The 229,648-nt window shown below is 68.9% G+C and carries 206 protein-coding genes, 1 tRNA gene and 8 pseudogenes (1 of these 215 cut by a window edge); 109 read left to right on the top strand and 106 right to left on the bottom strand.

The features are described from left to right. The 5 genes in view from dpdH to dpdD are tightly spaced (at most 40 nt apart) and all read left to right on the top strand, a layout consistent with a single transcriptional unit that may run on beyond the window. On the top strand, positions 1-1,182 hold the 3' portion of the coding sequence (gene dpdH, locus ACF1B9_RS14420; protein ID WP_391742394.1) for a protein DpdH. Its footprint begins 1,869 nt before the window's first position; 1,182 of the gene's 3,051 nt are visible here — the last part of the coding sequence; its start codon lies off the left edge, out of view; its stop codon occupies positions 1,180-1,182. Further along, positions 1,179-1,862: a hypothetical protein gene (locus tag ACF1B9_RS14415; protein WP_391742395.1), complete on the top strand. Its 684-nt coding sequence runs from the start codon at positions 1,179-1,181 to the stop codon at positions 1,860-1,862. Before dpdH ends, ACF1B9_RS14415 begins: the two co-directional genes overlap by 4 nt. A 6-nt stretch (positions 1,863-1,868) precedes the next feature. Next, the gene (gene dpdJ, locus ACF1B9_RS14410; protein WP_391742396.1) at positions 1,869-6,344 is read left to right on the top strand and encodes a protein DpdJ; all 4,476 of its coding nucleotides are present in this window, start codon (positions 1,869-1,871) and stop codon (positions 6,342-6,344) included. Continuing rightward, positions 6,341-6,868 (top strand): phospholipase D-like domain-containing protein DpdK, encoded by a 528-nt coding sequence (gene dpdK / locus ACF1B9_RS14405; protein ID WP_079177548.1) that lies wholly within the window; start codon positions 6,341-6,343, stop codon positions 6,866-6,868. The genes dpdJ and dpdK overlap by 4 nt, the downstream gene beginning before the upstream one ends. Positions 6,869-6,908: 40 nt before the next feature. Next, the gene (dpdD, locus tag ACF1B9_RS14400; protein ID WP_391742398.1) at positions 6,909-8,897 is read left to right on the top strand and encodes a protein DpdD; all 1,989 of its coding nucleotides are present in this window, start codon (positions 6,909-6,911) and stop codon (positions 8,895-8,897) included. 151 nt (positions 8,898-9,048) lie between these two features. On the opposite strand, the gene dbpB (ACF1B9_RS14395) is transcribed toward dpdD, so the two are convergent. Genes dbpB (ACF1B9_RS14395) through ACF1B9_RS14380 form a run of 4 tightly spaced genes read right to left on the bottom strand, consistent with a single transcriptional unit; the run spans position 9,049 to position 13,101 of the window. After that, complete coding sequence (gene dbpB / locus ACF1B9_RS14395) at positions 9,049-10,152, bottom strand: DGQHR domain-containing protein DpdB (RefSeq protein ID WP_391742400.1); 1,104 nt, start codon at positions 10,150-10,152, stop codon at positions 9,049-9,051. Between the two features lie 38 nt (positions 10,153-10,190). Continuing rightward, positions 10,191-11,411, bottom strand: a complete 1,221-nt coding sequence (dpdA, locus tag ACF1B9_RS14390) for a tRNA-guanine transglycosylase DpdA (RefSeq protein WP_391742402.1) — start codon at positions 11,409-11,411, stop codon at positions 10,191-10,193. Then, complete coding sequence (gene dbpB, locus ACF1B9_RS14385; RefSeq protein ID WP_018551862.1) at positions 11,408-12,541, bottom strand: DGQHR domain-containing protein DpdB; 1,134 nt, start codon at positions 12,539-12,541, stop codon at positions 11,408-11,410. The genes dpdA and dbpB (ACF1B9_RS14385) overlap by 4 nt, the downstream gene beginning before the upstream one ends. Further along, positions 12,541-13,101 (bottom strand): hypothetical protein, encoded by a 561-nt coding sequence (locus ACF1B9_RS14380; protein ID WP_356308850.1) that lies wholly within the window; start codon positions 13,099-13,101, stop codon positions 12,541-12,543. Before ACF1B9_RS14380 ends, dbpB (ACF1B9_RS14385) begins: the two co-directional genes overlap by 1 nt. Before the next feature lie 456 nt (positions 13,102-13,557). Between ACF1B9_RS14380 and queC the strand changes: the two genes are divergently transcribed. From queC to ACF1B9_RS14330, 10 genes are all read left to right on the top strand, one after another. Beyond that, on the top strand, positions 13,558-14,253 hold the full coding sequence (gene queC / locus ACF1B9_RS14375) for a 7-cyano-7-deazaguanine synthase QueC (RefSeq protein WP_391742404.1): 696 nt from the start codon (positions 13,558-13,560) through the stop codon (positions 14,251-14,253). A gap of 2 nt (positions 14,254-14,255) precedes the next feature. After that, complete coding sequence (gene queE, locus ACF1B9_RS14370) at positions 14,256-14,891, top strand: 7-carboxy-7-deazaguanine synthase (RefSeq protein WP_391742406.1); 636 nt, start codon at positions 14,256-14,258, stop codon at positions 14,889-14,891. Continuing rightward, complete coding sequence (queD, locus tag ACF1B9_RS14365; protein ID WP_335940274.1) at positions 14,891-15,247, top strand: 6-carboxytetrahydropterin synthase QueD; 357 nt, start codon at positions 14,891-14,893, stop codon at positions 15,245-15,247. Before queE ends, queD begins: the two co-directional genes overlap by 1 nt. Before the next feature lie 3 nt (positions 15,248-15,250). Further along, positions 15,251-16,027 carry a GTP cyclohydrolase I FolE2 gene (locus tag ACF1B9_RS14360; RefSeq protein WP_391742408.1) on the top strand — a complete coding sequence of 259 codons (777 nt, stop codon included), beginning with the start codon at positions 15,251-15,253 and terminating at the stop codon, positions 16,025-16,027. Positions 16,028-16,620: 593 nt separating this feature from the next. Continuing rightward, on the top strand, positions 16,621-16,956 hold the full coding sequence (locus ACF1B9_RS14355) for a hypothetical protein (protein WP_391742409.1): 336 nt from the start codon (positions 16,621-16,623) through the stop codon (positions 16,954-16,956). Positions 16,957-17,348: 392 nt separating this feature from the next. After that, a complete protein-coding gene (haaT, locus tag ACF1B9_RS14350) occupies positions 17,349-20,123 on the top strand; it encodes a cyclophane-containing RiPP biosynthesis TPR protein HaaT (protein WP_391742410.1) in 2,775 nt (924 codons plus the stop codon). Between the two features lie 107 nt (positions 20,124-20,230). Beyond that, positions 20,231-20,425, top strand: a complete 195-nt coding sequence (gene haaA / locus ACF1B9_RS14345) for a HaaA family cyclophane-containing RiPP peptide (RefSeq protein WP_391742412.1) — start codon at positions 20,231-20,233, stop codon at positions 20,423-20,425. Between the two features lie 13 nt (positions 20,426-20,438). After that, positions 20,439-21,590 carry an FxsB family cyclophane-forming radical SAM/SPASM peptide maturase gene (locus tag ACF1B9_RS14340; RefSeq protein ID WP_391742414.1) on the top strand — a complete coding sequence of 384 codons (1,152 nt, stop codon included), beginning with the start codon at positions 20,439-20,441 and terminating at the stop codon, positions 21,588-21,590. A gap of 78 nt (positions 21,591-21,668) precedes the next feature. Continuing rightward, on the top strand, positions 21,669-22,142 hold the full coding sequence (haaN, locus tag ACF1B9_RS14335; RefSeq protein ID WP_391742416.1) for a cyclophane-containing RiPP N-acetyltransferase HaaN: 474 nt from the start codon (positions 21,669-21,671) through the stop codon (positions 22,140-22,142). Positions 22,143-24,095: 1,953 nt separating this feature from the next. After that, positions 24,096-24,767 carry a hypothetical protein gene (locus tag ACF1B9_RS14330; RefSeq protein ID WP_391742418.1) on the top strand — a complete coding sequence of 224 codons (672 nt, stop codon included), beginning with the start codon at positions 24,096-24,098 and terminating at the stop codon, positions 24,765-24,767. A gap of 216 nt (positions 24,768-24,983) precedes the next feature. Here the strand turns inward: ACF1B9_RS14330 and ACF1B9_RS14325 are convergent, their stop codons facing one another. Continuing rightward, positions 24,984-25,346, bottom strand: a complete 363-nt coding sequence (locus ACF1B9_RS14325) for a helix-turn-helix transcriptional regulator (protein WP_230543608.1) — start codon at positions 25,344-25,346, stop codon at positions 24,984-24,986. A 194-nt stretch (positions 25,347-25,540) separates the two neighbouring features. Here ACF1B9_RS14325 and ACF1B9_RS14320 point away from each other — a divergent pair, with 194 nt between their 5' ends. The 4 genes from ACF1B9_RS14320 to ACF1B9_RS14305 all read left to right on the top strand — a co-directional run bounded on the left by ACF1B9_RS14320 (position 25,541) and on the right by ACF1B9_RS14305 (position 29,326). After that, positions 25,541-26,413 carry a hypothetical protein gene (locus ACF1B9_RS14320; RefSeq protein WP_391742420.1) on the top strand — a complete coding sequence of 291 codons (873 nt, stop codon included), beginning with the start codon at positions 25,541-25,543 and terminating at the stop codon, positions 26,411-26,413. 218 nt (positions 26,414-26,631) lie between these two features. After that, positions 26,632-27,546, top strand: coding sequence for a hypothetical protein (locus ACF1B9_RS14315; RefSeq protein WP_391742422.1), 915 nt, complete (start codon positions 26,632-26,634; stop codon positions 27,544-27,546). After that, the gene (locus ACF1B9_RS14310; RefSeq protein ID WP_391742424.1) at positions 27,543-29,048 is read left to right on the top strand and encodes a hypothetical protein; all 1,506 of its coding nucleotides are present in this window, start codon (positions 27,543-27,545) and stop codon (positions 29,046-29,048) included. The genes ACF1B9_RS14315 and ACF1B9_RS14310 overlap by 4 nt, the downstream gene beginning before the upstream one ends. Positions 29,049-29,253: 205 nt before the next feature. Then, positions 29,254-29,326, top strand: a tRNA-Arg gene (locus ACF1B9_RS14305). A 47-nt stretch (positions 29,327-29,373) separates the two neighbouring features. Here the strand turns inward: ACF1B9_RS14305 and xerC are convergent. Together xerC and ACF1B9_RS14295 are read right to left on the bottom strand one after the other, a co-directional pair. Beyond that, a complete protein-coding gene (gene xerC / locus ACF1B9_RS14300) occupies positions 29,374-31,047 on the bottom strand; it encodes a tyrosine recombinase XerC (RefSeq protein ID WP_391742426.1) in 1,674 nt (557 codons plus the stop codon). Beyond that, positions 31,044-31,709, bottom strand: a complete 666-nt coding sequence (locus ACF1B9_RS14295) for a helix-turn-helix domain-containing protein (protein WP_391742427.1) — start codon at positions 31,707-31,709, stop codon at positions 31,044-31,046. The genes xerC and ACF1B9_RS14295 overlap by 4 nt, the downstream gene beginning before the upstream one ends. A gap of 109 nt (positions 31,710-31,818) precedes the next feature. On the opposite strand from ACF1B9_RS14295, the pseudogene ACF1B9_RS14290 reads away from it, so the two are divergent. From ACF1B9_RS14290 to ACF1B9_RS14260, 7 genes and pseudogenes are all read left to right on the top strand, one after another. Next, positions 31,819-32,048, top strand: a pseudogene (locus ACF1B9_RS14290) (hypothetical protein). Between the two features lie 215 nt (positions 32,049-32,263). Continuing rightward, entirely contained in the window at positions 32,264-33,499 is a 1,236-nt protein-coding gene (locus tag ACF1B9_RS14285) for a DUF3631 domain-containing protein (protein WP_391742429.1), read from the top strand. Positions 33,500-33,694: 195 nt separating this feature from the next. Further along, positions 33,695-34,486 (top strand): DUF2637 domain-containing protein, encoded by a 792-nt coding sequence (locus tag ACF1B9_RS14280; RefSeq protein WP_391742657.1) that lies wholly within the window; start codon positions 33,695-33,697, stop codon positions 34,484-34,486. A gap of 217 nt (positions 34,487-34,703) precedes the next feature. After that, positions 34,704-35,231: a plasmid mobilization relaxosome protein MobC gene (mobC, locus tag ACF1B9_RS14275; protein WP_391742430.1), complete on the top strand. Its 528-nt coding sequence runs from the start codon at positions 34,704-34,706 to the stop codon at positions 35,229-35,231. Beyond that, positions 35,232-36,914 carry a relaxase/mobilization nuclease domain-containing protein gene (locus tag ACF1B9_RS14270; RefSeq protein WP_391742431.1) on the top strand — a complete coding sequence of 561 codons (1,683 nt, stop codon included), beginning with the start codon at positions 35,232-35,234 and terminating at the stop codon, positions 36,912-36,914. It abuts the gene before it with no gap. A gap of 106 nt (positions 36,915-37,020) precedes the next feature. Beyond that, positions 37,021-37,245 (top strand): hypothetical protein, encoded by a 225-nt coding sequence (locus tag ACF1B9_RS14265; RefSeq protein WP_391742432.1) that lies wholly within the window; start codon positions 37,021-37,023, stop codon positions 37,243-37,245. Continuing rightward, positions 37,242-37,385 (top strand): hypothetical protein, encoded by a 144-nt coding sequence (locus ACF1B9_RS14260; RefSeq protein ID WP_391742434.1) that lies wholly within the window; start codon positions 37,242-37,244, stop codon positions 37,383-37,385. Before ACF1B9_RS14265 ends, ACF1B9_RS14260 begins: the two co-directional genes overlap by 4 nt. A gap of 129 nt (positions 37,386-37,514) precedes the next feature. Here ACF1B9_RS14260 and ACF1B9_RS14255 read toward each other — a convergent pair whose 3' ends face one another. Further along, positions 37,515-38,363, bottom strand: coding sequence for a hypothetical protein (locus ACF1B9_RS14255; protein ID WP_391742435.1), 849 nt, complete (start codon positions 38,361-38,363; stop codon positions 37,515-37,517). Positions 38,364-38,882: 519 nt separating this feature from the next. Between ACF1B9_RS14255 and ACF1B9_RS14250 the strand changes: the two genes are divergently transcribed. From ACF1B9_RS14250 to ACF1B9_RS14205, 10 genes are all read left to right on the top strand, one after another. Then, positions 38,883-39,545 carry an HAD-IA family hydrolase gene (locus ACF1B9_RS14250; RefSeq protein ID WP_391742436.1) on the top strand — a complete coding sequence of 221 codons (663 nt, stop codon included), beginning with the start codon at positions 38,883-38,885 and terminating at the stop codon, positions 39,543-39,545. Between the two features lie 108 nt (positions 39,546-39,653). Then, positions 39,654-40,856 carry a helix-turn-helix domain-containing protein gene (locus ACF1B9_RS14245; protein WP_391742438.1) on the top strand — a complete coding sequence of 401 codons (1,203 nt, stop codon included), beginning with the start codon at positions 39,654-39,656 and terminating at the stop codon, positions 40,854-40,856. A gap of 188 nt (positions 40,857-41,044) precedes the next feature. After that, positions 41,045-41,488: a hypothetical protein gene (locus ACF1B9_RS14240; RefSeq protein WP_391742439.1), complete on the top strand. Its 444-nt coding sequence runs from the start codon at positions 41,045-41,047 to the stop codon at positions 41,486-41,488. Then, on the top strand, positions 41,485-41,691 hold the full coding sequence (locus tag ACF1B9_RS14235) for a hypothetical protein (protein ID WP_391742441.1): 207 nt from the start codon (positions 41,485-41,487) through the stop codon (positions 41,689-41,691). The genes ACF1B9_RS14240 and ACF1B9_RS14235 overlap by 4 nt, the downstream gene beginning before the upstream one ends. A 52-nt stretch (positions 41,692-41,743) precedes the next feature. Next, positions 41,744-42,628 carry a glycosyltransferase family 8 protein gene (locus ACF1B9_RS14230; RefSeq protein ID WP_391742443.1) on the top strand — a complete coding sequence of 295 codons (885 nt, stop codon included), beginning with the start codon at positions 41,744-41,746 and terminating at the stop codon, positions 42,626-42,628. After that, positions 42,625-43,545, top strand: a complete 921-nt coding sequence (locus tag ACF1B9_RS14225) for an aminoglycoside phosphotransferase family protein (RefSeq protein WP_391742444.1) — start codon at positions 42,625-42,627, stop codon at positions 43,543-43,545. The genes ACF1B9_RS14230 and ACF1B9_RS14225 overlap by 4 nt, the downstream gene beginning before the upstream one ends. Continuing rightward, positions 43,542-44,279 carry a glycosyltransferase gene (locus ACF1B9_RS14220; protein WP_391742446.1) on the top strand — a complete coding sequence of 246 codons (738 nt, stop codon included), beginning with the start codon at positions 43,542-43,544 and terminating at the stop codon, positions 44,277-44,279. Before ACF1B9_RS14225 ends, ACF1B9_RS14220 begins: the two co-directional genes overlap by 4 nt. A gap of 14 nt (positions 44,280-44,293) precedes the next feature. Continuing rightward, positions 44,294-45,208, top strand: a complete 915-nt coding sequence (locus ACF1B9_RS14215; RefSeq protein ID WP_391742447.1) for a PIG-L family deacetylase — start codon at positions 44,294-44,296, stop codon at positions 45,206-45,208. Then, positions 45,205-45,819 (top strand): dTMP kinase, encoded by a 615-nt coding sequence (locus tag ACF1B9_RS14210; protein ID WP_391742448.1) that lies wholly within the window; start codon positions 45,205-45,207, stop codon positions 45,817-45,819. The genes ACF1B9_RS14215 and ACF1B9_RS14210 overlap by 4 nt, the downstream gene beginning before the upstream one ends. A gap of 7 nt (positions 45,820-45,826) precedes the next feature. Then, the gene (locus ACF1B9_RS14205) at positions 45,827-46,885 is read left to right on the top strand and encodes a glycosyltransferase (RefSeq protein WP_391742449.1); all 1,059 of its coding nucleotides are present in this window, start codon (positions 45,827-45,829) and stop codon (positions 46,883-46,885) included. On the opposite strand, the gene ACF1B9_RS14200 is transcribed toward ACF1B9_RS14205, so the two are convergent. From ACF1B9_RS14200 to ACF1B9_RS14165, 8 genes and pseudogenes are all read right to left on the bottom strand, one after another. Further along, positions 46,855-47,895: a phosphotransferase gene (locus ACF1B9_RS14200; RefSeq protein WP_391742451.1), complete on the bottom strand. Its 1,041-nt coding sequence runs from the start codon at positions 47,893-47,895 to the stop codon at positions 46,855-46,857. The two genes, ACF1B9_RS14205 and ACF1B9_RS14200, sit on opposite strands and share 31 nt — an antisense overlap. A 246-nt stretch (positions 47,896-48,141) precedes the next feature. Further along, positions 48,142-49,185, bottom strand: a complete 1,044-nt coding sequence (locus ACF1B9_RS14195) for a YaaC family protein (RefSeq protein ID WP_391742452.1) — start codon at positions 49,183-49,185, stop codon at positions 48,142-48,144. Positions 49,186-49,246: 61 nt separating this feature from the next. Continuing rightward, positions 49,247-50,452, bottom strand: coding sequence for a hypothetical protein (locus ACF1B9_RS14190; RefSeq protein ID WP_391742454.1), 1,206 nt, complete (start codon positions 50,450-50,452; stop codon positions 49,247-49,249). Then, positions 50,449-50,931, bottom strand: coding sequence for a DUF4365 domain-containing protein (locus ACF1B9_RS14185; RefSeq protein ID WP_391742456.1), 483 nt, complete (start codon positions 50,929-50,931; stop codon positions 50,449-50,451). The genes ACF1B9_RS14190 and ACF1B9_RS14185 overlap by 4 nt, the downstream gene beginning before the upstream one ends. A gap of 444 nt (positions 50,932-51,375) precedes the next feature. Continuing rightward, positions 51,376-51,582, bottom strand: a complete 207-nt coding sequence (locus ACF1B9_RS14180) for a hypothetical protein (RefSeq protein ID WP_391742673.1) — start codon at positions 51,580-51,582, stop codon at positions 51,376-51,378. A 67-nt stretch (positions 51,583-51,649) separates the two neighbouring features. After that, positions 51,650-51,892, bottom strand: a pseudogene (locus ACF1B9_RS14175) (IS630 family transposase); the annotation flags it as partial. After that, positions 51,889-52,494, bottom strand: a complete 606-nt coding sequence (locus ACF1B9_RS14170) for a helix-turn-helix domain-containing protein (protein ID WP_391742458.1) — start codon at positions 52,492-52,494, stop codon at positions 51,889-51,891. The gene ACF1B9_RS14170 and the pseudogene ACF1B9_RS14175, both read right to left, overlap by 4 nt. A 31-nt stretch (positions 52,495-52,525) precedes the next feature. Next, positions 52,526-53,374 carry an oxidoreductase gene (locus ACF1B9_RS14165; protein ID WP_391742459.1) on the bottom strand — a complete coding sequence of 283 codons (849 nt, stop codon included), beginning with the start codon at positions 53,372-53,374 and terminating at the stop codon, positions 52,526-52,528. Positions 53,375-53,441: 67 nt separating this feature from the next. Here ACF1B9_RS14165 and ACF1B9_RS14160 point away from each other — a divergent pair, with 67 nt between their 5' ends. The 5 genes from ACF1B9_RS14160 (at position 53,442) to ACF1B9_RS14140 (ending at position 58,837) form a co-directional block, all read left to right on the top strand. Beyond that, on the top strand, positions 53,442-54,107 hold the full coding sequence (locus ACF1B9_RS14160) for a DNA-binding response regulator (RefSeq protein WP_391742659.1): 666 nt from the start codon (positions 53,442-53,444) through the stop codon (positions 54,105-54,107). Positions 54,108-54,275: 168 nt separating this feature from the next. Then, on the top strand, positions 54,276-55,538 hold the full coding sequence (locus ACF1B9_RS14155; RefSeq protein ID WP_391742460.1) for an IS701 family transposase: 1,263 nt from the start codon (positions 54,276-54,278) through the stop codon (positions 55,536-55,538). Positions 55,539-55,755: 217 nt separating this feature from the next. Continuing rightward, positions 55,756-56,546 (top strand): IS5 family transposase gene (locus tag ACF1B9_RS14150; RefSeq protein WP_391742661.1). Its coding sequence is split into 2 segments (ribosomal slippage): positions 55,756-56,071 and positions 56,071-56,546, totalling 792 coding nucleotides; the frame shifts between segments, so codons are not numbered across the junction. Between the two features lie 89 nt (positions 56,547-56,635). Next, positions 56,636-57,643 (top strand): hypothetical protein, encoded by a 1,008-nt coding sequence (locus ACF1B9_RS14145; RefSeq protein WP_391742461.1) that lies wholly within the window; start codon positions 56,636-56,638, stop codon positions 57,641-57,643. An 894-nt stretch (positions 57,644-58,537) separates the two neighbouring features. After that, on the top strand, positions 58,538-58,837 hold the full coding sequence (locus tag ACF1B9_RS14140; RefSeq protein ID WP_391742462.1) for a DUF6342 family protein: 300 nt from the start codon (positions 58,538-58,540) through the stop codon (positions 58,835-58,837). A gap of 15 nt (positions 58,838-58,852) precedes the next feature. Here the strand turns inward: ACF1B9_RS14140 and ACF1B9_RS14135 are convergent. From ACF1B9_RS14135 to ACF1B9_RS14125, 3 genes and pseudogenes are all read right to left on the bottom strand, one after another. Continuing rightward, positions 58,853-59,328 (bottom strand): annotated as a pseudogene (locus tag ACF1B9_RS14135) (IS5 family transposase); the annotation flags it as partial. 749 nt (positions 59,329-60,077) lie between these two features. Further along, the gene (locus ACF1B9_RS14130; protein WP_391742463.1) at positions 60,078-60,395 is read right to left on the bottom strand and encodes a hypothetical protein; all 318 of its coding nucleotides are present in this window, start codon (positions 60,393-60,395) and stop codon (positions 60,078-60,080) included. Between the two features lie 72 nt (positions 60,396-60,467). Next, on the bottom strand, positions 60,468-60,839 hold the full coding sequence (locus tag ACF1B9_RS14125; protein WP_391742464.1) for a hypothetical protein: 372 nt from the start codon (positions 60,837-60,839) through the stop codon (positions 60,468-60,470). A 258-nt stretch (positions 60,840-61,097) separates the two neighbouring features. Between ACF1B9_RS14125 and ACF1B9_RS14120 the strand changes: the two are divergent. Both ACF1B9_RS14120 and ACF1B9_RS14115 read left to right on the top strand, forming a co-directional pair. After that, positions 61,098-61,358, top strand: a pseudogene (locus ACF1B9_RS14120) (sigma factor); the annotation flags it as partial. Between the two features lie 76 nt (positions 61,359-61,434). After that, a complete protein-coding gene (locus ACF1B9_RS14115) occupies positions 61,435-61,749 on the top strand; it encodes a hypothetical protein (protein ID WP_391742675.1) in 315 nt (104 codons plus the stop codon). A 324-nt stretch (positions 61,750-62,073) separates the two neighbouring features. Here the strand turns inward: ACF1B9_RS14115 and ACF1B9_RS14110 are convergent, their stop codons facing one another. Then, positions 62,074-62,841 carry a calcium-binding protein gene (locus ACF1B9_RS14110; RefSeq protein WP_391742465.1) on the bottom strand — a complete coding sequence of 256 codons (768 nt, stop codon included), beginning with the start codon at positions 62,839-62,841 and terminating at the stop codon, positions 62,074-62,076. Positions 62,842-63,154: 313 nt separating this feature from the next. Between ACF1B9_RS14110 and ACF1B9_RS14105 the strand changes: the two genes are divergently transcribed. Then, positions 63,155-64,654, top strand: a complete 1,500-nt coding sequence (locus tag ACF1B9_RS14105) for an immunity 49 family protein (protein ID WP_391742466.1) — start codon at positions 63,155-63,157, stop codon at positions 64,652-64,654. Positions 64,655-64,824: 170 nt separating this feature from the next. Here the strand turns inward: ACF1B9_RS14105 and ACF1B9_RS14100 are convergent, their stop codons facing one another. The 4 genes from ACF1B9_RS14100 to ACF1B9_RS14085 form a co-directional block, all read right to left on the bottom strand. Then, a complete protein-coding gene (locus tag ACF1B9_RS14100) occupies positions 64,825-65,712 on the bottom strand; it encodes an isocitrate lyase/phosphoenolpyruvate mutase family protein (protein WP_391742662.1) in 888 nt (295 codons plus the stop codon). 80 nt (positions 65,713-65,792) lie between these two features. Next, a complete protein-coding gene (locus ACF1B9_RS14095) occupies positions 65,793-66,422 on the bottom strand; it encodes a hypothetical protein (RefSeq protein ID WP_391742467.1) in 630 nt (209 codons plus the stop codon). 57 nt (positions 66,423-66,479) lie between these two features. Further along, positions 66,480-68,297 carry an MFS transporter gene (locus tag ACF1B9_RS14090; protein ID WP_391742468.1) on the bottom strand — a complete coding sequence of 606 codons (1,818 nt, stop codon included), beginning with the start codon at positions 68,295-68,297 and terminating at the stop codon, positions 66,480-66,482. A gap of 355 nt (positions 68,298-68,652) precedes the next feature. Further along, the gene (locus tag ACF1B9_RS14085) at positions 68,653-71,193 is read right to left on the bottom strand and encodes a serine hydrolase (RefSeq protein WP_391742469.1); all 2,541 of its coding nucleotides are present in this window, start codon (positions 71,191-71,193) and stop codon (positions 68,653-68,655) included. Between the two features lie 179 nt (positions 71,194-71,372). Here ACF1B9_RS14085 and ACF1B9_RS14080 point away from each other — a divergent pair, with 179 nt between their 5' ends. From ACF1B9_RS14080 to ACF1B9_RS14070, 3 genes are all read left to right on the top strand, one after another. Beyond that, the gene (locus ACF1B9_RS14080; protein ID WP_391742470.1) at positions 71,373-72,095 is read left to right on the top strand and encodes a GPP34 family phosphoprotein; all 723 of its coding nucleotides are present in this window, start codon (positions 71,373-71,375) and stop codon (positions 72,093-72,095) included. A 325-nt stretch (positions 72,096-72,420) separates the two neighbouring features. Then, the gene (locus ACF1B9_RS14075; RefSeq protein ID WP_391742471.1) at positions 72,421-73,290 is read left to right on the top strand and encodes a helix-turn-helix domain-containing protein; all 870 of its coding nucleotides are present in this window, start codon (positions 72,421-72,423) and stop codon (positions 73,288-73,290) included. 256 nt (positions 73,291-73,546) lie between these two features. Further along, positions 73,547-73,753: a DUF397 domain-containing protein gene (locus tag ACF1B9_RS14070; protein ID WP_391742472.1), complete on the top strand. Its 207-nt coding sequence runs from the start codon at positions 73,547-73,549 to the stop codon at positions 73,751-73,753. Between the two features lie 317 nt (positions 73,754-74,070). On the opposite strand, the gene ACF1B9_RS14065 is transcribed toward ACF1B9_RS14070, so the two are convergent. Beyond that, positions 74,071-74,910: a hypothetical protein gene (locus ACF1B9_RS14065; protein WP_391742474.1), complete on the bottom strand. Its 840-nt coding sequence runs from the start codon at positions 74,908-74,910 to the stop codon at positions 74,071-74,073. An 80-nt stretch (positions 74,911-74,990) separates the two neighbouring features. On the opposite strand from ACF1B9_RS14065, the gene ACF1B9_RS14060 reads away from it, so the two are divergent. Beyond that, on the top strand, positions 74,991-75,773 hold the full coding sequence (locus tag ACF1B9_RS14060; protein ID WP_391742475.1) for an SDR family oxidoreductase: 783 nt from the start codon (positions 74,991-74,993) through the stop codon (positions 75,771-75,773). A 378-nt stretch (positions 75,774-76,151) separates the two neighbouring features. Continuing rightward, a pseudogene (locus tag ACF1B9_RS14055) lies at positions 76,152-77,722 on the top strand (sodium:solute symporter family protein). An 87-nt stretch (positions 77,723-77,809) separates the two neighbouring features. Here the strand turns inward: ACF1B9_RS14055 and ACF1B9_RS14050 are convergent. Together ACF1B9_RS14050 and ACF1B9_RS14045 are read right to left on the bottom strand one after the other, a co-directional pair. Next, a complete protein-coding gene (locus tag ACF1B9_RS14050; protein WP_391742477.1) occupies positions 77,810-78,925 on the bottom strand; it encodes an ADP-ribosylglycohydrolase family protein in 1,116 nt (371 codons plus the stop codon). A 467-nt stretch (positions 78,926-79,392) separates the two neighbouring features. Next, on the bottom strand, positions 79,393-80,184 hold the full coding sequence (locus ACF1B9_RS14045) for a DUF2785 domain-containing protein (protein ID WP_391742479.1): 792 nt from the start codon (positions 80,182-80,184) through the stop codon (positions 79,393-79,395). Between the two features lie 302 nt (positions 80,185-80,486). Between ACF1B9_RS14045 and ACF1B9_RS14040 the strand changes: the two genes are divergently transcribed. Then, entirely contained in the window at positions 80,487-81,071 is a 585-nt protein-coding gene (locus tag ACF1B9_RS14040; RefSeq protein ID WP_391795913.1) for a helix-turn-helix domain-containing protein, read from the top strand. Then, positions 81,068-82,345, top strand: coding sequence for an MFS transporter (locus ACF1B9_RS14035; RefSeq protein WP_391742483.1), 1,278 nt, complete (start codon positions 81,068-81,070; stop codon positions 82,343-82,345). Before ACF1B9_RS14040 ends, ACF1B9_RS14035 begins: the two co-directional genes overlap by 4 nt. Positions 82,346-82,578: 233 nt before the next feature. On the opposite strand, the gene ACF1B9_RS14030 is transcribed toward ACF1B9_RS14035, so the two are convergent. Then, a complete protein-coding gene (locus ACF1B9_RS14030; protein WP_391742484.1) occupies positions 82,579-83,838 on the bottom strand; it encodes an MFS transporter in 1,260 nt (419 codons plus the stop codon). A 105-nt stretch (positions 83,839-83,943) separates the two neighbouring features. Between ACF1B9_RS14030 and ACF1B9_RS14025 the strand changes: the two genes are divergently transcribed. Together ACF1B9_RS14025 and ACF1B9_RS14020 are read left to right on the top strand one after the other, a co-directional pair. Beyond that, positions 83,944-84,498, top strand: coding sequence for a MerR family transcriptional regulator (locus ACF1B9_RS14025; protein ID WP_391742486.1), 555 nt, complete (start codon positions 83,944-83,946; stop codon positions 84,496-84,498). Between the two features lie 267 nt (positions 84,499-84,765). Continuing rightward, on the top strand, positions 84,766-85,197 hold the full coding sequence (locus tag ACF1B9_RS14020; RefSeq protein WP_391742488.1) for a hypothetical protein: 432 nt from the start codon (positions 84,766-84,768) through the stop codon (positions 85,195-85,197). A 64-nt stretch (positions 85,198-85,261) separates the two neighbouring features. On the opposite strand, the gene ACF1B9_RS14015 is transcribed toward ACF1B9_RS14020, so the two are convergent. After that, complete coding sequence (locus ACF1B9_RS14015) at positions 85,262-86,440, bottom strand: serine hydrolase domain-containing protein (protein WP_391742489.1); 1,179 nt, start codon at positions 86,438-86,440, stop codon at positions 85,262-85,264. A gap of 207 nt (positions 86,441-86,647) precedes the next feature. On the opposite strand from ACF1B9_RS14015, the gene ACF1B9_RS14010 reads away from it, so the two are divergent. After that, a complete protein-coding gene (locus ACF1B9_RS14010) occupies positions 86,648-86,830 on the top strand; it encodes a DUF397 domain-containing protein (protein ID WP_391742664.1) in 183 nt (60 codons plus the stop codon). Between the two features lie 56 nt (positions 86,831-86,886). On the opposite strand, the pseudogene ACF1B9_RS14005 reads toward ACF1B9_RS14010, so the two are convergent. Further along, positions 86,887-87,072 (bottom strand): annotated as a pseudogene (locus ACF1B9_RS14005) (alkene reductase); the annotation flags it as partial. A 362-nt stretch (positions 87,073-87,434) separates the two neighbouring features. Here ACF1B9_RS14005 and ACF1B9_RS14000 point away from each other — a divergent pair. Beyond that, positions 87,435-88,325: an alpha/beta fold hydrolase gene (locus ACF1B9_RS14000; protein WP_391742491.1), complete on the top strand. Its 891-nt coding sequence runs from the start codon at positions 87,435-87,437 to the stop codon at positions 88,323-88,325. A 120-nt stretch (positions 88,326-88,445) separates the two neighbouring features. On the opposite strand, the gene ACF1B9_RS13995 is transcribed toward ACF1B9_RS14000, so the two are convergent. The 4 genes from ACF1B9_RS13995 to ACF1B9_RS13980 all read right to left on the bottom strand — a co-directional run bounded on the left by ACF1B9_RS13995 (position 88,446) and on the right by ACF1B9_RS13980 (position 94,356). Beyond that, a complete protein-coding gene (locus ACF1B9_RS13995) occupies positions 88,446-91,028 on the bottom strand; it encodes a bifunctional FO biosynthesis protein CofGH (RefSeq protein WP_391742493.1) in 2,583 nt (860 codons plus the stop codon). A gap of 229 nt (positions 91,029-91,257) precedes the next feature. After that, positions 91,258-92,373, bottom strand: a complete 1,116-nt coding sequence (locus ACF1B9_RS13990) for a hypothetical protein (protein WP_391742495.1) — start codon at positions 92,371-92,373, stop codon at positions 91,258-91,260. Then, entirely contained in the window at positions 92,370-93,566 is a 1,197-nt protein-coding gene (locus ACF1B9_RS13985; protein WP_391742496.1) for an MFS transporter, read from the bottom strand. Before ACF1B9_RS13985 ends, ACF1B9_RS13990 begins: the two co-directional genes overlap by 4 nt. A gap of 52 nt (positions 93,567-93,618) precedes the next feature. Then, positions 93,619-94,356: a FadR/GntR family transcriptional regulator gene (locus tag ACF1B9_RS13980; RefSeq protein ID WP_391742498.1), complete on the bottom strand. Its 738-nt coding sequence runs from the start codon at positions 94,354-94,356 to the stop codon at positions 93,619-93,621. A 688-nt stretch (positions 94,357-95,044) separates the two neighbouring features. On the opposite strand from ACF1B9_RS13980, the gene ACF1B9_RS13975 reads away from it, so the two are divergent. The 4 genes from ACF1B9_RS13975 (at position 95,045) to ACF1B9_RS13960 (ending at position 96,511) form a co-directional block, all read left to right on the top strand. Next, the gene (locus tag ACF1B9_RS13975; protein WP_391742499.1) at positions 95,045-95,446 is read left to right on the top strand and encodes an RNHCP domain-containing protein; all 402 of its coding nucleotides are present in this window, start codon (positions 95,045-95,047) and stop codon (positions 95,444-95,446) included. Positions 95,447-95,485: 39 nt separating this feature from the next. Continuing rightward, complete coding sequence (locus ACF1B9_RS13970) at positions 95,486-95,905, top strand: RNHCP domain-containing protein (RefSeq protein ID WP_391742501.1); 420 nt, start codon at positions 95,486-95,488, stop codon at positions 95,903-95,905. 103 nt (positions 95,906-96,008) lie between these two features. Further along, complete coding sequence (locus ACF1B9_RS13965; protein ID WP_391742503.1) at positions 96,009-96,263, top strand: type II toxin-antitoxin system Phd/YefM family antitoxin; 255 nt, start codon at positions 96,009-96,011, stop codon at positions 96,261-96,263. Then, positions 96,260-96,511 (top strand): type II toxin-antitoxin system RelE/ParE family toxin, encoded by a 252-nt coding sequence (locus tag ACF1B9_RS13960; protein WP_391742505.1) that lies wholly within the window; start codon positions 96,260-96,262, stop codon positions 96,509-96,511. The genes ACF1B9_RS13965 and ACF1B9_RS13960 overlap by 4 nt, the downstream gene beginning before the upstream one ends. A 3-nt stretch (positions 96,512-96,514) precedes the next feature. On the opposite strand, the gene ACF1B9_RS13955 is transcribed toward ACF1B9_RS13960, so the two are convergent. After that, a complete protein-coding gene (locus ACF1B9_RS13955; protein WP_391742507.1) occupies positions 96,515-96,934 on the bottom strand; it encodes an ATP-binding protein in 420 nt (139 codons plus the stop codon). A gap of 134 nt (positions 96,935-97,068) precedes the next feature. Between ACF1B9_RS13955 and ACF1B9_RS13950 the strand changes: the two genes are divergently transcribed. From ACF1B9_RS13950 to ACF1B9_RS13940, 3 genes are all read left to right on the top strand, one after another. Then, on the top strand, positions 97,069-97,935 hold the full coding sequence (locus ACF1B9_RS13950) for a Scr1 family TA system antitoxin-like transcriptional regulator (protein ID WP_391742509.1): 867 nt from the start codon (positions 97,069-97,071) through the stop codon (positions 97,933-97,935). After that, positions 97,932-98,177 (top strand): DUF397 domain-containing protein, encoded by a 246-nt coding sequence (locus ACF1B9_RS13945; RefSeq protein WP_391742510.1) that lies wholly within the window; start codon positions 97,932-97,934, stop codon positions 98,175-98,177. Before ACF1B9_RS13950 ends, ACF1B9_RS13945 begins: the two co-directional genes overlap by 4 nt. A 295-nt stretch (positions 98,178-98,472) precedes the next feature. Next, entirely contained in the window at positions 98,473-99,414 is a 942-nt protein-coding gene (locus tag ACF1B9_RS13940) for a helix-turn-helix domain-containing protein (protein ID WP_391742511.1), read from the top strand. Positions 99,415-99,447: 33 nt separating this feature from the next. Here ACF1B9_RS13940 and ACF1B9_RS13935 read toward each other — a convergent pair whose 3' ends face one another. Next, a complete protein-coding gene (locus ACF1B9_RS13935; protein WP_391742513.1) occupies positions 99,448-100,302 on the bottom strand; it encodes an NmrA/HSCARG family protein in 855 nt (284 codons plus the stop codon). 185 nt (positions 100,303-100,487) lie between these two features. Between ACF1B9_RS13935 and ACF1B9_RS13930 the strand changes: the two genes are divergently transcribed. Together ACF1B9_RS13930 and ACF1B9_RS13925 are read left to right on the top strand one after the other, a co-directional pair. Next, positions 100,488-101,159 (top strand): HAD family hydrolase, encoded by a 672-nt coding sequence (locus tag ACF1B9_RS13930; protein WP_391742514.1) that lies wholly within the window; start codon positions 100,488-100,490, stop codon positions 101,157-101,159. A gap of 410 nt (positions 101,160-101,569) precedes the next feature. Next, on the top strand, positions 101,570-104,344 hold the full coding sequence (locus ACF1B9_RS13925; protein WP_391742515.1) for a hypothetical protein: 2,775 nt from the start codon (positions 101,570-101,572) through the stop codon (positions 104,342-104,344). A gap of 100 nt (positions 104,345-104,444) precedes the next feature. Here ACF1B9_RS13925 and ACF1B9_RS13920 read toward each other — a convergent pair whose 3' ends face one another. From ACF1B9_RS13920 to ACF1B9_RS13910, 3 genes are all read right to left on the bottom strand, one after another. Then, positions 104,445-107,939, bottom strand: coding sequence for a hypothetical protein (locus ACF1B9_RS13920; protein ID WP_391742517.1), 3,495 nt, complete (start codon positions 107,937-107,939; stop codon positions 104,445-104,447). A 382-nt stretch (positions 107,940-108,321) separates the two neighbouring features. Beyond that, complete coding sequence (locus ACF1B9_RS13915; protein ID WP_391742519.1) at positions 108,322-109,806, bottom strand: peptidoglycan D,D-transpeptidase FtsI family protein; 1,485 nt, start codon at positions 109,804-109,806, stop codon at positions 108,322-108,324. A 73-nt stretch (positions 109,807-109,879) separates the two neighbouring features. Then, entirely contained in the window at positions 109,880-110,725 is an 846-nt protein-coding gene (locus tag ACF1B9_RS13910) for an LLM class F420-dependent oxidoreductase (RefSeq protein ID WP_391742520.1), read from the bottom strand. Between the two features lie 214 nt (positions 110,726-110,939). Between ACF1B9_RS13910 and ACF1B9_RS13905 the strand changes: the two genes are divergently transcribed. Both ACF1B9_RS13905 and ACF1B9_RS13900 read left to right on the top strand, forming a co-directional pair. Then, entirely contained in the window at positions 110,940-112,430 is a 1,491-nt protein-coding gene (locus ACF1B9_RS13905) for a CehA/McbA family metallohydrolase (RefSeq protein ID WP_391742665.1), read from the top strand. Between the two features lie 101 nt (positions 112,431-112,531). After that, positions 112,532-113,155 carry a hypothetical protein gene (locus tag ACF1B9_RS13900; RefSeq protein ID WP_391742521.1) on the top strand — a complete coding sequence of 208 codons (624 nt, stop codon included), beginning with the start codon at positions 112,532-112,534 and terminating at the stop codon, positions 113,153-113,155. Positions 113,156-113,328: 173 nt separating this feature from the next. On the opposite strand, the gene ACF1B9_RS13895 is transcribed toward ACF1B9_RS13900, so the two are convergent. Continuing rightward, positions 113,329-113,901, bottom strand: coding sequence for a recombinase family protein (locus tag ACF1B9_RS13895; protein WP_391742522.1), 573 nt, complete (start codon positions 113,899-113,901; stop codon positions 113,329-113,331). 16 nt (positions 113,902-113,917) lie between these two features. Then, a complete protein-coding gene (locus ACF1B9_RS13890; RefSeq protein WP_391742666.1) occupies positions 113,918-114,748 on the bottom strand; it encodes a glycosyltransferase family 2 protein in 831 nt (276 codons plus the stop codon). Positions 114,749-114,808: 60 nt separating this feature from the next. On the opposite strand from ACF1B9_RS13890, the gene ACF1B9_RS13885 reads away from it, so the two are divergent. Genes ACF1B9_RS13885 through ACF1B9_RS13870 form a run of 4 tightly spaced genes read left to right on the top strand, consistent with a single transcriptional unit; the run spans position 114,809 to position 117,158 of the window. After that, a complete protein-coding gene (locus tag ACF1B9_RS13885; protein ID WP_391742523.1) occupies positions 114,809-115,309 on the top strand; it encodes a hypothetical protein in 501 nt (166 codons plus the stop codon). Positions 115,310-115,324: 15 nt separating this feature from the next. Further along, a complete protein-coding gene (locus tag ACF1B9_RS13880) occupies positions 115,325-115,813 on the top strand; it encodes a Tn3 family transposase (RefSeq protein WP_391795917.1) in 489 nt (162 codons plus the stop codon). Beyond that, positions 115,810-116,454, top strand: coding sequence for a DNA polymerase ligase N-terminal domain-containing protein (locus ACF1B9_RS13875; protein ID WP_391742525.1), 645 nt, complete (start codon positions 115,810-115,812; stop codon positions 116,452-116,454). Before ACF1B9_RS13880 ends, ACF1B9_RS13875 begins: the two co-directional genes overlap by 4 nt. 14 nt (positions 116,455-116,468) lie before the next feature. Next, positions 116,469-117,158 carry an endonuclease gene (locus ACF1B9_RS13870; protein WP_391742668.1) on the top strand — a complete coding sequence of 230 codons (690 nt, stop codon included), beginning with the start codon at positions 116,469-116,471 and terminating at the stop codon, positions 117,156-117,158. A 45-nt stretch (positions 117,159-117,203) separates the two neighbouring features. Here ACF1B9_RS13870 and ACF1B9_RS13865 read toward each other — a convergent pair whose 3' ends face one another. From ACF1B9_RS13865 to ACF1B9_RS13825, 9 genes are all read right to left on the bottom strand, one after another. Beyond that, a complete protein-coding gene (locus ACF1B9_RS13865) occupies positions 117,204-118,766 on the bottom strand; it encodes an APC family permease (RefSeq protein WP_391742526.1) in 1,563 nt (520 codons plus the stop codon). Positions 118,767-119,013: 247 nt separating this feature from the next. Next, positions 119,014-120,495, bottom strand: a complete 1,482-nt coding sequence (locus ACF1B9_RS13860; protein ID WP_391742528.1) for an aldehyde dehydrogenase family protein — start codon at positions 120,493-120,495, stop codon at positions 119,014-119,016. Beyond that, the gene (locus tag ACF1B9_RS13855; RefSeq protein ID WP_391742529.1) at positions 120,492-122,231 is read right to left on the bottom strand and encodes an amidohydrolase family protein; all 1,740 of its coding nucleotides are present in this window, start codon (positions 122,229-122,231) and stop codon (positions 120,492-120,494) included. The genes ACF1B9_RS13860 and ACF1B9_RS13855 overlap by 4 nt, the downstream gene beginning before the upstream one ends. A gap of 295 nt (positions 122,232-122,526) precedes the next feature. Continuing rightward, positions 122,527-123,657 carry an LLM class flavin-dependent oxidoreductase gene (locus tag ACF1B9_RS13850; protein WP_391742530.1) on the bottom strand — a complete coding sequence of 377 codons (1,131 nt, stop codon included), beginning with the start codon at positions 123,655-123,657 and terminating at the stop codon, positions 122,527-122,529. Between the two features lie 109 nt (positions 123,658-123,766). Further along, positions 123,767-124,552 (bottom strand): SDR family NAD(P)-dependent oxidoreductase, encoded by a 786-nt coding sequence (locus tag ACF1B9_RS13845; protein WP_391742531.1) that lies wholly within the window; start codon positions 124,550-124,552, stop codon positions 123,767-123,769. 8 nt (positions 124,553-124,560) lie between these two features. Continuing rightward, positions 124,561-125,505 (bottom strand): LLM class F420-dependent oxidoreductase, encoded by a 945-nt coding sequence (locus ACF1B9_RS13840; RefSeq protein WP_391742533.1) that lies wholly within the window; start codon positions 125,503-125,505, stop codon positions 124,561-124,563. Between the two features lie 165 nt (positions 125,506-125,670). Further along, entirely contained in the window at positions 125,671-126,405 is a 735-nt protein-coding gene (locus ACF1B9_RS13835) for a helix-turn-helix domain-containing protein (protein WP_391742534.1), read from the bottom strand. A gap of 358 nt (positions 126,406-126,763) precedes the next feature. Further along, entirely contained in the window at positions 126,764-127,276 is a 513-nt protein-coding gene (locus ACF1B9_RS13830) for a hypothetical protein (protein WP_391742536.1), read from the bottom strand. A gap of 233 nt (positions 127,277-127,509) precedes the next feature. After that, complete coding sequence (locus ACF1B9_RS13825; RefSeq protein WP_391742538.1) at positions 127,510-129,102, bottom strand: SH3 domain-containing protein; 1,593 nt, start codon at positions 129,100-129,102, stop codon at positions 127,510-127,512. 334 nt (positions 129,103-129,436) lie between these two features. On the opposite strand from ACF1B9_RS13825, the gene ACF1B9_RS13820 reads away from it, so the two are divergent. Beyond that, positions 129,437-130,612, top strand: a complete 1,176-nt coding sequence (locus ACF1B9_RS13820; RefSeq protein ID WP_391742539.1) for a glycosyltransferase — start codon at positions 129,437-129,439, stop codon at positions 130,610-130,612. 138 nt (positions 130,613-130,750) lie between these two features. Here the strand turns inward: ACF1B9_RS13820 and ACF1B9_RS13815 are convergent, their stop codons facing one another. Further along, positions 130,751-132,655: an AMP-dependent synthetase/ligase gene (locus ACF1B9_RS13815; protein WP_391742540.1), complete on the bottom strand. Its 1,905-nt coding sequence runs from the start codon at positions 132,653-132,655 to the stop codon at positions 130,751-130,753. Positions 132,656-132,744: 89 nt separating this feature from the next. Further along, complete coding sequence (locus ACF1B9_RS13810; RefSeq protein WP_391742542.1) at positions 132,745-134,013, bottom strand: acetyl-CoA C-acetyltransferase; 1,269 nt, start codon at positions 134,011-134,013, stop codon at positions 132,745-132,747. 71 nt (positions 134,014-134,084) lie between these two features. Between ACF1B9_RS13810 and ACF1B9_RS13805 the strand changes: the two genes are divergently transcribed. After that, complete coding sequence (locus ACF1B9_RS13805) at positions 134,085-135,404, top strand: 3-oxoacyl-ACP reductase (protein WP_391742543.1); 1,320 nt, start codon at positions 134,085-134,087, stop codon at positions 135,402-135,404. A 6-nt stretch (positions 135,405-135,410) separates the two neighbouring features. Then, complete coding sequence (locus ACF1B9_RS13800) at positions 135,411-136,274, top strand: MaoC/PaaZ C-terminal domain-containing protein (protein ID WP_391742544.1); 864 nt, start codon at positions 135,411-135,413, stop codon at positions 136,272-136,274. A 60-nt stretch (positions 136,275-136,334) separates the two neighbouring features. On the opposite strand, the gene ACF1B9_RS13795 is transcribed toward ACF1B9_RS13800, so the two are convergent. Continuing rightward, entirely contained in the window at positions 136,335-136,970 is a 636-nt protein-coding gene (locus ACF1B9_RS13795) for a TetR/AcrR family transcriptional regulator (RefSeq protein WP_391742669.1), read from the bottom strand. A 281-nt stretch (positions 136,971-137,251) separates the two neighbouring features. Between ACF1B9_RS13795 and ACF1B9_RS13790 the strand changes: the two genes are divergently transcribed. Beyond that, a complete protein-coding gene (locus ACF1B9_RS13790) occupies positions 137,252-138,439 on the top strand; it encodes an alpha/beta hydrolase family protein (RefSeq protein WP_391742545.1) in 1,188 nt (395 codons plus the stop codon). Between the two features lie 123 nt (positions 138,440-138,562). Here ACF1B9_RS13790 and ACF1B9_RS13785 read toward each other — a convergent pair whose 3' ends face one another. Next, positions 138,563-139,963, bottom strand: a complete 1,401-nt coding sequence (locus tag ACF1B9_RS13785; protein ID WP_391742546.1) for an MDR family MFS transporter — start codon at positions 139,961-139,963, stop codon at positions 138,563-138,565. A 79-nt stretch (positions 139,964-140,042) separates the two neighbouring features. On the opposite strand from ACF1B9_RS13785, the gene ACF1B9_RS13780 reads away from it, so the two are divergent. Continuing rightward, on the top strand, positions 140,043-140,681 hold the full coding sequence (locus ACF1B9_RS13780) for a TetR/AcrR family transcriptional regulator (RefSeq protein WP_391742548.1): 639 nt from the start codon (positions 140,043-140,045) through the stop codon (positions 140,679-140,681). A 105-nt stretch (positions 140,682-140,786) separates the two neighbouring features. Next, entirely contained in the window at positions 140,787-141,002 is a 216-nt protein-coding gene (locus tag ACF1B9_RS13775; protein ID WP_391742549.1) for a hypothetical protein, read from the top strand. An 84-nt stretch (positions 141,003-141,086) separates the two neighbouring features. Here the strand turns inward: ACF1B9_RS13775 and ACF1B9_RS13770 are convergent, their stop codons facing one another. From ACF1B9_RS13770 to ACF1B9_RS13750, 5 genes are all read right to left on the bottom strand, one after another. After that, positions 141,087-142,433: a dicarboxylate/amino acid:cation symporter gene (locus ACF1B9_RS13770; protein ID WP_391742550.1), complete on the bottom strand. Its 1,347-nt coding sequence runs from the start codon at positions 142,431-142,433 to the stop codon at positions 141,087-141,089. A gap of 430 nt (positions 142,434-142,863) precedes the next feature. Then, a complete protein-coding gene (locus ACF1B9_RS13765) occupies positions 142,864-143,160 on the bottom strand; it encodes a DUF4229 domain-containing protein (protein ID WP_391742552.1) in 297 nt (98 codons plus the stop codon). A 146-nt stretch (positions 143,161-143,306) separates the two neighbouring features. Further along, positions 143,307-143,831, bottom strand: a complete 525-nt coding sequence (locus ACF1B9_RS13760; RefSeq protein ID WP_391742554.1) for a GNAT family N-acetyltransferase — start codon at positions 143,829-143,831, stop codon at positions 143,307-143,309. A gap of 111 nt (positions 143,832-143,942) precedes the next feature. After that, complete coding sequence (mqnE, locus tag ACF1B9_RS13755; RefSeq protein WP_335937079.1) at positions 143,943-145,106, bottom strand: aminofutalosine synthase MqnE; 1,164 nt, start codon at positions 145,104-145,106, stop codon at positions 143,943-143,945. 97 nt (positions 145,107-145,203) lie between these two features. Then, on the bottom strand, positions 145,204-145,659 hold the full coding sequence (locus ACF1B9_RS13750) for an Lrp/AsnC family transcriptional regulator (RefSeq protein WP_351080104.1): 456 nt from the start codon (positions 145,657-145,659) through the stop codon (positions 145,204-145,206). Positions 145,660-145,792: 133 nt separating this feature from the next. Here ACF1B9_RS13750 and ACF1B9_RS13745 point away from each other — a divergent pair, with 133 nt between their 5' ends. Further along, on the top strand, positions 145,793-145,927 hold the full coding sequence (locus tag ACF1B9_RS13745; RefSeq protein WP_351080102.1) for a hypothetical protein: 135 nt from the start codon (positions 145,793-145,795) through the stop codon (positions 145,925-145,927). Between the two features lie 8 nt (positions 145,928-145,935). On the opposite strand, the gene ACF1B9_RS13740 is transcribed toward ACF1B9_RS13745, so the two are convergent. Next, entirely contained in the window at positions 145,936-146,610 is a 675-nt protein-coding gene (locus ACF1B9_RS13740; protein ID WP_391742556.1) for a UbiX family flavin prenyltransferase, read from the bottom strand. Between the two features lie 191 nt (positions 146,611-146,801). Here ACF1B9_RS13740 and ACF1B9_RS13735 point away from each other — a divergent pair, with 191 nt between their 5' ends. After that, positions 146,802-147,365, top strand: a complete 564-nt coding sequence (locus ACF1B9_RS13735; protein ID WP_391742670.1) for a rhomboid family intramembrane serine protease — start codon at positions 146,802-146,804, stop codon at positions 147,363-147,365. Positions 147,366-147,393: 28 nt separating this feature from the next. Here ACF1B9_RS13735 and ACF1B9_RS13730 read toward each other — a convergent pair whose 3' ends face one another. The 3 genes from ACF1B9_RS13730 to ACF1B9_RS13720 all read right to left on the bottom strand — a co-directional run bounded on the left by ACF1B9_RS13730 (position 147,394) and on the right by ACF1B9_RS13720 (position 150,898). Next, positions 147,394-148,068: a DUF4232 domain-containing protein gene (locus tag ACF1B9_RS13730; protein WP_391742557.1), complete on the bottom strand. Its 675-nt coding sequence runs from the start codon at positions 148,066-148,068 to the stop codon at positions 147,394-147,396. A gap of 458 nt (positions 148,069-148,526) precedes the next feature. After that, positions 148,527-149,444 (bottom strand): menaquinone biosynthesis prenyltransferase MqnP, encoded by a 918-nt coding sequence (gene mqnP, locus ACF1B9_RS13725; RefSeq protein WP_391742558.1) that lies wholly within the window; start codon positions 149,442-149,444, stop codon positions 148,527-148,529. After that, positions 149,441-150,898 carry a menaquinone biosynthesis decarboxylase gene (locus tag ACF1B9_RS13720; RefSeq protein WP_391742560.1) on the bottom strand — a complete coding sequence of 486 codons (1,458 nt, stop codon included), beginning with the start codon at positions 150,896-150,898 and terminating at the stop codon, positions 149,441-149,443. The genes mqnP and ACF1B9_RS13720 overlap by 4 nt, the downstream gene beginning before the upstream one ends. A 240-nt stretch (positions 150,899-151,138) precedes the next feature. On the opposite strand from ACF1B9_RS13720, the gene ACF1B9_RS13715 reads away from it, so the two are divergent. From ACF1B9_RS13715 to ACF1B9_RS13705, 3 genes are all read left to right on the top strand, one after another. Beyond that, on the top strand, positions 151,139-151,543 hold the full coding sequence (locus ACF1B9_RS13715; RefSeq protein WP_391742561.1) for a PLD nuclease N-terminal domain-containing protein: 405 nt from the start codon (positions 151,139-151,141) through the stop codon (positions 151,541-151,543). Between the two features lie 261 nt (positions 151,544-151,804). Further along, positions 151,805-153,973, top strand: a complete 2,169-nt coding sequence (locus tag ACF1B9_RS13710) for a hypothetical protein (protein ID WP_391742563.1) — start codon at positions 151,805-151,807, stop codon at positions 153,971-153,973. Further along, positions 153,966-155,525, top strand: a complete 1,560-nt coding sequence (locus tag ACF1B9_RS13705; RefSeq protein WP_391742565.1) for a hypothetical protein — start codon at positions 153,966-153,968, stop codon at positions 155,523-155,525. The genes ACF1B9_RS13710 and ACF1B9_RS13705 overlap by 8 nt, the downstream gene beginning before the upstream one ends. Positions 155,526-155,540: 15 nt before the next feature. On the opposite strand, the gene ACF1B9_RS13700 is transcribed toward ACF1B9_RS13705, so the two are convergent. From ACF1B9_RS13700 to hemL, 8 genes are all read right to left on the bottom strand, one after another. After that, on the bottom strand, positions 155,541-156,068 hold the full coding sequence (locus ACF1B9_RS13700) for an SRPBCC domain-containing protein (RefSeq protein ID WP_391742566.1): 528 nt from the start codon (positions 156,066-156,068) through the stop codon (positions 155,541-155,543). Positions 156,069-156,123: 55 nt separating this feature from the next. Next, positions 156,124-157,209, bottom strand: coding sequence for a c-type cytochrome biogenesis protein CcsB (gene ccsB / locus ACF1B9_RS13695; protein WP_391742567.1), 1,086 nt, complete (start codon positions 157,207-157,209; stop codon positions 156,124-156,126). Next, on the bottom strand, positions 157,206-158,981 hold the full coding sequence (locus tag ACF1B9_RS13690; protein WP_391742568.1) for a cytochrome c biogenesis protein ResB: 1,776 nt from the start codon (positions 158,979-158,981) through the stop codon (positions 157,206-157,208). The genes ccsB and ACF1B9_RS13690 overlap by 4 nt, the downstream gene beginning before the upstream one ends. A 5-nt stretch (positions 158,982-158,986) precedes the next feature. Beyond that, positions 158,987-159,751: a cytochrome c biogenesis CcdA family protein gene (locus ACF1B9_RS13685; protein ID WP_391742569.1), complete on the bottom strand. Its 765-nt coding sequence runs from the start codon at positions 159,749-159,751 to the stop codon at positions 158,987-158,989. Positions 159,752-159,755: 4 nt separating this feature from the next. Then, positions 159,756-160,367: a TlpA family protein disulfide reductase gene (locus ACF1B9_RS13680; protein ID WP_391742570.1), complete on the bottom strand. Its 612-nt coding sequence runs from the start codon at positions 160,365-160,367 to the stop codon at positions 159,756-159,758. Positions 160,368-160,434: 67 nt separating this feature from the next. Next, on the bottom strand, positions 160,435-161,688 hold the full coding sequence (locus ACF1B9_RS13675) for a hypothetical protein (protein WP_391742572.1): 1,254 nt from the start codon (positions 161,686-161,688) through the stop codon (positions 160,435-160,437). A gap of 526 nt (positions 161,689-162,214) precedes the next feature. After that, positions 162,215-162,907, bottom strand: a complete 693-nt coding sequence (locus ACF1B9_RS13670) for a histidine phosphatase family protein (protein WP_391742573.1) — start codon at positions 162,905-162,907, stop codon at positions 162,215-162,217. After that, entirely contained in the window at positions 162,904-164,211 is a 1,308-nt protein-coding gene (gene hemL, locus ACF1B9_RS13665) for a glutamate-1-semialdehyde 2,1-aminomutase (RefSeq protein ID WP_391742671.1), read from the bottom strand. Before hemL ends, ACF1B9_RS13670 begins: the two co-directional genes overlap by 4 nt. Before the next feature lie 327 nt (positions 164,212-164,538). Here hemL and ACF1B9_RS13660 point away from each other — a divergent pair, with 327 nt between their 5' ends. Together ACF1B9_RS13660 and ACF1B9_RS13655 are read left to right on the top strand one after the other, a co-directional pair. Then, positions 164,539-165,129, top strand: a complete 591-nt coding sequence (locus tag ACF1B9_RS13660; protein ID WP_391742575.1) for a hypothetical protein — start codon at positions 164,539-164,541, stop codon at positions 165,127-165,129. Between the two features lie 146 nt (positions 165,130-165,275). Further along, complete coding sequence (locus ACF1B9_RS13655) at positions 165,276-165,788, top strand: hypothetical protein (protein ID WP_391742576.1); 513 nt, start codon at positions 165,276-165,278, stop codon at positions 165,786-165,788. 161 nt (positions 165,789-165,949) lie between these two features. Here the strand turns inward: ACF1B9_RS13655 and ACF1B9_RS13650 are convergent, their stop codons facing one another. From ACF1B9_RS13650 to ACF1B9_RS13630, 5 genes are all read right to left on the bottom strand, one after another. Beyond that, positions 165,950-167,200 carry a mannosyltransferase family protein gene (locus ACF1B9_RS13650; protein WP_391742578.1) on the bottom strand — a complete coding sequence of 417 codons (1,251 nt, stop codon included), beginning with the start codon at positions 167,198-167,200 and terminating at the stop codon, positions 165,950-165,952. 77 nt (positions 167,201-167,277) lie between these two features. Continuing rightward, positions 167,278-167,718, bottom strand: coding sequence for a hypothetical protein (locus ACF1B9_RS13645; protein ID WP_391742579.1), 441 nt, complete (start codon positions 167,716-167,718; stop codon positions 167,278-167,280). Then, positions 167,711-168,208: a SigE family RNA polymerase sigma factor gene (locus ACF1B9_RS13640; RefSeq protein ID WP_391742581.1), complete on the bottom strand. Its 498-nt coding sequence runs from the start codon at positions 168,206-168,208 to the stop codon at positions 167,711-167,713. The genes ACF1B9_RS13645 and ACF1B9_RS13640 overlap by 8 nt, the downstream gene beginning before the upstream one ends. A gap of 376 nt (positions 168,209-168,584) precedes the next feature. After that, positions 168,585-171,122 (bottom strand): glycoside hydrolase family 65 protein, encoded by a 2,538-nt coding sequence (locus ACF1B9_RS13635; protein ID WP_391742582.1) that lies wholly within the window; start codon positions 171,120-171,122, stop codon positions 168,585-168,587. Further along, complete coding sequence (locus ACF1B9_RS13630) at positions 171,119-171,883, bottom strand: HAD family hydrolase (RefSeq protein WP_391742584.1); 765 nt, start codon at positions 171,881-171,883, stop codon at positions 171,119-171,121. Before ACF1B9_RS13630 ends, ACF1B9_RS13635 begins: the two co-directional genes overlap by 4 nt. Positions 171,884-172,173: 290 nt before the next feature. Here ACF1B9_RS13630 and ACF1B9_RS13625 point away from each other — a divergent pair, with 290 nt between their 5' ends. The 4 genes from ACF1B9_RS13625 to ACF1B9_RS13610 all read left to right on the top strand — a co-directional run bounded on the left by ACF1B9_RS13625 (position 172,174) and on the right by ACF1B9_RS13610 (position 175,804). Continuing rightward, the gene (locus ACF1B9_RS13625) at positions 172,174-173,175 is read left to right on the top strand and encodes an Acg family FMN-binding oxidoreductase (RefSeq protein ID WP_391742586.1); all 1,002 of its coding nucleotides are present in this window, start codon (positions 172,174-172,176) and stop codon (positions 173,173-173,175) included. Between the two features lie 79 nt (positions 173,176-173,254). Continuing rightward, positions 173,255-174,169, top strand: a complete 915-nt coding sequence (locus ACF1B9_RS13620) for a universal stress protein (protein WP_391742588.1) — start codon at positions 173,255-173,257, stop codon at positions 174,167-174,169. A 127-nt stretch (positions 174,170-174,296) separates the two neighbouring features. Continuing rightward, positions 174,297-175,136: a DUF6597 domain-containing transcriptional factor gene (locus ACF1B9_RS13615; protein ID WP_391742672.1), complete on the top strand. Its 840-nt coding sequence runs from the start codon at positions 174,297-174,299 to the stop codon at positions 175,134-175,136. Between the two features lie 131 nt (positions 175,137-175,267). Then, on the top strand, positions 175,268-175,804 hold the full coding sequence (locus tag ACF1B9_RS13610) for a GNAT family N-acetyltransferase (RefSeq protein ID WP_391742589.1): 537 nt from the start codon (positions 175,268-175,270) through the stop codon (positions 175,802-175,804). A gap of 18 nt (positions 175,805-175,822) precedes the next feature. Here ACF1B9_RS13610 and ACF1B9_RS13605 read toward each other — a convergent pair whose 3' ends face one another. Continuing rightward, positions 175,823-176,260, bottom strand: coding sequence for a GNAT family N-acetyltransferase (locus ACF1B9_RS13605; RefSeq protein WP_391742591.1), 438 nt, complete (start codon positions 176,258-176,260; stop codon positions 175,823-175,825). Positions 176,261-176,485: 225 nt separating this feature from the next. On the opposite strand from ACF1B9_RS13605, the gene ACF1B9_RS13600 reads away from it, so the two are divergent. Next, a complete protein-coding gene (locus tag ACF1B9_RS13600) occupies positions 176,486-177,229 on the top strand; it encodes a Mut7-C RNAse domain-containing protein (protein WP_391742593.1) in 744 nt (247 codons plus the stop codon). Between the two features lie 24 nt (positions 177,230-177,253). Here ACF1B9_RS13600 and ACF1B9_RS13595 read toward each other — a convergent pair whose 3' ends face one another. After that, positions 177,254-177,814, bottom strand: a complete 561-nt coding sequence (locus ACF1B9_RS13595; protein WP_391742594.1) for a MarR family winged helix-turn-helix transcriptional regulator — start codon at positions 177,812-177,814, stop codon at positions 177,254-177,256. Between the two features lie 179 nt (positions 177,815-177,993). Continuing rightward, positions 177,994-178,566, bottom strand: a complete 573-nt coding sequence (locus tag ACF1B9_RS13590) for a TetR family transcriptional regulator (RefSeq protein ID WP_391742595.1) — start codon at positions 178,564-178,566, stop codon at positions 177,994-177,996. Positions 178,567-178,690: 124 nt separating this feature from the next. On the opposite strand from ACF1B9_RS13590, the gene ACF1B9_RS13585 reads away from it, so the two are divergent. Beyond that, positions 178,691-180,148: an FAD-dependent monooxygenase gene (locus ACF1B9_RS13585; RefSeq protein WP_391742597.1), complete on the top strand. Its 1,458-nt coding sequence runs from the start codon at positions 178,691-178,693 to the stop codon at positions 180,146-180,148. Positions 180,149-180,194: 46 nt separating this feature from the next. Here the strand turns inward: ACF1B9_RS13585 and ACF1B9_RS13580 are convergent, their stop codons facing one another. After that, on the bottom strand, positions 180,195-180,713 hold the full coding sequence (locus tag ACF1B9_RS13580; protein ID WP_391742598.1) for a hypothetical protein: 519 nt from the start codon (positions 180,711-180,713) through the stop codon (positions 180,195-180,197). Between the two features lie 234 nt (positions 180,714-180,947). Here ACF1B9_RS13580 and ACF1B9_RS13575 point away from each other — a divergent pair, with 234 nt between their 5' ends. Both ACF1B9_RS13575 and ACF1B9_RS13570 read left to right on the top strand, forming a co-directional pair. Then, entirely contained in the window at positions 180,948-181,283 is a 336-nt protein-coding gene (locus ACF1B9_RS13575; RefSeq protein WP_391742600.1) for a YnfA family protein, read from the top strand. Positions 181,284-181,337: 54 nt separating this feature from the next. Continuing rightward, entirely contained in the window at positions 181,338-182,096 is a 759-nt protein-coding gene (locus ACF1B9_RS13570) for an SDR family NAD(P)-dependent oxidoreductase (RefSeq protein ID WP_376290156.1), read from the top strand. A 227-nt stretch (positions 182,097-182,323) separates the two neighbouring features. Here the strand turns inward: ACF1B9_RS13570 and ACF1B9_RS13565 are convergent, their stop codons facing one another. Together ACF1B9_RS13565 and ACF1B9_RS13560 are read right to left on the bottom strand one after the other, a co-directional pair. Then, positions 182,324-183,862, bottom strand: a complete 1,539-nt coding sequence (locus tag ACF1B9_RS13565) for a serine/threonine-protein kinase (protein WP_391742601.1) — start codon at positions 183,860-183,862, stop codon at positions 182,324-182,326. Between the two features lie 433 nt (positions 183,863-184,295). After that, positions 184,296-185,489, bottom strand: coding sequence for an RtcB family protein (locus ACF1B9_RS13560; RefSeq protein ID WP_391742603.1), 1,194 nt, complete (start codon positions 185,487-185,489; stop codon positions 184,296-184,298). Positions 185,490-185,659: 170 nt separating this feature from the next. Here ACF1B9_RS13560 and ACF1B9_RS13555 point away from each other — a divergent pair, with 170 nt between their 5' ends. From ACF1B9_RS13555 to ACF1B9_RS13545, 3 genes are all read left to right on the top strand, one after another. Further along, the gene (locus ACF1B9_RS13555; RefSeq protein ID WP_391742604.1) at positions 185,660-186,517 is read left to right on the top strand and encodes a DUF3558 domain-containing protein; all 858 of its coding nucleotides are present in this window, start codon (positions 185,660-185,662) and stop codon (positions 186,515-186,517) included. Between the two features lie 282 nt (positions 186,518-186,799). After that, entirely contained in the window at positions 186,800-187,636 is an 837-nt protein-coding gene (locus ACF1B9_RS13550; RefSeq protein WP_391742606.1) for a DUF3558 family protein, read from the top strand. A 342-nt stretch (positions 187,637-187,978) separates the two neighbouring features. Then, positions 187,979-189,382 carry a DUF2637 domain-containing protein gene (locus tag ACF1B9_RS13545; protein WP_391742607.1) on the top strand — a complete coding sequence of 468 codons (1,404 nt, stop codon included), beginning with the start codon at positions 187,979-187,981 and terminating at the stop codon, positions 189,380-189,382. Positions 189,383-189,501: 119 nt separating this feature from the next. On the opposite strand, the gene lysS is transcribed toward ACF1B9_RS13545, so the two are convergent. After that, positions 189,502-191,265 (bottom strand): lysine--tRNA ligase, encoded by a 1,764-nt coding sequence (gene lysS, locus ACF1B9_RS13540; protein WP_391742608.1) that lies wholly within the window; start codon positions 191,263-191,265, stop codon positions 189,502-189,504. A gap of 189 nt (positions 191,266-191,454) precedes the next feature. On the opposite strand from lysS, the gene argS reads away from it, so the two are divergent. Together argS and ACF1B9_RS13530 are read left to right on the top strand one after the other, a co-directional pair. Continuing rightward, the gene (argS, locus tag ACF1B9_RS13535; RefSeq protein ID WP_391742609.1) at positions 191,455-193,236 is read left to right on the top strand and encodes an arginine--tRNA ligase; all 1,782 of its coding nucleotides are present in this window, start codon (positions 191,455-191,457) and stop codon (positions 193,234-193,236) included. A gap of 774 nt (positions 193,237-194,010) precedes the next feature. Beyond that, positions 194,011-194,748: a hypothetical protein gene (locus ACF1B9_RS13530; RefSeq protein ID WP_391742610.1), complete on the top strand. Its 738-nt coding sequence runs from the start codon at positions 194,011-194,013 to the stop codon at positions 194,746-194,748. A 229-nt stretch (positions 194,749-194,977) separates the two neighbouring features. Here ACF1B9_RS13530 and sigJ read toward each other — a convergent pair whose 3' ends face one another. Further along, complete coding sequence (sigJ, locus tag ACF1B9_RS13525) at positions 194,978-195,964, bottom strand: RNA polymerase sigma factor SigJ (protein ID WP_391742611.1); 987 nt, start codon at positions 195,962-195,964, stop codon at positions 194,978-194,980. Positions 195,965-196,133: 169 nt separating this feature from the next. Here sigJ and ACF1B9_RS13520 point away from each other — a divergent pair, with 169 nt between their 5' ends. The 3 genes from ACF1B9_RS13520 (at position 196,134) to ACF1B9_RS13510 (ending at position 197,798) form a co-directional block, all read left to right on the top strand. Then, on the top strand, positions 196,134-196,541 hold the full coding sequence (locus tag ACF1B9_RS13520) for a hypothetical protein (RefSeq protein WP_391742612.1): 408 nt from the start codon (positions 196,134-196,136) through the stop codon (positions 196,539-196,541). A 334-nt stretch (positions 196,542-196,875) separates the two neighbouring features. Beyond that, positions 196,876-197,232 carry a hypothetical protein gene (locus tag ACF1B9_RS13515; RefSeq protein ID WP_391742613.1) on the top strand — a complete coding sequence of 119 codons (357 nt, stop codon included), beginning with the start codon at positions 196,876-196,878 and terminating at the stop codon, positions 197,230-197,232. A gap of 44 nt (positions 197,233-197,276) precedes the next feature. Next, a complete protein-coding gene (locus ACF1B9_RS13510) occupies positions 197,277-197,798 on the top strand; it encodes an ATP-binding protein (RefSeq protein ID WP_391742615.1) in 522 nt (173 codons plus the stop codon). Between the two features lie 202 nt (positions 197,799-198,000). Here the strand turns inward: ACF1B9_RS13510 and ACF1B9_RS13505 are convergent, their stop codons facing one another. Then, positions 198,001-198,624: a DsbA family protein gene (locus tag ACF1B9_RS13505; protein ID WP_391742616.1), complete on the bottom strand. Its 624-nt coding sequence runs from the start codon at positions 198,622-198,624 to the stop codon at positions 198,001-198,003. 23 nt (positions 198,625-198,647) lie between these two features. Further along, positions 198,648-199,049, bottom strand: coding sequence for an ATP-binding protein (locus ACF1B9_RS13500; protein WP_391742618.1), 402 nt, complete (start codon positions 199,047-199,049; stop codon positions 198,648-198,650). Between the two features lie 112 nt (positions 199,050-199,161). Here ACF1B9_RS13500 and ACF1B9_RS13495 point away from each other — a divergent pair, with 112 nt between their 5' ends. The 4 genes from ACF1B9_RS13495 to ACF1B9_RS13480 all read left to right on the top strand — a co-directional run bounded on the left by ACF1B9_RS13495 (position 199,162) and on the right by ACF1B9_RS13480 (position 201,833). Beyond that, entirely contained in the window at positions 199,162-199,986 is an 825-nt protein-coding gene (locus ACF1B9_RS13495; RefSeq protein ID WP_391742620.1) for a Scr1 family TA system antitoxin-like transcriptional regulator, read from the top strand. After that, positions 199,983-200,234, top strand: a complete 252-nt coding sequence (locus tag ACF1B9_RS13490; protein ID WP_391742621.1) for a DUF397 domain-containing protein — start codon at positions 199,983-199,985, stop codon at positions 200,232-200,234. Before ACF1B9_RS13495 ends, ACF1B9_RS13490 begins: the two co-directional genes overlap by 4 nt. A gap of 24 nt (positions 200,235-200,258) precedes the next feature. Then, positions 200,259-200,924: a 1,4-alpha-glucan branching protein gene (locus ACF1B9_RS13485; RefSeq protein WP_391742622.1), complete on the top strand. Its 666-nt coding sequence runs from the start codon at positions 200,259-200,261 to the stop codon at positions 200,922-200,924. 117 nt (positions 200,925-201,041) lie between these two features. After that, entirely contained in the window at positions 201,042-201,833 is a 792-nt protein-coding gene (locus ACF1B9_RS13480) for a DUF4253 domain-containing protein (protein WP_391742623.1), read from the top strand. Here the strand turns inward: ACF1B9_RS13480 and ACF1B9_RS13475 are convergent. Continuing rightward, a pseudogene (locus ACF1B9_RS13475) lies at positions 201,830-202,204 on the bottom strand (integrase core domain-containing protein); the annotation flags it as partial. The gene ACF1B9_RS13480 and the pseudogene ACF1B9_RS13475 overlap by 4 nt on opposite strands. A gap of 79 nt (positions 202,205-202,283) precedes the next feature. After that, entirely contained in the window at positions 202,284-203,546 is a 1,263-nt protein-coding gene (locus tag ACF1B9_RS13470; RefSeq protein ID WP_391742625.1) for a beta-ketoacyl-[acyl-carrier-protein] synthase family protein, read from the bottom strand. 65 nt (positions 203,547-203,611) lie between these two features. Here ACF1B9_RS13470 and ACF1B9_RS13465 point away from each other — a divergent pair, with 65 nt between their 5' ends. Beyond that, a complete protein-coding gene (locus tag ACF1B9_RS13465; RefSeq protein ID WP_391742626.1) occupies positions 203,612-204,229 on the top strand; it encodes a TetR/AcrR family transcriptional regulator C-terminal domain-containing protein in 618 nt (205 codons plus the stop codon). 198 nt (positions 204,230-204,427) lie between these two features. Here the strand turns inward: ACF1B9_RS13465 and ACF1B9_RS13460 are convergent, their stop codons facing one another. Beyond that, positions 204,428-205,069, bottom strand: a complete 642-nt coding sequence (locus tag ACF1B9_RS13460; RefSeq protein WP_391742628.1) for a class I SAM-dependent DNA methyltransferase — start codon at positions 205,067-205,069, stop codon at positions 204,428-204,430. A 135-nt stretch (positions 205,070-205,204) separates the two neighbouring features. Between ACF1B9_RS13460 and ACF1B9_RS13455 the strand changes: the two genes are divergently transcribed. Then, the gene (locus tag ACF1B9_RS13455) at positions 205,205-205,354 is read left to right on the top strand and encodes a hypothetical protein (RefSeq protein ID WP_391742629.1); all 150 of its coding nucleotides are present in this window, start codon (positions 205,205-205,207) and stop codon (positions 205,352-205,354) included. 30 nt (positions 205,355-205,384) lie between these two features. Here the strand turns inward: ACF1B9_RS13455 and ACF1B9_RS13450 are convergent, their stop codons facing one another. Continuing rightward, positions 205,385-206,188, bottom strand: coding sequence for a thioesterase family protein (locus tag ACF1B9_RS13450; RefSeq protein ID WP_391742630.1), 804 nt, complete (start codon positions 206,186-206,188; stop codon positions 205,385-205,387). 338 nt (positions 206,189-206,526) lie between these two features. On the opposite strand from ACF1B9_RS13450, the gene ACF1B9_RS13445 reads away from it, so the two are divergent. Beyond that, entirely contained in the window at positions 206,527-206,871 is a 345-nt protein-coding gene (locus ACF1B9_RS13445) for a hypothetical protein (protein ID WP_391742632.1), read from the top strand. A gap of 189 nt (positions 206,872-207,060) precedes the next feature. Here the strand turns inward: ACF1B9_RS13445 and ACF1B9_RS13440 are convergent, their stop codons facing one another. From ACF1B9_RS13440 to ACF1B9_RS13405, 8 genes are all read right to left on the bottom strand, one after another. Continuing rightward, a complete protein-coding gene (locus ACF1B9_RS13440) occupies positions 207,061-209,646 on the bottom strand; it encodes a WD40 repeat domain-containing protein (protein WP_391795912.1) in 2,586 nt (861 codons plus the stop codon). Positions 209,647-209,849: 203 nt separating this feature from the next. Next, positions 209,850-210,983, bottom strand: coding sequence for a MarR family transcriptional regulator (locus ACF1B9_RS13435; protein WP_391742636.1), 1,134 nt, complete (start codon positions 210,981-210,983; stop codon positions 209,850-209,852). Between the two features lie 1,005 nt (positions 210,984-211,988). Then, positions 211,989-212,987 carry a porphobilinogen synthase gene (gene hemB, locus ACF1B9_RS13430; protein WP_391742638.1) on the bottom strand — a complete coding sequence of 333 codons (999 nt, stop codon included), beginning with the start codon at positions 212,985-212,987 and terminating at the stop codon, positions 211,989-211,991. A 319-nt stretch (positions 212,988-213,306) separates the two neighbouring features. After that, entirely contained in the window at positions 213,307-214,977 is a 1,671-nt protein-coding gene (locus ACF1B9_RS13425) for a uroporphyrinogen-III synthase (RefSeq protein ID WP_391742639.1), read from the bottom strand. Beyond that, positions 214,974-215,960, bottom strand: a complete 987-nt coding sequence (hemC, locus tag ACF1B9_RS13420; RefSeq protein ID WP_376272916.1) for a hydroxymethylbilane synthase — start codon at positions 215,958-215,960, stop codon at positions 214,974-214,976. Before hemC ends, ACF1B9_RS13425 begins: the two co-directional genes overlap by 4 nt. Next, on the bottom strand, positions 215,957-217,450 hold the full coding sequence (locus tag ACF1B9_RS13415) for a glutamyl-tRNA reductase (RefSeq protein WP_391742641.1): 1,494 nt from the start codon (positions 217,448-217,450) through the stop codon (positions 215,957-215,959). Before ACF1B9_RS13415 ends, hemC begins: the two co-directional genes overlap by 4 nt. Continuing rightward, complete coding sequence (locus ACF1B9_RS13410; RefSeq protein WP_351083482.1) at positions 217,447-218,214, bottom strand: redox-sensing transcriptional repressor Rex; 768 nt, start codon at positions 218,212-218,214, stop codon at positions 217,447-217,449. Before ACF1B9_RS13410 ends, ACF1B9_RS13415 begins: the two co-directional genes overlap by 4 nt. 271 nt (positions 218,215-218,485) lie before the next feature. Beyond that, entirely contained in the window at positions 218,486-218,761 is a 276-nt protein-coding gene (locus ACF1B9_RS13405; RefSeq protein WP_351083479.1) for a glutaredoxin family protein, read from the bottom strand. 169 nt (positions 218,762-218,930) lie between these two features. Between ACF1B9_RS13405 and ACF1B9_RS13400 the strand changes: the two genes are divergently transcribed. From ACF1B9_RS13400 to ACF1B9_RS13390, 3 genes are all read left to right on the top strand, one after another. Continuing rightward, positions 218,931-219,896: an HAD family hydrolase gene (locus tag ACF1B9_RS13400; RefSeq protein ID WP_391742643.1), complete on the top strand. Its 966-nt coding sequence runs from the start codon at positions 218,931-218,933 to the stop codon at positions 219,894-219,896. A 419-nt stretch (positions 219,897-220,315) separates the two neighbouring features. Continuing rightward, positions 220,316-221,092, top strand: a complete 777-nt coding sequence (locus ACF1B9_RS13395; RefSeq protein WP_376272909.1) for an ECF subfamily RNA polymerase sigma factor, BldN family — start codon at positions 220,316-220,318, stop codon at positions 221,090-221,092. A 224-nt stretch (positions 221,093-221,316) separates the two neighbouring features. Beyond that, positions 221,317-222,507: a DUF5667 domain-containing protein gene (locus ACF1B9_RS13390; protein ID WP_391742644.1), complete on the top strand. Its 1,191-nt coding sequence runs from the start codon at positions 221,317-221,319 to the stop codon at positions 222,505-222,507. A 116-nt stretch (positions 222,508-222,623) separates the two neighbouring features. On the opposite strand, the gene ACF1B9_RS13385 is transcribed toward ACF1B9_RS13390, so the two are convergent. The 8 genes and pseudogenes from ACF1B9_RS13385 to ACF1B9_RS13350 form a co-directional block, all read right to left on the bottom strand. Further along, on the bottom strand, positions 222,624-223,691 hold the full coding sequence (locus ACF1B9_RS13385) for a lysophospholipid acyltransferase family protein (RefSeq protein ID WP_391742646.1): 1,068 nt from the start codon (positions 223,689-223,691) through the stop codon (positions 222,624-222,626). Positions 223,692-223,706: 15 nt separating this feature from the next. Beyond that, complete coding sequence (locus tag ACF1B9_RS13380; protein WP_391742647.1) at positions 223,707-224,801, bottom strand: NAD-dependent epimerase/dehydratase family protein; 1,095 nt, start codon at positions 224,799-224,801, stop codon at positions 223,707-223,709. A gap of 202 nt (positions 224,802-225,003) precedes the next feature. Beyond that, positions 225,004-225,102 (bottom strand): 30S ribosomal protein bS22, encoded by a 99-nt coding sequence (locus tag ACF1B9_RS13375; RefSeq protein ID WP_003948845.1) that lies wholly within the window; start codon positions 225,100-225,102, stop codon positions 225,004-225,006. Positions 225,103-225,212: 110 nt separating this feature from the next. Continuing rightward, entirely contained in the window at positions 225,213-225,425 is a 213-nt protein-coding gene (locus ACF1B9_RS13370; protein WP_014046653.1) for a helix-turn-helix domain-containing protein, read from the bottom strand. A gap of 128 nt (positions 225,426-225,553) precedes the next feature. Then, positions 225,554-226,368: pseudogene (locus tag ACF1B9_RS13365) on the bottom strand (phosphatase). Between the two features lie 121 nt (positions 226,369-226,489). Further along, positions 226,490-227,662 (bottom strand): acetoin utilization protein AcuC, encoded by a 1,173-nt coding sequence (locus ACF1B9_RS13360; protein ID WP_391742649.1) that lies wholly within the window; start codon positions 227,660-227,662, stop codon positions 226,490-226,492. After that, positions 227,631-228,836 (bottom strand): MFS transporter, encoded by a 1,206-nt coding sequence (locus ACF1B9_RS13355; protein WP_391742650.1) that lies wholly within the window; start codon positions 228,834-228,836, stop codon positions 227,631-227,633. The genes ACF1B9_RS13360 and ACF1B9_RS13355 overlap by 32 nt, the downstream gene beginning before the upstream one ends. Positions 228,837-228,878: 42 nt before the next feature. Further along, the gene (locus ACF1B9_RS13350) at positions 228,879-229,523 is read right to left on the bottom strand and encodes an HAD family hydrolase (protein ID WP_391742652.1); all 645 of its coding nucleotides are present in this window, start codon (positions 229,521-229,523) and stop codon (positions 228,879-228,881) included. Positions 229,524-229,648 lie beyond the last annotated feature (125 nt).

The raw sequence follows: 229,648 nt of genomic DNA, 5'->3' as shown, positions 1-229,648 counted from the left end.
CGGGAGGATTGGCTAACGCCTCCGGTCAAGCCGGTTAACCTCACCGACACCGAAAAGGCCGGATGGTACACGAAGAACGTCAAATCCAACCAGGTCTCAATCGAAGATGCGAGTTCAGAGGCGATGAGTGCGGGCGCGCCCATCGTTCTCAAGCGCAACCCTGCGACTGGCGAGTTCTTTAAGAGCCTCCTACGCCTGTCCGCGGACGCGGTAGATGGGGTGCGCGGGAAGGACATCGTTCGTCTCGCTAGCATCGCTGACGCGGCCAGGCCCGCTATGCGAGAGCGCGTTGCGCAGAGCCTGGAACGCACCGAAAAGGACTTGATCGCTGGGTTGCGTGTTTCTTTGCTCGGCGCTGCGCTGGCCGGACGTGTCGTTCCCGGTATGCCGATCGAGACGCTGTACGCAGCAGCATTCGATGTAGGGAACGAGTGGGTGCGGCCGGACGTGTCGTCGCGCACTGAGGCATGGCTGGAGAGACTCGATGTGCACATGCAGCATCGCAGCAGTCTCGTGGAGTCGTTGCTGAGTTCGCTGGGAATCGGACAGGGTTCCACGGGAGCGGTCCACGTCGTTGACGCTACCCGTGCCCTTCCTCTCGTAAAGGAGGCAGCGGCGCATTGGGACTTGTCGGCCGTGGAACTTCCGCAATGGGTCAAGAGCGCCGGCCAGCCCCTGCGTGCAGGGTGGCAATCCGTAGTGCGCGGTCAACTCCAGGAACTACGTACGCTCTTCGGCGAGATCCGAGAGCGCTTCCCCAGGGCGAGCGGCCCCGGTGACCGCCTCATCCAGCAAGTGTCCACGGCCCTGCAGATGGCAAAGGCAGAGGGCATCACGGGACCCCTGGAGCGTGAGTTGGACAGTCGGGCTGCAGCAATCGCGGAAGCCGACTGGACCACGCTGTCCGTGCTGGAGAAGGACCTGTCTCGCGTCACCGACAGCCTCCAGGACTCGTCGGCCGAAAGCCTCCTGGCTGTGGTGGCCCCGATTCGGTCCCCACATCTGCGGGAGATGCGCGACTACCTCACGGTTGCCGACTCCTTGCTGGACACGGCCCTGGCTGCGGCGCGGATGCAGAACCAGAACGCGGTTAGCGACGCTGCGGAGCAGTTGGCAGGTCTGTTGGGGGAATGGAAGCAGGCCATAGATGACGCTAGTACGCACGCGGAGGCAGGCAAGTGAGCAGCGTTACGGTTCTGGAGAAGGCTCAGGAACTGCAGAACATCGCCCGCAGCATCTCCGAAGGCCAAAAGGAGCGGGCCGAACAGGAGCGGGTGCTCCAGCGTATCGATGAGGTGCGTGCAGCCTTGCAGGCCGCGATGGTCCAGCAGCAGACCGCGGTTTTGCTGCGTGAGCGCACCGGTCAGGCTCTGGACGTGTCTGGGTTCGAGGCTGCACGGGCCAAGCTCGAGTCGAAGTCGCGAGGTGGCCTGCCCGGCGACCGGGCTTTCCTCGATGCCAAGCGCGCCTTGGACGCATTCACCAGCGAGCTGAGTACTTCGCTCAGACAACTCTGGAAGGCATGGGCCACCGCACAGATCCAAGAGGTCTCTCCGGCTCGGTTCGTCACTCTTGGCACCGATGAGCGACTGGAAGCGGCCGCGCTCTACGAGTCGATGAAAACCAAGGCGAATCGCTCCAAGGTCGACAGTGCCAGCATCCTCACATTCTGTACCGATCGCGACGCGCTGCTGAGGCTCCTCGAGCACGCACCGGACGATGCTCCGGAAGAACTCCTCGAGCTCATCAACCGGCTCGACGCAGGCGGGGTCACTCTTCGAGAGCTCACCGACGCGGACATCACGCTGCTGCGAGACTACGACCAGGACTGCTGGTTTACCGTCACTCGGAAGGCGGACTGACGACCTGTGGCACCCACGACACTGCGCCGCGCCGTTTTGGGCAAGGCGCTTACTGCCCTGGAGGACCGGGAGTTGCCCCTCCTGTCCTGGGGCGTCACAGACGGCATGCTCAGCGAAGAAGAGGTGACGGACGCTCTCTGGTCGGTCATCGACAAAGACGAAGACGCGGCATCGCTGTTCTCTGACGCCGACCAGTTGAGGCAGGCGCTCCTTAGCCAGCAGCTTCTTTTCCAGGTCCCCTTCGGCGGAGTCGATCAGTACCGGACAAGGTTCGCAGAGGGGGTTCGGCTGACTGCCTCCCTGCGGCAGATCTTCGGCCCTTGGCCCGGTGCTCCACTGCAGCCGGACTGGTGGGAAAGAGGTAGGCCGCTGGTCGCCGACTACCGCCTGCACGTCTCTGAGCGTCGCTATCCGACGCGTGACATCTCGGCTGCCCAGGCGATCGCCGAGATGGAGGTGACATCGGGGTGGACTGAGAATCACTCAAAGGTCGCCGGGGTGCTGATCGGTTCGTACTCGCTCTCGCGCTTCCAGGTCGACGCCACCAAGACAGTCACCAACTCCCTGGTCCACGGGGGTTCGCGTGGCGTCGTTGTCGGTGCCGGCACCGGCAGCGGAAAGACCCTCGCGTTCTACCTTCCGGCATTCGCTGCGATGGCCAATGACCGGCGCACGGGTGTGCATACCCTCGCGCTCTATCCGCGCATCGAACTACTGCGTGACCAGTTGCGCGATGCGATCAAGAACGCACTCGAACTCCGGGAGCGGGGCCTGCCCAGTCCGCGGATCGGTGTGCTCTACGGGCGTACGCCGCCGGGTCTCGGCGACGTCACCCAGGGGATGTACGAGTGGCCAGTGCAGGGTGGGGCCCGTGTCTGTCCCTATCTGACGTGTCCCGCCGGGGATGGCGGCGCCATGCTCTGGTCGGAACAGGACAGGGCGCTCAGCTCGGAGGCCTTGCGGTGTTCCGTGTGCCATCAGGAGATCCCTGACGGTGTCATGGCTCTTACCCGGGAGTCGATCAACGGGACTCCGCCCAAGCTGCTCTTCACCACGACGGAGATGCTCAACCGCAACAGCACGGGGTCAAAGTTGAGCAGGACCCTCGGCTGGAAGGGGAATGGTCCCCGCGTCGTCCTGCTCGACGAGGTGCATACGTACTCCGATGCCACAGGTGCCCAAACAGCCCTGCTGCTCCGGCGCTGGCGTCACGCACGCCGTGGCCCAGTCACCTTCGTCGGGCTCAGCGCCACCCTGCGTCAGGCCGACCGCTTCATGGCGGAACTTGTCGGGCTACCTGCGGAAAGTGTCACCCTCATCGAGCCGCGCAGCGCGGACATGGAGGCGGAGGGCCGCGAGTACCACCTCGCGCTGCGCGGCGACCCCTTGTCGGGTACGAGCCTGCTGTCCACCACTATCCAAACGGCGATGCTCCACGGACGCTTGCTCGACAGGACTCGGCCTGCCGGGACGACGCTTCATGGGACCAAGGGGTTCCTCTTTACAGACGACCTCGACGTCACCAACCGCCTGTATGACGACCTGCGAGACGCAGAGGGAGGGCAGTACGGGAAGAACCGCAGAAAGCGGGGTGCTGCGGTTCTGGCGTCTCTCCGTTCCATGGACCTCCCTGCGGAAGAAGATCGTTACCTCGTGGGCCAGTCCTGGAACCTTCCGGAGCTGATTGGGCACAACCTCAGTTCCGACCTGAGCGAGCGACCTTTGAGGATCGGCCGGACATCCTCCCAGGATGCGGGCGTCGACGCGGACGCCGATCTTGTCGTTGCGACGGCCTCTCTCGAGGTCGGCTTCAACGATCCCGACGTCGGACTGGTCGTCCAGCACAAGGCGCCTCGAGACCCGGCTTCCTTCCTGCAGCGCCGGGGCCGGGCCGGACGTGAGAGGGGCACGCGCCCGCTCACAATCGTTGCTCTCTCTGACTTTGGGCGAGACCGACTGGCCTATCAAGGGTATGAATCCCTCTTCGCTCCTGAGGTGACGCCTCGCACCTTGCCTGTGCACAACCGCCACATCATCAAGATCCAAGGCGCTCGAGCGTTCGTCGATTGGCTCGGCACCCGACTTCGTGAGCAGGGCCTGTGGGTCAGCGCCCGCATCTTGTTGTCGGGAAATACCCGACCAGACTATAAAGATGAGCAGTTGCCCAAGGCCCGACAAGCGGTCATCAAGGATCTGGAGAGCCTGCTCGACGGGGATGACATCCTGCTGCGCTCCCTGGCGGGCCATCTGCGAGGCGCGCTGGGCCTGAGCGCCGACGAAGTACAGGTCCTCCTGTGGGAGCAGCCGCGGTCTTTGTTGTTGGCAGTGGCTCCCACGCTGTTGCGGCGTCTTTACGCTGGCGCGTCGCCGATCCACAAGGATCCCGGCACGGACCGGCGTGCCTTTTTGCCTGAGTTCGTCACGACGTCGCTGTTCGCTCCGCTGAATCTTCCGGAGGTCAGCTTTGCGGTGCCCTTTGCCACTTCCGACGACGAGGAAAAGCTGCCGGTCGGGCGCGCACTGCGTGAAGCTGTGCCTGGCCGGGTCAGTCGCCGGTTCGGATACCGCGATGATCGTCACCGCACGTGGCTGGAGGTTCCCACCGGGGTCCGTGACGCCGTGATCGATCTGAGTCACATCCTCGACGCCGAGGAGCGGCAGGGTTGTTGGGGCACCGGCCGCGCGGATGTGCAGGCGGTCGAGGTCACGCGCCCGCGACGGATCAAGCTGGCTCAGCCGGACAAAGAGATCGCGACCTCGTCCCAGGGTGTCCCCTTGTGGGCAACCCAGTTCGTGGACAACCCTGCGGGTCCTCCGGTTGCGGCGGACGTGCCCAAGGTTCCCGAGTGGCGGGAGCGGGTGGTCTCTGTCGGGTTCGCCGCTCACGCTTCAGGTAACCCGACCGAGGTGCGCCGGATGACGTATGGGGCTGTGGCCGACGTCATCAAGGGCACGCCGGGGAAGCGGCACAAGGTGGAGGTCAGCTACATCCACGAGGGAAAGAGGGCAGCCATGGGCTTCTCCTCGTCCGTCGACGCTGTCCAAATTCAGGTCAAGCCGCTGGATCTGTCGCTGCCTGGCGTAGTGGAGCATTTGAACTCTCCCGAGTGGCGTTCGAAGGCGTTCACGAACACCGTCATGGAGGACAGGCGGATCGCTGAAGCGGCCAACTCGTTCCAGCGTGGGTGGTTGTCCTTGGTGTACCTCTCCGCGTTCGCGCTTGAGGGACTTGAGGGCAAGAAGCCCGAGGCGATTCACGCGGAGTTGTCACAGGGCGCCTGGCGGGACAGCATCCTTAAGGTCATTCCGCTGCTGTACAGGCAGGATCCGTCCGCCTCCCCTACGGGCGCCGGCAGCCCTGCCGACCGCGTCATCAACGATCTGCAGGCACTCAGCCAACACCCCGATGTCATCGCCGTGCTCGACGACGCTGGTTCACTGCTGTTCGGCGAGAAGCTCCATGACCGCACGGCTGGCCTCGCCCGGCGCGCCTATCTGGACACCTTGGCCGCTGCGATCCTGGAGGCAGTAACACGAGCCTGTCCCGACGCCCGAGACCAGGACCTGACGCTCGACGTGGTGCCGGGTGCCGGCTCGGGAACGGACCAGATCTGGATCAGCGAGACGTCCGAGGGTGGGCTCGGCGTCGTGGAGAAGTTGGCGGAGACGTACGGCCGTGATCCTGCCCGATTCTGGAGTCTGGTTGGTGCGGCTTTGCGTCCCAACAGCTTCGAGCAGACTGATGCACGGCTGACGAGTCTGCTCGGTCATGTGGTGGAGGCCGAGCCAGGTGGTGAGCTCGCTGAGGCGATGAGCGAGATGCGTGATGCGGCTTCGGCTCAGAACAGCCAGGATGCGCTGAACCGCATCAGGTCGGCCTGGACCGACCTGGACGGTGCGCCTCGGCACGGTGATGTTGCATCCCTTGCGATGCGTCTGCTTCGACGCGGATCCGACAGTCTGACCGACGCGACTGCCCTTGCTCTGGTGAAGGCGTGGGATCAGTTGGAAGAAGCAACTGGGATTGAGGTCGACTCAAGGGTCATCGCGTACGCCGTTGGCGCGGGCAAGGTGCAGCTGCCTCGTACGATCAGCCCGGACCAGGCTTTCAGCATGCTCTGGCCCCGAGGTGACCAGGCACGGAACTACCATTTCGACTCTTACCAGCCATATCGCGCGGTGGACAACCCGCAGATCTTGGATCGGCTTCTGGCGGCCGCCGTGCACACGCAAGCGTGGCCACGCCTCGATGCCACATCGTCGGATTGGCACACCAGCTACGCCGAGTTGCTCTCCTCGCATCCTGCAGTTGAAGTGGTCGTTCCTCTGGTTCAGCCCGAACTGCTGCGCCATGTGATGCTGACCATCCCTGTTCTTCGTGTGGACCGTGGAGACCTGAAGTTGTTCGGCGAGGTGACACAGGTACTCAGGGACAGCCGCGAGGTCGTCATCAAGGCCGTCATCAAGGAGTCTGAGCAGTGACTGTCCTTCGTCGTACACTCCGCACGAATGCGCGTAGCGCCCTGCGTGCGGACTCGCTGATTCGGACGGCGCTGCTGGCTCAACTCTCGTCGCCGGGCGGCGAGGTCTGGTTGGTGTCTGCATGGGTCAGCGATGTGGATCTGGTCGACAACGCTGACGGTTCCTTCGACTACCTCTTGGGCGACAACCCTCCGCTGCAGTGCCGCTTGTCCGACCTGCTGCTGATGCTGGCACAGAGTGGCACCGCCGTTCGTGTTGTGACCCAGGATGCTCCTGCAAACGCGATGTTCTTGGAGCGTCTCGCTCTGGGCCGTGGACCGGGTACGGATCTCGAGGTGTTTTTGGACCAGGACATTCACGAGAAGAGCCTGATCGGCCCGGGCTGGATGTTCGACGGCTCCATGAACTTCACGCGCAACGGCCTGGCCCGGAACAAGGAGCAGATCAGCTATACGTTGGACGAATCGGCTGCGGCACAGGCAGTAGTGGACTACCAGCATGAATGGACGGCACGTGGCGTCTAAGGCAGAAGTTGCGGAACAGAGAGCCGGTACGCAGGAGTTCGTGGACCACTTCCTCCATCCAGACCGCAACGCCGCTGGTAAGTACCCTAAAGGCATCACGCTGCTGAGGAATGCAGCCGTCAGTCACCGTAGAGCGCCCATGGTGCTGCCCTGGCTGAATGAGCAGACCCAGCGCATGGCGTACTACGTGATTCCTCGCCGGCGTGAGCAACTCACTTCTGTTCGTGATCTTCTGGTGGCCTTTGTCGGGCCCTCTCTTGCGAAGTACGGCTACGACGTGCCTGTTGCGCTCGACAGGCCCCATGAGGCCTCGATCCTCGAACGCTATGGAGCGGGAAGCACGTTCGTCGTCCAGACGACCGCCGACATAGAGGAGAGGAAGCGCCTGAGGTCTGCGCTCGAACGGATGGTGACGGTGGTGGAGCGGAGCCCCGAGCGGGCCTGGACTGCACCCAAGCCCTTGGGGCGTCTTCTCGCAGACTTCGAAGCGGCCCTCGTAAGCGGTGCACCACAGACCGCCAAGACGCTCCTTCAGCAGATCGATCGCCAAGGCGGCCTCTCGCCGACCAACGTCAAACATTTGGAGATCAGGCTTCTGACGGCACAGGGAAGGGCAAACGGCGTCCTTTCCCTGCCAGGGCTTCGAGAAGTGCTGCTGCAGGACCCGCCTGTTCCGGTGAAGGACATGGTGCTGTCAGCTCTCTTCACAGCGCACATCGAACCTGCGCTTGCTGCAGAGGAACTGGCTGGTGCCGTGGACGCGTTGAAGGCGCCCAACAGCCATTTCTCGTTGCTGGCAGACGGAGACCTACTGTCGTTCAGTGAGCAGGCTGTCACTGTCCTGCTCGTCGGTATGTACGGGCGAGGTGACGGGGAGGAACTTTCCCGCAGCATCGCTCTGCTCGATACCGAAGGCCGTGGGGACCTCATACCCGACGCACTGGTGTCCTATCGCCGCCAGGCCGTTCCAGCGGGCGCGGTGGAAGCGGAACCTGCTGAGCCAGACTTTGCAACTACAGCGGAGCCCGAGCCCGATGGCGTGTCTACCAAGACATCACTCAACTCATGGGCAGAAATAGTCAAGGCTGTCGCCCAGGGAGACAAGACCGCCTTCGAGCTTTGCCGCAGGATGGACGTCCGCCGAGGCGATACCCCGGTACAACTGGATGCGGTGTCCGACGGGGAAATTGCAGACGTATTTGCCGGCCTTACAGACACCGAGTACGAGGTCGTATGGCAGTACGCGCTCGGGCCGTTCCTGCAGGAACTCACCCGCTCAGACCTCACCCTCCGACAGACGCTGACCACGATCATGCGGAGCATTGTCAACCAGCGCTGCGACCCAGCGAACCTCGCAGTCCTGGACCTTCTCCTGGAACTGTTCCTTCGCTCCGCCCCAAAGGCTGCGGAGTACGAAGAGTTCCTGGAACAGTTGAGTGTGCGATTCGACGAATGGGTCGCGCCCCAGACCGCCGGGCAGGCCCTCGACTTCGTCGACCGCCTGGTGGCATGGGCCGCACCAGCACCCGCAGCCCGCGTACAGACAGCCCAGCTCCTATTCGGTCCGTTGCATGTCCATATGCGACGCCTCGAAGAGGCATACCTGTCAACGGCTCGGTCTCTTAGCAATGAGCTCGGGCTCGGGATGGAATGGCCTGAGCAGGCTCCCTCGGAGAACGATGAAACCAAGCCGGTTGTCGGAGCCGCGCAAATCTTGGTCTACGGTCTGGACGAGGGCGTGCTGCAGCGTGTCCAAGACCGAATCACCCGGCAGTTCCCCCTTGTGAAGGTGGTGCTCTCAACAGAAAAGGTCGCGTCGAAGCATCTGAAGGAGACAGCCCGAAACTCGGATTTCAGCGTGGTAATCACGCAGTGCGCTGCTCACGCGGCCACCAACTGCATCGGTCAGTACGCCAAGGAGATCGTCTACCCCCGAGGAGCCGGCTCGGTCTCCGTGACTCACGCGGCCATCACCACCTTGTATGAGCATGCTGCCAAGCAGCAGGAACTACCTCCCCAACTGCGGTGATACACCTTGTGCCGCGACCGACGGTCCCGGCACAAGCCCGCGCTGCAGCATCGCTTCGCCCAGCTGACAGCGGCCGAAGGCGGCCACAAACGCGGGAAGTGGACCTGCTGTTCACCGTGCCCGAGAGGGCACGGTGAACACGGCCAGCCGGTCAGCCCCGCACACTGCGCACCAGCAGGTCTGTGAGCAGGCGGATGTCGTTGGGGGTGTTTTGCAGGCCGTTCCAGCGGCGCTGTTCGCCGTCAGGGAAGCGCCACATGCCGGAGGTCCAGGCGGTGACCGGCATCAGGCTCAGGATGGCGTTACGGACCCGGTCGCAGTCGACGTCTTCGGCGGCCATGCCGTCGGTGAGGCTGTCCATGACGAAGCCCATGGCTTGGATGCCCGCTCCGTGGCTGAGGCGGGACTGGCGGGGCGGGAGCTTCCAGGCGTCGCTGAAGGTTTCCTGCACGATGGCCCAAAAGGAGCGGAGGTGCAGCAGCATGCGTTCGACGTCGCCGGAGCCGTCTTCGGGATTGCGGTACTGGTAGAGGGCCCCTTCGAAGAGGCTGTGTTCCAGCATGCGCAGCAGGCTGGTGTCTTTGATGTTGCCGTGAGGGGAGGTGGGGCTGGCGACGCGGCCGTAGAAGGGGCCCTTGCCGTCGGTGTTGAGGCGGGTCATCAACTGCGCTGGCAGGCGCTTGCGGGCGTAGGAGGGAGGGAGGTGTCCGCTGGTTTCGGGCAGCAGCTCGTGGATGAGGCCCTTGGGTAGCGGCTTGGTGGAGTTGACCAGGATGAACTGGGAGCGCTGGTCTTGTTGATCGTCGGCGATGAATCCGACGGCAGCGACAGGAAATTCGGCCAGGTCCGCATCGCGGATGGCCGCGCTGCGCTGCTGTCCGTCCACGATCAGGGCGGGCTTTTCCTCATCGGGAAGGGATTCATCAACGAGGATGACCAATTCTCCCGGGACGGAGTAGTCGGCGCCAGCAGCCCGGCGTGCTCCGGTCTCGAACCTGACGGACTCGTCGAACGCCAGGACCAGGGCGTTGGGGAGCATGGCGTTGTCGGACTCGAGGTAGCGGCGGATGCCCCGGATGTGGCTGAGGACCTCGGGCCGCTGGTAGCCCTGCAGGCTGCTGCTGTCGTCCCGCCGGACGCGGGAGACGGCGGCGAAGCTGTGGATCTTCTTTCCGTCGACAGCAAAGCAGTAGATTTTTCGGTCTCCCTGACGCACTTCAAGTGCGGGGAGCCTGAGTTCGTAGCGGTCGGCCATCGCATCTCCTGACATGGATAAAAAGTAGAGGTCGGATCTTACCCGAAGGTGAGTGATCGCATTTTAGCTTCGAGCACGGTCAAATTATGGAATCCGCGACGCTTGTTTCGCTCACTCCCCCGGAATATCACGATCTCAATTCCGTGCTTCTCGCACAGGGCGCAGGGGCAGATGCGCCAGGGCGCATCGCCCAGGGTGCGCTCGTACGCTTCGAGGTAGCTTTTCTTTTTCGGTCCGAGTACGAGGGATTCATAGGTTCCGAGGGCAGTCAGGACCTCCTCTATGGAGGTTTCCTCGCGATCGAATTCGCGCAGGGCGCGCAGGCTGGCTCGCTCGGCAGTGATTGCTTCTGCCTGCGACACGTTCCCGGACAGGATGAGCCGCTTGAGTGCAGGGTTTCCGTCGACCTGAGGAACTCTGATGGCCGTGTAGGAGTCGTTGGCCGAGTGGTAGTTGTTGCGGTCATCCATGAACGCCTGACGGAAGGCGGAGGTACTGTCGAAACTGGTCACGCCGTGGCGGGCGAACTGTTCCATGCTGTCCACCCGGTTGATGCCGAGGAGATGCAGCCCTGTTCCCGGGGAGCGAATGTCGTCGATGGCGCGCAGACAGGAGAGGATTTCGTGCGATTTAAGGGGGACCATGCCACCCAGTGCGATCCGCCGGTAACCCATCTTCTGCAACTGCTTCACGCTGTGCGCGTAGCTTTGCGGGCCCCAACCCTGTGCTGCACCGACCGGTTCGAAGCGCGCGCCTGATTTTTTTGTTGCGGTAATGAATTCTTCGGCAAGTTCCAGGGAAATTTGCTGCCGGGTGATCCAGGCATCTTCGGGCTGCTTATCAGACCCTTCGGGAATATATCCGAAGATAATGTGGTCGATACTAATTCCCGCATCGAATCCACAACGGCCGTAGAAGTCCATGACTTCATCCACCTCGTAAGGCGGACGCTCTTCGTCTATATAGTTGAAGGCCCCACAGTCACCGATGGTGGCACAGGCTTCGGGGAGGCGGAAGAAATTTCTCACGCCCAGCCGGTAGAAACGCTCGCGCTGCGGGGAAGAGTATTTTCCCGAGCCTTTCACGGAACCGTCGACGACCGCCTTGCTGACGAGGATCCCGTCGTAGGGGATCGGCATCACAACCTGGTGAGCGTAGACGTCGTCCCGTTGGCGCACTCGGTAGGGCGAGTACTCGTCGTTGACGAAGTCGTAGGTGGGGCTCACCAGGTCCTGACTGTCAGGAAAATAGAATTTCACGCGGCTTTTGCCTTTTCCTGCACATAGATACGGAGGAGGTAGTTCGACAGGGTGCTGATGTGGCGCGGGTTGTTCTGGAGTTCGTTCCAAGGGATGTTCAGGTCCGGCCAGCGCCCGTCGGTCCAACGGCAGTGCGGTGCGACTAGTGCGAGTTCGGCCCGCGCCTGCTCAAGCGCATGGGGGGATGCAGGGGGGATGGCCATCATTACGCGGTCCATGAGACGCCCCATGGAGCGGATGCCCACTCCGTGCATCAGCCGACTCCGAGTCGCCGGCAGGCCCCACGCTTCCGGGAAGGTGTCGCGGACGGCATTCCAATAGATGACAAGAATCTGCCGGATGGTGGCAGTGTCGACGGTGCCGTTGGATAGATTTTTGTAGGGGAAAAAAACACCCGAAGGGGAGTTGAGGGATTCCTGTATGGCCGTGGTGAGACTGTTGTCGGTGACGACAGCCTCCGCTTTCTGCTCTGCAGTGGTGGAAGGGCGGCGCACCAACCCGTGGAAGGGCGAATCCTTGTCCTGATTGAGAGCTTCGACTAGGACCGAGGGGAGTTTCCTGGCGGACAGTTTGGTCGGCAGCACCGTGCCGACTTCGGGAAGCAGTTCGGTGACGAGGTTAGTCGGCAGCGGAGAGACCGTGTTCACGCGCAGGAACTGGTCTCGCTGGGTTTCCAGGTCTTCGGCGACAAACCCAGCGATGGTCACGGCCAGGCGGGTGTTGCGCGTACGTGCCAGAGCGAGGCTGCGCTGCTGCCCGTCGACGATCCAGGCCGGCCGGGGGGCATCGGGGGAATCGGGGAGAGGGATCTCCAGCGTCCCGGAGGTACACAGGCCGTCGCTGCTGCTGGGGCCAGGGCTGGACTTGAACCGCACACTGGAGGGCAAGGCGAGGATCAGTCCGTTCGGAAAGAGGACCTCGTCACTGTCGAGATACTCCAGGATCTGCTTGACGTGCTGCTTTTTCTCGGGGCGCTGGTAGCCAATGAGCCTGCCTGCCTCGTCCCGGGAGATCCGCGCGACGTCGGCGACCTGGTGCACCTCTTCTGCCGCCAAGGTGAACACATACAGCGGGATCGTGGGGTGCTGCTCGATCCGCAGGGCCCGACGCTTAAGCACAGTGAAAGTCATCAGCGGCCAATCGTCGATGTGTACAGGTCGGCAAAGCGCTTCTGTTCACAGGCCATCCCCTTGTCTCTGAAGAGACGCAGCAGTCGAGTGCGGGAGGAGTCGGGGTGGAGGGCCTTCATCTCTTTGATGAAGGCGATCACCAACTCGTCCGACATAGGTGTGCGGGCGTAACGTTCGGGCCGCGCCGCCTGAGAGGCCCAGGCATCCCAACGCGCCTGTGCCTCAGGGCTGATGAGGCGGCCCGGCGTGCAGTGCTCGAGCCAGGAGGCTGCCATGCGGGTGTTCAAGCTGGTGAGGGTTCCGCCGAGGGCCTGCCGCAGGGCGGCATTGGCCGGCACACGCAGCACCCCATCCAGATCGCAGGCGCCCCCGATCAGCACCACCTCGGCGTCGGCGGCCGCGAGCCCGCGCAAGTCCCGCTGCATGGCCTGGGCGTAGGTCTCCGACAGCACCACCAGTGCCCGTCCGGCGGCCGTGGCGATCTTAGACAGATCGCTGGTGCCGTCCAGGTGCTGCAGGTGATCCCACCACCGGGATGCCTCAGGACTGGAGAAAGCCACGGAATCTGCGTGCCGTGGTACGAAAGTCGCTGCATACGACGGCGCCAGGCTGGAGACTTGCCGTAGGCCCAGGCCGGCCGAGGCTACATAGAGGCGAGGGGCAAACCCTGCGCGGGCTGCGGCGTCGGTGAGAGCGAGCGCACGCCGCCACTGATCCCCCTGGTAGAGGTCTTGCAGTTTCGCCTGCCGGCCCTGGGCTGCCTGCAGGCGGCGTGCCCATTCCGCGGCTCGCTGCGGCAGGTCGCCGGTGGGCAGGGTGCGGGCTTGCAGGTCCGCGGGGGGTGGTGAGGCCTTCCGGTCCGTGCACGTGACCACGATGGGCAACTCGTTCACTGCGACTCGACCCCTGGCTTCCGTAACTCGATTTTTGTTGTGGTTACTGTAGCCGGTAGTTAGGGGGGTAGGCTGCACCTGCCTCAACCGAGGAAACTGGACTGCAGATAGGGGAGTGACAGCATGGACCGTCCCGCGATCGTGTTGCTGAGCGGCGGCCTGGACTCGACCACGGTGCTGGCCATCGCCAAGGACCAGGGATTCACTCCCTACGCGCTCAGCTTCCGCTACGGCCAGCGGCACAGCATCGAGTTGGAGGCGGCTCAGCGCGTGGCGCAGACTCAGGGCGTGGCCCGTCATGTCATTGCCGACATCGATCTGCGGGTCTTCGGCGGCTCTGCCCTGACCTCCGACATCGAGGTGCCCAAGCACGAGACGCTGGAGGACGTCGAGGAGGGTGGGGTGCCGATCACGTATGTGCCGGCCCGCAACACGATCTTCCTGTCGTTCGCGCTGGCGTTCGCCGAGACGGTCGGTGCCAGCGACATCTTCACCGGGGTCACAGCGGTGGACTACAGCGGCTACCCCGACTGCCGCCCCGAGTACATGGACGCCTTCGCCACCATGGCCAACCTCGCCACCCGGGCCGGGGTAGAGGGAACCTCCAAGATCACCCTGCACTCCCCCCTGATCGCGCTATCCAAGGCCGACATCGTGCGCGAGGGCCTGCGGCTGGGCGTGGACTACTCCCTTACTTCCTCCTGCTACGACCCCGACGAGCAGGGGCGGGCCTGCGGTAGGTGCGACACTTGCCTGCTGCGTCTGAAGGGCTTCACTGAAGCCGGCGTGAAGGACCCCGTCCGTTACCAGAGCGTCTGAGCATGGCCTACCTGATCAAGGAAGTCTTCTACACCCTGCAGGGAGAAGGCAGCCACGCAGGACGTCCAGCGGTCTTTTGCCGCTTCTCCCGCTGCAACCTGTGGACGGGCCGGGAACAGGACCGGGCCCGCGCCATCTGTCAGTTCTGTGACACCGACTTCGTCGGTACCGACGGTGAAGGCGGCGGCCGCTTTCACACCCCGCAGGACCTGGCCGATGCCGTCGAGGCCGCCTGGCCCACGACCGATCGAGCCCACCGGTTCGTGGTGTGCACCGGCGGAGAGCCCCTGCTGCAACTGGACGAGGAAGCCATCGAGGCTCTGCACGAGCGCGGCTTCGAAGTCGCAGTGGAAACCAACGGCACTCGCCCGGCCCCCCGAGGAATCGACTGGCTGTGCGTCAGCCCTAAGATCGGTTCCACTCTGGTCCTCACTCAGGGTGACGAACTGAAACTGGTCTACCCGCAGGCTGGCGGTGATCCTGTCCAGTTCGAAGAACTGGACTTCCGGCACTTCAGGCTGCAACCGCTGGATGACGCTCACCGCGAAGCCCACACCCGTGCGACCGTCGAATACTGCATGAAGAACCCGCGCTGGACTCTCTCCCTCCAGACGCACAAGTATCTGGGAATTCAGTAATGGAAATCTTTCGCGAGTTCACCTTCGAAGCAGCGCACCGCCTACCGCGCGTGCCTGAGGGCCACAAGTGTGCCCGCCTCCACGGCCACTCCTACAAGGTGATCGTGCACGTCGAAGCCCCCGTCGATGCAGAACTGGGCTGGGTGATGGACTTCGGCGACATCAAGCGGGCCTTCAAGCCCATCGATGCTCAACTCGACCACTACTACTTGAACGACATCGAAGGCCTGGACAACCCCACCAGCGAGAACCTGGCCCGCTGGATCTGGGACCGCCTGATCGGCGAACTTCCCGCACTGTCCGAGATCACCGTGCGCGAAACCTGCACCTCCGGTTGCACCTACCGAGGCGCGTAAGGCATGCACGACATCCAAAACGAACCCGACCGCCGCGGCATTGCCATCGACGAGGTGGGCATCAGCGGCCTGCGTTACCCCCTCACCTTCGACGACGGCTACACACGACAGCAGGGCATTGCTGACATCAGCGCCACCGTCGGCCTGCAAGCCGACCGGCGCGGCACCCACATGAGCCGCATGATCGCGCTCGTGCACGAGGAAGTCGCCACGCTGACCCCGCAGGAGTTTCCCATCGCCCTCAAGCGTGGCCTCGCCCTGCTCGATGCACCGGCTCTCACCCTCACTCTGTCCCTGCCCATCGCCACGGCTGTCACCGCACCTGCCAGCCAGCGGGAATCCTGGCAGGCCCACGACGTCACCGTCACCGGCCGCATCACCGCTTCCGGATGCACTGTCACCACCTCGGTGACCACGCACGTCACCAGCCTGTGCCCCTGCTCCAAAGCCATCTCCGACTACGGCGCCCACAACCAGCGCAGCGAGATCACCCTGGAGATCACCGGCACCGACGACACCCCTTACCCCCTGCCCGTCCACGAGATCATCCAGCTGCTGCGCGCGACTGGCTCCGCTCCCGTCATCCCGCTTATCAAGCGGCCTGATGAACGCGTCGTCACCATGCAGGCCTACGACCACCCCGTCTTTGTCGAAGACATCATCCGGGACATAAGCCTCACCTGCCGGGACAAAGGACTTACCCACACCGTCACGGCGAAGAACCTGGAAAGCATCCACAGCCACGACGCCATCGCCACCCTCACCTACAACCACTACTGACCCGCCACAGGCGGCCCCGACCGCCACCACGAAACGATCAATGTGGCGACTGCCTGCCCGGGTCACACCAACCAACGGTCCGGTCACCGCCAAGGCGAGAAGCCCTTCCCCGTGCACGAATCCAGCCCGAGCAGCACCCCTCGCGCGCCCGAGCATGCCCGGCCCGAGCCCACCGTCTCGCGTCCTGCCGTGCGCCGTGTCCGGCACGCACGCGGCGCACGGCAGGGCCGCCGACAGAAGCCAGGAGCTTGCGCTACATGAATCGCTCCGGTCAGATGAAGGCTCAATCGGCGGCCTGCTCGGCGATCGCATGTTGACCACATTGGTGGTCGACCTTGGCCGCCCTTCCATCAGGTCGCTCAGGGTGACGCACCTCAGCCCGGCCCTCCCTGCATGACAGTTCACCCGTCCGACGCGTAAATATTGCTACTCAAGTAGCACACCCTCAAGATTGAGGCATGCCGTCCTCCACTGCCCCTTGGGTCCCATGGCCCCGCTTGGACCGTCGCACCTACCTCCTCCTGCTGGACGACCAGCGTCGGCTCCTTCTGTGCGGCGGATGCTGCGGCGGATGGACCGTCCCCCAGGTGCGCATGACAGCCAGCGCCAGCTTCCTGGAGTCAGCCACCCGGTTCCTGCAGGAGCGATTCGAAGTGGCGGCTCCACGCTATGGATCGGTCTATGGCATCCGCCAGTCGCGCAACGGTGAAGACTGGGAGTTCGACCGAGCCACGGCTACGCGGGTCTTCATCGTCCGCATCAGCGACGGCGAAGGATCGGCGATTGAGAAGCAGTCGGTCACACACGCCCGATGGAGTATCGAGGAACTGCGAAGGCGAAGAAGGGAAATCTCCCCAGAGGGGATCGTCTTACTGGTCACCGGTTACGTCGAAGGATGGATTCCCGATGGCCCCATCACTCTCCACTGAGAGTGGCGCCGCAGCGCCAGCCGACACGCCCTGGTCAGCGATCTGCTTACCTACGGGCCATCACGAGGATCCCATCTGTGTGACCGGCGAGATCGGGCCCTGGGCAGATAGCGGCGGCGCACCCTGCATCGAGTTCGATGACCACGGGCATCCTAGCTCCGGAGCATTCAGCACATTGGGTGTCTTCTTCCTCTGAGGCAGGCGGCCTGAAACAGGGCGTTTATTGGCGTAGAGGCGGCCTTTACCAAGGTCCTCCATAGCTGATGCGCTTGGGGAGTTGGGGCGTCGGACTCGGGGGGCTTCGTGGTCAGGGCTGTTCTAGGTTCGATGTGTCGTGCCCCTGGTAGCAAGACGGATTCGGTCTTTCCGCTCGGTGGACGGGCGGTCTGCGCATGAGGCTCCGGCGGGGGATCACGATCGGCGTCGTGGCAGCCGGGGGTGCCGTGACAACGATGCTCGTGGGACTCGTCACGAACGCGGTGTCCGAGTCGGAGTGGCCAGGCTGGTTGGGGTGGTTACAGCGGCATGCCTGGTTCTCGTTCGCAGTGCTGGGCGGGGCCACGGTCGGGCTGACCATGCTGCTCGCCGCGCTGTCGGAGACCCGCACGCCCCTGCGGTCCCCTGAGCCGCATCAGCCGGGGAACGGGTCGGAACCTCCAGGGGCCGCCCTGGTGCTGCGGTCGCTGCCACGCGACACCGCGGCGTTCACCGACCGGAGCGCCGAACTCGAGGCGCTGGTCCGGTCCGTGAGGATCTCGCAGGAGAGCGGCTCGGCGCTGCCCGTGCATGTGATCGACGGAATGCCGGGGGTCGGCAAAACAACGTTCGCCGTGCACGCCGGCCATGTGCTGTCGGAACGATTCCCGGACGGGCAGCTGTTCGTGAACCTCAACGGGCACACGACGGGACGCGCGCCGGTGCAGGCCACCGAGGCGCTGGCTTCGTTGCTGGCCGCGACCGGGGTGCCTGTGCAGCGGATTCCCGTTGGCGACGACGTGGGCGCGGTCGCCGAGGCGCGGGCGGCCATGTGGCGGAGTCGGCTCGCGGACAAGAAGGCGCTACTCATCCTCGACAACGCGGCCAGCTATCGCCAGTTTGAGCCTCTGCTCCCGGGCGGGAGCGGCTGTCTCGTGCTGGTGACCAGCCGGAAGCGGCTGGCGGCGTACGAGGAGGTGATCCTGCCGGTGGCGGCGTTGCCGCCGGAGCACTCGGTCGACCTCTTCGTACGTCTCAGCGGGCGGCCGGCGGACTCGCTCGACCATGCCGTGCTCGCGGAGCTGGTGGGGCTGTGCGGGTATTTGCCGCTGGGGGTTTCGTTGCTTGCAGCGCGGCTGCGCCATCATCCGTCGTGGAGCGCCGAGGACCTGCGGGCGCGGCTGGTGGCGGCACGGGACCGACTGGGAGAACTCCGGGCAGGGGAGCGCGCAGTCGCCGCGACGTTCGACCTGTCCTACCGTGACCTCGCGCCGGAGCGGCAGCGCTTCTTCCAGCATCTCGGCTTCTACCCTGGTACCGACCTTGACGCCTATGCCGGTGCCGCGCTCGGCTCAGTCTCGGTGGCTGCGGCGCGCGAGCAACTCGACGCGCTCTACGACGCCCATCTGATCGACGAACACCCTGGAAGCCGTTACCGGCTTCATGACCTCTTACGTGACTACGCCCGCGGTCTCGCCGACGAGGAAGGCACCATGGAACAAGTTCAGGCCGTTCAGCGCGTGTGCACCTACTACTTGGCCGCCCTCTCTGTCGCGAACGGACACATCCTTCGGGGTGGCGCTGCCACACCGGCGCCACCAGACGTCGCCGCGCAGGTGGAGACGCCGCCCATGGAGTCGCGTACGGCGGCCCTGGGCTGGCTGGAGAACGAGCGGGCGAACGTCCTTGCCTGCATCCGGCGGGCGAACAGGCTCGCGCTGCATGAGCTGGTCATCCGTATGGCCGCGGCCATGGCCCCCTTCCTGCGGCAGGCCGGCCCGTGGGACCAGGCCGTCAGCCTTCACCGCACGGCCGCCGAGGCCGCCCGGCACACCGGCGACCGGCGCGCGCTGGCCTGCGCGCTCGCCGAGGTCGGAGTCGTACGGCGCTTCATGGCCGCCTACCCTGAGGCGATCGAGGCCCTGAACGAGGCGGTGACGGAGTACGAGGCAGTCGGCGAGCGACGCGGCAAGGCGGACGCTCTGAACCAGGCGGGCATCGTCTCTTACATAATCGCGGACAACGAAGCCGCGGCCCGCTCCCAGACCGAGGCCCTCGCCCTCTACCGTGGCATCGGCGACCGGCTCGGCCAGGCGAACGCGCTCGCAGACCTCGGCATGGTGCGCCGGCAGACAAGCCAGTTCGACGTGGCGGTGGAGGAGCAGACCGAGGCCCTATCGATCTATCGCGAGCTGGGTGACCGCTACGGAGAGGCCAACTCGCTGCGGGACCTGGGCATCGTGCACTGCCTCATGGGTGAGTATGAGCTGGCCACGCGGCGGCACCGTCAGGCGTTCGACATCTATCAGGAGCTCGACGACCGGGTCCACCAGGCGTACGCCCTCAACGAGCTCGGCGTCGTACAGCGACTGACCGGCGACCTACCCGGGGCACGGGAGGCCCATGCCCAGGCGCTGGAGCACTACACGGAGCTCGGCGAGCGGTTCGGGCGCGCGAACAGCGTCCGCCACCTCGGGGTGCTGGACCGCATGGAAGGGAACGTCGCCGAGGCGATCCGTGTGTTGGAGGACGCCCTGGGTTCGTACCGCGATCTCGGTAGCCGTGGCGGCGAGGCCGCCTCGCTAAGCGAGTTGGGTGTGGCGCACGGAATCGTCGCGGAGCAGGACCACGCTGTCGAAGCGTTCCAGCAGAGCCTGGAGATTCTGCGGGAGCTCGGCGACCGATGCGGGGAGGCTGAGGTCCTGAACCACTGGGGGATGCTGCTGCACGCTTCTGGTGACTGGGCCGCCTCGCGGGAATATTTCGAGCAGGCGCTGGGGTTGGCTCGGGATATCCGCTGTCCGTTGGAGCAGGCGCGGGCGCTGGAAGGGATCGGACGCTGCGACTGGATGGCAGACGGACCCGCGCAGGCTGAGGGCTCGCTGAGCGAAGCACTCGCCGTGTACCGGCGGTTGGGCGCGAACGGGGCGGCCGACACTGTCGAGCGGCTGCTTGTGTCGCAGGCGGGTTGAGCCGAGCTTGTGGCCGGATTGGGCATGCCATCGTAGGTAGTGGGACTGCTACGTTGCGGGTCGATCCGCCGACTCAACCGCCGTCGCACTGTCACGAGGAGCGTTGAATGCTGTCACGCACGTCCGTTCCCACGCCGCAGGCCCCGGTGACGCCCGTGGCCCCGGAACCCACGCAGGGCTCGGTTGTCCTGGACCGCGTCGCCGCCCGTGTACGGCAGCGACTGGCAGCCGAGCGGACTGCGGCGAACCGTACAGGCGAAGGTGGTCACCAGGCTTCACTGATCTGGACCTGGCCCCTGTGAGCTCTCCCGCTCGATGACGCCGCGCGAGAGCATCGCTCCCTTTCGGTCCTTCATTCTCAAGGTTGCCAATCGCTGCAACATCGACTGCGACTACTGCTACGTCTTCAACTCCGCGGACCAGGCGTGGCAGCGTCTACCCGCCCGAATGAGTGTGGATATTGCACGGGCGGCCGGGCGGAGGATCGGTGAGCACGCCGCGGCGAACGGCCTGCCGGGTGTGCATGTCGTTCTGCACGGTGGAGAGCCCCTACTCGCCGGCCCCCGGCACATGACTGACCTGCTCGGCGCCGTACAGGAAGGTGTTCCCGCCGGTGTGGAGGTACGTTTCGAGCTCCAGACCAACGGGACGCTTCTCACGGAGGCGTGGCTGGGCCTCTTCGAGCGGTACGAGGTTGTCGTGGGCGTCAGCCTCGACGGGCCGCCGTCCGCGAACGATCGGCATCGGTTGACCCATGCCTCCCGGTCGAGCGCCGCCTCGGCCGTACGCGGCATCGACCTCCTGCGTTCCCGACCCCACCTGTTCGCAGGAGTGCTCGCCGTTGTGGACCTGGCCAACGACCCGGTCGAGGTCCACGACTACCTGGCGTCGTTCGAGCCTCCGCTGATCGACTTCGGTCTGCCGCACGGGACGCACGACGAGCCACCGCACCGCGGCGATCCGAGCGTGCCCGAGTACGGGATGTGGATGAGCCGCGTCTACGACGCCTGGCTTGCCCGACCCGAAGACGGGCACGGCATACGGATGCTGGAGGACATCGTGGCGCTCAGCTCCGGCGTGCGCGGCTCGGTGGAATCCCTGGGTCTGGCCCCGCCGACGAGTGTCGTGATCGAGTCCGACGGCACGATCGAGGGCGTGGACACCCTGCGGTCCGTCGAGGAAGGCGCCTCCTGGCTGGGGCTCGACGTCTTCAGGCAGTCCTTCGACGAGGTCCTTCACCATCCAAGGCTCCTGCACCGGCAGTACGGGAAGGCCACGCTCGCTGAGGAATGCCAGGACTGCCCTCTGGTGGAGGTATGCGGCGGAGGCTACCTCCCGCATCGCTTCAGCACCGCCCGCGGCTACCAGAATCCGTCCGTTTACTGCGCGGACCTGGAGTACCTCATCCGGCATGTCCAAGGCTCCCTACGTCGGCACGGCTGGGATCCGGCGGCCCCGCCCCTGTAGCCATGAGCCGTGCCGCCACGGCAGGATCACGCGTTGGAATGAACGAGTGAAGCGATGGAAGAGCGACAGGAGATGTCGATGACCGTGACGATCCGCCCCGCTGACAGGCGGGACATCGTGGCTGTAGCCGAACTGATCGAGGAGATCGAGCGGTTCTACGGATCGACCGAGATCCAGCCGCTCGAGGAACGCCACTCCCAGGTGGAGAAGGCGCTCTTCGGCTCGCCGCCGCTGGCGTCCGCGCTCCTGGTCGAGGACAGGGCCGGCAACCTCGTCGGGCTCGCCGCCTACTCGTTCCTCTGGCCGGCGGCCGGCTCCTCCCACTCCTTGTTTCTAAAGGAGCTCTACGTCCGCAACACCCTCCGCCGCCAGGGCGTCGGCGCCCGCCTCATGGACGAGCTCCGTGCCCTGGCCGCCGCACGCCCCGGGTGCAGCCGTGTCGAGTGGATGACGGACCGCGACAACCCGGACGCGCGTGCCTTCTACAAGTCGCTCGGATTCGCGGAGTTCGATGGGAAGATCGTCTACCGGGTGGACACCAATACAGGCTGAGGGCGGGTGCGACTGTGAAGGAAGGGCGGTGCGACCGATGTGAATGCATCGTCGGGCTGGGATGCGCCTGCTTGCCAAACGGGGCCGTATCGGAAAGACGTGCTGTACCGCAGCACAGGCAGGAGTGGCGGCGCTTCCCCGCGGACACGATCCTGATCTCGCCGACGCGGTACGCGCACCTGCCCGGGGCCTGCACCCACCTGACCGAGGAGTTGGTGACGGCCCCGCGCTGGGGCTGGATCCCCGAACCGCCGCACGGGCTCTGGGACCGGTTGAGCAGCAGCCACCCAGCGACCGCGACAGAGGGTAACACCACACGGCAGGCGGTACGACGGTGCGAGGAGTGCCAGTCGGCATTGTCGTGATGTAAGCCTCCGTGGGCACGGTCGCACGTGACCGACCTGGGCTCGCCAGGTGACCGTGCGCAGGGCTGCAGCCGGACGCTGCAGCCCTGCGGGGTTGGGTGTGGACAGGCCTTTGCTTTCCGTTCGGTGGTCCATGTCGCGCAACCGCCTTTGCTTACGGCGGCCCCGCTCCCCCATCGTGGCCAGGACAGCGGCTTGGTCGGCCGCCTGCGCCCAGGTCAAACCCCAGGAGTGGGGACGGCCGCGCGGCGGCTGCAAGTGCTGGTCGAGCTGTGCATGACCTTCACGGCTTCCAGGTGCAGGACTCGGGTCTCCCCAAGGCTCACAGAGAGGGTGATCTGCGCATCGAGATGGAGACACGTGCGGTTGCACCCCAGCCCTCCGAGGTGGCGGCCTCGCCAAGCGCACAGCCGCGCTTGGCGTGCCGAAGATGACGCGGCACACCGCCGCCGGCTCACGCCGCTGGTCGGACGTTCCTTGCCCTCGTCCTTCAGGACGGCGACAAGGCGACCGGCCGCCGGGCGTTCTTCCGGGCGTGCGGACTCGTGCTGCTCGAACCCGACACGCCTGGTGCCGCATGGGGCTGCCCCGTCGTCTACATCCTCACGTCAGAGGAATCGGCAGCCTGGGGACCAGCACCCGGGACCTGAAATCGTTGCTTCGATTGGGACCAATGCGTCCTCGATCAGATGGAGTTCGCCTTCATGGTTCAGTCAGGTGGCGCGGTGGCCAGCTGCGGGTGGGCCCACTCCCATGCCTGGTAGTGGGCCTTGCCGTTGGCGGCGGTAGCGGCCCTGGTGGCAAGCGCCGGTTCGGGCCAGCTATCGGGCTTGCGAAGCGGAGTTCCAGGCCGTGTCTCGGCTGGCGGCTACCCCACCCTTCAGCAGGCGCATCACACGGAGGGTCCTGTACGTGGCGAGGAACGCGCTCGGAGTATCGACCCGGCAACCAGGGCACCTCGCGCCCTTGTCCTTGCCCAGGTTCACGCCGGGCGGGACATAGACACTGGAGCCCAGGGGCCCATAGAGAGCGCGGGATGACTGCCCGGAAGTCATGTAGGGCTTGCGCCCCTCACGATGCAACACGAATTCTGTCTGTCACCTACGTACCCCTCTTGCCCCTCTATCGAGTGAAGGGAAGAATCAGGGCACTGAGGGGTCGGAAGATGAAGTGGGAGTGAGCCTCTCAGGACCCACACGTGGTTGCTCACGGCTGTTGAGTCCAGGTGGTGTTCGACCCTTCAGGATGTGAGCACCTGTCACCACCACTGCAGTGCGGCAGCAGCCAGCTAGCCGAGCGAGCTCTCAGGTGGCTGTCTCCTGTCCCGCCTAGGGAATCCGGGCTGGGCCGTTCTCCTGAATGCCTCTCACAGACTGAGCTGTGGTCGGGTTCTCAAGTACTCGCGCACAGGAGTCGCGTCAAGTTTTAAGGGCCGTCACACGAGGTCAGAGCTACCGTTCTCCGACGGTTTCCGGGGCCTGAGGCATCACGCTCCCGGCCTCTCTGACGCGCCCTGGGCTGCCGGCGGATCCCCCGATGACCATCAAAGCGGGCGAGCCGGTGCTGTCGAGGCCCTATGGTGATCGCCATGCAGCCCACCGACAGTGGCGCCGCGTCCGCCAATCCCAGCTGGGTCGCGGTGGATATGGGTGCCCTGATTCACCAGTGCGATGCCGAGTTGGCACAGCACGACGCCATGCTCGACCGACTGACGTCGGGAGTCGCCGCGCTGGAAGCTGAGAAGCAAGCGGTGCGCTCCGCGCGCCAGCAGGTGGTGCTCACTCGCGAGGAGGCGCTGCGCGTTCAGGAGATGCTCCACGCGGCGGCCCGGGCTGGAGCCGCTCTTCGTAGCGGGCAGCGCGAGGGCGGGTCCAGTTTCAAGGACGTGCCGGATCCTGACGAATGCAAGGGGACCGACGCGTGCGCCGACGAGGCTGCGGACAGTTCGGATGCGGCGGCCACTTCGGCTGAAGAAGGCAGCCACAACGGCAAGGCTTCGACAGCGTTTGACGCATCGAAGCTCGGCCCTCGCGGCATGCAGGCCATGCAGATCATCAACAGTGAGCCCACGCTGCAGTGGACCGGGAAGCTGCTCGCGGTACGGCTGGAAGGCCAGGAGGTCGAGGCCGACGGGAAGGCTCACAATCGCGCGCGGACGCTCATGGACGACCTGGCAAAGAAGCAGCTCGTGGCGAAGATGTACTCGGATGATGGTCGTCGCTGCTACTTCGTCGCGGCCGCGACAACGGAGGCCGCCTAGAGGCACCCCAAGGCGACCGCCTCCCGCGTTGGCATGGTTCCTAGGCCGACGCATCAACGCGGGAGGCGGTCTGACGACTCTGGGCCGTACCCCCACGCTACCGGGCAATTCCCGGGCGAGGGGCCAATTCGGCCTGCGTTCCCTCGATCGAGAGGCCGACCCTCGCATGACAGGCGCATCATCGGACTTTTCCCGGCTATCCGACCCGGCCGGCTACTACTCCTCGCCGCTTCGCCGATGCGAGGGAATGGGCTGGTGACGGGCACCGTCATCGCCTGCGGGCCAATCGGTGTGACGCGGCCAGAGCATCTCGTCGAGCGTCTCCTCGATGCTTGCGAGCGTAAACATGTCGGGCCAAACGGTTCCGGCAAGGATGTTGGAAATGACTTGCCGGTTGACGCCGGACGCAGTCGCCAGCGCGTTGGCCGACAAGCCGCGCCGCTCCATCGCCTCCGCCAGGGCCCGGGCTACGGCCTGCCCGACCTGTGCCTGCCGGGCACTGTCCATCACTGCGTACGGCCAGTGGCCGGACACGGCATAGTCGCGCGGCTTCTTTCCACGTCTCGTTCCTCCGGGCATGCGACCAGTGTGACGGACGGGATGCCGACTTGCTCACCCCGCACAATCATGGGTTGCTATAACAATAGCAACCCGTGATCGGTCGCGCTTCCATCCCGGCCGGTTTGAAAGGATTGGTATCTACAGTGTCGACTCGCCAGGCGGGAACACCGCCGACAAACGGCCGCGCCAGGCTGAGGCCTGAAGAGCGACTGATGCCGTCGCCCAAGCTGCGGGCGGAGCAGTACCTCCTAGTCACCGTGGCCGCCTGCTCGGCGGTCAACCCGGTAGGGGCCGAGGAACTGGCAGCGGCGACTGGGGTCTATGCCAAGAACTGCGGACTGGTGCCGGTGTTCATCATGAACACCGGACTACTCACCAAGGGGCACCGACGAGCGACGTATCTGCCCAGCGAGAAGGGTCGGTACATCGCACGTGCCTTCGCGCGCGGTGAAGCCGAAGGGCTTGGAGCGCTGAGGACGAAGTGGAGGGGGCAATGGTTCGCGCGAACGGTCAGAGACCGTTGCCGACACGGCCCCGTCTCTCGTGAGGGCCTGGTGGCCGCCCTCATGGTGGCGGCCAAAGCCGGGCCTGAGCGCATCAAGCAGGCCCACGTTCTACTCGATCTGATGGTCGCGGTCGGTCTCGTCACGGTGGAGAAGTCCGGCGAGCTGAACTATTTCGAGGGCGCCAGTCACACAGACGCCCCGCCCACAGGCACCCAGGGCACCGACACGCCTCACGAGGCACCGCAGACTGCCAACGAGGACGACGAGCCGAGTGCGGCCGAGGAACCGTTGACTCAGGACGAGTGTCAGTCCGGCAGCACCCGACAGCCTGACTCCAAGGGCGTGCAAGACGGTGACGAGCAGCCGCAGACGGAGGTACCTCGCCCGCGTACTGAGGCCCTCGGCGGCCAGCCGCCTGGGGGAACGGGCCCCGATCAGGATCTCTTGTCACTTCTGCTGCCACCGGTTCTGCTGGCGGACTTGACTCGTCTGACTTCGGCGGAGGTCCTCGAACTCCACAGTCATCTGAGGGCCATCACGGCCCTCACCGCCAAACTCCGGGGCCATCGCGTCACCTAGCCCCGGAACACAAAATACAGTCCGGCAGCGCCAGCTTCCTTGGCCGGTGCGGCGCTGCCGGACTCCCACCTCCACCCGACGACCCGCCCGGCAGCGCCGTGCAGGAAGGGGCTTCGGCATGTCCTCACACAAGGCGAGGGACAACCACCGTAGCGCGATCGATCGCAGGCCCGCCCACGTTCGCGCGAGTTCCGGCCCTCTTCAAGGGGTGGTCCGGCATGGCTAGGCCCGCCATCCGCCGGGTGCTGCTCGAAGTCAGCCGTCAGTGGCTGCAGCAGGCAGCCGACGGCGACATGGCCATCGAGACAGTCGACCTCTACATCCAGATCAGTGAACGGTTCGATGTCTTCGCCGACGCCCAGGGTATCCACCAAATGGATGATGTCACCGGACAGTTGACCGACTCGTTCATGGACGCGCCCGGCCGCGACCGCCACGACAACATCACCCTCGTTCCGAAAGACGGCACACGGCGGCAGCGCCGCTCCGCCCTCGCCTCCCTCTTCGCGCACGCCCGGGCCCTCGGCATGACCCAGGCCGTGCCCCTGCTCGACTCCCCTCCCATCCCGCGGCCGCCTCGCAGCACAGGCGCCGAACTGACCGACGCGGAAATCGAGGAACTCCAGTTCCACTCCGAACGCGGCATGCCTGCGACCCGGCACGCTGCCCTGCTGGCCCTGCTGCTGTCAGGCCTCGGCAGCGCCGAGACCGCTCAGGCGACCCCCGGCGACCTGGACCTCGCACTAGCCACCGTGACCACCGTAGGCAGCACACGCACCACCCCCAGAACCTGCCCGCTCAGCCCCTGGGCCGTCCGCGCCCTCCGTCTGCGCACCGACTACCTAGCCGAGCACCAGTCGGGCCGGCGCCGCCTCGTCACCAGCGACTCCTCCACCCCGTACGCGGCGCAGGCCAGCGTCGGCGCTGGCTTCAACGACATCGCACGGCTCTCGGGCCTCGCCACCACCGCCCGAAGGGTCGAACCCCGCGACATCACCCGCTACGTCGCCCGCCAGGTGCTGCTGCAGACCGGCCAGATCTCCGAAGTCGCCCGAAGGCTCGGTCTCTCGTCCCTAGACAACGCCGCCGACCTCGCCGGACTGGCCTGGAAGATCGGCGGAGATCCGCGATGACACCCCACAGGGCCACGCGCCCCAAGCGCACGTCCAAGACCACCCGCAAGCCCAAGAACACCCCGCCGCCGTACATCTACGGAACGATCCCCGACGACACCTTCGGAGCGAAGAGCGACCCGCCAGAACTGCACGGGCCGCAGGCCCCACACCTGATCACCGACCGCCGTTTCGCCTACCTGATCAATAACCCGGACCTCTACGCCGCGGCCGATACCCTGCCTGGGCCCCGACCGGTCGGCCGACCTCCGCACCATCCCCCCGTCATCTACCTGATCTTCCTGTGCTCGATCTCCGTCTTCGGCTCCGCACGCGCGACCGCTGCCCACTTTCAGGATGAGGACTGGTGGAAGCGCATCCGCTCAGCAATCCGCACACACCTGGGCGACGAGGCCGCAGACGCACTGCGGCCGACCGGCCCCACCCGCAGCAACTGGAATCACTACTTCCGGCGGCACCTCAAGCCCGCTCACGACAAGATCCGTGACATCAGCAGCGACCTGTGGGTTGAGCAGGCCCTGGCGCACGGCATGCTCTGCGAAACCAGCAAAAGAACCAGCCGCGTCCGCCCCGAGCGCCAGCAGGTCCTCCACGGCGACGCCACCGTCGCAAGACCTCCCTCCGGGCATTCCGAGCACGAGACGGTCGACAAGAGGACCGGCGAGATCCGCCAGCGCCGCGTCGACGAAGACGCTGGCATCTGCATCGAAGGCGGCGGCAAGCAGGTCTACGGCAACAAGTTCCTCTCCACCGCCGTACGCCTGGCCGCCACCCCTCACAGCCGCGTGATCCTCGCCCTGGAATCCATCCGCCACAAATCTGTGAAGGAAGACCCCGATCGCGAATCGGAAGGCGTCGCCCTGGTCGCCATGGTCAAGCGCATCCTCAAGCGCGCCCGCGGCACCAAGGCCGTCACCTACGACGCCGCCCTGCGCGGCAGGCACCGCGCACCCCTCATCGCCGAAGGCCTCGTCGTGTTCACCCCACAGCTCGACGGACTCACGCCCCAGTCGCTCCTGCGCCACAAGGACGGCCCCTGCTCCCACGACCTCTACGTCGCCGAGGGCAGAGTGTGCGAGCGCCGCTTCTTCGACGGCAACGAGACGCTCTACACGCCTCTGCCCGTCGAAGAACTCGAGTGCCGTGACGGAAAGAACAGCACCCGCTTCTACCACCGCATCACCATCCCCTGCCTCACCAAGACACACCAACTCCGGATCCGCGTCGACGAGACCGACGAGGACAGGCAGGTCGACCCGAAGACGAAGAAGCAGCGCTTCAACCGCACCGAGCATCTCCGCCAGGTACCTCCCAGCACCCCCGCCGGCCGCCGCCTGAAAGGCTTCCGCCAGGACAGCGAGTCCATCCACTCCCGCTTCGACCAGGCCTACCCCCATGAGCGAGTCCCGGCATATGGCGCCCGGGGAGCCCTGTTGATCTACCTCGGCTACGCCTGGCTGAACAACTCGATCACCCGAGCACTCAACCCACTGCACTCCTGACACCCTCCGCAGGCCACCCCACCCCAGCACCCGGCCCCGGGACAAGATCCCCAGCCCGCCACACACCCCGTACATCGAGCACGCCACCCGCTACACTGGCGGCGGCGAGCAGACCCTCACAGGTCGATCACCAACCTGTCCAAAACATGTCAAGAATCGGCTCAGTGCATTGCGCCGTTTTAGACACATTTTTGTACAGATCCCAGCCTTCGTAGCTCAGGGGATAGAGCACCGCTCTCCTAAAGCGGGTGTCGCAGGTTCGAATCCTGCCGGGGGCACAACGCGTTACCACTCTGACCTGGGGTTTCTCCCCCAGGGAGGGGTTCTACTCGGCCTCGGACTCCTCGTCCGGGGCCGTTTGCGTGAGCGGTGCGTGAGCGGACGGGGAGTTGATCTCCCGAATTTTCCCCAACGGATCAGCACCATCCGGCACGGGTTCCGCGTCGGCAGACTCCGCGCCGTCGGGCTCGACCCCCGCTTCGGGGATGGTGTTCTCGGGCGTTGCGCGCGCTCGCGGCACGAGCCGGGCCGCAGCCTCCGCGATCGCCAGGTCCGCCTCGGGGAGCAGGCTCGTGTACGTGTCCGACGTGATGGTGATCGAGGAGTGACCGAGCATCTCCTGGATGTCCTTCAGGCCGGCACCGGCCGCGTGAGCCAGGGTGGCGGCACCGTGACGGAGGTCGTGGAGCCGGATCGGCGGTAGCCCGAGTTCCTCGTGCAGCTCGATGAACCGCCGTGTGACGTTAGCGGGGTGGAGCAGCTCTCCGTTCTCGCGGGTGAAGACCCTTCCGGTCTCCACCCAGGCGCTCTCCCACTCCTTGCGGTCCTTGTCCTGCTGGGTCCGGTGGCGCTTGAGGGCCTGGACCGTGTCGGAGTCGAGGGCGATGGTGCGCGCTCCGGCGTCCGTCTTCGGATCGTCCTCGTACACCTCCCAACCGTTCACCACGAGTTGCTTGGCGACTGTGAGGAGCCCAGCGTCCAGGTGCGTGTCGGTCCACCTCTGACCGCATGCCTCGCCTCGCCGCAGCCCACGGAAGGCGACCAGGTGGAACAGCGCGTACAGCCGGTCCTCGGCTACATGGTCGAGGAAGAGGCCGGTGTGTTCAGGCGTCCAGACCATCACCGGCGACGGCTTCTCGCCGGTGCGCTCCCAATGGAGGATGCGCTCCTCGGTCCACACAAGCGCCTTGGGGCGCCTGCCGGCCTCCAACTCGACGTGGGAGGCCGGGTTGAAGGTGATCAGCTGCTGGGCGATCGCAGCGTTCAGCGCCGCCCGCAGCGTGGAGCGAACACGTTGCCGCGTCGCCGGACCGACAATGCGGCGGTAGGGATCCATCTCGGCGATGGCCGCTTTCATCGCCTTACGGCGGGCGCGGGGCTCGCGCCCCTTCCAAGCAATCTGTGCGAGATCCTCGAACGCCTTGCGTCGTGCGGCGTTCCCCTCGGCGATCTCGACGTTGGCCTCGGCTATGGCCTCGAACATCTCCGAGAGGTGAGTGACCCGAAGGCGGTCGAGCCGTACGTGCCCGATGCGCGGCTGAAGGTGGACGCGAATATTGCTCTCGTCGCGGCTGATTGCACTCTGCCGCCCCTTCTTGCCCGCCAGCCAGATATCCAGCCACTCGCCGACCGTGAGGCGGCTGGTGAGGTCCAGGCCGTGGCTCAGGCGCCGTCGGGTCGACTCGATGTCCGGCAGCGGAGCCTTCTCGTCTGCCACTTTCTCCAGCAACTCGGCGATCTGATCCAGACCTTCGGAGTCGTCGGCGTCGGCAAGGCCGAGAAGGGCGCGTATGTGGTCGAGGTCGGCTTGGGCGGCTTTGAGGCTCTCGTAGCCGGCACGGCTGAAGGATCGGCGGATTCCATCGGCTCGGGGTGGCAGCTCCTGGCGTATGGAGTAGGAGCCATGCTTGCGGCTGGTGAGCTTGGGGCACTTCTTGCCGAGCGGCTTACCGGTCTCGGCGTCGCGGCAGTAGCAGCGGCGGTGGGTGGATCCCTTCAAGGGCGTTCCTCCGTGGTGGTATCGGGGGCCCATTCGGGCGGGTCGACGTCGTGGAGTGCGGGTGGAAGGTCGGGCGGGATGGCTCCGTCGTCGAGGAGGTCTCGACGGAGGTAGCGGAGCTTGTACTTCGCGGAGATGGCCTGGTCGGCGTACGCGCTCTGCTTGCGTTCGGCTTCTTCCTGCTGGGCGCGGCTCGTTGCCGTCTTCGCCGTGAACCGTGCCTGCTCTTCCTCGTCAAGTGCGGCGAGGGCAGTGCGCACGAGGCTGGTGTGGGCTTCGAAGTCGGGCACGAGGCCCGGGCCGTAACCGGGCACTTCCTCTTCGCCGGTGAAGCGCCGCAGGGCGTCCCATGTCGGCACGAGGCCCTGGAAGGGGAGTTCCTGCGTCCGGTCGACGTAACCGACCGGGAAGATCAGGCAGGCCGGATACGTCTCCAACGCGGCGGCCAAGACGATGACGTCCACCAGCGGGAGACCGGCCCGGCGGCCTGACTCCATGTTGGCAATCACGTTGCGCGGAATGGGGTGCCCGAGCTCCTCGCACCGGTCGGCCAGATCCTGCGCGCTCCACCCCATCTCCTTCCTTCTCCGGCGGACCTCACCGGCCACGTTCGCCTGGACCCGGTCCACCCACTCTGGGAAGTCATCCTCTTCATCATCCAAACCACGTTGTGTCATGCAGACACATTAGCTTGAGGATGCTGATTGGTAGACGCCTGGGGCCGGACGTGATGACCGCGTTCGCCGAGGGCTGTACCGAAAGGAATGCCGCATGCGCGAAAACACCACAGGGGGCAGCCCAAGGGGATGAGCCGAGAGGATCTGTTGGCCTTGCCGGTAGCCGTTGACCTGGAAACGAGCAACCGAGCCCTGGGGCTTAGTCGGAGCAAGGGGTATGAGCTGGCGAAGCGGGGCGCGTACCCGTGCAAGGTCCTTCGGCTCGGCAACGCCTACCGCGTCGTGACCGCAGATCTGCTGAATCTGCTCGGGCTGGCGGCATGAAGGGACGGCAGCGTAACAAAGCGTTCTGCGTTGAGCTGACACAGAATCGCTGGACTGTTGGCAGGAGTGGCCGTACGGTCCGTGTTCCCTCGGGGTACGAAGGGGGCCTCCGGCGAGGCAACGCCGGAGGCCCGAGCAGCCCCGAACGGCCCTGGAAGAACCAACCCGGCGGCAAGGGCAGGCAAGCCCGCCACCGCCAGACGAGGAGCTGCCCCGTGGAACACGCGGGAACCGAGCCCTATTCCACCCCTGACAAGCCCTCCCGGCCGCCGGTCGCCATACCCGGCCAGTCGACGGGCCGCCCTGCTTCACCGGGAGAGCCGCCCGCAACGGTCTCCGAGGCTGCCTCGGTATCCGAGGGGGAGCAGGTGCTGACGGAGCTGCGGGAGCAGATCCGCCGTTACGTCGTACTGCCGAGCGAGGAAGCGTTCACGGCAGTGACGTTGTGGGTGGCGGCGACTCATCTGCAGACGGCATGGCAGCACGCTCCGCGACTGGCTGTGGTCGGGCCGGCGAAGCGGTGCGGCAAGTCTCGGCTGCTGGACGTGATCACCGAAAGCGTTCACGATCCGCTGATCACGGTCAACGCCTCGGCCGCTGCAGTGTTCCGGTCAATCACCGCCACGCCGCCCACCCTGCTGGTCGACGAGGCCGACACTCTCTTCGGCTCCGCGAAGGTCGCGGAGAAGAACGAGGAGATGCGTGGCCTGCTCAACGCGGGGCACCAGCGCAACCGCCTCACCCTGCGGGTTTCCGGACCCAACCACGAGGTCGCGAAGTTCCCCACGTTCGCCATGGCGGCCCTCGCCGGCATCGGCGACCTACCGGACACGATCATGGACCGGTCGATCGTCATCCGGATGCGCCGCCGCAGGCCGGGCGAGGCGGTGGAGGAATTTCGCACCTACCGCGACACCCCGCCCCTCCACGCGCTGCGCGACCGGCTCGTCGCCTGGCTGGCCCCGCTCCACGCCGATGCGATGGAGCTGACACCGGCCATGCCGGTGCAGGACCGCGTGGCCGACACCTGGCAGCCGCTGGTATCCGTCGCCGATCTCGCCAGCGGGACGTGGCCCGACCTCGCCCGCACCGCCTGCCGGGTCATGGCCAAACACGAGGCCGAGCAGGACCAGGACCGCAGCAGCCTGAGCGTCCGCCTCCTGGCCGACATCCGCCGCGCCTTCACCACCGAGGGCAACCCGCCGGCGCTCCGCACCAGCCGACTCCTCGACATCCTCAATCAGGACGCCGAGACCCCCTGGCCGGAGTACACCACCAACGGTCTGACCCCGCGGGGCCTGCAGATCTTGCTCAAGGAGTACGGCATCAGCTCCGCTCCCCGCCGCTTCCACGGCAACGTCCAGGCCCGCGGCTATGCCTTCCTGCATTTCGCCGACTCCTGGGCACGCTACTGCCCCGAGTCCGTACCGGAAGCCACGACCGGGGGCTGACCCGGCACGACCCGTCACGACTCGTCTCCGCGCAGGTCAGCGCGGTGACGGGTCGAGTTCCGGTGACGAGTCGACTCGATGCCGCCGCCGCACCCGTACCTGCCCTGACCAGGCATGCGACGAGTCGCGACGGGTCTCTCCCCACCCACCACCGGGCCGCACAAGCCCACGTCCGCACTCCTGGAGCACTCCCCTTTGCCTTCTCCCGCTCTCGCCGCAGTACCGTCCGCTGCCCCGGTGCCCTTGGCCGCAGCGATCCGCACGGGTGTGGCCCTGCTGGCCGTCGCAGCCTTCGCGCTCTCCTACGACGCCTTGCGTCAGATGGCCGCTGCCAGCCACATCCACCCGGCGCTCACTTACGCCTTCCCACTCGTCATCGACGGGTTCATCGCCATCGGAATCGGCGCTCTGCTCGTCCTGCGGACCGCGCCTCTGTCCGCCCGGCTCTACGTCTCGGCGCTGGTCGGCATCGCCACCGCCACAAGCATCTGGGCCAACGTCCTGCACGCCATCCGCCTCAACCAGCAAGCCCGCCACAACGGGCTCGCCCTCGACGACCTCACCGTCGGGGCCATCTCCGCCATCGCCCCACTCGCCCTGGCAGGCGCCGTCCACTTCTACCTCCTCATCGCACGACGTCCCACGGCCACAGAGCGCCACGGCAACGGCCACAACGCCACCGACGGCAAAAACGCCGCGCAAACCGAAGCCAGCAACCCGGCTGAGCCACCCGCCACCCGCACCAACTACGGGGCAAAGCCTCCGCAACAGCCCTTCGAGCTGGGAGGAACTCCGCCGAGCATCTCCCTGGAGCAGGCCATCGACATCGGCCGTACGGCTCCCCTCGGACGAGGCGGCCGCATTTCACGCCGCAGCGTCGAGAGGGCGATCCGGGACAAGGGATTCGGCATGTCCCGCGCCCGCCTGGACGAGGTCAAGAACCTGCTGCAGGCCGAACTCGACGAGACCACGCCTGGCACCGACTGAGCCTCACAGTCACGCCACCCCCACCCGCCCCTCCCGCGAATCAGTACGGGAGGGGCGGCCTCACCCTCACCCACCACTCGCAGGAGCCCACATGCACGACCCCGCCAACGAACTCGCATCGCCCCGGCAGCAACTGACCTCCACCCGGGCACCAGGCGGAGCAAGGTATGGCGTTGGACCGTCCAATGGCCGGTCCAACGCAGCCTCCGCCCCGGGGGTGGCTGAGGCAGACTCCCGGCGCGAGGGCGCACCGGGGCAGGAGGCTGCCGGTGCCGCCATCGCCGGCCCGCCCATCGTCGTACGCGCCGCCGACGAGGCCGCGCTGTACCAGGTCTCCCGCCGCCGCGCACGCAAGAAAGTGCAGCGCAAGGAGCGCGTCGACGTCCGCTACAGCATCGCCGAGAAGCAAGCGATCCTCGCCGAAGCCCGCCGCCTGAGCCTGGCCGGCGCGCACTTCGTCGGTGCTCTCGTCGTGGCGCATCTGAACGGCGACCTCGCGCTACCTGGGCGGCGGACCTCCCACGACGACTTGATCGACGAGCTCGCTGCCCTGCGCACCGAGGTCGCCAGAATCGGTACCAATGTCAATCAGATCGCCCGCAAACTGAATTCCGGCGGCCGTCCACACCCTGGGGACACTGTCATCCTCGCTGAAGCCCAACGCATCCTCGGCCTGGCCCGTGACACCGCCACATCGATCGATGTGGCGTCGGACAACGCCGCCACATCGAAGGCGGCGGCCTGATTGATCACGAAGATCGGCAAGGCCGGCGCCAACACCCAAGGCGTCCTGCGCTACCTGTACGGGCCCGGGCGCGCCAACGAACACACCGACCCTCACCTGGTCGCTTCGTGGGACGGCTTCGCTCCCGATCCCGGCCGCGACGCGACCGCCACCCTCACGCAGCTCGCCACCGTCCTCGACCTGCGCGTAAAGCAAGCCGGGGACCGCGCACCCGACAAGTATGTGTGGCACTGCTCGGCGCGAACGGCGCCCGAGGACCCAGTCCTCACCGACGAGCAGTGGGCGGCTTGCGCCCGCCGGATCCTGAACGCCACCGGCATCGCCCCCTCCGGCGACCCCGACGCCTGTCGCTGGGTCGCGGTTCGCCACGCCGACGACCACATCCACATCGTTGCCACCAAGGTCCGCGGCGACCTCACTTCACCCCGCAACTGGAACGACTACCTGCGCGCCGACAAGGAATGTGCCGCAATCGAGAAGGAGTACGGCCTGCGCCAGGTCGTTCGCGGCGACCGCACCGCTGCCAAACGCCCCACCCGCGCCGAGCAGGAGAAGACCGCCCGCGCCAGGCAAACCGCTACACCCCGGGTGACGCTGCGCACCACCGTCCGCATGGCGGCGGCGGCTGCCACGGGCACCGAGGAGTTCTTCGCCATTCTCAGCGGTGCGGGCGTGCTGGTGAACATCCAGCGCTTCCCCTCCGGCGACATCCGTGGCTACAAAGTCGCCCTCTCCGACGACACCAACGCCAAGGGCGAGCCAGTGTGGTTCTCAGGTTCCACCCTCGGCCCCGACCTCTCCTACCCCAAGATCAGCGAACGTCTCACGCCCACCAAGTCCGCCCCCATGCGCCGGCACTCCGACCGTCGGCATACGGCCTGGCAAGAGGTCACCGACGCGGCCGACCAGATTCCCAGCGTTCTCGACGAGGCCGACGACGCTGCCGGGCAAGCGCACGTAGCCGTGCTCGCCGAGGCCCTCGATGTACTCCCCCTCATCGCCCCCGCCAGCTACAAGCCCCAGCTGGCCCGGGCAGCGGCGGCATTCGAGCGGGCCAGCCGCTCCCACATCCGTGCCCGGCACCAGCAGGCCCAGGCCACACGTCGCGCAGTCAAAGCAATCTTGCGTGAGCCCGTCCCCAAGGACGGAGCTCTCTTCGCGAACCTCCTCGACGCCCTCATCCTGGCCGTCGTCGCAGCGCAGGACTGGCACCACACCCGCCACCACGATCAGCAAGCCGAAGCCGCCCGACAGGCAGCGGAACACCTGCACGCCGCCTACCAAGCCGCGGCCGTCCAGCCCCTGGCCGTGATTCACCAGCGCGGTCTCCGCCTGGCGGTCACGGTGCAGCGACGGCAGGCAGCCCTCGTCCGCCAAGCACTGCCGGCGCTGGCCGAGCAGATCCTCACCGAGCCCGGCTGGCCAGCCCTGGCCGCCACCCTCGCCGACGCAAAGGAGGCCGGCCACGACCCGACCGTCCTGCTCACCGAAGCTGCCCGAGGGCGGGAACTCGATACCGCCACCTCGATCAACGACGTCCTCGTCTGGCGGCTGCGCCGCAGCGCCCACCTGCCCGCCACCCCGCAGGACCCGCCCGCCCGCGACAACCTGCGCGTCCCATCAGCGATCCCTGCCGCACAGTCGCCGACCAAGGCAGCGAGCAACTCGCCCCGTCGGCCCTGACCGAAGAAAACGGCTGAACGTAGCCGACGATCCCCGGTTCACCAAACCGGTGACTCTCCAGACCTCTCAAAGAGGTCCCCGCCCCCCGTCTTCGAGGAGTACACCTTTGCTCGCAGCATCCCCTCGCCTCCACGTCATGGCCCTGCTGTTCGATACGGACTTCAACCGGCCCTCTGATTCCCTCGTCTATCGCCACCTCGACGGACGCCTCTTCACCGAGGAGGAACAGGCCATGCTCCGAGACGCCACCGACGTAGAGCTACAAGCCGTCGGCCTCCATGTCGACACCCCGACGCGGAATTCGACGCCGAGGCAGCCGCACGCGAGTTGATCGAACTCCTGCTCAAGTACGCCGTCCCCCACCACGAAACCCTCGTCCCCTTCATGACCCACGAGGACCTGATGGAGTACAACCGATTGGCCGTCGCCATTGCGAAGGACGCCGACAGGTACACCCCGCGCGAGGAGTGAACACACTTACGTAAGGCCCAGAAAGAGAACAGCGTGCCTCCCGCACCGTCACTCAGTAGCGGCTGAGTGGTACCACAACAGCGCGAAGCCGGGCCTCCCATTCCGGGAGGCCCGGCTTCGTAGACGGCGTTAGGACCCGCTCGGAGGCGTTTGATCCATTGGTGAGGACTCGGTGTCCACGCCATCGGCTTCATCCGGGCTATCGGCCACCGCTGACGCATCTAATTGACCACCAACAAGTTGCAGAGCCATCTGGGCCCGCACCTGGTTGCGAAGGGGTTCTTCGCTGATGTTGTCGGATAGGACGCCAGCAGCTTTCAGCCTGCGGTCAAACCGACCGTCATCGCGGAGCATCACGCCTTGCGCTCCCATGTCTCGACGCGTGCGATTGGACTGCAGGAAGAAGACTCCTGCCAGAAGATCGATGACTGCTCCAGCGGTCTGCGTCACGATCGCTGCGTATCGGCTGCCGTTGCTGTCGGCGTGCACGATTGCCAGCCCGACCCCAGTCAAAAGGACCGCTGAACCGACCATGCCGAAAACAATGCTGACGAAGAAGCTGACCTTGGCTTGTGCAAGGCCGTGGGAGTAGATCTGGGTCAGCATCGACGCTTGCGCGTCCGGCCCCAGGAGCGGTGCGGTACTGCCGTCCTTGGCTCCTGAGCGCGATGCTCCGGGCTGGATGTAAACCCGCGACTCATTGCCATAGATGTGGACGTGGGGAAGGTCGGGGTCTTCTACACGGCGACGTGCGTTCTCTGCCTCGCTGGCGAAGGAGCGGCTCGCTGCCCATAACACCGACAAGATCACCCCGGATATTCCCAGGAGGACGGCAGCGGTCGTGGTGGCGGTATCAAGCCAAGCACGCTTCTCGAGGTTGTCGTAGGACGGGCCGTTGGCCTTCAGGAATGCCCAAGAAGCGAAGGCGGCCACCACCGACAGCACAACCCCGAGGGCGGCAACCAGTGGCGTGCGCACTCTATGCACGAGTCGTTCCGTGGTCGTAGGCGAAGGAGAAGGAGAGGGGGCCCCTTCGTCCGTCTGGGGGTCTGTCCCGGCCAAGATCTGTTGTGCCTTTCTCAGAGATGCACTGTGTGCAGTGCGCGGGCCGACGGACATCGATTCTGCGGTTCCGGCCCGGTCTCCGCCATACCAATGTTCGTTTCGTTGCCCGCCCTCACTCCTGGGGGGCGAGGCCAAGAAGGCTGGCCCCCAGGGAGATCAGGGGTGTCGTGGTCAGGGGCCAGCAGTTCCGAAGTACGGCCGGGCGACTCTGCTGGCCTGGGGCAACTGGGTTCGACGGCAAGGGCCGTCGTCGGCTGGGTCACTGTCGAAGGCGACTGGCTGCTGGAGCAGCGCCCCAGGCCCCCGGCCTTGCCCGCCCCAGGCCGCCCTGCGCAGCGTCGTCGGCAGAGTCAGCAAAACGCACGGTGCTGAAGGAGCGGAACACCTCGCGGTAGCGTCATCGTTGAGGTCGACGGAGAGGAACCCCGCAGCATGCCGCAGCCCACGGACACTGCCCACCACGACGCCCCGCGGGGGCTCATCCTGGACTTCGCCGGGGTACTGACCGGGGACCCCCGCCCCGTGCACCGCGCCTGGTGCGAGTCCGAAGGGCTCCTCGCGGAAGCATGGCGGGCGACGCTCAACGACCATCCCGAGGGGCGGCGGCTGTACACCGCCCTGGAAATCGGCCGAATCGGCCAGGCCGAGTGGAACGAGGGGACTGCCGCCCTACTCGGCGCGCACGTTGCCCCGGAGAACCTGATGGGACGCGCCTGGGCGAACGTACCGTCGGCCCGACGCATGGCGGCGCTCGCCCGCGCCGCCAAGGATGCCGGATACCGGCTGGCGCTCCTGTCGAACAGCTTCGGACTGGAGCCGTTCAACCCATACGCGCACGCGGGCATTTGGGACCTGTTCGACGTCCACGTGGTCTCGGAAGTGGTCGGTCTCGCAAAGCCCGACCCGGCGATCTACCAGCTCACCCTGGACCGCCTCGGCCTGCCGGGGCCGGCCTGCTTCTTCGTCGACGACCACCCGGTCAACCTCCCGCCCGCCGAGGCGCTCGGCATCACCACCGTCCTCGCGACAACGGAGAACGAGACGGTCGACGAGCTGGAGGACCTCCTCGGGGTGAACGCAGTCCTTCCCGTGTAGGCGTTTTCCAGCCAGCCCGCCAACTCGCCGTCATTCAAAGGGTGCACGCACCTGTGGTGGAGTGGGTACGGTCCAAGCCTGGCTTGATCGGCCCGGGGAGTTGCTGCCATGCAATGGTCGGAATACACCACCGCTGAACGCCTCAAGACCCTCCGCAGTGGGATGACGCAAGAGCAGCTGGCGGAGGCCGCCGAGGTATCGGTCGGTGTCGTGCGGAAGCTGGAGCGTGGCGGCACCGCTTCTCTTCCCTCCCTGCTGGCCATCGCTTCCACGCTCGGCACCGACATCGCCGTACTCCTCGGGCAGCAGGCACCTCGCCGCTCGATGGATCGTGACGAGCGGGCGGCCCTGCGAACCCTCTCGGCTGCCACGCACGACGCCGCGATCGGCATTCCCGCCGACACCGAGCCGGGCACCGTCGCGGAACTGCGTGCCGTCGTCCAGCACGCGGACACCGCCTACTGGGCCGGCCGGTACACAGAACTCGGCACTCTGCTGGCGGCCCTGCTGCCGGAGGCCCGCGCCCGGTACGACGCCGCCGGCACCGACGAGAGAGAAGCCGCGGCCGGGCTGCTGGCCGACGTCTTCCAGACTGCGGGCATGGCCGCGAACGTCTGGGGTTCGCGGGACCTCGCCTACGCCGCCCTCACCTACGGGCGTCAGATCGCGGTCCAGGCCGGGGACGACCTCCGTGAGGCGCACCTCGCCGCCACGACGGCGTGGGTGAACCTCCGTGACGGGCGTACGGCGCAGGGCTTCGCGCTCGCCGCCGCCCGAGCGGAGCGGATCGAGCCCAGGATGTCCGAGCACGACCCCGACCGCCTGTCGGTGTACGGGCAGCTCGTCACCAATGCAGCCGTAGCCGCATCGCGGGGAGGGGATTCCGCCGACACCGCACGCGAGTACCTGTCCCAGGCCCACGCTGTCGGCGCCCGCCTCGGCAGCGAGTACGCGCGCGGCGGCCATGCCCAACCGTACGGTCCGCTGTACGCCGCCACCCAGGCCATGAGCATCGCCGTTGCCTTGGGCGATACGGCGGGGGCGCTGCGGCTCATGGACACCGTCCGACTGGACGAGACGGTCCCGCTCGCGACCCGAGCCCGCTACGGGCTCGACGTCGCCCTGACCCATGTGGAGTGCCGCCGGTGGGACCGGGCTGCTGACACCCTGGAGGAGGTCTGCTCGATGGCGCCGGGTTGGATTCAGCACCAGATGCTGCCCGGCGTGATCATCTCACGGCTGGCAGGTGTGTCCGTGGGCCGACTTCGCGGGCTCGCGCACGCAGCCGGCGTCCCTTTGGGCGTGCGCTGACCACCCACCAGCACGACCCGTGGTAGTTCGGCGGTCAGTAGTTTGCCGACTGCCACGCTCCGTGGCAGTCCGAACCCCGCTTACGGGCTCTACCGGTACGGGGTGTGACAGCCCGACCGATCCCCAACTTCCGCTCTAGCAACGGCCCGTGCCTGTTGGCCAAAGGGCCGTCCCAGCACGCTTGTGGCATGCCGAACTCTTCGTCCGGCGGCCTCGGACACGTTCCCGTCGCCGTCTACTCCTGCGCTGCCGAGCCCCCTGCAGTACGCGAGGCCGAACGTCGCGCTCGCCACTACTCCGACGCCCGCCACTGGCACGTCGCCGGTGTCTGGTCCGACGACGACCCCGCCGTGCCCCTGGACACCCGGTTGGGCTGGTCCGCCATCACGGGGGCTCTGTCGTCCGGCCTGGTCCGCGGCATCGTCGTCGCCGGAGCCACGCACGTCGCCGACGACGCCGCCCAGTTCGCCGCGCTCGGCGTCCTCATCCGCGACCGTGGCGGGTTCCTGGCCGAGGCGACGAACTGCCCCTCCCGCCACACACCCGGCCAGCACGGCCGTCGCCGGATCCTCTTCGAGGCAGCGGCCGGCTGGACATCGTGGGGGCAGCTCATCCCCGGAAGCGTCCAATGAGCCGTGTAGGTGCGGAGATCGGCGATCTCGTACGGGACGGCACCGGACAGCAGGCGATCGTGACCGACATCAAGCAGGGGCGGACCTGGGTCCTGCGTCGACCGTCGGGCGGCACGGCGTACCAGTGGGAGACCGACGACCCCGACTCCCTTCACGTGCTGGAGACCCGCGCGTCCCGGTTCGCGCGCCAGCGGGACGAGTAGTGAGTGACCCCCACAGAGATCCCCATCCCTGCCTCTGGAAGGCGACTCCGCCGTGTACGCATTCGGCTTATGCCTCGACCAGCGCTACCTCGTCCCCGGCCTGGCCACCATCACCGCCCTCGCCGACAGCCTCACTCCCCGAGCCCGCCGGGACGTGGCGCTGCGCGTCCTCACCCTCGACCTGACTCCGTCCGAGGCCGTGCTCCTCTCGCACTTGGCGCGACGCGTCGGCTTCGGCTCGTTCGACCTGGCCCACCGCTCCCCGCTGCGTACCGCGCGGATGGCGGACTCCTCCTACATCAGCGTCGCCACCTACCTGCGTTTCGACTTCACCGCCGCGTTCGTCCGACGCCCGTATCTGATCTACCTCGATGCCGACACTCTCGTGCGAGGCGACCTGAGCGCACCGCTGAACGACTTGCGCCTGGGTGACGTGGGCGCTGTACGGGACGAGTTCGGCCCGTCCGTGGGCGACAGCCATGCCTTGCCGGGTGCCGCAGAACGCTGGCCTCACTTGAAGGGCAGGCCGTACTACAACGCCGGCCTGCTGTGGGCCCACGTCGCCGACCTGCCACGGGTACGTCACGGAGTCGGCCACGCACTGGTCCGACTGCGCCAGCACATCCATCACAACGACCAGGACGCCCTGAACCTCTGGCTCCTCCACGCCGGCCGCGCTCGACCGGTCAGCCCCGAATACAACCGCTTCGAGCTCGGCCGGTTCCTCGAACGCGGCAACTGGGCCCGACGCGTCGTCGCCCGCTCTCCGCTCCCCGGCGCCTCCGCACCCCTCATCCACTTCGTGGGTCCCGAAAAGCCTTGGCAGGCCGCCTGCCCCCGCACCGAGGAAGTCCGGGAGTACCGCACGCACCTACGACGCACCATGCGCCACGTCCGCGCCCTGGGCCTCGCCCCCGAGCAACCGGAGCTCCGATGACCACCTCTCCCCTCGCCGCGCCCATCCCGCCGATGGCCTCACGCGCCTGCAACCTGCTCCTGGGAAGCCCCGCCAAGGCCGCCGAACGCCTGGCAACCGGCTCTCGTACCGCCGTCTACCGGGTCACCCTCCCCGACGGCCCGAACGTGATCGTGAAGCTCTACTCCCACACCGCACACCGGAACGCCCTCACCGAAGCCACGGCGATTCGTGCGGTCTCGGCCGCCGTGCCCGTACCGAAGGTGCTCGGCTACGGCACCACCTCCAGCGCCGGCGCCACCGCTCTGGTCACTTCCGACTTGGGCCCCGGCACACTCGGCTCCGCCGTGCGCTCGGGCAGCGTCCCGCGCCTCCAGGCGCTGAGGGACCTCGGCGCGCTCCTCGGCCGCATGCACGAGGTACCGGTTTCCACCAGCGCTCCTCGGCGTCCCGTGATCGAGACAGTCGCCTCCCTGAGTCGACGCTGCCCGTCCGACGTACTCGACCGGCTTGCACCCGCCCTCGCCATCGTCACAGACCCCTTCGACGAGGCGTCTGCCGTGTGGTGTCACGGCGACCCCCACCTCGACAACGTGGTCCTCTCCGGAGCCCGGCAATCCCGTCACTTGGTCGACTTCACCGACGCCGCGCCCGGACGCCGGGAGGCGGACCTGGCGCACGCCCTCGTCATGACGGACGCCCACTCGCAATGGGACCGACACGCCCTCCTCGGCGCCTATCCACACGCCCTGAACGACACCCACCTCGCGGCATGGTCGGCCTTCCTCACCGTGAGCTGCTGGACCCATGCCAGACCCGGCAACAACAGGACCACCTGGTCCAACCGGTTGACCGAGCTGTCCCGTCGGACGCCACACCTCTTCCGGCCCCACCCGGGGCACTCCCACGCACCGCACGCGAGAAGGAGAGCCCGATGACCAGCCCCGCCTTCGGCCTGACGGTAGTCATCCCTGCCCACAACGAAGCCGCCTACCTGCCCCGCTATCTCCCCACCGTCCTCACGGCCCTCGCACACTGGGAAGCCGCGAGCGGTGAGCGGGGTGAAGTCATCGTGGTCGACAACGCCTCCACCGATGCCACCGCCGACATGGCCGCCACGTTCGGGGTCCGCGTGGTCAGCGAGTCGGTCCGCAGCATCGGCCGGGTACGCAATGCCGGCGCGAACGCTGCGCGCAGCCCCCGGCTGTTCTTCACAGACGCCGATGTCGCCCTGCCCGCCGAAGCGATCAGTGCGGCAGCATCCGCGCTGGACGCCGGAGCCGTCGGCGGAGCGATCCCGCCCCTCTACACGCCGGACCGGCTCGGGGCGCGGCTGTTGTGTGCGTACTGGGACCACTACCGCGCCCGCCACGGCGGAGCGCAGGGAGTCGCCCAGTTCGCCACCGCCGCCGCGTTCAAGGCGATCGGCGGATACCGCGAGGACCTGCTCATGAGCGAGGACGTCGACCTCTTCGCCCGCCTGAGCGCCCACGGCCGTACCACCGCCGCACCGGTCAAGATTCTGGACGACCTGCGGGTACGCCCCTCCACCCGCCGCTACGACCAATGGTCGAGCCTCCGGATGCTGTGGTGGCAGAACCCGGTCACCGCCCGCGTTCGGCTCAGCTCCCCGCGGATGTGGCGCCACTGGTACGAGACCACCGTCCGATGAGTCAGGAGCCCCGGATGAACGGCACGACCGCCCTCACCAACACGTCCGCAGCGTCGGTTCCCATGCCGGTACCGGATGCGATGGGGATCTACGCCTTCCCCGACGACCTCGACCACGCCCATCGCCAGTGGACCCACCAGCTCCTCACCCGCCACCGGGCACACGACCACAAGGTCATCGAGCTGATGGCCCCGCACAGCGGCCGGCCCCACTTCATCGAGCTGCGCCGCCCGACCGGCCGCCCCGTTCTCGCGCTCGAACCGCACCACGACGACTTCGCGCTGTCGGCCTCCGGGACCTTCCTCGCCCGCCCCCGCCCGCTCACCGTGGCCACGGTCTTCACCCGCTCCACCAGCGTCCACCCGTCGCTGGAAGACGCCTACAGCACGGAATCGGCGGTCTCGCGCCTGCGCGATCGGGAAGGTGCCGCCGCCCTGGCCCCCCTCGCCGCGACCCGCCTCGCCCTCGGCCACAAGGACGCGGAGCCTCCGTACCGCCCCTACGACCAGGGCCGCTTCGACCAGATCACGGAGGAACTCCGCGCGATCGTCGCCGCCCACCCGGACGCCGAACTCCTCGCCCCCGCCGCCGTCACCCGCCACCCCGACCACCTGCTCGTGCACGACGCCGCGGTCCGCCTCGGATGCCGGTGGTTCTGGGAGGACCTGGCGTTCTGGTCCACCTACGCTCTCGCGGGCTGCGACCAGCATCTCTTCGGCTCCCGAACACGGACCGCGCTCGTGCCTTCGCTGGTCGACATCACCTCGGTGGTCCTCGACAAGTGCACCATCCTGCGGATGCACGGCTCACAGATGTACCCAGCCCGGAAGATGTACCGGCCGATCCGGCACGCCTGGACCGCCGCCGCCGACCTCCCGGGCGGTTCTTGCACGTACGCGGAGCGCTTCTACCGGACGGAGTCGCTGTGAAGGTCATCGCGATCGAAGGGCCCTCGTACGCCGGGAAGTCGACGGCGGTACGTCACTTGCGCAGGTGCGGCTACAGGGAGCGGGCCTACATCGCGGGCTGCTACGTCAAGCAGATCGGCCGTCAGGACGCCGTGCCTCCGGCACGCACAGCGTCCGCCGCCGAACAGGTTGCCGCCTTCGAGACATTCATGGCCGTCGAGGAGGTGCGCGTCCGCACTGCACTCGCGGCCGCGAAGCCCGTGGTGATCCTCGACCGCTCTGTGGACACCCTCCTCGCTCACGCCCACGCCGTCGACGCCCTATTCGGGTACGCCGTCCAGCACCAGCTACGCGACCGGCTCCAGGTCCTTCCCCACCTACGCCCCCACCACACGCTCTACCTCGACGTGCCCGCCGAAGTGCTCAGCCTGCGCCGCAAAACCGCAGGGCACACGGCCACCGAGCCCGACTACTTCCTGCACGAGCCCGCCTTCCTCACTCACACCCGCGACTACTTCCTCGCCCGCGCACAGCCTCCCGTTTCCCAAGAGGTCACCGTGATCCCTGCCGACGCCAGCCAGGACGGCATCGCCCAGGCAGTGGAAGCCCTCGTCTCGTTCTGGACGAGGTGACCCGCCCATGCCTACCGCCCTCTTCGCCTGGCGCCGCACCCCACCACCACTCCTCACCGGAGGCGCCGAAGTCACACAGCAGCTCCTGGCCGAAGAACTCGCGGCCGCCGGCTGGCAGGTCGTCTACCTGGGCTCCCACCAGGCACCCTGGGACCAGACCACACAACTCCCCCAGTTACGGAGCCTGCTCGACGCACGTCAGACCCCATACGACGAGGTCAAGGGGGTACTCCGCTACCGCTGGAACGGAGTGGACTGCATCGCCTCACCGCAGCATCAGATCGGCGCCGCCCTGCACGAGCTGCTGGCCGGCCTACGCCCAGATGTCGTGTTCACCTCTCAAGAGGGCGCGGCCGACCTCGCGGAGCAGGCCCGGCCTTCTGCACTCGTCGCAGGCATCCTGCACTCCGTGTCGACGACCGGCCTCGGGGTCCTGGCTGGTCGCCCTCAATACGGCCTGGCCGTCTCGAAGTTCGTGCTCGGCCGAGTAAGCCACCGTCTCGGTACGCGTCTCGCCGTCTTCCACCCGCCGTTCGTGCAGCCCTCGCAGGGTACGAGCGTGCTGCGAAGCGAGTCGGCGCTGATGGTCAACCCGATCCCGGCGAAGGGTTCCGCCCTCCTCCACGAGGTCATCCACATGATGCCTGAACAGCACTTCACGCTGGTCGAAGGCTGGTGGGACAACGCCGAGGAGTTCGCGGCCTACCCGAACGTGACCTACGTCCCCCGCACCTACGACATGGGCACTCTCTACCGAGGCCATCGCCTGCTACTGGTGCCGTCCACGGTGGAGGACGCGTTCCCCCGAGTGATCGTCGAAGCCGCGCTGCACGGCACCCCCAGCATCGGCAGCGACAGAGGCGGCATCCCGGAAGCCATCGGCCCACACGGAATCGTCCTGCCTCACACGGCGGGACCACGAGCCTGGGCGAATGCCATCAGCGCCGCTGGACATCACGCCCTCGGCAAACAAGCCCAAGGCCACGCGGCACACCTCACCCGCCCCAGGCTGCCAGAGCTCGAAGCCCTCGGGATCTACTCTGCGGCAAACGCGTCCTCAACCTGATCGAGCCGCTCCGTCCACCAGTGCAGCAACGCCTCGTCCGCCGTGAAGAGCTCGTCGAACGAGAAGTCAACGCGGTCGTAGTGAAACTCCAGCTGCCAGAAGTCTGTCATCCGCTTCCACCACAGCCGGCGCGCACCATCCGCCACCGCCGACGCTTCCAACGGCACCACCGACCGGTAGCCACGGACGAACGCCGACACCCGCCCGAGGTCGAAAACCCCGTCCACACCGAACTGCACCTGGGCCGTCCGCACGACCTCCTCGGCGTACGGTCGGACGCCGACACGGTCCCAGTCGAGGATGGCAGCCAGATCTCCGCCCTCCCACAGCAGGTTCCGGTACTGGACATCGCCGTGCGTCCACCCGTGGGGGCCCGCAGGGACCTCGTCGTGTGGCCGACGGCCGGCGTGCTTGCGGATAAACACGCCTCGCTTCTCCAGAGCGACCGTCGCGGCCGCGTCGAACGCGCTGCCCGTGCCCTTGTCTCCCACCGCTCCGGACAGCCGCTCCAACTTCTCCACCGCGCGTTCCTGCGTCGTCACATCCGCGGTCACCGTCTCGGGCATCGCCAGCAGTCCTCGATCACAGGCCCGGCCCAGCCCCTCGTGAAGGCGCCCCAGGTGCGCCCCCAGGGAAGCAGCCTGGGACAGGCTGAGGTCGACACCTCGGAGGTGAGCGCCGGCCGCCCACGGGAACAGGCACCAAACACCGCCGCCGACCTCGGCCACCAATGCCCCGGAGTCGGTGCGCACGGGAGCAACGACCGGGATGCCATCGGAAGCCAGTGAAGCCAGCACCCCAAGATTGCGGACTAGCCGATCAAGCGCCACATCGGTGACCCGCTTGAGTGCGAATACTCCGGCTGGGGTGTCCACCTTCCAATTCGCGTTCATCAGCCCATCGGCGAGGTAGCACCTCTCCCGCACCTCTTCGAGGCCGAAAGCGCTGGTCAACTCGGCGAGGACGCTGGCTTGGATCTCAGTCCTGTCCGTCACGGACGCATCAGTCACGTGAAGGACGATACGCGGGATGGACGGCTCCAGTCACGGTGCTCACGGCTTGCCTTGCTGATGCACTTCCGCTTGGCGTCAAGAAAAGTCATGTCCTTTCGTTGGAGCCCGAGACAATCAGCCTCCTCCTCCATGAAGCGCACCCCCAACCAGATAAAAAACAATAGAACTTTCCCTGTTTTATTCGATAACCACGCGCAGCACACGCTCGGGAACCCGACATTTTCGTACCCCTGTGGGCGCACTTCAACTGCCCGATACATCCTTAATCGCAATAAGCGCAAGGTGAGGGATTACACCAATCGCGTGTTCGAGCAAGTTTTCAATGGCATTGGCAGTACCCGACGTGTCGATATCAATCATCGCCGCCCAGCCAGCGGGCTCGTAGCGCGCCAAAATCGACAACCCAAAGAGAACTGCCCACCATACTAGAAATGGGTGGACGGATTCCGTCATACCGCCCAGAGTGGGAAATACGTACGCGTCACTCGGACCTCGATACAGCGTAGCTCGCTCCAGGGCCTCTGCCGCTCCCTCCTCGGCTTGCGCGTGAGCCTCAAGGTTCGACGGCAGGTAGATCTGCAGCGAGTCGATACCCCCCTGCTTCTGCCCCTGAATAACATCAGGAACGTCGGGAGTATTAGACCAGCCTCTCAACGATGGGTAATGCGCCAGAAAATCCTCTAGCGCTGACGCATCTACATCAGCAGCGGCTTTCACTTCTGCGGGTATCGGCATCAAAGAAACCTGGCACCAACGTTTGTCATTTCGGTGCACCAACGTACCTGCATGAACATTGAGCGCAGGAAACGCGCCAACGCTTGCAAGAGGCACCGACTGCCCTTCTGGAATTAGTGGCCACAATTCACCTAGTGACAATTTACTCTTGGCTGCGAGCGGGGGAACCCCCATTGCGCGAGCAACCCCGGCCAAGGAGCCGTTTTCATGAGGGACGACCTGCACACAATCGAGACCATTTCGTACGTCGAGGTTTTTTGTGCCAATGCCGTGCCCTTTAAGCAACCACTCTTCCCCGGAAAGGGCGCTAGACGCAGCTGAGATCGCTCGACCGAACTGCGATAGTGAGTAAAAAATCTGCACGGGCCGAGTGGCTGGCCCCGCAGACTCTGCGGCCTCCATGAACTGTTGCGCCTGCTCTAGAGCTGCAGTGAATACAGCCGACCGGTCAGGGTTGGTGCGCCCAGGCCCGACAACCCCCGTGCGTAGCCCACGGAGGTCTCGCCAAACTTCTCGGCGTGAAGGCAGTGAAAGGTCTCGCCATGTGGCCATGAGCCCCCCATATTCAGTGATCGAAGTTAACCAGCCTGCTCCGGAAAGGCTCTCCAGTCTGCTAGAAAAGAGGATGCTGATCAGAGCTGGGAGATTCAGCAGCAGATCGGACCGTTTCCATGGGGATCAGGTCAATTCGTTCCGGGTCGTACAACCAGTAATATCGACCCTCAATCTCCTGGCGCCCTGTCACTCGAATAGCCATGTTGTCTCGATGGGCGTCCATGGCGAGATCATAATCCTCCGCCTTAAGCCTCACGCGCATCTTTTTTGCGGTGGTGCCCGACAACACGTTAATACGAATCAGTCCAGGACGGCCGAACTGTGGCCGCTCGAGGAGCGTTACCGCACCCACAACCGTAACCCTACGGGGCCGTGTCGTGGCAGCAAGGACATTGCCAGCAGTCTCAAGAATAGGATAGTCAGCTGGCGAAAACTCCATTTTGTGCGACTCGACACGAGCATCGGAAAATAGGTCGGCCGCTACATTCATTTCAATTCCCACCTCAGCACCATCGGAGTCTCTGACGAGATCCCGAACCGCTTGTGTGATCTCGAAACAGAAACCTCTATCCACGCTGTCCAGAAATCCTGCACTAGATCCAGTGTTCGAAAAGTGGTCAACCACCTCCCTCGTCGCTTGGAGGACATCAACCAGACCCCGGGTAATATCACGCCCGGTATGCGTTCCCGTGGACGGGAGCGTGTCCCCTGGGTGCAGCTTCTTTTCCGTGAAAACTTCCCGCGGAGGCACATAGGCAGTCACCACATAACTACCCACCTCAGTTTGCCCCATCAAGACCGACTCCAAGAACGAACGAGCCAGGTGCGCATTAGAATTGCCGTAGTAAGCTAGCCTGGATTTGCGTGATTTTGCAGCAACAGCCATCGATTTACGTGCCGCTGCATGCAAGTCCTCCCCGGCCAGCCACTGGATCGTCCCCTGAAACGTTCTCGCTTCCTTGTGGAATTTCATCTCGTCGCCGAGCACGTGCGCAGCTGCAGCTTTCTCCATCAGCGCTCGCAGGCGAGCGCTTCCAAGCTTCCACGCCTGCGCAACGGCCTGAGCAAGCAGCTCCGAGTAGTCTGCAAGATTATCATTTTGAGGAAGAAGCAAACTTGCTGCCCGCTCTCGACCCGCCGGCCTCCAGCGACTGTAAACGCTCTCTTGACCACCGAATTTCTCCCACCCGGTGATTTCTAGGAGATGTGCAAGTTGCGCATCGTTGAGTCGGGCGGCAATTCCCTCATAACTTGGGGAAATCATGGGGCCCCTCCCTGCCCAATTCTCTCCATGATCTTACACAGCGCCACGTCATCAAATATCTGCTCAGTCGAGACTCTAATGGAGGATGAATCTTCACCCGTCGGAGCCACGCCCGTAACGCTTCGCCAGTAAGCACAATGCCTCAGGGAAAGGTAATCATGACTCGCCTCGACCCAACCAGCAAATTCTTTAGGAACAATCATCGCCACAAGTATTCGATGAACGGCGACCGGAGTGCGGGCCATCATTGCAAGTCTGTCATTTTTTAAGTTTACAGAAACGAATCCATTGGAAGGATTGGGGGCGGAAGTCCAAGTGCTCTTGAGCTGAATCTTCAAGTCGATCTGGCAGTCAACTACATGGGCTGATGACGAATGAGTCAGCTGCCAGTCGATCCCATCGTCTGGCTCTGGCTTCGCCATCGTGCATCCAGACGCTGCCGCTACCGCCCTGAGGTAGCTGTCCTGGAGCATCTCCATCCGGTCCTTCTGCCTCAGGTCTCCGCGCAACGGCTCGGCTGGCCTGGGCTCACTCACGCTCAACATCCGTGCAGCTCTCCCCCTGATCTACAAGGCCCTCACCGTAAGCTGCCATTCGGCTCATGGGTAGAGGGTGCAACACTGTGCGTGTCCACGCTGTTACCCCATCGCTTGTGCGGGGAACCCTGACAGAGCCTCGGCAGCTTCCGAGGCTCAGACTGCGCAAGACGAGCATCAGATGAAGTGGCTGGTGACGATCAACGCGGGCGGGAAGGCAAGGGTCCGCAAGAGCTGAGCCCTGCCGCCTGCATGGTCAGACCGCCGAAGCCATCTGGAGGCGCGTTCAGATCCTGATCAACAAGGCATCCAGGGTGGCGACACCGGCCGAGCATTCAGCTGGTCGCCTAACTAAGTGGTCGGCTCCGGAAGTCCTTCGGGGGTTGATCAAGCTGTCAGCGCGACGGAAGCTTCTTCCGGGTGGTCGGCGGTATGCCGGTCGAGCCTGGCCAGCAGGTCGTCCAGGTCGGAGGTGGTGAACTTCCATTGGAACGGCTGTGCCGTGGCGTTGTAGCGGTCTTCGAAGGCGTGGAGCCGGTCCCGGACCTGGGTCAGGCCGGTGAAGTCGTTGGGCGAGACAACCTTGCGCTGCACGACGGAGAAAGAAGATCTCCACCTGGTTCAACCAGGAGGCGTGCACCGGGGTGTGGACCAGCACCGCGTTGGGGAAGGCGGAGGCCAACCGGTCGGCGGCCTTCTTGCCGCGGTGGGAGGAGCCGTTGTCGACGATCCAGAACACGCGCTTGGCGCTGGCATACGGCTCCTGGCTCATGACCTGGGCGACCAGAGCCATGAACGGGTCGATGCCGGTGCGCGGCTCAGTGCGGCCGAACACCTGCGCGTGGTGGACGTCGTAGGCGGCCAGATAGGCCAGTGCGCCACCGCGGCCGTAGGTGTGGTTCACGCGCACCGCGCGGGCCTTGCCGGGGACGAGAGTGGGGTGGCAGCGGCAGCGGGCCTGGATGGAGGTCTTCTCGTCGGCGCTGACGACGAATTCGTCCGCGCCGAGCTGCTCGCCGTTCCAGGTGCGGGCGTACAGATCCAGGAGCGGTGTTGCCAGGGCTTGAGGGCGTCCCGCGCGAGCCAGCGGCGCACGGTGGAGGCCGACAGGAAGGGCGCGATGCCGCGCTTGACGGCCTCGCGAGCCAGTTCGGGGCTGGTCCAGCGGGACAGCGGCGCGCCCGTCTCGGCGGGCAGTTGGCAGGCGAGGGCCTTGACCTGCGCGGTCTGTAGCGGGGTGAAGGAGGGCGGGCGTCCGGTGCGCTTCCGGTCAGCCAGGCCGGCCATGCCCAGCTCGGCGAAGCGGCTCCGCCAGGTGCGCACGGTGTCCACGTGCACGCCGACCCGTCCGGCGATCCGCGCGTTCGGCAGCCCGCGGGCCGCGTGCAGCACGATCTGCGCGCGCACCCGCAGCCGGTGCTCGGTCTTGTGGCCCCAGGCTGCCTTCTTCAACCGGTGCCGCTCGGTGGCGGTCGGGGATATCGGGCGGGCGACGGCAATGGGCATAGCAGCCAAGCTGACCTCCGGAGCCGACCAGTTAGCCTCGCAGGTCAGACAAGTCCTCGTCACGGAGACTGAGATCGTTCGCCGCGAGGTTCTCCTCCAGATGATCGAGAGAGCCGGTGCCCGGAATCGCCAGCACCGACGGCGACTTCGCCAACAGCGAGGCGATCGCGACCTGCGCGGGGGTCGCGCCCAGTCGTGCTGCGACCTTGCCGAGCCGTTCGGCGTCGAGCGGGCCGCTGCCGACGCCGCCGCCGAGCGGAAAGTACGGCACATACGCGATGCCCGCTTCCTCGCATTCCGCCAGTAGTACCGAGTTACTGCTGTGCCGGTTCTGCACCGCCGCGACGGGCGCGATCCCCCGGGCCTCCGCCAGCTGGGCGGCGTCGACGTTACTGACACCCAAATTCCGGATCAGCCCCTCCGCGCGGAGCTCGGCCAGGACCGCGAACCGTTCGGCGATCGACTCGTCACCCGGTCCGGTCATCCCGCCGACCCGCAGATAGACCAGGTCGAGCCGGTTGAGACCTAGAGAGCGCAGATCCGCCTCGACCAGACCGCGCAGCTGATCAGCCGTCGCCTGCCCGCTCGGCACACCGTTCGGTCCGGGCAACGGCCCCACCTTCGTCGCGATCACCAGGTCGTCACGGTAAGGGGCCAATGCCGTACGGATCAGCTCGTTGGCCCACACCGCGTCCCTGCCGTAGAAGCCGGCCGTGTCGATGTGGTTCACGCCCAGCTCCACGGCCCGGCGGAGCACCGCGATGCCCGTCGCAGGATCTCGCGCCGGACCGGCGAAGGTGCCCATCGCCAGGCGCATCGCGCCGAAGCCGAGCCGGTTGATCGTCAGCTCTCCGCCGAGGGAGAAAGTCTTGGTCGTCATGACGCTCATGGTGTCCGCCGCCACGACGCCCAGCGAGCTCGTGGCAGCTTGCTGCCAGACTGGCGGGATGCGGAGCGAAGAGGTGTTTTCAGTACGAGGAGACGCAGAGCTGGTCGCGCGCGCAGGTCATCTCTTCGAGTCCGCGCGGACCGAGCTCCTGTGCGCCGCCCGGGACCTCAAGACCTGGTCGCAACCGGGGGCCAGGGCAGCGGTCCGGAATCAGATGCGCGCCGCGGATACCGCTGACTTCACCCCTCGAAAGCTGCTCAGCCCGGTGGCACTCGCCGACGAGGAGGCCCGCGCGCACCTGCGGCTGGTGCGGAGTAAGGGCGCTCTCGTGCGGATCAGCCGTTCGCCGCTGCCGCACGAGACCATCCTCATCGACCGGCGAGTGATGATCCTTGCCGGCCAGGAGACCCCCACCGGCCGCGAGTACACAGTGACGACATCGCAGATCCTGGTCGACGGCGTTCACTCGCTGTTCCGGGCGATCTGGGACGCCGCCGTCGATCTCGAAACCTACCTACGCAGCGACATCCCGCACCTTGATGCCGACGGCCGCATGATCCTCAAAGCCCTAGGTTCGGGCCTCACCGACGAATCGGCGGCAAAACGGCTCGGCGTCTCCCTGCGCACCTACCGGCGGCGTGTGGCCGAGCTGATGGCTGAACTCGAGGCCGATTCCCGCTTCCAAGCCGGGCTGCGTGCAGGCGAGCTGGGGCTGCCCCGCTAAAACCATAGTGATCGCGGCCCTGCAGCGGCCTGCACGCCTGAGCGCCCCGGACCACATATCCAACCGTCACGTCAACCCCCGAAGAACTTCCAGCGGCGACCACTAATAGGGCTTTGTTAGGTACCCCGGATGATCAAGCAGGAGTAGGGTTGTGATCTTCTTTCAGGTGTGACACCTGAGGAGATGGAAAAGGTCCGTCCGCGTCTGGAGGCGTTCGCGGCTCAGATGCTGGGCTCGCTGGCCCGTCGGGACCAGCGGGCCAAGGGCGAGATGTATCTGCGTGGGCTGATGCTGGACGGCAAGCGCAAGTCCATGCAGCCGATGGCTGATCGCTTGGGCGTGGACCACCAGCAACTCCAGCAGTTCCTCTCCTCCTCCACCTGGGACTACTCCAAGGTCCGGGAACGGGTGGCCCGTTGGGCTGCGGCGCACATCTCTCCTCAGGCGTACGCCATCGACGATGTCGGCTTCCCCAAGGACGGCTACGACTCGCCGGGGGTGGCACGGATGTACTGCGGCGCTCTGGGCAAGCGCGGCAACTGCCAGATCGGCGTCAGCGTGAACCTGGTCAGCGACCGTGCCTCCTCCGCCATCGACTGGCGCCTGTTCCTTCCCGAGAGCTGGGACGACACCAAGCACGGCGACGACGCGTTGCTGGCGGAGGCGATCCGACGCCGTCGCGCCAAGGCCGGCATCCCCGAGACTGCTCGCCACCAGGAGAAGTGGCGCCTGGCCCTGGACATGCTCGACGAGGTCCGTGAGGGCTGGGAGCTGCCAGACCTGCCAGTCGTTGCCGACGCCGGATACGGCGACGCCACGGGCTTTCGCGAGGGCCTGACCGAGCGCGGCCTGACCTACGCGGTCGCGGTCAAAGCCACCACGACCGCGCACCCCGGCGACGCCATGCCCGAGCGCCCGCCGTACTCCGGGCAGGGCCGCCCTCCCGTGTCCGCCTACCCCCAGCCGCACACCACCCTGCGCGCGCTGGCCCTGACAGCCGGACAAACGGCCACCCGCACCGTCACCTGGCGCCAGGGCAGCAAGGCCACCAAGCGCAACCCGAATGCCGAAATGCGCTCGCAGTTCCTGGCCCTGCGGGTTCGCCCGGCCAACCGATCGATCCGGCGAAACGCCGACGGCGCACTGCCCGAATGCTGGCTGCTCGTCGAGTGGCCACCTGACTCCGCCGAGCCGACCGACTACTGGCTCTCGACGCTGCCCGCCGACACCCCACTACGCGAGCTGGTGCGAATCGCCAAGGTCCGATGGCGAGTTGAGCACGACTACCGTGAGCTCAAGGATGGTCTCGGCCTGGACCACTTCGAGGGCCGCAACTACCTCGGCTGGCACCGCCACGCAACCCTCGCCTCCCTCGCCCAGGCCTTCTGCACCCTGCTGCGGCTCGACCCAAAAGCCCCTGCGTCGGCCTGACCCTCTACGCGGTCCTCCGCGAACTCCAGCCCCTCCTGGCTACCTGGACCGGCGCCTGCTCGATATGCGGCCAACCCGCAGCAACCCCCGAACCCCACCACAGGACCTAACAAAGCCCTACTAAGAGCTCGTAACACGATCTTGTTGAGATGCCCTGGCCGGCCGTGACCGGTGTGATGATTCGGCCGTTCGTGATGGTGTGGGTACTCGACCGTGGATCGTGGACGATGAGTTGTGGGCGTTGATCGAGCCGTTGCTGCCGCCGTGGCCGAAGCGGTCGCCGGGGCCTCGGCCGGTGTCGGACCGGCTCTGTCTGCAGGGCATCCTGTTCGTCCTCTACAACGACATAGCCTGGCAACTCCTGTCGCTGGAGCTGGGATTCGGCTCGGGGCAGACGTGCTGGCGCCGCCTGGACCGGTGGCAGAAGGCAGGGGTCTTCGACCGGCTGCACCGGATCCTGCTCGCCGAGCTGAACGCGGCCGGCGAGCTCGACTGGTCCCGCGCGTGCGTGGATGGTTCTCACATCCGCGCGAAAAGGGGGGCACCGACACCGGTCCGTCGCCGGTCGACCGGCGGAAGACGGGCAGCAAGCACCATCTGATCTGCGACGGACGCGGCACCCCACTGAAGGTGATCACGACCGCGGCAAACGTCAACGACGTCACCCAGACCCTCGCCCTGGTCGACGGCATCCCACCCGTCGCAGGACGCCCCGGCCACCCCCGCAGACGGCCCGAGGCTCTGCTCGGCGACAAGGGCTACGACTCCAACCCCAACCGCGACGAGCTCCGTCGCCGGCGGATCCTGCCCGTCATCTCCCGCAGGGGAGCACCGAACATCAAGGGCCTGGGCAAGCTCCGCTACGTCGTCGAGCAGACCTTCGCCCTGCTCCACCAGTTCAAGCGCCTCGCCGTCCGCTGGGAACGCCGTACCGAACTCCACGACGCCTTCGTCTCCCTCGCCTGCGGCTTGATTTGCTTCAGACGCCTCAAGAAGGCCCTCTCATGATCGTGTTACGAGCTCTAAGGGCTGGCGCTGGCTGCCAACATTGGAACGACGATGAACCGCATCGGTTCAACAAGAGAAGGGCCCTCTGGATGTCGAACCCGATCGCCAAGCACGCCGCGGAGCTGATGGACGCCATCCAGACTGGGCCGATACGCACTGAATGGCATTGGTTGGGCTACAACTTCACCCCGAAGACACCCGGCTTCGTCGCGGTGGGGATACCAACGGTGATGGCGCTGGCGACCGGCGACGCGGTGATGCCGGGCTTTGCCAAGGAGCAGCTCAAACGCCTGGAGTCGTTCGGCGGAGTGGACCGGAGCCAGGGGCACTACCAGCAGATTCTGGCTTGGTACGCCGAAGTGCTGGTCGTGGCACACCTGGCCGCCTACGCCTGGCCAGCTTCGGCCAAGTTCGAGATGGAGCCCGTTGCCGGCGGGTCGAAGGCGAATCCCGAGGTCGTCATCACGCTCGATGGCTTCGGCGCACTCGGGGTGGAGGTTAAAGCCGCAGACCTGAGTACACATGCGAAGCATCGGTCGTCGAACAGCTGGCAGCTGAACGGACGCATCGGAGTACCCCCGAAGTCCCTCGGCGGGTCCGTTACGCTTCCTCGCGACAACCCGGTGAAGGACTTCCTGGTTAGTGCAGACAAGAAATTCGCCGGATTTCGCGCAACTGACCCGGACTTTCGATCGGTTCTGGTCCTAGTGTGGGATGACTTCGTCAACGAGCCTCTGACGGCGTTGACGTCTCCGGCTTCGGGGTTGTTCACCCCGAACTCGTTCCATCGCACTGAGGGTGGTGCGGCAGCATTTCGGAACGTCGACGCGGTCCTGCTGGTCAGGCATCAGCATCAGGTGGTGGAGGGCTTGGCGGGCCGCCCATTGGTCGATGACCGAGCGCATCTTCTGGACTACGGGCTTCCCGGAAGGTTCCCTCCGCATGCGTTGGTGACGAACCCGGCGGGGCGCCTATTGCCGGCTGAGTTCCTGTCAGCGTTGCACGCTGTCCCGGTTGAGGTATTGAACGCTGCGGCGGAATACAACCCGGGCGAGATCGTGATGTGGGTCGACACCGTCGACGGCGCCGAAGACTAGTTCCCGGCGACCACACCGAGCCGGGTGAGTGGCAGCCGATGGGATATGCCCGCCCCCCTCCGTGGCCGCGATGCACTGAAGGCTGCCGGCCAGCTGGACAGCGGAGGGGCGAACACCAACGGGCAGCACCTGCAGGTTGCGGTGACGCGGGCCCCAGTGGTTGCCCGCCCCGCGCGCATCCCAGGAAAGCGGTCTTCCGCCAAAGCCTGCAGCAGACCGGGACCGTGATCATGGCGTGCACGGCCGCCGTGGCCGCCAGCGGAAATTGCCCCTACCGCCGAGACGCCGATGCCTGACTCCACTCACGCGCACGTGCGTGAGCGATGCGTGAGCGGACAGTACGACACGATGTGTCACCGGCGGGATTGAGGGTCGAGCTCCGGGCCGCTGACCAGGCAGGACAGCACCACGCGGCAGACTCAGGCACCCCCCGGCAAAGATTCGATCCCACTCCTAAAGCGGGTGTCGCAGGTTCGAATCCTGCCGGGGGCACAGGGTAGTTAGCTGGTCAGAGGCACCAAGAGCCCTCCCGTTTGTTCGAACGGGAGGGCTCTCCTCTACCCGGAGTCCACATAGAGTCCACATCCCCAAGCGATCACGAGCCCCCTCTTCAGCCAAAGGGACTAGGCCGTTTCCTTCGGATCATCTGGTCAGCGGGTGATCCGAGAGAGTCGGCCTAGCCGTGGTCCCGGGGAGCTGTCACGGCTCTTTTCGGGCTTTTTGGTGGCTCCGGCACCTTGATGTCACTTCACGACGAAGCGGGATGAAAATCAGTCATAGTCCCGCGATGTGATGCCGTCATGTGAACGAACTGTGTAGGTTCTGGGCTCGGTTCGGGATGTCCTGTGAAGCCCGGCCGCAGAGTTCGTCCACTGGAACCGGAGGGGAAATCGCATGGCTGACATCGACCTCGGCGTGGCGTCCGACTGGGACGAGGGGGATATCCACGGCCGCGTCAAGTTGCGGCAGAACCAGGTCTACCCGACCTCGCCGAAGAAGGACGTACTCATCAGCTCCCCGGTGAGCATCGAGTTGTCCGTGAACACGAACCACTCCTCCTCGCAGGAGGCGGACAAGATCTACTTCACGACCCACCACGGCTCCACGAAGAAGATCATCGCGGTGCTCGACTCCGACGGCAACCTGCACATCGCCGGCCGCCTGATCACCGAGCAGAAGGACCTCGGCTACTAGGCGGGTCCCTTCGGATCACCTCGCCGACCAAATGAAGATGGCGGCGATGTGGAGTCCGGCAAGGTAGATGGTGGCGGTCTTGTCGTAGCGGGTGGCCAGCCCGCGCCACTGCTTGAGCCTGTTGATGCAGCGCTCGACGGTGTTGCGCTGCTTGTAGGTCTCGCGGTCGAAGGCCGGCGGACGGCCACCGTGGCTGCCGCGGCGTTTGCGGTTCGCGGCCTGGTCGGCGGGTTGTGGGATCACTGCCCGGATTCCGCGCCGGCGGAGATGAGTGCTCATGGCGCGGGACGAGTAGGCGTTGTCGCCCAGGACCACATCCGGTGTGGTCCTGGGCCGGCCGATCGGCCGCGGCACTCGCAGGCGGGCCATGACCTCGGGGGACGCGGGCGCGTCACCGGCCTGGCCGGGAGTGAGCACGAAGGCGAGGGGCGGCAGCGGTTGTCCGCGGCGAGGTGGATCTTGGTGGTCAGTCCGCCGCGGGAACGTCCGAGGGCGTGGTCGTGCGGCTCGTCGGCCGGGGCCCCTTTTGACGGGCGCCGGCGGCGTGCTGATGGGCTCGAACGCCAGGCCGACGCCGAAGGCGGGGAACGTACACCAGCGCCTCTGTCTGGCCGTCGCGCCAGTGAGCGACAGCAGCTGGAGCGGGATCGCGCGACCTCCTGAAGCGGCTGTCGCAGGTTCGAATCCTGCCGGGGGCACTGACCCGGCAGGATTCGCTGAGCCTGTGCAGGACTCCTGAGATCGAAGCAGCCCTGGAGATGGCGGCCGGCCAAACCCAGTGGAGTCGTGGCCGCGAATTGTTCGACCTCGTCCGCCGGAGCAGTCTGGGCCGTGAAGACCGACTCGCGGAACATCTGCTCTTGCGACTCGCCGAGCTGTTCGGAGAGCTCGCACACAACGCGGCGAGATCTCCTGCGCACTTCGACCATCACGCCGGTTGGCAGATCGGGCCCATCGCCTGTCGCCTCGCTGTCGAAGTGCAGGATCCGGCACTCCAGGACCGGCTCGCTTCCGCGCTGGGAAGCCGACCCACGACAGAACCTGGGACCACACCGTAGCCGGCCCGCCACGTTGAACGACAAGCTCGGGGCAGGTACCGAACGTCTTCGGAATGTTGCGTGAACGGCTCGTCGGTCGGCCGCGGTTGCCACCTGACGTAGGAGGCCCCCGCAGAGCGCTGCGGGGGCCTCGACGCGCCGGAGGAACGGCCTCGTGAGGCGTGACCAGCCGGTGGAGCCAGCTAGCAGAACCGGTCGAAACCTTGGCTGTAGCCCTGGTCGTAGCCGTCTGCGTAGCCCTGCGCCCACCGCTCGCCCAGTGACTGGTTGGCGACGAGCCCCTCCCCGGACCTGCGCGCGCAGTCGTCCTGCGCATCGGCGAATCCGTCCCTGAAGCCGTGCCGGTAGCCGTCCGCGTAGGGAAGGAGAATTTCGTTTGCAGCCACCGTCTGTGCAGGTTTGGGGGCGGCCGAAGCCTGTGGGGTGGCTGCTGGCACGAATGCCAGACTGCCGGCGAACAGAGCTGAGCAGAGAACCGCAAACGCCTTGTTGGTGCGCATGGATCTTCTCCTTCGGTCTGCGAGGACGGACGTGCTTTCTCAGGTTGTGCCGGGCATGACTCCGGCGCAACATCACTCAGTGAGATCAGAGCGCTCCGGTCCGCTACCAGACTCCGTCGTGGCGTCGAGGAGGCTGGTGGACCCGGCCGGTGTCCGGACAGTGTCCGGACGGCTGGTGTCCGGGTGCCCGGTGTGGCGCGGGTCGGCGGGGACAGCGAAGGCGGCGGTATCGAGGCTCATGCGGTCGAGACAGCACTCGCTGTACACGACCGGGCCCTCCTCGGCGGTGGCCCCTTGGCGGGGTTCGGCGACGCCGGTACGGAGTTCTTCCAGCTCGGCGAGGAACTGCTCGTTGTCGCGGCGCAGTGGGGCGATTTCGGCCTCGGACCGGCCGATGGCTCTGATAGCCGCGTGCAGACAGGCCTGCAGTTCCGTAATGGTCATTTCCGCTGATCGTCCGGACTCGTGCCGGTGCCATCGAAAAAATGCAGGGACGGTACCGAGGAGTCGTGTCGCCTACCCGCAGGAACAGCGCTCGAGAGGGAGATCTGCGGTCTCAAGGGCCGTTCCGTAGTGGATCCGTCAGGCCCGTACCCTCGCCGAAGAACCCGCCCGGTTGAGGCAACCGCGTAGGCACACCAACCGGTTTCCCAAGTGTGACAGCTAGGAAATCGACGGGAACCCCATGGCAAGGACGCGAGAGTGACGGGTGCGACGCCGGGCTTCGAGGAATTCGTGGCCGCCCGCGGGCCGCGGCTGCTGCGGATCGCATGGCTGCTGACCGGCGACGCCCACCAGGCAGAAGACCTTCTCCAGACCGTCCTCGCCAAGGTGTGGCCCAAGTGGCAGCGCATAGCGGCGGGCCATCCGGAGGCGTACATCCGCAGAGCCCTGGTGAACACGCACGCGTCGTGGTGGCAACGCCGGTGGCGCGGCGAGGTCCCGTGCGGGGAGCTGCCGGATCGGCCGGCCCCTCGGACCCCTTCGGCGAAGTCCACCATGATTCAAGGACCGGCCGGAGGACTCACCGTGCGTTCCGTTGGCGGCCCTGGGCCGGGGCGACGCGTTGATCGTCTTCAGCACGGGGGCCGCCGCGGACGCCATGGCCACCGACGGGCCCCCGCTCCACAGGTCCAAGGCGCTCGGCAGCCTCTGCCAGGCGCTCGGCGCGACCCAGCAGTGGGACGCCGCCCGCCCGCTCTCCCCGGATGGTGGCCGCGATCCGGTGACGGTGCACGCCTCGGTGTGCCTGCGTGACGCCCCGGCCGAAGTCCTCACCGCGGCCGAGGAGATCATCAGCTCCGCGCGCCTCAAGGACGACTCCCGCACAGCCGGCCCGAACACCGCCCGCTGACCACACGGGACGGGCGCTCCGTCCCGCACGTACCCCCACAGAATGGATGCCGACGTGCGCATGTGCCACCGCCGCACGGCCGGTCGGCAGGCCAAAGCCTCCTGGCCCGCGCGCAACGCCCGCTCCGGGCCCAAGGTCTGCTCCGGCGGTCCTGCCGGGCGGCGTCGACCTGCGAAGACAGCACCACCGGCAGGGGCGCCGTCCCGGTGAGGACGGCGCCCCTGCCGGACACCGCCGAGACTCGACCAGGCGCGGTGCGACGGTCGCCTGTGGTCGAATCGGTGTTCTCCCGCATCAGGTCTCAGGGAAACTCTCAGTACGCGGCTATCGGACGTCGACGAAGTCGCCGGTCGCGTTGACCGCCGGAGTCGTCGCCGTGCCCGCGAAGCTGTAGCGGAAGTAGCCGTCGGTGGCAGCAGTGACGGTCGTCTTGAGGTTGCCCGTCGAGTTGGACTTGATCGTCTTCACCGTGGTGTAGGTGTTGCTGCCCTTCTTGCGGAACTGCAGCTTCACCGACTGGTTCGTGTAGCCGTGGTACTTGTTGTCCTCCCAGTTGGCCCGGGAGAGCTTGCCGGTGACCGTGATGGCCTTGCCCTTCTTCACCGGCTCCGGTGAGGCGTCGACCGTCAGCTTCGAGTAGCGCTGCACCTTGAACGTGGTGGCCGCGTCCCGGTGGATGTAGTCGTAGTCGTTGGCGGAGACCAGTGTGCCGAGTTTCCAGGTGGCCGCCGCGCTGTTGTTGACGAAGCCGGTCGATGCCTGCGGGTCGAACGTCAGCGCGCCCGTGCAGGTCGACGTGGTGGCGCTCGCCTTGACGCAGGTGATCTCGTCGTCCCAGATCTGCGCGAGGTTCGGCTTCGGACCGGCGGCGCTGATGTACGTGGTCTCGGCAATGCCCGAATCGTCCGACGCGGTCACGGAGACCTTGGCGGACACCACCTTGGTGGTACCGACCACGACCGGCTTGCCGCCGTTGATGACGACCTTGTCGATCGTGATGTTGCCGCTGCCGCCGTCTTCCGCCTGGGCGGCGGTGGCACCGATTGCGGTGGCGACCAGCGCGACGCCGGTGCCGAGCAGGGTAAGTCGCATGGCTGTGCGCATGAATGTCCCCCACGAAGTCCTTGATTGACCACAGGGAGCGTACGGCGTCGGCCAAGGGTCCACCACGTTGTCGGGGGGCAGCGGTCAGTGGAGGCCAGTACCAGCCGGGCGGGCCAACACCCAGACGCTCGCGGTCGAGCACGTTCCCTTCTGCCCCGGGCAACGTCGTCCAAAGCGGTCCGAACAATGCCGCCGCCTACGTCAAGTGCCCTGCCCGCACGCCTACTTGGGTCATCCGGTCAGACCGACCCGGCCGGGGCCGCGCCACCCGCCGGCACACCACTTTCGTAGAGTCGGGGCAATGAACCCGGACCACACTCCCGACACCGACGTGCTGCTGCGCGGTACGTACGCCCGGCTGCTGCCCGCCGACTCGATCACCCCTGAGATCGCCAGCTCCCTGCGCTACGCCCGCCTCGTGGCCGACGGCCTCGTCTTCGCCTATGCCCTCGACCGGCCCACCGACGTACGGATCCTCACCGATCCGGACGTGGAGCGCGTCGGCTTGGAGGAGCTGGGGCAGGCGGCGTACGGGAACCTGATGCGCGTACCCGTCACATACGAGGAGATCCCCCACGAAGGAACGATCCTGCACTCCTTCTACGGCGACTCGCACTTCGTCGGCAGCAAAGCTCTGTTCCTGTCCGCCGCGGTCCAGCAGGTCACCGGCGAGCCGCTTCCGCAGTCCGGTGCCCTTGTCGTCATGCCGAGCCGCCACAACCTGGTGTACCACCCGATCGCCGACGGCACGGTGGTCGACGCCGTCAACAGCCTCGCCGCCTACGCACTGGGGGCCTTCGAGGACGGGCCGAGCGCGCTGTCCCCGCGGGTCTACTGGTGGCACCGCGGCGGCCTGGAATCGCTCACGGTCATCGACGAGGACACCCGGTCCTTCTCCATCCAACCGCCGCCACGACTGCTCGGCCTGATGAAGGGCCTGATCCGCCTCGACCGCGCCGGACGACTCGCCACCCGTACCGCCGGCGAGGCCGCCGCTCCCGGCCTCGCCGAACTCACCCGCGCCACAGCCGGGTCGACAGCAGGCCTCTCCCAGGACCCGACCGCCGGCCTGGGAGACTCTTTCGCCTCCGCCGTCGCCCACGCCCATGCCCACTGCGCCACCGATCCCAGGGCAGCGCACATCGATACGTGGAATGCCTGGGCCACCGCCGTACAGCTCGGCTCCGCCCTCTTCACCGGTGCGCAGCCGCAGGACTGCCGACTGGGCGAGGACCTGATCCGGCAGCTGCCGGCCACCCCCGCGGCACCGCCCGCGGACGCCCGTGCCTGGCTCGACGCCCTCTACCTGGCGATCGTGTGCCGGGAGGGGGAGCGGATACGCCGACTGTGCCAGGTGCCTCTGGAGACGCTGCGGCAGGACGACTCCGTCGACGCGTACGTGCTGTGCTGGATCGACACCCTGCAGACCTACTTCTCCGGACGCGACTCCATGGACGGGGTCGTGGAGAAGCTGGTCGCCACCATGAAGGCGTCCGGGCCCGACGACGTGACCCACGCGCCGATGGAGTTCGTGAACGGGATCGACTACCAGCCGATCGCGCTCTTCCACCGTCTCATCGCACGGGACCACGACATCTTCGCCAAGACACTCGCCGAAGCCCTCGCGGAACACGGTTCCCACTGGGGCGAGTCGGCGGCACCGCGCGCCCAAGTGGCCCTGGGGCCACTGGCGATCGCGAGCCTCGCCCTCGACCAGGGGTTCCCCATCGCTCCGGACCAGCCACACCTGCCCCTGTTCCTGCTGAACCGCGAACGGATCGAGCAGATCCCCAGCCTCTGACCCTGACCCCGGCCCTGCTCCGGCGGGGCCGTCGTCGCCGGAGCGACGTCACGCAACCACATCAAGGAGGCAGGGTATGGAACCGGACCCCTCGATATGGGAGTTGCTGGTCACATTTCTCTTCGTGGGGATCACCGCCATGGTGACGATGTCGTTGATCGTGTTCCCCATCATCGGGGTCGGGATCTGGGCTGTGTCGCGAGTGCGCCGCAGACGTAGCGACAGCCGTCAGTGACGTGACCGGCCAGGGCCTGCACCTGCGCATACGTGGGCCCTTCCCCGGCCACCGGCCTGCCCGCCCGGATGTCCGCCGCCGCGCCCAGCGCCGCCCCGAGCGCCGTCCGGAACAGCAGCGAGCCGAGGCTCACCCGGCGTACCCCGAGGTCGCCGAGCTGGCGGACAGTGGGACCAGAGGGCGTGTAGAGAATGTTGAGAGGGGTTTCGAGCCGCTTCACCAGGGTGGCGATCTCCGAGGGATCGGTCAGCCCCGGTACGAACACACCGTCCGCGCCCGCCTGTTCGTACGCCTGGAGTCGAGACGTCGTCGCGGCCTCCTCCCGGCCGCCCAACCAGTACGTGTCCGTACGGGCGTTGACGAAAAGGTGCGGTACGGCGGCCTTCACCGCGGCGATCTTCGCCGCGTGGAGCGCCACCGGAGCGAGGGTGCCGTCACTGCGGCCGTCCTCCAGATTGATGCCGACCGCCCCGGCATCCGCCAGTTCACGGGCCAGTCGGGCCACCTCGTCGGGGTCGTCGCCGAACCCGGACTCGGCGTCCACGGAGAGCAGATACGGCCCCGTCCCGAGCCGCCGGGCCAGCAGCAGCGTCTCCGCCCGGGTCGCTCCCGCACCGTCCGGCAGGCCCGCCGCGGCGGCCACTGCGAGGCTGGTCGTGGCGATGGCCGGAAAGCCCTGCCCGGCAAGCGCGGACGCCGAGGCATGGTCCCAGGCGTTGGGAATCAGGAACGGCGGGCCGGACGAACAGTGCAGCGCGGCAAACGCGGTGGCGGCGGTGGCCATGGGCAGCGCGGCTTCGCCGGGCGCGTTGTCCGGCGTCATGGCTTCGGTGTCCGGCGTCATGCCTTCGGTGTCCGGCGTCATGCCTTCGGTGTCCGGCGTCGTGCCTTCGGTGTCCGGCGTCATGGCTTCGGTGTCCGGTCCGGGCGGGAAGCGGGTGCACCGGCCGACGACAGGTCCCCCACGGAGTCCGCGTAGTACACCGATCCCTCCAGGTGGAAAGCGAGTTGGCGGAACGTCCACCCCTTTCCCGGCGACCGGTCGAGCTGGTCGGGTGTCAGGGCGTCCAGACGGTTCGCCCAGATCCTGGCCAGACGGACGAGCCTGCTGCGCGCCTCGTCGAGGTCGGCCTCGGTGAACGGGGCGAGGTCCGCCTCGGTCGTGGTGGCCGAGGCGTGCCAGTGGTCCGGCTGCGTCTCCTCACCCACGAGTCTGGCCTCCATCTCCGCGAGATGGTCGACCATGTGGTCGGCGACACGGCGGATCGCCTTGTGCGGGGTGTAGATCCGGTCGTCGGCGGGGATGGGGCGACCGTCCCATCCGGTCCAGGTCCCGGCGAGGCCCAGGACGTGGTCGACCATGGCCGTCAGGATCCGCGCGGGGTCGCGGTCGTCGGTCACCGGGGCTTCGTCGAGGATGTCGGGGGCATCCTGCGTGAGCAGGCCGGGCGCGTCGGGCGCGTGCGATGCGTCGGGCTCGTGCAGTGCTTCGAGTGTGTCGGGTACGTCAGGTGCGTGCTTCGTGTCCGTCATGCCTCGACGCTAGATCCGTAACGCTTCGGTGCCCGCCGAACCGTTGTCGGGCCGGGTTCAGCGCAGTTCCTCCGGGCACGGTGTGCCGGGTGACAGCTGGTAGGGCGCGGCGAGCCGGTACACACCCGGCCGCGGCGCGAGCAGCTCCGTCCACTCGTCGCCGTCCGCGTCCTCCTCGACCTTGATCAGGCAGCCGTTGGTGTTGAGATACGTCCGGGGACTGTTCTCGTCCTCGCGCTGCTTGGACGCCTCGGTCTCCTGTGGCCGCTCCACGCTCTTGCCCTTCTCGTCCACCAGGGCGAGCCAGCGCGAGTACGGGATGCGGATCAGGATCCGGCCGGGTTTCTTCACATGGATGGTCAGTTCGCCGGCACCGGCCCGGTCCACGGTGGCCGGCGGGTCTGCCAGCGGTACCGGGCTGTCGACCTCGAAGAGCCGCCAGTTGGCGTCCGACCAGATCGGCTTCAGATACGGCAGCCCCTCGTCGACCAGCTCCGCCTCCTGCACGGCGCCGGTGGAATCCGGGGTTCCCTTGGGCAGCACCACGTAGTGCACCGCCCAGCGGTCGAGCCACTCGCGGTAGTCGGCGCTGTTCAGGGTGTCGTCGTAGAAGAGCGGATTGCGTTCCATGTCCGCCTGCCGGTTCCAGCCACGGGCCAGATTGACGTACGGCGCGAGCGCGGACGCCTCCCGGTGGCTGCTGGCGGGCACGACCTCGACCCTGCCGCGTTCCGCGCCGACCTTCTGGAGCTCATTGACCAGAGGGGCCAGCTCACGCGTCCAGGAGGCGGCGGGAGCGGTCCGGACGATGTCGTCGACGCTCTTGAAGCCGATCCAGAAGTTCATCCCGACGAAGGCCAGAACCAGTGCGTACCAGCGCCGGGAGCGAGGCTTCGCGTACGGCAGCGCGGCGAGCAGCACCACACCGGCGAACAGCATCGCCATCCGGGTGACGTTCGAGCCGATCTGCGAGTCGATCACATAGGTCAGCAGCGTCCCGACCCCGTACACGGCGGCGGCGGTGCGGACCGTCTTCCAGTCGCGCGGTACGAGGACGAAGACGAGGGCCGCGAAGAGGAACGGCAGCGACAGCGTCGCGAGCGACATCGGCTGCGTGCCGGAGAACGGGAACAGCCACGCGGAGAGCGCCACGACCACGACCGGCGCCAGGCCCAGCGCGTACGCCCCGGGGCGTCGTTTGTTCAGGAAGAGCGCGGCGGCGACCACGCCGAGAAACAGCCCGGCCACGGGGCTGCTCGCCGTCGCCAGCCCGGCGAGCGGGGCGGCGACGGCCGCCTTCGCCCACCGTTTGTATCGCCAGCGGTGCGGCCAGCAGAACACCGCGGCGACCGCGCCCACCGCGAACATCATGCCGAGTCCGAACGTCACCCGCCCGGACAGCGCGTTGCACAGGTACGCGAACACCCCGGCGAACGAGCAGGCGAGCGGGTTGCGTACGGCCCGCACCCGGACCAGGATCAGCGCCGTCAGCGCCGCCGAAACGGTCCCGGCGATCATCATCGTCGTCCGCACGCCGAGCACCGACATCAGATACGGCGACACGACGCTGTACGAGACGGGGTGCATGCCCCCGTACCAGGCGAGGTTGTACGCGGTACCGGGATGCCGGCCGACGAACTCCGCCCAGGCGTCCTGGGCCGCGAGGTCACCACCGCTGTTCGCGAAGAAGAAGAACCAGAGCAGGTGGGCGACCGCGGCGACCACGGTCGTCAGCAGGACCGGATGGCGGCGGCACCGCTGCGCGAATCCGGCCGCGGGACCGCCGCCGTCCTGCGCGGACCGCCGCGCGGAGCCCTGTTCGGGGTCCACGAGGCCTGTGCTGTGCTTCGCCCGTCGCGGCTCAGCAGTGGTCACTGCGACTCTCCCCGTCCTTGCCCGGACACGTGGTCGGAACCGACGGTGTACCGCGCGGGCCTCATGTGCCGGAAGACGCGTCCCGGGATCCACGCGTTGCTTCCGGGACGCTAGCACGCACCGCATCACTGTCCGAAAGGGGTCGTACGGAACGGGTCATTCCAAAGCGGGCTCCAGGTGCAGGGCGGTGCGACCCAGTACGAGAGCGGCTCCTTCACCGCGTACGCCGGGCCGGTGCGCCTGGCCGGCGGGTGGAGCCACTGCGGCTGACCGGTACGACGTCGGAACGGACCGGGCCACGCAGGGCGTTCCGCGCTGCGTGGCCCAGGTGCGTTCCGGACGTCTATCTGCTCGATCAGCTGATTCGCGCCAATTTCTGGCCGAAGCCAGGAGCCTTCAGATCCTGCTGGAGCGCCACCGGGGCGCTGACCTTTCCGGTTCCTGTGCCCACGGTCACCAGGCCCACCTGGGTGCCCGCCGAAGCGTCGTGCGGGATCTTCTTGCCGTTGTCCGACACGGACAGTTCGACCTTGAGGCCGGGCCAGCCCTTCGCCTTCAGGTCGCGGGTCGCGACCACCGGGGTCCGGCCACCGAGGCCGTCGTCCACGTACCCGACGACGTCGCCCTTCTTCACGACCCGGGCCGAGGTCACGGCCTTCTGTGCGCCCTTGATCAGCTTGAGGCTGTTGTTCAGCGACATCACGAGGCTGTCGTACGGCTGGCCGGTGCCTGCCTGCTGCCCCATGACGGCGCCGTAGATCCAGAGCTTCTTCCCGTCCACGACGGTGTTCGCGGACCAGAGCAGGTTCCCGCCGGCCGGGGTGGACGAGCCGGTCTTGATGCCGCTGACCCCCGGCTCCAGCAGGATGGTGTTGTTGTTGTAGATCACCTGGTCGATGCCCGGGATCTTTATCTGCGGGGTGTCGACGATCTCCCGGAACACGTCGTTCTGCATGACCGCCCTGGCCAGCTTGAGCTGGTCCTCGGCGGTGGAGACGGTGGTCTTCTGCAGGCCGCTGGGGTCCGTGTACGTGGTGCTCGTCATCCCGAGGTCCTTGGCGGCGGCGTTCATCTTCGCGACGAACTCCTTCTCGGACGGCGAGTCCCAACGGGCGAACAGCCTCGCCGCGTTGTTCCCGGAGGGGATCATCAGCAGCTGGAGCAGCTGCTTCTGGGTGAACTGCTGCCCCTTCGTGATCGGTGCCGTCGACTCGTCCTCACGCTTCGACTCGTCCTCCGCCTGCTGGTCGACCGTGATCTTCTCGCCCTCCTCCTTGCCGGTGAGGGGGTGGTCCTTGAGGACCACGTACGCCGTCATGACCTTGGCGACGCTGGCGATGGGCGCGGGCTTCTGCGCGCCCGCGCTGCCCATCGAACCGACACCGTCCACGCTCACCGCCGACTGCCCCTGCGACGGCCAGGAAAGGTTCAGGCCCTCCCCCTTGAAGGTGTAGGCCGGATCCACCGACAGCCCCAGCTCGGGGTCCGGGAGCGGGCGCACCATCTGCACGATCGCAAAGATGATCAGCAGAAGCAGGACCAGCGGGGTCCAGATCTTGACCCGGCGCACAGCGGTACGGACCGGTGTCTCAGGCGGCGGAGGCGTGTTCGTCAGCTCGGCCAGCAGGTCGAGCGGCGGCTTGGGCGGCATCGGCTGCTGCGTGGTCCGCTCGGCGGTGGAGAGCGCGGGAGCGGGAGCAGTCGCGGCGGAGAGGGCCGCCGGTGCCTCGGGCTTGCGTGGTGCGGGCGCCGGCGCCCGCACCTCGTCGCCGCGCAGGGGTACGAACTTGCTGGTCCGCTCGGCGGCGGACTCGGGCTTCGACGCCGCGTCCGGCTTCGACACGGGCCCAGTGATCTTCAGCGCGGTCGTCGGCTGGTCGACCTTGGCCGCGGCGGGCGTCCTGAAGACGGCGGTCGGCTGATCGACGCCGCGCTTGCCCTCGGAGGTGTCGTTCTTGTCCTCACCGTCCGCGTCGTCGGCTTCCTCGGCGTCGTCGCCGTCCTTCGCCTTGGCGGTGTCCTTCGCCTCAGCGGTGTCCTTCGCCTCAGCGGTGTCCTTCGCCTCGTCCGTGCGCTTGGCGTCGTCCGTGCGCTCGGCCTTCGCCGCGTCGTCCGCGCTCTCCGCCTTGTCGGCGTCGCCCGCACCGGCCGTGACCTCGGCGCTGTCGACTTCTTCGGCGTCTTCGGCGTCTTCGGCGTCCGAGGTCTTCTCGCGTGACCCGGTGGCCCGGGCCTCGTCGGAAGCATCGTCGTCCGAAGCGGCCGCATCGGCGTCCTTGTCCGGCTCGGCCGCGCTCTCGGACGTGGCGCCCTTCGCGTCGCCGACGCCCTTCGAGCCCTCGCCGTTCTCGTCGCCGTCCTTCGACACCCAGGCGGCGACCGCCGCGCGCAGCCGCGCGTCGCCCGCCTCGGGCTCTGCGGCAGCGGCAGGCTCGGCAGCATCCGTGTCCTCCGCGCCCTCCGCGTCCACTGCGCTCTCGACGGGCTCAGGGGCCTCAGACGCCTTCTCCGGGCCCTGAGCGGCCTTCTCCGCCCCCTCGGCCGCCTCGGCGCCCGCAGAGGCTTCGGAGTCGCCGGAGACCTCGCCGTCCGAGGATGCCTCCCGAGCGGCCGGGCTCTCGTCGCGCTCCTCGTCCTCGTCGTCCCCGGACGGTCGCGTGCGGAAGACGGCCGTCGCCGTGTCCGCCTTGCCACCGTCTCCGTCTCCGTCTCCGTCTCCGGACGAACCCGTACGGAAAACCGCTGTCACCGTGTCCGTCCCGCCGCGGGCCTCCGCCTCGGCGGGCTGTTCACGGAAGACGGCAAGCCGCGGATCGCTCTCGCTGCGAGCCGTACCCGACGACTTCTGCTGCTTCGACTTGTCGGGGGACTCGCCCGCCACCGATGCCTCCTCCATGCGGCACGGGGACATCCCCGCGCTGTCCGAACCATCTACCAGTGTCCCGTGTGAACCACCGGCCCGGCTGCTAGACGAGAACGACATACCTACTGGTTCCCATACAAAGCACCCAGGCACCCTCGACAGACCAATGTGAGAGGGGTCACCCTGTCATTCATCCACGCGGGGAGGCATGGATGGGCAGGAGCCGCAGAACAATTCCGGAGGAGCTTCTGCTGCTCGCTCTGGACCCGACCACGGGTACCACAGCGCAGCCGCAGTCGCTCGACCTCGGCCTCGCCGGAGCTCAGCTAGTGGAGCTGGCTCTGGCAGGACGGATAGCCCCTGACGGGGATCGTATCGCCGTGGTGATGCCACGGCCGACAGGAGATCCGACTCTGGACTCCGCACTGGAACTGCTGCGCCGACGCGGCAGCCCGGTCCGGGCGGTCCACTGGATTGGCGGGCCCCGGCTGGGGCTGCGTCAGATCTACCTCGCTCATCTGGAGCGATGCGGCATGGTGCATGCCGTGGCGGGCCAGATGTGCGGAGTTCTGCCGACAACTCGCTACCAGGCGACGGACACGGCGATCAGCCGGGACATCAGAGCCAGGCTGGACAGTGCGATCCGCACCGGCGTACCGCCGGACCCGCGGACCGCGGCGCTCGCCGCGCTGGCCCACGCGGTCGGACTCGGCAAGCACCTGTACCCCGGGAACGAGGGGCGTTCATCGCGCTCCAGGCTCCGGGACCTGATCAGGCACGACCCGATGGGCGGACTCGTGGCGCACGCCGTGATGGACGTCCAGAACGGGGCGGTCGCACAGCCACGCCGCAACCAGACGGCCGGAATGCCGTTGCAACCGCAAGTGCAGTCGCAGTCACGTCGCGGCAGCATGGCGCACACCGCGGCGCACTAGGGCATTTCGTTCGGATCGGACCGGAGCCAGGCGTGATCCGAACGAGGGCCCGACGGCCGCGCCCGGCGCCGCGCGCACCGCAGCACACCGCACGGCAGGGCACCAACACGGCACGGTCGCATCAACGGCACGGACGCACCAATCGAATACCGCCGCACCGTCGTCCCCAAGACCCGGTTCGGGAGCCGCACCAAGCGCGGGGCAGCCGGAATCACGGCTGCCCCGTGCGCTTGCGTGTATCCATTTCCCAGCGCGGCCGGGGGCAGGGGTGGCAATCTGCTCAGCAGTAGATACGCACAGCTACACAGCCGGAGGTGCCGTTTCCGTGCCGTCCCATGTCAATCCCACCGTCAGGCGACGCCGGTTGGGCCAGGAATTGCGCCGACTGCGCGAACTCAAAGGTATGACGGCCGAGGAGGTGGCGGAGCGGCTGCTGGTGTCGCAGTCGAAGATCAGCCGCCTGGAGAACGGCCGCCGTTCCATCAGCCAGCGCGACGTACGCGATCTCTGCGGGGTGTACGAGGTCGAGGACCACCGGATCGTCGACTCGCTCATGCAGATGGCCAAGGACTCGCGCCAGCAGGGCTGGTGGCACGCCTTCGGCGACATCCCGTACAGCGTCTACATCGGCCTGGAGACGGATGCCGAGTCGCTGCGGGTGTACGAACCCCAGGTGGTACCGGGCCTGCTGCAGACGCGGAGTTATGCCGAGGCGCTGATCCACGGCGCCTTGCCGGAGGCCCCGCCGAGCGAGATCGACAAGCGCGTCAGCGTACGGGCCCGCCGCCAGGACCGGATCACCGACCCGGAGCATCCGCTGCGGCTGTGGGCGGTGATCGACGAGTCCGCGCTGCACCGGCTGGTCGGCGGCAGACAGGTGATGATCGAGCAGTTGGAGCAGCTGGTCGAACTGTCGCACCTGCCGCATGTCACCGTGCAGGTCCTGCCGTTCGAAATGGGCGCGCACCCCGGCATCAACGGGCAGTACGCCATCCTGGAATTCCCGGACGCCGCGGACTCCAGTGTCGTCTATATCGAGGGCGTCACCAGCGACCTGTACCTGGAGAAATCCAATGACGTGCAGCGGTACAGCGTCATGTACGAGCACCTGCGGGCCCAGGCGCTGAACGTGGAGCAGACCCGGCACTTCATCAGCGACATCGCGAAGAAGTACGCCGGCGGCTCCGGTGCGTGAAACCCGCCGCGTCGGTGCGTAAAACCGGACAACCCGATGGTCCGGTATGCGGAAAATGAAGTGATGCAACGGGAAGGGCGGCGGCAAGGTACACCGCCGCCCACCCGCAGGGGAAGACCTCGGTTGTATATACCATCCGGTCGAGTGAACGGCCCCTTCACTCAAGAGACTTGGCGAGTAGCGTCGATCACGCCAAATGGAGCACTGACGGAAAGCTGTCGGTGCCCTTCACACGACTCTCTGAACCGGAGTGAACATGGCCATTCGTCAGGGTGCTACGGACAAGTGGACGAAGTCCTCGCATTCCGGGGGCAACGGCGCCTGCGTCGAAGTCAAGTCCCCTCTTGCCCAGGCAATCGCCGTACGCGACTCGAAGGCCCCCGAGGGTCCTTCGATCACGTTCGTCCCCGCCGCATGGAACGCCTTCGTGCGTGACGTCGGCAAGGGCGCCATCGACGCCTGACCGCTGCTTTCCACCCGTTCGCATCGCAGCATCGGCTCCGGTGTCGCGTGCAGCCCTCTCGGCCGGTCCGCCGTCCTGGCCGAGGGTGCTCGATGCCTGCCCCGGGGAATTCCCGCCCCGGGGCACGCTTTTACCGGCATACGCGTCGCCGGACACCGGGGCACATCGGCGGAAACGGCAAGGGCCGCCCCGGAGAGAACCGCCCGGGAAGGGCCGGCGGAGGAATGCCCCGCGGGAAATGTCCTGCGGGGAATCTCCTGCGGGGAATCTCCTGCAGGGATTACGCGACGGGGAATGTCCGGCGGAGCGAGCGGTGTTCAGCGCAGTCGATCGACATGAAGATCGGTGCCCGGCACCGTCGGGATGAACGGTGCCACCAGCTCCACCCGCCCCAGGCCTGATTCCGCGACCATCGCGTCGAGCCCGGTGAAGTGCCCGTCCCAGCAGTCCCGCGGGTCCTCCTGGAGGAACCACAGCAGGGTCAGCCGGGTGTCGACGCCCTCGACCTGTTTCACATAGGTCATCCGGTCACCCGGAAGCGGCGTGGGACGGAAGACCGTCACCATCGCCGCCGGGGAGCCGCTCAGCCGCTTCGGCAGATGCCGCGAGCGCAGCCACTCCAGCAACGCGGCCCGCTGCTCGACCCCTTCGGTGTCGATCACCTGAAGGACCAGCCCGCGGTAGGGGTGGTCGAGCGCGTGGAAGTCCCGGGGCCCCGCGGCGCCGTCCCGGTAGACCGTCGCCTCGTGGTCCTGGAACGACGTGAACACATGGGTGCGGTCCTGGTAGACCCGGCCGTCCCGGTTCAGCCGCTTGTTGATCCCGACGGTCCACTTCATGTGGTCGTCGTAGCGCCCGTCCGTCACCCAGTACGTCGACAGATAGCAGCCGGCGCCGACCGGCTCGGCCACCGCGGACTTCTCCGGGTAGCGCAGTTCCCGCAGCTCCCGGGTGGCGACCCAGCGGCGTCCCGCGAACATCCAGGGCATCGCCATGGCGCCCGCGTAGTAGTGGTCGTCCTCGTACCAGCGGTTGTACGCGTACTCATGACCCGGGTGCGGTTCGACCATGGTGATCAGCGCATGACCGGGATGGACTCCGTACGGTCCCAGCGCCGCCAGTTCGGCGTAGGTGTCGCTCCGCGTCTCGTCGCTCATGCCGTTCCCCTTCCGTACTCCGCAGCGGCGTCCTACTCTGACGCCCCGTCAGAAGAACTGCCAGAGCCGGGAGGCCACCGATGTTGCTCGCAGGGAAGACCGTCATCGTGTCCGGCGTGGGCGCCGGGCTCGGGCACCAGGTCGCGGCGACGGTCGTACGGGACGGCGGCAACGCGGTGCTCGGGGCGCGCACCGCGGCGAATCTCGCCAAGTCGGCCGCGGAGATCGATCCGGACGGCCTGCACACCGCTCATCTGGCCACCGACATCACGGACGAGGCACAGTGCGAGGCGCTCGCCGCGCTGGCGCTGGAGCGGTTCGGGCGGATCGACGCGGTGGTCCATGTCGCCGCCTGGGACAGCTACTTCGGCGGGATCGAGGACGCCGACTTCGCCACCTGGCAGTCCGTCGTCGACGTCAATCTGCTCGGCACGCTGCGGATGACGCGCGCCTGCCTGCCCGGCCTCAAGGAGCGGGGCGGGGCGGTGGTCGTCATCGGTACGCAGTCCTCGGTGGCCGCCCCGTCCCAGGTGCGGCAGGCGGCGTACGCGGCCTCGAAGGGTGCGCTCACCTCGGCGATGTACTCCATGGCGCGGGAGTTCGGCCCGCACCGGATCCGCGTGAACACGGTGCTGCCCGGCTGGATGTGGGGTCCGCCGGTGCAGGCGTACGTACAGTTCACCGCGCACACCGAGGGCGTGCCCGAGGCCGAGGTGCTGGGCAGGCTCACCGAACGCATGGCACTTCCGGACCTCGCCACGGACGGCGATGTCGCCGAGGCCGTCGCGTTCCTGGCCTCGGACCGGGCGCGGGCGATCACCGGACAGTCCCTGCTGGTCAACGCGGGCGAGCTGATGCGGTAGGGCCGGTTCGCACGACCGGCTCGCAGGGCCAGCTCTCCTCCTTCTCCTCCCTCTCCTCCTTCTCGGCCGCACGGGACCCGCATCCCGTGCGGTCTTTCTGTGCTCCACGGTCCTCCTGACGCTCTGCACAGCCTGACGAAGCGCCCGCTCATCGTGTGGCCGCCGTCACGTTCACGACAACGCCCACGCGAGTCAAGAGCAAGTAAAAACGTTCGACTTACTGATCCTTGTTCACATCTCTGACCGAAAAAACCTTGACCGGGATGCCACGCAGACGGTTCAATCCCCGAAGTCCCCGCTCCCGCACGGGGACACCGCTGAGCGACCTCACTGACGAAGTGCGTACCCGTTCACAAGGCGGACCCCGGGAGGGGACACATGAACAGTCTCGACTGGGTCGTGCTCATCGGCTACTTCGGTGTGATGGTCGCGATCGGGCTCTGGTCCCACAAGCGTGTGGACAATGTCAGCGACTTCTTCACGGCCGGCGGCAAGATGCCGTGGTGGCTGTCCGGCATCTCGCACCACATGTCCGGCTACAGCGCGGTGATGTTCACCGGATACGCCGGAATCGCGTATCAGTACGGCGTCACCTCCTTCGTGACCTGGTCGCTGCCGATCGCCATCGGCATCGGCATCGGCGCCCAGCTCTTCGCGCCCCGGCTCAACCGGCTGCGTTCACGACTGCACGTCGCGTCCCCGCTCGAATACCTGAAGAACCGCTACAACATCCCGACCCAGCAGGCACTCGCCTGGTCGGGTCTGCTGCTGAAGATCGTGGACGTCGGTGCCAAGTGGGCGGCCATCGCCACCCTCCTCTCCGTGTTCACGGGGATCTCGATCACCCAGGGCATCTTCATCACCGGCTGCATCACGGCCGTCTACTGCACGGTCGGCGGTCTGTGGGCCGACGCGCTCACGGAACTGGGGCAGTTCGTCATCCAGCTCTTCGCCGGGGTCGCGATGCTCGTCACCGCCATGGCCGAGCTCGACGGCGTCAGCACCCTGTGGACGGTCTGGGACAAGCTGCCCGAGGGCCACACCGACCCGACGGCCGGCCCGTACACCGTGACCTTCCTGCTGGCGTACCTCTTCATCAAGACCTTCGAGTACAACGGCGGCATGTGGAACCAGGCCCAGCGCTACATGGCCACGGAGTCCGCCGCCGCGGCGAAGCGCTCGGCCCGGCTCTCGGCCGTGCTGTGGCTGGTCTGGCCCACCGTCCTGTTCTTCCCGATGTGGTGCGCCCCGTTGCTGGTCCACGCGCAGAAGCCGGACGCCTCGGACAGCTACGCCCTGATGACCGAGCAGTTGCTGCCGCACGGGCTGCTGGGCCTGGTCGTCGTCGGCTTCTTCTCGCACACGATGGCCATGTGCTCCTCGGACGCCAACGCGATCTCCGCGGTCTTCACCCGCGACATCGCGCCCATCCTCTCCAAGGCGGCACGCGACTGGGGCAGCCGGGCCGGGCTGCTGGCGGCGCGGCTGTCCACGCTCGGTTTCCTCGCCCTGTCGATGGCACTGGCCACCCAAATTCGCCGACGTTCAAGGACATCATCTCCGTCGTCATCAAGTGGGTCGCCGGTCTGATGGGCCCGATCGCGATCCCGTTCATGCTGGGTCTGCTGCGCAGCTTTCGCAGGTCCGGACCGACGGCGGCGCTCACCAGCTGGGCGGCGGGCCTGCTGGCGTTCTACTTCACCAACTACGACCTCGACGGTTCGGTGAAGACGGACGTCGCGCTGCAGTACCAGGTGGCGCTGCCGCTGGCGATCTCGCTGGTCCTCTACATCGTGATCGGCCTCGTCAAGCCGGAGGTCACCCCGGAGCGCGACGCCGTCATCGAGAAGATCAACTCGGACGGTGGCACGGGAGCCGGAGCGACGGTTCCGGCGCAGGCGCAGACCGGTTCCGTGGACGCGGCGGTCACGGAGGGCGTGAAGGACTGACGCCCGCCGTCCGTGCGGGAAGGCGACGAGAGGCGGGGTACGGCCGCGGCGGCGTCCGCACCCGCCCGTCCCCCGTGGTTCGAGGTCTCAGCCGCGCGGATACCGGGTCAGCCAGCCCGGTGCGGCGGCCGACGGGCTGTGCAGGGCGGGCCCCTGGGTCATCTCCATCGCGAAGTCGTCGGCGAGTTCCAGGACGGTGGCCCGGCCCTCCAGTTCGGCGAGCCAGGCCGGCGGCAGCGCGGTCTCGCCGTGCAACGCACCGAGCAGCGCTCCGCACAGGGATCCGGTGGCCGCGGAAGGCCCCCCGTGGTTCACGGCCAGCCGCAGCCCGTGCCGCACGTCCTCGCCCACCAACGCGCAGTACAGGGCGACGGAGAGGACCTCCTCGGCGGCGTCCGTGGCACCCAGCGACTCGATCAGGGCCGGTCCCGGAATGCCCTGCCGTACGGTGCCGAGGGCCCGCTTCAGCGCCTCGGTGACCGGTTCGTGCCCCGGACGCTCGGCGAGCAGGGCCAGCGCGTGCTGGACGGAACCGTCCAGGGTCTCGCCCCGGGCCAGCCCGTGCACCATGACGGCGAGGGCGCCCGCGGAGAGCAGCGCGGTGGGGTGGCCGTGGGTCTGCGCGGCGCACTCGACGGCCAGTTGGAGGACGAGCTGGGGCTCCCAGCCGACGAGCAGACCGAACGGAGCGGACCGGGTGAGGGCGGCCGAGTCCCGCGCGGCAGGGTTCTTGGGCTGGTCGAGGGTGCCCATGGTGGTGTCGCCGAGACCGGTCAGGCACTCGCGGGTGGGGGCGCGGCGGGCGTAGAGCCACTCCTGCAGGGCGAGCCAGCCGTTGTCCTTGCGCCGTTCGTCGGGCCCCCAGTCGCGCTGTGTGGCCGCCCACCGCAGATGGGCCCGGTGCACATCGGTGGGCGGATGCCAGGCGCCGGTGTCGCGGCGGACCTGGGCGCGGATCAGCCCGTCCACGGTGAACAGGGTGAGCTGCGTGACGGCGGTCACGACGCCGCGCCCACCGTGCGCGGGTACGAAGTCGGTGACCGCGTCGACGCCGTGGGCCGCCCGGATCTCTTCGAGCGTGAGCCCGTCGACACCCGCTCCGAGCGCGTCGCCGATGGCCCCGCCGAGCAGAGCCCCACGTACCCGGCTGCGGAAGTCCTGCTGCTCGGCACGGCCCCAGACAGCTGTGGTCCCTGTGCTCACCGTGCCCCTCCCCCGTCCGCGTAAGCCGTCCGTGCAAGCCGTCCGTGCAAGCCGTCCGCGTACGCCTGCGCAGCTTTGACGCGCAGCACTGTAATCGAACCGGAACGACCGGTTGTGGGCCTGAACGGAATGTACGGAGTAGATCCTGCGATCACTTTTGATCGGCATTTTCCGGGGATTTCCGGGTCTCGGAGCGGCAGTCACTCGTGAGCCGTAGCGGCCACCTGGCCCGGTTGGCCAAGGAGCGCGGGCTCCTCGGCCGACGGCCGTCAGCCGCGAGCGCCGCAGTCGGGTCAATCGTCCTCCATCTCGTCGCACGGCCGGGAAAGCCCGCTGCGAGGGTTGTCCATGCCGAGGCAGCAGCGCCGGCCTTCGGGGGACATCCAGGGTGTGCGCGATCAGCGCCATCCCCCTCGTCCGCGGGGAACGTGCGTACCGGTCCGCCCGACCGAGCCGGGTGCCGTCGGTCAGCGTCTGACGATCCGGTCGAGGACGGTGGCGATGCCGGACTTGACCGCGTCGCGGTGGTGGAGGGGTTCCGCGGGCAGTTCGCTGGTGGGGCGCACGCCCCGGTCGGCGAGGATGTAGAGCAGGCGCAGGGTGCGCAGGCAGTTGCTGATGTGAGCCGGCACCGGGGTGCTGATGCGGTCGGCCCCGAAACGGTCGGCGATCGGCTCCAGCCAGCCGACGGCGTCGCGTTCGTTCAGGTCGGTGCGGGTGAGGACCCGGGCGATCGCCCGGGCCAGGCGGTCGTCCTCCATCTGGTCGTAGACGTGGTCGGTGGGCGCCGTCAGCCGCGCGGCGGCGAGGTCCAGCATCCGCACCGGCGCCACCGCGGGGTGGCGACCGAAGCAGGCAAGCAGGTCCGCGCCGTGCGCCACCGCGTGAAGCCAGCCGAGCTTCTCGTCGTGGCCGCGCAGATCCTGCTCCGCCGGGTACCAGTGCTCGAACGCGTCCACCCAGCCGGCCTTGAAGTCCCCCGCGGCCACCAGCATGTCGAGCACGAGGGGCGCGAAGGTGCGGGCCTCGACCCGCGGGTCGGTGAACCGGGTGGCCATCTCGTCCCCCAGCTCCAGCCGCCGGGACGTCCCGATCACCCCGCGGGCTATCCAGGTCGCGAGGACGGTGTAGGGCGCGCCGTCCCGGACCAGCGGATCAGGATCCGCCAGGGCACGGGACAACTCGCCGACGAGGTCGTCCATGGGCCGGTCGGCGGGCACGGCACAGTCGGCGGCCTCGACGCTCTTCCAGTCGGTCATGACGGGCAGATTAGGTCCTTGCCGTTGCCGCACGCCTGCGAATTATGTCCAGGTATCCACCTCGACCCGTCAACTGCCCGACCGGACCCGGCAGTTCTGCTGTCCGTATCACCCTGCCCGCCGAAGCCGGACAGCGCGATGCGCAGCGGCCCGGTCCGGCGCGATCGCCTTCCACAGGCGTTGATAAAGAAACCTTGGCAAAGGAATGTTTCTAAAGATACCTTTAGATGGTGACTGGAGACCAAGCCGATCAGGCACCTGAAGCAGGTAAAGCCCGTGAACCCCACGAGCAGCGCACCGGCGTGCCGGATACGCCGGTGCGGGAGACCGTGCTCAGCGACCCCCGCGCATTGCGCGCGTATGCGCACCCCACGCGGATGCGGCTCGTCGGAATGCTGCGCCGGGAGGGGCCCTCCACGGCCACCAGGGCCGCCGAGCTGATCGGCGAGTCCGTCGCCAGCTGCTCCTACCACCTGCGCATGCTCGCCAAGTACGGGCTGGTCGAGCAGGCCGGCGGCGGGCAGGGCCGGGAGAAACCGTGGCGAGCCGTCGCTTCGTACACGTCGTGGCCGGCGCACTCCGACGATACGGCCGTGGACGAGGCGGCGGTGGCGCTGAGCACAACGGTGGCCGAGCTGTACTTCGAACGCCTGACGCGTGCCATGGAGCAGCGTCATCGGCTGCCGCGCGAGTGGCGGGAGGCGGAGGAATTCGGCGACCATCAGCTGTATCTGACCGCCGGCGAACTGGTCGAGCTGCGCGAGCGGATCAGGGAACTACTGGGGGCGTACGACGGGCGCAACGACGATCCGGCGCTGCGGCCCGAGGGCGCGCGCATCGTGGAGTTCCTGCGGATCGCCCACGTGGCTCCCGAGGACGCGCCGTGAAGCGGCCTCAGGCGCTGATACCCGCGCTGCTGCGGGACCGGGCGTTCCGGCGGTACTGGACGGGACAGGCGGTTTCACTGGCGGGGGACCAGATATCGCTGATCGCCATCCCGCTCGCCGCGGTGCTCGTCCTGGGGGCGGACGCGGCGGAGATGGGCTGGCTGAAGGCCGTCGAGCTGCTGCCCGCGCTGCTGTTCAACCTTCCGGCGGGGGCCTGGGCCGACCGGTGCGGGCGGCGCAGGGACGTCATGATCGCCACCGATCTGGCACGAGCCGTGCTGCTGGTCTCGCTCCCGGTGGCGTACGCGCTGGACGCCCTCACGTTCTGGCAGCTGTACGGCGTGGCCTTCGGGATCGGTGCGCTGACGGTGCTGTTCGAGGTGTGCAACGCGACACTGTTCGTGTCGCTGGTGCCGACCGAGCAGTTCGTGGAGGGTAATTCCCTGGTCAACGGCAGCCGCTCGATGGCCTGGCTCGCGGGTCCCGGTGCCGGCGGCGTGCTCGTGCAGATCCTGACCGCGCCCGTGGCCCTGCTCGCGGACGCGCTCACGTACGTCGTCTCGGCCGGGCAGCTCGCGCGCATCCGGTCCGTGGAGCCGCCGCCCGTCGAACGGGCCGAGGGACACTTCACGGCAGGGATTCGCTGGGTGTTCCGGGAGCCCTCGATGCGGGCGATGTTCATGGCGTCGGGCAATGTGCAGTTCTTCAACTACATCTTCCACACCCTCTTCGTCCTTTACGCGACACGTCAACTGGGCCTCAGTGCAGGCATGTTCGGAGCCGTGCTCAGTGTCGCGGCGGTGGGTGGGCTGATCGGGGCGGCGGTCAGCGGGGCGGTCGTCCGGACGATCGGCGTCGGGCCGTCCATCGTCGCGGGGTTCGCCCTCTTCACCGTGCCGCTGATGCTGGTGCCGCTCGCGGGCGGGGCCTTGCCGGTGGTGCTCGGGACGCTCTTCGTCGCCGAGTTCGTCTCCTGTGTCGGCGTGATGTTCGTCGACATCGCGGCCGGTTCGCTCCAGATGGCGCTCATACCCGACGCGCTGCGCTCTCGCGTGACGGGCGCCTACCGAACTCTGAACCATGGCTTCCGGCCCCTCGGAGCCCTGGCGGGCGGGGCGCTGGGGGAGGCGGCCGGGCTGCGGACCGCGCTGTGGGTGGGCACGGCCGGGGCGGTGCTGAGTGTGGTGTGGATCCTGTGCTCCCCGGTGGCCGGGATCCGAAAGCTACCGACTCGTAGTGCCGCGTCAGGCAACGATTGCCCTGCTGTGACGTGACGCGCCGCACGGTTCCTACAGGGGCCGGTGCGGGGGCGGACCTCTTCGGGGCGGGGCGGTCGGCCCAGGCCGAGCGTGGACTCAGCAGCGGGTGCATGTGGTGACCAGTGTCGACTTCAGCGAGAAGACGTGATCGCGCAAAGGCCGCCCCACTGTCCGAGGGACGGCGAGGCACGTGGTCAACGGGCCGCTCACGGCCGGAGGTTGAACACCAAGCTCGGACGCGGGGCGCCTCACCTCGTCGCGGCCTGCTTGTCGTGACCGGCGTGCAGGCTTGCCAGCAGGCTCAGTGCGAGTACGGCGACGGCGGTGACGAGGGGTACGGTCCACGCCCCCGTCACCGTGCGGAGCAGTGACGCGGTCGCCGGGCCCGTGGCGGCGAGGAGGTAGCCGCCGGTCTGCGCGACCGCGGACAGGGCCGCCACATGGTCGTGGTCCTTGCCGCGCTTGACGTAGAGCACCCCGGCCAGTGCCTGGCCGCCGCCGAGACCGGTTCCGAGCACCAGCGCCCAGACGGCGGGGACGGACGCGGGGGCGGTCAGCAGGCCCGTGTAACCCGCCGCGCAGATCAGGATGACCACGACGATGTGTGGACGCTGATCGGTACGTGCGGCCGCCAGCACCGGGACGGTGAAGCCACCGACGGCGACTCCGACGATGAACAGCGACTGCATGCTTCCGGCCGTCGCCCCGGAGACACCGGCGTCGACGAGGATCGCGGGCAGCCAGGCGAGCGTGGTGTAGAAGAGCAGCGTCTGGAAGCCGAAGAACGCGACCAGGCTCCAGGCCAGCGGCGTGCGCAGGACTCCGCCGGCCCGTCCCCGTTCCCCTGCCTCGGCGCTCCGGGCCTCCGTCGGTCGCTGTGTCTTCCGTGCCGGACCAGCGGATCCCCGCAGTTGCGGTGCGACACCGAGCGCCGCGAGCGCCGCCGGGATCACCGCGAGGCCCATCGCGGTCTCCCACGAATGTCCGGCCGCCTGCCACACCGGCACCATCAGCGCCGCGATCAGTGCCGAACCGGCGCCCATGGACAGGGCGTAGACACCCATCATGACGCCGACCCGTCGGCGGGCGAAGCGGCTGCGGACGAACACCGGTATCAGCACGTTCACCACCGCTGTGGCGATGCTGACGATCACCGTGCCGACGAACAGGCCGGGCAGTCCCAGCACGCGGACGACCGCCCCGGCGAGCAGCACGACACTGGCCGCGAACAGGCCGCGTTCCTCCCCGAACCGGCGCCGGACCAGTGAGGCGAGCGGCGCGAACGCGCCCATGCAGAGCGGTGGCAGCAGACCGAGCAGAGTGATGGTCCCGGTCCCGAAGCCCGCCACGGGCGCGAGCGGGCCGAGCTGCCCGAACGCCACGCGGGTGTTCAGGCTGAGGAGGACGAAGCCGGTCACCAGGACCACGGCCGAGGACGTCCCCCGGAGCGGCGGACCCTGGACGGGCGAAGAGAACTGGGCGGTGCGGCTGGGCGCGGGAACGGACACGGGAACCTTCCTGTGGTCGGCGGCCCCGCCAGCTTTCACGCTCAAGTAAACTTGAGCGCAAGCTTGCGGGGCCGCAGCAGACCGGGGAACCCGGCGGAGGTGCCCATGAAGGATCTGTACTCGATCAGCGAGGTCGCCGACGCGTTCGGGCTCACGGTCCCGGCGCTCCGGTTCTACGAGGAGCGCGGGCTCGTACGGCACAGCGTGCGCCGGGGGCGCGTCCGCTACTACACCCGCGAGGATCTCGCCCGGCTCGCCTACGCGCAGCTCTGGCACGACGACGGCATGCTGACCCTCGCGGAGACGAGCGCGATCGTCGACAGCGAGAAGGTCGAGGACCGCCTCGGGCTCATCACCGCCCAGCGGGAGGCGATGCGTCGGCGCATCGAGAAGCTCGACCGTGCTGTGGCGGTCCTGAACCACATGCTCGGCTGCCGCACCGACGATGCTCTGGCCTGCCCGATGACCGGCGACTACATCCGGGGCCGGGTCGACGCCGCGCTGAGCGGCACGCCACACATCACGGACTTCTTCCCGCCCGACGAGCCGCATGAGCTGAACGAGCCGGGCGAGCCGGGCGAGCCGGGCGAGCCGCACAAGTTGAACGAGCCGGACGAGTACCGGGGAGCCTGCCCGGAAGGCTCGATTGAACCTTCCTAGGTCAATCAGTCCAAGGGATGCGGCTGTCCGGTCGAGGCCGAAGGTATCCATACCCCTTGCGGGCGAGTCGAGTTGGTCCTTGCGCATGATTCGGCGGAGCGGACTGCGAGACAGCATGGGGCCATGGTCACGTTTGGGACACCGACAGCCGCTGTCGTCTCCGAGAGCCAGTCCCCTGCCCGTTGGGTGGTCCGAGTCGCGCACATTGCGGCACTCACTGCTGTGCCGTCCGGGATCTGGCGGATCGCGATGGGGGTTGGCATACCGGTGGGATTCAACACCACGGGATTGGACATTCCTGGCTGGTTCAGCGCCATGTGTATCGCGATGAGCTTGGGTACCGAGGGGCTCACGTTGCTCACACTTGGGCTGGTCAAGCCCTGGGGCGAGGTGGTGCCCGGCTGGATCCCGCTGATCGGAGGGAGGCGTGTCGCGCCGCTGGCGGCGGTGATTCCGGCGTTGCTCGGCGCGGCCGTTGTGATGCTGTTGACGATCCCCCGGGCGGGCGGCTTCGGAGGGGCCCAGGGAGCCCCGACCGGGCCGGCGCTCGTCGTGATGAACGCCTGTTACGCACCACTGCTGCTATGGGGACCACTGCTCGTGGTCGTCACAATCTCCTACTACCGGCGGCGCCTGAACCGAGCAGGCGCAGTCAACCTCGGTGCGGCCCTCCCGGATCCGTTGGACTCATCCATCTAGGCGGCTTCCCGGCCGGCCCAGCGCACCGGCGACTTCCGGTGCGCGGGCCGGCCCGTCCCGCGGTTCAGCGGCACAAGGCGGTGTCCACGGCGGCCTCCACCCGCTCCACGACAGCCTCGTCCGACGGCATGGCGGTCACCGCGACACTGGCGGCGCGTCCGTCGCCGGTGGCGCCGCCTCGGCTCTCGTATCCAGGAATGTCGCCGCCGTGGCCCCAGTACACACCGCCGCACGACAGCGGCACGCTCGCCAGGCCCAATCCGTAGCGGACGCCGTCGCCGAGGTCGTCGGCGGGGACGGTGGTGCGCATCTCGGCGAGCTGGGCCGCCGGGAGGAGGCGGCCCCCGAGGAGCGCGGCGTGGAACTGGTTGAGGTCGGTGTTGGTGGAGACCATCGCACCTGCCGCCCAGCCCCAGGAGGGGTCCATTTCCGTGTAGTCACGCAACGGCCCGTCCGCCGAATCCCTGAAGTAGCCCTTGGGATGGGGCTCGTGGATGGTCATGTCGCCGGGGGCGGGGAAGTACGTGTGGCGCAGCCCGGCGGGGACGACGACACGCCGGGTGATCTCCTCGCCCACGGGACGGCTCGTGACCTTCTGGATGATCAGGCCTGCCAGCAGGTAGTTCGTGTTGCTGTACTCCCATTTCGCGCCCGGGGGGAAGTCTGCCTTCTGCTTGAGGGCGATATCGAGAAGGTCGCGGGGTTCGAAGTAACGGTGCTGAAGGGTGGCGAGGTCCAGATCGTCGGTGTACTCGGGAAGTCCACTGGTGTGCTGGAGCAGTTGACGGACGGTGATGCGGCGCCCGTCTATCCCGTCCCCGCGTACAAGACCCGGCAAGTAGGTGTCGATCGCGGTGTCGAGGCCGACCTTCCCCTCACCGACCAGCTGCAGCATGACCACGGCGGTGAACGTCTTGGTGTTGCTGCCGATCCGTACCTGCCCGTCCCTGGGCACCTTCGAGCCGGTGGCCAGGTCGCCGACCCCTGCGGTGTAGGAACGGGTGCGGCCCTCGCGGCCCTTGACGCTCGCCAGCGCGGCGGGCATGCCGTCGCTGTGCACCAGCGCGCTCAGGCTCTGCTGGACGGTGTCCGGCCTGGTCGCTGTCGCTGCGGATGCCGGCGGCGCCAGCGCACCCACTGTCATGACGCCGACGGTCACCGCGACCGCGACCGACACGGCCCTGCGCCGAACGCTCTGCTTCCCGGCGCGAGAACGGAACTTCTGCCATGTCTGCTCGTGCACGAAACAACTCCTGCGGAATCGAGGGGAACCGGCTGTGTGCACGGCCCAGCATCTCCGGGTACGACCGCCCGAAGTGATCCCGCTACCCGCCCATTTCCGGGTGGGGGTACCCCCCAGGTGCGCTCGTCCGACGATCGCCTCCGGGATCTGGGCGTGGTCCCCGTCGGACTCCATCGCGTTCATCAGGGGCGTCCTGGAGGACCACAGATCGCGAGCCGTATCCCCGACCTCGGCACTGCGGTGTGGCGCAAGTCCAGCTACAGCCACGGCGGCGACGACAACTGCCCCGGCCTCGTGCCCGTGCGCGACAGCAAGACCCCCACCGGTTCCGCCCTCGTCGTCACCGCCCCCGCCTGGACCGCCTTCGTGGCCTTCACCGCCGAGCGCTGAGCCCCCGCTCCGCGCGGCATTCGGCCCCGGCCCGCCTCACCCCGCCGTGCGCGCCCTCACGCGTTGGCGGGCAGGGACGGGTAGTCCGTGTAGCCCGTCGGCCCGCCCACGTACATCAGGTATGCGTCCCGGACCTGGTTCATCGGGGCGCCGGTGCGCATGCGGCGGATCAGGTCGGGGTTGGCGAGGAAGGGGCGGCCCAGGGCGATCAGGTCGGCCCCGGCGGCCAGCAGCGAGCCGCCGCGCTCCCAGGACGTACTGGACGACGTGATCGCCACGGCGGAGGGGCGTGTCGCGCAGGACGGCCGAGCCGACCGCTGACGACTCGGGAGGCGTCGTCACCGCCCCCGCCCCTCCCGGCGGGGCCGATACGCCTCGTGGCCCCGGCGGGCCCATGCGCTCGCCCCTCCCGGGGGAGGCCGGTCGCCCCGGTGCGGGCGCCGAGGTGCGGGCCGGGAGTCCCGCACCTACGGTGACCAGAAAGGGCCTGCCCGGTCACTGGGTCGCCCGGTCGCCGGGGTGGTCGGATCTCCCTTCGCGCCACCGCGGCGCTCCGCCCCGTCCCGCCGCGACGGCAGAACGCCCCCTCAGCCTTGGAGACCCCGTGAATTCCTGTGTTCCGGCCACCGTCCACCACCGCACGGTGCGGATCGACGGACTCGACGTCTTCTACCGGGAGGCGGGCGACCCGGATGCACCGACCGTCGTCCTGCTCCACGGCATGCCCACCAGCTCCTTCATGTTCCGCAACCTGATCCCGCTCCTGTCGGACCGCTATCACGTCGTGGCTCCCGACATGATCGGCTTCGGGTTCTCGTCGGCACCGGCTGCCGACGCCTTCGACTACACCTTCGACTCCCTGGCCGAGATGGAGCACCGGCTCCTCGACGAGCTGGGCATCGGGACGTTCTCCCTGTACGTCCAGGACTACGGCGCCCCCATGGGCTGGCGGCTCGCCCTGCGCGACCCCGACCGGATCACCGCGATCGTCAGCCAGAACGGGAATGCCTACGAGGAGGGCTTCGTCCCCTCCTTCTGGGATCCGCTGTGGACGTATGCGCGGAACCCGGACGACGAGTCGCTGGCCGGACCGCTGCGCCGCAGCCTGGACCTCGACATGATTCGCTGGCAGTACCTCCACGGGGTGGCGGACCCCGAGACGGTCAGTCCCGACACCTGGCACCACGACCACGCGATGGTCAACCGGCCGGGCAACCCCGAGATCCAGCTCAGGCTCTACGCCGACTACCCCTCCAACGCACGTCAGTACCCGGCGGTGCAGGAGTACTTCCGCACCAGCCAGGTGCCGCTGCTCGCCGTCTGGGGGCGCAACGACGAGATCTTCGGCCCGGCCGGCGCGGAGGCCTTCCGCCGCGACCTGCCGGCGGCCCGGGTGCATCTCCTGTCCGGCGGCCACTTCCTGCTGGAGAGCCGGCTGCACACCGTGGCCGACCTGATGCGCGGCTTCCTCGCCGGCGTCACCGAACCCGCCTGAGCACCCCGGCGCCGGGCGGAGGAAACAGCGCAGGCGGCACGAACCGGGCCCGCCCCGGCTGCCGCGGCCCCTCCCCCGCCGCCGCGGGGACGGCACGGTCCGACCGGCGTCGGCACGCGCTCAGTCCGGCAGCACGGGCAGCAGCTCCGGCAGGTGTCCGTCGGACGCCTTCGCCGCCGTCACCCGCTCCTCGGGCACCTCCCCGTACAGCGTCGTACGCGGCTTCGCCGGGCGGCCCGCGAGTTCCGCGATGGCGACCAGGTCCTGGACGGAGCGGTACGAGCCGTAACTGGAGCCCGCCATCCGGGAGATGGTCTCCTCCATCAGTGTGCCGCCCAGGTCGTTGGCGCCCGAGCGCAGCATCTCGGCGGCGCCCTCCGTGCCGAGCTTCACCCAGCTGGTCTGGATGTTGGTGATGTGCGGGTGGAGCAGCAGCCGGGCCATGGCGGTGACGGCCCGGTTGTCGCGGTCGGTCGGGCCGGGGCGGGAGATGCCGGCCAGGTAGACCGGGGCGTTGGTGTGGATGAACGGGAGAGTGACGAACTCCGTGAAGCCGCCCGTCTCCTGCTGGAGGTTCGCCAGCGTCCGCAGGTGGCCGAGCCAGTGGCGGGGCTGGTCGACGTGGCCGTACATCATCGTCGACGAGGAGCGCAGGCCCACCTCGTGGGCGGTGCGGATGACCTCCAGCCAGGTCGCCGTCGGCAGCTTGCCCTTGGTGAGGACCCAGCGGACCTCGTCGTCCAGGATCTCGGCCGCCGTACCGGGGACCGAGCCGAGCCCGGCCTCCTTCGCGGCGATCAGCCAGTCGCGGATGGACATGCCGGTGCGGGTCGCCCCGTTGACGACCTCCATGGGTGAGAAGGCGTGCACGTGGATGCCGGGGACGCGTTCCTTCACCGCACGCGCGATGTCGAAGTACGCGGTGCCGGGCAGATCCGGGTGGATGCCGCCCTGCATGCAGACCTCGACCGCGCCGACGTCCCACGCCTGGGCGGCGCGGTCGGCGACCTGGTCCAGGGAGAGGGTGTACGCGTCGGCGTCGGTGCGCCGCTGGGCGAAGGCGCAGAAGCGGCAGCCGGTGTAGCAGACGTTGGTGAAGTTGATGTTCCTGGTGACGATGTAGGTGACGTCGTCACCGACCACGTCACGGCGCAGGGTGTCCGCGATCCGGCACAGTTCGTCGAGCGCCGGGCCGTCCGCGTGGAGCAGGGCGAGCGCCTGGTCGTCGTCAAGTTTCGTCGGGTCGTCGGCGGCCTGGCTCAGCGCCTGGCGCACATCGGCGTCGATGCGGGAGGGGACCATGCCGGGGGCGGCGGCCTCGCGCAGCGCCTCCCAGTCCCCGTACACCTCGTCGAAGTCCTCGCGGCGGTCGCCGGTTCGGCCCTGGGTGTCGATCGTGCGGTGCAGATCGGTGCGGCCACTGGCGCCGAACTCCTCGTCGGGTTCCTGCCAGGGCAGGCCGACGGGGATCGCCCCCTCCTTCGCGAGGCCCGTCTCCGGGTCGGCGAGGGCGCGGACGTGCGGGAGCAGGCGGGGATCGAGCCAGGGCTCACCACGTCGGATGAACTCCGGGTAGATGGTGAGGCGTTCGCGGAGCGTGAAGCCGGACTCGGCGGTCTTCGCGGCGAGTTCGTCGATGTGCGGCCAGGGACGTTCGGGATTCACATGGTCGGGGGTGAGCGGGGAGACGCCGCCCCAGTCGTCGATGCCCGCGCCGATGAGCAGCGCGTACTCGGCGTCGACGAGGTTCGGCGGGGCCTGGATGCGGGCGGACGGACCGAGGACGTGCCGGGCGACGGCGATGGCCGCGGCCAGTTCCTCCAGTTCGGCGTCCGGCATGCCGCGCATCGCCGTGTCCTGCTTGGCGCGGAAGTTCTGGACGATGACTTCCTGGATGCCGTGGTAGGCGCGCGCGGTCCTGCGGAGCTCGAAGAGGGAGTCGGCGCGCTCCTCGTAGGACTCGCCGATCCCGATCAGGATGCCGGTCGTGAACGGGACGTTGGAGCGGCCCGCGTCCTCCAGCACCCGCAGACGTACGGCGGGTTCCTTGTCCGGGGAGCCGTGGTGCGGGCCGCCCGGTTCGGACCACAGGCGGGTCGCGGTGGTCTCCAGCATCATGCCCATGGACGGGGCGACGGGCTTGAGGCGCTGGAGGTCGGTCCAGGTCAGCACGCCCGGGTTGAGGTGCGGAAGGAGACCGGTCTCCTCCAGGACCCGGATCGCCATGGCGCGTACGTACGCGAGGGTGTCGTCGTACCCCTCGGCCTCCAGCCACTCCCGTGCCTCGGGCCAGCGGTCCTCGGGCCGGTCGCCGAGCGTGAACAGGGCTTCCTTGCAGCCCAGGGCCGCGCCCTGGCGGGCGGTGTCGAGCACCTCGTCGGGCGAGAGGAACATGCCGTGGCCCTCGCGGCGGAGCTTGCCGGGGACGGTGACGAAGGTGCAGTAGTGGCACTTGTCGCGGCAGAGCCGGGTCAGCGGGATGAATACCTTGCGGGAGTACGTGATGACGCCCGGCCGGCCTGCGGCTTCGAGACCGGCGTCGCGCACCCGGGCGGCCGAGGCTGCGAGATCCGTCAGGTCGTCGCCGCGCGCCTGGAGCAGCACGGCGGCCTCGGTCACATCGAGAGCGACACCGTCGCGGGCCCGCTTGAGGGCTCGCCGCATGGAATTGGTGGTCGGACGTCCGCGCTGGGGATCGGTCATGGACCGAGCATACGAGCGAGGCCCGCCCCCCGGACCAGGGCATCTGCCGGGCGACCGCCTCCCGGCCCTGCCGGAGGGGCCGGCCGGCCCGGTCCCCGCGCGTACCGGCGGCGAGCTGCGTCAGGCGGCCGAGGATCGCCCGCCCGTGGCGATCCCGCCGGGGCCGCCGCGTTCGTGCGCGGTGGGGGGCAGCCCCGACGGGTCGTCCGCCCGGACTGCCCACAGTTGGTCAGCGGCTGTAGCGAGGCGGCAGGACGAGGCGGGGATTGGGATCGAGAAGGATGTCGGCTGGGCCGAACTTCCCAGCCAGCTCGCGGATTTCGGGGTCGTCGAGGAGTAGAAGACAGCCATTGTCGACGAAGGGCTGGCCGTCGAGGGTGATGGTGGGCTGGTCGAACTGGCAGTCGCAGTGTGCGTGGCCGGGGCCCGTGCGGTCGACTGCCCCTTGCGGGGTCAGGCCGTCGAGGCCGAAGTAGAAGGCGCCGGCGTGCTTCTCGCGTTCGAACTGCGTACCGCCTGCCGAGCGGACCTTGGGGTTGACGCCGATGAGCGCGTGGCGCATGTAGTAGCCGTCCGGTGCGTAGCGCTGCAGCTCGGCGGCCGCCGCGCCGCCGTGGATGGCGGTGACGCGGTTGTTCTCCAGCTCCAGGGTGGTCCGCTCGGCGGGGACGCCAGTGACGGTGGATTCCTCTACAACGACCACGCCGTCCGTCTGGTCGGGGTAGAAGTTGGCGCCTCCGTAGGGGAAGGGCCGCCACATGCCGGTGGTGAGGGGGGCACTCGGGTGACCCGGGGTGGTGAAGGCGCGGAAGGTCACGTCGGTGCCCAGCGCGGTCGTGACCCTGATCTCCTGTGCTGCGCCGATCCGAGCGTACGCCTTGGTCTCCAGCGCGAAGTACAGCTCGAGCGGGAACCGGGCACCGGTCGACAGGGCCGACGCCGTGGCCGTCTGGTGCAGGGAGACGAACCGGGCGCGCTGTTTTGCGATCTCGTCGAAGAACAGGCGGGTGGTGTGCACTTCCCCCCACCAGGTCAGCGAGATCACTACGTCGGCGGCGGCATGAGCGGCGGACGGCAGCGGCGAGGGCGTCGAACGATCCCACCCGCCGGCGCTGATCGGCGGTATGGACAGCACGTGCACCTCGGCGTTGCGGTAGGCGGCCGCCGCCGCGATGGCCTGGATGACCACCGGATCGGTGCCGTGCTCGGCGAGGACCAGCACCTGCTCTCCCGCCGTGACCGCGGCGTATTCCAGGAGGTTGTAGACGCCGGGCATCAGCTCGGTGATCGACAGCGGCGCGGCCGTCGGCGTGTCCAGGTAACTGAAGGGCGCAATCATGGTCATGACGGCGATTCTCCGATCCGTGCGGTTGAGGTAGGTCGGGAAGTGGATTTCAGGCGCAGGTCGCGGCCGGCGCCGGCACCGACGGCGGCCTGGGCGAGCGTCAGCGCGACGAGCAGCATCAGGGGGAGCGTCCATCCGCCGGTGAGTTCGTGCAGTGCGCCGAGGAGGAGCGGTCCGACGGCGGCCACGAGGTAGCCGACGGACTGGGCCATCGAGGCCAGCGCCGCCGCCTGCGAGGCGTCTGCCGCCCGCTGGCTCTGGAAAGCCAGGGCGAGGACCAGACACGCTCCGCCGCCCAGGCCCGTGAGGACGCTGGACACGACGGCCAGTTGGGGGGCCACGGCCAGCAGCGCGAAACCCAGCGCGACGATCGCCGAGGCAGCCGCCGCCAGGAGTCGTTGATCCGTCCACCGGCGGGCAAGCACGGGAAGTGCACTGCTGGCGACCAGGCCGACGATCTGGTACAGGAACAACTGCCAGCCGGCGGCGGCCTCTCCCACTCCGTGGTCGTGCACGATGCTCGGCAGCCAGGCGATCGTGGTGTAGAAGCCGAGGGATTGCAGCCCCATGAACACGCTGACCTGCCAGGCCAAGGGGGAACGCCAGGGGATGGGCTCTCGCCTGGCAGGGGTTGCCGCCGCGGCGCCGGTACGCCTCCAGAGCGGGACCCAGAACCCGAAGGCCAGCACAGCCAATGCGGCCCAGACCCCCAGCGCGGTGCGCCAGCCGCCTGGCAGGTGGTCAGCCATGGGCACCGAGACCCCGGACGAGATGGCGGCCAGCAGGCCCATCGCGGTGACATAGAGGCCGGTCACCTGCCCGATCCGGTCTTCCGGCACAGTGCTCTTGATGACGGAAGGCAGCAGCACATTGCCGTAGGCGATCGCGGCCGCGATCACCACCGTTCCGACGAACACGAAGGGCACGCCTGGCACGGAGCGTATGAGCAGCCCGGCCGCCAGCACGGCCAGCGAGGCGACCAGGGCGCGTGACGCGCCGTAGCGGTGCGCGGTCCGGCCGACCAGCGGCGAAGTGGCGGCGAACGTGAGTAGCGGCAGGGTCCCGAGCAGTCCTGTCCATGTGCCGGACAGTCCGGTCGATGCCTCGATGCCGGGAAGCAGCGGACCCACCCCGGTCAGGGCGGCACGCAGATTCGCTGCGACGAGGACGACGCCGACCAGCAGCCACACCATGGACCGCCCACTCGGCGCTGCAGCCCTCACCTGATCCGACAGGTCGCGCGAATCATTCACCCGCATGACGACCGGTCCCAGCGGCACCGGCCTGCTCAGCAAAGATGTCTACGCTCAGTCGGCTGGTCACCCGCACCAGCATGGACGCTGCGTACCGGGCAGCGACCGCGTCGCCGGCACCGATCGCGTCGACGAGCGCGGTATGCCAGTGATCGTGCTCGGCGGCGACGTCATCGTCCCACGGCAGCGCGGCCAGCAGGGCGGACAGGGCACTGCCCAGGTGTTCATAGAGCTCCATGAGCAGCTCGTTGCCGCCGGCCTTCACGACTGCGAGGTGAAAAGCCCCGTCGGCGGCCGCGACCTGAGCCATCGACCCGGAGCGGTTGCTCTCGCGAGCCGCCACCAGGAGCTCCCGGATGCGCGCGGTATCCGCCTCCGACCGTCGCTCAGCGGCCAGACCGGCAGCGTATTCCTCAAGCACCGCCCGCAGCTCCAAAACGTCCGCCGGCCGCGTGGTGGCCGTGCGCCGCAGCAGGACTGCTTCGAGCTCGCTGGTCACCCGGACATACGTGCCGTCGCCGACGCGCGCCTCCAGCAGGCCGAGGTGGATCAGCGCCCGCAACGCTTCGCGAACGGTGTTCCGGCTGACCTGGAGCATGTCGGCCAGCTCCTGCTCACCCGGAATACGCGTGCCCACCGGCCATCGCCCGGACGTCAGCTGCTCCCGCAACTGGTCGGCGACCTGCGCTGCCAGCGTCGTCGCCCGGCGCGGCTGCCGCAATCCCTCCATCAAGCCCTCCACATGTTGGACATCTGCACATCTACAGAGAAGCATATGGACGGCCGACCGAGCCAGAGGCGTGTGGCGCACGTCACCTCAGGTGTCGATGCGCGACGACCCCTCCAGGGACGGACGCCGCCGACGTCGGCTTCGGCGGGCACTGGACGATCAAGCTGATCCCGCGCGGGATGGTCGACGCCGCGGCGAGCAACGGCGGGCGCATCGACACACCTTCACCCCCGAGGCCGCCTCCCCACTCCGCTATGGCATGCCCCGCATCCTCGGCCTCTGCGGCTGAACGCCGGACCGCGCCTGGCTGAACCTCAGGCACATGCGGTTGCAGTACTAAATCGCTGGCCCCGCGCTCGGTGCGTTGTTACGGTGCTTGGACCTCGACCGCGGTGCGGACCGTCGGTGACCTATGGGCGCTCGCCCTGGAAAGCAGTTGATGTATGCCCCGGCCAGTAGTTCCGAGCTTCCCTCGTCGCGCCCTCATGTGCGCCGGGGCGACCGGACCTGCGCGCATGCGCACGCTCGCGGCATCCCACTGACACGCGTCCGCTGATCGGCACGCGTTTCCTTTTCGTCAGTACGTGATTCCCGGCTGACGTGCCATGCCTCTGAGGCCCACGCCCCCGAGGGCTGCTCGGTACTTCCCTGCTGCATTGCTCATCCTCTTCGGCAAGGAGAAAACCGGGTGTCCACCGACAACCCCCAGCACCGTCCGACCAAGTCCTCCGCCCAGGGCGCCAGTGCCTACCTGAGGACCGATACCTTCACCTGCCTGTGGTGCGGGCTGACCGTCGCCACGCTCGCGCCCGACGGCAGCCGCCGCAACCACTGCCCCAGCTGCCTGCACTCGCAGCACTGCCTCGACCACATCGAGGGCGGCCCGTCCGACTGCGGGTCGCGCATGACGCCGATCTCCATCGCGGTGCTCCGCACCGGCGACTGGATGGTCATCCACCGCTGCACCCGCTGCGACGAGCTGACCTCGAACCCGATCTGCGGGGACGACAACCAGCTGATCCTGATGCGGATGGCCGTACGACCGCTGGCCCAACCGCCCTTCCCTCTCGAAGCGTTCGGTGATCTGTGACCCACCGACGACGACCGAGGACAGGACGGAGGCCACGCCGTGCCACGACGTAAACCCCGCCGACCGGCCGCCCGCCGCCCCCAGAGACGCAAGGACGTCCTGCACGGACCGGGCGGCGCCCACGGCGACGCGTTCCGCTGCGTCGGCTGCCGACTCGACGTACCGCTGATCGCACCGGGCACCGGGCACCGCAACCACTGCCCGCACTGCCTGACCAGCCTCCACGTCGACCGGCGGATACCGGGCGACCGGGCCGCCGACTGCCGGGGGCGGATGACGGCACTCAGCCTGTCCGTCCGGCAGGACGGGGAGTGGGCGATCATCCACGAGTGCCTGACCTGCGGCGAACTGAGCGCCAACCGCATCGCGGGGGACGACAACGCCCTCGCCCTGATGCGGATGGCGGTACGCCCGCTGTCGGACACCTTCATTCCCGTACGAGCACTGCTCGCACTCTGACACGGGGGCGCCCGGTCACCGTCGTGGCGACGGCGACCGGGCGCCGGGGGACCGATGCCACCACCCACGGGACACAAGACGCAACAAGTGTACACTTCTGTACATGACTGACATGTTGCCGATCACTGAAGCCCGCGCCCGCTTCGGCTCGCTCGTCCGCAGAGCCTCGAATGCACGAGAACGCATCACGATCACCGACCACGGTCAGCCCGCGGCCATACTGATCAATCCTCAGGAACTGGCCGAACTGGAGGATGCTCTGGCCCTCGCCCAGTACCAGGCACGCCAGGTCGCCGGCACCGTGGAAACCGTTCCGCATGACCAGGTCCGTGCACGGCTTGGCCTGGAGCAGCGTTGAGGCATCTGATCACGTGGGACAAGCACGCCATCGACCAGGCTGCCCGCTTCCTCAAGGACGATCCCGACGGCTTGCGCCAGTTGATGGATGCCGTCGACCTGCTCGCCGACAATTCTCTGCCCCAAGGATCTGCGCCATACGGCTCCCCCACGCTGCGACGCGTGCACGTCGGGCGCTATCGAGTGCTGTACGAGATCGCAGAAGCCCAGGTCACTATCATCGTGATCCACCTCGGCCGCGTCGGCTGACCGTCACGGGGCCGTGGACAACGTGGCCCATACCGTCTTGCCCACGACCCGGTCCTTCACGCCCCACGACGTCGCCAGCGCCCCGACCAGATGCAGGCCGAATCCCGATTCCGCGCCGGGGCGGGGAGGTTGCGGCTCCGGCCCCCGCTCGCCTCGCGCGTCCGACACCTCGATACGGAGCGTGCCCGCGAGGGCGACGAGCCTCAGTTCGAAGTCCCGCCCCGCTACGCGCCCGTGCAGCACCGCGTTGGCCGCCAGCTCGGCCACGACCACGGCTGCGTTGTCGGAGAGCTCGCTCCCGTACGGCACACCCCACTCGTCGAGTTGATGCACAGCGAGCCGACGGGCGAGCCGCGCCCCGCGGCGGGTGGCGCTGAATCGTTGGACGAACTCGGCGCCCACAAGGGTGATTTCGGCGTTCATGTGACTCAGCGTGTCCGGTTCCTCGTACGCTGACCAGGAGTGACACCACGACTCCGAGGAGCTGTACGGGCACATCCGGTGGGCTGTACGGGGCGTCGGCCGTGACCGGACGGACAGAGGGCGGTGCGGGGTAGATGGCAAACGCGGAACGTGAAGAACGACCGGAGCGGCCGGCCGAGTCGGACGGCACTGCACACCTGTTCAGGGCGCTGGGCAGACAGATCAAGGTGCTGCGCGAGCGCGCGGGGCTGAGCCAGAAGGAACTGGGGGCGGCGACCCACTGCGGCGAAGACCTGATCTCCGCGATGGAGCGGGGCGTACGGACGCCCCAGCCGGACTTTCTGATCCGCGTGGACCCGCTCCTCGACGCGGGCGGGGTGCTGTGTGTCGCCGTCGACGAGGTACGGGTGGCTCTGTCGCGGGCGCGCACCCGTCATCCGGACTGGTTCCGGAACTATGCGCGGGTTGAAGCGGATGCAGTCGCGCTGCACGAGTACAGCGCCCAGGTCGTGCCTGGCCTGCTCCAGACGGAGGCGTACGCGCGGGCCGTCTTCACGCAACGCCGCCCATTGCTGGACGAGGCGACCATCGAGAAGCGCGTCGCAGACCGGTTGGACCGACAGCGAATCTTCGAGCGTTGGCCTGCGCCGACCTTTAGCTACGTGCTTGAAGAAACTCCGTTGCGGCGACCAATCGGAGGCAGGGCCGTCCACGCAGAGCAGCTGCAACGGCTCTTGCACATCGGAAGACTACGGACGGTGGAGATCCAGGTCATGCCGACCAATCGCGAGGAACACCCCGCGATTGGCGGCACGTTCACCCTGATCACACCCAAAGGACGGCAGCAAGCGGTCTACACGGAGCTCTACGGAAATCCACGGCTGATCACAGACTCCGAGGAGGTCCGCGTCTTCAGCGAGCGCTATGGGATCATCCGAGCGCAGGCTCTCACCCCGAGGGAGTCCCTGACGCTGATCGAGAAGATGCTGGGAGAGCTATGAACACCGAGCAACTGCACTGGTTCAAGAGCAGCCACAGCGACGGCGAAGGCGGCAACTGCATCGAGGTCGCCTACAACTGGCACAAGTCCAGCTACAGCAGCGGTGGTGGCGGCGAGTGCGTCGAGGTAGCAACCTGTCCCACCACCATCCACATCCGCGACTCCAAGAACGTCCAGGGCCCCCACCTCGACGTCGCCCCCGCCACCTGGTCCGCCTTCGTCACGTACGCGCGGCAGGGCTGAGCCACCCGTGCGCGGCACCGGGTCGCGACAGCCGCGACCCGGTTGACCGCGTCGAGGCGGGGCCCGACGTAAAAGGCTTTCAAGGCTTTGGGGAGAAGAAATTCCCCAACCCAACCCCCACCCGGTCTCAACCAGAGGCCCGTCACTCACACGGGTGAGGTTCACCAACTGAGCTGGATTTCCCTCCGGTTGCCTGACATATGCTCGCCGCGACCACCACAGACATGCGTCGGCCCCCGTCCAGGACGGCAATCCTGACGAGGGCCTGACCACCGAGGAAGAAGACAGCTTCCCGATGGATACCCTGCAGATTACCGCGCCCCCGCGCACCCCGTCCCGCGTACCCGTGGACGCCACACCGACATCCGGTGTCATGCACATCAATTCCCGGCACACCACCCGCTTCACCGTGGTCGGCAACCATCTCGCCCAGCACCGCGAGCTCTCCCTCCTCGCGATCGGGCTCGCCACCCACATCCAGTCGCTGCCCACCGGGGCGAAGATCGGCATCAGGTTCCTCGCCGACCGCTTCCCGGAGAGCGAGGCCCGCATCGCCGCCGCGTTGCGCGAACTGGAAGCTCACGGCTACCTGCGGCGCACCCGCGAACGCCTCCCCGACGGCCGCGTCATCACCCGCACCTGCTCGTACAACCAGCCGGGCCACTCCGCCCCGCACAAACACCCGGCATCAAGGCCGCAACCCCGGCCGAGGCCGCGCCGCGCCGCCCATCAGGCCCCCGCACCCGAGCAGTCACCCACACCCGCCTCCGCGCCGTCGCCCGAGGCACCCACCTCACCCACACCCCACCCCGTACCGCAGCCCACCTCGCCCAGAGCTCAGCGCGCACCACTCCCCTCACCCCGCACCCCCAGCACCGAACTGCTCCGGACCGCCGCCGATCTCCTCGCCGAACTACGCCGGATCACCCCGCAGTTGCACCTCTCCCAGCGCGACGTCGACGACCTCGCCCCGGCCCTCACGGCCTGGCTCGAACGCGAGACCACCCCCGAGACCATTCGCCGCGCCCTGACCACCGACCTCCCCGTGCCCCTCAAGCACCCCGCGGGATTCCTCCGGCACCGCCTCACCGCACTCCTCCCGCCTCCACTCCCTCTCGCCCCTCCCCGCACGCCCGTACACCCGGTGATGGCCTTCCAGACCTGCGACGGCTGCGAGCGCGCCTTCCGCTCCCCTGCCCCAGGCCTCTGCCGCGACTGCCGGGCCGACGCGCATTGAGGGGTTGAGGCGCTCGGAGCGAGCGCCCGGGGGTCACGGGCGGGGTGCCGGCCAGTTCTGGGCGTCCGCCCACGCCCCGTACGAGGTCCAAGGGACGTCGGGGAACTGCGCCCGCAGGGCCTCCAGGTCCACCTGGTATCCGGTGTCCGTCAGGAATCTGTACATGGCGAACATGTCGGGGTTGACGGTGCGCAGGTCCTCCAGCGGCGTCCGCCGGAACGTGACCGTGCCCCCGGCGGCCCGGCCGATCTCCTCGGCCATCCGGACCGGTGTGGGATCGTCGCCCGCCACCTCGATCCGCTGCCCGGTCCAGCGGTCCGGATCGGCCACGACCGCGGCCACGACACGGCCCAGATCCTGCCGGGCAACCTGCTGGAGCGGGGCGTCGCCGGGGAGCGGCATGGTGAGGAGGCCGGCGGCGACCTCGTCCATGGCTCCCAGCGCGTTGTCGTAGAAGTAGGTCGGTGCCACCACCGTCGCCGGAAGCCCGGAGTCGGCGAGCAGTTCCTCGGTCCTGGCCTTGGTCTCGAAGTGCGGGACGCCGGTGTCCCGGTCCGCACTGGCGACGGAGGCCAGCACCAGATGCGGCAGTGCGGCGTCCGCGGCTGCCCGGACGATCGCCGCGCCCTGGGCCACCTCCGCGTCCAGACCGTCCTGGAACGGGGTGGTGACGGCGAACGCGGCCGTCGTGCCCCGGAACGCCTCGGCGAGCGAGGCCGCGTCGAACAGATCGCCGGGAACCACCTCCGCGCCGGCCACCGCCAGCGCCTTGGCCCGTCCGCTGCCGGGATCGCGCACCACGGCGCGCACACCGTGCCCAGCCTCCAGCAGGGCGCGGGACACCGCGCCGCCCTGGCCTCCGGTCGCTCCGAGTACCGCGATGGGCATGGGTTCTCCTTGATCGAGTGGCATGGGTCCATGCTGACCAGCAGTGGTCCGAAATGCCAGCGGAAGGCCCCCGGACGCCGCACGGCCGACAACCCGCGTCTCCCCTCCCCGCCCTGCGCCCCCGCCCTGCTCGCCCCGTCCTCCTCGCGCCCTCGCCCGGCCGTCGGTGTCCCTATCCTGTCCGGATGACCACGACGGCTGTGCCTCCCCTTGAACTCGTCATATTCGACTGCGACGGCGTGCTCGTCGACAGCGAGAAGATCGCCGTGCGCGTCCAGGTCCAGGTGGGTGCCGAACTGGGTTGGCCGCTGACGGCGGACGAGGTGATCGAGAAGTTCGTGGGCCGGTCGAACACGTCCATCGGCGAGCTGATCGACGCCCACCTGCCCGGCCGGTCCGCCGCGTGGCAGCAACGCTTCGAGGACCTCCACCGCGCCGCCGTCGACACCGAGCTCGTCGCGGTCGATGGCATCCACGAGGCGCTGACCGCCCTCACGCTCCCCACCTGCGTGGCGTCGAGCGGCAGCCACGAGAAGATGCGGCACACCCTCGGCCACACCCGGCTCCACTCCCACTTCGAGGGCCGGATCTTCAGCGCGAGTGAGGTCGCGCACGGCAAGCCCGCCCCCGATCTCTTCCTCCATGCCGCCCGGCAGATGAGGGTCGAGCCGGCCGCCTGCGTCGTCGTCGAGGACAGCAAGTACGGCGTCCAGGCCGCCCGTTCGGCGGGGATGCGGTCGCTGGGCTACGCCGGTGGCCTCACCCCGGCGCACTGGCTGGAGGGCCCGGACACCGTGGTCTTCGACGACATGCGCAAGCTGCCGGCGCTGCTGTCCGGACTTTGCCCCTCGCTCTGACCGACGGCGGCACACGAAAGGGCCGGGCGCCCCGCCTCGGACCGGCTTCCAGCCACCGCCGCCGCCCCTGTCCGCAGCCTCGATCAGGCCCCTGACCTGCGCGGGACAGTGCGGAGCCCCGCCGCGCGGAGGCCCGGGTCGACGAACCGGACTCCGTGCCGGAGACACACCTCCGGCCCGAAACGGACAACGTCGCCACCGCCGCTCCGGGCCAGAATCCCTCGATCAGCGGACCGGCCCCATGACGCCCGGCCGGGACCTGTCTGCCTCCTGCTTGGCACCTGTCAGATTCCTGTCAGATTTCCCCATGCGGACAACCGGTGACGACACGTCATCCTCTCCCCGGTGCGAGAGGTGCTCCTGGGATTCCTGGGGCGCTGAAGCACGAGCAACGACGAGGAGACACCATCGTGAGACAGGTCTCACGCGCGCTGACGGCTGCCTTGGCGGCCGTGGCGCTGGCGGCGGGTGTGGCAGGGCCGGCGCACGCGCAGCCGGCCGCCGAGCCCATACCCGGTACGCCGCCGCCGGGCGCCTCCGGGGAGCGGCTGCCGCAGGGGTGGCGTGTCGAGGGCGGGGAGCTGATCTGGAGTTCGCCCGAGCCCGTGGGCATGGGCGGCGCCCTGGTCGAGTTCCGCTCGGGGGAACGGACCCTCGGCGTCCCGAAGCCCTCCCCCGACCAACGCACCTTCCGGCTCCGCCTCGGCGGGGCGAAGGTCGGACCGGTGAGCGAACTCCAGGTGGTCGCCGGTTCGCGGCGGCTGGATGCCGCAGGGGCTGACCGGGCGCCCGGCAAGCGGCGCTCGTCGGCCGTGGCGGCGCCCCAGGACCCTTTCCCCGCCAACCCGGTCGACCCCGGTGTCGCCGGTAAGTACCGAACCGTCAGCGGTGAGTACGTCCTGAAGTCGGTGAAGCTGCCGGGCTACGCCGAGCCCGTGGAGATGCGCGCCACGGTCGTCGGCCCGACGGACGCGCCGGGGAAGCGACCGCTGGCGCTCTTCCTCCACGGCCGCAGCGCCACCTGCTACGAGCCCGGCAAGAACAGCGCCGGCATGCAGTGGCCGTGCAAGCCGGGCCACAAGGCGATCCCGAGCTACCGCGGCTTTCTGCACGACCAGAAGCGCCTGGCGTCCCAGGGCTATGTGACGGTTTCCATCTCCGCGAACGGTGTCAACGCGCAGGACGGCCGCGCGGCCGACTTCGGGGCACAGGCCCGTTCGTCCCTCGTGCGCCGGCACCTCGCCCGCTGGGCGGAGTGGGGCGCGAACCCCGCGAAGGCCCCCAAGGCCGTGCGCGCGACGGACCCGGCGGACCTCTCGAAGGTGCTCCTGGTCGGCCACTCCCGGGGCGGCGAGGGCGTCAACCGGGCGGCCCTCGACAGCGTCTCCCCGCCGCCGCCCGCCGAGGACGGCTACCGGGGGCCGGTGGGCTGGCGGATCCGCGGCACCGTCCTGATCGGCCCCACCATCTTCGGCCAGAACCCCACACCCGACGTGCCCTCCATGACCATCCTGCCGGGCTGTGACGGCGATGTGAGCGATCTTCAGGGCCAGATCTACCTCGACGGCACCCGGGGCATCGGCCGGGGCACGGCGCTGCACAGCGCGGTGTACATGGTCGGCGCCAACCACAACTTCTTCAACACGGAGTGGACGCCCGGCCAGGCCGAGGCCCCGGCCGCCGACGACTTCTGGGACGACGAGGACAACCCGGACCCGGTCTGCTCGGCACGGGCCAAGACCCGGCTGAGCGCCAAGCAGCAGCAGACGGCGGGCATCACCTACATCGCCGCCGCCGCGCGGCTCTTCCTCGCGGGCGACGACCGGGTCCGCCCGCTGCTCGACGGCTCCGACCGGCGCGCGCCCTCGGCCGGCCCCGCCCGGGTGCTGACCCACGCCGTCGGCGGCAACCGCACCCCGGCGATCCGGCCCGACGACCCGCTCTCGGTGACGAACGGGCGCGTGTGCCGGCAGATCACGACGAGCGCCGGCCGGGCCTGCAGGCCGGACTCCGACCCCGGCCGGTCGCCGCACTTCGCGTCCTGGGCGGACACCACCAGTGAGCCGGGCCGCAACGCGGTCACGGCCCGCTGGACCAAGCCGGGCACCCCGGTCCGGCTGACACCGGAGCATGCCTTCTCACTGGCGGGCTCCGACGCGCTCGCCCTGCGGGTGATAGTGCCGCCGAACACCCGAGGCACCCGGCTCGACGTCGCCCTCACCGACACCTCCGGCAAGCGGGTGAGGCTCGGTCAGGTCACCGTCGACGGCCTTCCCGGCTCCGACTCGACGGCCGCGCACTGGGCGCGTGAGGTCCGCGTCCCGCTGAAGGCCGCCGCCGGCGCCGGTGTCGACCTGAAGCGGACGCAGTCACTGGAGCTCACCCCGCGCAGCAGCTCCGGCGAGCTCTGGCTGATGGACGCCTGGGGCTGGCGCCCCGGCACCCCGGCGGTACACCCCGTCGCGCTCCCGCGTGTCGACATCGGCACGCTGACGGTGAAGGAGGGCGACTCCGGCACCCGTACCTACCGCGTGCCTGTCCGGGTCACCGGCAAGGGCACCGGCGTGATCAAGCTCGCCGTCCGCGACCCGGAGACCTACAAGTCCACCGTCCGCACCGTGACGGTGAAGGCCGGTGGCTCCGTGGACGTGTCGATCACGGTCGAGGGAAACTCCCGCTACAACTATGACCTCTTCCACGAGGTCGCGGCCAAGGCCGTGCGCGGCACGGCGGTCGGCGGCGCCTTCGGGGGCGTGCTCGTCGAGAACGACGACCCCATGCCCACGGTCACCGTGACCCCGGTCGCCGACTCGGTCACCGAGGGCCAGAAGCTCACCTGGAAGATGGAGCTCTCGGAGCCCGCCGACACCGACTTCGAAGCGCGGTTCGACCTCCTGCCGGTGCGCGAGGGCACGGAGCTGTCCACCAAGGACGTCGACGAGGAGTGGCTCTCCGAGATCGGCGTGGCCGCCGACCCCGAGCGGCCCCTGTCCACGGACGGTCCCTCCCTCTGGGTGTCCGTCCCCAAGGGTCGGACGAGCACCGAAGTGTCCGTGCCCACGGTCGCCGACGCGCTGACCGAGCCGGAGGAGTCCCTGCGGATGCAGGTGTACATCCTCAAGGAGGACGAGTGGATGGAGGGCCCTCTTCTCACGGGGAAGGTCACGGACGCGCGCCAGGGCTGACACCCAGGATCCGCGTCCCGCGCTGTGCCTGAGCGCGCGAGGGCCGGGCGCCGCACCATCTGGTGCGGGTCGCCCGGCCCTTGCGTTCACCTCACCCGCGTCAGCGGGCGACCGCCTTGGTCGCCTTGCTGGTGGCGGAACCACTGGCGTGGCCCGTGCGGCGCGCGGTCACCTTCACGGTGATCTTCTGGCCGCGCTGGGCGGACTTGAGCGTCAGCGAGGACTTGGTGGCCCCCTTGATCGCCTTGCCGTTCGCGTACCACTGGTAGGCGTACGAGGTCGGCGCGGGCGTCCAGGTGCCCTGGGCGGCCTTGAGGGTGCGGCCCACCTTCGCGGTGCCGGAGATCGTGGGCTGCTTGGTGGCCTTGGGCGCGCTGCCCGTGGCGATCTTCACCGCGGCGGTGGTCGCGGAGCCGTCGGCGTGGCCGGTGCGACGGGCCGTGACGGTGACGGTGACCTTCTTGCCGAGCAGCGACGCCGGGGCGGTGTACGTGGACGCGGTCGCGCCCTTGATCGCCTTGCCGTCCGCCTTCCACTGGTAGGCGTACGAGGTGGCGGACGGTGTCCAACTGCCCGCCGCGGCGGTCAGCTTGGCACCCACCTTCGCAGTTCCGGTGATCTTCGGTGCGGTGGTGGCCCGTGGAGCCGTCCCCTGGGAGGGCGTGACCGTCGCCGAGGTGGCCTGGACGTCCGGCGTGCCGGTGCGACGGGCCGTGACCGTGACGGTGACCTTCTTGCCGAGCAGCGCGGCGGGGACGGTGTACGTGGACGTGGTCGCGCCGGACACCGCCTTGCCGTCGGCGTTCCACTGGTAGGCGTACGAGGCCGGGGCGGGGGTCCAGGTGCCGGTGGAGGCGGTGAGCCGCTCACCCACCTTCGCGGTGCCGGTGATGGCCGGGGGCGCGCTGTTCTTGAGCGGGGCCTCGGTGACGGTGAAGCTGCCGCGCTGGTACCCCCACCCGTTGTGGGTGTTGACGCCGACGTTCCAGGTCCCGACGGCGGCCCCGGTCAGGTCGAGTACGGCCGTCAAGGTCCGCCGGTCCGCCGAAACCGCGGTGGTGGTCGACGTGATCTGTTTGCCGTTGAGAGACAGCACGATCTCGTCGTCCTTGTGCAGGGACGTGCCGCTCAGCTGAACCGTCGCCTTCGTGCCGCCGGCCCCGGTGGCCGGAGTGATCTGCCCGATGGTCACCTGCTCCGTGCCGCAGAGGACGGACGTGCAGACCGCCTCGGCCTCGTACGACGTCTTCGATGCCTTCTCCGGCAGCGAAAGGACGAGGATGCTCGGGGTGGTCTCCTTGGTGTACGGCTCGTTCACGGCGCAGTCGTAGCCGGTCGGGAGGTAGCGGATGCAGCCGTTGTCGAGGCTCGGGTCGTACAGCGCGGGTACCGCCGTCTCGGTGGCGCCCGTCGTGTCGCTGATCTCCATCTTGAAGTAGTCGCGGTACGCGGTGGGCAGTGCGGCGCAGACGGCGGTGTGCTGCTCGTCGAGGGTGCCGGTGACCGGGCCGTATCCGAAGGCGACGTTGGGGACCTTCTCGCACTCGGCGGCCGGTCCTTCCGCGCCGGCGATGCGCAGTGAGTCGAAGCGGTACGAGTCGGCGGCCTTCAGCCCCGACCGGACGGTGACCAGGACCTGGTAGTGGGTGGATCCGGTGACGGCGCACGCCTGGTTCTTGTTGCACAGGGCGGTGCCGTCCTCGCCGTACACCACCACGTTCGCGGTGCCGAGCGCGTCACGGACGTTCATGTGCAGGACGTCCTTGGCGTCGGCGGTGGTGACCTGACGGCAGCGCAGCTCGCCGGGGGCTCCCATGGCGCCGCCGGTGGACGGACCGCCGACCTTCGTCGCCGGGTTCGGGGTGCAGCCCTTGGCCGTCGCGGTGACATCGCGGCGGGTCAGGGTGTAGTCGGCGGCGGTGTCACGGCCCGTGACGAGCACGGTGTGGGCGACGCCGGGGGTCAGTTCGCACGTGGTCCAGGTGGAGAGGGACGCGTATATGGAGCAGACCCGCTTGCCGTGGGGGTCCAGGACGGTGAAGTCGGCGGTGGACGTGGTGCCGGGGGCCGCCTGGAGCTGAAGGTTCTCGTAGACGCTGTGGTCGTCGGCCGGGATGGTCAGGCAGTGCGAGAAGACACCGTCGCCGGTGGAGAACCGGGCCGCCGGGCTCGTCGCGGTGAAGTCGCCCGCCGGGATGGCCGCGCAGTCGCTCGCCATGTCGGTGCGGTGCAGGGCGAGGGCGTACGGGCCGGTCGGATTCGACTGGCTGTCGGTGGAGACCAGGGCTCGGAACGGGGCCTTGCCGGTGAGTGCGCACGTACCTGCCGAAAGGTCGGTCCAGTCGCACCGCTGTACGCCGGCGGCGTCGACGACGGTCACTTCGGGGCGAGGCCCGGACCCGCTGAGGTCCTTCAGCACGGCCAGGCGGGCGTCCGCGGGGAGCGGCAGGGACAGGCAGTCGATCTCACCGGCCGCAGTGAACGCGGAACGATACAGGCCGAGTTCGACGGGCTCGCAGCCGGTGGTGGCGGAGCTGTCGAGGATCAGGGTGGGGTCGTCGGTGAAGACGGTGTAGTCACCGGCGGCAGGGAGTTCGCAGCTGTTCCAGGTGGTACAGGCAGTCTTGCCGTCCCGGTCGTACACGGCGAGCGCCGAACGGGCGCCGTCGTGGACGTCGTACACGTCGTACCGTCCGGCGGCCGGGGCGGTGAACGTCTTGCAGCCGGAGGCCGGGACTGCGGTCGTCGGTGCGGAGTTGTATCCGTTCAACGGGACGTGGGTGCAGCCGACCGGGTCGGAGATGCGGCGGACGGTGAGGGTGTACTCGGCAGGGAAGCCCCGCTCCGCGTAGCTGACCTGGGAGAGGACCCGGTAGGGGCCGTCGCCGGGCAGTACGCAGCCCTCGCTGTCGTCCTCGTTGAAGTGCGGGCAGATCCGGGCGCCGGTCTCATCGGTGATCCACGACCCGCTCTGGCCGTACGCGGTCGTCCTGATGGTGTTGGTGATGCGCTCACCCGGCTTGCCCGCGAACGGCTGGCACTGGATGGCGTTCGCCCCGGCCGCCGAGCCGACGACAGGTGCGGTGTCCCAGGCGGTGCTGATCTCCGGGGCGCAGCCCTTGGTGGTGGCAAGGGGCACGACGGCGACGGTGGGTTTGCTCGGCTCGGGCCAGTTGTTCGTCAGCCGGAGCGTGAAGGCGCCCGCACGGGGCAGTTCGCACCAGCCGGCGCCCCACTCCGGGTCGTAGCAGTCGATCTCCGTGTCGCCGTCGAAGACATGGGCGTACGTGTTCGCCGCGCTGTCGATGAGCACGACCTTGTGCAGACCGGGCTCATCGGCCGTGATGGTGAGGCAGGCCGTCCCGTCCGCGGGAACGGTCACGGCGCCTTCCGCCGGTGCGGCTTCGCCGAAGGCGGAGAGCGGCAGAACGGAACAGTCCTCGTCGGCCGGAGCGGCTGCCGCTGCCGCGGGGGCCGCACCGGCGTACGCCTGGGCGGCGGTCGCGGGGATCAGCAACGAGAGCAGGACCGACAGCGTGAGCAGCAGGGCGGTGTACGCCCCGGATCTCGCGGCCGTACGTGAGTGGCTGGACATTCCGTTCCCCCCGGACCGGTGAAGTGAAGGGTGCGCGCCAGGACTTCACGGACGACGCGCCAACGCGCGGTGCGGCCCGGAAGGCAAGTGACATGTGCGCGAATTGTAAAGAACGCACATGGTAATCGCACGCACGCCCGTAGAACAGGCCCACTGGTCGTCTCGGACTCAGCACAGGCGAGGCGGATCCGGGGATCGCTACCCTGTTCTCCCGCTGTCACGTGGCAGGAGAATCGCTGCGGCATGCGTGGTCGGGGCGGTGACCACAAAGGTCGTCTCCACCGGCGATGCCGTCACGGTGAAGTGATCTCGCGGCGGACCGGTAACGCCGCCGCCGTCGGCACGTCCTGACGGGCGCCCCCGTCGGGACGTGCGGTGCGGGCTACTCCCCCAGCACGGCCCGCATCACGTTCTTCGCGATCGGAGCGCCGAGGCGTCCGCCCGAGATGTCCTGGCGCGAGATGTCCATGTCCGTCGGGTCGATGAACACCGCGACCGCCACCGACCGGCCGTCGGCCTTCTTTCCGTACGAGACGAACCAGCCGTACGGCACCTCGTCCTTCACGTTCACGCCGCGCTGCGCCGTACCGGTCTTGCCGCCGACCGTGACGCCGTCGATCAGGGCCCGCTGGGCGCTGCCCTCCTTGGCGGTGAACTCCATCATTTCCTGGACCTTCTTCGCCGTCGCCTCCGACACGGCCCGGCTCTTGAGCTTGGGCTCGTTCCTCTCCAGGACCGTCAGGTCCGGACCGCGCAGCTCCTCGACGATGTACGGCTGCATCAGCTTGCCGTCGTTGGCGAGGGCGGCCGTCACCATCGCCATCTGCATCGGCGTGCTGGTGAGACTGCCCTGGCCCATACCGGTCAGCGCCGTTCCGGGCTTGTCCAGTTCCTTCGGGTAGAGGCTCCTGGTGGCGAGCATGTCTCCGAACTCGTCCGAGTACACATCGGAGTTGAAGCCGAATTTCTCCGCCGTCTCGCGCATCTTGTCGGCGCCGACCTTGGACGCCGCGTCGAGGAAGACGTTGTTGCAGGAGTACTGCATCGCGGTCTTCATGGACGCCTTGGCGCACACCGCGTCACCGGCCTCGCTGCTGATCTTGCTCGTGGAGAGCGGCAGGGGGTACGGGGAGACGGCTTCGGACGCCGCGTCGACGTCGGTGACCACGCCGTTCTCCAGGGCCGCGGCCGCCGTGAGGATCTTGAACGTCGAGCCGGGCGGGAAGGTCTCACGCAGCGGCCGGTTCGCCAGCGGCTTGCGCTTGTCCTTGACGAGGGCCTGGAAGCGGTCGCCCTCCTTGAACGAGTTACCCGCGAAGACGGTGGGGTCGTACGAGGGCGTGGAGACGAGGGCCAGGACCTTTCCCGTACGCGGGTCCAGAGCGACCACCGCGCCCCGTGCGCCGAGAGCGGTCAGCCCCTGGTAGCCGGCCTTCTGCGCCTTCGGGTCGATCGTGGTGATCACGTCGCCGCCGCGCCGCTGCTCGCCGGTGAGGATGTCCTTGGCGTGCCGGAACGCGAACCGTTCGTCCTGGCCGCTGAGGATGGTGTCGTACGTCTTCTCCAGCAGGGACATGCCCTGCGCCTGGGAGGCGTAGCCGGTGACCGGTGCGTACATCGCGCCCTGCAGGAAGGTCCGCCGGTACTTGAAGTCGGTGCCGTCGACCGCCTTGGAGCCGGTGATCGCCCGGCTGCCCACGATGATGTCGCCGCGCGGGGTGGCGAACTGGGTGATCTTCACCCGGCGGTTGTGCTCGTCGGTGGCCAGTGACTCGCTGCGGATGTGCTGGAGCCAGTTCGCCCGCAGCAGCAGGGCCAGCACCAGCAGTCCGCAGAAGATGGCCACGTGCCGCACCGGCCTGTTCATCGTGCTCCCGTCCCCGGACCTGATCGATCTCTGAATGGGGAAGATGCACGTACGGGGTCGGCGGTTGCACTGCTCAGAGATGTTCCGCGTAGCCGTCCAGTGTGCGCAGCACCTCCCCTTCCCCCGCCGGGGGCAGTTGGAGTACGACTTCCTCGATGCCCAGCTCCGCGTAGTGCGCGAGTTTCCCCGGGCTCGGGAGTACCGCGTACGGCACCACCTGGAGTTGCTTCGGATCCCGGCCGGCCGCCTCCCACACCTCGCGCAGCTTCGGTACGGACTCCGTCAGGCCGCGGCCACCGATCGGGAGCCAGCCGTCCGCGTACTGCGTGATGTGCGCGAACAGCTTCGGGCCCGCCGCGCCGCCGATCAGGGTGCGGGGGCCGTTCACCGGGCCGCGTGGCTCCTGGACCGGCTTCGGGTACGCGTGACTGGCCCTCACCGAGCCGAACTCGCCCTCGTACGCGGTCGGTTCGGCCGACCACAGGGCGCGCATCAGGGCCATCCGGTCGCGGGTGAGGTCACGGCGCGTCGACCAGTCCACCCCGTGGTCCGCGGCTTCCTCGACGTTCCAGCCGTAGCCGAGGCCCAGCGTGAACCGGCCGCCGGAGAGATGGTCGAGGGTGGCGATCCGCTTCGCCAGGTCGATCGGATCGTGCTGGGCGACGAGCGTGATGCCGGTGCCGAGGGCGAGGCGTTCGGTGACCGCGGCGGCCTGCGCGAGGGCGACGAAGGGGTCGAGGGTGCGGCCGTATTCGGGCGGGAGTTCGCCACCGGCCGGGTAGGGGGTGTCCCTGCTCACCGGGATATGGGTGTGCTCGGGCAGGTAGAGCCCGGCGAAGCCGCGCTGTTCGAGCTCGCGGGCGAGCCGCAGCGGTGTGATCGTCACATCGGTGAGGAAGATCGTTGTGGCGATCCGCATACGAGGACACCTCCGTCGTGGTCCGGTGACGGCCCCAACGTATGCCGTGCGGTGCGGAAAGCCGAGTGTCGCGGAGCACGGGCCCCGTTCGTGCCTCTCGGCGTTCTTCCGGAGTTCACGGCCTCCCGCCAGGGTCGAGTACGTCATCCTCGCCACCACGACACCCCGGGGAGTCACCCGTATGTCCTCATCGCAATCCGCCCACGGCCGTCCGATGGCCAGGCGCGGCCTTCTCGTCGGGACGGCGGCCACCGCTCTGACGTTGGGCAGTGTGAGCTTCGCCGACGCCGCGACCGGGGACGACGCCCCGGACCGGACCGTGACCGTGCGCGGCACCCTGCCGACCGGGTCGCCCGACTACGTGTACCTGCCGGTCGAGGTACCGCGCGGGGTACGGGAGATCGCCGTCTCGTACACGTACGAGAAGACGCCCGTCCCGGCCGGGACGCAGGGCAACGCCCTCGACATCGGCATCTTCGACGAACGCGGCACGGAGCTGGGCGGGCGCGGGTTCCGGGGCTGGTCCGGCGGGGCGCGCAGCGGCTTCTTCATCCGGGCGGACGAGGCGACGCCCGGCTACATCGCCGGTCCGGTACGGGCCGGGACCTGGCACATCGTCCTCGGGCCGTACACCGTCGCCCCGGAAGGGCTCCCGTACGAGGTGACGATCACCCTGCGCTTCGGGCCCGCCGGGTCCACGCCGAAGCCCGTGTATCCGCCGGAGCGGGCGAGGGGGCGCGGGCGCGCCTGGTACCGCGGGGACTGCCATCTCCACTCCGTCCACTCGGACGGCAGGCGCACCCCGGCCGAGATCGCCGCCGCCGCTCGCGCGGCCGGGCTCGACTTCATCAACAGCAGCGAGCACAACACGTGCTCCGCGCACAGCGCGTGGGACGGGCTGTGGGGTGACGATCTGCTCGTCCTCACGGGCGAGGAGGTCACCACCCGCAACGGGCATGTGATCGCGCTCGGCACCGACCCGGGCACATTCGTCGACTGGCGCTACCGGGCCCGCGACAACCGGTTCGGGCACTACGCGAAGGCCGTCCGCCGGGCCGGTGGTCTGGTCGTGCCCGCGCATCCGCACGCCACCTGCATCGGCTGCCACTGGAAGTTCGGCTTCGGTGAGGCGGACGCGGTGGAGGTGTGGAACGGGGCCTACACCCCGGAGGACGAGATCGCCCTCGCAGAGTGGGACAACTCCCTGGTCGCTGCGGTCCGTTCGGCGAAGCCGTGGGTTCCGGCGATGGGCAACAGCGACGCGCACCGGGAGCCGGACAGGGTGGGGCTGCCGCAGACCGTGGTCCTCGCGGACGAGTTGTCGCGCGAGGCGATCACGGCCGGGATCCGGGCCGGGCGCTCGTACATCGCCGAGTCGTCCGCCGTCACCCTGTCGTTCGGCGTCTCGGGCGGGCGCGGCGGGCACGCCGGGATCGGTGAGCGGTTGCGGGTGGACGGGGACGACACGCCGGTCACCGTGCGGCTGGAGGTGACCGGGGCGCCCGGCTGCACCGCACACTTCGTCACCGACCAGGGCACGCTGCGCACGGCCGTGCTGCCGGAGTCGGGGGCGGGGACGGTCCAGTGGCGTACGACGCCGGCCTACGCCGCCTATGTGCGGGCCGAGGTCCGGCACCCGGCGACGGTACCGGGGCTGCCGGGAGCACTGACGGCGCTCACCAATCCGGTGTTCCTGGAGGGTTAGACCGACCGGCAGATGGAGGGCGGCGGGGTCGGTCCTCGTCGGAGAGGGCGGGGCAAGAAGCCCCGCCCGACGCCGGTTGCCCCGTCGGTAGAGTGACGGCCATGCGGATAAAGATCGCTACAGTCGTCATGGTCGGTGCGATGGGCCTGTTGGTCACGGGGTGCTCGGGCGGAGGGTCCGGCTCGGACGACGCCGGTACCAAGTCGGCAGCGGCCTTTCCCGTGCTTCCGCAAAAGGTGCCCAAGCCGCCGACGATGCCGGAGGGGGAGCTGCAACCGTCTCCGGACGCCGACGCCCCGTTCAGCAAGAATTTGGCGTACGAGCTGCGCCGCAAGACGCTCGACATGGCCAAGGCCGAGGGGAAGACCGTCGGCGAGTGCCCGAACGACGTGGCCTCGAAGGCCGGTACGCACGTGACCTGCACGATCACCTACGAGGGCCTCGATGTGGTGTGGGATGTGACCATCGGCGAGAAATCCGGCTGGTCGGACAACGTGGTGCAGTACCAAGCGGTCCCGCGCAAGGGCGTCCTCACCCGAGACGGCGCCGCCCGCCTGCTCTACGGCAACTATGACCCCGAACTTGTGCGCTGCAACAACATTCCCGAGGCCGTGCTGGTGCCGATGAACACGAAAACCAAGTACACCTGCCAGACCGTGGACAAGGGCAAGCCCGGCCTGGTCGAGGCGGCAAGGGTCACCGACGCCGGACCACGGTTCTACTGACCACGACGCGCCGCCGCGTCGGCGGCGCGCAGGTTGGGCGCCTGAACCTGACGGACCGACTTTCACCGACAGTCTCGATGTCAAGGTACTTGACATCGACAGACTTGACGTCTGCGGCTGGGGGTGCCGTTAACGAGCGGCGAACCAAGTGACAAGTAACCCGCCGGTAGCTTTCAGGCCTTCGGCGCGGTGGTCTTCTTCGGCTGTCGGGGCACGGTCTTGGTCTTGTCGAGGTGTCCGTACACCGTGGAACGGGGCACGTTGAACATGTCGGCGATCTGCTGAACGGTCTTCTCGCGGGCGTCGTAGAGCTGCTGGGCCAGCTCGGTCTGGTCGGCCGTGAGCTTCGGCCGCCGTCCGCCGACCCGGCCGCGGGCCCGCGCGGAGGCGAGCCCGTCGTTCGTATTCGCCACGATCAGCTCGCGCTGGAGCTCCGCGAGCACGCTGAGTATCCCGGACATGGCCCGGCCCTCCATGGTGGCGGTGTCGATGCCATGCTCGATGACGTGCAGCCCGATCCCGCGCTCGCGTAGCTCGGCCCCGAGGGTCACCAGATGCAGCACGGAGCGGGAGAGCCTGTCGAGCCGGGTGACCTTCAACGTGTCGCAGCTTTCGCGCCGCTGGCGACATCGACGTGGATGTTGTCGCGGTCGACGCCGTTGCGGAGAAGCGCGTCGATCTGGTGGTCGGGGTTCTGGTCGGCCGTCGAAGTGCGGCAGTAGCCAAGAAGCATTGTCGGAAACCACCCCGCCAGTGAGTCGCTCAGATCACCGGGGGGCGACCGAGGCGGGCCAGTCGGAGCACGGTGCGCCAGCGCATCGGTTGGCGGCGCCCGCACTCGGTGCGCCAGCCCTCGGCGAAGCCGCCGAACCAGGCCCGCAGTCCGGTGAGGCTGCGGGTGCGGGCCAGCGTCAAGGCCACCCACACCCCCAGGTAGACGGGGACGAGCACCGCGGGCAGGTGGCGGCGGGCGAGGTAGACCCGGTTGCGGGCGTTGACCTGATAGAAGAACGCGTGCCGCGCCGGGGAGGTCCGCGGGTGCTGGAGAAGCAGTTGGGGTGCGTAGCGGACCTTCCAGCCGGCGTCGATCGCCCGCCAGGCCATGTCGGTCTCCTCGTGCGCGAAGAAGAACGCGTCGGGCCACGGGCCGACCTGCTGCAGCATTTTCACGGACAGGACGTGGGCGCCGCCGAGGAAGCCGGTCACCTCACCACCGCGCATCGGATCACCTGCCCGCAGCCGGGGTACGTGGCGGCGCTGGGTCACTCCAGTCTCGTCCGCGATACGGAAGCCGATGATCCCCAGCCGCAGGTCCGCCGCGTACAGCGCGTGGATCGTGGCGAAGACGTCGTCGGCGACCAGCAGGCCGTCGTCATCCAGGTCCAGCACCAGGTCCATGTCCGAGAGGTGTTCCAGGGCGGCGTTGCGGCCGCCGGTCACTCCCAGGTTCTCTGCCAGCTGCACCGTCTCGACCCACGGCGGCAGATCGGGCATCGCGCATCCGTTGGCCACCACCACCGTCCGCGCCGCCGGGGCCGTCTGCGCATGGACCGAGGCCAGCAGCTCGGCCAGTTCTTTGGGCCGGGTGCCCATCGTCAGGATCGCCACGCCCAGCTTCACGCCTGCCCTGTTCCCATCTGTGTGAAGGACACCATGACCGATCGAAATCCGCCCGGCCGCGCCTGCCTGCATGAACTCGCCGCCCAGCGCCGACTGCCCGCCCACCAGCCGATGGACCAGATGACCCTCGGGTGGATTTCGGACCACCGTCCGGCGAACTTCGACGCCGCGCCCAGCTTCCCACGCCCTGGACTCATGCTCGTACCGGCCCGCTCGTGGTTCCTCTCCGAGCGCCAGTCCGAGGCCAACCACGGGGTGCGCCACAACGCCCGCGTCAGCCTGTACGCCGCCCTCCCCGACCTCACCACGATCCTTCCCACCCTGCACGGACTCGCCAAACAGCTATGCGAAGGCGCACACGTCGTCACCCACTGCCGGGCCGGCATCGGACGCTCATCCCTCCTCGCCGCCGCACTCCTCATCCTCAACGGCGTCGATCCCGAGACCTCCTGGCACCAGATCGAACGAGCTCGCGGGCTCGCAGTCCCAGACACCGCCGAGCAGCGAGAGTGGACGATGGAACTGCTCCAATAGGCATGATGTTGACAAATCAGATTCCACAGAATCGCCCGCTACCTGCGCGACCGCGACCTCCAACGCGAGATCCAGGAGGGCCTCAACGTCGTCGAGGGCTGGAACGGTGCCAACGACATCATCTTCTTCGGCAAGAGCGGTGAACTCAGCAGCAACCGCCGCGACCAGCAAGAACTCTCCGTCCTCGCGCTCCATCTCCTCCAGACAGCCGTCGTCTTCGTCAACACGCTGATGATCCAGGAGATGCTCGCCGACCCGCGGCGGCCGCGTAGTCCGACGCCCCGGAACAAGCAGAGGACCCCGGCCACGGCCGGAGTCCTCTGCTGCGCGGTGCGCCTTCGATCCGAAAGCTACTGGCGGGTTACTTGTCACCTGGTTCGCCACTCGTTAACGGCACCCCGACTGCGCCGGTGTCGGCGTCCCTGTGCACGTCACGCCCGGGAGCGTCACAGTGGAAGGGGGAAGGGGCGCCCGGCGGGGCTGCCGGAGGAGGTATCCCGATGAACGTGACCGGCGGGGACGACGACCGGCTCCGGGACTATCGCGGCAAACGGCACTTCGACGCGACTACGGAGCCGCGCGGAGACGGCGAGCGGACGGGCGCGGCGCCCTGCTTCGTCGTACAGATCCATCAGGCGCGCCGCATGCACTTCGATTTCCGGCTGGAGGTCGGCGGCGTGCTGAAGTCCTGGGCGGTGCCGCGCGGACCCTCGGAGAATCCCCGCGAGCGACGGCTGGCCGTCCCCACGGAGGACCATCCGCTGGAGTACCGCACGTTCGAGGGTGTCATCGCCAAGGGCGAGTACGGCGGCGGCACGGTGATCGTGTGGGACCAGGGCACCTACCGTCCTCTCAGCCACGACCGCCGGGGCAGACCGGTGCCGTTCGAACAATCGCTGGAGGACGGGCACGCGACCTTCTGGCTCGACGGCACCAAGCTGCACGGCGAGTTCGCCCTCACCCGCTTCAAGGGCGGCAGCGGGAACGACGCCCCGGGCGAGGAGGTGTGGCTACTGATCAAGGCGAAGGACGGCCAGGCCACCCATGACGGGCCGGACACGCCCGATCCGTACCGCGCACGGTCGGCCCGTACGGGGCGCACGCTGCAGCAGGTCGCGGCCGAGGAAGGGGGTGGGTCCCGGTGACCGCCCGCAGCACCATGGAGGTTCTGCTCGGCCGTTACGGCACCACGTATGCCGCCGAGGCCGGCATCCGGCTGCGGAACACTCCGCAGCCCCTGTACCAACTTCTCGTTCTCAGCGATCTGTTGAGCGCCCGCATCCGGGCGTCCGTGGCGGTGGCGGCGGCTCGTGCGCTCTTCGCCCACGGCCTGCGGTCCCCGGACAGGATGATCGGAGCGACGTGGCAGGAGCGCGTCGACGCCCTGGGCGAGGGCGGCTACCGGCGCTACGACGAACGGACGGCCACCCAACTCGGCGACGGGGCTGAGCTGCTGCTCGTCGAGTACGGGGGCGATCTGCGGCGGCTGCGCAAGGAGGCCGACGGCGACCTGGACGTCCTGCGGTCCGGGCTGCGCAGGACTCCGGGCATGGGCCCGGCCGGTGCGGACATCTTCCTGCGCGAGGTACAGGCGGTGTGGCCGGAGACGGCGCCGTTCCTGGACGCAAAGGCACTGCAGGGCGCCGAGAAACTCGGGCTGCCCGCCTCACCGGCGAAGCTCGCACGGCTCGCGGAGCAGGCCGGGGAAGCCGGACAGGACGAACCGGCCGGGCAGGACGAGCAGGCCGAGCCGGCGGACGGTCACGGGCCCGCCGTGCTCGCGGCCGCTCTGGTGCGCGCGGCACTGGACCAGCACGTCGTGGACGACGTCAGAGAACGGGCCGCCTGAGGCCGGCCCGTCCGTACCCGGCCCTCGGCCGGAAGCCCAGGCTCCTCAGTCCGCCACCACCAGCGCCGGTGTCTCCTTCGTCAGCACCTCACCGCGGAAGAACGCCGGGCTGCGGCGCTGCATCACCAGCATCAGCACCACCCCGAACAGCAGCAGCCCGACACCGATCACGAAGACCGAGCCGACCCCGAAGACGGACGAACCGGAGCCGTACGCCGGGTTCCACATGTCGTAGAGGGTCTTGCCGAAGACCGCGGCGAGCAGGATGCCGCCGAGGACCGGGAAGAGGCCCTTGAAGACCAGGTCGCGGACCGAGCGGGTCAGTTCGGCACGGAAGAACCAGGCGCAGGCGAAGGCCGTCAGCGCGTAGTAGAAGCAGATCATGAGGCCGAGCGCGTAGATCGTGTCGACCAGCACGTGCTCGCTGACCAGGGTCATGACCGTGTAGAAGACACCGGTCGCCACGCCCGCCGTGACGGTGGCCCTCCCCGGGGTCTTGAAGCGCGGGTGGACACGGGCGTACGAGGCCGGCAGGGCCTCGTACGTGGACATCGCCAGGACCGTGCGGGCCACCGGGATGAAGGTGGTCTGCAGGCTGGCGGCGGCGGAGGCCAGGACGGCGATGAAGAGCAGGACGCCGAGGCCGGGGCCCATGATCGGGCCTGCGAGTGCGGCGAAGACGTTGTCGGAGGTGTCCCGGTTGGCGAGGCCCAGACCCGAGCCGCCGGAGCCGACGGCCATCTGGGCGGCGACACCGGTCGCCAGATAGGAGCCGACGAGCACGACCATCGCGATGAGGGCGGCGCGTCCGGGGGTCTTCTCGCTGCCGATGGTCTCCTCGTTGGCGGTCAGACAGGTGTCCCACCCCCAGAACATGAAGATGGACAGCGACAGGCCCGCCGTGAACGTCGCGAACGACTTCACCGCGAACGGGTTCAGCCAGGACCAGGAGAAGTGCAGCGACGAGGCGAACTCCCCGCTGTGCGCCTTCTGCACGGCCATCACCACGAACAGCGCGAGGACGACGAGTTGAAGCCCCACCAGGGCGTACTGGATGCCCTTGGTGGCCGTCATCCCGCGATAGCTGATCGCCGTGGCGACCGCGATCAGGATCAGACAGGTGAGGATATGGACGGGCTTGTTGTGGTCCAGGGCGGCGATCGAGCCGCTGCCCGAGATCTCGCCCGCCAGGAGCCAGAAGTACGAGGTGGCGACACCCGCCAGGTTCGACAGCACGATGATCGTCGCGATGACCAGGCCCCAGCCGCACATCCAGCCGACGCGCGGGCCGAATGCCTTCACCGTCCAGGTGAAGGACGTGCCGCAGTCCGGCACGGCCTTGTTGAGTTCGCGGTACGCGAATGCGACGAGCAGCATCGGCAGGAAGCCGGCCAGGAAGACGGCGGGCATCTGCACGCCGACCTCACCCGCGGTGGAACCGAGGGTGGAGGTGAGGCAGTAGACGGGGGCGACGGTGGAGATGCCGATGACGGCGCTGCCCATCAGGCCGACGGAGTTCCCGCCGAGGCCCTTGCCGCGTACACCGTCGGCCGGGGCGGCGTCCCGTACCGGGTCTCCGGCCTGCGGCCGCGCGTCCAACTGTGTCATGTAGAGGACGGTATGCGCTGCGATATCCACATTCGGAGGCTGAGACTCCGCCAACTCGCCCTTAATATTCAAGAAACATAACGGCCACGCAGGATTGAATTGAAGGCAACTTTCAAGAACCTCCTTCCAATGTGAGGTCAATACCCGATCGCAACGGCGTACGGGAATCGCAGCACTGTCCGTTTTGTGGTGATTCAAAATTTTCCCGCGGGTGTTCGCTCAGCGGACACCCGCGGGGTGCGCCGCCTCAGCCCGGCCAGACGATCGCCTGGAGTTCGCTGTACGCGTGCAGGGCGTACGAACCGACGTCGCGCCCGACACCGCTCTTCTTGAACCCGCCGAACGGGGCCTCCATGTTCCGCCCGATGGTGTTCACACCGACCCCGCCGGCCCGCAGCCGCCGGGCCACCCGGAAGGCCCGTGCCACGTCCGAGGACCAGACGTAGTCGATCAGCCCGTAGTCGCTGTCGTTGGCGAGTGCGATGCCCTCCTCCTCGTCGTCGAAGGGGACGACCACGACGACCGGGCCGAAGATCTCCTCCCGGACGACGCGCATGTCGTTGGTGCAGTCGGCGAGGAGGGTGGGTGCGACGTAGAAGCCCCGGTCGGGACCGGCCGGACGTTCGCCGCCCGTGACGACCCTCGCCCCCTCCTTCCGGCCGAGTTCGACGTACGACTCGACACGGTCGCGGTGGGCGGCGGAGATGACCGGGCCGACGACGGTGCCCCGGGCCGTCGGGTCCCCGACCTTCAGATGCCCCGCGTACGCGGTGAGCTTCTCGATCAGCGCGTCATGGGCTGCGCGCTGGACGAGGACGCGGGTCGGGGCCGTACAGATCTGGCCGCTGTAGAAGGAGAACGTGGTGCCGATGCCCGCCGTCGCGGAGTCGAGGTCCGCGTCGTCGAGAACGACGGCGGCCCCCTTGCCGCCCAGCTCCATCAGCTGCCGCTTCATGGAGCGCCCGCACACCTCGGCGATGCGCTGCCCGACGGCCGTGGAGCCGGTGAAGCTGACCATGTCGACGTCCGGAGAGCCGACGGCGGCCTCGCCCGCCTCGGGACCCGATCCGGTGACGACGTTGACCACGCCCGCCGGAACGCCCGCCTCTTCGAGCGCCTCGGCCATCCGGTAGACGGAGAGCGGGTCCTGCGGCGCGGGCTTCACGACGACCGTGTTGCCCATGGCCAGGGCCGGAGCGACCTTGCCGGCCGGGTTGGCCCACGGGTTGTTGTACGAGGTGACACAGGTGACGACGCCGACCGGCTGGCGCACGGCCAGTGCCCCGAAGACACCGGCCCGCCCCATCGGACCGGCCTCGTTGATCTGCGGTGCGACGGCTTCCTCGACCGGCTCCAGGGCCCCCCTGGCGTACCGGCGGAAGCGGGCGGCGCCGACGGCGGCCTGCATCCCCCTGGCCGTCCCCGTGGTGGCGCCGCTCTCCGCCTGGGCGAGTGCGGCGTTGCCTGCGAGGTCGCGCTGCATCAGGTCGGCGGCCCGGTCGAGGACGGCGGCCCGCTCCTCGGGACGGGTGCGCGACCAGCCGGCGAAGGCCTCACGGGCCGCGGACGCCGCCGCGTACACCTGCTCGCGGCTCGCCTCGGGGGCGAGGCCGACGACCTCCTCCGTGGCCGGATTGATCACCTCGTAGTGGCCGTGGTCGGGTTCGGTCCACCGCCCGCCGATGAACAGACGCTGCTTCCTGTCGCGCGTCGCGCTTCCGTCGCTCATACCGTGCTCACCGTCCGGGTGTCGCGGCCGGAACGCAGCACCGTACCGGGGACCGCGCCGGTCACCTTGTCGTCGCGCAGGGTCTCCACACCGTTGACGCGGACCGACACGATGCCGATGGCCCTGGAGTCGAGGCGGGGGCTGTCGCCGGGCAGGTCGTGCACGAGAGTGGCGGGCCCGGCGTCGATGCGCTCGGGGTCGAAGAGGACGAGGTCGGCGTGGAAGCCCTCCTCGATCCTGCCGCGGTCGCGGAGCCCGAAGAGACGGGCGGGATCGTCGGTGAGCATCCGGACGGCCTGTTCGAGGGGGACGAGTTTGCGTCGGCGCAGGCAGTCGCCGAGGAAACGGGTGGTGTACGGGGCGCCGCACATCCGGTCCAGGTGCGCGCCCGCGTCGGAGCCGCCGAGCATGACGTCCTCGTGCGCCCAGGTGCGGCGGCGCAGCTCCCAGGAGTCGGGGTCGTTGTCGGTGGGCATGGGCCACAGCACCGTACGCAGCCCGTCGGCGGCGCAGATCTCGACGAGGCAGTGGAAGGGGTCCTGTCCGCGCTCGGCGGCGATGTCACCGACGACACGGCCGCTGAGCCCTTCGTTGGCCGCGCTGTAGGTGTCCCCGATGACGTACCGGCCGAAGTCGGCGAGACGGCGGAAGACACCGGCCTCTTTGCTGTCGGCGCGGCGGAGCATCTCGGCGCGGGTGTCCGCGTCGCGCAGCCGCTCGATGCGTTCGGCGACGGGGAGGGCGAGGATGTCGCCCCAGCCGGGGATCAGGTTGAGGGCGCAGAAGGTGCCCAGCGACATGTTCATGGGCGTGAGGATCGGCATGGTGAGCGCGACGATCCTCCCGCCGGCCCGGCGGGCGCGTTCGCTCGGCACGAGCTGGCGCGGCACGCGTTCGGGCACGGCGGCGTCGATGGTGAGGACGTTCCAGTTCAGCGGGCGTCCGGCGGTGGCGGTCATGTCGACGAGGAGCTCGATCTCCTCGTCGGAGAACTGGTCGAGGCAGCCCGCGACGATCGCTTCGAGCTGGGTGCCCTCGTGTTCGCCGACGGCGCGGGAGAGCGCGAGGAGTTCCTCGGGGAGCGCGTGCCGGGAGGCGACCGGTTGTCCGTCCCCGTCGGAGTGGGTGGAGGACTGGGTGGTGGACAGCCCCCAGGCCCCGGCGTCCATCGCGTCGTGGAAGAGGGCGAGCATCGCGTCGAGCTGCTCGGGGGTGGGCTGTCCGCCGATCGCGTCGGCGCCCATGACGTGTCTGCGCAGGGCGCAGTGGCCGACCATGAACCCGGCGTTGACGGCGATCCGCCCTTCGAGCGCGTCGAGGTACTCGCGGAAGCTGGACCAGCTCCAGTCGACGCCCTCCTCCAGGGCCTTGAGGGCCATGCCCTCCACCCGCGCCATCATGCGGCGGGTGTAGTCGGCGTCGCCGGGGCGCCCGGGATGGAGCGGGGCGAGGGTGAATCCGCAGTTGCCCCCGGCGACGGTGGTGACACCGTGGTTCATGGACGGGGTGGCGTACGGGTCCCAGAAGAGCTGGGCGTCGTAGTGGGTGTGCGGGTCGACGAAGCCGGGCGCGAGGACCAGGCCGACGGCGTCCTCGGCGGTGACGGCCTCCTCGTTGAGCGTGCCCGGTTCGGCGATGACGGCGATGCGACCGTCGCGCAGGCCGACGTCGGCGGGGTACGAGGGTCCGCCTGTGCCGTCCACGACGGTCGCGCCGCGGATGAGGTGGTCGAGCATGACGGGGGTTCCCTTCCGTGTTCTGCCGCGAGTACGTGTTTCCCGTCGCGAGGGCGGGGGTGTGCGGCCGGGGTGCGCACGGCCGCGGTACGCACCCCGGCTGCACGGAGCGGCGATCCGGGAAGACGCCGCTGGTCTCTTTCCGGCCCCTGCGGCGATCGAGGAGCGCGGGCCCGGGGGCGGCGGAGCACCCGGTCACGGGAAGAGGCGGGGGCAGCCCCGCCGCGGGCGCATCCGGCCCGCGGATGCGCCGCACCCGCGTCCCCCGCTCACTCGCATCGCCCCAGGACGCGCCCTACGCGCGGCCCGCCGCCCCCCGGAACCGCGAGGTCCGATGCACCGGGTCCGTGTCGATCTTCGGGATCACGTGCTCACCGATCAGCTTGATCGAGTTCAGCGTGTCCTCACGGCTGATCCCGATCGGCAGCCCGAAGCTCAGCTGGTCGGCCCCCGCCTGTTCCCACCGCTTGCACTGCCGCAGCACCTCGTCCGGATCGCCGCAGATCATCAGCTCCTCGGCGATCAGGAGCTCGATGATCTCCTCGGAGTACTCCGGCAGCAGCTCGGGCCACTCCGGGATGCCCTCCGGCCGGGGAAACGTGTCGTGGTAGCGGAACAGCAGCGACTGCAGGTAGTTCAGCCCGCCGCCCACCGCGATCTCGACAGCCTTGGCGTGCGTCTCGGCGCAGATGGCCGTGGAGGTGACCATGACGTTGTCGTTGACGAAGTCCCCTACGGGTTCGGCCTCCTTGACGGCCGTCTTGTAGGACTCGACGACCCACTCCATGTCGGAGACCTTCTGCACGCTGAAGCCCAGCACGCCGAGCCCCTTCCTGCCCGCCATCGCGTACGAGGACGGCGAACCGGCCGCGTACCACATCGCGGGGTGCGACTTCCCGTACGGCTTGGGCAGGATCTTGCGCGGCGGCAGTGACCAGTGCTTGCCCTGGAAGCCGACGTACTCGTCCTGGAGCCACATCTTGGGGAACTCGGCGATGGTCTCCTCCCAGAGTTCCTTGGTGTGGTTCATGTCGGTGATGCCCGGCATGAAACCCAGGATCTCGTGGCTGCCGGCCCCGCGCCCGGAGCCGAATTCGAACCGGCCCTCGGAGAGGTGGTCGAGCATGGCGACCTTCTCGGCCACCTTCACCGGGTGGTTGACGGGGGCGAGCGGGTTGAAGATGCCGGATCCGAGGTGGATGCGGTCGGTGGCGTGCGCGAGGTAGCCCAGGTACACGTCGTTGGCCGAGAGATGCGAGTACTCCTCCAGGAAGTGGTGCTCGGAGGCCCAGGCGTACTTGAAGCCGGACTTGTCCGCCTGGATGACGTACTCGGTCTCCTCGATCAGCGCCTTGTGCTCTGCCCCGGGGTCGGTCCTGGCCCGTGCGGCGGGCACGTACCCCTGTACAAAGAGCCCGAATTCCAAGGGGATTCACCGTCCTCAATCGTTTTCTGACACATCGTCAGATCGTGATGCGTCCGACTGTTCCACCGGCACTCGCACCCGTCAATACCTGACGCATCGTCAGGAACGTTCAGAACAGACTGACCCCGGCCAGCCATCCCCCGTCGATGACGAACGGCTGCCCGGTGATGTACGAGGAGTCGTCCGAGGTCAGGAAGAGCGCCAGCGCGGCCACCTCCTCCGGCTGCCCGATCCGCCCCAGCGGCACGAGCTTGCGGTAGAGCTCGGCCACCGCCGCCCTGGACCCCTCCGGGTCCGCGGCCGGGTCCAGCGCCGCCGGATTGGTCATCGCGGTGTCCACGGCCCCGGGGCACAGGGCGTTGACCCGTATGCCCTTCGCGGCCAGCTCCACCGCGGCCACCTTGGTCAGCCCGAGCACCGCGTGCTTGGTGGCGGCGTACGCCCCCACGAACGCCATGCCCGTCAGCCCCGTGTACGAGGCGGTGTTGACGATGGTCCCGCCGCCGGCGGCCTCGATCTCCGGCGCGACGTTCTTGATCCCGAGGAACGCGCCCACCTGATTGACCTGCACCACCTGCTGGAACTCCTCCAGCGGCGTGGCCACCAGCTCGTTGAACCGGAGAATCCCCGCGTTGTTGACCAGCCCGTCGATCTTCCCGAAGGCGTCCTTCGCGGCGGCGACGGCGGACCGCCAGTCCTCCTCCCGGCTCACATCCAGCCGCACGAACCGGGCCACGTCCTCCCCCAGCTCCTTGGCCAGCGCCTCGCCCTGCTCGTCGAGCACGTCGGCGATCACCACGCGCGCGCCCTCCGCCGCGAAGAGCCGCGCCTCCTGCTCACCCTGTCCGCGCGCCGCGCCGCTGATCAGTACGACCCGTCCGTCCAGCTTGCCCATGTCACTCCTCAACTGTCGAGATGGGGTGCGACCTCGGCGGCGAACGCCGCCATCTGGTCGGTCAGTTCGCCACGGCTCCGACTGCGGAACCGCACCTGGATCTGATGGACGCCCATGGCTCCGTACGCGCGCAGCGACTCCGCGACGGCCTCCGGCTTCCCGCTGAGGGTGCGCCGCCCGACGGACCACTCCGGCTCGCCGATGTACAGCGGCTCGGTGATCGCGCCGATGACGATCGGAGCCCCGATCCCGGCCGCCTCGCGCAGCTCCCTCAGCCGGGCGATCTGCGCGGGCAGCTTCTCCCGCGGATCACCCTGCGGCAGCCAGCCGTCGCCCCGCACCGCGGCCCGGCGCACGGCGGCGGGCGAGGATCCCCCCACCCAGACCGGCACCCGTTCCTGGGCCGGACGCGGCCGCTGCCCGAGACCGGCGAAGGAGAACCGCTCCCCCGCGAACTCCGGGTACTCCTCGGGGCCCAGCGCCGCCTTCAGCGCGTCGATGGTCTCGTCGAGGACCCCGCCCCGCCCGTCGAAGTCCGCCCCGAGCGCCCCGAACTCCTCGGGCACGTGCCCGGCCCCGACCCCGAGGATCAGCCGGCCGCCGCAGAGGTGGTCGAGGGTGGCGTACTGCTTGGCGGTGACCAGCGGGTGCCGCAGGCCGACGACGGCTACATGGCTCATCAGCAGGACCCGCTCGGTGATCCCCGCGAGAAAGGCCAGGGTGGCGACCGGGTCGTACCAGACGGTGCTCATCACCCCGGCCAGCCGCCGCGGGATCGCGACGTGGTCACAGCTCGCCAGGTAGGCGAAGCCGGTGCGGTCGGCGGTGCGGGCGATCTCGGCGAGGTCGGCGGGGGTGGCCGCGGCCTCCCACTCCTCCGCGTAGAGGGTGCTCTGCGACTGGATCGGGAGCTGCATCCCGTACGACAGCGGCCCGGTGGGCAGTATCGGCACCGAACGGCCTCCTTCCCGAGGGAATCTGACGCATCGTCACCTGACGGGCGCGGGGGCCATCGTCGTACCTGACGTCACATCAGACAAGAGGCGGGGGCGAGAGCGATCCGGTGCGGCGTCCGGCGGACGACCACCGAGGCCGTCGGCCCGCGATCCGCAGGCGGCTCAGTCAGCGCTGCCCGAGGTCGTTCCGGGTTTCGTGTGAAGGACTTCACGGGCCTGGTCCGCGGCGCGGGCGATGCTCTCGGAGACGAAGTCGACGAAGCGGGCGATGTTCTCCAGGCGGGCGGCGGCGGGGGTGCCGGGGCCGAGGATGCCCACGCCCTGCCGGGCGACCTCGCCGAGGTGAGCGGTGGATCGGGCGCCGGCCATCGTGGATTGGTACATGACGTCGTCGTCGACGACGTAGCGTTCGCGGCGGCGTTCGTCGCGTTCCCGGCGGATGAGGCCCTGGCTTTCGAGGAACGTGACCGCTTTGGAGACCGATGCCGGGCTGACCTGGAGGCGCCCGGCGAGTTCGGAGGCGGTGAGGCTGCCGGCGTCGGTGGTGTAGAGGCCGGCCAGCACCCGGGCCGTCATCTTGGGCAGACCCGATTGCATGAAGACGGTGGTGAACGTCTCCTCGTACTCGCGCACGGCTTCGGCATCGCGCCCATGAGCCTGCGCGGGCGAGCCGGGATCCCTGGGCGCGGCCTTCCTGCGGCGGTGGGCACGGCGTTCGGTGGCGCGGTGGGCGAGGTCGGCGCGGTAGGCGGTGGGGCCGCCGTTGCGCATCACCTCACGCGTGATCGTCGAGGTCGGACGGTCGAGGCGTCGGGCGATCTCCGCGTAGGCGAGGCTGTCGGCCAGTCCCAGGGCGATCTGCTGGCGTTCCTGCTGGGTGAGTCTGCCTCCCGGCATGGCGGCCTCCTTCGGTCCGTGGCGTTCCCACCCTAGCGTTCACCGCCAATCAATTGCAACGAACAAGTGTTGAGCTTGTTGCATTGAATTTAGAATCACTGCCATGAATTCCTTGGCTCTACGCGGAACGATGACCTATGTACGCAACAGGTCAATTACCTTATTCATGAATGCAACGTAGCGTTTCCCTCATCAGAAACTCCGCACGCCCGACGGCAGCAAAAACCTGACCACCACGCTGAACCTTGTCGACGACGCCGCACTGCCCATGGCAGGGGTTCCAGGCACGACGCAAGCCGCGCACCCGCGCGATCAGGGCATGGCCGTGCGGTACGGGTACGGGCACAGGCGTGCCGGGTCAGGCGCGGACGTCCCGGAACAGGAACTCGCCGTCGATCTCCACCCGGGTCGGGGGCTTGCTCCCGTCGTAGAAGTTCACGTCCTCGCAGACCGCGGTCCAACGCAGCCGGAAGCGGTCGCCGTTGCGCGAGAGCACCGTGATCCGGTTGTCCCGCAGCGGCTCGTGCTCGTAGTAATAGAGCAGCGACATGCACGAGTCCTCGCCGTCCGCCGCACCCGGCATCACGAACGTGCGCCCGACCAGCCGGTCGGCGTCCGCTTCGGCCGCCGCAAGCCCGATGCCGACTTCCGCGGTCGGCGCCATGCCCGCACCCGCCGTGTCCTCGCACCGCTGGATGGCGTCGTCATCGGCCGCGAGCTCGAACCAGAGCACCGCGTCCACGTCCGGACCGCTGTCGGTCGCACGGCCCAACCACATCTCCGCCGACCCGAAGCGGTACACCTCGTCGCCGTTGAACCGATGCAGCACAAAACGTCCGCCGGGACCCGTGCCCCCGCCTCGCTCGTCCATGACCCATCCCTCCCGGGCCCACCCTCGCACGGTGCCACCAGCGCGCGAACGCCGCCTCCCCCTCGGTCAGTTCAAAGAGCGAGAGCCTCGGACTTCCCACCCGCGATCTGGTTGAAGAGCAATGAACAGGAAGCTGCCGCAGCAGAAGGGCTTCTTCTGCTGCGGCAGCGACCACGGGGGACTCGTCCGAACCCTAAGCGGATTCCTGTTCGTTCCCCTTGGAACTAGTCATTTCACGAACCGGAAGGGATGCAGACCGCGTACGACTGGACGGTCTGCGGGGTGGCGCCGTTGTTGTATGCGGAGACGTGCCAGGTGTTGGTGGAGGTGTCCGGAGCGCTCCCGGTCCAGATGATGTCCGGGTTCTGCAACTGGTTCACGGCGCCTCCGCCGGTCAGCACGGTTCCGGCAGGGCATGTCGCCGTGATGTCCTGAACGCTGCCTCCAGCGGGCACCAGCGTGGCGGCGCTGGTGGCGGTCTGGGACGGGCCAACAGGTCCGGTCGGACCGGTGGCGCCCGTGGGACCAGCGGGCCCGGTCGCGCCGGTGAGACCGGTCGCACCCGTCGGACCGGCAGGCCCGGTGGCACCCGTGTCACCGGTGAGACCGGTGAGACCGGTCGCACCCGTCGGACCGGCAGGCCCGGTCTCACCGGTGAGACCGGTCGCACCCGTCGCACCGGTCGCACCCGTCGGGCCGGCAGGCCCGGTCGCACCCGTGTCACCGGTGAGACCGGTCGCACCCGTCGGACCGGCAGGCCCGGTCGCACCCGTGTCACCGGTGAGACCGGTCGCACCCGTCGCACCCGTCGCGCCGGTGAGACCCGTCGCACCCGTCGGGCCCGTCGCACCGGTCGGGCCGGCAGGCCCGGTCGAGCCCGTGGCGCCGGTGAGACCCGTCGCACCCGTCGCACCGGTCGGGCCGGCAGGTCCGGTCGAGCCCGTGGCGCCAGTGAGACCGGTCGCACCCGTCGGACCCGTCGCACCCGTGAGACCCGTCGCACCGGTCGGACCGGCAGGCCCGGTCGAACCCGTGGCGCCGGTGAGACCGGTCGCGCCCGTCGGACCCGTCGCACCCGTGAGACCCGTCGCACCCGTCGGACCGGCAGGCCCGGTCGAACCCGTGGCGCCGGTGAGACCGGTCGCACCCGTCGGACCCGTCGCACCCGTGAGACCCGTCGCACCCGTCGGACCGGCAGGCCCGGTCGAACCCGTGAGACCGGTCGCACCCGTCGGACCCGTCGCACCCGTGAGACCCGTCGCACCCGTCGGACCGGCAGGCCCGGTCGAACCCTTCGGACCAGTCGCACCCGTCGGACCCGTCGCACCCGTGAGACCCGTCGCACCCGTCGGACCGGCAGGCCCGGTCGAACCCTTCGGACCAGTCGGACCCGTGGGACCGGTCGGACCGGTCGGACCGGTCGCACCCGGACCGCCTTCACAGAACGGCACGCTGCCCTGGGTGACGATGTAGCGGGCGCTCATCCAGCCGCTGCCGTTGGACAGCAGGTACCACAGCGGGTTCCCGCCGACGATCTCGCCTTCCACCTGACAGGCGATGGACACCGTGCCGCCGGACGGCACGCTGCCCACGATCGACGACTGGGTGTCGGGAGCGCTGCGGATGTTCTGAGAGGTCTGGGAGATCACCGTCCCGGACACACTGGCCGCCACCCGGCTGGCCATCGCTCGGTTGTCCGCCGGCGTGTACGTGGGACCTGGCGCGCCGTGAGCGATGTCCATGGGGCACAGGGCCAGGGTCAGTCCCAGCGACATGGCACCCAGGGTTGAACGGGACAGGATGTCCCAGCTTCTCGATTTGCGCATCTTGGATTCCTTACCGGATCTGCGTGGATCGGAGCCGCGACTGTGACAGGCGCAACACAGGAAAGGCATATGCGCCACGCCGACGATCTACCGACTGGGTGCAGATAGCCCCCTGTGCGGAGGAGAAATCATTCGGCCATCTGACGCCAGGAAATGAGCGGTTGATCCGCTGAGCATTCCGGACAGGCCACTCCGGGAACACCGTGTCGCGTCGCGACCACCGGATTCCGGCGCACTAGCGTCGCTCTCCGCGGTGACCGGTTCGGCTGATCCCGCACACCGCGCCAATTCCCCGTGGGGTGTTACTCCATCAAAGCCAGATCGGGAAATGTATATGACAAATCTGATCGACCGTTCCACTGAAGAACGGTCACCCGCCCTGCACGGAAAGCCGTCGATCTGCCTGTGCATGATCGTCAAGGACGAGGCGAAGGTCATCGAGCGATGCCTGAACTCGCTGCGCGACCTGGTGGACACATGGGTCATCTCCGACACCGGCTCACGTGACGGAACACAGGAACTGATCCGCGCCACGATGAAGGGGATTCCGGGGGAGCTCCACGAGGACCCATGGACCAATTTCGGCCACAACCGGACCCTCAACATCCAGCGGGCACGCGGCAAGGCCGACTATCTCCTGCTCGTCGACGCCGACATGGCCGTCCGACGGGACGGCCCACTGTCCGAACTGTCCGAACTGAGCGCCGACTCCTACATGGTGCGCCATCTCGGCCCCCTCGAGTACCGCATCCCCAGGCTGGTCAGGGGCGACCTGCCGTGGCGCTACGAGGGCGCGACCCACGAGTACCTGACCGCCGATCAGCAGCACGTCGTCGCCAATCTCTCGGCGCTCAGCATCGAGCACTTCGCCGACGGCGGCTCGCGCGGGGACAAGTTCACCCGGGACGCCCGACTGCTGCGCGAGGACCTCAAGCGCGACCCGGACAATCCCCGCACGGTCTTCTACCTCGCACAGACGCTCCGTGACATGGGCGAGACCCGAAAAGCGATCGCGGCCTACGAGCGCCGGGCCGGCATGGGCGGGTGGGACGAGGAGGTGTACTACGCCCTGCTGCAGGTGGGTGTGCTCAAGGCCGACCACGGTGACTGGCCCGACGCGATGGACGCTCTCACCCGTGCGTGGGAGAACCGGCCGCAGCGGCTGGAGGCCTGCTACGAACTGGCCTCCCGGCTGAGGAAGATGGGCCGCTATCAGGCGGCTCACGCCGTCGCCACCGCCGGCCTGGGCCGCCCCGCCCCCGAGGACTGGCTGTTCATGGAACCCTGGATCTACAGCTGGGGCCTGCTCTTCGAGCACTCCATCACCGCGTACTGGACCGGCGACCCGCGCGGTTCGCTGGACTCCTGTGATCGTCTCCTCGCCCTGCCCGACCTTCCGACCGCCCATCGCGATCAGACCCTCATGAACCGCAAATTCGCGGCCGACCGTGTCGCCGAACTCTCCGGCCGGTCGGCGCCCGCCACTTTCGCCCGCTCGAAGATCGCGTGACACACGCGCGGGGCTGCCGGGAGGAATCCCGCCGGCTTTCGTTTGGATCAGGCCGGAACACGCGAGCCCGGCCTGATCCAACCGAGAGGCCCTGGGGTCCGGAGGACCGGTCCGGGCGACGCTGTGCCGAGACCACGGTCATTTCCGGTACAGCGCGTCGATCTCCGCCTCGAAGTCCCGCGCGATCGCGTCGCGCTTCAGCTTCAGCGACGGCGTCAGGTGCCCGCCCTCCTCGGTGAAGTCCACCGGAAGCACGGTGAACTTGCGGATCGACTCGGCGCGGGAGACCAGCCGGTTGGCCTCGTCGACCGCGCGCTGCAGGGCCGCGCGGAGTTCGTCGTCGACGACGAGGTCCCGGATCGGCACGTCCTGCTTCTTCGTCATCCGCCGCCAGTGGGCGAGTCCGTCCGGCTCCAGGGTGATCAGGGCGGCGATGAACGAGCGGTTGTCGCCGACCACCATGCACTGGCTGATCAGGGGGTGGGCGCGCAGCCAGTCCTCCAGGGGAGCCGGGGTGACGTTCTTGCCGCCGGAGGTGATGATGATGTCCTTCTTGCGGCCGGTGATCGTGAGGTAGCCGTCCTCGTCGAGGGCGCCGAGGTCACCGGTGGCGAACCAGCCGCCGTCCCGCACCGGTACGGCCTCGCGGCGTTCTGCGTCCCAGTAGCCCTGGAACACCTGGCCGCCGCTGAGCAGCACCTCGCCGTCGTCCGCGATCCGTACGGCGGTGCCGGGCAGCGGCCAGCCGACGGTGCCGAGGCGCGGTTTGAGCGGTGGGGTGACGGTGGCGGCCGCGGTGGTCTCCGTCAGGCCGTAACCCTCGAAGATCTCGATGCCCGCGCCCGCGTAGAACGAGGCGAGCCGGCTGCCCAGCGGGGAGCCGCCGCAGATCACGTATCGGACGTGTCCGCCGAGTGCGGCCCGGATCCGACGGTAGACCAGGCGGTCGTAGAGCGCGCGGGCCGCCCTCAGGACCGGGCCGGGTCCGGAGCCCGTGCCGTGTTCGGCTGCCTCGACGGCCTGACCGTACCGCTGGGCGATCCGCGCGGCACGGTCGAACGACGAGGCGCGGCCCATCTTCTCGGCCGTGGCGCGGCCGGTGTTGTAGACCTTCTCCAGCACGTACGGGATGGCCGGCAGGAACGACGGCCGGAACCCGGCCAGATCGGCGAGGAGGTCCTCGGTCCGGATGGACGGGGCGTGGCCGAGGCGGACCCGGGCCCGCAGACAGCCGATCGCGACCATGCGCCCGAAGACATGGGAGAGGGGGAGGAAGAGGAGCGTCGACGCCGGGTATTCGCTGACCGACTTGAAGACCGGGTGGAGGAGCTCGATCGCGTTGTCGACCTCGGCGAAGAAGTTGCCGTGGGTGAGGACGCAGCCTTTGGGTCGGCCCGTGGTGCCCGAGGTGTAGACGAGGGTGGCCGGGGTCTCCGGTTCCAGCGTGGCGCGACGGGCGGTGACCGCTTCGTCGGGGACGTCCCGGCCGAGCTTCTTCAGCCGGCCGAGCGCGCCCGTGTCGAACTGCCACAGATGGACGAGGCCGCCGAGCTGCTTGCGTTCCTGACTGATCAGCCGACCCTGGTCCGCGGTCTCGACGGCACACGCGACGGCGCCGGAGTCCTGGAGGATCCAGCGGGCCTGGAAGGCGGAGGAGGTCGGGTAGATGGGGACGGTGACGAGCCCGGCGGCCCAGGCCGCGAAGTCGAGCAGCGTCCATTCGTAGGTCGTCCGGGCCATGATCGCGATCCGGTCCCCGGCGCCGAGCCCCTCCGCGACGAGGCCCTTGGCGACGGCGAGTACTTCGTCGGCGAACTCGGCGGCCGTCACGTCCTGCCAGCTGCCGTCCGGCTGCTTCCGGCTGAGGACGGCGTCGGACGGCGCTTCCCGGGCGTTGTCGAACGGGATCTCGGCGAGTGAGCCGCGGCGGACGGTGGGCGCGAAGGGAGGTACGGAGACCTGTCGCACCGAGCCGTCCGCGGATCTGACCTTGGTCGGCTCGACGAGGGCGGGGACGGCGTCGGAGGTGGGTGGCGTGGACATGTGCGGCTCCTGAACGTGGGGTCGGTCGGCTTTGCCGGGTCCGTCCGGCGGCCGTTTCGTCCGGTGGCTCGTGTCGGGTTTCCGGGGTGTCACACGCGTTCGAGGATGGCGGTGACGCCTTGGCCGCCCGCTGCGCAGATGGAGATCAGGCCCCGGCCCGGCCCCTCGCGCTCGGCGAGGAGTTCGGCCAGGGTGGCGACGATTCGTGCGCCCGTCGCGGCGAACGGATGGCCGGTGGCCAGTGAGGAGCCGGCGACGTTGAGCTTCGCCCGGTCGACGGGGGCCAGCCCCTGTTTCTCCCAGGCCGCGAGGGTGGCCAGCACCTGGGAGGCGAAGGCCTCGTGGATCTCGAACAGATCGAAGTCCTCGATGGTGAGCCCGGCGCGCTCCAGCATGCGCGGTACGGCGTACGCGGGGGCCATCAGGAGGCCGTCCTCGCCACCCACGTGATCGACGGCCGCGGTCTCGTACAACGAGAGGTGGGCCAGCGGTTCCAGGCCGTGGGCGCGCGCCCAGTCCTCGCTCGCCAGCAGTACGGTGGCGGCGCCGTCCGTGAGCGGGGTGGAGTTGCCCGCGGTCATCGTCGCGTCGGGGTGGTCGGTGCCGAACACCGGTTTCAGCGTGGCGAGTTTCTCCACCGTGGAGCCGGGACGCAGGTTCTGGTCGCGGGTCAGGCCCCGGAACGGGACGACGAGGTCGTCCAGGAAGCCGCGTTCGTACGCGGCCGCGAGCCGTTGGTGGCTGGTGGCCGCGAGGAGGTCCTGGTCCTCGCGGGCGATGCCCCAGCGGCGGGCGGTGATCGCCGCGTGTTCGCCCATCGAGAGACCGGTGCGGGGTTCGGCGTTGCGCGGGATGTCCGGGACGAGGTGCCGGGGGCGTATCCCGGCGAGTGCCTTGATCCGGGCACCTGTCGACGTGGCCCTGCGGGCGGAGAGCAGCAGGGTGCGCAGCTCGTCGTTGACGCCGAGGGGCGCGTCGCTCGCGGTGTCCGTACCGCCCGCGATCGCCGAGTCGACGGCACCGAGCATGATCTTGTCGGCGGCGGTGATGACGGCCTGGAGGCCGGTGCCGCAGGCCTGTTGGATGTCGTACGCGGGGGTGCGCGGGTCGAGCTCCGAGCCGAGCACGGTCTCACGGGCCAGGTTGAAGTCGCGGCTGTGCTTGAGGACCGCTCCCGCGACGAACTCGCCGACCCGCCGCCCCTGGAGCCCGAACCGCTCGACCAGACCGCCCAGCGCGGCGGTGAGCAACTGCGGGTTGGAGACCTGTGCGTACGGGCCGTCGGCGCGCGCGAACGGAATGCGACTGCCGCCGATGACCGCGACCCTGCGGGGCTGCGGGAGTGCGAGGGGGATCATCTCGACCAGCTCCTGACTTTTGAGTAACCTTACTCTGGAGTAAATCTACGACCGAGCAGGGAGCCCGGACAATGGCCGACCGCTATCTGCACTTCACCGGCACAGCACCCGGCCGTCTTCTGACCCGGCGACTCGGCCTCCCGCAGCCCGCCCCGTTGCGCCGCTGGTCGCCGGGGACCCCTTCGCTGGACGGGCCGTTGCTGCACCTCACCGCCGGGGAGTCCGCCGTCACGGAGGAACTCGGCGTACTTCTCACGGCGACCGGGCTCGACGTCACCGCGCGCGCCGAACGCCCTGCGGGGATGGTGGTGGACGCGACGGCCGTCGACACACCCCGCACACTCGCCGACGTCCACGCGGCCCTGCATCCGGTGATCCGTTCGCTGGCACCGGGTGGGCGCGTCGTGGTGGTGGGGGTGCGGCCGTCGGCGGACGACCATCACCAGGCCGCCGCCCAGCAGGCCCTCGAAGGGTTCGTACGCTCGCTGGGCAAGGAGATCGGCAGGGGTGCCACCGTGCAGCTGCTCCGTGTCGTACCGGACGCCCTCGCCTCGGCCGGGTCCACCCTCCGCTTCCTGCTCTCCCCCCGGTCCGCGTACGTCAGTGGTCAGGTGATCGAGCTGACCTCGGCCGCCCCCGATCCCGTGGCCGACTGGGAGGTCCCGCTCGCCGGGCGCACCGCGCTGGTCACCGGCGCCGCGCGCGGCATCGGCGCCTCGGTGGCCTCCGTGCTGGCGCGGGACGGCGCCCGGGTCGTCTGCCTCGACATCCCGCAGGCGAAGGACGAGCTGGCCCGTACCGCGGACCGGCTCGGTGCCGCGGCCCTGCCGCTGGACATCACGGTGGACGGCGCCGCGGAACGGATCGCCGCGGCGGTCCCGGGCGGTCTCGACGTCCTCGTCCACAATGCGGGCATCACCCGCGACCGTCGGCTCGCCAACATGCCGGCCGACCGCTGGGCGTCGGTCATCGACGTCAATCTGGACAGCGTGCTGCGCACCACGGACGCCCTGCTCAAAGCGGGCACCGTCCATCGCGGCGGCCGGGTCGTCGCCACCGCGTCCATCGCCGGGATCGCGGGCAACAACGGGCAGACGAACTACGCGGCCGGCAAGGCGGGCATCATCGGCCTGGTCCGTTCGCTGGCTCCGCGCGCCGCCGCCGACCACGGCGTCACGGTCAACGCGGTGGCCCCCGGCTTCATCGAGACGAAGATGACCGCGGCCGTCCCCCTCTTCATCCGGGAGGCGGGCCGCCGGATGAACTCCCTCTCGCAGGGCGGCCTTCCGGTCGACGTCGCCGAGACGACCGCCTGGTTCGCCCAGCCCGCGTCGACGGCCGTCAACGGCCAGATCGTCCGGGTCTGCGGCCAGAGCCTGCTGGGGGCGTGACGCCCGATGACGGCTGCCGCCCCTTCCCGGACCCTGACGGCATCACTCGTACGGGGCGCGCTCACGTCCCCCTTCAAGCGCGCCGGCCGGTCCGGTGCCACGCTCATCGCCAACCGGCTGACGGCCGGAAACGTCCGCGTCGCCCCCGGCGCCCTCGCCTCGTACCACCGGATCTGCGGCTTCCCCGATGCGGGCCCGCTGCCGCTCACCTACCCGCATGTGCTGGGCTTCCCGCTTGCGATGCGTCTGATGACCGCCCGGAGCTTCCCGCTGCCGGTCGTCGGGCTCGTCCACACCTGGATCGAGATCACTCGGCACCGGGCGGCACCCGTCACGGATCCGCTCGAACTGACCGTGTACGCAGACGGATTGACGCCGCACCGACGCGGCACCGAGGTCACGATGGTGACGGAGGCCCGGTCGGGCGGTGAGCTGGTCTGGGAGTCGCACAGCGGCTATCTGTCCCGTCATCCGACCACCACCACAATTGCTCCCGGCACGGTCGGCGCAGCCCCTGCCACCGAGCTTCCCGCCGTCGCCGAATGGCGACTCCCCGGCGATCTGGGACGTCGCTACGGTGGGGTGTCCGGTGACCGCAACCCCATCCATCTGTACCCGCTGACGGCCCAGCTGTTCGGCTTCCGGAGGGCCATCGCGCACGGCATGTGGACGGTCGCCCGCTGCCTGGCCGAGGCCGACGATCCGGGCCGGATCCGTTCCGTGCGCGCCGACTTCAAGGCACCGGTCCTGCTCCCGGCGACGGTGACGTACGCGGCGGACGGCTCGGGCTCCCGCTTCCAGCTCCGCAGCGGCAGCCGGGTCCACCTGACGGGGTCGACGACGCGGGACGGCGAAGGAGCGGAATTTTGACCGGCCGCTGCTACGGCGTCTCTTGTTCGTATCAGCCCGGCATGACGCGAACGAGAGGTCCTAGCTCTGATCGGTGGGCTGGTTCGGCGGCAGCCAGGGGCGCCCCTGCATGAGGTTTCCCAGACCCGCCCAGGCAAAGTTCATCAGGGTGGCCGCGGCTTCCTTCGCACAGACGCCCGGGGTGTCGTTGGCCCAGCCGGCAAGCGACTCCGCGGACCCCACGAGGGCCTGCGCCAGACCCGCCACATCGCGGTCCGGCAGTGCCGGATCATGGTGGGCCTCACGGGCCGCCGCACCGATCAGACCCGTCACGAACGCAACGATCTCGTCGCGCATCACCATGACCTCGGTGACGAACGGCTCCCCGTGCGTACGCGCCTGCCGGTGCAGTACCGCCCAGCCGTCCGGGTTCTCCGCGGTGTGCGTGAAGAACGCCCGCAGCCCCGCCCACAGTTGCCGATCCGCCGGAAGCTCCGGCTCCACCCCCGACCGGACCGCTGCGACCAGCGCTTTCGCCTCGCGCTGGATGCACGCGGTGAAGAGCTCCTCCTTGGAATTCAGATACAGATAGACCAGCGGCTTGGACACCCCGGCCAATTCCGCGATCTCGTCCATCGAGGCAGCCCGGTATCCGCGCTGCCCGAACGTCCGTACCGCGGCGTCCATCATCTGCTGCTCGCGCACGGCACGCGGCATCCGTTTGCTCTTCACAGCACCCACGTCCGACTTCCTCCCGCCCCCGCTGCCCCGCTCCTCGGCAAGAGTACGGCGCAGGCCCCACGCCCGTCGTACGCAGAGAGCTTCCGCGGCCGCCGAGCGGCCGGTCGCACCTCCACCGGAAGCCATGTCTCCCGGCTCCCCGGACCGCCCTGTACCACCACGGGGCGATCCCGGGAGCCGGCATCCCCCTGTGGTGGGACGGCGATTCCCTCCTGGGTGCGATGTTTCGGCGCGGCCGGTTCCGTAGCGTCCTCACCATGATCAGTCTTCGCAGCCGGGCCACGGCCACGGCGTTCACCCTGGCCGTCCTGCTCGCCTCGCCCACGACCGCGTTAGCCGCCCCGGCCCCCGCACCCCGTCCCGATGCGGCCCCCGCGGCGCACGCCGTCACCGGACCGTCCCTCGAAGTCCCCCGGCCGACCGGACCGTACGCAACGGGCCGGGACACCCTGCATCTGACCGACCGGAGCCGACCGGACCCCTGGGTCCCGGCCGCGGGCGCCAGGCAGTTGATGGTGTCGGTCCACTACCCGGCCCGGCCCGGCAGCGGCACGACGACCGCGCCGTACATGACCACGGACGAAGCCCGGCTGATGCTGGCGTCCCGCGGCCTGGAGGACGTGGTCCCCGCGACCACGGTCAGCGCCACCCTCACCCACGCACGGACGGCCGCCCGCCCGGCACCCGGCCGGTTCCCGCTGGTGGTGCTCTCCCCCGGCTTCGGCGCGCCGCGGACAACGCTGACCGGCCTGGCCGAGGACCTGGCCAGCCGTGGATACGTCGTCGCGACGGTCGACCACGCCTACGAGTCCACCGGCACCACCTTCCCCGGCGGGCGCCTGCTCACCTGCGCCGCCTGCGAACAGACCGAGACGACGGGGATCGCAGCCGTGGCCACGGGGCGGGCCAAGGACCTCTCCTTCGTACTGGACCGGCTGACCGGCCGTCACCCGGCCTGGCGTCACGCCCGCATGATCGACCCGGACCGGATCGGCATGGCCGGCCATTCCATCGGCGGCAACGCCACCGCGTCGACGATGGCCACCGACCACCGCGTGCGCGCCGGGGTCGACATGGACGGCACCTTCTTCGACCCGGTCCCCGCCGGCGGACTCGACGGCAGACCGTTCCTGATGCTCGGCACCGCCTCCTACCACCGTCCCGGCGGTGAGGACGAGAGCTGGGACGAGGGCTGGGCGCGGCTGGACGGCTGGAAGCGCTGGCTGACCGTCACCGGCTCCGGTCACTTCACCTTCACCGATGTCCCCGTACTGGGAGACCAGCTGGGCATCGTCGACCCCGAGACACCGCTCCCCGGCGAACGCTCGATGCGGATCACCCGGGGCTATGTCGCGGCTTTCTTCGATCTGCATCTGCGGGGCACGCCCCAGCCGCTCCTGGACGGCCCGACACCGGACAACCCCGAGGTCCTGTTCCAGCACTGATCCGGCCCGGACGAGGCGCGTCACCGCGGCCGGCATGCTGTGGCTCGCCGTCACCTTCGGCGCCGTCCAGGCCGACGAGCCGTCACTCCGGCGGGAGTGGGGCCGCTCTGACGGGCGTGGAGGTCAGCGCGGCTCCGCGTTGCGTCGCAGGGGGATGAGCAGGGCCGGGATCAGCGTCAGCAGAGTGATGGCCAGGACCCACCAGAACGTGTCCGCGAAGGCGCGCGCCGGCGTGTTGAAGTGGTGGGCTTCCCGGCTCTGCAGGATCGCGGCGAGCACGGCTGCGCCGACCGACGCGCCGACGGTCTGCACCGTGGTGATGGCGCTCGTCGCGCCTGGGATGGCGGTGGGCGGCAGTCCGTCGTACGCGGCGGCCGACACCGGCACGGCGACGGCCGCCACCCCGATTCCGAAAATCAGCAGGGACACACCGAGAACCAGGTCGCTGGTGTGCGCGTCCACCTGGGTGTACGCGAGCGTGCCCAGTGCGGTGATGGCGATTCCGGTGAGGACAACGGGGCGCGCGCCGATCCGGTCGGTGAGCTTTCCGACGTAGGGGAGGGCCAGCATCGTGCCGAGGCTCTGCGGTGCGAGGAGCAGGCCGGCGGTCAGTGCGCTGTGGCCGCGGACCTGCTGGTAGTACAGCGGCATCAGGATCATCGCGCCGAAGATCGACAACCGGGAGAGAAAGTTCAGCGCTGACGCGGCGGCGAACGGCCGGTGGGTGAACAGCCGTAGATCCAGCAGCGGGGCGATGGTGCGCGTGCGCAGCGCGTGGACGGTGAACGCGATGAGCAGAGCCGCCCCCGTGACCAGCAGTGGCAGCCGTGCCGTATGCGCGGACACCCCATAGACGATCACGGCAAGGGCGGGGGAGAGCAGCGCCAGGCCGATCGTGTCCAGCCGGCCTCCGCTCTGCCGGCGTGACGTGCCGGCAGGGACGCCACGCCGGGCCAGCAGGAGCGCGGCCAGGCAGACCGGCACGTTCACGTAGAAGATCCAGCGCCAGCCGACGGCGCCGACGAGCAGACCGCCGATCATCGGTCCCGCAATGGGGGCGATCTGTCCAGGCACGGCCACGATGCCCATGACGCGTCCGCGTTGCTCGGGCGGAGCCGCCTGGGTCAGGATCATCATGCTCAGCGGCACGATCATGCCGCCGCCGATGCCTTGGAGGGCCCGGAACGCGATCAGGCTTGCCATCGACCAGGCGGCCCCGCACAGAACCGAACCGGCGAGGAAGGCGCTGAGCGAGAACATCCACATGGCTCGGGTGCCGAAACGTTCGGCGAACCGGCCGGTTGCCGGGATGACCGTGGCGATGGCCAGCAGGTAGGCGGTGCTGACCCACTGGACCGTGGTCACTGACGCACCGAACGTACGTGTGAGGTCGGCGAGGGCGACCGTGACCATCGTCATGTCCAGCATCGCGGTGATGGATCCGGTCACGATGACCGCTCCGAGCTTCAGTACGGCGGGATCGAGGCGGTCGGTAGCCGGCGCGCCGGTCGTCGTGTTCGTCATAATCGCGACACTACACCGTGCAGTGTAGTTCGCCTATACTGTACGGTGTAGTAATAGCCGCGGGGGAAGGAAGCCGTCCGTGCCCGACACCTCGACCCTCCGTCAGGGGTCGCCCGCCAAGCGTGCCGCCATCGTGCGAGCGGCACTCGAGATCTTCGTACGCGAGGGCTACGCGCGCGCAAGCGTCGACGCCATCGCGCAGAGCGCGGGCGTATCCAAACGCACCATCTACGACTACTACGGCGACAAGGCGCGGCTGTTCCTGTCCGCCGTGGAGGAGACCCAAGCCACGCAGGCCGCGTCCTTCCAGGAACTGCTGGACCGGACCCTGGGGCCCGTCACGCGGAAGGCGGATCTGGAGACCGCGCTCACCGACTTCGGCCGCGCATTCGCGACCGAGATCGCCCGCTCCGCCGAACGCGCCGCCGTCCTGCGGCTGATGATCGCGGAGGCGTCCCACTTCCCGGCGCTGCTTCGGCCGTCACCCGAGGACCGCCCCGTCCAGCGCGCCCTGGCCGCCCGCCTGGCCACACTCGGCGAACAGGGCCTCCTCGACATCCCCGACCCGGACGAGGCCGCCGAGCTCTTGGGCCTGCTGGTCACCGGTCGCGTCAACCACCGTTCCTGGTACGGGGCCGTGCGGCTTGACGACGCCGAGATCGACCAGTTGGTGACCGGCGGCGTACGCATCTTCCTGCGCGCCTACGCTCCACGCTGACCGACGGGACGGCGGCGTCCTTGTCGCGCAGGGGGCGCCTCAGGCGCCTGCTCAGAGCCCCAGTGCCACGTGCGCGCGGTAGTGCGGGCACCGGGTGAAGTCGTCGTGCTCGCAGCCCAGCGCGCACTCGACCAGGTCCAGCGAGGCCTGCGCGGCAGCGATACGGGTCCGCAGCCGCGCCGCCTCACCGACGAGCACCGCCCGACGCTCGGCGGGGTTCGCGGCGGCGACCAGGACCCGGATCGCTTCCAGGCCGAGACCCGGACAGGACGGCTGTTCCTCGCCCTCCCCCTCTTCGTCGCCTCGGGCACCGCTCCCTGAGGTGTCGGCCGGAGCCCGCGCAACGCCGAGCGCCCCAGGTCCGTCCGTCGACGGACCGGGGGCGCTCGGCGCGAGCGACGGTCGTTACGCGGCGACCGGCACGCGCTCCGGCTCGGCGTCGAGCACCTCGTCGTCGACGGGGGACGAGGAGGCCGAGTTGTAGGCGTCGTGGTCGAGGATCTTCTCGCGGGCCGAGACGATCACCGGGATCAGCGCCTGGCCCGCCACGTTGGTGGCCGTACGCATCATGTCCAGGATCGGGTCGATGGCCATGAGCAGACCGACGCCCTCCAGCGGGAGGCCCAGCGTCGACAGCGTGAGGGTCAGCATGACCGTCGCGCCGGTGAGACCGGCGGTGGCGGCGGAACCGATCACCGAGACGAACGCGATCAGGACGTAGTCGCCGACACTCAGCTGGACGTCGAAGATCTGCGCGATGAAGATCGCCGCCAGCGCCGGGTAGATCGCGGCGCAGCCGTCCATCTTGGTGGTGGCGCCGAACGGGACCGAGAAGGAGGCGTACTCCTTGGGCACGCCGAGGCGCTCGGTGACCTTCTGGGTGACCGGCATCGTGCCGACCGAGGAGCGGGAGACGAAGGCCAGCTGGATCGCCGGCCAGGCGCCCTTGAAGAACTGCAGCGGGCTGAGCTTGGCGACGGTGGCGAGCAGGAGCGGGTACACACCGAACAGCACCAGGGCGCAGCCGATGTAGATGTCGGCGGTGAACGTCGCGTACTTGCCGATCAGGTCCCAGCCGTAGTCGGCGATCGCGTAGCCGATGAGGCCGATGGTGCCGATGGGGGCGAGGCGGATGACCCACCACAGGGCCTTCTGGAGGAGCTCCAGGACGGACTCGCTGAGGGTGAGGATCGGCTGGGCCTTCTCGCCGAGCTGCAGCGCGGCGATACCGGCGACGGCGGCCATGAAGACGATCTGGAGCACGTTCAGCTCGGTGAACGGGGTGATCACGTTGTCCGGGACGATGCCGGTGAGGAAGTCCAGCCAGGAGCCCGCGTGCTCCGGCAGCTTGCCGTCCTTCGGCGTGAGGCCGGTGCCGGAACCCGGGTTGGTGATCAGACCGATCGCGAGGCCGATGGCGACCGCGATCAGCGAGGTGATCATGAACCAGAGCAGGGTGCGGGTGGCCAGCCGGGCGGCGTTGTTGACCTTGCGCAGGTTGGTGATCGACACCAGGATCGCGAAGAAGACGAGCGGTGCGACGGCCAGCTTCAGCAGCTGGACGAAGATGTGGCCGACCTTGTCGAGTGTGGTGTAGAGCCAGTTGATGTCGTACGTACGGGCGAGCCACCCGAGGACGACACCGAGGACGAGACCGGCGACGATCTGGGCCCAGAACGGGACCTTGGGTATGCGGAAACCGGAGCCGGACGGGCTGTCGGTCGCGGCGGTGGACGCGGGATTCGCGGACACGGACACACTCCTGATGTGACGCATCGGGGCGCACGGGGACGTTGTGCGGAGGGACGGGGGTGCGGCGCCCGCGTCAGGGGCGGCGCCGCTGCATGGTGCCGGTTCAGACGTTGCGGCAACAGACCGCGGACATACAGCGGCAGAGGTCGACATGCAGGCGCCCCACGAGCGCGACGCTCGCGCCGGGCCGGGGGCGCACAGTTGTCTCCATGCCGAACACGTTAACACTTGAACTTTGAGAACCTCAAAGGTCTTCTTTGGGCAGGACCGCGCACGCCGGAGCGCCCGACACGCCCGCGGAAACGGCGAACCCCCGTCGGGAACGACAAAACCCCAGTACAGGAGCGGCTGCTCCGGCACCGGGGTTCGGTACGGAAAGTGCTGAGTGTGAGGAAACTTACGCGGCTCTTACGCCACCCTCACCCGTTCGTCACGGGGTGACGTGGTCCTCGCGGGTCCGGTTCGCTTCGAGCCTCGCCTTGGTGCGGTCGACCGTGGACACGATCTGCTCGGACATCTCGTCACGCTGCTTGCGCAGCAGCACGTAGCTGAGCGGCGCGGACAGGACCAGGGCGAGCAGAATCACCCAGATGAAGTTGGAACCGCTCACCCCGGAGGGCAGGAGGCCGAAGTGAACGGCCACGGCTGCGACGAAGAAGCAGCCGACGAAGATGCTGAGGCGCATCGCGGTGTACCGAATTGTCGCGCTCGGCCTGGCAGCGGACACAGTTGGCCTCTCTCTCTACGTACGACAGTCCTGCGATCCTGCCCGACCAGTGAAGCATGCCCCGGAATCGATCACTTCGGAGGGCTGCGTCAAAGGGATTCCGGCGAGCCCCGCGGGCCCGGTCCGCGAGGGCGGGCCGGCAGCGCTCAGCCGAGCGGCAGCAGCATGATGATGTCGTCGCGGTCGTCCCCGTCGGTCACCCGGATCGCGTCGGGTACCCGCCCGACCTCCTTGTATCCGCACGACGCGTAGAACCGGTCGACACCGGTGCCACCCCGGCAGGTGAGCCGGATGGCCTCCACCCCTTCGATGCCCCGGGCGGCACGGGCCGCGGCGTCCATCAGATCGCGCCCGTACCCCTTGCCCTGGTGTCGGGGGTGGACCATCACCGTGTAGAGCCAGATCCAGTGCGCCATCAGCCGGTGGGTGTTGAAGGCCAGGAAGGCCGTGGCGGCCACGGCGCCCTCCTCGTCGTGCCCGACCAGCAGCCGGGTGCGCCCCTCGGCCATGGCGACGAGGTGCTTGACCAACTCGGGCCGGACGTCGTCGGTCGTGACGGGCGGCACGAAGCCGACCGCCCCGCCCGCGTTGGAGACATCGGTCCACAGCTCGGCGATGCCGTCCCGCAGGGTGCGGTCGAACATGGGATCCAACTCAAAAGTAAGTGTCATAGATGCAGATTACCTATTACCGAACTCGGGGCTCAAGCCCTGTCCGATACACGAGAAAGCCCCGGCCGGCGGCCGGGGCTTTCATGCGGGGTGACGCTGACGGCGTGCGGGTCAGACGCGCATCGGCTGCGGTGACTCGCGCCGCTCGGCGTCCGGGCCCGGGTACTCGCGGATGATCTCGTACCGGGTGTTGCGCTCGACGGGCCGGAAGCCCGCGTCGCGGATCAGGTCGAGCAGATCCTCACGGCCGAGCTTGTTCGGCGTGCCGTAGTTGTCCGCGTCGTGCGTGATCTTGTACTCGACGACCGAGCCGTCCATGTCGTCCGCGCCGTGCTGCAGCGCGAGCTGGGCGGTCTGCACACCGTGCATCACCCAGAAGACCTTGACGTGCGGGACGTTGTCGAACAGGAGCCGCGAGACGGCGAAGGTCTTCAGCGCCTCGGCGCCGGTCGCCATCGTCGTGCGCGCCTGGAGCTTGTTGCGGACCTTGCCGTCCTTCATGTCCACGAAGTCGTGCTGATAGCGCAGCGGGATGAAGACCTGGAAGCCACCGGTCTCGTCCTGCAGCTCACGCAGCCGCAGCACGTGGTCGACACGGTGCCGGGGCTCCTCGATGTGCCCGTACAGCATCGTCGCCGGGGTCTTGAGCCCCTTCTCGTGCGCCAGGCGGTGGATGCGCGACCAGTCCTCCCAGTGGGTGTCGTGGTCCACGATGTGCTGACGGACCTCCCAGTCGAAGATCTCCGCGCCGCCACCGGTCAGCGACTCCAGACCGGCTTCGATCAGCTCGTCGAGGATCTCGGAGGCCGACAGCCCGGAGATGGTCTCGAAGTGGTGGATCTCGGTGGCGGTGAACGCCTTGAGGGAGACCTGCGGCAGGGCCTCCTTCAGCGCGCTGAGCGAGCGCGGGTAGTAACGCCACGGCAGGGTGGGGTGCAGCCCGTTGACGATGTGCAGCTCGGTGAGGTTCTCGCCCTCCATCGCCTTCGCGAGCCGGACCGCCTCCTCGATGCGCATGGTGTACGCGTCCTTCTCGCCCGGCTTGCGCTGGAACGAGCAGTACGCGCACGACGCGGTGCACACATTGGTCATGTTGAGGTGGCGGTTGACGTTGAAGTGCACGACGTCGCCGTTCTTGCGGGTGCGCACCTCATGGGCGAGACCGCCGAGCCAGGCCAGGTCGTCCGACTCGTAGAGGGCGATGCCGTCCTCACGGGTCAGCCGCTCTCCCGCGCGGACCTTCTCCTCCAGCTCGCGCTTGAGCCCAACGTCCATGCGGCTGCCTCCCAGTCGTCGACGTGCTGTGCGTATCCCGGTGACAGGTGATACCGGGCGAAACCCCCGGTCCCCCGGGGGCCCCACCACGTTACGCCTACGCCTCTTCGGGAAGTTCCCCGACCCGGTTCTCCCACTTGGTGGAGAGCACGATCGTGGTACGCGTGCGCGAGACGCCCCTCGTGCCGCTGAGCCGGCGGATCGTCTTCTCCAGTCCGTCCACGTCACCGACCCGCACCTTGAGCATGTACGAGTCGTCGCCCGCGATGAACCAGGCGTCCTCGATCTCCGCGAGGTCCTTCAGCCTGCGCGCCACGTCCTCGTGATCGGCCGCGTCGGAGAGCGAGATGCCGATCAGGGCCGTGACACCGAGCCCCAGGGACGCGGCGTCGACGGTGGCGCGGTAGCCGGTGATGACACCGGCGGTTTCCAGCCGGTTGATGCGGTCGGTGACGCTGGGCCCGGAGAGCCCGACGAGCCGCCCCAGCTCGGCGTACGAGGCCCTGCCGTTCTCCCTGAGGGCCTGGATGAGCTGCCTGTCCACCGCGTCCATATGACTGAAACCTTCCATTGTTCAGCAGTATCGCGAGTCTACGTGTAGAATCTAAGGCATGCGGGCTTCCGAGCCTGCAAATCTTCCCGGACATCCAAAAAAATGCTTTCGAATCTTCAGGAGTGAGAACACCGTGTACACGATCGAGATGGCCTACGCCCGAATGCGCGAGCTGCAGGACCTGGCCAACCGCTCGCGTGCCCACCAGCCCGCCGCCGCGCACCGGGTCGACAGGACCCGCAACCCCCGCGCCACGAAGAAGCGCTGACCACAGACTCAGCCCCCGGAGCCACGAGAGCCGCCACCGAGCTCTCCCGCCCACCGGCGGTACAGGTCGTGCGGAACCCCCGCCGCGTCCAGCACCCGCCCCGCGACGAAGTCCACCAGATCCTGGATGTGCGTCGCCCCCGCGTAGAACGCCGGAGAGGCGGGCAGCACCACGGCGCCCGCCTCGTCCAGGCTCACCAGATGCTTCAGCGTCTGCCCGTTCAGCGGGGTCTCCCGCACCGCGACGACGAGCTTCCGCCGCTCCTTGAGCGTCACGCTCGCGGCCCGCTGGAGCAGATCCTTCGAGAGCCCGAGCGCCACCCCGGCCACGCACGCCGTCGAAGCGGGCACGATCAGCATCCCCTTCGCCGGGTACGACCCCGAGGACGGACCCGCCGCGAGGTCACCGGCCGCCCAGTGCCGTACGCCCTCGACGTCCACGTCGAAGGTGTGCGGCTTTCCGTCCGCCCCGCGCGCCAGCCAGCCGCGCAGGTCCTCCCGCCAGTGCGCGTCGCGGAACGCGATCCCGGTCTCGTCCAGCAGCGTCAGCCGCGACGCCCGGCTCACCACCAGGTCCACGCTCTCCCCCGCGGCCAGCAGACCGCGCAGCACGGCGGCGGCGAATGGGGTGCCCGAAGCGCCGGAAACCCCGACGATCCAAGGCTGCCGCTGCTGCTGACTCACTGAACTCCCGGAATCCACGCACCCGAGCCTATCCGGCTGCGCGGAACCGGAACCGAGTAAGGGGCCTCAGGCGTTTTGAGGGAGGAAACAGGAGCGACACGGAACGACAGGGGGCAGCGGTGGCCGCATCGTCGGATCGATTCGCATCGGCGTGGAGCACGGGCGAGCGCGCGAAGGCCGCGGCCAAGCTGATGGTGGGCTGGGTGGCGTTCCTCTGGATCCTCGAAGTCGTCGACGTGGCGACCGGCCACTCCCTGGACGCGTACGGGATCGAGCCGCGCCGGCCCGGTGAACTGCTGGACGTCGTGCCCGCGTCCTTCATCCACTTCGGCTTCGGCCATGTCGCGTCCAACAGCGTGCCGCTGCTGGTCTTCGGCTTCCTGGCCGCGCTGGGCGGCATCCGCCGCTTCGCGGCCGTGGCCGCGCTGATCATCGTAGTCGACGGCCTCGGCGTCTGGCTGGTCGCGCCGGACCACTCCAACACGGCGGGCGCGTCCGGCCTGGTCTTCGGCCTCTTCGGCTACCTGCTCATACGCGGCTTCGTGGACCGCAGACCGCTCGACATCGGCGTCGGCCTGGTGATCGGCGCGATATGGGGCTCGTCGATCCTGCTGGGGCTCTCCCCCGCCAACACCTCGGTCAGCTGGCAGGGCCACCTGTTCGGACTGGCGGCGGGCGTGGGGGCGGCTTTCGTCTTCCGCCGCCCCGCGCGCGGCCGGAGCACGGTGCCGCCCGCCCGGCCGCTCATACCGTAGGGCGCGGACGGATCCCGTGGTGTCCGGGTCAGCCCTCGCCCTGACCGGCGCTCCCCATCGGGCCGACCTTCACCGGGGAGCCGGAGCCGTCCGTGACCGGCAGCGTGGCGGCGCCCGGCCAGTCGAGGGTGACCGACTTCGTCTCGTCCGGCGGGGTCACGACCAGCCCCGTGATGCGGACGCCGGAGCCGCCCGACGTGTTGATCGGGTAGTTGATGCCGAAGTACACCGACTTCCCGTCCTTGAGGGTCATCGGGGTGGCCTTCTCACCGGTGCGCTCGGCGGACAGCGACCCCGCGCTGGTCTTCAGGTCGACGCCCGCGTACCCGGAGAGCACGCAGTCCCGGCCGCCGCCGTTCTTCAGCTCCACCGCGACGGTCCCATCGGAATCACCGTCGACGGTGCTGTCCGACGCCGTGATCTCCAGCTCGTCGGTGCGGCACTTGCCGACCTTGCCGTTCTGGTTGGAGCCGGTCCCGGCGGCCGTGCCCTGCCCACCGGACCCCTTTCCGGCAGAGTCCTTCCCGCCGTCCTGGTCCGAACCGCCCGAGCCCGAACCGCCGCTCGCGGACGACGCGGACGACGCGGACGACGGGGACGACGGGGCGGTCTGTCCCATGTCGTCCTCGCCGTTCTGGCAGGCCGTGAGCGAGAGACCCGCGACAACGGCCAGGGCGGCGAAGGTGAGCTTCTGTACGCGCATCGATTCTTCCTCAGTGTCAGTGGGGGGTGTCGGCCGCTCGGCACGGTCGGTACGAGCGAGCATGTCTGATCACCAAGAGCCGCCCGGCCCGGCGACCAGTTCCGCCCAACCACCCGCTAATACACCCCTGTTACACGCACAGCCAGGCACAACGCGCATCACCACCGGGCATGCCCCGCCCGCGCCCGCCCCCGCCGCACCCGCTCCCTGCCGCCGTCCGCGAAGGGGAACAGGGGCCGGACACGGCGCGCCGTACCGCGCCGCCGGCCGGCCAGGACGGCGGTTCCCGCCACCGTTCCGCACCCGTCAACGCCCGCAGCCCACTGGGACGGACCCGTAACGCGGCGGTCCTTGACCCCAGCAGGTGACATGCCTCCTCGACCCGCCTCGCCCGCGCCCGGGGCAGCCGTCCGTCGCGGGCGAGGTCCTTGATCCGCCGGACACGGCCCCGGGCAGGCTCAGACGGTCAGGCCCCGCACCAGCAGATCCAGCACGGCACACGCGAACAGTGCTATGCCGATGAACCCGTTGACCGAGAAGAACGCGCGGTTCAGCCGGGACAGATCGTGCGGACGAACGACCCGGTGCTCGTACACGAAGGCGACGGCGACGATCGCCATGCCGATCCAGTAGAACAGCCCCGCCCGAGTGGCCAGCCCGAACCAGACGAGCAGCCCGGTCGTCACCACATGGCAGACCCGCGCCCCCCACAGCGCGGCCGGAATCCCGAACCGGGCCGGCACCGAGAGCACCCCGTGCGCCCGGTCCGCCTGGACGTCCTGGCAGCCGAAGATCAGGTCGAAGCCACCGATCCAGATCCCGACCGCGAGACCGAGGATCACCGCGTCCCAGGACCAGCTGCCGGTCACCGCCAGCCAGGCACCGATCGGCCCTATGGCCTGCGCGATCCCCAGGATGGCGTGCGGGTAGTGGGTGAACCGCTTCCCGTACGGATAGACCACCATCGGCACCACCGCGACCGGCGCGAGCGCCAGACAGAGCGGGTTCAGCAGGGCCGCCGCCCCGAGGAAGACCACGACGGCGACGAGCGCCCCCGTCCACGCCGACTTCACGGAGACCGCGCCGGTGACCAGCTCCCGGCTCGCGGTGCGCGGGTTGCGGGCGTCGATCTCCCGGTCGATGATCCGGTTGCAGGCCATCGCGAACGTCCGCAGCCCCACCATCGCGATGGTGACGAGCAGCAGCGTGACCCAGTGGATGGACCGGTCCGCCTGGAACATCGCGGTCAGCGCGGCAATGTACGCGAAGGGCAGCGCGAAGACCGAGTGCTCGATCATCACGAGCCGCAGAAACGCCTTGACCTTGCTGTTCGGATGTACGGGCCCTGAGCCCAGTGCTGCTTCGGCGGCGCTCACAGTCCGTATTCCTTCCACCGGCGGTCGACCTTCGCCGCCGTCTCGGGGTCGGACTCGACCATGTCCGGCCAGCCCCCGTCCCGGGTGTAGCCCTCCTCGGGCCACTTCTTCGTCGCGTCGATACCCGCCTTGCCACCCCAGAACTGCTGGTAGGAGGCGTGATCGAGATGATCGACGGGCCCCTCGGTGACGGTCAGGTCCCGCGCGTAGTCCGTGTTGCCGAGCGCCCGCCACGCCACCTCGTGCAGATCGTGGACGTCGCAGTCGGAGTCCACGACCACGATCAGCTTGGTCAGCGACATCATGTGCGCGCCCCAGACGGCACTCATCACCTTCTGGGCGTGCTTCGGGTACTTCTTGTCGATCGAAACGATCGCGCAGTTGTGGAAGCCGCCCGCCTCCGGCAGGTGGTAGTCCACGATGTCCGGCACGATGACCTTGAGGAGCGGCAGGAAGAATCGCTCGGTGGCGCGTCCCAGCGGCCCGTCCTCGGTCGGCGGCCGGCCCACCACGATCGACTGCAGCAGCGGGCGCTTGCGCATGGTCACGCAGTCGATGGTCAGCGCGGGGAACGGTTCCTGCGGCGTGTAGAAGCCGGTGTGGTCCCCGAAGGGCCCCTCGGGAAGCATCTTCCCGGGCTCCAGCCACCCCTCGATGACGACCTCCGCCTGTGCCGGGACCTGCAACGGCACGGTCTTGCAGTCGACCATCTCGATCCGCTTGCCCTGGATGAACCCGGCGAAGAGGTACTCGTCGATGTCCCCGGGCAGCGGCGCGGTGGACGCGTACGTCACCGCGGGCGGCGCCCCGAACGCGATGGCGACCGGCAGCCGCTCCCCGCGCTTCGCGGCGACCTGGTAGTGGTTGCGGCTGTCCTTGTGGATCTGCCAGTGCATCCCGATGGTGCGCCGGTCGTGACGCTGGAGCCGGTACAGCCCCAGGTTCCGTACGCCGGTCTCCGGGTGCTTGGTGTGCGTGAGCCCCAGGTTGAAGAAGGAGCCGCCGTCCTCGGGCCAGGTGAAGAGCGCGGGCAGCCGGTCCAGGTCCACGTCGTCGCCGGTGAGCACGACCTCCTGCACGGGCGCGCTCTCGGGCTTCACCTTCTTGGGCGGCACATGCACCATCGAGCCGAGCTTGCCGAAGGCCTCCCGCACCCCGACGAAGCCGTGCGGCAGCTCCGGCTTGAGCAGCCCGCCGATCTTGTCGCTGATGTCGGAGTAGGACTTCAGCCCGAGCGCCTTGAGCAGCCGCTTGTCGGTCCCGAACACATTCATGGCCAGGGGCATCGAGGACCCCTTGACGTTCTCGAAGAGCAGCGCGGGCCCGCCCGCCTTGTTCACCCGGTCGACGATCTCGCCGACCTCCAGATACGGGTCGACCTCGGCCTTGATGCGCTTGAGCTCGCCCTCGCGCTCCAGGGCCCGGAGGAGGGAACGAAGATCGTCGTAAGCCATGCCGTCCAGTTTGTCATCACCGCTGCCGATCACCTGGGGTACCCCACCTCCCGTCGGCCGCGCAGGGCGTACACGCCCGGATGTTCACCTGCGCGCGGCCCGCGGGCCGGCCCCCTGTCCGGACCTGCTCACCGCCGGTTTTGTCCGCTCGCCATGGGGTGTCGGCGGCACCGGCTACTCTGGCCCCGTCACCGGGGCGGGACAAGCCCCGCCAACTCTCCTCAGGGGGACCTTTCCAACATGTTCCGGGCCCTGATCTATCTCCTGCCGCTGGCGCTGACGATCTACGCGTTCATCGACTGCCTGAACACCCCGGAGGACGAGGCCAAGCACCTGCCGAAGATCGCCTGGGTCTTCATCATCCTGCTGTTCTGGATCGTGGGTCCGATCGTCTGGCTGGCCGCCGGCAAGATGCGCGCGGTGCCCGCGGGGGGCCGTACGCCGTCCGAATGGCACCGCAGCCACCGCTCGCAGTGGGTGGCACCGGACGACAATCCGGAGTTCCTGAAGGCGCTGAAGGAAGAGAACAAGAAGGACGAGTCGCTCCTCAAGGACTGGGAGGCTGATCTGCGCCGCCGCGAGGAGGAGCTCAAGCGCCGCGAGCGCGAGTCGGGACCGGAGGAGTCGGCGCCGCCCGCCTTGTGACCGGAAGGGTCCTCCCACCGCACGCCACGCACGGCCACCGCCTGTCGCCCGACACGCGGTGGCCGTCGTCGTTCGCGTCCTCGGACCGGCATCGCACCGGCCCCGCCCCCCGCGTCGGGCCGACCCGGCGACGACCCCGCCGGCTCGGACCGTCCTCTTGACACCGATCGTTCGAAAATCTTCTCCTTGCTCCAACACCCTCCCGATATGCTGGTGTTGACGATGTGACAGATCGGATCGGGCCTCGGCGCTGGGGGTGCTGTGGAGAGAGAGCTGTACGGGCGCGAGGCGATCTTCGGCAACGACGGACTTGCGGCGCGTCTGACCGGTCTCACTCCCCACGGCTCCGCCGGGGTCCCCTACGAGCACCGCGACGATCCGCCGGTCGCCGTGCTGACCGGGGGCCGCGGCATGGGCAAGACGGCCGTGCTCAAGCAACTGCGCCATCTGTACCGGGAGATCACCCCGGTCGCCCTGGTCGACTGCGAGGCGGTCGTACCGCCCGCGGACCCGGGGCCCGGCTGGACCCCGGTCACCGCGGCGCTGCCGGAACTCGCCACCCAGCTGACCGCGAAGGTGCGTGCCGCACGGCCGGTGCAGTTTCCCCGGCTGAGCCTCGGCCTGGTGGCGGTCGCCTCGATCTCCTGGACGCGGGAGGACGAGACGCGGGCGCAGCGGGACCTGCAGTCACTGGGCCCGGTGCTGGCGACCGTCGACACACGGGGGGACGCGGCGACGGGCTGGGTCACCAAGGTGCTGACGAAGCTGGCGGCGAGCGCCTTCGACTCCGTCGTGCCGCTGGCCGGGATGGTCGCCGAGGCCACGATCGAGACGGTGCTGGAGGAGTCGTTCAGCCGGTTCCAGCGGCGTTCGGCGGACTGGTACGGGAGCTATCCGCACGCCGGTGGCAACGGACGGATCGGGCTGCGGCAGCTGGCGGTCGATTTCGAGCGCGGTGGCGATCTGCGCCGCCGTGCCGAGGACCATCTGGTGCTCGCGCTGGTCGCGGACCTGGTACGGGCGTACGGGGGCCTGGCGCGCGGTGCCCGCCGGGGCCGCCCGGTACTGCTGCTGGACAACGCGCACACGCGGCTGGGCCGACAGCTGGTCGAGCCGGTGCTGCGGCAGCGGGCCGCCGGGGTGCGGGACCGGATCGCCGTGTTCGCCTCGTCGCGCGCCCGTGGTCACGAGGGGCTGAGCCATGCGGTGCGCCGGCGGCTGCCCGAGGTGGCGCACGGTTCGCACTGGGTCCGCGGCACGGAGGTGACGTCCGGGATCCTGGCCGTGGAGCTCACCGCGCTGGGCCCGGCCCATGTGCAGGCGGCGTTCGACCGGCACGATCCGGTGGGCCGCGCCCCGGCCGGCCTGGCCCGCGGGGTGCACCGGCTGACGGGTGGGCGCCCGCTGGGTGTGGCGCTGCTGGCCCAGGCGGCGGGCGAGGCGTTGGCGCCGGGGCCGTCCCGCGCGGGTACGCCACGACCGGGCCCGCTGGTGCCGGGGACGCTGCTGGACCGGACGGTGGAGCTGCGCGAGGACCGCGCGCCGGTGCGGGTGGCGGACGAGTTGCTGGCGCGGCTGCTGCCGGGACAGCAGCTCGACGTACTGAGTGTGCTGGCCGCCGCGCACGGCGAGGAGTCGGCGCGGCTGCTGGCCACGGCCCGGCTGCGCGGCCGGTCGCCGGACGGCGACGTGGCGTTGCAGGTGCGCGACGCGCTGCGGGCGCAGGACTGGCAGGTCGGGCCGGACCACTTCGTCGCCGATCCGCTGCTGCGCGCGCTGCTGCTGCACCGGCTGCGTTTCCATGACGACGACCATCCGTACTACGCGGTGTGGCGCGCGGTGCACGAGACGCTGCGCACGGCGTACTCGCCCGGGGGCCGCTTTCCGAGCGTCCCGCACCGGCTGCACCAGGAGCTGGTGCTGGGCAGGACGAGGGACTGCGTGACGCATCTGCGGGAGCGGTTCACCGAGCCGGACGTGACGGCGTGGCTCGGCTCGCTGCGGTTCATCGCCTCGGCCCCGTATCCGCGTCCCCCCGGTTACGCCGGTCCCGATCCCCGGCGGGCGGTCGCGCTCGGCCGGGAGGCGTCCGGTTCGCTGCCGGACGGGGAGACGGGGCTCGCGGGGCTCGGCGAGCGGGCCGTGGAGCTCCAGCTGCAGCTGCGCCGGCTGCTGCACGCCGTATGGCTGCTGTCCGATCCGCTGGCTCTGCCGGACGAAGAGGTGATCGACAAGATGGCGCACGAACTGCGACAGCTGTCCGGCAGGCATCCGACGGGCAACAGCGTGCTGTGGGACGCGGCGACGCACTGGCCTCGGGACGTCGGGGCCTGGCGGCAGCTCTCCATGCCGCCGGGGGCGTCGGGCACGGACGGACCGGCCACGGGCGGAAGCGGGCAGCGGCGGGGGGACGGTGGTTCGCGTGCCTAATCCACTGCGTTATCGCGTCTGGTACACGGCGAGGCAGAAGGTCGTCACCAGCGTGGTGGTGGGCGCCCTGGTCATCACGTCCGGCTGGTACGGCATCGGCCGGCTCACCGCTCCCGAGGACCGCTCGTGCGCTCCGGGGGTGGAGCGGCCGCAGGGCAGCGACGAGTGCGTGGGGGTCTCCGGCGGCGCCTACGACTTCGGCCGGCCGAAGCTGACCGAGGTCGCCGCGGCCATCGCGCGGGAGAACGACACCCTGAAGCCCGGCCGGTACGCGACGGTCGCCCTGCTGCTGCCGCTGACGTCGACGGACGAGGCCATGCAGACGAAGATGCAGCGGGAGCTGCAGGGCGCGTTCGCCGAGCAGTACCGGGCCAATCATCTGTCGAACGATCAGGTGCCGAAGATCCGGCTGGTGCTCGCCAACACGGGGAAGAACAACCTGCTGTGGCGGCCGACGGTGGACCGGCTGAAGAAGATGACCGGGGCCCCGGACCATCTGCGGGCCGTGTCCGGGGTCGCCACCAGCAGTCCGGAGGTCGCCTCGGCCATCAAGGAGCTGACCTCCGCGCACATCGCGGTCGTCGGGACCACGATCACCGCCGACGACATCGCGAACGGGCCGGCCGGCGATCCGTTCCCCGGTCTGGCGCGGGTGTCGCCGACCAACCGGGACGAGGCACGGGCGCTGGCGCACTTCGGGAAGGTGAAGGCGGACAAGGCGCTGCTGGTGCAGGACACCCGTACCGGCGACCACTACACGGACACGCTGCGGGCCGCGTTCACCTCGCTGACGAAGGGCACGCGGTACGAGCCGCAGCTGTTCACCTCGCGCGAGGACCCGAACGACGAGGGCACCACGGCCAATACGTTCCAGCAGATCACCCACCTCATCTGTGACACGGACGCGGAGACGGTGTTCTTCGCCGGACGCCACACCCAGCTGCGGCAGTTCATCAACGCGCTCGGGGCCCGGGGCTGCCAGAGCCGCCCGTTCACGATCCTGACCGGCGACGAGGGCTCGTACCTCGGCAGCGACAAGAAGCTCGACCGGGGCGCGCTGCGTCGCAAGGTGACGGTCCGCTACGCCTCGCTGGCGCACCCGGACGCCTGGGCGGCGGCGAAGGACGGAGCGGCGACGGGCGGCTCCCCGGCGGACTACCGGAGCCTGCTGGACCTGCTGACCACGATCGGGAAGAAGCCCGTGGGCCCGGTCGGTCCGACCGGTCACCAGGAGCTGACCGACGGCCAGGTCATCATCGCGTACGACGCGATGTCGCTGGCGGTGCACGGCATCCGGCAGGCGACCCCGGAGGGCAAGCGGCTGCCGCAGCCCGCGGACGTGGGCGAGCAGTGGCCACGGGTGAAGGGGTCGCTGCGGGTGTCGGGGGCCAGCGGCTGGATCTGCCTGGACAACCACGGCAACCCTTACAACAAGGCGGTGCCGGTGGTGGAGCTGGCGCCCGAGGACGCCGGTCAGCGGTTCGTGACGATCGCCTGGCCGCAGGGCGCACCGCCGGACCCGACGTGCCTGCCGCCGTCCTCGGCACCGTGATGCGGTGACGCCGTGTCACCGCATCAGCGCGGCGTACTCCTCGCGCAGCCCCGCCCACCGGACCGGGGTCCACTTCGACCAGTCGGCGGGGTAGCCGTCGAGCGCGTCCACGAGGTACTGGAAGTGGTCGTGCCAGCCGGCGAGGCAGTCCAGCCGCAGTGCGTCGTCGCCCCGGAACTCGTTGGTGAAGCGCAGCAGCACATGGTCGCCGCGCGGTGGCTCCAGGTGGAAGCGGATACGGCCGTGGAGTCCTTCGAGGGTGTATTCGGCGACGCGCTCGACGTCCCAGGCGGTGACGGTGCCGGAGGCGACCGTGGCGTTCCCGTCCCGGCCGGTGTTCAGCCAGCGCAGCGTGACCGCTCCGCCGACGCGCGGTTCGAACGGGTCGGCGGCGGCGAGCCAGCCGGGCAGTCCCTCGGAACTGGCTACGGCTGCCCACACCCGGGGAACGGGGTGGGGCAGCCGTAGCGTGAACCGCAGGATGTGCTGGTCACCGTGGGTCTCGCTGGTACCACGCTCGATGACGGGGGTCGCGTCGGTCATGGTTCCAGCGTGGCCCGGCGGTGCCCGATCCGCACCCGTACGGGCACGGGGCCGGTCAGACGCCCGCGTAGGAGTGCTTGCCGGTGACGAAGATGTTGACGCCGTAGTAGTTGAAGAGCCAGCAGCCGAAGGCGATCAGTGCCAGGTAGGCGGCCTTGCGTCCCTTCCAGCCGGCGGTGGCGCGGGCGTGCAGGTAGCAGGCGTACGCGACCCAGGTGATGAAGGACCAGACCTCCTTGGGGTCCCAGCCCCAGTAGCGGCCCCAGGCGTCGCCCGCCCAGATGGCGCCCGCGATGATCGTGAACGTCCACAGCGGGAAGACGGCGGCGTTGACGCGGTACGAGAACTTGTCGAGCGTCGAGGCGGAGGGCAGCCGGGAGAGCACGGACTGGGCGAACGAACCGGGCTGCCCGCCGCCCGCGAGCTTGCTCTCATAGCTGTCACGGAAGAGGTAGAGCAGCGTGGCGACCGCGCCGATGTAGAAGACGGCACCGCAGATAATGGCGGTGGAGACGTGGATCCACAGCCAGTACGAGTGCAGTGCGGGCACCAGCTGGTCGCTGGAGGTGTAGAGCACCGTGGTCGCGATGCCGAGGTCCAGCAGGACGGTGGTGACCAGGAGCAGCCCCATCCAGCGGACGTTCTTCTTCAGCGCGAGCAGGACCAGATAGGCGCCGACCGCCACCGTGGAGAAGGTGATGGAGAACTCGTACATGTTGCCCCAGGGGGCACGCTGCACGGAGAGCGCACGCGCGAGCACTCCGCCGGCCTGGACGAGGAAGGCGAGCACGGTCATGGAGATCGCCATGCGTCCGTACAGATCGCCCTTGAACGTGCCACCGGCCGCGCCGGGCCCGTCCGGGACGTCGCGGGAACCGGCCGCGGAGCGCGTGACGATCTTCGGGCGCTCCAGTACGGCGGTGCCGCCGCCCTTCTGTGCGACCTGCACCTTCACCGAGGCACCGGCCCCGGCATCGGCCCCGGTCAGCGCGGCGGCGGTGCGGCCGACCTTGCTGCGGCTGCCGAACACCCATTCCGCGATGTGCGCGAAGAAGGCCAGGGTGTAGACGGCCATCGACGAATAGATCAGCACATTGCTGGTGTGCGCCAGGTTCTCGTTGGTTGCGGCGGCGAGATTCACTTCTCAGCCCCTTCGGCAGGTTCTACGGGGGATTCTCCGACAAAACCGGCATCGGATCCGGGGTCGGTGTCAGAGCCGGGCGCCGTGGGCGCCACGTCGTTGAGCGTGACCGCGAGATCGGCCAGCTCCTCGGGAAGCTTCGCGGACTCGCTGCGGCCGAGACCCGCCATTTCGACGACGGTGACGCCGTCCGCACCGGGCGCGGCCCGCACCCAGATGCGGCGCCGCTGGATGAACAGCGAGCCCGCGAGCCCGGCGATGGCGGCGATGGCTCCGGTGAGCGCCCAGCCGCTGGCGGGCTGCTCGGAGATCTGGAAGCTGGCCCACTCCTCGACACCCTCGAAGGTGATCGAGCCGGCTCCGTCGGGGAGCTTCATCGTGTCGCCGACCGCCAGGCGCTGCTTGAGCGGGTCGCCCTTGCTGTCCTTGAACGCCTTCATCTTGGACTTGTCCAGCTGGTACACGTTCTGCGGCAGTCCGGAGTCGACGCCGAGGCTGCCGTGGTAGCCGTTGAGGGCCAGGACGGGCATGTCGGCAGCGGGGAACTGCGAGAACATCGTGCCCTTGCCGTTGCCCGCGAAGGTCGGCACGAAGAAGGCCTGGAAGCCCAGCTGGGTCTTCTTGCCGTTCTTGTCGTGGTAGCCGTCCATCACCTTGATCGCACCGGTCGAGGTGACGTTGTTGTCGATGGGCAGCAGCGGCACTGCGTTCCGGTAGACCTCCTTGCCGCTCGCGTCCTTGACGGAGACGACGGGCGCGTAGCCGTGCGCGTTGAGGTAGACCTTGGTGCCGTCGATGACGAGGGGCTCGTTGACCTTGATGACGGTCTTCTGCGGCTTGCCGTAGGCGCCCGCCTCGTACGTCACATGGGCCTCGTAGGTCCGGGGCGTACCGATCTGGGGGCCGCTGCGCTCGTACGTACCGATGAACTTGTCGAGCTTGAAGCTGAACGGGGCGAGCGAGTCCGGGTCGAAAAGCGAACCGGACTTGAAGTTGTCGTACTGCGTCTGTGTGTTGGAGAAGCCGTCGCCCTCGACGACCAGCTTGCCGCCCTCGGACTTGAAGAGCTGCCCGAAGGCGAAGGCCACCAGCATCACGATCAGGGCGATGTGGAAGACCAGGTTCCCGGCCTCGCGCAGATAGCCCTTCTCGGCGGCGACCGCGTCTCCCACGGTGTGCGCGCGGTAGCGGCGCCTGCGCATCATCGCGAGCGCGGCCTCGCGGACCTGCTCGGGCTCGGCCTCGGTGCGCCAGGTGGTGTACGCGGGCAGCCGGGTCAGGCGCTTGGGAGCGCCCGGCGGGCGGCTGCGCAGCTGGCCGACGAACTGGCCGGTGCGCGGCACGATGCAACCGATGAGCGAGACGAACAGCAGGATGTAGATCGCGGAGAACCACACCGAGCTGTAGACGTCGAAGAACTGGAGTTTCTCGTAGATCGGACTGACGACGGTGTGGGCGTCCTTGAAGGTCCGCACCTTCATTTCGTCCACGCTGTTCTGCGGGATCAGCGAGCCGGGGATGGCGCCGAGCGACAGCAGGAAGAGCAGGATCAGCGCGACCCGCATCGAGGTGAGCTGCCGCCAGAACCAGCGGGCCCAGCCGATGACGCCCATGGCCGGCAGATTGGCCACGGCCTCCTCGCGCGGGGCGGTGGAGAGCTGGGAGCCGGCCGCACCGAGCTCGCGGGCGTTCTCCCGGTCCTGTTCGTCCCGGATCTCCCGCTCGTCGCGGCGCCCGCGCTGCGAGGCCGGGTTGGACTTGGTGTCGCTCATGGAACTCAGATCCCCACAGTGAAGCCGTTGGACCAGCCCTGCAATTGCTGCATCATCGTGTCCCACACGCCGGTGAGCAGGAGCAGGCCTGTCGCGATCATCATGACGCCGCCGATCCGCATGACCCATGCGTAGTGGCGCTTGACCCAGCCGAAGGCGCCGAGCGCCTTGCGGAAGGCGACGGCGGCGAGCACGAACGGGATGCCGAGGCCGAGGCAGTAGGCGACGGTCAGTATCGCCCCGCGTCCGGCGGTGCCCTGCTGCATCGCGAGGATGCTCACCGAACTGAGCGTCGGGCCGAGGCACGGGGTCCAGCCGATCCCGAAGAGGGCGCCCAGCAGCGGTGCGCCCACCAGCCCGGTCACCGGCCGCTTGTGGATACGGAACTCGCGCTGCGTCATCCACGGCATGAGGCCCATGAAGAAGATCCCCATCAGGATCATCAGCACGCCGAGGATCTTGGAGAGCGTTCCGCTGTGCTCCTGGAGGGTCTGTCCGAAGAAGCCGAAGAGCGCGCCGCCGGAGACGAACACGGCGGTGAAGCCGAGCACGAAGAGCGAGGCGCCCGCGACCATCCGCCCTCGCCTGGCCTGCGCCAGGTCCGTGCCGCTGACCCCGGTGACGTAACTGAGGTAACCGGGGACGAGCGGCAGGACGCACGGCGAGAAGAACGAGACGAGCCCGGCGAGCACGGCGACGGGCAGGGCGACGATCAGCGCCCCGTCCACGATGGTCGAGTTCTCGCCCGGGAGCGCGGCAAGGGTGTGCACGGAATCACTTCTCCGCGATCAGCGGGTCGATCATCTTGTGCAGCTTGTCGGAGTCGAGCGCGGCCAGGGAACGGGCGGCGATCTTGCCGTCCCGGTCCAGCACCACGGTCGACGGAATGGCCTGCGGACGCAGCGTTCCCTTAGGGAAGCGGAGCATGAGCTTGCCGGTCGGGTCGAAAAGGCTCGGGTAGGGGACCCCGTAGTCCTTCTCGAAGCTCAGCGCGGGACCCTTCTGGGCATCGCGCGTGTTGATCCCGACGAACTGGACGTCCTTGTCCTTCGTCTCCTTCGCCACCCTCGCGAAGTACTGGGCCTCCAGACGGCAGGGCCCGCACCACGAGCCCCACATGTTCAGCACGACGACCTTGCCCTTGTAGTCGGCGACGTCGAGCTGCTTGCCTTCGAGGGTCTCGCCGTCGAGCTTCGGGGCGGCCTTGCGCTCGCCCTTGGCCACGGTGGAGATTCCGCCACTGCCCGTGACGAAGTTCGTGTTGCCGCCGCCACCCGCCTTGTTGTCGCCGCCACCGCACGCCGTCAGCGTGAGGGCGAGCGCGACGACCGCAGCGGGGGCGGCGAGCAGGGTGAAGCGGCGTCGAGATGCCCGGCCATAGCTCATGTGAAAAGTTTCGCATGGCGGTTCCGGCGATCTCGGGCACCCCCCTCGGTGCCCGTAAAGCCCGTTGTCAGGCCTGTTTAAAGAAGGCGTTCCAACCGCCTTCGGGTGACTGTCCGACGCCCAGCGTTCGGAGCTTGTCGAGCACGGCCGGGGTCTGGACGTCGAGCCAGTCGACGAACTGCTTGAAGGAGACGAGCCGCACATCCGGCTTGCCGGCGATTTTCTTGATCGCTTCCTCGACCGCGTCCATATAGATGCCACCGTTCCACTCCTCGAAGTGGTTTCCGATGTAGAAGGGCGCGCGATTCGTCGTGTACGCACGGTCGAAACCGGCGAGATACGACTTGGCGGCCTGCTCCCGCCAGCCCGGATAGCGCGAGGGCATGCCCTTGGTCGAATTCTGCGACTGGTTGGCGAGGATGTTGTAGTCCATCGAAAGGACTTCGAAGGTGTGCCCCGGGAACGGCATGCCCTGCAGCGGCAGATCCCAGATGCCCTGGCGCTTCTGGGGCCACACCTGGGTACCGCCGGGCGAGCTGGCGTCGTAGCGCCAGCCCAGCTTGCTCGCCGTGGGCAGCAGATTGTCCTGGCCGAGCAGACAGGGAGCGCGGCCGCCGATCAGTTCCTTGCGGTAGTCGAACGGCAGCGGATCGAGGTCGGTCCACCCGGTGTTGGTGCGCCATTCGGTGACGAAGGAGACCGCCTGATCGATTTCGCTCCGCCACTGGGTGGGCGACCAGTTCGCGACCGATCCGGAGCCGGCGCAGAAATGCCCGTTGAAGTGAGTGCCGATCTCATGTCCGTCCAGCCAGGCCTGACGGACGTACTTCAGGGTCTGCTTGATGTGGTCATCGGTCAGATATCCGATGTCGGAAGCGCCGATCGGGTTGTTGGGCGGCCGGTACATGGACTTCTTCGACTCGGGAAGCAGATACAGGCCGGAGAGGAAGAAGGTCATCGCCGCATCGTGATTCCTGGCGAGTTCCAGGAAACGCGGGAAGAGCCCGTTGCCGACCTCGCCCGCCCCGTCCCAGGAGAAGATCACGAACTGCGGCGGCGTCTGCCCGGGTTCGAGCGGAACCGGCGCCGAAGGCTGGTGCGGCTGCTTCCCGGTGTCGGCGGTGGAACCGTCCCCGATCTTCCGGACGTCCTTCTTCGCGGGTCCGGTCCCCCGGGTGTGCCCGTCGGCACCCTTCTCCCCCGCAGTCCCCGTGTCCTCCCCCGGCCCGCCGGAATCGAAGGTGCCGCAACCCGCCAGACCGATCGTGGCCGCAGCCCCGAGCCCGGCTCCGAGCAAACCCCTTCGGCTGATCTCGCGCATGCGTTCCCCATCTGCGGTCGTTTTATCTCAAGCCCATACAAACTGGCGAACGCTTAGATGATGGAAACAACACGGGGGTTCCGCGATTTAGCACAAGTTTCTGTGCGTGACCAGACCAGTACGCACGCGAACGTATGACTGATAGGTCACCCGGGGCGGCGGCACGATCGCCGCGTTGCCCTCGGTCTCCGGTCCGCGCACGCCGGTCCCGTCGCGGCAGCGCGATCGCCGGACGGGCGGAAGGATCACACCCGTCCGGCGATCGAGGACAGCACGGCAAGAGAAGGCCACGGGCCGGCGGCGGACCGGTGAGACCGGGGCGCGGAGGACCGGTGAGAGGCCACAGGGTATGGAGGACCGGTGAGAGGCCCGGGGGTGTGGAGGGCCGGCGGGGGTCGAAGGACCGGCGAGGGTTGGAGGACCGGTCAGGCGCGGAGGACCGGCGGGGGGCCGGAGGACCGGTCAGGCGCGGGACACCGCACCCGGGCCGGCGGACGCACACCGCGCCCCGCCGGCCAGGGGCCCGCTACGCGCCGAACGCCTTCGACTTCCCCTTCACCGGCTTCGCCCCCGCCCGCAGATGCGCGGGCACCAGGTCACGCGCCGGCTCCGTGTACCCGACCGACACGATCTTGTCGCCCTGGTACGTGAAGCTGGTCAGCGACGCGAGCGTGCACTGCCGCTTGCGCGGGTCGTGCCACAGCCGCCGCCGCTCCACGAAGCTCCGCACGATCCAGATCGGCAGTTGATGGCTGACGCACACCGCCTCGTGACCGCGGGCCGCCTCACGCGCGGCGTCCAGGGCGCCCATCATCCGCACGACCTGCTCGATGTACGGCTCGCCCCACGACGGCCGGAACGGATTCGTCAGGTGCTTCCAGTTGTCCGGCTTGCGCAGCGCCCCGTCGCCGACACCGAAGGTCTTGCCCTCGAAGACGTTGGCGGCCTCGATGAGCCGTTCGTCGGTGGCGAGGTCGAGGCCGTGCGTCTTGGCGATCGGCGTGGCCGTCTCCTGGGCGCGCTCCAGCGGGGAGGCCACGACATGGGTGATGTCACGGCTCTCCAGGTGCGCGGCGACCCGGTCGGCCATCTGCCGGCCGAGCTCGGAGAGGTGGTAGCCGGGACGGCGTCCGTAGAGCACGCCCTCCGGGTTGTGCACTTCTCCGTGCCGCATCAGATGGACGACGGTGATGTCCTTGGGGCTGCTGTTCTCACTCATGCGGTGGCCTCCGAGGCGGCGCGGGCAGCGGCGGGCAGGGCTGCGGCGATGCGCTCGACGGCCTGCGCGTCGTGGGCGGTGGAGACGAACCAGGACTCGAAGGCGGACGGTGGCAGGTAGACGCCCTGCGACAACAGCGAGTGGAAGAAGGCGGTGAAGCGGAAAGCTTCCTGCTGCTTCGCGTCCTCGTAGTTCCGCACCGGCCGGTCGGTGAAGAAGACGGAGAACATGTTGCTCGCCGCCTGCACGACGTGCGCCACGCCTTCCTTGGCCAGCGCCTCGCCGACCAGGCCGCGGATCTCCGCGGAGACCGCGTCCACCTTCGCGTACGCCGCGTCGTCGAGCAGCCGCAGCTGGGCGAGGCCGGCGGCGGTGGCGATCGGATTGCCGGAGAGGGTGCCCGCCTGATAGACGGGACCGGCCGGGGCGAGGTGCGCCATCACGTCCGCACGCCCGCCGAAGGCAGCGGCCGGGAAGCCGCCGCCCATGACCTTGCCGAAGGTCATCAGGTCGGGCCGTACTCCGTCGACGCCGAACCAGCCGGCCTTCGAGGTACGGAATCCGGTCATGACCTCGTCGGAGATGTAGAGCGCACCGTTGGCGGCGCAGATCTCCTTGAGTCCGGCGTTGAAACCGTCCAGCGGCGGCACCACACCCATGTTGCCGGGCGACGCCTCGGTGATCACACAGGCGATCTCGCCGGGCTGCGCGGCGAACGCCTCCCGTACGGCCTCCAGGTCGTTGTACGGCAGCACGATCGTGTCGCCGGCCTGCGCGCCGGTGACCCCCGGGGTGTCGGGAAGGCCGAAGGTCGCGACCCCGGACCCGGCGGCGGCGAGCAACGCGTCGACGTGGCCGTGGTAGCAGCCGGCGAACTTCACCACCTTGGCGCGGCCGGTGAACCCGCGGGCGAGACGGATCGCGGACATGGTCGCCTCGGTGCCGGACGACACCAGCCGCACCTGCTCCACGGGCTCGACCCGGGCCACGATCTCCTCGGCGAGCGCGACCTCGCCCTCACCGGGCGTACCGAACGAGGTGCCGCGGGCCACGGCCTCCTGGACCGCGGCGACGACCTCGGGGTGGGAGTGACCGAGGATCATCGGCCCCCACGAGCACACGAGGTCGACATACTCCCGGCCGTCGGCGTCGGTGAGGTAGGGACCGGTACCGGACACCATGAAGCGGGGCGTGCCGCCCACGGCCCGGAAGGCACGGACGGGAGAATTCACGCCGCCGGGCGTCACGAGGGACGCACGGTCGAAAAGCGTCTGCGAAACTGGGGCTTCATATCGATAAGGCAGTTCGGTCATGACCTGCGACTTCTCCGACTCCGGGGGCTAGTGACCTCCCCAGGGTAGGTCAGCCCTCCCGAGCGGCAGGGAGGGGAAGATCCCGGCCGCTGAAAGCCCCGCGAGCACATCCGTCGCGTAACGACCGGGCGCCGGCCCCCTCACATCTGCGAAACTGGTGACTTCAAGGGGAAAGCTCACACACGCCATGGTGCCGGGGTCACGGACGGTCTTGCGGGCAGGTGTTTCACCGCACGCCCGCGGGGGAGGTCACTGACACGATGATCGGGTTGCGCGGCGGGGGCTGGGTCTCCTAAGTAGTAGTCGGGTGGATGAGATATGCATCGCGGTGGCGGAGTGGGCGAAGGGACCGACGACCTGGGGCCCGAGCCTGCCCGGCGGGGTCGGCACCGGCGTGAGGCGGAGCGCAGACGAGGCACACAGGCCAATGGTGCGCAGGGTGGCGGAGCCGGAAGCAGGAGTGGTGGCCGGGTGGGGGTGACCTACAAGTACTTCGGGGCCCCGGACGGGGCCACGGCCGCACGCGTGCCCATTTCGATGCGTCCGGAGGAACTCGGCGGCGACGAACTGGGCATGGGCGGTATGTTCACCAAGATCAAGCCGGAGACGGTCTCGGCGATGGTCCTCACCGGCATCCAGGGCATACCCCTGCACAGGGTCCCCCCGCTGGAACTGGTCGTGCTGCACCCCGACTACGCGGTGGTCAAGCTTCCGATGACGGTCGTCGACCCGCTGCGCGGCGTGGGCGAGGAGTCGGTGGGCGCCGCGGCCTTCATCTGGTCCACGGTCCCGGACCGGGGCGGCCCGCGCGACGCGTTCAACGTCTACCAACTGCTGCACGAGTGGCAGGACTTCTCCCACCGGCTGCACGACGCGGGGCATCAGGCGTATTGCCTGGTCTGGCCCTGACTTGGGATTTTGATGGGTGCGGGCGGGGCTTTCGGGTCCCGCCTCCGCGCATGCCCGGGGAGGCGGCCGACAGGAGATCGAACGCGTCCGGATGCCGGAGAACGCGTGGCCGTGCGACACACAACAGGCGTGCCCACACTGGAATCATGGACGGTCGGCCTCCCGCACAGGGTCCGCACGTGGGCACCACGGAGCGGCGTGATTACACGGGCGCCGTGTACGGCTCGCTGCTCGCCGCCTCGGTGGTGGTCGGTGCCGGATCGCTCAGGTATTTCCCACGGCTGGAACTCGTTCTCCTGCTGCTGGGCACCGGGGTGGTGTTCTGGGCCGCCCATGTGCTCACCCGGCTGCTCGGGGAGCGGATCATGTACGCGCCTCTGAACGGGAAGGAGATCCGGCGGGTGTGCACGGCCGAGTGGCCCATCGTCAAGGCGGCCGTCCCACCGGCCGTGGCGGTCGCCGTCACCCCTCTGCTGGGCCTCGGCCCGGAAGGGGCGTTGTGGCTGGCCCTGGGCGTCGCGCTGGCCGGTCAGGTCGGCTGGGCCTCCGTCGCCGCTCTGCACGCGGGGGCCACGGGCCGCGTGGTGGTGGCCGCTGGGGCGGTCAACCTGGTGCTCGGCCTGCTGATCGTGCTCCTCAAGGTCGCCCTGACGCACTGACGTCGTCCGTCGTCGCGATCCGAATGGCGTACGTGACGTCGGACGAGATCAAGAAGGACTGACCAAGAAGGACTGGCAGTGTGGCGACGGGCGCCCCGGCGCCCCCTCATGCTCCGCCGCCCGAAGGGAGGCCGGCGGAGGCCCTGCACCTGGTGCTCGACTCAGCCGGCCCAGCGTCCCGAGAGAAACGTGACGGCCAGGACCGTCATCACCGGTGCCACGACGGCGAGATAGGCGGTCCTGACACGGGGACTTCGCAGGCTCCAGGCGGCGAGACCGGTCCACAGGGGCCACCACAGCAGGGTCGCGCGGGGGATGGAGGTGTACCAGTAGGAAGTGCCCAGGGCCCACAGGCTGAGGCCGATGTACACGGCCTCGGCCCAGCGACGCCGCCGGAGCAGCAGGACGCACAGACCGATGCCGACCAGCATGGCGAGGAGCTCGGCCTGGAACATCAGGGCGTACCCGGTGGTCTGGGCATGTCCGAACGCGGCGTGCCAGGTGTTCTGCCAGGCCTCCCAGGGGGCATGGAAGTCGCGGTACCAGCCGCGCTCCTCGGCGTGCTTCCAGGCCATCCAGTCACCGGTGTGCGCGTGCAGGTACCAGCTGTGGAGAAAGGGCGGGAGGGCGGGCAGCGCCAGCCAGGGAAGAGCGCGCCACTGGGCGTTGGTGCGGGCGGTGACCAGGAAGTGGACCGCGACGGCCGCGGCGAGGAAGAGTCCGCTGACCCGGACGGTGGTGGCCAGGCAGGTCAGGGCGGCGGCGAGTGGCCAGTTGAGGCGCTGGGCCGCCAGCCAGGCCGGCAGAGCCAGCGCGAGGAAGAGCGCTTCGGTGTACCCGGCGGCCAGGAAGACCGCGCAGGGGGAGAGCAGGAAGAACAGGGCCGTACGCTGCCCCGCGTCGTCCTGCGGCAGATGCAGCCGGGCGATCCGGGCCAGGGCCAGTACGGCGACGCACCCGGCGACGAAGGAGATCAGCGCACCGGCCGCGGGCCAGCTCGGGACGACGGTGTGGACGGCCCGCAGCAGGAGCGGGAAGCCGGGGAAGAAGGCTTCTCTGTTGTCCCAGCCGGACGTCCAGGGGCCGCTCACTCCGGGGAAGTAACCGTCCTGGGCTATGTGCAGGTAGTGCCACCAGTCCCACCGCTGCCACGGGGAGAAGAACGAGTCGGGGTGGTGGGCCTTGCGGTCGTCGGCGAACAGCCAGCGGGTGCAGTAGGCGGTGACCCAGATGCCTGCCCGGGTCATCAGGTACAGCCACAGCACCTCGCGGTCGGCGGGCCTGAGCCGGAGCAGCAGCCGGGCGGGGAAGGCCGTGCCCGATGACGTGGCCCCATGGGGCGATCGCCCGGAAGCGGTCCCGGTGGGGCCGGGCGGGCACTCGCTCTTCCGGTGAGGGGACGAAAGGCTCACAACAGGGTCTCCTGGGTCGGATGTGCGCGTGCCGGACCGGCCGGGCAGGCGCCGCTGGGGCACGGAAGGCGTGGAGGTCAGCCGGGCGAGCTGTTGCTCGCCGTGGGTGTGTTCGATGCCCGCGAAAGGCTCGAACCGGGGAGGGCCGGTGTCTCCGATGCGCTCCGGCCGGGGGAGGTCGGTGTTCCCGATGCGCTCGGGCCGAAGGAGGGAGGACTCGTCGACGGTGCGCTGGTGCGGGGCGAGTCCGGCAGGGAGGACGCAGGAGAGGGCCGGGGCGGGGCGGGGGTCGTGGCCGGGACAGAGGTGCCGGGGCTCGCGGGCAGCAAGGAGGCTGCGGCCGCGCCCGCGCCGGAGAAGACCAGACAGGCTCCGACAGTCAGCGCGACGATCCGGCGCCTGTGCACTCGCTCCCCGCGCTCGGTGATGAACGAGGGCGGGGCGGAAAGGGCGCGGGACTGGCCCGCGGCGGCGGCTTCCTTGAACAGTGACCGCAACGGGTCGTGGGGTTCAGACACAGGGCCCCTCCTCGGTACGCGGATCCTGCAGACGGTGCGAGAGCGTGGCCCGCCCCCGGGCGAGGTGCGTCTTGACGGTGCTGGCCGCCAGACCGGTCTCCGCGGCGATCTGTTCGACGGTCAGATCGCACACGTAGTGCAAGGCCAGCGTGCGGCGCTGTTTGGGCGGAAGTTCCCGCAGCACTTCGACGAAGGCCACCGAATCCGGGCCGGGCGCCTCCACCTGGGATGGGGCGCCGCTGCGCCGCCAGGCGTCCGCCGTACGGCGCCGACCGCGCCACCGACTCACCGCCAGGCGCCAGGCGACCGTGCGGATCCACGCCTCGGGCTGCCCGTCGCGGTCGAGGTGACGCCGTCGGTTCCAGCCCTTGACGAAAGCTTCCTGCACCACGTCCTGCGCCTCGTGCTGGTCTCCGAGCATCACAAACAGCTGCCCTGTCAGCCGGGCAACGGTCTGCGCGTAGAACTCTTCGAACTCCTCGACGGTCAAAAACAGCTCCTGGATCTCTTCGTTCCACCGGGCATACGCCCGGCACCCCGTGTTCGGACGACACCGGACCCGAAGAAACCTGGGTGACGGTCATCACACAGGCCCTCGGACCGGCACACACCACTGCCGAACTGCCGACGCGCCTCAACCGTCAGGTCCCGGACAGCAAGTCCCGGACAGCAAGTCCCGGACAGCAAGTCTCGGACAACAGGTCGAAGAAATGATCGCCTGTATGTCAGGTGAGAGTCCCGGGCCCACCCCGATTCCTCAAGCGGCGGGCGCTGACGAGCCGCAGCGACAGCTGTCCGAGCGGCGACTCACGGGCGGCCCCGATCCACCACGGCCGCAATCGCGGGAGGGCTGTTCGGACCGGCGGTCACGGGGCGGGGCACTCGCACCTCGCGTGGCCCGGCGGGAAGGAGCCGTGCCCGGCCGGGGGAAGATCGAGCCATCGGGCCGTACCCGGGGCGATCACATGGGTGTGGCCTCCCAGCACGACCCGGACGGCCGGGTGCGACGAGCCGGGTACGGCGATCCGGACGCGCTGGGCGCGGAAGCTCAGGTCCACGTCCCAGTGCCGGCGGAATCTGACGCGTATCCCGAATTTCGAGAGCTGGGGCAGCGTGGCGGGTGCGAGCCACAGTGCGCGGTCACGGGTCTCCAGCCCCGTCATCCCGCGCTGCACGAAATCGAGGGTGCCCGCCATCGCCCCCAGGTGGATGCCTTCCTCGGTGGTGCCGCCCTGGATGTCGGCCACGTCCCCGACCAGCGCTTCCTCGCAGTACCTCCACGCCTCCTCGCGGTGCGCTCGGGCCAGCACCCACGCGTGGACCAGGGAGCTGAGCGTGGAGCCGTGGCTCGTACGCGCGAGGTAGTAGTCGACGGTGGCGCGCCAGATGTCGTCGTCCAGCACATGCCCGAGCCGCCGGAAGAGGCCCGCCAGTTCCTGCGGCGAGAAGAGGTAGCCGAGCATCAGCACATCGGCCTGTTTGGACGCCTGGTAGCGGTTGACGGTGTCGCCCTCCGCCTCCAGGATGCGGTCCAGCCGACGGATGTCCGCGTACCGTCTCCGGTACCCCTCCCAGTCGAGCTCGGCCAGTTCCCCGTAACCGGCGAACTGGCTGATGACACCCCGGTGGTACGGCACATGCAGTCGGCGGGAGATGTCCTCCCAGCGTTCCGGTTCGTCGCGGCCGAGCCGGATCCGGTCGAGCAGCCGGCGTCGCCGCGCCTCGGGCAGGGCGCGGTACAGCTCCGTCGCACGTGACAGGACCCAGGCCGCCGTCACGTTCGTGTACGTGTTGTCGTCGAGGCCCGCAAACCCGGTGTCCGGATACGCGTCGTGGTACTCGTCCGGTCCGACGACCCCGCGGATGCGATACCGGGCCAGTGACTCGTCCCACTCGGCACTGTCCGCCCAGAACCTGGCGATCTGTACCAGCATTTCCGCACCTTTGGAGTGCAGGTACTCCGTGTCCCCGGTGGCCTGGCAGTACTGCCACACGTTGTACGCGACGGCCGAGCCGACATGGTGCTGCAGCCGCGAGCGGTCGGGCAGCCAGCGCCCGGAGTGCGGATTGAGATGGAGTTCCTGAGTCTCCTCATGTCCGTCGTCGGCGCTCTGCCAGGGGTACATCGCCCCGGACCTGCCCGCCTCGTGTGCCGCGTGACAGGCCGCGGGCAGCCTCCTGTAGCGGTAGTCGAGAAGCCCTCGGGACACTTCGGGAAGATGCAGATTCAGGAACGGCAGTACGAACAGCTCGTCCCAGAAGACGTGGCCCCGGTACGCCTCGCCGTGCAGCCCTCTCGCCGGTACACCCACGTCGAGTTCGGCCGTGTGCGGGGAGAGCGTCTGCAGCAGGTGGAAGAGATGCAGCCGGAGAACGCGACCCGCTTCGCCCGGGACCTCCAGCCGGACCTGCCCCCACAGATCGGCCCAGGCACGCTGGTGCGAGGACAGCAGGCGTGAGAAGTCAGGGGCGACCCGTACCTCGGCGACGGCCGCCCGCAGCGGGCTGCCGATCGCGGGGTCCCGGGTGGTGTGAAGGGCCACCGTCTTGTCGACGACGGCGTCGGAGTCCGGGCTCAGCGGCAGCACCAGCCGCCGGAAGACCGCCTTCTCCGTCTGCCGGAAGCGGGGGCCGGGATCGGGACCGGAACGGGGACGGGTACGGGGACGGGAACCCGGTTCGGGTTCGAGGCCGGGGCCGGGTTCGGGGAGCTGTCCGCCCTCGTCACCGCACCCCGCCAGCGTGCGGGCCGCCAGCGCGACACCGACGTCCGACTCCACCGTGCGGCACCGCAGCGACACCACACCGTCCTCCTCCGTGCCGGTCACCCAGCCGGTGAGGTGCCGGTTCGACAGATCCCGGTACCGCGCGACGCCGGAGTTGCGGACGTCTCCGTCGATCCCCGCCTCCACCTCGACCACGCCCGTCCACCCCTGCGCCCGGAACACCGTGTGCAGCGCGGCGAGACGCGGATCGCCCATGTGCACCAGACGGCACTGCTCCACCTTCAGCCGACGGCCCGCCTCGTCCTCGTAGACGGACCGACGGGACAACGTGCCCCCGAGCAGATCGAGTGACTGACCGTGTTCCACGAGGTGAGGGTGATCCGGGGTGAGCCATGGCCCGGGGGTCGTGCCCGCAGGGTGGATGCGGTAACGCAGCGGCAGCCAGTTCGGCAGATTGACGAGGTCCTCGTTCTCGACCCGGCGGCCCCGGACCGACGAGGTCAGCCGGTTGTAGCAGCCCGCCACATAGGTGCCGGGGTAGTGCGAACGGCCCTCGGACGTCTCGGGCGCGGCCCCACGCGTGGCGAAACGGCCGTTGCCGAGTGTGCAGAGCGCCTCCCGCAGCCGTTCCTCCCGCGGGTCGTACCCCTCGTACGACCAGGTCCAGGCCTGTGTCATCCGCCGCCCCCGGCCGTCAGCAGGTCCCCCGGATCGGACACCACGACGTCGGCGCCGTGACGGCGCAGTCCGGCGGCGTGGGCCGAGCCGCCCGTACGGTTCACGCCGACCACGAGGCCGAAACCGCCGCGCCGCCCGGCCTCGACCCCGGCCAGCGCGTCCTCCACCACAGCCGTGTCCCCGACCGGGACCCGCAGACGCCTCGCCGCTTCGACGAAGAGCGCGGGGTCCGGTTTCCCGGGCAGCCGCAGCCGACGGGCCTCGTTCCCGTCGACCACGGCGTCGAACCGGTCGTCGAGACCCGCCCGCGCCAGCAGTTCCGCCGCGTGCCGGGACGCGGAGACGGCGGCGCAGGGCACCCGCTCGGCGCGCAGCACGTCGAGAAGACGGACCGTGCCGGGCCATACGTCGACCGGCCCCGTGCGCAGGCTCTGCGTGAAAAGCTCGTCCTTGCGGGCGGCGACGGCCCACACCGTGCCGGTTCCCGGTGGGTCGTCGGGGCGCCCTTCGGGAAGATCCAGCCCCCTCGACCGCAGGAACGCCGCCGCGCCGTCCCTCCGCGAGCGGCCGTCGACATGGCGCAGATAGTCGTCGACGTCGTCGAACGGCCGCTGACCCCCGGCGGCCGAAAGGCAGGCGTCGAAGGCCTCCTTCCAGGCCGCGGCGTGGCGCCGGGCGGAGTCGGTGATCACTCCGTCGGTGTCGAGGACCACGGCCCGCACGGAGCGCAGGCACGGTGCCAGGAGCGGTGCGGCTGCCATGACCGGGCGGTCCCTTCGTCAGGGGCTCTCCTTCATGGCACCACGGTTCCGGCCTACGGGCGCGGCGTGAATGGCCGACTCCGGTTCGGCCGCGGGACGGCCCACGGAGCGGTGACCCGGTGGCGGGCCGGCCAAGCCGCACATGGACCAGCATGGCCGTGAGAGGGCAAGCAAGCCCACAATAAAAGGTCACAATAAAGGGATAAAAGACCCATGGCATCGAGGCACTGTCCGTTCCGTGCTGACATGCTGAAGAGACCATCGACCGTTCCCGACCTCCGGGAGTTCCGATGCTCAGCCAGTCACTCGACGACGCGACGCTCTCCGGCCTCGTCGCCGACGCCGGCACCGCCCCGTCCATGCACAACGCCCAGCCCTGGCGGTTCCGCTACACACGCGCGGGCCGCACCCTCACGCTTCTGGCGGAATTCGGCCGCGCGATACCGGAGGCCGACCCCACGAACCGCGCACTGCACGTGGGCTGCGGCGCGGCCCTGCTGAATCTGCGGGTGTCCGCCGCCCACCGCGGTCTGGACGCGGTCACCACGCTGCTGCCCGAACCGTCGGACCCGGCGGTACTGGCCAGTGTGCGCCTCGGGATCCGCGCCGACACCGCGCAAAGGCCCGAGGACGGAGCCCTCGCCGCTCTCCACCGCGCCATCCGGGACCGTCACACCAGCCGCTATCCGTTCGATGAACAGGTGATCCCCGAGAACGTCCGCGCGCGCTTCACCGAAGCGGCCCGTGCCGAGGGCGCGGACTTCACGTTCCTGGCCCCGCCGCATCTGGAGACCGTGGTCGAACTGATCCAGGACGCCGAGGGATACGACCGCGGGGATCCGGCGCGGAAGGCGGAACAGGAGCGGTGGACCCGGAACACGAGGAACGAGGCTCCGGTGGACGGAATCCCTGACTACGCCTTCGGCCCCCGCGACACCTCCGAACGGGCGATCACCCGCGATTTCGCGCGGCCAGGCGCCATCCCCGGCCGGGCACGCATCCCGTTCGAGAAGCAGCCGCAGCTCGCCCTGTTGAGCACCCCGGGCGACCACGCGACGGACTGGCTGCGTGCGGGCCAGGCGCTGGAGCGCGTTCTGCTCACCGCCACGATCCACCATGTGTCCGCCTCGTTCGCCACGCAGCCCATCGAATGGCCGGACCTGCGATGGCTCCTGCGCGACCCGGTCTTCGGCTCGGGGTACGCACAGATGATCGTCCGCATGGGATACGGGCCCACGGGACCGCGTACGCCGCGCCGCCCGTTGGACCACGTGCTGACGATCGATCCGTAGAAGCGCCCCGGCGTACGCCGGAATGATGCGCCCGAGCCCGAGGTGGAGCGAACACCCGGTACGGAAGGCGGTGGGAGCGATGCCGCTCCCCGTAGTGGTCGGAGTGGACGGATCGGAGGGCAGTCTGCGCGCCCTCGACTGGGCAGCGGCCCAGGCGGCACGCTCACGGCTTCCCCTGCGCGTCGTCCACGCGTCGCTGTGGGAGCGCTATGAAGGCCTGCGCCTCGACTCCGGCACCGAGCGCCCCACCGAGCGGCTCCTGGCCGAGCATCTTGTCGCCACCGCCCGGGAACGCGCGCAACGGCTCGGCCCCGAGCTGTCCGTGGTGACCGAGGTGCAGCCCGAGGACCCGGTGGCCGCGCTCGTCAGGGAGAGCCACGAGGCGGCCCTGATCGTCCTCGGCTCCCGCGGCCGGGGCCATATCGCCGGGATGCTCCTGGGGTCCGTCAGCCTCGCGCTCGCCGACCGCTCCCACTGCCCGGTCGTGGTGGTCCCGGCGAGGAAGCCGAGCACCCCGCCACGGCCCGGTCGCGTCGTCGTCGGGATCAGCGACGCCGAGAAGCCGTCGGCGGCCGCGGTCTTCGCCCTCGACCAGGCGGCCGCGCGCAACGGCGAGCTGATCGCCGTACGGGCCTGGCGCTGCCCCGCCCACGAGGCCATGAGTCATCCGCTCCTGTCGGGGTCCCCGGCTGCCGCGCACCGCCGGCGGGCCGAGGAACACCTCGAAGACGTTCTGGCGGGGCTGGACCGGGCCGGCTCCCCCGACGTCGTCATCCACCGCTCGGTGGTGCAGGGTCCGGCTCACCAGGAATTGCTCGAAGCCGCCGAAGGCGCCGAACTGCTGGTCGTCGGCACCCGGCGGACCGGTGGTCGGCACGGCCTTCATCTGGGCACGGTGAACCACGCGATGCTGCACTACGCGCCCTGCCCGGTCGCCGTCGTCCCCGACACGTACGGCCGCCCCGGACCCGGTCCCTACGCGGGCCCGGACTGACTCCGACCGGGCGGCGCGGCACCCCGTCGGCCACCCACGCCGCGAGGAAGCCCGACGTGGGCACGGGAACGGGTCGGCCGACGGCCGTTCTTCCAGCGACTCGCTGACGGGTTCCGCACATCATAGGATCGCCGCCATGGCCGGTCCGCGACGTGACACCCGAGGCATCGTCGACGCCTCCGCACTCTTCGCGCAGGTACGTTTCCGCCGTCACGAGCCCTGCCCCGAACTGCGGCCGTACCTGGAGCACTACTGGCTCATCGACTGGGACCTGCGGGAGCCCTACGCCTCCCATCTGGTGCCGCACCCGTCCGTGAACCTGGTCTTCCAGCGGTACGACGACGGCCGGGACCACGACACCGGGTTCGTGGAGGTCTCGGGCATCGGCCTGGAGCTCTTCACGCAGAAGCTGGAGGGCCGGGGGCGGGTCTGCGGGGTACAGTTCCGGCCCGGCGGATTCCGCCCGTTCGCACCGGACCGGCCCGTCTCCCGGTGGACGGGGCGACGGCTGCCCGCGGACGAGGTCTTCGCCCCCTCCGCCTCATCCGTTCCGCCCACCTCGCCGTCGACCGTGCTGGACCCGGTGGATGAGGGCGCGCGGGTGGCCGCCCTCGACGCGTACCTGTCGGCGCTCGGCCCGGAACCGGACCCGTCGGCCGACCGCGCGATGGCCTTGGTCGACCTGGTCCGTACGGACCGTACGGTGCGCCGTGTCGACCAACTCGCACGCGCCGAAGGGCTGTCGCCGCGCTCGCTCCAACGGCTCTTCGCCGCATACGTCGGCGTCGGGCCCAAGTGGGTCATCCTCCGCTACCGCATCCACGAGGCACTGGAGCGGGCCGAGTCGGACCCGGAGGTGGACTGGGCGGCACTTGCCGCGGAGCTCGGCTACAGCGACCAGGCCCACCTGGTCAGAGACTTCACGGCAACGGTCGGCGTTCCTCCGACGGCGTTCACCCAGCACTGACCACCATGCCCCCGGACGCGGCCCGCCCAACCGCCCGCCCGCCCGGCGAAGGGGCTGTCCGCCCGGCGAGTCGACCGTCCGGCCACTGACGGGTCCGTCCGGGTGTCAGTGCCGCGTCCTACAGTTCCGGTATGGAACGCACCGCTTCATCGTCCGTACGGATCGAGGCCTGGTCGGACGCCGACCTGGAACTGCTCCGCCGCGCCAACGCACCGGAACTGATGGCCCATCTCGGCGGCCCCGAGTCGGAGGAGCAGCTCATAGCGCGCCACGAGCGCTATGTGGCGATGAGCGCGGACCGGACGGGCAGGGGCAGGATGTTCCGCATCGCTCTGACCGACGGGGGCGAGGCCGTGGGCACCATCGGATTCTGGGAGCGGACCTGGCAGGGCCGGGAGGTGTACGAGACGGGGTGGGCCGTCCTCCCGGGGCACCAGGGCCTGGGCATCGCGACGGCCGCCACGAAAGCCGTCGCGGAGCTGGCCCGCGCCGAGCACAAGCACCGCTGTCTGCACGCCTATCCGTCCGTCGACAACGGCGCGTCGAACGCCGTGTGCCGCAAGGCGGGCTTCACCCTGATCGGTACGTGCGACTTCGAGTACCCGCCCGGCCACGTGCTGCTGACGAACGACTGGCGGCTGGATCTCGCTCCGGACGGGGCAAGCTGACCTCGGGACCGGATCGAGTTACTCCGGATCAAGGACCTTGTCGAAGTTGAACGCGACGATGTTCAGCCGTTCCCTCAGGTAGAAGCGGTGGGCTTCGGTGCGTTGCGTGCCCGAGTCCAGAGTGAGGTGCAGACAGCCGGCCTCTCTGGCCCGCTCTTCGAGATGTCCGAGAAGCCGACGGCCGACTCCGGTGGAACGGGCGCCGTCCGCGGTGACCAGATCGTCGACGTAGAGCATCCGGATCTGGCTGGTGTTGTCGATGACGCGCCAACCGGCCACGCCCACGCAGACGCCCTCGTCGTCGTAGGCGGCGCTGAACCGGAGTCCCTGCGCGTACCCCTTCTCGTACACCTCGCGGAAGAGGTTCTCGGTGAGGTGTGGGCGGAGTTCACGCAGGACGGGAAGCAGGTCTGCGGCCAGTCGGGCATCGCCGGGTTCGAGGTCGAGGATCTTCATGCGGGAACTGTAGGCGCCGGGCCGCGGAGTCCGGCGGAAAACGTTTGACGCGCGACGCCGGCTTGAGGATATTTATCTGCGTCACGCAGCTTATGCGCTTCACAGGTAACAACAGCCCGGAGGAGACTCCGCCCCGGCAGCGAATCCCCGGCAGCGAATCCCCGGCGACGTGTCCGGCGCCGAATTCCCTGGCCGAGGCCCCCCGCCCGATGACATCCTGACGAGGTGAACGGACCGGAGATCCATCTCGAAGTCGCCCCCGAGCTGCGGCTCTTCGTCGCCCATGAACGCCGCCGGGGACGGTCGACCGTGGCCACCGACGGCTTCTCCACGCTCGGCCATGTCGTGGAGTCGCTCGGCATCCCGCTCACCGAGGCCGGACAGATCCTGGTCGACGGCCGTCCCGTAACCGTCTCGCACATCCCGGGGGCGGGCGAACTGGTCGAGGTGCGCGCCGTGGAACGCCCCCAGCGCGTCCCGGGCGCACCCCTGCGTTTCCTGCTCGACGTCCACCTCGGCACGCTCGCCCGGCGCCTGCGGCTGCTGGGTGTCGATGCGGCGTACGAGAGCGAGGACATCGGCGATGCCGCGCTGGCCGCCCGGTCGGCGGACGAGCGTCGCGTGCTGCTCTCCCGGGACCGCGGACTGCTGCACCGGCGGGAGCTCTGGGCCGGGGCGTACGTCTACAGCGACCGCCCCGAGGACCAACTGCGGGACGTGCTGGAGCGGTTCACACCGAGCCTGGCGCCCTGGACCAGATGCACCGCCTGCAACGGGCCGCTGAAGGCGGCGGACAAGGACTCCGTCAGCGACCAGCTGGAGCACGGCACCCGGAGCTCGTACGACGTGTTCGCGCAGTGCACGGAGTGCGACCGCGTCTACTGGCGGGGCGCCCACCACACCCACCTGGACGCGATCGTCACGAGGGCGCTCCGCGACTTCGCGCCCACTCCACCGGACGCTGCCTGAGGGAGCGGCCAGGACGGCAGACCGTCAATCCTGCCCGGAGCCTTCGGGATCCCCAGGAGTTTCGGGGCTTCCGGCGCTTCCGGCACCACTGGGGCCGGAGACCGACGGGCCGGACTCCCGCAACGCCGCGACCTGCAGCGCACTCAGCTCGACCGTTCGCCGCATATGGGCGATGAGCAGGGCCACTTCGTCATCGTCATACGCCTCGAACATCGCCGCCCACGCCCCGCCCAGCCGCTCCCAGACCGCGCCGATCTCAGCCATCCGCTCCGGCACGGTGGCGACGAGCACCCGCCGCCGGTCGACCGTGTCACGCTCGCGCGTCACATAGCCACCCCGCTCCAGCCGGTCGACCAGCCGGGTCGCCGACCCCGTCGTGAGCCCGGTCAGCTCCGCGATACGGCCCGTGGTGACCGGCGTCGTCTCCAGACCGAGCAGATTGAGGCACTGCAGATCGGTCGGGTGAAGCCGCAGATGGTCCGCGACGGCCTGGTTGAAAAGGGCGTACGCGGCCATGTAGCGGCGCGACTCGACGGTCAGTTCGGCCATCAGCGCATTGCGCCGGGCCGGGGACTTCTGCGGCATGTGGAAAGTCTACGAAGCGGATACTGCCGGGCATCGCGCGTCACCGGCACGGCACGACGCACCCGCCCCGCACCGAGACGTCACGCCCCACACGCCCGCACTCCCCCGCTCTTCCGCCTCCCGCACTCCCGCACTCTCGCTCTGCCGCTCTGCCGCTCTGCCGCTCTGTCGACTCCGCGCTACGGCTGCTCGGCGGTCAGATACCGCTGGATGGTGGGTGCGAGCCAGGCGATCACTTCCTCGCGCGACATCGAGACCGCGGGCGGGAACCGCAGGACGTAACGCGCGAGCGCCATCCCCAGGATCTGCGAGGCGACGAGGGCCGCCCGGCGCGGGGCCTCGGCCGGGTCGGGGCACACCCCGGCCGTCATCGCACCGAGCTGTTCGGCGAAGACCGTCCTCATCCGCTCGGCGCCGGCGTCGTTGGTGGCACCGACCCTGAGCATGCCCGTGAGCACGTCGTCGCCCTCCCAGCGGTCCAGGAAGTGCGCGACGAGGGCGGCACCGATGTGCTTGCTCGGCATCGCCCCCAGATCCGGTATCCGCACGTCGATCCTGGACGCGGCGGCGAACAGGCCCTCCTTGTTGCCGTAGTAGCGCATGACCATCGACGGGTCGATGTTCGCGTCACGGGCGATGGCCCGGATGGTGGCCCGCTCATAACCATCGGTGGCGAACCGCTCGCGCGCCGCGTCGAGAATCGCGGCCTTGGTGGCATCCGAGCGGCGGGACTCGGCGGGCTTCGTCGTCATGTCAACAACTGTAGGCCAACACCCGTTGACACGCCAGCCGAGCCGTGACTATCGTTGCCAACAAGCGTTGACCAACACCTGTTGGCACGAAGGTGACCGCTGATGACGGGCCCAGGAGGCAGACATGACCACCAACCCGAGCACCGCGCCCGACACCGTCGACGTACTCGTCGTGGGCGCAGGTCCCACCGGCCTTCTGCTCGCGGGCGACCTCGCCGTCCAGGGCCTTTCGGTCACGCTCGTGGAGCGCCGCCCGCGCGAGACCAGCAACATCACGCGCGCTTTCGCGATACACGCCCGCACACTCGAACTGCTCGACGCCCGCGACCTCGCCGATGAGCTCGTCAAGACGGGCGCTCCCCGCAGCACCCTGCGCTTCTTCGGCAAGCTCTCGCTCGACCTCTCCCGGCTGCGGACCCGCTTCCCCTTCGTGCTGATCACCCCGCAGTACGAGGTGGAGCGTCTGCTGGAGCGGCGCGCCCGCGCGGCGGGTGTCCGTTTCCGGTACGACACGGAGCTGACCGCGCTCCACCAGAGCGACGCTTCGGACACCGTCACCGCTGAACTGAGCGAGGCGGACGGCAGTCCGACGACGCTCAGCGCCCGCTTCCTCGTCGGCACCGACGGAGTTCACAGCCGAGTCCGGCAGGTACTCGGCCTCCCCTTCCCCGGCGAATCCGTCATCCGGTCGATCGTCCTCGCCGACGTCCGGCTCACGGAGAAGCCCACCGATGTCCTGACGGTCAACGGAAGGGGGGACGCCTTCGTCTTCATCGCCCCCTTCGGTGACGGCTGGTACCGCGTGATGGGCTGGCACCGTGCGCACCAGCGCTCCGGCAGCGATCCCGTCGACCTCGAAGAGCTGCGCGAGATCACCCGCTCCGCCCTCGGCACCGACCACGGCATGCACGACCCACGCTGGATCTCCCGCTTCCACAGCGACGAACGCCAGGTGCCCGCCTATCGGACCGGCCGGGTCTTCCTCGCCGGGGACGCCGCCCATGTCCACTCACCCGCGGGCGGCCAGGGCATGAACACCGGTCTCCAGGACGCGGCCAACCTCTCCTGGAAGCTCGCGGCCGCACTGCGCGGACACACGGCCGCCGCGGAGGCGCTGCTCGACAGCTACCACGCCGAACGGCACCCGGTCGGCGTGAGAGTGCTCCGCTCCAGCGGCGCACTCGTCCGCCTCGCCATGGCCGGCACACCGCTCCAGCGGACGGTCCGGGCGCTGATCAGCAAGACGCTGTCCACGATGCGGCCCGCCTCCGACAAGGCCCTGGGACTGATCTCCGGCATCTCGATCGCCTACGCGGCCCCACACGGCGCCCATCCCCTCACCGCGAAGCGCGCCCCCGACCTGAGCCTGCGGGAGGGCCGCCTCTACCAACTGCTGCGCGACGGCACGTTCGTCCTCGTCACTCCCGTCGGCGCCGTCACTCCGGCCACCCCCAACCCCCTGGTGCACGCTCACTGGACGGGCGGCCGCACCACCACCCTGCTCGTCCGCCCCGACGGCTACATCGCCTGGGCGAGCGACCACGCCGACCCGGCCGCCCTGCAGGCCGCACTCACCCGATGAGTACGCACCCCGCACCCATGGCGCCCGCACCACAGACCACCGCGGGTCAGAACACGTACTCGTCCCCGGTGGCCAAAGCCAGCACCCTGTGGTCGTTGTTCTTCGGGTTCCGGTCGGTCGCGCCGCCGTTCCACAGAGCGTCGACCCGGACAACGACCTCGTCCGGCCGCCCTGCCAACTGCAGTTCGAGGGCGAGCTGCCGCCCCTCCTCCGCATCCGCGCGCAGTACGCCCGTCCGGCACAGCACGGTCAGCCGGTCGGCCTGCAGACAGCCCTTCGAGAGCTCCTGTCGTCCGGAGAGCGGCACCGACGTCCGCACCCGCACAGTGACACCCGGCAGGTTCGACGGACCGCGGTTCCGGCTCTGCACCCAGACCCCGAGCCCCGTACCCCACAGCGAGACGTGCCCGTGGAGCGACACATCCGCCTCGGGCGCAACGCGCCCGGCCGCCGCAGCCTCGCCGCCCGACCCCGACCCCAGCACCACAGCCGCTACGACGACCACAGCCGTCGCCGCCATCGAGGCGGCGGGCACCACGGGCGCAGCTCTACGTGTCACTACCATGCCCCGAAGATACAGATCGCCCCGAATTATCCATATATACCGATCGGTTCGGCGTGCCTCCGTATCGCTCCCCTCACGAACTCGCCGTGGGGTTCGGACGGTGACGCTCTCGGTGGCCGTACGGGCGCGCTTCGTCGTCCGAGCGCGCCCCTCGATGCCACGGCGGCGCTGGGCAGGGAGAGGGCAAGGGACGTCACCGGCAGGGCGCGGTGGACTCCATGACAGGCTTCGCCCATGGTCGTCGCCCGTTCTGTCGCTCTGTTCGTCGTCGCCGCACTCTTCGAGATCGGCGGCGCCTGGCTCGTCTGGCAGGGTGTGCGTGAGCACCGCGGCTGGATCTGGATCGGCGCGGGCGTCCTCGCGCTCGGTGCCTACGGCTTTGTCGCCACGCTTCAGCCCGACGCCGAGTTCGGCCGCATCCTCGCCGCGTACGGCGGCGTCTTCGTCGCGGGCTCGATCGCCTGGGGCATGGTCGCCGACGGCTACCGCCCCGACCGCTGGGACGTGATCGGTGCGCTGGTCTGCCTGGCGGGAATGGCCGTGATCATGTACTCCCCCCGCAATCACTGACCGGCCGCCTGCCTATCCTGGCCCCGTACCGATCAGCTGCCCGAGGAGTCCGTCATGGCTGCCACCCCGATCGCCGTCATCACCGGAGCGAGCAGCGGCATCGGCGCCGCGACCGCCCGACAGCTGGCCGCCGCCGGCTACCGCGTGGTCCTGACCGCCCGCCGCAAGGACCGCATCGAGGCGCTCGCCGCCGAGATCAACGAGGCGGGCCATCAGGCGACGGCCTACACCCTGGATGTCACCGACCGCGACGCCGTGGCCGAGTTCGCCACGGCGTTCCGCACCCTCGCCGTCCTCGTCAACAACGCGGGCGGCGCACTCGGCGCCGACCCCGTCGCCACCGGCGACCCCGCCGACTGGCGCCAGATGTACGAGACGAACGTCATCGGCACGCTCAACGTCACCCAGGCCCTGCTGCCCGCCCTCACCGAAAGCGGGGACGGCACGGTCGTGATCCTCTCCTCCACCGCTGGCCTCTCCACCTACGAGGGCGGCGGCGGCTACGTGGCCGCCAAGCACGGCGAACACGTCCTGGCCGAGACGCTCCGGCTGGAGATCGTCGGCACCCCGGTCCGCGTCATCGAGGTGGCCCCCGGCATGGTCAAGACGGAGGAGTTCGCCACCACCCGCTTCCGCGGCGACACCGAGAAGGCGGCAAAGGTGTACGCGGGCGTCGAGGCCCCGCTCACCGCCGACGACGTGGCCGACACCATCACCTGGGCCGTCACCCGTCCCAGCCACGTGAACATCGACCTCCTGGTGGTCCGGCCCCGCGCCCAGGCCTCCAACTCCAAGGTCCACCGCACCACCTGACCTCACCGCCTGGCCACCCGACCGGACGGCCCGGCCGACCACACCTCCGGGCCGCACCGCCCGCCCATTTCCCACGCGCGGCCAGGGCCGCGGTCGGCGGGCACGGCAGCCGGTGACGAGCGGTAGATGCCCCATCGGCGGGCGGCGCCGCGACAGATCCGGCCGATCCGTCAGATCCGCTCGGTCTGCCGAGCCCTCTGCCGCACGAGCACTCTGCCTCTGGCTGCTCATTGGCTCCAGGCTTCGGCGTCGCTCTTTCCATGCCCGAATCGGGCCAGGGCTTCGTTCAGTGCGGCCCGCTGCTGGTCCGTCATCGGCCCGAGGACACACACAGGCAGCATCCCGTCGCGGACCCAGGCGCGTGCCAAGTACGGCCATCCGGCCGGCCAGTACCGAGTCGGCTGCTTCTCCCCCTTCATGGGCTTGATGAGGAGCACGGTGAGGCCGCCACCGTTGAGGCTGTTGACCTCTTCGATGGCGAACGTCTGCACATGGCTCCACCGGTATTCACGCCTGCCGTAAGCGCCGCCCGTGGTCCTGATGCCCGGTGACCCGATCTGCAAGGACCAGGCAGACCTGGAGAGCGGACGTCCCGCAGCCATCAGAAGGATGAAAACGAGCGCCATCACGCCGACGCCGCCGGAAAAAATCAGCACGGCTGGCGACCACCCATAAATTTTCCCGTTCTCGAACCCGAGCTTCTTCGGCCCCTGAGCGAGCGAGATGGCGACACCTGACATGCCCGCAGCCAACACGATCCAGCACACAACGGCCGCTGTGCGCGGCTGAGTACGGATGTAGCTGGACCAGGGCTCCTTTCCCGTCCACGAGATGGTGAACGGACCGTCCTTGGACGGGCCCGGTAAGACGTCCGTCGTGCGTGTACGCGGTGGAGGTGGCTCTACCACGGTGGACGTGCCCTCGTCCCGCAGGTCGAGAGCCGCCAGTTGCTGCTGAAGAAGTTCATGGACCAGCCGCGCCGAGTGGGGGCGTCGGCCGGGATCGCGTTGCAGAAGTTCGGCAACCAGCGCCGTCACCGCCGCCGGCAGGTCGGGGCGGAGCGAATCGAGACGTGGCGCCTCTTCGTCCAGTTTGCGCCGCACGACCGCAAGGGCGTTGTGACCGGTGAAGGGCGGCTGACGGGCGAGCATGGCGAATAGCACGCAGCCGAGGGCATACAGGTCGGAGCGTTCGTCGCCGCGCTCTGTGAGGAACTGTTCCGGCGCTCCGTATTCCACGGTGCCGGCCGGGGTCAACTGGGAGGAACGTGCCACGGAAAATGTGGCCTGGATGAACCCGGCGATCCCGAAGTCCAGGACCTTCACTTGCCCGTCCGGGGTGAGCATCACGTTGTGTGGCTTGATGTCGTAGTGGATGACGTCGGCCTCGTGCGCGGCCACCAACGCCGTACAGATCCCGCCGGCGATCTCCAGGGCACGCGCCAGGGAGAGGGGACTCTCGGCGTGGATGTGTTCGGCGAGCGTCGCACCCTCGACCTTCTCCATGACCAGGAACATCATGTCCTCGTGGACACCCCTGTCGTACAGGGCGACCACGCTCGGATGGTTGATCTGCGCCGCAGCCACCGCCTCGCGCTCAAACCGCTGGGGCAGCTCCGGGTGACCAGCCCCGCCGAGGTCGAGCAGCTTGAGCGCGACAAAACGGTGGAGAGCGCGGTCCCGTGCGGCCCATACCTCACCCATACCGCCCCGCCCCAGCCGCTTGAGCAGCTCGTAACGGCCCGCGATCAGCTCACCGCGCTCCACGCACATCCTCCGTTGACTCTGGCATGCCAGGTGTCACAGTACGGTCGGCGGCTTCAGTACCACTGGCGAACCGGAATCCTGTCACCGCTCCGATCGCGTCTCCTCTGCCCCGTAGACGAAACGAATACGCCGGCGAGTTCCGTCCGCAATCGACTCAGCCGTTTCTTCACGACTCCTGACGAGGCCCGAGCCCGGACAGGAGAGTTACGGCCCTGCCCGGGCGCCTGACACGTTCACCGACCCCGCCCATATTTGCGATCTTCGTCCCATGCGGCGTCCCGCAGGGCCGGCAGATGCTCATCCCGTCCGTCGCCCCGGCCGCCCACTCCAGATCATCACGGGTCGGCGAGAAGAAAAGAGTCACACCCCAGACTCTCCCGTTCAGAGGTCCTGCCGCCCGGGAGGCCCTCCGTCCAACCGTGCGTGAGGGGGCTCAGCCCTTCACGCACACAACCTGCTTGAGCTTGGCGACGACCTCCACCAGGTCCCGCTGCTGCTCGATGACCCGCTCGATCGGCTTGTACGCGGCCGGAATCTCGTCCACGACGCCCGAGTCCTTGCGGCACTCCACGCCCCGCGTCTGATCCTCCAGATCACGCGTCGAGAAGCGCCGCTTCGCGGCGTTCCGGCTCATCTTCCGGCCGGCGCCGTGCGAGGCCGAGTTGAAGGACTTCTCATTCCCGAGGCCCTTCACGATGTACGAGCCGGTGCCCATCGAGCCCGGGATGATCCCGAAGTCACCGGCACCCGCCCGGATCGCGCCCTTCCGCGTGACCAGCAGGTCCATGCCCTCGTAACGCTCCTCTGCCACATAGTTGTGGTGGCAGGAGATGACCGGTTCGAAGGTGACCTTGGCCTTCTTGAACTCCTTGCGGACGACGTTCTGGAAGAGCGCCATCATGATGGCGCGGTTGTACTTCGCGTACTCCTGCGCCCAGAACAGGTCGTTCCGGTACGCCGCCATCTGCGGGGTGTCGGCGATGAACACGGCCAGGTCCCGGTCGATCAGATCCTGATTGTGCGGCAGCTTCTGGGCCTGCCCGATGTGGAAGTCGGCCAGTTCCTTGCCGATGTTCCGCGATCCGGAGTGCAGCATCAGCCAGACGGCCCCGGACTCATCGAGACAGAACTCGATGAAGTGGTTGCCCGATCCGAGCGTTCCCATCTGCTTCGTGGCACGTTCCCGACGGAACTTGACCGCGTCGGCCACCCCGTCGAACCGTCCCCAGAAGTCGTCCCAGCCCGGCGCCCGGAAGCCGTACACATGGTCCGGGTCCACGGCGTCGTCGTGCATGCCGCGGCCCACCGGAATGGCCTGCTCCATCTTCGACCGCAGTCGGGACAGGTCGCCTGGCAGGTCATTGGCCGTCAGGGACGTCTTCACCGCGGACATTCCGCAACCGATGTCCACGCCCACCGCCGCCGGACACACCGCGCCGTGCATCGCGATCACCGAACCGACCGTCGCCCCCTTGCCGAAGTGGACGTCCGGCATCACGGCGAGCCCCTTGATCCAGGGCAGGGTGGCCACGTTGCGCAGCTGCTGCATCGCGACGTCCTCGACCGAGGCCGGGTCGGCCCACATGCGGATCGGAACCTTCGCGCCCGGTATCTCTACATACGACATAGTCCCTCTATTCCCCCGAAAAGTCTGAAAGCGCAAAACCGGTGCCAAGGTCGGCAAATGAGTCGGTCGACCGGCATTCACAGCGGCGCGTGCGATACACATTGTGTCCACCGGTCGCCATCGAGCGGCAACCGTTTTTCGCACGAAGGGAGCCCAGGACCGTGCGACGAATGGCGTACGTACTCGGCACCGCGCTACTGGCAGCGCTCGCCGTCGGCTGCAGTTCCAGCACCGGAACCGGTGGCTCCGCCACCGACAGCAAGCCTGGCGAGGCGACTGTCGCCGCGGCGGCCCCCGGCAAGTACCGCACCCTTCCCGATCCCTGCCGGGCCATTACGTCGTCCACGCTGAAGGACGTGCTCCCGGGCGCGGCCGAACTCCCCGAGGACCAGCAGAAGAAGGTGTACGAGGGCTCGGCCACCATCACCTACGACACCGACCGCCGGGTCGGCTGCCGCTGGAAGTCCGAGGCCCCCGACTCCTCGCACACCCTCTTCGTCGACTTCGAGCGTGTCGTGTCCTACGACCCCGCGGTGAGCGACGACGACCGCGCCCGCGAGGTCTACACGAAGAAGGAGACCGCCGCCGGCCTGGTCTCCCCCTCCGCCTCACCGGGCAGCACGGAAAAGGCGGAGCCCACCTCCTCGGACTCCGGGCCGGGCTCCGCCTCGCACGCCCTGTCCGGCCCGGCCTCCGAGGACAAGGCCACGGACAAGAGCCACAGCGGAAGCAACGACGGCAGCAGCGGCACGACCGACGGCGGCACCTCCGACGGCGCCGACGAGAGCGTTCTGCCCCGCACGCTCGACGACCTCGGAGACAGTGCGTTTCTGGACGATCTGCTCACTCGGGCAGGTTCCACCGCACAGCACCGCACGGTGAGCGTGGTGTTCCGCACATCGAACGTCATCGTGACCGTCGCGTACACCGAGCAGCCGACCACCTCCACCGTGGTTCCCGACAGCAAGGAACTGCAGGACACAGCCAGGGCACTGGCCCAGAAGCTGGTCGACAAGTTCAGCGAATAGCCGTGCGCGGGGCGCCCCCGTCAGGGCGGCGCCCGAGCCCGCCGGGTGGCGCACCCGGCCGCCGTCCGTCGTACCGTGGCCCTCCGGAAGGCCCTCCGAAGCCTTCCGGACACCCCCAAAGACCCACCGGAGGTGACGACCGCCCGCGCCCGCCCGACCGCCCGCCCGCCCCGACCACCAGGCACCGCTCAGCCCCGCCCGCCCCGACCACCAGGCAGCCCGACCACGTGGCAGCCCGACCCCCGGGCAGCCCGCCCGCCGCGCCACCCGAGTGAAGGAACCATGCACCGTTCAGCCCCGCGACTCGCCCGCATACTCGCCTGCGCCGCCGTTCCGGTGATGCTCGTCGTCGCCGGCTGTTCGTCGGACTCCGGCGACAAGAAGGACTCGGGTACGCCCTCGTCGTCCACGGCTTCGCCGGACGCCAAGAAGTCGGAACCGAGCGTCGAGCCGGCGAAATTCACCGCACTGCCCGACCCGTGCAAGTCGATCAGCAAGAAGACGGTCACCTCCCTGGTCCCCGGGGCGAAGACCCCGGGCGGCACGCCCGCCGGCTCCAGCGACACCGCGTACCGCACCGGCTGCTCCTGGAACGGCCTCGACGACAACGGCGTGAAGGGTTCGCAGTACCGCTGGCTCGACGTCGGCTTCACCCGCTTCGACTCGGACCAGTCCCTGGGCAGCGGCGCCAAGCGCGCGCAGCAGGACTACGCGAAGCAGATCACCAAGATCAAGGCCGCCGAGGGCGCGAAGAAGCTCACCGAGGCACCGGTCACCGGCATCGGCGAGCAGGCCACCAAGATCACGTACGACCTGACCAAGACGAGTGAGGACTTCAAGTACGCGACGGTCGTGGCCCGCACGGAGAACGTCGTCGTCACCCTCACCTACAACGGAGCGGGCTACGCGGGGGCGAAGACTCCGTCCGCCGACGACATCCTGAAGGGCGCCGAGAAGGCGGCCAAGGAGGCGGTGGCCTCGGTCGCCGCCGCCGGCGCGAAGCAGGACGCACCGAGCGGGTCGGCCAAGCCCGGCGAGTCGGCGAAGAAGGACGAATCCCCCAAGTCGGGTGCATCTCTCAAGGCTGACGAGAAGGCCACGGACAAGAAGACGAGCTAGCGTCTTTCGTTCGGACCAGGCCGGATCAGACCTGATCAGGACGGATCGGCGAGCGGGCCCGGCGCGCCCCGACGTCCCTGCTCGGAAACGGATTCACGAAGCCCGGTACTCCCACGAGTACCGGGCTTCGTCCCTCCCCGCGCAACATGCCGCGCCCTCATGTGCCAGGCTGTGCCCGCCAGAAGTCGAAGCAGGACGTCGCGGCGGGACGTGGAAGCGGGACGCCGGGCCAAGGCGTCGAAGCAGAACGTGGACGCGGAACGTCGAAGCGGAACATCGGCGCGGAACGTCGACGCGCGACGTCGGATACGGGAAACGGGGAGGGGAACGCGGGTGGCCGCGATGCAGCTGACACGCACCCACCGGATACTCATCGGTCTCGTGGTCGCCGGTGCGGTGCTCATCGCCGCGATCGGCTTCGCGGGCTCGTACGCGGCGGTGCGCGAACTCGCCCTGCAGAAGGGCTTCGGGAACTTCTCGCTGGTCTTCCCGATCGGCATCGACGCGGGCATCTGCGTACTGCTCGCCCTGGATCTGCTGCTGACCTGGCTGCGCATCCCGTTCCCGCTGCTGCGCCAGACCGCCTGGCTGCTGACCGCCGCGACGATCGCCTTCAACGGCGCCGCGGCCTGGCCCGACCCGCTCGGCGTCGGCATGCACGCGGTCATCCCGGTGCTGTTCGTGGTCTCCGTCGAGGCCGCCCGGCACGCCGTGGGCCGGATCGCCGACATCACCGCCGACAAGCACATGGAGGGCGTGCGGCTCACCCGCTGGCTGCTCTCCCCCGTGCCGACGTTCAAGCTGTGGCGGCGGATGAAGCTCTGGGAGCTCCGTTCGTACGAGCAGGTCATCAAGCTCGAACAGGACCGGCTGATCTACCAGGCCCGCCTCCAGGCCCGCTTCGGCCGCAGCTGGCGCCGCAAGGCACCCGTCGAGTCCCTGATGCCGCTGCGCCTGGCGAAGTACGGCGTCCCGCTGGCCGACACCGGTCCGGCCGGCCTCGCCGCCGCAGGCATCGAACCGGCCCTGCTGCCGCCGGCCCCGGCCCTGGCCGCCGCCGAAGCCGACGAGTTCCAGCCCGAGTTGCCGTACACCGGGCCTCACCCCGAGCAGCAGCACACACAGCAGCAGTTCGGGCCGCACCACCAGTTCGGGCCGCACCAACAGCAGCACACGCACCCCTCCGACACGGCCGCTGCCGAGCAGTGGCCCCAGGAGGGCCCCGGCTCGCACGAGAGCCCGTGGTTCGCGGCGCCCCAGGTGCCCGACGACGCGTACGAGAGTGCGTACGACCCGACGTACGTCGAGGGCCTGGAGCCCACCCCCGTCATGGTCCCGCTGGGTCCCGGCGGCCGCACCCGCCCCCTGGGCAGCGTGGGCACGATCGGCGCCGTCCCGGGCCCCCGCTCCGCGGAACCCGACCCGGCACCCCGCACCGACGAGCAGCAGCCGCAGGAGCCCCGGAAGGACCCGGCGCAGAACCCCACCCAGGATCCGGCGCAGAACCCGGCCCAGGACCCGGCCGAATGGGCGCAGGAAGACGCGGAGTTCGGCGAGATCGCGTACGAGGCGTTCGCGGCGTTCGTGAACCAGCACCACGACTTCCCGAGTGTCGAAGCCCTGGACATACACGTCTCGGACGGCCACAACATCAGGCACCCGCGCAGCGCGGCACTGATCCGCCGCCTGATGCCGGAGTTCAAGAACCGCTACCACGCGGAACTCGAAGCGGACCACATCGCGTAACCACGCGACACGCCTCACCACGCCGCCCCGCCGGTCCCGCTCCCGAGGACGGACGGAACCGGCAACGACAAAGGGCCGTCACCCGAATCACCGGGTGACGGCCCTTTGTGCGGAAATCCCTACGCGCCCAGCAGCCTGCGCACCCGGTCGGCTCCCACGGCCAGCAGCAGCGTGGGCAGCCGCGGCCCCGTGTCCCGGCTGACCAGCAGCCGGTACAGGAGCGCGAAGAACGACCGCTGCGCGGCCTTCAGCTCGGGCGTCGGCTTGGCGTCCGGCTCCAGGCCCGCCAGGATCTTCGGCACGCCGTAGACGAGCGTGGTGAGTCCGTCCAGCGACCAGTGCGAGTCCAGTCCTTGCAGAAGCAGCCGCAGGGACTCCCGTCCCTGCTCGTCCAGCGAGCCGAGCAGCTCCTTGTCCGGCTCGTCGCGGACGATGGTGCGGGCCTCGGCCGGGACCTGGCTGGTGATCCAGTTCTCGGCACGGTCGAGCCGGGGCCGGGCCTCGTCCAGCGAGGTCAGCGGGTTCTCCGGGTCCAGCTCGCTGAGAATGCGCAGCGTCTGCTCGTCGTGCCCGGCCGTGATGTCGACGACCGAGGCGAGCGTGCGGTACGGGAGCGGGCGCGGCGTACGCGCCAGCTCACCGGCGGCCGTGCCGATGGCCCGCGCGTACGCGGCGGCGTCGGCCGGCAGCACCGAGCCGTCGGCGATCTTGCGCGCCAGCGAGTCCCACTCGTCGTAGAGCCGCTGGATCTCCTGGTCGAAGGCGATCTTGAAGGACTGGTTGGGCCTGCGGCGCGCGTACAGCCAGCGCAGCAGCGGCGCTTCCATGATCTTCAGCGCGTCGGCCGGTGTCGGCACGCCGCCCTTGCTGGAGGACATCTTCGCCATGCCGGAAATGCCGACGAAGGCGTACATCGGGCCGATCGGCTGCACGCCGTCGAAGATCTCGCGGACGATCTGGCCGCCGACGACGAACGAGGAGCCCGGCGAGGAGTGGTCCACCCCGCTCGGCTCGAAGATCACGCCCTCGTACGCCCAGCGCATCGGCCAGTCGACCTTCCAGACCAGCTTGCCCCGGTTGAACTCGCTCAGCCGGACGGTCTCGGCGAAGCCGCAGGCCGTGCAGGTGTAGTTCAGCTCGGTGCTGTCGTCGTCGTACGACGTGACGGTCGTGAGGTCCTTCTCGCAGTTGCCGCAGTAGGGCTTGTACGGGAAGTAGCCGGCCGAGCCGCCGCTGCCGTCGTCCTCGTCGGCCGCGCCGGAACCCTCCTCGGCCTCCAGCTCCGCCTCGTCGACCTTCTTCTGCTGCTGCGGCTTCTTGCCGCCCTTGCCGCCTGCCGCCGGGTCCTTCTTCGTCCGGTACCGGTCGAGGACGGCGTCGATGTCGGCGCGGTGCTTCATCGCGTGCAAGATCTGCTCGCGGTACGCGCCCATCGTGTACTGCTCGGTCTGGCTGATGCCGTCGTACTCGACGCCGAGCTCGTCCAGCGCGGCGGTCATGGCGGCCTTGAAGTGCTCGGCCCAGTTCGGGTACGTGGACCCGACCGGGGCGGGCACCGAGGTCAGCGGCTTGCCGATGTGCTCGGCCCAGGACTCGTCGACACCCGGAACGCCGTTCGGAACCTTGCGGTAGCGGTCGTAGTCGTCCCAGGAGATCAGGTGCCGGACGGTGTGCCCGCGGCGGCGGATCTCGTCGGCGACCAGGTGCGGGGTCATGACCTCGCGGAGGTTGCCCAGGTGGATCGGGCCGGACGGGGAGAGGCCGGACGCGACGACGACCGGTTTGCCAGGCGCACGACGCTCCGATTCGGCGATGACATCGTCCGCGAAGCGGGAGACCCAGTCGGTCTCGGTGCTGCTCTGACTCTGAGCCACGGTCTGCACGTCCTTCTCTCTTGTCTGCCTTGTGGGACTCGTAGGAACGACCCTTGGGGGACTGGTAGGGGCACCGCCCATTCTCCCAGGTCCCCCCGGCAGCGCGAAAACGGCTTTACCCACCGTGGAATACTGGGTGTGATCCTTCGCAGCTCTGTGCTGCGACCCTGAACCCCTACGGAAACGGCAGCCCGTCCCATGCCTGAGCACGGCTCGGTCAATTCCCTCGCTTCCACGCTCCAGCAGCAGCTGGCGGACGCCCTGACGGCAGCTCTGCCGGAGGCCGGCGCCGCGGACCCGCTGCTGCGACGAAGCGACCGGGCCGACTTCCAGGCCAACGGCATCCTGGCACTGGCCAAGAAGCTCAAGGGCAACCCGCGCGAGCTGGCGTCCCAGGTCACGGCCGCGATCCCGGCAACTGGCCTGATCAAGGAGATCGAGGTCTCCGGCCCCGGCTTCCTGAACGTCACGCTCAGCGACCGGGCGATCATCGAGACCCTCGCCGCGCGTGACGCGGACGACGAGGGCCGGCTCGGTGTGCCGTACAACGGCGCCGCGGGCACGACGGTCATCGACTACGCGCAGCCGAACGTGGCCAAGGAGATGCACGTCGGTCACCTCCGGTCCGCGGTGATCGGTGACGCGATGGTGCACATCCTGGAGTTCACCGGCGAGACCGTGGTCCGCCGGCACCACATCGGCGACTGGGGCACCCAGTTCGGCATGCTCATCCAGTACCTGATCGAGCACCCGGGCGAGCTGACCCACGAGGGCGACGACGGCGCGGCGGACGGCGAGGCCGCCATGTCCTCGCTGAACCGGCTCTACAAGGCGTCCCGGGCGCTCTTCGACTCCGACGAGGAGTTCAAGGCCCGTTCCCGGGACCGGGTCGTCGCGCTCCAGGCGGGCGACGAGGAAACCCTGTCCCTGTGGCAGCGCTTCGTCGACGAGTCGAAGATCTACTTCTACTCGGTCTTCAACAAGCTCGACATGGAGATCCGCGACCCCGACATCATCGGCGAGTCCGGCTACAACGACATGCTGGAGGAGACCTGCCGCATCCTGGAGGAGTCGGGCGTCGCCGTCCGCTCCGAGGGCGCGCTCTGCGTGTTCTTCGACGATGTGAAGGGCCCGGACGGCAACCCGGTGCCGCTGATCGTCAAGAAGTCCAACGGCGGCTACGGCTACGCGGCGACGGACCTCTCAGCGATCCGCGACCGGGTCCAGAACCTCAAGGCGAACACCCTGCTGTACGTGGTGGACGCGCGGCAGTCCCTGCACTTCAAGATGGTCTTCGAGACGGCCCGCCGGGCCGGCTGGCTGAACGAGGACGTCAAGGCCGTGCAGCTCGCCTTCGGCACGGTGCTGGGCAAGGACGGCAAGCCGTTCAAGACCCGTGAGGGCGAGACGGTCCGGCTGCAGGACCTGCTGGACGAGGCGATCGACCGGGCGTCCACCGTCGTGCGCGAAAAGGCGAAGGACCTCACCGAGGACGAGATCACCGAGCGCGCCACGCAGGTCGGTATCGGTGCGGTGAAGTACGCGGACCTGTCGACGTCGGCCGCCCGCGACTACAAGTTCGACCTGGACCAGATGGTGTCGCTGACCGGCGACACGAGCGTCTACATCCAGTACGCGCACGCCCGGTCCCGCTCCATCAAGCGCAAGGCGGGCGAGCTGAAGTCCCAGCCGCACCCGGAGCTGGAGCTGGCCCCGGCCGAGCGCGCGCTGGGCCTGCACCTGGACCAGTTCGGCGAGATCGTGGCCGAGGTCGCCGCCGCGTACGAGCCGCACAAACTGGCCTCGTACCTCTACCAGCTGTCGTCGCTCTTCACCACGTTCTACGACCAGTGCCCGGTGCTGAAGCCCGAGGTGCCGGGCGATGTGGCGGAGAACCGCCTCTTCCTCTCGGACCTCACGGCCCGCACCCTGCACCAGGGCATGGAGCTGCTCGGCATCAGGACCCCCGAGCGCCTCTGAGCCCCGGCCCAGCCGCTACGCATCCGGCCCAGTCGGTGACCGTCACTCGGTCACCCACTGGGCCGTGTCGTGCTGGTGGGCGTACTGCGGCCGCGCCTTGATGCTGCTCGTACGGAACGGTCTCCCGCCGTCGTCGATGCGCGGCGTCCCCTCACGGCCACCGCTGCTCCGGTCCGGTTCGGTTATAGGTGCCGGCCGGCGTCCTGCCCTTGGTCCGCCGGCCCCTTCGGCGAAGCCGCGCATTCCTGAGGCTCCGGCGTCGCCACCGCGACGCTTTCCTTCCTGGTTCGTCCCGGAACACCCTTCCAGGGACCTGGAATCTGCGCAGGTCACGGCCCGCGTACGCGTTCCGGCTTCCCCAATGGCCCGAGCGGCGTTGCGGACGGAACGCCGCGCCCCACAGTCTGTGGGCACACCGAGAGACCACCGGGACGACGCAGTGCGAACCCTTCTCCGCATCGAACTGATCGATGTCGTGGCCATCGGCGTGGTGATCGTGTCCACAGCGATCGTCATGGTCCTGATCTGCCACCACTGAACGAACGACCTCCACACCACACACGGGGAGCACCACCATGCGCAGCAACCGCATCCGCACCACTGCCCTTGCCGCGACGCCCACCTGGCCGCGCTCTCGCCTACTGGCAGAGCAGCATGACCGACGCCCTCACCTACTGAGCCACTGAGCGCGCGTCACGTACGGGTCCTCCAACTCGCTGCCCCCCGCGGGCAGTAGACCGTAGAATTCGACGATCGAGACCTGAGGGGGGCGACATGCGGGCGACAAGTGGTGACAGGCCGACGGCATCGGGCAGACGGGCTGCGACGGCAGCCACCGCGGCCGTCGCCGCGGCCGTCTCGCTGGTGCTGATCACCGGGTGCGGCAAGGTGGCGGATCATCGCGCGCCGGACACCGGATCCAGCAGCCCGACCGCGTCGCCGACCCCGAGCGTGAACCCGTCGTACGGCACCCAGTACCTCGCCGAGAACGAGTGCGCCGCCCCCGTGCACGGCCGGCCGGAGGCCTACCGCGAGGTTCCCTGCAAGGATCCCGAGGCCGTCGCCAAGGTCATCGACCGGGCGGACATCGGCATCTCCGAGCCCTTTTCGGCCACCGCCTGTTCGCCGCACACCGACTTCGCGATCAATGTGCCGGTCAGTCTCGCCCTTCTGGAGGACAGGCCGGTGACGGGCGAGGGCTATGCCTGCATGCGCAATCTGAAGCGTCCGCACCCCGGCGACCCCGGCGGGGGCGGCGGCCCCAGGATCGAGGTCGGCGACTGCGTGCACAGCGGACCGAAGAAGGACGACGCCATCAAGGAGGTCGCCTGCCGGACCAAGGGCAAGAAGAACGGCGCGACCTACAAGATCACGGAGATCCTTGAGGACACGTTCGCGTTCGGTTTCAACGACCCGTGCGAGGGCCGGGCCGACGCGGCCTTCACCGAGAACCCGCTTTTCGACACCGCCCCGGCCAAGAACGACCGGGTCCTCTGCGCCAAGAAGCTCTGACCCGGCCCCTGCGCCCGAAGAGCCTCGAAGGCCACGCGTCCTCGCGCGCGGCGTGGATCGCGCTGTGGATGACGAATCCCGCAGGGTTGACGGCGGGGCGGTCGGAGCGAAGCCGTGTCCGCCGCTGCGGCGGTGGCCGCCGGCGTCCGGTCACGACGCCGTGAAGCACCTTGGCCTGTCCTCTTGTCGAAGCGCGTGACCACGGCCCGGTGGACCATCAACCGCTTGATCAGTCGCTCGCCTTCGTTCCGGCGGGCATGGTGGGCCGGGCCGAAGCCTCCGTCCACGGGCGGAGTTTCTCCGGGTTCCGGACGGCCCAGATACGAGTGATGCGGCCGCCGGTGAGGCTGAACGCCGCCACGGTCATGGTCACGCCGGCGTGCTGGGCGACCAGGCCGGGCCGACCGTTGACCGTCCGCTCCAGGAGCGTCAGCCCCGGGGCTTTGCCGGCGATGTGGATCAGGTACTGGGCGATGCGCTCGCTGCCCTCGACCGGACGGAGGACGGCGCCGACCAGTCCGCCACCGTCGGCGATCATCGTGGCATCGGGGTCGAGGAGGTCGACGAGGGCCTCGATGTCCCTGGCCTCCCACGCCTCTTTGAAATTCCGCACCAGACCGGCCTGCCCGGCCGTCGGAACGGCCGGGGCCTGCGCGGCGCGAATACGCCGACGGGCCGAGGACGCCAACTGCCGGCAGGCCGCCGGCGTCCGGCCGACGATCTCGGCGAGCTCGGCGAAGGGGTACCGGAAGACGTCGTGCAGGACGAACGCCACACGTTCGGCCGGCGTCATCGACTCCAGCACGACGAGGAAGGCCATGTTCACCGACTCGTCCAAGGTGACCCAGTCGGCGGGGTCGGCCGGCTCGGCCCCGCCGCCGCCCGCCCGCGCGCTGATCCACTCCGTACGGTCGGGCAGCGGCTCGGGTATCCAAGCGCCGACATAGCGCTCGCGCCGCACCCGCGCCGAGCCGAGCAGGTCCAGGCAGACGCGGGTGGCCACCGTGGTCAGCCAGGCACCGGGCGACTCGATGGCCTCCTGCTGCTGCCGCGACATCGCGTACCAGCGGGCGTAGGTCTCCTGCACGGCGTCCTCGGCCTCGGCCAGCGAACCGAGCAGTCGATAGGCGAGGTTGATCAGCTGACGCCGCTCGCCGACGATCACGCTCAGGTCCGGCTCGGACCGGTCATGCGCCGGCTCGGACGGGGTGCTCATGGTCACGACCGCTCCCTTTGTCTTCGTCCGCTTCCGCTCCCGCCACTGCGACGAAACAGCACACCGGACTGTGACACCGGCCCTTCGCCTCACATTTCGCGGACCCACGTCGTCGGATCAGCGGGACACTACCGATCCACCGCCGCAAGGCAGAAGAGGGGACCGCGCCATGGCCACACAGACGACGACGGCAGAGCAGCGCAGCTTCACGTTCCTGCAGGTCGCGATCGCACTGCAGACCTTGGCCATCTTCTTCCAGGCGGTCACCGCCGGACTGCTGCTCTCGTCGTCCTACGGCGAGGTACTGCACGGCGTCGGAGCACGCGTGATGTACGGCGCATCGATGGTGTACGTGATCGCCGCGATCCTGGCATGGCGACCGGGCGGCAGATCGCCACGCCCCATCCTGTACGCGTCCGGCTTCCTCGTACTCGCCTCGGTGCAGGTGGTGTTGGGCATCGCGCACAAGCCGTCGCTCCATGTCCCCCTGGGCGTCCTGATGTTCGGCCTGAGCGTGCTGGCGCTCGGCCAGGTGCTGTGCGCCCGCATGTCGGAGCGCTCCAGCACCCGGTCGTGACCGGCGCGAAGCGCAGTCGCCACCGCGACCGCAACCGTCGCACGACGAGTTGCCTGATCAGGTGGCACAAGGTCCGGCTGGACAGATCGATCAGGGAAGGGTAGGCAGGCACGCGAAGCTCCTGGGCGGCGTGGTGATCTCGGTCGAGAACCCGTCCACCGGGAGCTCCGCCACTTCGTACCGCCCGCTGTCGGCAATGACCCTCCGCCGTCGGCTTGGAAAGGGATCAGTCATCGACATGCCTCAGTCACGGACCCGGACCCTCAGCAAGAAGAAGGGACGCTGGATACCGTACGTCGTATTCGGGGTGACCCTCGCATGGGTCGGAGGGGTCGTGTTCGAGATTTCTCGTGAAACGCCTTCCGGAGCACCTTCACGAAGCGCTCTCAAAACCCAGGCATGGGAATACATGAACGAGGGAAATTCAGACGCCCTGAATGACCTGTTCACCGAGAGCAGTGTCGGTGACTCCTACACGAAAGACTATGTGGATCACCTTGAGGACGCCAAGCCGAGCCGACTGGAGATGTCCATCGGTGACTACCGAGGAGTTCACCTGCTGACCCTTTCAGGAACAACGAAAGAGGGAGGGAAGCTCTGCACTTCATGGCAGGTAAAACAGAAGGGTGGCCGATGGTTTTTGGACGCGGCACCACTCGTCCGATCCAACCCGTGCGACGCCACACCCTGAGCACCACGCCTCACCGGTCTCGCTGCACAGTAGCGTTGGGTTCTATGATCGTATGGCTCAACGGCACCCACGGCGCAGGCAAGACGACGACCAGTGCACTCGTGCAGCGCCTGATCCCGGATTCACGGGTGTTCGACGCCGAGAAGGTCGGCGAGACACTCATGGACATCACGCCGGGACTGCCCTGGACGGGCAACTTCCAGCACTGGCCGCCGTGGCGGCCGCTCGTCGTCGAGACCGCCCGCCACGTACTCGACTACACCGGCGGCACTCTGGTGATCCCCATGACTGTCCTGGTCGAGCAGTACTGGCGTGAGATCAGTACAGGCCTCGACCAACATGCCATCCCGGTACGGCACTTCGTCCTCCACGCCGACCAGGACACCCTCCGCGGGCGCATCGAGGGGGACACTCTTATGGGCCCTTCCGTATTCCGTCTCGAACACCTTGAGCCGTACGCCGAGGCGGCCCGCACGTGGCTGCACGGCGAGGCCGAGGTCGTCGACACCACGCACCTCACGCCCTCCGAGGCCGCCCGGCAGATCGCAGAGGCCGTCAAGAGCTGAGGTCCACTCGCCGCGCGAAACAGGCGCAGGTGGCAGGGAAAGAACGACCTTCCGGTGTCAAGCAGCGCGAACAGGCTCCATCAGGACCCAGCTCAGCCCAGCACCGTGCTGTCATCTGCCCCGAGGAGTCGCAGCGGTCGTGACCGATTGACTTTGTCCACTTCCAGCGGTTCCGGCTCAGGTTGTGTGGAGCGCCCACGGGCTACCCGGTGTAGTAGGCGAGGTAGCCCCTCTCGAACTCTGGCAACTCCACGCCGCTGAGCTCCAGTGTCGGCGTACCGATGGCACTGGCACTGGAGTCCTGGAAAGCCTTCTCGGATGCGGCGACGAAGCCTTGGTACTTCATCGTCCTGACCGCAGCGTCGAAGCCCGGCCCGCGCAGGCCCTCTACGCGGGATGCCATCTTCAGTAGGAACTCGTCGGTGAAGCCGTCGACCGCTTCATCTGGCTGATGTGCGAAGAGGACCTGGTGGTACTCGACGAACTTGCCCTCTGCCAGTGCAGCGCGCAGCGCGTTCGCGGCCTTCTTGGAGCCGTTGCCGCCCAGCCTGTCGTCGAGGAAGGATGCGAGTGTGTAGTGGACCTGCACCGAACCCTTCTGAGTCAGCTTGTTCAGCTCGGCCCCGGCGCCCTGTGTCTCGAACTCCTCACAGACAGGGCAGCGCAGATCCTCGAAGAGCCTGACGGTGGTACCCGCACCCTCATCGCCGACCACGATGCTCGTCCCGTCCGCCCCCAGCGACTCCGGTATGTCGGCATCAGTGGCATAGCCGGTACGCGTCCCGCACGCCGCAAGGGACAGTCCCAGGACGATTGCGATCGCCATTGCCCGAGTCACCGAGCCGGAATTCACCCCCGGCCGAACGCGCACCACACGACCTTGCCGGGACTCCGCTCCCCCACCCCCCACCGGTCGGCGACCGCCTCCACCAGCAGCAGCCCCCGCCCGGACTCCCCGTCTGGCTCCCGCACCCCCGGTTGCCCGCCCCCGCTGTCATGGACCTCGACGCGCAACACCGCTCCGCCCTCCTCCAGCAACAACCGCAACCGATACCCCCGCCCCGGCGGCGCCCCGTGCACCAGCGCATTGGTCGACAACTCGCTCACACACAGCAGTACGTCATCCAGCCGCGCACCGAACCCCCAGTCGACCACGGCCTCCCGCACGAACTCGCGTGCCGCAGGAACCGATCGGCGCTCTCGCCGGTAGAACCGCTCACGCAGCAGCGAGAGTTGCATCGTCTTGTCCATGGGACGAGAGTCACACTCCGTGACTACGCTGCCGCAGTATACGCACCCGTACAGATTTCTTGTACGGGTCGTGCGCGCGTGACGTACGCACGTAGGTGGGAGTTCGATCCGTATGCACCCCAGAAAGCGGCAGCGCAAGAACGCGTCGGCCATGAAACTCGTGGGCAAACTGGTCGCCGTGTTCCGCACCGCGGCCGGCCTGACCCAGGCCCAACTGGCAGATCGGGTGGGCCACCAGGTGGAGACGATCGCCTCCATCGAACAGGGCAGACGCGCGCTGCTGCCGGAACTGGCGGGTCGACTCGACCAGTTGCTGGATACCAAAGGAGCGCTGGAGACGGCGGTGGGCAACATGCCGGAGGTGGACCTGATCCCGGCGTGGGCGGAGCAGTACATGGATCTGGAGCGGGACGCGCTGGCTCTCTGCTTCTTCGCAAACCAGGTTCTGCCCGGTCTGCTTCAGACCGACAACTACGCCCGATCCGTCTTCGACAGTCGAGTCCCCACATTCAGCAGGGAAGAGATCGACGCGCATGTCGGCAAACGACTGAAGCGTCAGGAGCTTTTGGCCCGCAAGGTGCCCCCGACCACCAGCTTCGTCATCTCCGAGGCCGTTCTCCGGGACCGCCTCGGAGGCGAGGAGGTGTACCGGGAGACCCTGCGCCATCTTCGCGCCTGCGTCGATCTGCCAGGTATCACGCTCCAGGTCCTGCCGCTCGGCCGCAAGACACACGCAGGACTCGACGGGCCATTCATCCTGCTGGAAACTCCGGACTACCAGCACATCGCGTACACGGAAACGCAGCGCGGCAGCCAGCTCATCTCCGATCCCGATGAGATCAGCATCCTTGCGCAGAGGTATGCGATGCTGCGAACGCAGGCCCTCAACACCGAGGAAACGAGGGACCTGCTGGACCGGCTGCTAGGAGAGCAATGAGCACTGCACGTGAGTGGTTCAAATCCAGCTACAGCGGCAGCGACGGCGGCGAATGCCTCGAAGTCGCCTACGACTGGCAGAAGTCGAGCCACAGCGGCAGCGCGGGCGGGCAGTGCGTCGAGGTCGCCGCCCACACCGCCGCCGTCCACATCCGTGACTCGAAGAACCCCGACGGCCCCGTCCTCACCGTCGCGCCCACCACCTGGACGGCCTTCGCCGGTTTCGCCGCCGACCGGCGTCTCGTCTGAGCCCACGCAAGGGATACCACCGCCATGGCTGTCATCCACCGCACCACACTGACGCCTACCAAGCTGGAGCTGCTCGCCACTTGGCTGCCCGCGCAGCCCTGGTACCGGGGCAAGGCGGGGCAGCAGCCCGAGCTGGCCAGGACCGGAGGATTCCGGCTGGACGACCCGGAAGGCGACGTCGGCATCGAGTTCATGGCGGTCACCGACACCTCGGGGGACCAACCGGTCTCGTACCAGGTGCCGTTCAGCTACCGAGGCGCACCGATTCCGGGCGCCGACGAAGCACTCATCGGCACCACCGAGCACGGGGTGCTGGGGCAGCGCTGGGTGTACGACGGAACGCGTGACCCGGTTCTCGTCGCCCAGCTGTTCGCGCTGATCGTCGGCGAGGCCGAGCCGCAGATGCAGAGCACGAGCAACACCCCCGACCCGTCCGTGACCGGTTGGTTCGCTGAGGCCGGCATCAAGGCCGCGCTCGCCTCCACGACCGTGACCGACGACCCGGACGGTACGGACCTCCTCGTGGAGACGGCCCCCGACGGGCGTCGGCTGACCATCCACATCAACCGCGTTCTCCAGCCCGGCCAGGCCACGGACGAGCAGGCACTCGGTCATGTCACCGCGGACGCGCCGCTGCCCGACGGTACTGCGGCACGCACCGCGTTCGTCGTCGTCCACGCACACCCCTAGTCCGAACCGTCCTGCCGTCCCTGCGGCCTGCCCACGAGCGGCCGTAGGGTGGCCGCAGGCGTCCGGAGACCGCCCGGCGCCCGGCCGCTGTCAGTGGCCGCGTCTAGAGTCGCGGGCATGGCGACGCTCCCGAATCCGCTTCCTTCCCTGGCCACCTCCGGGGTCCGACTTCCGCCCGGCGCACTGGTCGACGCGACGATCGACGGGCCGTGGCACGAGCCGCTGCTCTGGTACGCCGACGAGCCCGCGTCCCCCGGGACATGGGCCGCGATGCGCGCCGCAGGACGGCCGGTCGGGCTGCTTCCCGTGCTGATCGACGGCGGGAGACGCGACCAGTGGCCCGAGACCTGGGATCTGATCCCGGACAGTGTCTCGTACCCCGGTGATCACGACGCCGAGGAGGTGCTCGGCGAGTACTGGGCGGACTGCGCGCCCGACGAGTTGGACGCCTCGGCCGACGAGTGGCCGGGGCTGGCCCCCTCCCCCGCCGCCGACGGGCCCGACACTCCGGACCGTCTGGCGGCCGATATCGCGGACGAGTGCACCGGCCCGGACGGCTGGTACCCCGGTACGCGGGCGGCGCTCGTCCCGGCCCGGCGCAGCGCGGACATCCCGGCGGCGATCGGCTGGTCCGGCCCGGTGAACTACGAGGAAGACGTGGCCCGGCTCTGCGCGGTCCTCCGCTCCTGGGAGGACCGCTTCGGCATACGGGTCGTGGTGATCGGCTTCGACACCCTGACCGTCTCGGTCGGACGGCCGCCCACCACCCTGGCGGAGGCACGGGCACTCGCCGCCGAGCACTTCGCGTTCTGCCCGGACAACATCAACCAGAGCCCGCCGTACGACCTGGACGTCTACGCCGAGAAGATGGTGCTGAACCAGGAGACCTGGTCGTTCTGGTGGGACTAGGTGTAGGAGGCCAGGACATTACTGACGCCCTGGCGTAACCACGACGCAGGAGGTTCTCCATCAGCAGCGCTGTGGGGGCGGTGGACGTTGCAGTGGATGTTCCAGGTCGCGAGCGCTTCTCTACGCTGGTCTTCGGGTACCCAGGCGCGGGCGTAGAGGAACTCCTCGGCAAGGATGCGGTTGTATCTCTCCACCTTCCCGTTGTGTCGAGGCGTGTACGGGGTGATCCGCTGGTGGCGTGACCCGAGCAGGGCCCGAGCGAATGCGTCAGCGCGGTAGCAGGCACCGTTGTCGGTCACGACTCGCTCGATGTGGGTGATCCCATGGGCAGCGAACCGGACTCGCGCCCGGTGGAGGAACGCGACGGCAGTGGCCGTGCGATCGGACGAGTCTTGCAACGTTCGATCAATCGGCGGCGACCCTCCACGGACAATGGTGCGTTCGCGTGGGTCATGGTGTCGTCGAGGCCGTACGGGATGCGTGGTGCCGTGCGCCGGTGACGATGAGTGAGACGTTCTGTCCGCCGAAGCCGAAGGAATTGCTGAGCACGGCCTCTTGGCGGACGTCTCGTCGCTCTGCGACCACATCGAGATCGATGTCGGGCCCGACGCCGGCCGCGGTGAGGTTGCGGGTCGGCGGGATGATGCCGTGCTCCACACTGAGGACGGCGATGAGCGCCTCGATCGCACCGGCGGCGCCGAAGAGATGACCGAGTGCCGCCTTGGGGGCTGTCACGGTGGCGCGGCCGAATACTTCCCCGATCGCGTGTGCCTCGGCGACGTCGCCGACCGGAGTTCCGGTGGCATGGGCGTTGATGTGGCTGATCTGCTCGGGAGTCAAACCGGCTTGCGCAAGGGCCTTCCGCATAGCGGAGACCTGACCGGAGCCGTCGGGAGCGGGTGCCGTGATGTGGTGGGCGTCGGCGGCGATGCCGGCGCCCGCGAGTACAGCGTGGACGCGCGCGCGCCGGCCGCTGGCGTGCTCGGCGCTTTCGAGCACCACGACAGCGGCGCCTTCACTGAGGACGAATCCGCTGCGGTCCGCGGCGAACGGCCGGGACGCTGACGCGGGTTCGGCGGTGTACCGCGACAGTGCTTGTGCCTGGACGAAGCCGGCAACGGTGATCGGGGTGATCGCGGCCTCGGTTCCGCCCGCGATCACCACGTCCGCCTCGCCGGCACGGATGAGCCGGGCCCCCAGGGCGATCGCCTCGGCACCGGAAGAGCACGCCGAGACGGGCGTGTAGACCCCGGCCCGTGCGCCGTATTCGATACTGATCAGCGCCGCCGCCGCATTGGGCATGAGCATCGGTACCGTGCGTGGCGAGACGCGCCGCGTCCCGGCCGCCTCCAGTACGTCGTCTTCCTTCAGCAGCGTCCGCACGCCCCCGATGCCCGTGCCGATCGCTGATGCAAGCCGGTCCGGGTCCACCCGCGGGGCACCGGCATCGGCCCAGGCTTCGGCCGCCGCGGCGAAGGCCGCCTGCTGCGAGCGGTCGAGCCGCCTGGCCTGCACCGGCAGCAGCAACTCGGCGGGGTCGATCGCCATCGTCCCCGCGACGGTGTCGGGAAGGCCGACATCCTCGTGGCCGCGCAGGACGCCGCCGCGGATGCCCGACTCGCCGGCAAGCAGGGCGTCCCAGGTGGACGCCACGTCTGCCCCGAGTGGGGTGATCGCGCCGAGTCCGGTCACGACGACTTCAGTCTGGTGCATGCCCTTCAATCTTTCTTGTATGCGATACAAGTGAACAGCCTTGTTGTATCACATACAATTTCGGCGTGGAGAAGAAGCGAACCGAAGCTCGATCAACGTCGGCTCGGTCGCGTGACCGCGGTCGCGCGACGAGGCGCCGGCTGATAGAGGCAACTGCACAGCTCTGCAAGGAGCGGCCCGGCGCTGAGGTGAGCGTCGCGGAGATCGCGAGCGCGGCAGGCGTCTTCCCCAATCAGGTCACCTACTACTTCGGCTCCAAGGACTCGCTCCTCGTGCACGCCGCCTTTCTCGGCTTGCTGCACGACGCCCGACGGATTGAGCGCCTCGGTCGCCAAGCCCCCGATGCGGCGACATTTCGGCGCAACATCGCCCGCGCCGCACTGGCCATGCCCTCGCTCCCATCGGTCGCGCGAGCACTCGCCGCCGGGATCTCCAAGCCAGAACTCGCCCCCGTGGTCGACCGGCACCTCCAGTTGTTGTTCCGGCAATCCGAGCGCTTCGTGAGCCAGCTCATCGACGGTCGCGGCTGGAGGGCCCGCCGACCGCTCGACGTGGAGGTCAGGACGTTCTGGAGCACCGCGCTCGGCGCAGTGCTGCTCGTCCGGGCCGGGGCACACGGCACTGTCGCCGACCTCGACCTCGCCGGAGCATTGACCATCCACGACGAACCCGAGCACGGCTAGCTCAGCCAAACGGGCCTGCGGCGACGACGTGTGCCGTTCCCGCGCGACGGTGGCCTTGTCGCGGTCGGCATGTTCGCCGACGAACTCCCCTGTTGCGCCTGGAACAAGGCGTCAAGAACCTGCTTGCCAGCAACAACTAGATCACCGGCAGAGTCCGGGTCGACGCGTGCCGTCGATGACGCCACGCGACAACCTGAGTTACTTCCCTGCGCGCATCAGCAGATGTCCCCGGCGGAACCGTTCCCCCTCGCATGGCTCACGCAGCATCCGGCCGACCTCGGTGAAGCCGGCCTCACCGGCCAGCCCCGCGAGGTCGTCGATCGGCCATCGGTAGGCTGTCGTCACCTTGTGGTCGAACGCCGTGACCGGCTCACCTTCCGACTCGAAGAAGGCGAGCAGAAGAGTTCCGTCGGGCGCGAGTACCCGACGGAACTCGGCGAAGCACGGGGGCACATCCTGCGGTGGGGTGTGAATGACCGAATACCAGGACACGATGCCTTGCAGCCGGCCGTCGGACAGATTCAGGGCGTCCATGGAACCGACCTCGAAACGCAGGTCCGGGTATGCCTCGCGGGCGAGACCGATCATCACGGGCGACAGGTCGACGCCGAAGACGTCCAGCCCCAGATCCCGCAGGTGTGCCGTGACAGGTCCAGGGCCGCATCCCAGCTCGGCAACGGTCCCAGGGCCGGCGGCCCGCACAGTCTCGGCGAACGCGGCGAGCACCGCGCGATCCAGCGGAATGGCGTCGAGGTCATCGCGGGGAAGTTCGGCATAGAGAACGGCGACGGCATCGTAGGCATCAGCTGTTGCACAGCGGTACGAGGAAAGTTCAGTCACAAGCGAGGACAGTAGAGCCTTCCCAGCGCTGACGACTGACCATCGGACAAGTCCCAGTGGCGACTGCTCGAAGCGGCAGTGGCACCACCCGCGGACAAGGCGCGATCAGGCCATCTGCCGTCCTGTGGTTCCAGGATGAGCAACTCTGCGGCTCCTGCCGTCCTCACGACCGAGGACCTGACCGAAGAGATACGTGCAGTGCGTACTGTGCTGGACATAGCAGGTTTCAGTCACGGCGAGGTCGACTTCGAAGCCGTCATCAGGTCGTCGGATGTCCTGGCGTGAGTACGTCACGTACTGCCGCGGAGACACGGCTCAGTCACGGTCCAGCGGACGGACGGTGAGAATCTGTTCGGCGTGACCGACGGGCCCGCGGAGGTCATGGAGGACGCTGCTGGTGAGCCCCTGCCCCGACGGGCCGAAGGCAACGGTGGTGTCCAGCCCGGTCCACGGCCCTTCCGGCTGCCGGTGCAGGTGGACCGTCAGGTCGAGGTTCGGGAACATCCACGCGGTGGGGTCCTGCTGGACGGCGATGCCGTTCGCGGTGTCCACGAGCGCGATGTACGAGGCAAGGGCACTGCTCGGCTCGCCCGCGACCAGGTCGACGGGCGAGGACACCCAGGCAGCCGTCCGCCCCTTGCGGGTCGGAGGCATTCGACGGACGTCGATGGACGAGACGTAACCTCCGTTCCACTCCTCGTCCATGGCCCAGGCAGTGCACTCTTCGGGGGCGGGAAGCCGCTCGTGGGGGCTGTCGGCGACGACCTCGGTGTCCAGGACCGCCAGCAGCCAAGCACGGGCACGCACGACCGGACGGCCGCCGATGACCACGGTCGCTTCGAGGAGTTCGATGGTCCGGCCGGGACGAACGGTGTCAACGGTGATCTCGCACTCGTCGAGGGCGATTCGGCCGAGGATGTCGTAGCTGATCCTCGCCAGTACGAACTTCCCCGGCCGCGTCGCGAGGTGCCGTTCGACAGCGTGCACGACGAGCCCCGCGAGCGGGCTGAAGTGCTGTTCGTCGGTGTCCCAGGCACCCCCTGCGTGAGACGTGGGTTTGTAGTGGTGCTCGCCCGTTCGCTCGTAGTAGCTCTCGCGCGCGATGACGCCTGCGGTCACAGGATCCGACTCCTTGGGCAGGGCAGGTACACATGGGATAGCTACATCTGTCACGCATCGTATGGAGCGTCACGCTCACCGGTCACCGTGATCTACCGCACAAGCGGTCAAGGGGGACGGCAGCCGTTTCCCAAGGCACGAACCGGTAGCGGGTCGCGGGTCGCGGGTCGCACAGCGACCTCCTGGCGCACGGCGCCAAGGAGGCCGAGTTGCAGGCCCTGCACATCGCCTTGTCCTGACGCCGGGCAGGCCCCCGTACGATGCCTCACGCTCCGGCGCCCGGCGGATGAGTACGGCGACTCATGTGCCGCATTAGAGCGCCGAGTTGAATCGCACGCATGCCCGACAACGTCATGGACAGCCGCCCTCGGCACACCTGGATCGCCTCGCTGATCTCCACGGTCGTGACGCTTCCGCTCGCGTTCATCGTCCTGGTCTTCGGCGGGCTCGCGCCGATGGCCTGCGACTCCTGCTCGGAGGCCGACTCCGACCGGTTCGATGCCGGCTTCGACACAGCGTGGACGGTGCTCCGCTGCGGCCTGGTCCTGGCCCTGATCGTGCTGGTCGCGAGTTGGGTGCTCAACCGGCGCAGACCGCCGGCCTGCGCCGCGCTCGCCGTACTCGCCCCCGGCACGGTGGTTTTCGCATGGGTGGTGTTCATGTCCCTGGTCGACTGGCCCTGAGCGGCCTGAAGCTTCCCGCGACCTGAGTGGCTTTCGCGGTCGACTCGTGCTTCGGGCATGTCGAGCCGGTGGGAACGGGCCCGCCGCCGGCGACGCGGTGGCGGCGGCGGTCGCGCGCCGTGGTGGCGGCGGTCGCGCGCCGTGGCGTCGGCCTCGGCTCCCGCCACGTCTGCTCTGCAGCCCTCTGCCTCAGTGTCGGCTGAGCACCGCGACCTCCGGTCCGAACGCGACCACCAGCGCTCCACCCGGCGCAGTGACGAGCGCCCCGACCGGAAGCGGGAGCACATACTCCGTCCCCACCTCGCGACCGGTGGCGAGATCCCAGAGCTGCACCGTCTGCTCCTGGCCGACGGCCACCACGGCCCGGCCCGCGACGCCGGTGACAGCCACGGCCCGGCCTGAGCCTGTGTGACGTGCCGGAGCGCTGCCGACCTGCCGCCCGGAAGCAAGGTCCCACAGGCGCACGGAATCGTCCCGCCCCCTGGTGACCGCGACAGGCTGACCGTCCACCACCGCGGTCGCCACCGAGGTCACCCAGTCGGTGTGTCCGGCCAGGGGTTCGCCGGCCTGCCGGCCGGTGGCGAGGTCCCACACACGCACCGTCCTGTCCCAGCTTCCCGTGACCGCGACGGGCCGTCCCGCCAGCACCGTGGTGGCCACGGCCAGGATCCTGCCGGAGTGACCGACGAGAGGTTCACCGACCTGCCGCCCGGTGGCAAGGTCCCAGACACCCATGGTCCGATCCGAGCCTGCGGTCACAGCGACGGGCCGACCGTCCAGCACTGCGGTGGCCAGGGCCAGCACTCTGCCGTGGTGACTGAGGAAAGGCTCACAGAGGTGCCGGCCGCCCACCAATTCCCTGACGTGCACCCTGGCGTCCGGACCGGCGGTGACGACGACGGCCCGGCCGTCCACCACTGCGGTGGTCAGGGCGGACACCTCGCCCTCGAAGCCGTTGAGGGCGTCGACGGCCTGCCGGCCGGTGGCCAGGTCCCAGGCGCGCACGGCCTGGTCGGCGCCTGCCGTCACGGCGACGGCCCGCCCTTCGAGAACCACCGTGGCGATCGCCAGGACCGAACCGGTATTCCCTGAGCGGGGTTGGTCGCCCTGTTGGGTGTTTGTGAGATCCCAGGTCCGCACCGTGTGGTCCGCGCCCGCGGTGACAGCAACAGGACGCCCGTCCATGACAGTGGTGGCCACGTCCCAGACCTGGCCCGTGTGGCCGCTGAGCGGCGGGCCCACCTGTTGCCGGGCAGCCACGTCCCACACCCGTACCGTCCGGTCGAGGCCGGCAGTGACGGCAAGAGCGCGCTGGTCAACGTGCGCGGTGGCGATGGCCCAGACGCGATCGGTGTGGCCGCTGAGCGGTTGTCCCACGGGCAGCCCGGTGGCCGCCTCCCGTACGTGTACTGTCCCGTTGTTCTCAGCAGTGAGGGTGACAGGTCGTCCGTCCAGCACCGCAGTCTCCGCGGCACCGTTCGAACCGGCCGGGCCGGTGCTGCCCATGTGTGATCGGCTGTCCCGACGGCCGGTGATCAACTCCCAGACCGGTGCTTCCTCTTCCGCACCGACCCCGGGGGTGACAGGTTGTCCGCTCGGCACGATGGTTTCCACCACGCGCATGCCGTCCGCCCCCTGGCGGCTCGTTGCCAGGTCCCAGATGCGCAGCGTCCGGTCGGCCCCGGCCGTGAGAGCGACGGGGCGCCCGCCCATCACCCCGGTCTCCAGCCCCCGTACGGGCGTGCCGATCCTGCGGCCGGTCGTCAGGTCCGCAAGGAACGTCTCCTCTCCCGTGTCGACTGTGACGGCTATGACTCGCCCCTTCACCACCGTCACCGCGTACACGTCTGGTACGCCCTCGGCGTCCTCCAGCAGCAGGTGGACAGGGCTGGTCCGGGGAGCATCGGCCGGGTGGCCGGTGGTCAGGTCCCACAGGCACGGTGGCTGGTCCGCCTCCATGGTGAGCGCGAAGGGACACCCGTTCAGCAAGCCGGCTCTCACCACGCGCAGGGACTCACCGACTTGACGCCCGGTGGCCACATCCCGCACACGCAGTGTCTGGTCCGCTTCGGAGGTGAGAACGACACGGCGCCCGGCCAGCATCGCCATGTCCGTCACCGGTGCGAACGCGTTGACCTGGTGGCCGGTGGCCAGGTCCCACACACGCATCGTCCGGTCTGCCCCGACAGTGAGGACGACACGTCGGCCGTCCAGCATCGTGCTCTCCAGCACCCGGACGAACTCCCCGACCTGACGGCCGGTGGCCGGATCGACCACGAGCACCGTCTCGTCGGTGTTCAGGGTGAAGGCCACGGCTTGTCGGCCCGCCACCGCCGTAGTCACGGACACGACCTCCGCCGTGATGGACGACACCGGGTCGGTGCGGCCGGTCACCGGCTCGTGGAGCCGGCGGCCCGTGGCCAGGTCCCACACCCGCACAGTCTTGTCCCGGCTGCCCGTGATGGCGACGGGCCTGCCGTCGACCACCGCCGTCGCCACTGCCATCACCGGGCCGCTGTGACCGAGCAGGGTATGCAGGAGCCGACGGTCCAGCAGAGAGCCGCTTGCCCAGTCAACCGTCCACTCCGCAGGGGGTTCCCCGGGCACGTCGGCAGCGGCGAGCCACGCGGACAGGTCGCGGTCACCCAGCCGGGCCGCGTCCAGAGCCAGCACCTGCCGGCGCCGGGCGGCGCCGATGTCCCGGTGCACGCCTGCCGAAGCCCGGTACACCGTCGCCACGAACTGGGCTCGCGAACCACGCGCCTGATCCAACACCCCCTGCACTCGCTCGGGTTCGGCTGAGACCAGAAGCCCTGGATCCGAGAACAACTCATCCACGTCACAGGGCAAACCCTCGGAAGCCTCGAACATGGCTCGAAGACTAGTCGCGCGCTCTGACACTCGGCTCCGGCTACCGGACCTCGCGCCTCATACCCAGCGATGTCGGCCAACACAGCGTCGAAGACTGGCAGAAGGCGTCAGGGGGCCTTGAGCAGGTCGCGGAGTTCGCTCACGTGGGCACGGACGTCACGTTCACAGGCGTCGGATGCGAGGGCGGGGCCGGTGGTGGCGTCCGGACGGACGGCTGTGCCGTCGACGGCCCGGCGGCACGGGCGGCAGAGGCCGTCGGGGAGTGCGTCGGGGCGGCCGGGGGTGCCGCACCGGGTGCATTCCACCATCACGCGGCGGACCGGTGCTGCCGGGACTTCCTGGGCTGCGGGCAGAGCGGGCGGGATCTTGTCGTTGAGCCGACGACGCAGGAACCCGACTGGCGAGTCGACCCGGGCGGGAAGTCCGGCGGAGAGGGCCTGGATGAGGTAGTCCGTGCTCACGCCGCGTGCGAGCCACTCGGCGGCACGCCCCTCCAGCGCCGCACAGTCGACGGCGGACAGTGCCAACCGATGGTCCTTGCGCCCGAGTTGGGCCAGCGCCAGGTACGCGGGCGAGGGGTATCCCGCATCCGGCCTCGCGTCGGGCGCGATGACCCCGGCGAACACGGCGTCGGCGGTGGCGGCCGGGGACGGCACATCGACAGCCACCGGGGACACCGCGACCGAGGGCTCCATGGGCACCCGGGACGGCGGGGACGTACCCACCGCCGGTTCGGCCACGGACCCGGTCCCGGCTCCGGCTCCGGCCCCGGCACCGACGTCCGCCCCGGCCCGGTTGTCCTCGGCCCGGGCCCGGTCGTCGTCGGCCCCGGCGCGGTTGTCCTCCGCGTCCAGATAGGCGTTCCACCATTCGTTGTCCCGCGCGGTGCGGGACCAGAACGTGCGGAAGACCCAGCGGACCTGGTCGCCCTCGCCCACCGGGCGACGTACGCGGCGCAGGTGACCTGCCACCGCCAGGGCGGTCAGGGCGCTGCCGACGGCCTGCTGCCCGTACAGCGGCAGTTGCTTGGCCAGGGCCTTCACGTTCATCGCCGCACCGTCGGGCAGATGATCGACGAACCCGGCGACATACCGCTCCCGCTCGGGCAGCAGCGCGAAGTCATCGGAACGGCGGGGTTGTTGGTCCGGCGCGGAGCGCTTGCCGTAGCCGGGGCTGGCCATCGGGTAAGCGGGCGGGGATGCGGGCCCTCGCAGGGCCGGGCTAAGGTTCCGGGTAGCCACAGGATCGCCTTCTTCGATCTTGGAGGTGAGACCCCGGCCCGGTGCTCTAACACCGTGCTGGGGTCGTTTCGTTGTACGCACCGTAAGCAGCCGTGTCGCCGCGTCGCAAGCTGTCACGATTAGTCATACTTGCTGGCCGTAACGGGTCGGGGAGGCGGGGAAGGTTGTCCCAACCACCCATTCCTACCGACCGGTTGAGGAAGGCGCTCGAATCCCGGAGCTCGAACCCCGACACCCGAATCCCGATGCTCGGGTCCCGAGGCTCAACCGCCCTCCGCGACCACTCCGCGCCCCGCCTCGTCCCCCGCACGAGTGAACCGATAGACCCGGGTCTCGAAACCCGAGACCCGAGACCCGAGGCCCGAGGCCCGAGGCTCGGGTATCGAGCGGCGGACCCCGCCACTGCGTTCGACGCACACGCGCACACGTAACGTCTGTGACCCCGGCCCAACGCCCCCGAAGAAGGAACGTCGGCATGCCCCCGAGCCCGGACCACCCCCGTCCCCACCACCTCCACCACCTCATCGAGGAGTTCCGCGCCCTGCCCGTCGACAGCGACCGCAGGCGCGAGATCGTCGCGGAACTGGACGGCGACGTCGAGGCGCTGCCCTTCCTCATCTCCGTCGTCGCGGACCCGCAGGAGTACGACCTCGCCCGCGTCGAGGCGGCCACGATCCTGCGGTTGTGGCCCCCGTCCGACCCGATTACCGCCCGCACCGCCGCTCAGGCCCTGCTGACCACACTGCGCGACCCCGAGGAGGACCTGGTCCGCCAGTACCGTGGCGTTGTGATTGTCGATCGTGCCCACGGACCGGCCGGCGATGAAGAGCTCGACCTCGCCCTCGTCCCGGACCGGCAGCGATCACTCAGGCCGGCGATCACTCAGGGGCGGGCACCGACGCCGAGGACGACCGGCGCCGGAGCACGGAAGACCGGCGGTGAAGCAGGGGTACCCGGCGGCAGGGACGGGGGACGACCGGCGACCAGCGCCTGCTTCGCCTCAGCTCAGCGCCGCCCCAGCCGCTGCGCGACCTCCGTCGCCCAGTACGTCAGGATCATCTGCGCACCGGCCCGCCGGATCCCGGTCAGGCTCTCCATGATCGCCGCGTCCCGGTCGATCCAGCCCTTCTCCGCGGCGGCCTCGATCATCGCGTACTCGCCACTGATCTGGTACGCGGCGACCGGCACGTCCACCGAGTCGGCGACCTCGGCGAGGATGTCGAGGTACGGTCCGGCCGGCTTGACCATCACCATGTCGGCGCCTTCTTCGAGGTCGAGCGCCAGCTCGCGCAGGGACTCACGCGCGTTCGCCGGGTCCTGCTGATACGTCTTGCGGTCACCCTTGAGCGACGAGCCGACGGCCTCGCGGAACGGCCCGTAGAACGCCGAGGAGTACTTGACCGTGTAGGCGAGGATCGAGACGTCCTCGTGGCCCGTCTGGTCGAGCGCGTCACGGATGACACCGACCTGGCCGTCCATCATGCCGCTGGGGCCGACCACATGGGCCCCCGCGTCGGCCTGGACCTGGGCCATCTCGGCGTACCGCTCCAGCGTCGCGTCGTTGTCGATGCGGCCGTCCTCGGTCAGGACGCCGCAGTGGCCGTGGTCGGTGTACTCGTCCAGGCACAGGTCCGACATGACGACGAGGTCGTCACCGACCTCCTCGCGCACCGCGCGCAGACCGACCTGGAGGATGCCCTCCGGGTCCGTGCCCGCCGTGCCCCGGGCGTCCTTCTTCTCGTCCAGCGGAACGCCGAAGAGCATGATCCCGGAAACACCGGCCGACACCGCCTCGACGGCGGCCTTCCGCAGCGTGTCCAGGGTGTGCTGCTGGACACCGGGCATGGTCGCGATGGCGACGGGCGCGCCGATGCCCTCGCGTACGAACGCGGGCAGGATCAGGTTCGCCGGGTCGAGCCGTGTCTCGGCGACCATGCGTCGCATCGCCGGGGTCGTCCGCAGCCGCCGGGGGCGGGAGCCGGGGAAGTTTCCATACACAGTCATGCTTCGAGACTAGACCCGTACACATCACCTTCTTACCGACACCCGTGCCGGGAAAAGCCCGCCCGCCAGGGGTACGGGCCAGGCCCGTCCGAACGGGAACCGCGCAGGCGGCTGCGCATCCATCACCAGGGGAAGAAAGCCGGGACGTGCTGCTGGAACCGCCGGGTGCGGTCCAGGAGGTCCGGCTGACCGCCCGGCGCCACGGCGCCGGCTGACGTACGGGCCGCCCACGCGCTCCTCAGTTCGTACGCCGCGCACGCCGCGGGGCCCGGCCGCTCCACCAGGAAGCGACCGGGCCCCGCACAGCCACTGCGACCCGTCAGGTCGTCGTACGGCGCCGCCGCGCCCCCGGACGCCGCTCGCTCGGCCGCGTCACCGGATCACCGGCCTCCTTCGACGCCTCCCGGCGCCGCTCACCGAACTCGGCGAGGGCCTCGGCCAGCTTGTGCACCGAAGGCTCCGGGGAGAGGACGTCCACGCGCAGACCGTGCTCCTCGGCGGTCTTCGCCGTCGCCGGGCCGATGCACGCGATGACCGTCACGTTGTGCGGCTTGCCCGCGATGCCGACGAGGTTCCGTACGGTCGACGACGAGGTGAAGAGCACCGCGTCGAAACCGCCGCCCTTGATGGCCTCACGCGTGTCGGCGGGCGGCGGCGAGGCGCGGACCGTACGGTAAGCGGTGACGTCGTCGACCTCCCAGCCCAGCTCGATGAGCCCGGCCACCAGTGTCTCGGTGGCGATGTCGGCGCGTGGCAGGAAGACGCGGTCGATCGGATCGAAGACCGGGTCGTACGGCGGCCAGTCCTCCAGCAGACCGGCGGCGGACTGCTCACCGGACGGCACCAGATCCGGCTTCACACCGAAGTCGACGAGCGCGGCGGCGGTCTGCTCACCGACGGCCGCGACCTTGATCCCGGCGAAGGCACGGGCGTCGAGCCCGTACTCCTCGAACTTCTCCCGGACGGCCTTCACGGCGTTGACGCTGGTGAAGGCGATCCACTCGTAACGGCCCGTGACCAGGCCCTTGACCGCGCGCTCCATCTGCTGGGGCGTACGAGGCGGCTCGACGGCGATCGTCGGGACCTCGTACGGCACAGCGCCGTACGAACGAAGCTGGTCGGAGAGCGACGCCGCCTGCTCCTTGGTGCGCGGGACGAGCACCTTCCAGCCGAAGAGCGGCTTGGACTCGAACCACGCGAGCTGGTCGTGCTGGGCGGCGGAGCTGCGCTCACCGACCACGGCTATGACGGGCTGGTGCCCGTCCGGCGACGGAAGGACCTTCGCCTGCTTCAGGACCTGGGCGATCGTCCCGAGGGTCGCCGTCCAGGTGCGCTGGCGGGTGGTCGTACCGGCCACCGTCACCGTCAGCGGGGTGTCGGGCTTGCGGCCGGCCGAGACCAGCTCACCGGCGGCCGAGGCCACCGAGTCGAGCGTCGTCGAGACGACGGCCGTGGCATCGCTCGCGCCGACCTCGGTCCAGCAGCGGTCCGAGGCGGTACGGGCGTCGACGAACCGGACGTCGGCACCCTGCGCGTCACGCAGCGGCACACCGGCGTACGCGGGCACACCCACGACGTTGGCCACGCCCGGCACGACCTCGAAGGGGATGCCGGCGGTGGCGCAGGCGAGCATCTCGGCCCCGGCGTTCCCGTCCAGCCCGGGGTCGCCCGAGACGGCACGGACGACCCGCCTGCCGCCCTTCGCTGCCTCCATGACAAGATTGACCGCATCCCTGAGAACGGGAACACCGGCGGCTGTTGACTGCGCGTCAACAATCGCCAGCTCAGGCGTGCTTACCCCCGCCCGCGCATGGCAGCGAACAACGCCGAGAACCTCCGGCTCGGCGACAAGGACGTCCGCGCTCGCGAGCGCCTCGACAGCGCGCAGGGTCAGCAGTCCCGGGTCGCCGGGACCGGCGCCGAGGAAGGTGACGTGCCCTTGGGCGGACAGGGCCGGAAAGTCGGATGCGGCGGGGCCGGTGGGGCTCAAAGTGCTCGCTCCCCCATAAGACCGGCCGCACCCTTGGCGAGCATCTCGGCCGCGAGTTCGCGACCGAGGGCCGCCGCGTCGTCGTGCGACGTGGGGACGGGACCGGTGGTGGACATCTGTACCAGCGAGGAACCGTCGGTGGAACCGACGACACCGCGCAGGCGCAGTTCGTTGACAGCCTGTCCGTCGACCAGGAGGTCGGCCAGCGCACCCACAGGTGCGGAGCAACCGGCCTCCAGGGCGGCGAGCAGGGCACGCTCGGCGGTCACGGCGGCCCGGGTGTACGGGTCGTCGAGCTCGGCGAGCGCGGCGGCGAGGTCGGCGCTGGTCGCAGCGCATTCGATCGCCAGTGCTCCCTGGCCGGGAGCGGGCAGGACGGTGTCGACCGACAGGAAATCGGTCACCTCACCGGTCCGGCCGAGGCGGCTGAGACCGGCCGCGGCGAGTACCACCGCGTCCAGCTCCCCGCTTCGGACAAATCCGATACGCGTATCGACGTTGCCCCGGATCGGCACGGTCTCGATGTCGAGGCCGTGGCTACGGGCGTACGCGTTGAGCTGCGCCATGCGGCGCGGCGAGCCGGTGCCGACACGGGCACCGGACGGCAGCTGCTCGAAGGTCAGCCCGTCCCGGGCCACCAGTACGTCGCGCGGGTCCTCGCGCACCGGTACGGCGGCCAGCACGAGGCCCTCGGGCTGGGCGGTCGGCAGGTCCTTGAGCGAGTGGACGGCGAAGTCCACGTCGCCGCGCAGCAGTGCCTCGCGCAGGGCCGCGACGAACACGCCGGTGCCGCCGATCTGCGCGAGGTGCTCCCGGGAGATGTCGCCGTACGTGGTGACCTCCACGAGCTCGACGGCCCGCCCGGTCACCTCGCTGACCGCGTCGGCGACGAGGCCGGACTGCGCCATGGCGAGCTTGCTGCGCCGGGTGCCCAGCCTCAGCGGCTCGGTGGTCCCCTCGCCCAGGGGTGAGTTGTCGGTCATGACCGCCCTCGATTCGGGTCGTTCAGGTCTGCCCGGGAGACGGCGGCGACCGTCTGCGGGTCGAGGTCGAAGAGTTCCCGCAGCGCATCGGCGTACCCGGCGCCGCCGGGCTCGCTGGCGAGCTGCTTGACCCGCACGGTGGGCGCGTGCAGGAGCTTGTCGACGACGCGGCGCACGGTCTGCGAGATCTCGGCGCGCTGCTTCTCGTCCAGGTCGGGGAGGCGTCCGTCGAGCCTCGCGATCTCGCCCGCGACCACTCCGGCGGCCATCGTGCGCAGAGCGACGACGGTCGGGGTGATGTGGGCGGCACGCTGCGCGGTGCCGAAGGCGGCGACCTCGTCGGCGACGATGGTGCGCACCTGGTCCACATCGGCGGCCATCGGTGCGTCCGCCGACGCCTCGGCGAGCGACTCGATGTCGACGAGGCGCACACCGTCGAGACGGGCCGTGGCACCGTCGATGTCGCGCGGCATGGCGAGGTCGAGCAGGGCGAGGCGGACGGGACCGGCGCCCTGGGCGGGCACCGTGGCCCGGCGCACGGCCTGGCGCACCGTGCCTGCGGCGCCGTTCTCCACCCAGGCGGCATGCCGGTCGGGGTCGGCGGGCGGCGCGGGGACGGACGCGGCGGGCGCCTCGGACGCGGGGTCGAAGGCCAGGCCGAGCGCCCCGGCGACGGCCTCGGCGGTCAGCACGAGACCTGTCGCCCCGGTGCACGAGACGACGACGTCGGCACGTGTCAGTTCGCCGGTGACCGCGGCCATCTCCACGGCGCGGGCGGCCACTCCCGTACCGCCGGGCTGGTGCAGGATCTCGACCAGCCGGTCGGCACGGGCCCGGGTCCGGTTGGCGACGACGATCTCCGCGACGCCGGCACGGGCCAGGGTGGCGGCGGCCAGCGAGGACATCGAGCCGGCCCCGATCACCAGGGCACGCTTGCCCCGGGCCCAGCCGGTGACGTCCGCACCGGCCGCGAGCTGTTCGAGGCCGAAGGTGACGAGCGACTGCCCGGCCCGGTCGATCCCGGTCTCGCTGTGGGCACGCTTACCGACCCGCAGGGCCTGCTGGAACAGATCGTTCAGCAGCCGGCCGGCGGTGTGGAGCTCCTGCCCCAGCGCCAGCGCGTCCTTGATCTGGCCGAGGATCTGGCCCTCGCCGACGACCATCGAGTCCAGTCCGCAGGCCACCGAGAAGAGGTGGTGGACGGCCCGGTCCTCGTAGTGCACATAGAGATAGGGAGTGAGCTCGTCGAGCCCGACGCCGCTGTGCTGGGCGAGGAGCGTGGACAGCTCGGCGACGCCCGCGTGGAACTTGTCCACGTCGGCGTACAGCTCGATGCGGTTGCAGGTGGCCAGCACGGCGGCCTCGACCGCGGGCTCCGCGGCGAGGGTGTCCTGGAGCAGCTTGGCCTGTGTCTCGGCAGCCAGCGAGGCCCGCTCCAGTACGGAGACGGGAGCGCTGCGGTGGCTCAGCCCTACGACAAGAAGACTCATGCCGGCATCACGGCGGGCATGTCCCCGTCGGGTCCCTTCCGATTGCCGGTGGCCGCGCGCACGGGCGGTGCGGCCGGATCCGGAGTGCTCTCGACTGCGTCGTCACCGGCCTTGCGCTGCTCGTGGAAGGCGAGGATCTGAAGCTCGATGGAGAGGTCGACCTTGCGCACGTCCACGCCGTCGGGCACGGAGAGCACCGTCGGCGCGAAGTTCAGGATGGAGGTGACGCCCGCGGCGACGAGCCGGTCGCAGACCTGCTGCGCGGCACCGGCCGGGGTCGAGATGACACCGATCGACACGCCGTTGTCGCTGACGATCCTCTCCAGATCGTCGGCGTGCTGCACGGGGATCCCCGCGACGGGCGTTCCCGCCATCGCGGGGTCGGCGTCGATCAGCGCGGCGACGCGGAAACCGCGGGAGGCGAAGCCGCCGTAGTTGGCGAGCGCGGCGCCGAGGTTACCGATGCCGACGATCACGACCGGCCAGTCCTGGGTGAGCCCGAGCTCGCGGGAGATCTGGTAGACGAGATACTCGACGTCGTAACCGACACCGCGCGTCCCGTAGGAGCCCAGGTAGCTGAAATCCTTGCGCAGCTTGGCAGAGTTGACTCCCGCCGCCGCGGCGAGCTCCTCGGACGAGACCGTGGGGACCGAGCGCTCGGAGAGCGCGGTCAGTGCGCGTAGATACAGCGGAAGCCGGGCGACGGTGGCCTCGGGAATTCCTCGGCTACGGGTCGCCGGTCGGTGAGTTCGGCCAGTTGCCACGGTGCTCCTGCGGGATGAGCGGGGCTGCAGGCGGCCATGCGTCACAAGGCCGCCCCGTCGAATGCAGGCTATGTCTTTGTGAACACGTGCACAAAGATAGTGTCCGTTTTGTCCGGTCAAAGTGACCGGGGTCACGCACATTCGTCGTGCGATCCCGGAACCAAGGATCGCATCAACCCGTTGCAGGCCCGAAGGGGGCAAAGCGGTACACACTCCTCACAACCACTCCCCCGAGACCACTCAAAACGCCCACGATGGTAACCGGGTTCACTCAGGAAAGCAGGGCGCTGCGCAGCCTCGCCGGGTCCACCCGCCAGAACGTGTGCTGTTCGTTATCGATCAGGACGACCGGGATCTGCTCCCAGTACTCCCGGTGCAGCTTCTCGTCCTGGGTGATGTCCTTCTCCTCCCAGGACGCACCGGTCTCCTCGCAGATCTCCCGCACCACCGCCCTCGCGTCGTCACAGAGGTGGCATCCGGGCTTCCCCACCAGGGTCACCACCCGGTCCGCGGGCTTCTTCGTCCTACGTCGCAACAGTGCACTCATGCCTTCATTCTGCGCCGAGGCGGACCGGCCCCCGAGCCGGAAGAGGGCCGATTCCCCCCTTGATCCGGTACGCCCCGAAACGCCCGTTCGACAAAACGGCAGCCAAGAGTTCACGGCACGGCATCCCAGCAGGTCGGGAACGGACGGACCGACTGGCTATGCTCACGACATGGCCGCACTTGGATGGCTCACACCCCGTAGGCGCCCCGCGACAGCACGGAGCGTGCTGGCAGGCGAGGCCGCAGCTGAGGCAGCGCGGAAGACCTCCCTCCCCACCGAACTCCCCGACGACCGATCCTCCGTCGCCGACCAGGACACCTCTGTCCGCACGGAGGCCGAGGAACCCGCCTTCCCCGTCGTCGGCGACGACCGGGCCGCCGCCTTCTTCGACCTGGACAACACCGTCATGCAGGGCGCGGCGATCTTCCACTTCGGCCGCGGTCTGTACAAGCGGAAGTTCTTCCAGCGCCGCGAGCTGACCCGGTTCGCCTGGCAGCAGGCCTGGTTCAGGCTGGCCGGAGTCGAGGATCCGGAACACATGCAGGACGCCCGCGACAGCGCCCTGTCCATCGTCAAGGGCCATCGCGTCTCCGAGCTGATGTCCATCGGCGAGGAGATCTACGACGAGTACATGGCCGACCGCATCTGGCCCGGCACCCGCGCCCTCGCACAGGCCCACCTCGACGCCGGACAGCGGGTCTGGCTGGTCACCGCCGCCCCGGTGGAGACCGCCACGATCATCGCCCGCCGTCTCGGCCTGACCGGCGCGCTCGGCACGGTCGCCGAATCCGTCGACGGCGTCTACACCGGCCGCCTGGTCGGCGAGCCGCTGCACGGGCCCGCGAAGGCCGAGGCGGTCCGCGCCCTCGCGGCGGCCGAGGGCCTGGACCTCGACCGCTGCGCGGCCTACAGCGACTCGCACAACGACATCCCGATGCTGTCCCTGGTCGGACACCCCTACGCGATCAACCCGGACGCCAAGCTCCGCAAGCACGCCCGCGCGCTCGACTGGCGGCTGCGGGACTACCGGACGGGCCGCAAGGCGGCCAGGGTCGGCATCCCGGCCGCGGCCGGTGTCGGCGCCATCGCGGGCGGCACCGCGGCCGCCGTCGCCCTGCACCGTCGCCGCCGCTGACGCCGACGCACACCCGTTCGTTCACCCCCGGGGGCCGCCCAGTGCTGTGGCCGGAAGGGTTTGCCGCGAGCCGGTGAACCTTACCGGCCACAGCACGAGCCACGCCCGGACGACGGCCGCCGATCGGAACCCCCTGCCCGGCGACCGCTCCCGCCAGTCGGGCTGCCCGCATCCGACCACAATCCGTCGCGCACGCAGGCAGATCGCGAAGTAATCCGATCAATAAACGGTCACGATGTGCTACTTGATGCGTCGATTAGTCGCTACAGAAGCGACGGAATCGGTGATTTGAGCAACTGGGTGTAGCACTGCCTGTACGAAGCGTTATTCTCCTCAGACGCATTCCGGAGCCCACCACTCACTACGACGAGTGACGGCTCCGCACTGCACGTGATGGAAGCTCTGCCTCTGGGAGTCCCGTGTACCCACACGTCGGGGTTGACGCCTCGGGCCTGGCTACGCTGCGCGCAACGGTCGCCGACCGCTTGCGCGGCTTCGTCCCCACCGCGTACGCCGTACCCGCATGTGCCACCCCTGCACCTGTCGGCCCTTGCTACGCCATGGCCGAACGCGGTGCGGCGGTCGGAAGACGCAGCAACCGCGGCGCAACTACTACGTCCACCGTTCGCCGGCCCACCGCCGACAGCGACAGCGCGCGCATGATGGATCTCGTCGAGCGCGCACAGGCCGGCGAGGCCGACGCCTTCGGCCGTCTCTACGACCAGTACAGCGACACCGTCTACCGCTACATCTACTACCGCGTGGGCGGCAAGGCCACGGCGGAGGACCTCACCAGCGAGACCTTCCTCCGCGCCCTGCGCCGCATCTCCACCTTCACCTGGCAGGGCCGCGACTTCGGCGCCTGGCTTGTCACCATCGCCCGCAACCTGGTCGCCGACCACTTCAAGTCCAGCCGCTTCCGGCTGGAGGTGACCACGGGCGAGATGCTCGACGCCAACGAGGTCGAGCGCAGCCCGGAGGACTCCGTCCTGGAGTCCCTCTCCAACGCCGCACTGCTCCAGGCCGTGCGACGCCTCAACCCCCAGCAGCAGGAGTGCGTGACCCTGCGCTTCCTGCAGGGCCTCTCGGTCGCCGAGACCGCCCGGGTCATGGGAAAGAACGAGGGCGCGATCAAGACCCTGCAGTACCGCGCCGTCCGCACCCTGGCCCGGCTCCTCCCGGACGATGCCCGCTGACCCACCCCCGGCCGAATCACTCTCGGCGACATGTCCATCACACACTGGTCCGATCATCCTTCGTGCGTAACCCAAGTGCCGCGCCCCTCGTTGTGCCGGTTGCAGGCCCCCTGTCGTCACCCCATGTCCGCCGACACTCACTCATTCGTGTGGAAGCGCTCAAGGTGTGCAACCTTCCGGACCACCAGGGGAGTCGACCGTCATGACGAGAGGAGGTGCCGCCAGTGATCGCAAACGTCTCGGCACACCGGCGGGCGAACGCCTTCGCCCAGGCCCTGGAGGAGCAGTCGCTCCGCGGTGCGGCGGCCGTACAGCCCGAGGAACCGGCCGAACCGGCCGACCACGGACCGCTGTTGGCCCTGGCGAACGGCCTCGGTGAGCTACCGCGGCCGGAAATGGATCCCGAAGTCAAAGTGGTGCAGCGAGCCCAGCTCGTCGCCGCCATGGAGGCCATGTTCGCCGAGGGCGGCGCGGCTACGGACCCTACGGTGCCCGAACAGCGGACCAAGGGAGCCCATCGGGCCTCCCCGCTCCGGAAATTGCGTCCGCGCTCACGCTGGGCGAAGGGGCTCGCGGCCGGCGGACTCACCGTCGGTGTGGCGGCGGGAGCCTTCGGCGGAGTGGCCGCTGCCAGTTCCGACGCCCTGCCGGGTGATTCGCTGTACGGGCTCAAGCGCGGCATGGAGGACATCCATCTCGGCATGGCCAACGGCGACGCCGACCGCGGCGAGGTCTATCTCGACCAGGCCTCGACCCGCCTCGGCGAAGCCCGCCGTCTGATGGAGCGCGCCCGCTCCGGCGACCTGGACCACGAACAGCTCGGCGAAGTCAGGCGCGCGCTCAACGGCATGACGCACGACGCCACCGAGGGCCACCGCCTGCTCCACGCCGCCTACCAGCGGGACGGCGCCATCGGCCCGATCCGGACCCTGGAATCCTTCTCCCGCTCGCACCGGGACAGCTGGAGCAGCCTGCGCAACCGGCTGCCCGTACAGCTGACCGATGTCGGCGACCAGGTGAGTTCGGTCTTCGACGCCATAGACGAAGAGGTCGAGCCGCTGCAGTCGCTGTTGCCCCCCACCCCGGGCGAGGGAAGCAGTTCCCACCGCTCGGGCGCCACGGAGCGGAACACGGGACCGTCGGATACCCACCACTCCACGCCCGCGTCCCCACAAGCCTCGCAGGACCACACGGGCGACAGCACCTCGCCCCGACCGTCCAGCTCCGGCAGCGCCCCGTCCGACGGACTGATCGCCGGCGGCACGGACGGCCTCTTCGGCCCCCCGCCCCAGGGCACCGCCCCGTCCGCCGACACCCGGGTCAGCCCCCCGCCCGCCCCGGACGTCACCCTGCCCCCGCTCCTCCCCGGCCTGCTCCCGGGCCTGGGCATCAACAGCGAGGATCACCGCGACTAGTGCTGTGGCCAGACCGGATCAGGTCGGCCAGGACCTCGCGCACCTTCCATCGGCGGACGGGCTCCCCGGAGTCCGTCCGCCGATCGGCGACAAGACACCCATCGGGCAGCACTCGGTCAGAAGAACACCGACCGCCGCTGCACCAACAACTTGTACAGCGTGTGCTGAATCTGCTCCCGCACCTGATCCGTCAGATTGAACATCAGCATCGGATCCTCCGCCGCCTCCACCGGATACCCACTCGTGGAGATCGGCTCCCCGAACTGGATCGTCCACTTCGTCGGCAGCGGCACCGCCCCGAGCGGCCCCAGCCAGGGAAACGTCGGCGTGATCGGGAAGTAGGGAAACCCCAGCAACCGCGCCAGCGTCTTCGAGTTGCCGATCATCGGGTAGATCTCCTCCGCCCCCACGATCGAGCACGGAACGATCGGCACCCCGGCCCGCAGCGCCGTGGACACGAAGCCGCCCCGCCCGAAGCGCTGCAACTTGTACCGCTCGCCGAACGGCTTGCCGATGCCCTTGAAACCCTCCGGCATCACCCCGACGACCTCGCCCCGCCGCAACAGCCGCTCCGCGTCCTCCGCGCAGGCCAGCGTGTGCCCGGCCTTGCGGGCCAGCTCGTTGACCACCGGCAGCACGAAGACGAGGTCGGCGGCGAGCAGCCGCAGATGACGGCCCGCCGGATGGTTGTCGTGCACGGCGACCTGGAGCATCAGCCCATCGAGCGGCAGCGTCCCCGAGTGGTTGGACACGATGAGCGCCCCGCCGTCGGACGGGATGTTCTCGATGCCCTTCACCTCGACCCGGAAGTACTTCTCGTACAGCGGCCGCAGCGTCGACATCAAGACCTGATCGGTCAGCTCCTTGTCGTACCCGAACTCATCGACCTCGTACTCACCGGTGACCCTCCGCCGCAGGAACGCGAGCCCGCCGGCGATCCGCCGGTCCCAGTGACCACGCCCGGCCCCCTCCGAGTGCGGACCTGTCTGCTGGGGCTCCTCCGGCGGCAACGAGGCGGCCTGCTGCCCCGGAAGGGCGCTGACCGCCGCTGTCCCGACCACGGAGGCCGCCACGGGCCCCTGGCCCCGGCTGCCGCTCCCCGCGGTCCGGCGTCGCGCGGAGCGCGGTGAGCCGCCCGATCGCGAACGGTCGTCGTCGAACGGAATGACCTTGGCATCCGCCATCGTCGGTGCGCTCCTCTACCTGGCGCTGGGGGTCGGGCGTGTGCCGCCCGCCCCGGTGAACCCCGCAACATCGCCGGCCGCCCCGGCGAACGGCATGGCGGCCAGCCTGTCCACCGCCCTGCCCATCGCCTCCGGCGGCAGCAGTCCGGGCCCCTGGCTGCGGGCGAACTCTGCGAACGTCCCCGCGGTACTGAACCGCGGGTGGAAGCCCAAGGTCTCGCGCATCTGGACGGTGGAGACCACCCGGCCGTGGGTGAGCAGTCGGATCTGCTCCGGCGAGAAGTCCGTCATGCCGACCCTGCGCAGCGCCTGGCCGACCCAGGTGACGGCGGGCAGCAGCAACGGCATCGTCGGCCGCCCCAGCCGCCGCGAGCACTGCGAGAGCAGCAGCACGCCGTCCCCGGCGATATTGAAGGTGCCGCTGTTCAGCGTCCCGCGCCTCGGCTCGCGCGAGGCGATTCCCAGTACGTCGACAACATCGTCCTCGTGCACGAACTGGAGCCTCGGGTCGTATCCGAACACCGTCGGCAGCACAGGCAGCGACAGATAGTCCGCCAGCGGCGAATCCGCCTCCGGCCCCAGGATGTTCGCGAACCTGAGCACGCACACGGCCACGTCCGGCCGACGGCGCGCGAAGCCGCGTACGTACCCCTCGACCTCCACCACGTCCTTGGCGAAGCCCCCGCTCGGCAGGGACTTGGGCGGGGTGGTCTCGGTGAAGACCGCCGGGTCGCGGGGCGCGGAGCCGTAGACGTTCGTACTGGACTTGACCACCAGCCGCCGCACGCTCGGCGCCTTCTGACAGGCCCCGAGCAGCTGCATGGTGCCGATGACGTTGGTCTCCTTGACCATCGTCCGACCGCCCGTACCGACCGACTTGGCGGAGACGTCCAGGTGGACGACCGTGTCCACGGAGTGCTCGGCGAGGACTCTGGCGATCGCGGGCTGGCGGATGTCCGCACGGACGAAGTCGGCGTCGCCCAACGGGTGTCCGGGCGTGACCGCGTCGACGGCGACCACCCGGTCCACCTCCGGATCACGCTGGACGCGCCGCACGAAGCGGCCGCCCAGCTGCCGGGCGGCTCCGGTGACCAGCACGACCTTCCCCAAGATCAGCGCCTCCCGTCGAAAGGTTTCCCCTGGCCGTCACCGTAGCGGGTGGATGTTGCCCTGTGATGACCGCACGGCGGCCTTCTGCCAAGTCTTTGGCCCGAATGCGGGTACCGCACAGCGCGCGGACGCCACGGCACAACGCACCGCAGCCCTCCTGCCGTATCGGCGGGAGGGCTGCGGATTCACGAACCGCGTTCGCTTACTTCTTGTTGCGACGCTGAACGCGCGTGCGCTTGAGCAGCTTGCGGTGCTTCTTCTTGGCCATCCGCTTGCGCCGCTTCTTGATAACAGAGCCCACGACTACCCTCGCTCACTTCTTCTTCACTGGTGCGGGGCGTCTGGGCCCACACGACCTACGTCGGCCTAGCCTACCCGCCACCGCGTGAGGGGCGTAATCCGAGGTGAACCTCAGGCGGACTCCACCCCCACAAAGGACTCGCGGAGATACTCGTGAACCGCTTGCTCCGGAACCCGGAAGGACCTGCCCACCCGGATCGCCGGCAGATGACCGCTGTGCACCAAGCGGTACACGGTCATCTTCGACACCCTCATGACCGAGGCGACTTCCGCCACGGTCAGAAACTTGACCTCGTTGAGAGGCCTCTCGCTGCCAGCAGCCATGACCCACCTGTACCTTCCGCACGAGACGCCCACCGGCTTCCCCTCCGGTGACTCTTCGTCGTTGTGCGCTCACTCCCCAGGTTAGGGGCGGGTGATGCGAGTGGGGAAGAGGAGAGGCGATCGGCCGCCTACTGTGACAGACACGCCCGATTGAGTACATAGCGCGTGAGCGGCCGGTAGTAGGCGGACCGCACGGCGTCGTCGAGCGGAACGGCGACCGCCACCCGCCCCTCGGCCTCCCCGACGAACAGCGCGGGATCGTCCGTATCCGCCAGCCCGATCGCCTCGATGCCCAGCTGACCAGCCCCGCAGACCCATCCGTGGTCCCCCACGACCAGTTCCGGCAGCCTCCCGCCCCCTCCGCCACCGCCTCCAGAGCGACCCGGACCGGCAACGGTGAATGCGTATGTGCGCCGGTGTCACCACCGCTACCCCGCACGCCGGGTTCGCGCACCATCGCGACACCTCGTACGTAGCCGAGGCGGTACATGCGTACGCCGAACCGGGTCGTTATGTCGATACATCGCCCCTGCGCGGGAGTGAGTACCGGGCACCCGGCCGCCGACAAGGCGTCTGCCAACTCTGCGTAGAAACCGAGCAGCCGATGCGGATGACCGGTCCCGAACAGCACCGGCGCCCGACGGACCGCGGCATGCGACAACCGCTCGGCGAAAGCCTCCAGACCTGCCAGGGTGCGCTCCGGGTCGATCACATCAGGGCCGGACACATGAGCAGGATCGCCGGAAACCCCGCACTTGTCGGCCATGAGGCGGATGAGGTCCTGCTCCTCCCAGCCTCGTTCGGGGGAGAGGCCGAGCGTCACTCTCGGGTCGCGGGCCGCGAAGAGCCGATAGCTCCGCAGGCTCGCCTCCCTCGATGTGGCCACGGGCCCGGCCAGCCGGGCCGCCAGCAGATGCGCACGCAGCGCTCCGGTGCTCAACACCCCACCGATGCTCCCCCAATCACCCGGACGGGGGGCCAGAAGCCCGGTCAGGCCCCACAGTTGGCGTAACCGTTCCTCACCAGCACACAAAACGGCCGCACCGCGACCGTCCCCGCCCGGTTCAGGTCAGCAACCCCCGCAACGGGAAGGCCGCCCGCCTGGTCGCCAACACCGCCTGGTCCAGCCGGTCCGCGGGGTCGTACCCCTGCTCCCACGACTTCCAGGCGGGAGTACGTCCGTCGGTCATCCGGGCCGGCCCCAGCTGCCGGGTCCGGGCAAAGACCTCGTCACGCCACGAGGGCGGAATCACCGACTCGGGATCCACCGGCGCGTGCGCGGCGATCCCCACCAGATGCGTCCAGGACCGCGGCACCACATCGACCACCGCATAGCCGCCCCCGCCGAGCGCCACCCAGCGCCCGCCCTCCACGTACTCATGGGCGAGATCGTGACAGGCCGCCATCACCGCCCGCTGCGCGTCGAGCGACACCGCGAAATGGGCGAGGGGATCCTCGAAATGCGTATCGGCCCCGTGCTGACTCACCAGCACCTGCGGCCGGAAGTCCGCCATCAGCTCCGGCACCACCGCGTGGAACGCCCGCAGCCACCCCGCGTCCCCCGTACCGGCCGGCAGCGCCACATTCACCGCACTGCCCCGGCCCGCCCCGGAACCGGTCTCCTCCGGCCAGCCGGTCTGCGGGAAGAGGGTCCGCGGGTGCTCGTGCAGCGACACGGTCAGAACCCGCGGATCCTCCCAGAACGCCGCCTGCACCCCGTCACCGTGGTGCACATCCACATCGATGTACGCGACCCGCTCGGCACCCAGCTCCAGCATCCGCGCGATGGCGAGCGCCGGATCGTTGTAGATGCAGAACCCCGCCGCACCACCCGGCATGGCGTGATGCAGCCCGCCCGTGAAGTTCACGGCATGCGCGGTCTCCCCACGCCACACCGCCTCCGCCGCGGCCACCGACTGCCCCGCGATCAGCGCCGACGCCTCGTGCATCCCCGCGAACGCGGGATCGTCCACCGTCCCGAGCCCGTACTTCTGATCGGCGTGCCGGGGATCGGCGGAGGCGGCCCGCACGGCGGCCACGTAGTCCTCACGGTGCACCAGCCGCAACGTGGAGTCCCCGGCGGGCCTGGCGGCCACCACATCCACCGCACCGTCGAGCCCGAAGGCCCGCACCAGCCCCATGGTCAGAGCAAGTCTGACGGGGTCCATCGGATGACTTTCCCCGAAGTCGTAACCCGTTACTGCGTCATCCCACATCAGCTGTGCGCGGCCGCTCATGCCCGCCACCGTATCGGGCAGGCTCCGCGCCGAACGACTTGGCGTACACGAGCGTCGCGAGCACCAGAACCATCGGCACGAGCATCGCGCCCCGGTAGCTCCAGGCGTCCCCGAGCGCCCCCACCAACGGCGATCCCACCAGGAATCCCACATAGTTGAAGACGTTCAGCCGCGCGATGGCCGTATCACTCGCCCCGGGGAACATCCGCCCGGCGGCAGCGAACGTCTGCGGCACGATCACACACAGCCCAAGACCCAGCAGGGTGAACCCGAGCATCCCTACCCACGCCCCACCGGCCACCGCCACCACGGCGAACCCGACAGCTGCCAGCACACTCCCGGACCGCACCACGGCCACAGCCCCGAACCGCCGCACCCCGAAGTCCCCCACGGCCCGCCCCAGCAGCGTGGTCACCATGTAGACGTTGTACGGAACCGTCGACAGCTGCTCCGAGCTCCCCAGCACATCCTGCAGATACTTGGCGCTCCAGTTGGAGACCGTCGAGTCCCCGATGTACGCGAAGCTCATCACCAGACAGAGCGGCATCAACAACTTGAAGGAGACCGACGTGGCCCCCTTCCCCCGCGTCTCCGCCGTGCCCGCCTCCGCCGACACGCCCTCGGCGTACCACCGGCTCCCGATGAACGCGGCGGGCAGCAGAACGACCACCGCCGGCAGATAGGAGACCAACAGCGAAAGGTCCCAGTGCGCCCCGGCCCACGCCATGGACGCCCCGGCGATCCCGCCCAGGCTGTACGCGGCATGGAACCCGAGCATGATGGAACGCCCGTACGCCCGCTGGAGACTGACCCCCATCATGTTCATGGAGGCGTCGAGCGACCCGACGGCAAGCCCGAACACCCCGAGCGCCAGCGCCGCCTCCCACAACGTGCTCCCGGCCCCGACACCGAGCAGAGCGAGCAGCACAACGGGCTGCGCCCACCTCAGTACGATCCCGGGCCGAACCCGCGCGACCACCTTCTCGGTGACCACGCTGCCGACGCCGGCCAGGATCGGCACCGCGGCCAGGAACACCGGCAACAGCCCGTCGGATATCCCGTACCGGTCCTGGATGGCGGGGATCCGTGTCACGAGCAGAGCAAAGGTGACTCCCTGTACGAAGAAGCTCAACGCGAGGGAGGCCCTGCCGTGGCGCAAACGAGCATCTGTCATGGCCGCGAGCGTAAGGCCAGTTTCTACCCATGGGTAGATGGATCAGGCGAGCAATTCCCGCAGTTGACCCATGTCGGAGAAGTACCCGGCCACCCCGACGAGCCGGTCCGCCGGCATCATCGACGTAAACCCGTACACATCCATCCCCGCGGCCCGAGCCGCCTCCACTCCGAGTGGACTGTCCTCGATGACGACGCACCGCTCGGGGGGAACACCCATCCGTTCGGCGGCATACAGAAAAAGATCGGGCGCCGGCTTCCCGTGCCCGACATCCTCCACGCTGAAGATCCACTCGTCCTCGAACCACTGGTCGAGTCCGGTCTTACGATGCCCGACCCTGATCCGCTCGTGGTTGCCGGAGGACGCGACACAGTAGGCAACCCCGTCGGCGACAAGCTTTCCCAGCACGTCATCGACGCCTACCACCGGCTCCAGCTCCTGCTGGAACGCAGCGTAGATCCGCGAGTGAAGGGTCTCGTCGAAGTCCGCGGGCAGCTTCTCCCCGGTCCTCTCCTCGACGAGGTCGTGCACCCGGTGCACGGCAGACCCCATGTAGTCGCGAAGGCATTCCTGGTACGAGGTCGGGTGACCGAGCTCCGTGAGGTACTCGGACAGGATGGTGTTGGAGATCGGCTCGCTGTCCACGAGCACACCGTCGTTGTCGAAGATGACCAGTTCGTAGCGCATGGTTCGAGCCTAGACGCTGTGAACGCAGAAAAGCCCCGTGCCACAAGGGCACGGGGCTTCTCCGTAAAAGGAGTTCGGCGGCGTCCTACTCTCCCACAGGGTCCCCCCTGCAGTACCATCGGCGC

It is taken from the genome of Streptomyces sp. NPDC014727, assembly GCF_043083485.1.
Classification (GTDB): Bacteria; Actinomycetota; Actinomycetes; order Streptomycetales; family Streptomycetaceae; genus Streptomyces.
This window is presented reverse-complemented; position numbering and strand designations above follow the sequence as displayed.

Coding starts and splice junctions, on each gene's coding strand:
- dbpB (WP_391742400.1), bottom strand. CDS start 10,152: ATGGCCGACCGCTACGAACTCAGGCTCCCCGCACTTGAAGTGCGTCAG.
- dbpB (WP_018551862.1), bottom strand. CDS start 12,541: ATGACTTTCACTGTGCTTAAGCGTCGGGCCCTGCGGATCGAGCAGCAC.
- queC (WP_391742404.1), top strand. CDS start 13,558: ATGGACCGTCCCGCGATCGTGTTGCTGAGCGGCGGCCTGGACTCGACC.
- queE (WP_391742406.1), top strand. CDS start 14,256: ATGGCCTACCTGATCAAGGAAGTCTTCTACACCCTGCAGGGAGAAGGC.
- queD (WP_335940274.1), top strand. CDS start 14,891: ATGGAAATCTTTCGCGAGTTCACCTTCGAAGCAGCGCACCGCCTACCG.
- ACF1B9_RS14360 (WP_391742408.1), top strand. CDS start 15,251: ATGCACGACATCCAAAACGAACCCGACCGCCGCGGCATTGCCATCGAC.
- ACF1B9_RS14355 (WP_391742409.1), top strand. CDS start 16,621: ATGACAGCCAGCGCCAGCTTCCTGGAGTCAGCCACCCGGTTCCTGCAG.
- haaT (WP_391742410.1), top strand. CDS start 17,349: ATGAGGCTCCGGCGGGGGATCACGATCGGCGTCGTGGCAGCCGGGGGT.
- haaA (WP_391742412.1), top strand. CDS start 20,231: ATGCTGTCACGCACGTCCGTTCCCACGCCGCAGGCCCCGGTGACGCCC.
- ACF1B9_RS14340 (WP_391742414.1), top strand. CDS start 20,439: ATGACGCCGCGCGAGAGCATCGCTCCCTTTCGGTCCTTCATTCTCAAG.
- haaN (WP_391742416.1), top strand. CDS start 21,669: ATGACCGTGACGATCCGCCCCGCTGACAGGCGGGACATCGTGGCTGTA.
- ACF1B9_RS14330 (WP_391742418.1), top strand. CDS start 24,096: ATGCAGCCCACCGACAGTGGCGCCGCGTCCGCCAATCCCAGCTGGGTC.
- ACF1B9_RS14325 (WP_230543608.1), bottom strand. CDS start 25,346: ATGCCCGGAGGAACGAGACGTGGAAAGAAGCCGCGCGACTATGCCGTG.
- ACF1B9_RS14320 (WP_391742420.1), top strand. CDS start 25,541: ATGCCGTCGCCCAAGCTGCGGGCGGAGCAGTACCTCCTAGTCACCGTG.
- ACF1B9_RS14315 (WP_391742422.1), top strand. CDS start 26,632: ATGGCTAGGCCCGCCATCCGCCGGGTGCTGCTCGAAGTCAGCCGTCAG.
- ACF1B9_RS14310 (WP_391742424.1), top strand. CDS start 27,543: ATGACACCCCACAGGGCCACGCGCCCCAAGCGCACGTCCAAGACCACC.
- ACF1B9_RS14250 (WP_391742436.1), top strand. CDS start 38,883: ATGCCGCAGCCCACGGACACTGCCCACCACGACGCCCCGCGGGGGCTC.
- ACF1B9_RS14245 (WP_391742438.1), top strand. CDS start 39,654: ATGCAATGGTCGGAATACACCACCGCTGAACGCCTCAAGACCCTCCGC.
- ACF1B9_RS14240 (WP_391742439.1), top strand. CDS start 41,045: ATGCCGAACTCTTCGTCCGGCGGCCTCGGACACGTTCCCGTCGCCGTC.
- ACF1B9_RS14235 (WP_391742441.1), top strand. CDS start 41,485: ATGAGCCGTGTAGGTGCGGAGATCGGCGATCTCGTACGGGACGGCACC.
- ACF1B9_RS14225 (WP_391742444.1), top strand. CDS start 42,625: ATGACCACCTCTCCCCTCGCCGCGCCCATCCCGCCGATGGCCTCACGC.
- ACF1B9_RS14220 (WP_391742446.1), top strand. CDS start 43,542: ATGACCAGCCCCGCCTTCGGCCTGACGGTAGTCATCCCTGCCCACAAC.
- ACF1B9_RS14215 (WP_391742447.1), top strand. CDS start 44,294: ATGAACGGCACGACCGCCCTCACCAACACGTCCGCAGCGTCGGTTCCC.
- ACF1B9_RS14205 (WP_391742449.1), top strand. CDS start 45,827: ATGCCTACCGCCCTCTTCGCCTGGCGCCGCACCCCACCACCACTCCTC.
- ACF1B9_RS14195 (WP_391742452.1), bottom strand. CDS start 49,185: ATGGCCACATGGCGAGACCTTTCACTGCCTTCACGCCGAGAAGTTTGG.
- ACF1B9_RS14190 (WP_391742454.1), bottom strand. CDS start 50,452: ATGATTTCCCCAAGTTATGAGGGAATTGCCGCCCGACTCAACGATGCG.
- ACF1B9_RS14185 (WP_391742456.1), bottom strand. CDS start 50,931: ATGGAGATGCTCCAGGACAGCTACCTCAGGGCGGTAGCGGCAGCGTCT.
- ACF1B9_RS14170 (WP_391742458.1), bottom strand. CDS start 52,494: ATGCCCATTGCCGTCGCCCGCCCGATATCCCCGACCGCCACCGAGCGG.
- ACF1B9_RS14165 (WP_391742459.1), bottom strand. CDS start 53,374: ATGACGACCAAGACTTTCTCCCTCGGCGGAGAGCTGACGATCAACCGG.
- ACF1B9_RS14160 (WP_391742659.1), top strand. CDS start 53,442: ATGCGGAGCGAAGAGGTGTTTTCAGTACGAGGAGACGCAGAGCTGGTC.
- ACF1B9_RS14145 (WP_391742461.1), top strand. CDS start 56,636: ATGTCGAACCCGATCGCCAAGCACGCCGCGGAGCTGATGGACGCCATC.
- ACF1B9_RS14140 (WP_391742462.1), top strand. CDS start 58,538: ATGGCTGACATCGACCTCGGCGTGGCGTCCGACTGGGACGAGGGGGAT.
- ACF1B9_RS14130 (WP_391742463.1), bottom strand. CDS start 60,395: ATGCGCACCAACAAGGCGTTTGCGGTTCTCTGCTCAGCTCTGTTCGCC.
- ACF1B9_RS14125 (WP_391742464.1), bottom strand. CDS start 60,839: ATGACCATTACGGAACTGCAGGCCTGTCTGCACGCGGCTATCAGAGCC.
- ACF1B9_RS14110 (WP_391742465.1), bottom strand. CDS start 62,841: ATGCGACTTACCCTGCTCGGCACCGGCGTCGCGCTGGTCGCCACCGCA.
- ACF1B9_RS14105 (WP_391742466.1), top strand. CDS start 63,155: ATGAACCCGGACCACACTCCCGACACCGACGTGCTGCTGCGCGGTACG.
- ACF1B9_RS14100 (WP_391742662.1), bottom strand. CDS start 65,712: ATGACGCCGGACAACGCGCCCGGCGAAGCCGCGCTGCCCATGGCCACC.
- ACF1B9_RS14095 (WP_391742467.1), bottom strand. CDS start 66,422: ATGACGGACACGAAGCACGCACCTGACGTACCCGACACACTCGAAGCA.
- ACF1B9_RS14085 (WP_391742469.1), bottom strand. CDS start 71,193: ATGGAGGAGGCATCGGTGGCGGGCGAGTCCCCCGACAAGTCGAAGCAG.
- ACF1B9_RS14080 (WP_391742470.1), top strand. CDS start 71,373: ATGGGCAGGAGCCGCAGAACAATTCCGGAGGAGCTTCTGCTGCTCGCT.
- ACF1B9_RS14070 (WP_391742472.1), top strand. CDS start 73,547: ATGGCCATTCGTCAGGGTGCTACGGACAAGTGGACGAAGTCCTCGCAT.
- ACF1B9_RS14065 (WP_391742474.1), bottom strand. CDS start 74,910: ATGAGCGACGAGACGCGGAGCGACACCTACGCCGAACTGGCGGCGCTG.
- ACF1B9_RS14060 (WP_391742475.1), top strand. CDS start 74,991: ATGTTGCTCGCAGGGAAGACCGTCATCGTGTCCGGCGTGGGCGCCGGG.
- ACF1B9_RS14045 (WP_391742479.1), bottom strand. CDS start 80,184: ATGACCGACTGGAAGAGCGTCGAGGCCGCCGACTGTGCCGTGCCCGCC.
- ACF1B9_RS14025 (WP_391742486.1), top strand. CDS start 83,944: ATGAAGGATCTGTACTCGATCAGCGAGGTCGCCGACGCGTTCGGGCTC.
- ACF1B9_RS13995 (WP_391742493.1), bottom strand. CDS start 91,028: ATGACCGATCCCCAGCGCGGACGTCCGACCACCAATTCCATGCGGCGA.
- ACF1B9_RS13990 (WP_391742495.1), bottom strand. CDS start 92,373: ATGACCATGATTGCGCCCTTCAGTTACCTGGACACGCCGACGGCCGCG.
- ACF1B9_RS13985 (WP_391742496.1), bottom strand. CDS start 93,566: ATGGTGTGGCTGCTGGTCGGCGTCGTCCTCGTCGCAGCGAATCTGCGT.
- ACF1B9_RS13980 (WP_391742498.1), bottom strand. CDS start 94,356: ATGGAGGGATTGCGGCAGCCGCGCCGGGCGACGACGCTGGCAGCGCAG.
- ACF1B9_RS13965 (WP_391742503.1), top strand. CDS start 96,009: ATGACTGACATGTTGCCGATCACTGAAGCCCGCGCCCGCTTCGGCTCG.
- ACF1B9_RS13955 (WP_391742507.1), bottom strand. CDS start 96,934: ATGAACGCCGAAATCACCCTTGTGGGCGCCGAGTTCGTCCAACGATTC.
- ACF1B9_RS13950 (WP_391742509.1), top strand. CDS start 97,069: ATGGCAAACGCGGAACGTGAAGAACGACCGGAGCGGCCGGCCGAGTCG.
- ACF1B9_RS13945 (WP_391742510.1), top strand. CDS start 97,932: ATGAACACCGAGCAACTGCACTGGTTCAAGAGCAGCCACAGCGACGGC.
- ACF1B9_RS13940 (WP_391742511.1), top strand. CDS start 98,473: ATGGATACCCTGCAGATTACCGCGCCCCCGCGCACCCCGTCCCGCGTA.
- ACF1B9_RS13935 (WP_391742513.1), bottom strand. CDS start 100,302: ATGCCCATCGCGGTACTCGGAGCGACCGGAGGCCAGGGCGGCGCGGTG.
- ACF1B9_RS13930 (WP_391742514.1), top strand. CDS start 100,488: ATGACCACGACGGCTGTGCCTCCCCTTGAACTCGTCATATTCGACTGC.
- ACF1B9_RS13920 (WP_391742517.1), bottom strand. CDS start 107,939: ATGTCCAGCCACTCACGTACGGCCGCGAGATCCGGGGCGTACACCGCC.
- ACF1B9_RS13915 (WP_391742519.1), bottom strand. CDS start 109,806: ATGAACAGGCCGGTGCGGCACGTGGCCATCTTCTGCGGACTGCTGGTG.
- ACF1B9_RS13910 (WP_391742520.1), bottom strand. CDS start 110,725: ATGCGGATCGCCACAACGATCTTCCTCACCGATGTGACGATCACACCG.
- ACF1B9_RS13905 (WP_391742665.1), top strand. CDS start 110,940: ATGGCCAGGCGCGGCCTTCTCGTCGGGACGGCGGCCACCGCTCTGACG.
- ACF1B9_RS13900 (WP_391742521.1), top strand. CDS start 112,532: ATGCGGATAAAGATCGCTACAGTCGTCATGGTCGGTGCGATGGGCCTG.
- ACF1B9_RS13890 (WP_391742666.1), bottom strand. CDS start 114,748: ATGGGCACCCGGCCCAAAGAACTGGCCGAGCTGCTGGCCTCGGTCCAT.
- ACF1B9_RS13885 (WP_391742523.1), top strand. CDS start 114,809: ATGACCGATCGAAATCCGCCCGGCCGCGCCTGCCTGCATGAACTCGCC.
- ACF1B9_RS13875 (WP_391742525.1), top strand. CDS start 115,810: ATGAACGTGACCGGCGGGGACGACGACCGGCTCCGGGACTATCGCGGC.
- ACF1B9_RS13870 (WP_391742668.1), top strand. CDS start 116,469: ATGGAGGTTCTGCTCGGCCGTTACGGCACCACGTATGCCGCCGAGGCC.
- ACF1B9_RS13865 (WP_391742526.1), bottom strand. CDS start 118,766: ATGACACAGTTGGACGCGCGGCCGCAGGCCGGAGACCCGGTACGGGAC.
- ACF1B9_RS13860 (WP_391742528.1), bottom strand. CDS start 120,495: ATGAGCGACGGAAGCGCGACGCGCGACAGGAAGCAGCGTCTGTTCATC.
- ACF1B9_RS13855 (WP_391742529.1), bottom strand. CDS start 122,231: ATGCTCGACCACCTCATCCGCGGCGCGACCGTCGTGGACGGCACAGGC.
- ACF1B9_RS13845 (WP_391742531.1), bottom strand. CDS start 124,552: ATGGGCAAGCTGGACGGACGGGTCGTACTGATCAGCGGCGCGGCGCGC.
- ACF1B9_RS13835 (WP_391742534.1), bottom strand. CDS start 126,405: ATGCCGGGAGGCAGACTCACCCAGCAGGAACGCCAGCAGATCGCCCTG.
- ACF1B9_RS13830 (WP_391742536.1), bottom strand. CDS start 127,276: ATGGACGAGCGAGGCGGGGGCACGGGTCCCGGCGGACGTTTTGTGCTG.
- ACF1B9_RS13825 (WP_391742538.1), bottom strand. CDS start 129,102: ATGCGCAAATCGAGAAGCTGGGACATCCTGTCCCGTTCAACCCTGGGT.
- ACF1B9_RS13820 (WP_391742539.1), top strand. CDS start 129,437: ATGACAAATCTGATCGACCGTTCCACTGAAGAACGGTCACCCGCCCTG.
- ACF1B9_RS13815 (WP_391742540.1), bottom strand. CDS start 132,655: ATGTCCACGCCACCCACCTCCGACGCCGTCCCCGCCCTCGTCGAGCCG.
- ACF1B9_RS13810 (WP_391742542.1), bottom strand. CDS start 134,013: ATGATCCCCCTCGCACTCCCGCAGCCCCGCAGGGTCGCGGTCATCGGC.
- ACF1B9_RS13805 (WP_391742543.1), top strand. CDS start 134,085: ATGGCCGACCGCTATCTGCACTTCACCGGCACAGCACCCGGCCGTCTT.
- ACF1B9_RS13800 (WP_391742544.1), top strand. CDS start 135,411: ATGACGGCTGCCGCCCCTTCCCGGACCCTGACGGCATCACTCGTACGG.
- ACF1B9_RS13795 (WP_391742669.1), bottom strand. CDS start 136,970: ATGCCGCGTGCCGTGCGCGAGCAGCAGATGATGGACGCCGCGGTACGG.
- ACF1B9_RS13790 (WP_391742545.1), top strand. CDS start 137,252: ATGATCAGTCTTCGCAGCCGGGCCACGGCCACGGCGTTCACCCTGGCC.
- ACF1B9_RS13785 (WP_391742546.1), bottom strand. CDS start 139,963: ATGACGAACACGACGACCGGCGCGCCGGCTACCGACCGCCTCGATCCC.
- ACF1B9_RS13760 (WP_391742554.1), bottom strand. CDS start 143,831: ATGACACTTACTTTTGAGTTGGATCCCATGTTCGACCGCACCCTGCGG.
- mqnE (WP_335937079.1), bottom strand. CDS start 145,106: ATGGACGTTGGGCTCAAGCGCGAGCTGGAGGAGAAGGTCCGCGCGGGA.
- ACF1B9_RS13750 (WP_351080104.1), bottom strand. CDS start 145,659: ATGGACGCGGTGGACAGGCAGCTCATCCAGGCCCTCAGGGAGAACGGC.
- ACF1B9_RS13735 (WP_391742670.1), top strand. CDS start 146,802: ATGGTGGGCTGGGTGGCGTTCCTCTGGATCCTCGAAGTCGTCGACGTG.
- ACF1B9_RS13730 (WP_391742557.1), bottom strand. CDS start 148,068: ATGCGCGTACAGAAGCTCACCTTCGCCGCCCTGGCCGTTGTCGCGGGT.
- ACF1B9_RS13720 (WP_391742560.1), bottom strand. CDS start 150,898: ATGGCTTACGACGATCTTCGTTCCCTCCTCCGGGCCCTGGAGCGCGAG.
- ACF1B9_RS13715 (WP_391742561.1), top strand. CDS start 151,139: ATGTTCCGGGCCCTGATCTATCTCCTGCCGCTGGCGCTGACGATCTAC.
- ACF1B9_RS13700 (WP_391742566.1), bottom strand. CDS start 156,068: ATGACCGACGCGACCCCCGTCATCGAGCGTGGTACCAGCGAGACCCAC.
- ACF1B9_RS13690 (WP_391742568.1), bottom strand. CDS start 158,981: ATGAGCGACACCAAGTCCAACCCGGCCTCGCAGCGCGGGCGCCGCGAC.
- ACF1B9_RS13680 (WP_391742570.1), bottom strand. CDS start 160,367: ATGAGCTATGGCCGGGCATCTCGACGCCGCTTCACCCTGCTCGCCGCC.
- ACF1B9_RS13675 (WP_391742572.1), bottom strand. CDS start 161,688: ATGCGCGAGATCAGCCGAAGGGGTTTGCTCGGAGCCGGGCTCGGGGCT.
- ACF1B9_RS13670 (WP_391742573.1), bottom strand. CDS start 162,907: ATGAGTGAGAACAGCAGCCCCAAGGACATCACCGTCGTCCATCTGATG.
- ACF1B9_RS13660 (WP_391742575.1), top strand. CDS start 164,539: ATGCATCGCGGTGGCGGAGTGGGCGAAGGGACCGACGACCTGGGGCCC.
- ACF1B9_RS13655 (WP_391742576.1), top strand. CDS start 165,276: ATGGACGGTCGGCCTCCCGCACAGGGTCCGCACGTGGGCACCACGGAG.
- ACF1B9_RS13635 (WP_391742582.1), bottom strand. CDS start 171,122: ATGACACAGGCCTGGACCTGGTCGTACGAGGGGTACGACCCGCGGGAG.
- ACF1B9_RS13630 (WP_391742584.1), bottom strand. CDS start 171,883: ATGGCAGCCGCACCGCTCCTGGCACCGTGCCTGCGCTCCGTGCGGGCC.
- ACF1B9_RS13625 (WP_391742586.1), top strand. CDS start 172,174: ATGCTCAGCCAGTCACTCGACGACGCGACGCTCTCCGGCCTCGTCGCC.
- ACF1B9_RS13620 (WP_391742588.1), top strand. CDS start 173,255: ATGCCGCTCCCCGTAGTGGTCGGAGTGGACGGATCGGAGGGCAGTCTG.
- ACF1B9_RS13610 (WP_391742589.1), top strand. CDS start 175,268: ATGGAACGCACCGCTTCATCGTCCGTACGGATCGAGGCCTGGTCGGAC.
- ACF1B9_RS13605 (WP_391742591.1), bottom strand. CDS start 176,260: ATGAAGATCCTCGACCTCGAACCCGGCGATGCCCGACTGGCCGCAGAC.
- ACF1B9_RS13595 (WP_391742594.1), bottom strand. CDS start 177,814: ATGCCGCAGAAGTCCCCGGCCCGGCGCAATGCGCTGATGGCCGAACTG.
- ACF1B9_RS13590 (WP_391742595.1), bottom strand. CDS start 178,566: ATGACGACGAAGCCCGCCGAGTCCCGCCGCTCGGATGCCACCAAGGCC.
- ACF1B9_RS13585 (WP_391742597.1), top strand. CDS start 178,691: ATGACCACCAACCCGAGCACCGCGCCCGACACCGTCGACGTACTCGTC.
- ACF1B9_RS13580 (WP_391742598.1), bottom strand. CDS start 180,713: ATGGTAGTGACACGTAGAGCTGCGCCCGTGGTGCCCGCCGCCTCGATG.
- ACF1B9_RS13575 (WP_391742600.1), top strand. CDS start 180,948: ATGGTCGTCGCCCGTTCTGTCGCTCTGTTCGTCGTCGCCGCACTCTTC.
- ACF1B9_RS13570 (WP_376290156.1), top strand. CDS start 181,338: ATGGCTGCCACCCCGATCGCCGTCATCACCGGAGCGAGCAGCGGCATC.
- ACF1B9_RS13560 (WP_391742603.1), bottom strand. CDS start 185,489: ATGTCGTATGTAGAGATACCGGGCGCGAAGGTTCCGATCCGCATGTGG.
- ACF1B9_RS13555 (WP_391742604.1), top strand. CDS start 185,660: ATGGCGTACGTACTCGGCACCGCGCTACTGGCAGCGCTCGCCGTCGGC.
- ACF1B9_RS13550 (WP_391742606.1), top strand. CDS start 186,800: ATGCACCGTTCAGCCCCGCGACTCGCCCGCATACTCGCCTGCGCCGCC.
- ACF1B9_RS13545 (WP_391742607.1), top strand. CDS start 187,979: ATGCAGCTGACACGCACCCACCGGATACTCATCGGTCTCGTGGTCGCC.
- argS (WP_391742609.1), top strand. CDS start 191,455: ATGCCTGAGCACGGCTCGGTCAATTCCCTCGCTTCCACGCTCCAGCAG.
- ACF1B9_RS13530 (WP_391742610.1), top strand. CDS start 194,011: ATGCGGGCGACAAGTGGTGACAGGCCGACGGCATCGGGCAGACGGGCT.
- sigJ (WP_391742611.1), bottom strand. CDS start 195,964: ATGAGCACCCCGTCCGAGCCGGCGCATGACCGGTCCGAGCCGGACCTG.
- ACF1B9_RS13520 (WP_391742612.1), top strand. CDS start 196,134: ATGGCCACACAGACGACGACGGCAGAGCAGCGCAGCTTCACGTTCCTG.
- ACF1B9_RS13510 (WP_391742615.1), top strand. CDS start 197,277: ATGATCGTATGGCTCAACGGCACCCACGGCGCAGGCAAGACGACGACC.
- ACF1B9_RS13505 (WP_391742616.1), bottom strand. CDS start 198,624: ATGGCGATCGCAATCGTCCTGGGACTGTCCCTTGCGGCGTGCGGGACG.
- ACF1B9_RS13500 (WP_391742618.1), bottom strand. CDS start 199,049: ATGGACAAGACGATGCAACTCTCGCTGCTGCGTGAGCGGTTCTACCGG.
- ACF1B9_RS13495 (WP_391742620.1), top strand. CDS start 199,162: ATGCACCCCAGAAAGCGGCAGCGCAAGAACGCGTCGGCCATGAAACTC.
- ACF1B9_RS13490 (WP_391742621.1), top strand. CDS start 199,983: ATGAGCACTGCACGTGAGTGGTTCAAATCCAGCTACAGCGGCAGCGAC.
- ACF1B9_RS13485 (WP_391742622.1), top strand. CDS start 200,259: ATGGCTGTCATCCACCGCACCACACTGACGCCTACCAAGCTGGAGCTG.
- ACF1B9_RS13480 (WP_391742623.1), top strand. CDS start 201,042: ATGGCGACGCTCCCGAATCCGCTTCCTTCCCTGGCCACCTCCGGGGTC.
- ACF1B9_RS13470 (WP_391742625.1), bottom strand. CDS start 203,546: ATGCACCAGACTGAAGTCGTCGTGACCGGACTCGGCGCGATCACCCCA.
- ACF1B9_RS13455 (WP_391742629.1), top strand. CDS start 205,205: ATGAGCAACTCTGCGGCTCCTGCCGTCCTCACGACCGAGGACCTGACC.
- ACF1B9_RS13445 (WP_391742632.1), top strand. CDS start 206,527: ATGCCCGACAACGTCATGGACAGCCGCCCTCGGCACACCTGGATCGCC.
- hemB (WP_391742638.1), bottom strand. CDS start 212,987: ATGACTGTGTATGGAAACTTCCCCGGCTCCCGCCCCCGGCGGCTGCGG.
- hemC (WP_376272916.1), bottom strand. CDS start 215,960: ATGACCGACAACTCACCCCTGGGCGAGGGGACCACCGAGCCGCTGAGG.
- ACF1B9_RS13415 (WP_391742641.1), bottom strand. CDS start 217,450: ATGAGTCTTCTTGTCGTAGGGCTGAGCCACCGCAGCGCTCCCGTCTCC.
- ACF1B9_RS13405 (WP_351083479.1), bottom strand. CDS start 218,761: ATGAGTGCACTGTTGCGACGTAGGACGAAGAAGCCCGCGGACCGGGTG.
- ACF1B9_RS13400 (WP_391742643.1), top strand. CDS start 218,931: ATGGCCGCACTTGGATGGCTCACACCCCGTAGGCGCCCCGCGACAGCA.
- ACF1B9_RS13385 (WP_391742646.1), bottom strand. CDS start 223,691: ATGGCGGATGCCAAGGTCATTCCGTTCGACGACGACCGTTCGCGATCG.
- ACF1B9_RS13370 (WP_014046653.1), bottom strand. CDS start 225,425: ATGGCTGCTGGCAGCGAGAGGCCTCTCAACGAGGTCAAGTTTCTGACC.
- ACF1B9_RS13360 (WP_391742649.1), bottom strand. CDS start 227,662: ATGAGCGGCCGCGCACAGCTGATGTGGGATGACGCAGTAACGGGTTAC.
- ACF1B9_RS13355 (WP_391742650.1), bottom strand. CDS start 228,836: ATGACAGATGCTCGTTTGCGCCACGGCAGGGCCTCCCTCGCGTTGAGC.
- ACF1B9_RS13350 (WP_391742652.1), bottom strand. CDS start 229,523: ATGCGCTACGAACTGGTCATCTTCGACAACGACGGTGTGCTCGTGGAC.